This is a genomic window from Ureibacillus galli, from assembly GCF_014836845.1.
GTDB lineage: Bacteria > Bacillota > Bacilli > Bacillales_A > Planococcaceae > Ureibacillus > Ureibacillus galli.
In genome coordinates this window covers 1-230686 of record NZ_JACSQA010000003.1, presented here as the reverse complement: position 1 = coordinate 230686, position 230686 = coordinate 1, and the positions used below count along the sequence as shown (strand labels likewise).

The window sequence follows — 230686 nt, the reverse complement described above, 5'->3', positions numbered from 1 at the left end:
GAATGAGCGAGTTGTACCGATTTTTTGGATTGCTGGTGAGGATCATGATATAGATGAGATTAATCATACTTTTACAATCGTCAATGGTGCTCCGAAAAAGAGGGTTTATCATGAACGATCAAATAAAAAGACGATGGCCTCAACAACTGCAATTCGCCAAGATGAAATGCGTCAATTATTGAATAACATTTTTCAAGATTTTGGCGAAACGGCATATACACATGATCTTCATAAAATGTGTCTTCAACAACTAGAAAATAGTGATACATTTACTGATTTCTTTGCACGTCTAATGAATGATTTATTTAAAGACGAAGGACTATTAATGGTTGATGCTGCATATACACCATTCCGCCAGTTTGAATCATCTTACTTTGTTAAAATAGTTGAGCTCAATGAGCAAATTGCAAAGGCCGTAGTTGACAAAGAACAGTTATTACATAATGCAGGTTTTGGTACTCCTATTAATGCGACGTTGAATAACGCCAATCTTTTTTACGTGCAAGAAGGTGAGCGTTATTTATTAGAAAGAAAAGATCGTTATTATCAAGATTCATCGGGTCTCATTAAACTTTCTGAAGAACAATTACTAAGTGTCGCGAAAACAAAACCAGAACAGCTAAGTAATAATGTTGTGACAAGACCTTTAATGCAAGAAATGACAATCCCTGTTTTAGCTTTCGTAGGCGGACCTGGCGAGCTTGCCTACTGGGGAACATTAAAGGATGCATTTCATGTAATGGATTTACAAATGCCGATTTTAGCACCGAGGTTAAATATTACGTTTGTAGATCGGAAAATGGATCAATTATTATCAACGTATGAATTATCGATTCCAGAAGTTCTTTCAGGAAAGGCACAAAGTTTGAAGGAACAATTTATCGAAAGCGTTCAGGACTTGGAAGCAAAACAGCAAATCGAAAATGTTCATCAATTATTAAAAGAACAATATGAGAAGTTAGATAGTCATTTAAATACACAACATTTAAATTTACATTCAATTGTAGAGAAAAATTTAAAATACCATGAAGTACAATTAGAGTATTTAAGTAAAAAAATTGAGCAGCAAGTGTTCAATAAACACGAAAAAATCATTCGTCAGTTTGATTTAATTCAAGCCGAAATATATCCGAATGAAAATTTCCAAGAAAGGGTTTATAATCCTTACCAATATATGAACAGTTATGGACCGAATTTGATTCAAGATTTATGTGCTTTACCGTTATCAATCTCTCGTAATCATTATGTCATTCATCTGTAATAAAATAACCTATTTTTATGACACTGTTCCAAAAGTTAACATTTTAACTTTTGGAACAGTTTTTTTGTGAGTATATACCTAAAAAAAGGTCGTATTAGCAATGATGGATTCTTTTGAATGAGTAAAAAGTTGTCTATGATTGTTAGAATTCCTCGTATAGTTAAGTCAAAAATCATAAAACAGAAAATGTAGAAAAGTACTATATACATAAATTATAAAAAGTTCTTAACAATCTCTTTAAAAATGTGGAGGAAAGTGGGGGAATGTGGTACATTATTTACTAAAGTGGGGTGAGTAGCATGTTCATGGGTGAATATCAACATTCCGTTGATGCAAAAGGACGACTAATTATACCTTCAAAATTTCGTGAAGAATTAGGAAATACTTTTGTTATTACTCGGGGACTTGATAACTGTCTATTTGGATATCCTATGGATGAATGGCGAAAACTCGAAGAAAAATTAAAAGAATTACCAATGACGAAAAAAGATGCTCGTGCATTTGCGCGTTTCTTCTTTTCAGGTGCAACTGAAGTTGAAATTGATAAACAAGGAAGAATTAATATCCCATCCACACTTGCTACTTACGCAAAACTTGAAAAAGAATGTGTTGTATTAGGTGTCTCAAGTAAAATTGAAATTTGGGCAAAAGATTCTTGGGAATCTTATTTCAACGAAGCAGAGGATTCTTTTAATGAAATTGCAGAAAATTTAATTGGCTTTGACTTCTAGTTAGGTATGAGCCAAAAAGGAGTAATGGTTTATGTTCGATCATACAACCGTATTATTAAAAGAAACTGTTGATGGGTTGAACATCAATCCCCATGGTTACTATGTGGATTGTACTTTAGGAGGCGCTGGACATAGCGAGTACCTAGTACAGCAATTATCATCAGAAGGAAGACTTATTTGTTTTGACCAAGATATGACGGCAATTGAAAATGCAAAAATTCGATTAGCAAATTATTTAGACCGTATTATCTTTGTTCATTCAAACTTCCGCTATGTCAAAGAGGAATTGAAAAAAATTAATATTGAAAAAATTGATGGTATTTTATATGACTTAGGTGTTTCTTCACCACAGTTAGATACACCTGAACGTGGTTTTAGTTATCATCATGATGCACCTTTAGATATGCGTATGGATCAAACGGCTGAATTAACTGCATTTCATGTAGTGAATAATTGGCCTTATGAAGATTTAGTTCGTATTTTCTTCCGTTATGGGGAGGAGAAGTTTTCAAAACAAATTGCTCGTAAAATTGAAGAAGCAAGAAAAGTTGCTCCAATTGATACGACGGGTCAACTTGTTGAGCTAATCAAAGAAGGTATCCCTGCTCCCGCCCGGAGGAAGGGTGGACATCCTGCAAAACGAGTTTTTCAAGCAATACGGATTGCAGTAAATGATGAGCTAGGTGCAGCTGAAGATTCACTTGTTGATGCGATTGAGCTTTTAAAAGTTGGTGGACGTATAAGTGTCATCACATTCCATTCTTTAGAAGACCGTTTAACAAAATCAATTTTTAAAGAGGCTTCGTCTCTACCGGATTTGCCACCAGGTTTACCTGTTATTCCGGACGAGTTTAAACCAACATTAAAACTTGTCACAAGAAAGCCGATTATACCTTCTGAAGAGGAGCTTGAGGCAAATAATCGTTCGCGCTCAGCTAAGCTTCGAATTGCTGAAAAAATAAATGAAAAAGGACGTGGGTAAATGGCAGTACGTGTTAGGCAAGATTCGTATATTCAACAGCCAGTAGTTCCTGAACAGCAACAGCCCAAAAAACAACAAAGTAATAGAAAAAAATCAAGGATTACCGTTAAAGAAAAATTTTTATACATTGCCTTTGTTGCCGTCGTTGCTGTGTTGGCTGTTTCAATATTACATAAGCAAAGTTCAATCCAGCAAACGTCGATGGAAATACAAAAAATTGAATCTCAAATTTCTGAAATTGAAAAACAAAATGTTGATTTGAAAGTTCAAGTTAGTGAGTTATCAACATATGAACGAATTTGGGAAAAAGCAAAAGCACTCGGTTTGACTCTTAATGAGAACAATGTAAAGGTAGTGCCGGGAGAATGAAAAAAAAGAGATTTCGATTCCAATGGGGAGCCTTTCTAATGTTTATTATTTATGGAGGGCTCTTTTTTTCATTATTTATACGTATTTTCACTATTCAAGCAACAGGCGAAGTGAATGGGCAACAATTAGAGGCAAAAGCAGCAGCGTTATACGAAAAGGAAGCAGTTCTCACAGCGAACCGTGGAAAAATATTAGATCGAAATGGCAGTGTCATAGCAGAAGATACATTAAGTTATAGGTTAATTGCTGTTGTAAGTCCAAAGGCAACTACAAAAAAAGACGACCCGCAACATGTAGTCGATCTTGAAAAGACAGCTAAAGTATTATCTGAGCATATTTCTATGGAAGAATCGCAAATCTATGAAATTCTGAAAGAAGGCGTTTCAAAAGAGAGATGGCAAGTTGAGTTCGGTTCAGCGGGTCGCAGTATTAGCCATGAAGTGATGAATGCTATTGAAGAAGAAGACTTACCAGGCATCGTCTTTGCCAGTGATACGAAACGTTATTATCCAAACGGTCCATTTGCTTCCCATCTTATTGGCTTTGCTTTAAAAGAAGAACAAGAGGATGGTTCCTTTAAAACAGTAGGTAAAATGGGATTAGAATATATTTATGATAAAGAGTTACAAGGAGAAAACGGTTCAGTTCATTATGAAAGTGATTTATTCGGTTACTTACTTCCGAACTCTGAAAAAATGGTCGAACCTGCAAAAGATGGAGATGAAATTTATCTTACTTTAGATAAAACGATTCAAAACTTTTTAGAAGAATCGATGACAGACGTTTATAAAAAATATAACCCAGAGTCGATGGTAGCTGTCGTCGCAGATCCGAAAACAGGTGAAATCTTAGCAATGTCCCAACGTCCTACCTTTGATCCAGATAATAGAGGCGGGTTAGACTCATGGACGAATGAAGTAATTGAATCTGCCATTGAACCTGGATCGACGATGAAAACTTTCACCTTAGCAACAGCTATTGAGACGGGAAAGTGGAATCCAAATGCGTATTACAAGTCTGGTAGTTATACAATTTTAGATAGAACGATTCGTGACCATAATCAAGTAGGGTGGGACACTATCACCTATTTAGAAGGTTTTCAACGGTCGTCCAATACGGCAATGGCCAATTTATTAGAAGATATCGGGAATGACACCCTTATCGATTATTTCAAAAAATTTGGTTTTAGTAAAAAGACAGAAATTGGTTTACCAAACGAGGCCTCAGGTACTCTACTAACGAATTATCCAGTAAACTATGTGACAACCTCTTATGGTCAAGGTTCGACGGCAACTCCTATTCAACTTGTCCAGGCGATGACAGCAATCGCAAATGACGGTAAAATGATGCAACCTTATGTGATTGATAAAATAGTAGATTCCAATACAGGCGAAGTAATTCAAAAAGAAAAGCCGAAAGTGAAAGGCGAACCGATTTCAAAGGAAACAGCAAAACAAGTTCGGGAAGTTTTAGCGTCAACGGTTACTGCTGAGGCAGGAACGGCCAAACGTTTTGCTATTGAAGGGTATGAAGTCGCAGGTAAAACGGGAACGGCATATATAGCTGATTCAGATGGTTCGGGTTATTTAAAAGGAAAAAACAATTATTTGTATTCTTTCTTAGGAATGGCGCCTGCCGATGATCCACAGCTTATCGTATATGTTGCAGTGAAACGGCCTAAATTACAATTAACAGAGGCTGGTTCTGAACCGGTAGCAAAAGTGTTCACTTCGGTTATGGAAAATAGTTTAAAATATTTAAATATCAATCCTGAGGACGCTGTAGAAGTACAAACAGAATCAATGAATGATTATGTTGGTGAAGATGCAGAAAAAGTTCAAGCAGAACTAACGAACAAAGGGTTAACACCAATTATTATTGGTGAAAGTGGTAAAATTACTGAGCAATATCCTAAAGAAGGTTTATCTATCCCAAAAGGTAGTTTAATATTTTTAAAGACTGATGGAGCTATTACCCTTCCGTCCTTTGATAACTGGTCTTTACGTAATGTTTTAGTTTATAAACAAATGTCAGGTTTACGAATTGAAGTGGCAGGAGATGGTTTTGTAACAAGTCAAAGTGTTTCTCCAAATACAGAAATAGTTGATGATTATCCAATTGTAATTCAACTGAAGACACCTGAAGAAGTATACTCAGTGGAAGATCAAAAATCAGAAGATGAAGAAGAATTACCACAAGATTAACAAAACCTTTCGAATAGAAGTTGTTTTCATTTCATACTTTGTTAAAAACGAGGTGTGAATGTCGAATGAAGTGGATTTCTACCATTTCAAAAAAAAGGTTAAAGTTAATTATATTTGGTTTTGTACTTTTTGGTTTATCAGTAGTTATCCGATTGTTTTATGTCCAAGTTATTCAACATGATAAGCTGACACAATTGGCGAAAGAAAATTGGGATCGGGAAATTCCCTTTGCATCCGAACGGGGAGAGATTGTTGATCGTAATGGAAAAGTGATCGTTACGAATAAACTTGCTCCTACCCTTTATTTTATGCCAGCCCAAAACGATAATATCGAAGAAGCAGCAAATCAAATTGCATCCGTATTAAATTTAGATGCGAAAAAATTGTATGAAAAAATGAATACGAGGGATTATTTAGTAAAACTAGCCCCTGAAGCAAAAAATATTACGTATGAACAAGCTGTACAAATTCAAGGCTTAAAAATTGATGGGCTATATAGTGGTGTGGATTACATCCGCCATTATCCATATGGCAATTTATTGTCTAGATTTTTAGGTTTTACAGGATATGATACTCAGGGGCTAGCTGGTATTGAATATCAATACAATAAACTACTGACTTCAAAAGATGCAGCGATTCGGCTTTATACAGATGCACAAGGAAATTCCTTACCCCATGTTGATGATGAATGGCGGGAAGGAGATCAAGGAGCCACTGTTGAACTAACGATAGATTTAGAAGTACAAGAAGTAGTCGAGAGGGAGTTATCCCAAGCGATGAAAAAATATAATGCAGACCAAGCACTAGCGATTGCGATGGATGTCAATACTGGAGAAATACTGGCACTTTCATCTTATCCTACATACGACCCTTCCAATTTTGAAGAAACCGATCAATCTATATACAATCGAAATTTACCAGTTTGGATGACCTATGAGCCGGGTTCAACTTTTAAAATCATTACATTAAGTGCTGCCCTTGAAGAAGATGTGGTTGATTTAGAAAACGATATGTTTTATGACAAAGGTTATACAATCGTGGAAGATTCAAGACTACGTTGTTGGAAACGGGAAGGACATGGTAGTGAAACGTTTTTACAAGTAGTAGAAAACTCTTGTAACCCCGGTTTCATCGAGATGGGTCAACGGGTAGGGGCGACAAAATTACTTCAATATATTAAAGACTTTGGCTTTGGTGAACCTACGGGATCAAACATTGCCGGTGAGGCGTCTGGAATTTTGTTCTCAGAAGAATCTTTTGGACCTGTTGAACATGCCACGACCTCCTTTGGTCAAGGAATTGCTGTTACACCAATCCAGCAAGTACAAGCTGTTGCGGCAGCGGTAAACGGCGGAAAACTTTTTAAACCATATGTTGTTTCAAGAGTGTATGATTCAGAGTCTGGTAACACAATACTTGAAAGTAAGCCTGAATTAAAAAGAAACGTTATTAGTGAAGAAACTTCTAAAAAAGTTCGGGAAGCACTCGAGTCTGTTGTTGCCAACGGTTCAGGTCGCCAAGCTTATCGAGATGGTCTTCGAATCGGTGGGAAAACAGGGACTGCACAAAAAGTTGTGGATGGACGTTATAAAGACGGAGAATATATCGTATCATTTATAGGATTTGCTCCTGCAGATAATCCACAAGTCGTCGTTTATGTTGCAATAGATAATCCAAAAAGTTCAGTTGTATTTGGTAGTACAATTGCTGCTCCGATCGTCGGTCAAATAATTGAAGATATTGCACCTAAAATTAACTTAGAGGTAGATCGAAAAGGTCAACTTGAAAAGCAATATCGTTGGGGAGACCCTATCACAGAGCGAGTTCCAAATTTAGTCGGATATACGTTGGATGAAATTATGAAATTACAATATCCATTTAATATTGAAATACATGGAGATGGAAAGAAAGTTACTTCCCAATTACCAGAAGCAGAAAACATTATTCAACAAGATGGTACGATCCATCTTTATTTAGAGGAAAACTAGTCTTTAAAAATGGAATGAAAACATCTATTATAAGGATGAATCATTTAAGAATGAACAGAATTAAAGGAGATTTATCATGACAATTACAACAACAATAACCATACTAGCAATTTCATTTATCGCTTCTGTGGTCCTAGCTCCAATATTAATCCCGATACTTAGACGGTTAAAATTTGGACAGAGTATTCGAGAAGAAGGTCCCCAGTCACATATGAAAAAGGCTGGTACCCCAACAATGGGTGGGATTATATTTTTAATATCGATTATTGCTACGACGGTAATTGTTGGAAATATATTTAACCTATTTACAACACAATCTATCGTAATGATACTTGTATTAGCTGGTTTTGGTTTAATCGGATTTTTAGACGATGGTATTAAAGTTATTTTTAAACGAAACTTAGGATTAACCTCTTTACAAAAATTAATTGGTCAAATTATTATTTCAATTGCTGCATTCCTATTATTACGTTTAGGTTCATTTGATACTTCGGTCGGTATTCCATTTACAGACTGGTCTATTGATTTAGGGATTTTATATGTAGCCTTCCTAATATTTTGGTTAGTAGGTTTTTCGAATGCAGTCAACTTAACTGATGGATTAGATGGTTTAGTGGCTGGAACAGCATCCATCGCCTTTGCGGCATATGGGGTAATCGCTTTATATAATGAACAGGCTGACGTAGCCTTATTTACATTTGCAGTTACTGGTGCATTGTTAGGGTTCTTACTTTTTAATGCGAACCCGGCTAAAGTGTTTATGGGGGATACTGGATCCTTAGCATTAGGTGGAGCTCTTGCCCTCGTATCGATACTTGTAAAAGAAGAATTGTTACTACTTTTAGTTGGATTAGTTTTTGTTATTGAAACGCTATCTGTTATTTTACAAGTTGCAAGTTTCAAGTTACGTGGCAAACGTATTTTCAAAATGAGTCCAATTCACCACCATTTTGAACTATCAGGATGGTCGGAACGTAAAGTAGTTGGCGTATTTTGGACAACAGCATTAGTTGTAGCATTAATTGCAGTTGTATCGGAGGCATTGCTATGATTCATTACTCAAAATTACAGCATAAAAAAGTATTAGTTTTAGGTTTAGCAAAAAGTGGTGTAGCTGCAGCAGAGTTACTACATCAATTAGGAGCGTTTGTAACAGTAAACGATTCGAAATCCTTTGATGAAAATCCACAAGCGCAAGGGTTATTGAAAAAAGGAATTACGGTTATTTGTGGGCGTCATCCAGAAGATTTATTAGATGAAGGATTTGAGTTGCTTGTAAAAAACCCTGGCATCCCTTATACAAACCCTATTGTATCGGATGCGATTAATCGCGGAATCCCTGTTATTACGGAAGTAGAGCTTGCTTATTTAGTAAGTGAAGCACCGATTATTGGTATAACGGGAACAAATGGAAAAACGACAACGACCACATTAATTTATGAAATGTTAAATATTGGTTCGCGAAATCCTTTAATAGCCGGGAATATCGGTACGGTAGCTTGTGGCGTTGCAGCGGAAGCAACAAAAGAAAATGTAATCGTCACAGAGTTATCTTCCTTTCAGTTAATGGGGACGATTGAGTTTAAACCGAATATCGCTATTTTAACGAATTTATATGATGCCCATTTAGATTATCATGGTACTTTTGAACAATACGTTGAAGCAAAATTTGCCATTACAAAAAATCAAGATGAAGAAGATTGGTTTATTTATAATGCAGATCAACAAATCGTCAACAGTCTTGCGATGAAATCGAAAGCGAAAAAAGTTCCTTTTAGTACGAATGGACGCTCCGATGAAGGGATTAGTGCCGATGATACGACAATTTATTGGCAAGGTGAGTTTTACTTAGACAGAGCAATCATCGCCCTTCCAGGAAAACATAATTTAGAAAATATTTTAGCAGCGGTAGCAGCTTGTATTTTATATGGTTGTAAGAAAGAGGCTATTGAAGAAGTATTAAAAACGTTTACTGGTGTTCGTCATCGTACGCAATTTGTACGGGAATGGAATGGTCGCAAAATATATAACGACTCTAAGGCAACAAATTGTTTAGCAACAAAAGTGGCCTTAGATGCATTTAAGCAACCTACCATCTTAATAGCAGGTGGATTAGAGCGAGGACATTCCTTTGAAGAATTACGCCAATCTATGAATCATGTGAAGGGTGTTGTCGCTTTTGGCGAAACTGGAAACCGGTTTATAGATTTTGCTCAGTCTTGTGGAATTAGTGAGACAGTGCTAGCAGAAAATGTGGAGGATGCGGTTACAAAAGCTGCATCTATATCAGATAGTGGTGATGTCATTCTCCTTTCTCCTGCTTGTGCGAGTTGGGATCAGTACAAAAGCTTTGAAGTACGAGGCGATTTATTCATTGAAGCTGTCATGAAACTTTAGTTTTAATCCCACCAAATTGTAATAACATTTGTGCTTAGGAATTGAGATTTTCTAAGCACACCTCTTTTGTTTAATTTGATTTCTTAGTTCATAAGAGGAAAGGATGCCTTAACTGAAATTTACTTATAAGAGGCTCTTCATTATTTCTGCTCTTTTGTTGTCATTAATAGGAATTGTGTTTATTTTTTCTGCCGGTACATATTGGAGTTCCATTCATTATGAAGGAGAATTACCGTTCTATATTAAACAAAGTATGTATCTTTTGCTTGCAATTATCGTCTTTATATTTGTAGCAAATATGTCGGTTTTTACTCGTGAAAAAACATGGATTACTCTGTATGTACTATCATTAATTTTATTAGTACTTGTTTTAATCCCAGGAATCGGTATAGTTCGAAACGGTTCTCGTAGTTGGATTGGGCTTGGCCCTTTAACCATTCAGCCTGCTGAGTTAGTTAAAATTACGACATTAATGTACTTAAGTTTTTTATTAAGTAAAGTAAAAAACAGTGAGAGAGTTGTTCAAATAAAGCATTTTTTAATCATTATTCTCCCCTGTGCTTTGATCATGTTACAACCAGATTTTGGTTCCGTATTTATTTTAGTTGTATCTGCTTTTATTTTATTGTTTATTGCCAGATACCCTATAAAACTATACGTTGGATTTATAGTACTAGGAGTTGTTGGGTTAATAGTATTAATCGCTTCTGCACCCTACCGATTAAAAAGAATTGAAGCCTTTATAAACCCTTGGGAAGATCCTTTAGGAAGCGGATTCCAAGCTGTCCAATCTTTGCTCGCAATCGGACCAGCAGGAATACTTGGACATGGGTTTCAAGAAAGCCGTCAAAAGTTTTTATATTTACCAGAGCCGCAAAATGATTTTATTTTCTCCATTATTTTAGAGGAAATTGGGCTTCTTGGAGGCTGTTTCGTATTAGCGTTATTTGGCATATTCATTTATGCGGGTTGTGGACTTGCCCTTCAATCAATAAAAAGTTCCGACTTCTATGTCATTTCAGCCTTAGTAGGGATGGTTGGGTTCCAAGCAGCATTAAATATAGGCGTTGTCATTGGTCTTATCCCTGTAACAGGGGTGACGCTCCCTTTCATAAGTTATGGTGGGACGTCACTTATGATTATCTGGTTTGTTGTAGCCATTGTGATCTGTTTTTCAAATCAATCGGAAGTTTACAAAGAATAAATTCTTTATGAATCAACGGGCTATTTGTGAGACAATGGATATAAATGGGAAAAGAGAGGAGGAGTAAAAATTATGGATAAAGTCATTGACATTGAAGAACGCATACCAACATTAAGAGAAAAACGTAGAAAGAGAACAAATAAGAAATTTATTACATTACTTTTATTGTTCTTTTTAACATTATTTTTACTCCTTTACTTTCAATCCCCCTATAGTGATATTAAGAAAATTAATATTAAAGGGTCCGAATTAGTAAAGGAAGATGTTTATTTAAACCAATCGGATTTAAAAGCCGGGGAATCGTTGTGGGGATTTAAAGCAGCGGATGTTGAGGAAAAAATTCTCGAGGAATACTGGGTAAAAGATGTTCATGTAAAAAGAAAATGGCTTGCTACTGTTGAAATTGAAGTAGAAGAGTATCAAAAAGTTGCCTATATCTCAATGGATAATGAATTGTACCCGATGTTAGAAAATGGGGAAATTTTCAAAGAATCAAGTTCAGCCGGTCCAATTGATGCTCCATTATTTATCGATTTTGAAGATGAAAAGTTACGAAAAAAATTGTTAGTTGAGCTTTCAAAGTTAGACCCCACAGTTCTTTCGTTAATTTCTCAAATCAATTCAACTCCTTCGAGTGCCGATCCCTATGCTATTACCCTATATATGAATGATGGTTACGAAGTTAGAGCTGAAATTACTTCACTAGCGAAGAAACTAAATTATTATCCTTCGATTATTGCACAAATTGAAGGGGCAGGCCAATATGGAAAAGGTGTAATAGATATTGAAGTTGGTTCATATTACAAATCCTATCAAGATGAATATGCTCAATTTAGCTTTGATATCGATGAGATAGAAGGACAAGATATCGAAGAACAGGAAGTGATGGCGGATGAAGAAACCACTTCACAATAATAAATTTACAAAAAAACAGTTCATCGTACTTATTGTATGCATCACAACTGGATTTATTATTGGCTATTCCTATAATCTGACAAAAGATAAAGAAAAAATGAATAATTCCTATGTAGATCAAGAAGAATCCTATCGGGAAGATTTGATTGAACAACAGGAAAGAAATAAAGAGTTGGCAGAAGAATTAAGTGATCTCCAAGAACAAATTAGAAATGTTGAAAAAAACTTCGCTAAAAACGAGGGTCAATATAAAGATTTAATTGAAGATGCTGAAAAACTTCGGTTACAGCTAGGTTTGATACCAGTTGAAGGTGAAGGTATAAAAGTAACATTAAAGGATAATGTATACGATCCGAATTCTACAAATCCAAATGACTATATTGTTCATGAAAGTCATGTTTTATCGGTGATTAATGAATTGAAAATTTCTGGTGCAGAAGCTATTTCAATTAATGGTCAAAGGTTAAAATCCAATTCCTATATTAAATGTAATGGACCAGTGATAACAATTGACGGGCATCAATTTCCAGCTCCTTTTGTTATCGAAGCAATCGGAAATTCCGAAACTTTACTGTCTTCTTTAAAAATTGTTGGTGGTGTTTTTGACCAGTTATTGATGGATAATATTGTAGTAACAATGGAACAAAGCGATCGGATCCAAATGTCTTCGATTAATAATGAAATGTAATAGATTTTGGGACAAGCCTCAAAGTATTACGGATTGTTTAGGAGGGGAAACGATTGAATAAAAAAATAGTTACCCGAATAACGATTGTATCATTTATTGTAGGTTTGATGATTGCTGTTCAATATAACACAGTACAAAATCCAACAACGAGAGATACACGGGACATTTGGGCAATTAGACAAGAATTATCGGAAGAAAAAAAACGTCATTCGGAATTGTTATCCGAAATCGGAACTTACAACGATCTAATTAAAGAGTATGAAAATAACGAAAAAGAACAACAAGCTAATCTTTTAGAAAATACAGTAGAAGAATTAAATGAACAGGTTGGACTTACATCTGTCACTGGACCAGGTGTAATTTTAAAAATTTCCCCCGCATTAGAGCTTATAAACTCTGGTTATTCCGTAGAAAATATCTCGCCGGATTTATTAATTCGTTTAGTGAATGAAATTTATCATTATAACGGTCTCTATGTGGAAATCGATGGACAACGACTTACCCATACTTCAGCAATCCGTGATATCAATGGTGAAACGACAGTTAATAGTGTTCCAATTCGTAACACGAATGTTGAAATTAAAGTAATCACCGATTCTTATGAGAAAGCCGAAAAACTTTATGGTTATTTATTTGCTTCAACATTCAAAGATGATTTTTACTTAGATAATTTGAATTTATCGATTAGTAAAGCACAATCAGAAATTACAATTGCTCCATATGACGGAAAATTACCAAATCAATATTTAGTTGAAGACAATAAAGGGGAATAATGAGAGTATGTGGTTACCATTATTAGGTTTAATTTTAGGTCTAGGTTTAGGGTTATTAACAGATATTCAAATTCCTACAGTTTATGAAAACTATTTGTCCATCGCTGTGCTTGCAGCTCTTGATACGATTTTTGGTGGTATACGCGCAAATTTACAACAAGTATATGATGATAAAGTATTTTTATCCGGATTCTTCTTTAATATAGCATTAGCAGCTGGCTTAGCATTTTTAGGTGTCCATCTCGGCGTTGACTTATATTTAGCAGCCATTTTTGCCTTCGGAGTTCGATTATTTCAAAATATTGCAGTAATTCGACGGATTTTGATAACAAAATGGGAAGAGAGACATATAAAAAAGGATGAAAATACAGTATAATAGCTGTAAAATTGAAGAGTATACACGTAATTATTTAGACAATAGCTAGGAATTACAATAGAATAAAATAAAGTAGTAGTAAACGAAGGAGGTGCGGAATGATGAATCACCAAGATATTTATATTTCCCTCGATATTGGTTCATCCTCTATTAAAGTTTTGATAGGTGATATTACTGACAATCAATTACATGTGATTGGTGTAGGTAATGTAAAATCAAACGGTATCCGTAAAGGTGCTATTGTTGATATAGATGCAACCGTACAATCAATTAAAAAAGCCGTAGATCAAGCAGAGAGAATGACAGGCATCAAAATAGATGAAGTGGTGCTCGGTATTCCTGCAAACCAAACAACTCTACAACCTGTAAAAGGGGTTGTGGCAGTAAATAGTGAGAATCGTGAAATTACAGATGAAGATTTAGAAAGAGTAATTGAATCCGCACAAGTGATGTCAATTCCACCAGAGCGTGAACTTGTTAACTTAATCCCACGTCAATTTATTGTAGATAATCTAGATGAAATCAAAGACCCTCGAGGTATGATTGGTATTCGTTTAGAAATGGATGCTACAATGATTACAACTTCAAAAACATTAGTACATAATGTACTTCGTTGTGTAGAGCGTGCAGGGTTGCAAATAAGAGAAATTTATTTACAACCATTAGCAGCAGGATTTTTCGCCTTAACAGAAGATGAGAAAAATCAAGGAACAGCCTATATTGATATAGGAGGCGGTTCTACTACAGTTGCTGTTTTTGAAGATGGTTTGCTAACAAGAACGGGTGTAATTCCTGTTGGTGGCGAACATTTAACAAAAGATTTATCAATAGTATTAAAAACCCCAACAGAACAAGCCGAAATAATAAAAAAACAGTTTGGACATGCATTCTACGATGATGCTTCGGATGAAGAGGTTTTTGAAGTCCCTGTATCGGGTACAGATGCAATGGATCAATATAGTCAAAAATTTATTTCTGAAGTAATCGGAGTACGTCTTGAAGAGTTATTCGAACTCGTATTAGATGAATTAGCTCGATTAGGAGTTCGTGACTTACCGGGTGGAGTAGTCCTTACAGGTGGCGTTGCTCAATTAGAAGGGATTGCACAGCTTGCACGACAAATTATGCAAACACGTGTAAGAATTTATACTCCAGATTATATAGGAGTTCGAGAACCTGCTTATACAACTGCTGTTGGTTTAATTCGATATGCGCATTTAGATGATGAGTTTTATGGTCGAAGTACTAATCAGACACCTGCTTTAGCAACAACAAGTGTCGGTTCAACACCTCCTAAAAAACAATCAAACGCACCGGAAAAAGTAAGCAACAGTACGAACAAAACAAGCGTAATCAATAAAGCTAAGAAACTATTTGACAAGTTCTTTGAATAATAATTCGAGATAAATGTGGCAGGAGGAGAAACTATGTTAGAATTTGATACGAGTATAGACCAACTGGCTAACATCAAGGTCATTGGTGTTGGTGGTGGCGGTAACAATGCAGTAAATAGAATGATTGAACACGGTGTACAAGGCGTGGATTTTATCGCTGTAAATACAGATGCTCAAGCTTTAAATCTATCAAAAGCTGAATATAAATTACAGATTGGTAACAAATTAACGAGAGGGCTTGGCGCAGGTGCAAACCCGGAAGTTGGTAAAAAGGCAGCTGAAGAAAGTCGCGAGCAAATTGAAGAAGTTCTACGTGGAGCAGATATGGTATTCGTAACTGCTGGTATGGGTGGAGGAACTGGTACAGGCGCAGCTCCTGTTATTGCTTCTATTGCCCGTGATTTAGGAGCATTAACTGTAGGGGTTGTAACACGTCCTTTTTCCTTTGAAGGCCGTAAACGCCAAACTCAGGCAATTGGTGGTATAGCAGCAATGAAAGAAGCTGTTGATACTTTAATTGTGATTCCAAACGATAAATTATTACAAATCGTTGATAAAAGTACTCCTATGCTTGAAGCGTTCCGTGAAGCGGATAATGTACTACGTCAAGGGGTACAAGGTATTTCTGATTTAATTGCAACGCCTGGTTTGATTAACCTAGACTTTGCTGACGTTAAAACGATTATGTCTGACAAAGGTTCTGCCCTTATGGGTATCGGGATCGCTACGGGTGAAAATCGTGCGACGGAAGCAGCTAAAAAAGCAATTTCAAGTCCACTTCTTGAGACATCGATCGATGGAGCTAAAGGGGTTATTATGAATATTACTGGTGGCTCTAACTTAAGTTTATTTGAAGTTCAAGAAGCTGCTGATATTGTCGCTTCTGCATCTGATGAAGAAGTGAATATGATTTTCGGTTCTGTTATTAACGAAAATTTAAATGATGAAATTATCGTTACAGTGATCGCAACTGGTTTTTCTGAAGATGTTATCTCGCAACAACAGCGCCAACCAAACTCCCGACCAATGGGAACTGTTCGCGGTGGACAAACTCAACAAAATCAGGCTCCAATACGTGAACGCGTTCAAGAACCACAACAAAATGTACAACATGAACCACAAAGACAGGCTCAACAATTAGATGATTTATTAGATATTCCTACGTTTTTACGAAATCGTCGTAATAGAGGGTAAGTAACAAAATTCGACAAAAAAGAGACTCATTTTGATGAGTCTCTTTTTTTTATGCAATCAAATGGTTTGATTTAACTCGTTTAATCCTTAGCTATTGTTGTAGTAATAGTAATTAAAATGATTCTATTTATTGTGTCAAAATTTCTCCTTTAACCGTAAATTTTGTCAAAAAGAAATTTAGTTTTCATACAATGTTTTGACATTTTCTTTAACTGACGAATGTTAATCTATTTTTAGGAGGACGCTGAAATGATTGGAGAATTACTCATTCTATACAATACGTTGTTCAACTATTTTTTATTAAAATTCACACAAGAAATAACGGGATTGTATGTAAAAAGGAGTAGATTACTCCTTAGTGCGTTTTGTAGTGGGTTAATCGCAGCGATTTTTTATCAAACGTTAATTGGTGCTGTACTAAGTTTCATCGTATTAATTGGACTTGCATTTTCATTTCGACTCCAATCGTTGTTAAAACAAGGAACAGTCTTATTTATTACTACCTTTTTTCTTGGTGGTGTTTTAACAAGCCTACTTCCTTTTTTATTAAATCAATCCGATGTAACTTTTTTTATTTTATGTATAGCAATCGCCTTTTTGAGTTTAACAACGATTCACACAAAGTGGAGAAATATGATGCAAGAAAAAATTCAACATGCATTTGTAGTGGATTGTGACCTTGAGCTATTTAAAAAAACATATCGTTTAAAGGGTTTTATTGATACGGGAAATGAATGTATTGAACCAATTAGTGGAAAACCGGTTCACTTTCTCTCCTATAACGCAATAAATCAAGATCTCCCAAACGATTTCCATGAAGCATTGCTTAAGTGGGATGATCAAAACCCTTATCAATTAAAGATGTTTCCTACCTACGTTTACCCAAAAGTGCGAGTGCTCTCATTATCAACAGTACAACAAGAAAGATCGTTAGTACTTGCCTTTCGGTTTGATAAATTGAAAATTAGTGGTACGGCTTCGAAGGAAATTTTTGATCAATATGTTGTTTTAACTAGAAATGATGCGAGGTATCCTCAAGACGCACAAATGATTCTTCACGTTTTAGCATTATAACTACATGCTTATTAAAAGTTTTATAGTAGTAGTACATGCTCCGACGGATGTCACAGATTACTAGAAGGCGACCAATCTGGACAGAGAATACGAGTGTATTCATCAAATTTACACATAAAGGGGGAAAATGATTGTTTAATAAATTAATCGACTTATTTAGAAAAATTTGGAGTAAGTTTCGACTCAAAGGAACATACTATATAGGAGGGCACGATTCATTGCCAGTACCATTAACTAGAGAAGAAGAGATGACAGTTATTGAAGCCTTTATGAATGGTGATTTGAGAGCAAGAGACACACTAATTGAACGAAATTTACGTCTTGTCGTTTATATTGCAAGACGTTTCGATAATACTGGTACGCCTATAGAGGATTTAATTAGTATCGGATCCATCGGATTAATTAAAGCAATCGAAACGTTTAATACAGAAAAAAATATTAAACTAGCAACCTACGCTTCTAGATGTATTGAAAACGAAATTTTAATGCATTTAAGAAAGACAAGTCGTATGAAAGGTGAGGTTTCTTTAGATGAGCCTCTTAATTCAGATCCGGATGGAAATGAATTACTCCTTTCAGATATTTTAGGAACGGAAGAACAAATTATTATGAACGACGTTGAAAAGAAAATAGAACGTCAACATATGTTTCAAGCAATTAATGGCTTGAGCGAGAGGGAAAGATATATTATGGAATGCCGATTTGGATTGAATGGAAAGCAAGAAATGACTCAAAAAGAAGTGGCGGACCATTTAGGAATATCCCAATCCTATATCTCAAGACTAGAAAAGAAAATCATATTAGATCTTAGAGAACATCTTAACCAACCTATTTCATAAGTTATATAATAGGTTAATCCTTCTTCTGCTAAATATGTGAATGAAGCAACTTACTAAGTGTTTGAACTTCTATATAAGAGGACAAAGTTAAACTTTTCTCATTACGATTGGATGAAATTGGACAAGGATTTTGTGCATATTCTTCTTTTTTCCGGACAAACTTAAAAAACAGTTCAGAGATAAAAAACAGACAGTTCGGAGGAAAAGAAGATGGTTCGTACAAAAGTAGAACTTTGTGGTGTAGATACTGCTTCTTTGCCAGTGCTAAAACATGAAGAGATGAGAGAGCTGTTCGTTCGCTTACAGTCAGGAGAAGAGTGGGTAAGAGATGAACTCGTTATTTGTAATTTAAGACTTGTATTAAGTATTGTCGGAAGATTTTCCTATCGCGGTGAACAAGCAGATGATCTATTCCAAGTAGGATGTATCGGATTATTAAAAGCTATAGATCATTTCGATTTGAAGCATAATGTTCGTTTTTCAACATATGCTGTACCGATGATCATTGGTGAAATTAGAAGACATTTACGAGATCATCACGCATTGCGAGTATCTAGGTCTTTGAGGGACATTGCTTATAAAGCAATGCAGGCAAAGGAAAAATTCATATCAGAAAATTTATATGAACCGACAATCGAACAACTAGCTGAAGCGATTGAAATGAAAAAAGAAGATGTTTTATATGCATTAGATGCCATTCAAGATCCTTTATCATTACAGGAGCCTATTTATTCTGATGGCGGTGATGCAGTATATATTATGGACCAATTAAGGGACGATGATGTGTCGGAAGATCAATGGGTTGCGTATGTTAGTGTAAAAGAAAGTATGCAAAAATTAGACGAACGACAACAAATGATTCTATCTAAACGATTCTATTATGGCGAAACACAAACTGAAATTGCAAAATCACTCGGTATTTCTCAAGCGCAAATTTCGAGATTAGAGAAAAATGCCATTGAGACAATGCAAAAAGACTATAAGTTAGGGTAATAAATGTAGCGCACTTATTTTAAGTGCGTTTTTATTTTTAAGTAGAAAGTAGAGCCTTTAATAATGTTAAACGATTATTAAGTATAGGAAAGGAGATTTACTTGCGTTTTTCAGATGTTCAACAGAAGGAAATTATAGAAGCGGGGAACGGAAGGTTTATCGGATATATTATTGATGCAGAGGTTTGTGAGAAGACCGGGAGTATAATCGCTTTTCTCGTCGCTGAGCCTAAAAAGTTTATGTCTTTTATGCAAAATGAAGAGCATGTTAGGAAAGTGCCCATTAATGACATCCTTGTTGTAGGGAAAGATGTTATTTTAGTCCGTGAAGATACTTAAAGTAGTACTATTCATTGAAAATTACTTACTAGATTGATACAATGAAGGAAACTATTGATGTAAAGTTGGGTATAAAATGGCAAGAATAATTGATAATTTAAATACTATATCGAACAAAATTGATGCAGCCAAAAAACGCTCACAGGCGACACAAGATATAACGATTATTGCTGTAACGAAACAAGTGTCTGCAGAAAGAGCTATAGAAGCGGTTGAAGCTGGATTAATTCACTTAGGTGAAAACCGTCCAGAAGGATTATTAGCTAAAAAGAGCGAAATGAATAATCAAGCGATATGGCATTACATCGGGTCATTACAATCAAGAAAAGTAAAACAAGTGATAAATGAAATAGACTATTTACATTCATTGGACCGTTTCAGTCTAGCTGAAGAGATTAATAAACGGGCTAGAAAGACGATAAAATGTTTTGTACAGGTAAACGTATCGGGAGAACAATCTAAACACGGATTATCGAAAGAGGATGCGATTCCATTCATCGAGTCTTTACAACAATTCGATAAAATTCAAGTAGTTGGATTAATGACGATGGCTCCAAATACAGATGATGAAGCAATCATTCGCCATGTATTTCGTGAACTAAAAAAATTACAACAGGATGTTGTTGCGTTGCACTTGCCCTTCGCACCTTGTCAGGAACTGTCAATGGGGATGTCAAATGATTTCGATATTGCGGTAGAAGAAGGTGCGACGTTTGTAAGAATAGGAACAGCTCTTGTTGGATAGAAATGAGGGATACTAGATGAGTATGAAAAATAAAATTAAAAATTTCTTTTACTTAGAAGAAGAAGATGAGTCTGTAGAAATCGAAGCATCAAGTAAACCAGTTCATATTTCTAAAGAGCAACCCGTTGTAAAGTCACGACCTAAAAAGGAAAGAAAATTTACTGAAGTGGAACCCCAACATTCCCAACCTCGCAATGTTGTCAGCCTACAAGCGGCAAATTCATTAAAAAATTCAAAAGTCGTTATTGTAGAGCCACGTGTATATGCAGAGGCACAAGATATTTCGGAGCATTTGAAAAATAAGCGGGCTATTATCGTTAATCTACAACGTATCGACCGTGAAGCGGGAATTCGAATTATCGATTTTCTAAGCGGAACAGTATATGCACTAGGTGGAGATATTCAACGTATTGGTACAGATATTTTCTTATGTACGCCGGATAATGTGGAAGTGTCTGGAGAGATATCAAATTATTTATATGAGGAATTTTAACTTCATTCCCTAAATAGGGAATGAAGTGACCCTCAAGCAATGTAGAAAGTATTTTTTCTATGGATACATACTTACATTTATAAGGCTACTTTGCTATAAGAGGAACTTTAATTTAGAGAGGGTAATTAATTTATATGATAATATATTCTATCAGTACGGCTATTACAATGTTCTTTTCAATCTACTCATTTATGCTAATTATTTACATTTTAATGTCTTGGGTTCCTGCCGCTCAAGGTTCTACTTTTGGTAGAATTCTTGCAAGATTATGTGAACCATACTTAGGCTTCTTTAGAAAATTCATTCCACCAATTGGTATGATTGATTTTTCACCTATTATTGCAATTTTGTTACTTACTTTCATTGAACGTGGTGTAAAAATTGTCCTTTTTAATGTTTTTAATATGTTAACTTAAGTGATAATACTTAAGGAATGAAGTTATTCTTTCGATAGTTAAAGGAGACGTTTCCCTCAATTTTGAAACGTCCCCTTTTTTAATACGATGAAATGGAACGGTACCAACTTAATTTTAGTTAATAAAAAGTGAGCTGAGAGAATGGAGCATTTAATTCAACATTTTAGAAAAGACGAACAAACCTTTATAGAAAAAGTGATTGGCTGGCAGCGGGAAGTGGAAGACCGTTTCGCTCCCAAATTAACGGATTTTCTAGATCCACGAGAAAGATTTATTGTTACTTCGATAGTTGGCCAAAATAATGAGCTATCGGTACAATCTTTTGGTGGATTTGATGATGCGGAAAGGCAAAGACTTTATATTTGTCCAAACTACTTCCAACCATTGGAGAATGATTTTGAAATTTCCTTTTTTGCAGTGAATTATCCTTCAAGGTTTGTTCAGTTAAAACATCCAGACGTGTTAGGAGCTTTATTATCACTAGGAATTGGGCGTAGTAAGTTTGGTGATATAAGAATTGAAGGAGATGTCATTCAATTTGCTGTCGCTAAAGAGGTCCAAGATTATGTGTACGTGAATTTAAATTCAATTGGGAAATCAAAAGTGAAGTTGGAACAAATAAATTTTAATCAACTTGTTAAAATCGAAGAAGAGTGGTTCGATAATACTTATACAGTATCTTCTATGCGATTAGATGTCATTATTGCTACAGTCCTAAACTTTTCAAGACAAAAGTCCCAAAGCTTAATTAAAGCTGGGAAAGTAAAAGTAAATTGGACAGTAAGAGAGGATACTTCCTTTGAAGTGCAAGAAGGTGACATTTTGTCGGTACGAGGATTTGGAAGATTGAAAGTGATGATGTCAGAAGGTCGAACGAAAAAGGATAAAATTCGACTCCAAATAGGACGATTAGAGAAAAAATAGTAGTTTTAAGTAAAAATTTACGAAATTTTGATGTCAAGTTCCAAGGACAAGCTGTATAATAGATTTATATATTTAAATGAAGAAGGAGTGTTGACGAATGCCATTATCACCTCTCGATATACATAACAAAGAGTTTACTCGAGGCTTCAGAGGTTATGCAGAAGACGAAGTAAATGAATTTTTAGATCAAATCATTAAAGATTATGAAATTATTATTCGTGAAAAGAAAGAATTAGAAAATAAAGTGAAAACAATGACTGAACAAATGAGTCATTACAATACACTAGAAGAAACGTTACAAAAATCGATTGTCGTTGCGCAGGAAGCTGCCGAAGAAGTTCGTCGCAATTCACAACAAGAAGCAAAATTAATCATTAAAGAAGCTGAAAAAAATGCAGATCGAATCGTAAATGAAGCATTATCAAAAGCTCGTAAAATTGCGATTGAAATTGATGCTTTGAAAAAGCAATCTAAAGTATTCCGCAACCGTTTTAAAATGTTAGTTGAAGCCCAATTAGATTTGTTAAACACGGATGATTGGGAGCATTTATTAGAGTATGACGTTGGATTAACGGAAATTCAAAATCATGCACGACAAGAAGACGATGATTTAGAAATAACAACTGAAGGTTAATAATTGTTTATCTTCATCGATTTACTTGACTGCATTTCTTCATTTCCATATACTGATACACGAGTATAAAAAATTGATATTTATTTGGCGCTGATGGAGACAGTATTTTTTGAAAGTGGTTGAAAGCGATTCGAGGATGGTGGAAGCTCGAACGAAACATTCAAAAAAGAACATCACTCCTGAGCTAAATCACTGAAAAAAGAGTGTGCTAAAACAGTTACACGTGTTCTATGCCGTTAAGTTAAGCTTTTTTAACACAAAATCGCTTTATAAGGCAGCAGACGTATTTGATTAAGTGATTTCGTTTCACACGACGTTACAGTGTCTAAGAGGCGGTTAATAATTTTGTTATCCGCAAATTAGGGTGGTACCACGAGTAATAGCTTCTCGTCCCTTTAGGGATGTGAAGCTTTTTTTATTTTAGGTGCTAATGATGAATAAATACTTAAGAAAAATTAAAGGAGGATTTTAATATGGTAGAGTATAAAGATACGTTGCTAATGCCAAAAACGGATTTCCCAATGCGCGGAAACTTACCAGCTAATGAACCAAAAATGCAAGAAAAATGGGAAGAAATGGACATTAACGCTTTAGTGAATGAGCGTACAAAAGATCGTCCTCACTTTGTTTTACATGATGGACCTCCTTATGCAAATGGTGATATTCATATCGGTCATGCTTTAAACAAAGTGTTAAAAGATATGATTAACCGTCATCGTTCAATGACAGGTTTCCATGCACCTTATGTTCCAGGTTGGGATACTCATGGTTTACCAATTGAGCAGGCATTAACAAACAAAGGTGTAAAGCGTAAAGAATTAACAATTGCTGAATTCCGTGAGCTTTGTGAAAAATACGCTTATGAACAAATTGAAAACCAAAAAACTCAATTTAAACGTTTAGGTGTTCGTGGGGATTGGAAAAACCCATATATTACGTTAAAACCAGAATTTGAATCTCGTCAAATTGAAGTGTTCGGAAAAATGGCCGAAAAAGGATATATTTATAAAGGATTAAAACCGGTATATTGGTCACCATCTTCTGAATCAGCATTAGCGGAAGCGGAAATTGAATATAAAGACATTAAATCACCGTCTATTTATGTAAGCTTTGAAATTAAAGATACAAAAGGTGTTGTGCCAGAAGATGCTAAATTCATTATTTGGACGACAACACCATGGACAATTCCCGCTAACTTAGGAATTTCAGTGAATCCTGAAATTACGTATGTTGTCGTAGCTGCAAATGATCATAAATTTATTATCGCAAAAGATTTGCTTGAAACGGTTTCCCAAACACTTGAATGGGAAAATACTGAGATTATTCAAGAAGTAAAAGGGGCAGATCTTGAGTATATTGTTGCCAAACATCCAATTTATGATCGCGATTCATTAGTCATGGTTGGTGATCACGTAACAACTGAAGCAGGTACTGGATGTGTTCATACGGCTCCTGGTCACGGGGAAGATGACTTCCTAGTAGGGAAAAGATACGGGTTAGAAGTACTTAGCCCAATTAACGACCAAGGATGTTATACTCACGAAGCTCCAGGATTTGAAGGATTATTTTATGATGATGCTAATAAAGTAATGACGGAGAAATTAAAAGAAGTCGGTGCTTTAGAAAAGTTATCGTTCATTACCCATTCGTATCCACATGACTGGCGTACGAAAAAGCCTGTTATTTATCGTGCAACGCCGCAATGGTTCTGTTCGGTAGAAGCTTTCCGTGATGAATTATTAAATGCAGTAGAAGAAACTGCTTTCACACCAACATGGGGTGAAACACGTCTTTACAATATGCTTCGTGATCGTGGAGACTGGTGTATTTCAAGACAACGGGCTTGGGGTGTTCCAATTCCAGTATTCTATGCTGAAAATGGAGAAGAGATTATTACTTCGGAAACAATTGCCCATGTTTCAAAGTTATTCCGTGAACATGGCTCAAACATTTGGTTCCAAAGGGAAGCAAAAGATCTTTTACCTGAAGGGTTTACTCATCCAGGTAGCCCAAATGGCAAATTTACAAAAGAAAACGATATTATGGATGTATGGTTCGACTCTGGTTCATCCCACCAAGGTGTCCTTGTGGAAAGAGGGATGAAATATCCTGCTGATTTATATCTTGAAGGTTCTGACCAACACCGTGGATGGTTCAATTCATCATTAATTACTTCGGTAGCAATTAACGGTTATGCACCTTATAAAGGATTATTAACCCATGGCTTCGTTTTAGATGGTGATGGCCGAAAAATGAGTAAATCTTTAGGAAACGTCATTATCCCTGAAAAAGTAATGAATCAATATGGTGCTGATATTCTCCGTTTATGGGTTGCATCTGTTGATTATACTGCTGATGTTCGAATTTCAATGGATATGTTAAAACAAATTTCTGAAGTATACCGTAAAATTCGGAACACTCTTCGCTTCTTACACGGGAACGTTGCTGATTTCGATCCAAAAACTAATCGGATTGCTTATGAAGATTTACGGGAAATGGACCAATACATGTATATGCGTTTGCAAGATGTATTAAAAACAGTACGAAAAGCGTATGACCGTTATGAATTCGCATCTGTTTACCATACAATCAATAACTTTGTTGCGGTTGAATTATCAGCATTCTATCTAGATGTTGCAAAAGACGTTGTGTATATTGAAGCAAAAGATAATAAAGATCGCCGTGCAATGCAAACGGTTATGTATGATACTTTATTAACTTTATTAAAAGTATTAACACCAATTCTTCCACATACTACAGATGAATTATGGTCTTATTTAAATGAAGAAGAAGTATCTGTCCAATTAACAGATTTCCCTGAGGTAGACGAACGTAGTAACTTTACTGAACTACGCGCTAAATGGGATAAAGTAATTGGAATCCGCGATGAAGTGTTAAAAGCTCTTGAAGAAGCACGTAATGCGAAAACAATTGGTAAGTCGTTAGAAGCAAAAGTGAAGATTTATGCGGATAATGAGCTAGCTGAACTTTTAAATGATCCTGCGATTGACTTTGCCCAAAGTTGTATCGTTTCCCAACTTGAAGTAGTAGCTAATAAAGAAGGTGCACCTGCAAATGCACTTGTTCTTGAAAAAACTGCGATTGTTGTGGAAAAAGCGGAAGGCGAGAAATGTGAACGTTGTTGGTCCTATTCAGAAACTGTTGGACAAAATGCATCCCACCCAACATTATGTAGCCGTTGTGCTGATGTGATTGAAAAACATTATGTTTAATTAGATGATTCACCGCTCTCGATTCCCGGGAGCGGTTGTTTTATACTGATGATAAAAGGAAAAAAACATGACTTGAATTACATTCATTTCGATGTTTTTTTGTAGTAAAGATTATTGGCAAACGGGGGAATACTGTGTATAAGTACTATAGTTTAGCTGTAATTGTTGTATTATTAGACCAATGGACGAAATGGTTAATTGTGAAAAATATGGAATATGGTGAACGTATAGCGGTTTGGGATCCATGGTTTGCGATTCTTTCCCATCGAAATCGTGGAGCAGCATGGGGTATGTTACAAGGTCAAATGTGGATTTTCTTCATCGTAACACTCGCTGTTATTGCAGGTGTAATTTATTATTTCCATAAACAAGCAAAAGGTAAACCGTTATTTGCTATTAGTTTAATGATATTATTAGGTGGAGCATTAGGAAATTTTATTGATCGACTTTTCCGAGGGGAAGTTGTCGATTTTGTTGATATACTAGTTCCAATTATTAATTATGACTTCCCGATATTTAATATAGCAGATGCCGCATTAACGATTTCAGTGGTTATGCTTATATTAGTAATGCTCAAAGAAGAGCGAGATGAAAAGAAAAAGGTGAAAGAATGACAGTTGTAACAATTACAATAGACGAAAACAATGCAGGAGAGCGTATTGATAAAGCTCTATCAACCATTCAAGAAGATTGGTCTAGAACGCAAGTAGCAACTTGGGTTACTGATGGTATCATCAAAGTTAATGGTGAAGAAGTCAAAGCAAAATATAAAGTAAAACAAGGCGATATCATTGAAATTGATGTCCCGGAAGCAGAACCGTTAGAGGTTATTCCAGAAAATTTAAATTTAGATATTATTTATGAAGACCAGGATGTACTAGTCGTAAATAAACCGAAAGGGATGGTTGTACATCCAGCACCAGGACATATGACGGGTACTTTAGTAAATGGCTTAATGTTCCAATGTACCGATTTATCAGGTATCAATGGTGTTTTAAGACCGGGTATTGTACACCGAATTGATAAGGATACTTCTGGTTTATTGATGGTTGCTAAAAATGATCATGCCCATCATTCTTTAGTTGAACAATTAGTTAATAAAACCGTCACAAGAAAGTATACAGCATTAGTTCATGGTCATATTGCCCATGATAAAGGGACGATTGATGCACCGATTGGACGTGATCCAAAAGATCGTCAAAAACAAGCGATTGTCGATAATGGCAAGCATGCTGTTACTCATTTCCATGTTAAAGAACGAATTGGCGGCAAATTTACTCTAGTCGAGTGCCGTTTAGAAACGGGCCGTACCCATCAAATTCGTGTCCATATGAATTATATTGGCTACCCATTAGTTGGAGATCCTAAATATGGGCCAAAGAAAACAATTGATTTTGGAGGACAAGTTCTTCATGCAGGTGTATTAGGTTTTGTACACCCGACGACAGAAGAATATTTAGAATTTGAAGTACCACTTCCTGATGATTATGTGGAATTATTAGAACAACTACGAAAAGAAGTATAATCATTAATAAAATTAATTTTCTAAACGATGTTGACTTCCTTTAGTTTTAAGTCTATACTGACAACAGTGAATTACCCACTGTGATGGGAATGAAATTTAAAATTTAAAATTAAATATTCACCTTTAATGGCAGTCCAGAGAGGCTGAGAAGGTACATGTAGAATTGTTATGGAATTTTTATGACCATTTATAACCTACCGATTTTTAGTAAAAAATTGTTTGGGGATTAAAATGGCATTGGTGTCCAAAGTTGTTGACCCATGAAAATGTCCAAACATGTTTTTTCAACACGTATATCCAACCTCTTAAGCTGGTGCTTAGGAGGTTTTTTTATGTCTAACGGTAACACTCTCTGTTTAGTCATTAAAAAGACGAACTGATTTGGAAAGTAGCTGACCATGCTATGGAAGTAAAATTGGGAGGAGGAAATGAAATGGGACAAATTACTGAACTATTAGATGGACCTTCAATGAATCGGGCATTAACAAGAATTGCCCACGAAATTATTGAGCGAAACAAAGGAATCGATGAATGTATTTTAGTCGGCATTAAGACTCGGGGTGCTTTTTTAGCTCGAAGACTTGCGGAAAAGATTACAAAAATCGAAGGAAAGCCTATTCGCACAGGTGAGTTAGATATCACGTTATATCGGGATGATTTATCGACAAAAAATGAAAATGGGGAAGCCCTCGTACAACAAGTCGATATTGACTACGTTGTAAACAATCAAAAAATCGTCCTTGTGGATGATGTTCTATATACAGGACGGACAGTTCGAGCTGCCCTTGATGCCATTATGGATTTAGGACGTCCAGCGCAAATCCAACTTGCAGTATTAGTTGACAGAGGACATCGAGAACTACCAATTCGAGCTGATTATGTTGGGAAAAACATTCCAACTTCCAGTCTAGAAAGAATCGTTGTTTGCTTAACAGAAGTCGATAAAGAAGATAGTGTAACACTACACAAAGTAGATTAGGGGAAGTGAGGGATAAACATGTCAAAAGCAGTTTTGGACATCCAAGATAAACCAACGTCGGGACAGCTGATTACGCTTAGTTTCCAACATATGTTTGCCATGTTTGGTTCAACTATTTTAGTACCACAGCTTGTAGGATTAAGTCCTTCCATTGCATTACTAACAAGCGGAATTGCAACCATCATATTTTTATTAATAACACAATTTAAAGTGCCAGCCTATTTAGGTTCATCCTTTGCTTTTATTACGCCAATTTTAATAGCAGCAGGTGGCGTAAAAAATGGAGAAAGTGTTCATCCAGGTAATGCGATGATTGGAGCGATGGCAGTTGGAATCGTATACGGAATCGTCTCACTCCTTATTTGGAAGACAGGATATAAATGGCTCATGCGTTTATTACCTCCAATTGTCGTAGCGCCAGTAATTATCGTAATCGGTCTTGGACTATCAGGGACAGCAGTAGATATGGCGATGAACTTCAAAGGAGAATACAGCTTCCTGCACTTTTCAGCAGCTTTAGTCACTTTGTTCGCAGCAATCATTTTTAACGTATACTTTAAAAATATTTTAAGCACAATGCCGATCCTCCTTGGATTAATCGTTGGTTACATTTATTCAGCCATCGTTGGTATAGTGGACTTTACACCAGTTAAAGAAGCAAATCTCTTTCAGGTACCGAACTTCTTAATTCCAGGTGTACATTATGAATTTAATGTCACTTCATCCATTTTACTTGCAATGGTACCAATCGTCATTGTGACGATATCAGAACATATCGGCCATCAATTAGTTCTAGGAAAAGTAGTCAACCGAAATTATTTAAAAGAACCTGGTTTACATAGATCTCTACTAGGGGATGGATTAGGAACATTTATTAGTGCCTTGCTAGGAGGTCCACCGAAAACGACTTACGGGGAAAACATTGGTGTTCTAGCAATTACAAGAGTGTTTTCGGTCTACGTTATTTTTGGAGCAGCTGTTCTGGCGATTTTGTTCTCCTTCTTTGGAAAAGCGATGGCATTAATACAAACAATCCCTACAGCAGTACTTGGCGGTATTTCCATCTTGTTATTTGGTATAATCGCTTCCAGTGGATTACGAATGCTAGTTGAAAACAAAATTGACTTTGGAAATAATCGAAACATGGTGATCGCCTCTGTCATTTTAGTAGTAGGGATTGGAGGAGCAGCCCTAAGATTTAATGAATCCTTTGCCATTGAAGGAATGGCATTAGCGGCAATCGTAGGGGTTATTTTGAACCTTGTTTTACCGGGAAGAGAAAAAGAAGTTAATAATTTAGAAGAATAAAGATACCTTTTAATGAATTGTCCAGAGAGGCAAAGAAGGGGAATAGACAAACTAGGTGCGTTTTTTTAACGTCGCCTTAGCTTGTTATACCTCCTAAGCCTCGCAAACGAATGCGAGGCTTTTTTTATCAAGTGTATTTGGAGGAAAAGACAATGAAAAATTTACTTTCAATGGAACATTTATCGAATGAAGATGTCATGGCAATTATTGAACGGGCAGCTCAATTTGAAGCAGGGGAGCTCAGTAAATTAACAAAATCTTATAACGTAGCAAATCTTTTCTTCGAACCAAGTACAAGGACAAAAACAAGTTTTGAAATGGCTGAAAGAAAAATAGGATGTACGGTCATTCCGTTTGATGCAGGCTTTTCAAGTGCTCTAAAGGGAGAAACGATGTATGACACAGTGAAAACCCTCGAAATGATTGGTTTAGATGCTGTAGTCATACGAGCAAAAGAAGATGAATACTACAATGAATTACTTGAAGGTATTGAAGTAGCTGTTATAAATGCAGGGGACGGAGCAGGGCAACACCCATCTCAAAGTCTATTAGATTTATATACGATTTATAAGGAATTCGGATCCTTTGAAGGATTAAATGTAACGATTGTCGGTGATATTTCCCATAGCCGTGTCGCAAGATCCAACGCAACCTCCTTAAAACGGTTAGGAGTCAATGTTCGGTTTTTATGTCCACCGGAGTGGGCAGGAGAATTTGAAGCCCATCACTCATGGGATGGCCTTTTAGAAGATAGTGATGTCATTATGTTACTGCGCATTCAACATGAACGGCATTTAATTAATAAAAGTTTTTCTAAGGAAAGTTACCATGAGCAATACGGTTTAACATTTGAACGGGAAGCGAAGATGAAACAAAATGCGATTATTATGCATCCGGCACCTGTAAATCGGGATGTAGAAATTGTTTCCGAATTAGTCGAGTGTCATCGCTCTAGAATATTTGATCAAGTAAGAAATGGCGTGTATGTCAGAATGGCAATTTTAGAAATGATTCTGAAAGGAAGATGAACATGACGAAATTTATACAAAATATCAAAATGTTAAATGAACAAAGTGAATTAGTGGATACGACGGTAACGATTGAAAATGGAAAAATCACAGCAATTGGTGGTAACCAACCAAATAATGCTGACGTAATCGATGGCAATGGCCATCTACTTGCGCCAGGTTTTGTTGATGTACATGTCCATTTACGTGAACCAGGATTTGAGCATAAAGAAACAATCCAAACAGGTACAGCCTCTGCTGCAAAGGGTGGCTTTACGACGATTTGCGCAATGCCGAATACGAAACCAGTACCCGATTCAGTTGAAAATTTAGAACTTATTAATCACTTAATTAAAGAAAATGCAAAAGTTCGTGTTCTTCCTTATGGTTCTTTAACGGTTGCCCAATCTGGCGATGCTAGAACGAATTTAGCGGAATTAAAAGCCCACGGTGCCGTTGCTTTTTCGGATGATGGGGTTGGCGTTCAACTCGCAGCTACTATGTATGAACAAATGCAAGATGCAGCTAAGCTTAACATGGTTGTCGTTGCCCATTGTGAAGATAATTCTTTAATCTACGACGGGGTAATGCACGAAGGAAAGCGAAACAAAGAGCTTGGTTTACCAGGAATACCTTCCATCTGTGAATCAGTACAAATTGCCCGGGATGTCCTTTTAGCTGAAGCAGCTGGGGCACGATATCATGTATGTCACGTTTCTACGAAGGAATCCGTTCGAGCAGTCAGAGATGCGAAACGTGCCGGAATTCGAGTAACAGCTGAAGTTTGCCCGCACCATTTGTTATTAGAAGAAATGGATATTCCGAGTGATGATGCGAATTGGAAAATGAACCCACCATTACGAGCAAAAGATGACAAAGATTCCTTACATCAAGCGTTACTTGATGGCACAATCGATTGTATCGCTACAGATCATGCACCTCATACGGTCGAAGAGAAATGTTGTGGAATGGTAGGAGCACCTTTCGGAATTGTTGGCTTTGAAACAGCATTCCCCCTTTTATATACCCAATTTGTAGAGACAGGGAAATGGACGTTAAAACAATTAATCGATTGGATGACAGTAAAACCTGCTGAAATTTTTGATCTTCCATACGGGAAAATTGAAGTAGGTGCTTCGGCTGACTTGATATTAATCGACTTACAAAAAGAACAAACAATCAATGCAGAAGAGTTTGCATCAAAAGGGCGCAATACACCTTTCAATGGTTGGACTGCAAAGGGATGGCCGGTATTAACAATGGTAGAAGGCAACATCGTCTATGAGGAGGCAAAATAATGAAAAAACGACTATTAATTTTAGAAGATGGAACAGTTTTTAATGGGGAAGCTTTCGGTAGTGATAAAGCATCTCAAGGGGAAGTGGTCTTTACGACAGGGATGACTGGCTATCAAGAAACTTTATCGGATCCGTCGTTCTATGGACAAATCGTTACATTTACTTACCCATTAATCGGCAACTACGGAATTAACCGTGATGACTTTGAATCAATAACACCGGCTATAAAAGGAATGGTTTGTAGAGAATTAGCTAAAGAACCATCCAACTTCCGTAGTGATCTATCCTTAAACGATTACTTATTATCTCAAGACATTCCTGGTATTGAAGGAATTGATACTCGAAAGTTAACTCGCATTATCCGTAGTAAAGGGGCAGTAAAAGCAATATTAACTGCTGCTGATGAAGAGGTTAATGTGGAGCAAGTTGTGAATATGTTAAAAGCTACACCGCTTATGACGAACCATGTGAAAGAAGTTTCACCAAAGGCAGCTTACCCAAGTCCTGGCCGAGGAAAACGCGTCGTGTTAATGGATTTCGGTATGAAACATGGGATATTACGAGAATTAAATAAACGGGACTGTGACGTTTTAGTTGTTCCTTATAACACGTCCGCAGAACAAATTTTAGCTTGGCATCCCGATGGCATTATGCTATCTAACGGACCTGGGGATCCAGCAGATGTAACGGAAGGGATTGAAACAATCCGTCAACTAATCGGAAAAGTTCCAATTTTCGGTATTTGTTTAGGTCACCAGCTATTCGCTCTAGCTTGTGGTGCAAAAAGTTTCAAATTACCATTCGGTCACCGTGGAGCCAATCATCCAGTAAAAGACTTGCGTACTGGACGTACTGAGTTAACATCCCAAAATCACGGTTATGCCATCGATGAAAATTCTTTAGAAGGAACAGGTTTAGAAGTAACCCATGTCGCTTTAAATGATGGAACAGTAGAAGGGTTACGCCATAAGAAATATCCAGTGTTTACCGTACAATATCACCCAGAAGCTTCACCTGGGCCGGAAGATTCAAATCATTTATTTGATGAATTTATTGAATTAATGGAAGCCTATGCAGGGAAGGAGAAACAACATGCCTAAACGTACAGATATAGAAACTATTTTAGTAATCGGATCAGGTCCCATCATCATTGGGCAAGCAGCAGAATTTGACTATGCAGGTACACAAGCTTGTCTTTCGTTAAAAGAGGAAGGTTACCGTGTAATTTTAATTAACTCAAACCCTGCAACGATCATGACGGATACGCAAATTGCAGACAAAGTTTATCTCGAACCAATATCTTTAGAATTTGTTTCTCGTATTTTACGTAAGGAACGTCCAGATGCCATCTTACCTACCCTTGGCGGTCAAACGGGGTTAAACATGGCGATTGAATTAAACAACTCGGGTATTTTAGATGAGTTAGGAATTGAGATTTTAGGAACAAAACTTGATGCGATTCATAAAGCGGAAGACCGAGACCAATTCCGTAACTTAATGTATGAACTAGGAGCACCTGTACCGGAGTCAGATATTATTCATAACTTACAGGAAGCAAAGAACTTTGTTGAAAAAATCGGTTACCCAGTAATCGTTCGACCTGCCTTTACCCTAGGTGGAACAGGCGGAGGTATTTGCCACAACGATCAAGAATTAGAGGAAATCGTAACGAGCGGTTTAAAATATAGCCCAGTTACTCAATGTTTACTAGAAAAATCGATTGCCGGCTACAAAGAAATAGAATATGAAGTAATGCGAGACTCTATCGATAACGCGATTGTTGTTTGTAACATGGAAAACTTCGACCCAGTAGGAATCCATACTGGAGATTCTATCGTAGTGGCACCTTCCCAAACGTTATCGGATCGTGAATATCAAATGTTGCGTAACATTTCATTGGATATTATTCGTGCATTAAAAATTGAAGGTGGATGTAACGTTCAATTAGCCCTTGATCCAAACAGTTTTAATTACTATGTTATTGAAGTAAATCCAAGGGTATCTCGTTCGTCAGCATTAGCATCAAAAGCAACAGGTTATCCAATTGCAAAACTTGCAGCTAAAATTGCGGTAGGTTTAACTTTAGATGAAATTATTAACCCAGTAACAGGTTCGACCTATGCAGACTTTGAACCAGCCCTTGACTATATCGTAGCTAAAATTCCACGTTGGCCATTTGACAAATTTGAATCGGCAAAACGTAATTTAGGAACTCAAATGAAGGCTACTGGAGAAGTAATGGCATTAGGCCGTACGTTTGAGGAAGCCATTTTAAAAGCGGTACGTTCTTTAGAAACTGGTCAAGTCCATATCGAATTAAAACACGCGGATGACAATTCCGATAACTGGATTGAAAAACGTATACGTAAAGCTGGAGATGAACGTCTATTCTTCATAGCGGAAGCTCTTCGTCGTGGGGTAACGATTGAACAAATCCATGAATGGTCCCAAATTGACTTATGGTTCTTAAATAAACTTCAAAACATTATACAAATGGAATCAACTTTAACAGAAAACGTAAATAATCCTGCAATTTTACGCCAAGCTAAACGTATGGGCTTTGCTGATAAGAAAATTGCGGAACTATGGCAAACAACTGAAACAGAACTGTACGAATATAGAAAAGAACAAGGAATCATACCAGTTTATAAAATGGTGGATACTTGTGCTGCAGAATTTGAATCAACAACACCATACTTCTACGGAACTTATGAAGATGAAAACGAATCAATCGTAACGGATAAACCATCTGTTGTTGTTTTAGGTTCTGGTCCGATTCGAATCGGTCAGGGGGTTGAGTTTGACTATGCAACCGTACACTCTGTATGGGCGATTCAAGAAGCAGGATACGAAGCAATCATTATTAACTCGAACCCTGAAACAGTATCAACAGACTTTTCAATTTCAGATAAGCTGTACTTCGAACCACTAACTATTGAAGATGTAATGCATATTATTGACCTTGAAAAGCCAATTGGTGTAGTAGTTCAGTTTGGCGGTCAAACGGCAATTAACTTAGCGAATAAACTAGCTGAAAATGGTGTGAACATTTTAGGTACTAGTTTAGAAGCGATTGATCGGGCGGAGAATCGTGATAAATTTGAACAAGCTTTACATGAATTAGGCATTCCACAACCAGCTGGTGAAACGGCAGTATCAACAGAAGAAGCATTAGAAATCGGTAAAAAACTTGGCTTCCCAGTATTAGTTCGCCCTTCTTATGTACTTGGTGGGCGTGCAATGGAAATTGTCTATAATGAACAGGAATTAGAACATTACATGGAAAATGCGGTAGAAGCTTCTCCAGATCATCCAGTATTAGTTGACCGTTATTTAACGGGTCAAGAATTAGAAGTAGATGCAATTTGTGATGGAGAGAACGTATTAATTCCAGGTATTATGGAACACGTTGAACGGGCAGGAGTGCACTCTGGTGACTCGATTTCTGTATATCCGCCACAAAAATTAACAGAAGAACAAAAGGCCACTTTAGTCGATTATACGACTCGATTAGCTAAAGGACTAAATATTGTAGGATTAATGAACATTCAATATGTTTTATCAAAAGGGGAAATTTACGTTATCGAAGTAAATCCTCGTTCGAGCCGTACTGTACCGTTCTTAAGTAAAATTACAAACATTCCGATGGCTAATATTGCAACAAAGGCAATTCTTGGTCAATCGATTTTAGAACAAGGTTATAAAACAGGTCTTGCAAAAGAACAAAAAGGTGTATTCGTAAAAGTACCGGTATTTAGTTTTGCCAAACTACGCCGTGTAGACATTACGTTAGGACCTGAAATGAAATCGACAGGGGAAGTAATGGGGAAAGATGCTACCTTTGAAAAAGCATTATACAAAGGCTTTGTAGCATCTGGTATGGAAATTAAAAGCCATGGAACGGTATTGTTTACTGTTTCCGATAAAGATAAAGAAGAGGCAATTGGCTTAGCTAAACGTTTTAACACAGTCGGCTATCGTATTATGGCAACAGAAGGTACAGCTAAAAGTTTTGCAGAAGCCGGTATTCAAGTTGATGTAGTAGGAAAAATCGGTTCTAAAGAAAAAACATTGTTAGATGTCATTCAAAACGGTGAAGCTCAACTAGTAGTAAATACATTAACAAAAGGGAAACAGCCTGCTCGTGACGGTTTCCGTATTCGACGGGAATCCGTTGAAAATGGTGTTGCATGTTTAACATCATTAGATACAGCAGAAGCGATGTTAGAAGTAATCGAATCGATGACATTTACGGCAGAAGAAATGCCAAAAGCGGAGGTATTTCATTAATGATCCAACAAGAGCGAATGATCGTCGTTCGTCAAAGTGAAATTGCTCATCATATTTTTGAACTAACTTTACAAGGTCAAATTGTTCAGGACATGAATCCTGGACAATTTGTCCATATTCGAGTGTCAGAAACTTTTGAGCCACTTCTTCGACGACCTATAAGTATAGCGAATATTGATAAAGAAACAGGAGAAGTAACGCTCATTTATCGTGCTGAAGGGAGAGGAACAAAGCTTTTATCTCAAAAGCAAGTTGGAGATGAAGTCGATGTTCTCGGTCCTTTAGGTAATGGATTCTCAGTGGAGACAGCTCCAGAAGGTGGGACGGCTTTACTAGTAGGTGGTGGAATTGGCGTACCACCGTTATATGAACTAGCTAAACAGTTGAATGCACGAGGCATTCGAACAATCCAAGTATTCGGTTTTGCCACTGAAGAAGTCACTTTTTATGAAGAACAGTTTTCAACATTAGGCGATACGCATTTCGTTACTGTGGACGGTACGAAGGGAACGAAAGGTTTTGTAACAGATTTATTAGAAGAGTTAAAACCTGAGTTTGATGTTTTCTATGCTTGTGGACCAATGCCGATGCTAAGAGCATTAGAGCAATTTTATCCGAATAAGGAAGGTTACCTTTCCTTCGAAGAACGCATGGGTTGTGGCATAGGTGCGTGTTTTGCATGCGTTTGTAAAACGACAGACAGCACAGATAAAGATTATGTAAAAGTATGTTCAGATGGACCCGTATTCCCGAAAGGAGTTGTGCAACTATGAGACGTTTAACAATTCAACTCCCAGGTTTAGAATTAAAAAATCCGATCATGCCTGCTTCTGGTTGTTTTGGTTTTGGTAAAGAATATGGAGGTCTTTATGATCTCTCTAAGCTAGGAGCCATTATGATTAAAGCGACTACGGTGGAAACGCGTTTAGGAAACCCAACGCCGAGGGTTGCTGAAACACCTGCTGGGATGTTAAATGCGATTGGATTACAAAATCCTGGTTTAGAAAAGGTAATGGCAAATGAACTTCCATGGCTTGAGCGTTTTGACGTACCGATTATTGCGAACGTTGCTGGTACAACTACGGAAGACTATGTAGAAGTGGCAAAAAAAATATCAACCGCTCCAAATGTAAAAGCTTTAGAATTAAATATTTCTTGTCCAAATGTAAAGCATGGTGGGATTACTTTCGGAACAGATCCAGTTGTTGCCCGGGAACTAGTGGAAGCTGTAAAAGCAGTTTCGACTGTACCTGTTTATGTAAAACTTTCACCGAATGTAACAGATATTGTTGAAATTGCGAAAGCGGTTGAAGCTGGTGGAGCAGATGGAATAACGATGATAAATACGTTAATCGGTATGCGCCTTGATGAACGAACAGGGAAACCGGTCATTGCGAATGGAACTGGCGGACTATCTGGCCCTGCTGTAAAACCTGTTGCGATTCGTATGGTATACGATGTGTACAAAGCGGTTTCGATTCCGATTATTGGAATGGGTGGTGTTTCTTGCGCGCAAGACGTCATTGATTTTATGTCGGCAGGAGCTTCTGCAGTTGCCGTTGGGACAGCAAACTTTGTCGATCCATTCGTGTGCCCGAATATTATTGATGCATTACCAGCTAAATTAGAAGAACTAGGTGTAAAACATATTAAAGAAATCATCGGAAGGAGCCACCGATAAATGAACAGCAAACCAATTATTGCGTTAGACTTTCCTAGCGAACAAGAAGTATTTCAATTTCTTCACCATTTTCAGGAGCCGTTGTTCGTTAAAATCGGGATGGAACTTTATTTACAAGAAGGCCCTGAAATTGTTCGGAAAGTAAAGGAACAGGGGCATGATATTTTTCTAGATTTAAAGCTTCATGATATTCCGAATACGGTTAAATCGGCAATGAAAGGGTTAGCTCGTTTAGGAGTCGATCTTGTCAATGTTCATGCTGCTGGTGGTATTCAAATGATGGAAGCGGCCCTAGAAGGACTTGAAGCGGGTACTCCAGTTGGCAAGAAAAGAGCAAAATTAATTGCAGTAACCCAGCTGACTTCTACAACGGAAGAGCAAATGAAAAAAGAACAACAAATTCAATTATCTCTACTAGAATCAGTTCTTCATTATGCAAAAATATCAAAACAAGCACAACTTGATGGAGTTGTATGTTCTGTTCAAGAGGCAAAACTGATTGCGAACGAGTGTGGGAATGAATTTTTACGTGTCACTCCTGGCATCCGTTTAGCAGGTGGAGATGCCCATGATCAAAAACGTATTGCGACTCCAGATGGAGCCCGCGCGGATGGTTCCTCTCTTATCGTAGTTGGTCGTGCTATAACGGGCTCAAAGGATCCACTAGCTGCATATAAAGAAGTTTGTTCATTATGGGAGGGAAAATAAATGTCAGTACAAAAGGAAATTGCAAAAGGTATGTTAAAGGTTGGAGCGGTTGAATTAAATCCAACAGAATTATTTACATGGGCGTCGGGCATCAAATCACCAATTTATTGTGATACACGATTAACAATTTCGGATGTCACTGTACGTAAACAAATTGCTCAAGGTCTTGCGGAGAATATTAAAAAACATTTTGCTGAAACAGAGGTTATTGCTGGGACAGCTACGGCTGGGATTCCACATGCTGCTTGGGTTTCTGAACTTTTGGAGTTACCAATGGTTTATGTTCGTTCAAAAGCAAAGGAACATGGTCGAGGGAATCAAATTGAAGGGAAAATTCAACCTGGTCAAAAAGTTGTTGTAGTAGAAGATATTATTTCTACTGGCGGTTCATCCATTACAGCTGTCGAAGCATTACGTGCAGCTGGATGTGAAGTTGTTGGTGTCGTATGTGTTTATACATATAATTTACCTCGCGCAGAACAAGCTTTTGAAGAAGTGGGAGTGAACTATGTTTCGTTAACAAACTTCGATTACCTTGTGGAAGCTGCATCAGAAACGGGAGTAATTGAAGGAAACGATATACCTTTCTTACAAGATTGGCATAGTAAACTGAAAGCGGGAGAACTTAAGTAAAACGCTAAATGATTTTCTATTAAGCAAGGAAGAGGAAAAGCCTGTAATGGATAGATTTAAAATCTACCATTATAGGCTTTTTCATTTATCAATATCGTTTATTTATTTTTTCCCTTACCTGGTTTACCGTTCTTTTTAATTTGAACCGTTTTCGTTGTAACATTTCCTGCTAAATCTTCTACTTCAAAAATAAATTCGTTATTACCATCCACTAATGGAAGTTCAACTTCCACTCGTTCTTCATAACCTTTCATTTCGTATGGTTCTGATAATTCGTGTAAGAATTTTTCGTCTCCATTTACTGTTAATCGAACTTCATCAAAATTATCTTTTAAAGTAACTGGAACGACAACGACACTTTCTTTCGTGTTTTTAGGAATCTTTCCAATTGTAATTGTAGGTAATTGTGTATCAACGAAAACTTTACGAGAAATTTGCATTTCATTTGAGAATTCGTCGATCGCTTTTACACGAATATCTTGGAAACCATCTTTAAGATTTAAAGTATGAGAGAAATTAACACCATCGAAGGATGCTTTTTGATCATTCACCGTAACGGAAGTGATTTTTGAATCATCTTCAATTGTTCCTTTTACCTCGATTTCGTTCGTGTTAAATACATCGAAGTAATTTGGATTTTCGATATAAATTACAGGAGGTGTTTTTTCTTCATTACTTTTTAGTTGGAAATCATACTTTTGAGTATTCCGTGCAACGTCCACTAATTGTACTGAAATTTTATCCTTATTCGTTAATTCTTTGCTAATTGTAAATGTTGTTGTAGATAGAGGAAGAGCTTCTGATACCGCTTCTCCATTTACATATACTTGCCAATATTCTGCTCCAGTTCCACCTTTATTATCAGTTGGATTTGAAACAGTAACCTTTTTGGATGAAGAATCGAAAGTTACTTTAGCGCTCGGAGCTACCGTATCAACCTTAATAGGGAATTCGATAGACTGCCATTCTGCTCCTTCATAATCGATTACACCACTTACACGGATAATATAATTTCCGTCTTTAGCAATGGCATTATTTATTTTTCCATCCCAACCATAATTACTGTTGTAAGTGTATGGATTTTCAGATGAATAATGTTTTGTTAAGTTGTTGGCAGTACGGAGTGTACGTAAAACTTTTCCGTTCGTATCGACAACTTCCACTTTCAATTGCTTCGCATTACGGAATAGTGAAAAGACAGGGATTGCTTGGTCACGAACGCCGTCGCCATTAGGAGAGAAACCGAATCGTGATGCATCAAACTCTTCTCCTCCACCTGTAATAAAGGAGCCTTGTTCATCAGCTAAAGCTGTATAACCCCAATAAGTTAAATTATCCCATGCAAAGTAATCAAAGATGCGTGCATCATCCCAACCGCCGTTAAATCCAAAGAACGGTACAGTTAATGGTACATTACTTGTTACTTCCTCGTTTGGATCAACTAATCGAACAAAACCATCAACGAAGAAGCCATTTGAATAAATCGAGCGAATTTCTGCGGGCAGATTGGAAACATCTACAGAGACCGTTATTTCCTTTGTACCATTCGCAGGAATCGTAACGGATTCAGGAGAATTAATATCCGCTTCTTCTTCTGTAAGAACATATTGACCATATGTGTTCGGAACGGTTACATATAACCCATCACCAGCATTTACAGGCATGTCGATTTGAAGTTGGGTTTGAACATCATAGGTTTTCTCCTCATTTGAGAAGTTTTCTGCAACTAAAGTAAAAGTAAATTGGTCATTTTCGATTTCCTTTAATGCAACCTTTGCTTCACCAGTTTTTGAGTTCGTCACGATGACATCCGTTGAAAGGGCGTTTGCAAGTTGCATTAATCCAGCTCCTTGTCGGCGCGGTGAAACGTATTCACCTGGAGAAGTTTCGATTGGAAGTGCCGTATTCATTAATAAATTTTTCGCAATTTGAACTCTATCTGCACCAGTAGCATTAAATTCTTGATCAACCCGCTCTAAAACAAGTGTACTACCACCTGCTACATGTGGTGCCGCCATAGAAGTACCGCTCATTAAACCGTATTCATTATCGTTTAATGTAGAGAAAATGTTGCCACCAGGTGCTGTAATTTCCGGTTTGAAATCTAAGTTAGGCGTAGGACCCCAAGAAGTAAAACTACTTAATTGTCCCGCACTAGGATTTTGAGTCTCAATGAAGTCTCCATTAAAGGAAATTGTTACACTTTGATTTTTGTCTAAAGCAGATTTTAAAGCTTGTCCATCCGTTTTTAAAATGGACATGAATGGAATTTTAATACCTGGGTCTGTTGCCATATTAATAGTACCTTCAGTGTTGTTGTAAATAATGGCTGCTACTGCACCTGCTTCTTGTGCGTTTAAACCCTTTTCAACAAATGTATTGGAGCCACGGGAAATTAAAGCGACTTTACCTGAAAAATCTTTCCCTTCAAAATCTGCGGCAGTTCCAAATCCGGCATCCATTACTTCAACTTGTCCATTAAATGCATCGATAGGGTTTGCATCATTTGCTAATAAATAAAGTGCTTCCCCAGAAGGTGCTCCATCGACTTGATATGAAAAACTGTATGCTGTAATCATTGAATTTTCAATAGAAGCAACACTAATGGAGTCGTATGATATACCAGGAGATCCTGTTACACCATAATCTTGGTTTTCAGCATAAGGATAAAAATATCCAGAACCATACATATCGGAGTTACCGGAAGAAATGGAAACGATAATACCATTTTCTGTAGCTCTTGATACGGCTTGTTGTTCTGGGCTAGATTCATCAACATAGCCTGCTGGAGAACCTAATGACATGTTTAATACATCGGCGTTTAACTTGATAGCATCATCAATCGCTTTAATATAAATATCACCGTATGTGGAAGAAAAGTTTGGATCATTTCCGAATACTTTTAAAGCTAAAAGCTGTGCTTCAGGAGCTACCCCCTTAATGCCGCCGTTTTCTTCATCCCCGTTCGCTGCAACTGTACCACCAACGTGCATACCATGCATCGATGCATCGGGACCTAAATCTAAAATTTCATCATTTCCGTCCATATAGTTATAACCAAAAGGTACTTTTGTTGTATAATATTGGCCGTTTTTAATTGACCCGTCTGATAAAAGAGCATTTACTTCCTCTTTAGTTAGTTCAGCAGTACTTTCATCCGATAAAATCATATCTTTATGGCTAGGATCGATACCAGTATCAATAATACCGACAACCATTCCTTCACCTTCAAAACCGTATTCATTCCATGCGCGTTGAGCTTGAACTAATTCCTTTGAATGAATCATATCCGGTTTTACTTCCGGTCTCTCATATTCAGTAGACTCATAGACAGCTTTAACACCAGATGTAGCAGCGATTTTTTCAACATATTTTGCTTCTACTTCTGCTGAGAATCCATTGAATACAACCGAAAAGTTTTCAATATATTTGACGGAAGGAACTTGTTTTTTCAATGTATCTTGAACACTTTCTTGTTCTTCCATAACGGCTGTTTCAATTGATTCCTTTTCTGACCGTTTAAGTTGTTTATATAAAACTCCTTTTTTTGTTGCTTTTTCAATAGCAGGTTCCCCGTCAAGTTCGACGACAATTCGAACTTTTTTATTAGGGTTTTTTGGATTTGATAGAGATTCTGGGATGTTAGGTTCATTTTTTTCTTGTTGAATGGTAGGCAAGTTTTTTAAACTTTTTGCGCTCGTACTGTTCACACCGAACAGTGGTGTACTAAATGCCAATAAGAAAGCTATTGCCACAAGTACGATTTTTCTAAGTTTCATAAATCCACTCCTCCTAGTATTCTATTAGTCAGAAAAAAGAGAATAAATATAATATTTAGTCAACTTTTTCTAATTTAATAATATATGATAATAGATTGGGAATACATTACAAAATAGTTACTTTTAAATCGAAAATTGTAGTTTTCTATTTTTCATAATTCGACATTCGAAATAAAGTAGTAGATAGACTGAAAAGAGGGGATATATAAAAGGAAAAAGAGATTGGAAAGAAATTTTAAATTCTTAATCCAATCCCTTACGCGGAAAGTTATTTTTTTAAATTTAGTACTAGTTCTTCATCGGGTGTTACATAAAGGGTTTTTTGTTCAAAATAAATAACAAATCCTGGTTTTGCACCATTTGGTTTTTTCACTTGCCGAATTTCCGTATAGTCAACCGGTACTGAGGAAGAATCCCGAGCTTTACTGAAATAAGCACTTAAAGTGGCAGCCTCGAATAAAGTTTTTTCATCCGGTTCATTGGAATGGATGACGACATGCGATCCTGGAATGTCTTTCGTATGCAACCAAATGTCTGTTTTTTTTGCCATTTTAAAAGTTAAATAATCATTTTGCTTATTATTTTTCCCAACTGAAATTGGGATTCCAGTAGAGGAAGTAAATTGTTCAGGGGACGGTTTCGTCGGTTTTTTCTTTCGTTTACTCATCCGCATTCTTAAGTAACCTTGTTCGGCTAATTCTTCACGAATTTCTTCGATATCTGAAGGGGATGCTTGGTGCACTTGTGCCATCAACATTTCAAAGTATTGTATTTCATCTTCTGTTTTTTCAATTTGTTCCTTCACCATTACTAAAGCGTTTTTCGCTTTATTATATTTTGTGTAATAGCTTTGAGCATTTTCTACAGGTGTTTTTCTTACACTTAATGGTATTGTAATTTGCTCATCGTTCTCACTATAGTAGTTTGTTACGGTCACTTCTTTCATGCCCTTTTCAAATTGATATAAATGGGCCATTAACAACTCGCCATAAAGTTGGAATTTATCTAATTTTGATGCATTATCTAAATCTTTTTGAAGTTTTTTTAATTTTAACGTTAATTTATTTCGTTCATTTTGGAGCCATCGTTCTAAATCGCCTGCCTGTTGCTTTACACGATCACGTTCAGCACGGGCATAAAATACACGATCTAATAAAACGCTTAACGATCCATAATGGGTTTCTTGACCATTCAAGTGGGTTATTGTTGTTGGTGAAAAATAAGTTTTTCGATCAACTTCTATATATGTTGGATTTGTACTAGTAACAATCTCTTCTATAAAAGATTTAAAAGTAGGTACGATTTCTCCTGCGTTTAAACGATATAAAAGTTCATTTGCATGAATAGGTGAAAATCCTTTTAAATGTTCGACAACTTCTTTTGCCGTTTTCTCTTCAATGAAAAATTGTTTAATTTCGTCATCTGACATTGTAGCTGGATTGATTTTATTTTGTTCAGGAGGAGCGATATATGGTTGACCAGGTAATACAGTTCGATAACTATTAACAGATGGCGGTAGATGTTTTAAACTATCTATTATTTTACCGTTTCCGTCATCGATTAACATAATATTGCTGTGCCTACCCATTATTTCCATCGTTAACTTACGAAATACTTGGTCACCGATTTCATTTTTACTTTCAATATTAAAAGTTAAAATCCGTTCAAAGGAGTCAGTAGTAATTGCATGAATAATTCCACCTTCAATATGTTTTCGTAAAAGCATACAAAACATTGGCGGTTCAGCAGGATTATCTATCGAATGTTCTGTTAAATGAACCCGGGCATATGATGGGTGAATGGAACATAAAAGTTTATAATTTTCCCCTTTAGAACGAATATGTAATACAATTTCAAGGGCATTCGGTTGATGAATCTTCGTAATACGTCCAGTTTCTAATTGTTTTAACTCGTTTGCCATTGCCATTGTAAATAAGCCATCAAAAGCCATGTTATTTCCTCTTTTCTTCATTCACGTAATCTTCATTATTTCTTGTACGGCTTGAGATCCATACAAATTTATACCATATTATAGGTGGACTTCATTTATTTCGTTGTTTCATTATAAAATGAAGTACAAAGACAAAAATATATAACACATTATACTATAGTTCTTTATCGTTGCATCCAACATTTACTTTTTGCATACGTCTGACATTAAATAAAGATTCAGAATGTGTTATACTAAAAATAGTATGCAAAGAAAGGTGTGACGAACCTTGGTGCGTAGTATGACTGGTTTTGGCAGAGGTGTCACAACTACGAATAACTATCAACTAACTGTTGAAGTTCGTTCAGTAAATCATCGTTTTTTAGAAGTTTATACAAAATTCCCTAAAGATTGGCTAGAAGCGGAATTAGCTGCTAAAAAACTAATCTCTCAATATGTTCAGCGGGGAAAATTAGATGTTGTTGTAAATTTAAAATCCCTTGGTAACGATGCATTATCTATTCAAATTAATTGGCCATTAATCGAAGCGTATAAAAAGGCAAAGGAGCAGCTGAGTTCAGTTGTCCCCTTTGATGAAAAATGGTCTATGCAAGAGCTGCTTTCACTAGATAACGCACTAACGTATGAAAAGCAGGAATTGACGCCGGAAGAAATTAAAGAGGCTATTGAAAGTGCAGTGAAAGAAGCTACTGAAAAATTAGTGGAAATGCGTGAACAAGAAGGTTATCAGTTAAAAAATGCTTTATTGTGCTATAATACTCAATTAAAAGAACATATTCAGCATATTCGTGAATTATCCGGGGACTCGGTCAATAAATATCGAGCGAAATTAAACGAACGGATATTGGAAGTTGTTCAATTAGAAAGTATAGAAGAACGCTTACTTGCTGAAGTCGCTATTTTCGCAGAAAAAGTAGATATTGCTGAGGAGCTAGATCGCCTCGAGAGTCATTTTAAACAATTAGAAGGAACTCTTGAAGAACCAAATTCCATTGGTCGTAAATTAGATTTTTTAATGCAAGAAATGCATCGTGAAATCAATACAATCGGCTCGAAAAATCAAAATGCTGATATTTCAATTGAAGTTGTTCAAGCGAAAACAATTTTAGAAAAAATGCGAGAACAAGTACAAAATATTGAATAATTAGTTTATGCTGTTATATGGAATTTCTATAAGATAGCGTTTTTGACTTATTGAAGTTTGTGAATGGAGTGGGAGTTGCCATCAGAAAATTCGATTGCTCTCGTCATTTCTATTTGTTTCTAAATAAAGGAACAATCATAAAATAAATGTAATAGTAGTTTAGCAAGGGAGAAGTTGAGAACAATGAGAAAAGAACGAGGCTTATTAATTGTTCTATCGGGCCCATCTGGTGTCGGTAAAGGGACAGTACGTAAAGAACTTTTTTCAAAGGCCGGCACAAATTATGAATATTCGATATCTATGACAACTCGTTCTCCACGTGAAGGAGAAGTTGATGGTGTGGATTACTTTTTTAAAACTAGAGAAGAGTTTGAAACACTTATTGAAGAAGGCGGTTTATTAGAGCACGCTGAGTTTGTCGGTAACTACTATGGGACTCCGCTTGCTTATGTAAATGAAACATTGGATGCAGGTCGGGATGTATTTTTAGAAATAGAAGTTCAAGGGGCAGCTCAAATACGTGAAAAAGCTCCTGAAGCGCTATTTATATTTTTAGCACCCCCAAGTATTACCGAGTTGCAGAATCGTTTAATTGGACGCGGGACTGAAACAGAGGAAATTATTAAAAAAAGAATTGAAACTGCACGGGAAGAGCTTGAAATGATGAGTTTATATGATTACGTTGTAGAAAATGATGAAATTCAGAATGCATGTGATAAAATAAATGCAATCATTGTTGCGGAACATTGTCGTCGTGACCGTGTTGAAAAAAGATATTTGTCTATGTTGAGAGGAGAATAATTTATGTTGTATCCATCTGTTGATGCTTTAAAAAGTAAAATCGATTCAAAATATTCTTTAGTTAGTCTTGCATCCAAACGAGCTCGTCAAATGCAAGAACAAGGTGATGAGCAATTGGCATCATACGTTTCCTATAAACCAGTAGGGAAAGCATTAGAAGAAGTTGCAGCTGGTCTTTTAAAGAAAGAGAAGCAAGATGCTTCCACAGTTTACGAGGACGAAATTTAACAGAAAGCTTACGAAAAGAAGCATCTGTTTCTTTAAGTCGTTTTCATTGAAGTTCTAAATGGTTTTTTGGTTATAATTAGTTGAAGATATGACGATCAATTAGCTCCCGGAGAATTATTCTTTGGGAGCTTATCATTTGAAAGGATGAGTGAGTCATGCAAAAAAATATTTTACTATGTGTATCAGGTGGTATTGCAGTTTATAAAGCAGTAGCCCTTGTAAGTAAACTAACACAGGCGAATTTTAATGTAAAAGTCATCATGACAGAATCAGCTCGTAAATTTGTCAATCCATTAAGTTTTCAAGTAATGTCTAAAAACGACGTTTATTACGATACATTTGATGAAAAAGATTCGAAAGTTATTGCTCATATTGATTTAGCAGATTGGGCTGATTTAATTTTAGTTGCACCTGCAACAGCTAATGTCATCGGAAAACTGGCAAATGGCATTGCTGACGATATGGTCACAACGACTTTGCTTGCAGCGACTTGTCCAGTTTGGCTTGCTCCTGCCATGAATGTACATATGTATGATCATCCTGCTGTAAAACGAAATATTGCTCAATTAGCAGAAGACGGTTGTTCATTTATCGAACCGTCAGAAGGTTTTCTAGCATGTGGTTATGTTGGAAAGGGTCGTTTAGAAGAACCGGAAAAAATTACACAAATTGTGGTCGACTTTTTTAAAGGGGAATCGAAAGAGGGATGATAACTGTTGCAGAGGTAATCGTTGACGTCGCAGCTTATCCAGTCGATCGCCCCTTCGATTATTTAGTACCTACAGAAATGACAAATATTATTGAATGTGGTTGTCGCGTAAAAGTACCATTTGGACCACGGAATGTACTTGGATTTGTCGTAGCGTTAAAAAACGATACTGAAGTCCCTTTAGAAAAAATCAAGCCCGTAACTCAAATTCTTGATATTGAACCTGTTTTAACTAGAGAAATGTTACAATTGGCAAAATGGTTAAAGCATGAAACGATTTGTTACGAAATTGATGCTTTACAAGTCATGTTACCTTCTGCTTTACGAGCAAAATATGAAAAATTCGTTACATTACAAACGAATATTGAAAATCTACCGGATTCATTAAAAGAATGGTTTCAGAAATCAGAACGAGTAAATTTAAAACAATTTGAAAAAAATAATTTACTTCCTGATATCAAGAGGGCATTAAATGCGAAGATGGTCACTTTGGAAAACGTTGTCGGCCAAAAAGGAAAAGTAAAAGAAGTAAGAAAAGTTCAAATCTGTCCAGAACGAGAAAAATTAAACGAAATTGTTAACAACATTTCGAACCGGGCTAAAAAACAAAAACTCCTTGTAGAATGGATGGCGAACCATGTAGGAGAGATAGTGGATCCCGATATTATTTATCAAGAATTAAATACATCTTCCCAAGTATTACAAGCAGTTATTGAATTAGGTGCTGCTTCTTTTATTCAACAGGAAGTTTATCGTGATCCTTTTACAAAAGAAGTGAAAAAAACGGACTTTTTAAATTTAACGGAGGAACAGTCTACTGCGCTTCATAAAATAACTGATGCAATGAACCGTAAACAATCTGAAACCTTTTTATTGCATGGCATTACTGGCAGTGGGAAAACGGAAGTATATTTACAGGCTATTGCTAAATGTTTAGAAGAAGGAAAAGAAGCGATTGTACTTGTTCCGGAAATTTCTTTAACACCTCAAATGACTGAGCGATTTCGCTCTCGTTTCGGGGAATTAGTTGCAGTTATGCACAGTGGATTATCCGTTGGAGAAAAATATGACGAGTGGAGAAAGGTACACCAAGGGAAAGTGAAAGTTGTCGTTGGGGCTCGTTCTGCTATATTTGTTCCTTTTGAAAATGTAGGCATTATTATTTTAGATGAAGAGCATGAGTCTAGTTACAAACAAGAAGATTCACCAAGGTACCATGCAAGGGATGTCGCCATTTGGCGCAGTAAGTATCATACATGTCCGGTCATATTAGGTAGTGCCACGCCATCTTTAGAATCCTTTGCCCGTTCAAAGAAAAATGTTTATACGTTATTAACGTTAAAGGAACGGGCTTTAAAACAGTCGTTACCAACTGTTCAAGTAGTGGATATGCGGGAAGAATTAAAAAAGGGAAATCGTTCGATGTTTTCCCAACAATTATTAGAATCCATTCGTGTACGATTAGAGAAAAAAGAACAAATCGTTTTATTTCTAAACCGAAGAGGATACTCTGCATTTGTGCTTTGTAGAGATTGTGGGACGGTCCTTCAATGTGAAAACTGTGACATTTCACTAACTTATCATCGCAGTAATGAAAAATGCAAATGTCATTATTGTGGTTATGAAATACATGTCCCAAAAACTTGTCCCCAATGTCAAAGTGATCATATCCGATTTTTTGGAACAGGAACACAAAAGGTGGAAGAAGAAATTGCAAAATTTTTCCCTGAAGCTCGAGTGTTACGAATGGATGTGGATACAACAAAAACAAAGGGGTCCCATGAACAGTTATTACAAGCCTTTGGTGATGGAGAGGCAGATATTTTATTAGGAACACAAATGATTGCAAAAGGACTAGATTTCCCAAATATCACTTTAGTTGGTGTACTAAGTGCTGATACATCCCTTCATTTACCAGATTTCCGAGCTGCGGAAAAGACATTCCAACTATTAACGCAAGTAAGTGGACGAGCTGGTCGCCACCGTAAACCGGGAGAAGTAGTCATTCAAACTTATACACCTGAACATTATGCCATAGAGTTAGCGAAAACCCAGGAGTATGAACCGTTTTATGAACGAGAAATGCATATGCGCCATCAAGCTGGATATCCACCATACTATTATTTAGCTTTAATTCAAGTATCACATGAGGATGTCATGATGGCGGCAGAATATGCAGGAAAAGCTGCTGATTGGTTACGTTCAAAACTGTCCTTTCAAATTTCCATTATTGGACCGACTACCGCTGGGATCAGTCGTCTCCAAAATAGATATCGCTATCAATGTTTGATAAAATACAAAATAGAACCGAATCTGATCCCAACATTATTACAACTTATAAAGTTATACCGTTCGGATTGGATTAAAAAGGGGATTATTCTCACCGTTGATTTAGATCCAACGATGATTTAAAACATCATTTTAGGCAGAAATGTTTTGCTGCTGAAAGAAGTGTAGAAAGAGGTAAAAGAATGGCAATTAAAGAAGTTGTAAAACATCCTGCAAAGGTACTAACAGAAAAGTGTAAAGAAGTAACAGTAATTAACGAAGAAATTATTACACTTCTTGATGATTTATACGACACAATGGTGGAATATGATGGTGTTGGAATAGCGGCACCTCAAATTAATGTCCCATTACGTGTTGCAATAGTCGAATTAGGCGAAGAACGGGATATTTTAGAAATGATTAATCCAACGATTTTAGAAACTTCTGGTTCAGAAGTTGATATAGAAGGGTGTTTAAGTTTCCCAAACCTTTATGGTGAAGTTGAAAGACCTACTTATGTGAAAATTGAAGCTTGTGATCGTGAAGGAAGAGTATACGAATTGGAAGCTGGTGGTTTTGATGCCCGTGCTATCTTACATGAAATTGACCATTTAGATGGTGTTTTATTCGATTCAAAGCTAATCCGTGTTGTAACAGAGGAAGAATTAGCTGAAATGTACGGTGAGGAGGAGTAACGATGACTTCAGTTGTATTTATGGGGACACCTTCTTTTTCAGTACCTATATTGCGAATGATTCACGAGGAAGGATATGACGTTTTAGCCGTCGTCACCCAACCTGATCGCCCGGTTGGACGAAAAAAGGTATTAACACCTCCTCCTGTAAAAGAAGAAGCACTACGCTTAGGTTTACCTGTGATCCAACCGGAAAAATTACGTGGCTCTCAAGAATTGGAACAAATATTATCGTTAAATCCTGATATTGTTATCACTGCTGCTTTTGGCCAAATTTTGCCAAAGGCATTACTTGATGCGCCCCGTTTTGGTTGTATTAATGTCCACGCTTCACTACTGCCGAAATATCGTGGTGGAGCACCAATTCATCAAGCGATAATAGATGGGGAAGAAAAAACGGGTGTTACAATCATGTATATGGCGGAGAAATTAGATGCGGGCGATATTATTTCTCAAGCAGAAATTGCAATTGAAGATGCTGATAACACAGGTATAATGTTTGATAAATTAAGCATTGTTGGAAGGGATCTTTTAAAAGTTACGTTACCTCTTATTATTGAAGGGAAAAACGAGAGAATTCCACAAGATGAAGAAAAAGTAACTTTTGCCCATAATATTTCAAGGGAGCAAGAAAAAATTCAATGGTCCAATAGTGCAAGAACGGTCTTTAACCAAGTTCGTGGATTAACACCTTGGCCAACTGCCTATACAACTTTCCAAGGGGAAAATGTGAAAATTTGGTCCGTTCAAGAAGGAGATACTTTAACAAAAGACACACCGGGTAAAGTTGTGAAAATAAACAAAGATAGTTTTGAGGTCGCTTGTGGAGATGGGAAAACAGTAATCGTTTTAGAGCTACAACCAGCGGGAAAAAAACGTATGACAGCGCAAGATTATTTGCGCGGGACTGGGTCAAAACTTGTGATAGGGGACCAATTTGAATGACAAAAAAGAAAGTGCCAATTTGGAACGGTAATGTTCGAGATGCCGCATTAGCCATCCTATTAGCGGTTGATAAAGATCAAGCATACAGTAATTTATTACTTAATCAAACAATTAATAAATATCAAATTGAAGCAAAAGATCGTGCGCTTCTAACGGAATTGACTTACGGTACTTTACAGCATAAATATACATTAGATTATTATTTAGAGCCTTTTATCCGTGGGAAAATTGACCTTTGGGTAAATTGGCTTCTTCGCCTTTCCTTATATCAGATTGTTTACTTAGACCGAGTACCGGATCATGCGGTAGTCAATGAATCTGTGGAAATTGCAAAACGTAGAGGTCATAAAGGAGTCGCATCTTTAGTAAATGGCATCCTTCGCTCAATTTTACGCCAAGGAGTTCGTTCAACAGAGGAAATTAAGGATCCAATTTATCGATTAGCTATCGAAACGAGCCATCCAAAATGGTTAGTCGAACGTTTTATTGATTCCTATGGACTTGAACTTACAATGGAAATGTTGCAAGAAAATAATGTTCCACCTATTCCAACAGTCCGAGTAAACACAACCAAAACTACCGTTCAAGAAGTACTTTCGTTGTTGGAGCAAGAAGGTATCTCTGCAAAACAAAGTAATGTGATGCCTGAATGTATCCATTTCTTAACTGGTCAACCATCTCGAACAAAGGCATTTAAAGAAGGCTACATTACAATTCAAGATGAAAGCTCCATGATGCCGGCAAAAGTGCTAAACCCAAAACGGGGTTGGCGTGTTCTTGATATGTGTGCAGCTCCGGGTGGGAAAACAACTCATATGGCTGAAATTATGGCCAATGACGGTTCCATTTTAGCAACGGATTTACATCCCCATAAATTAGATTTAATCGATGAAACGAGTGCCCGCTTAGGACTAGATATAATCCAAACAGCACCGGTGGATGGACGAAAGGCTGCGGAATTATTGCAAGCTGAATCTTTTGATGCAGTTCTAGTTGATGCCCCTTGCTCAGGATTAGGTGTCATGAGACGAAAACCGGATATTAAATATACAAAGCGAGAAGAAGATTTATCTCGTCTTCATACGATTCAGCTTGAACTATTAAACAATGCTGTAAAAGTCCTTAAAAAGGGCGGACGTCTAGTTTATAGTACCTGTACCGTTAATAAGGAAGAAAATGAAGATACTGTTTCTGCATTTTTAGCTGCCCATCCAGAAATGGAATCCGTTCAAATGGATAATTTACCGAAGGAACTTTTAAATCGCAGTCAAAGTGGAATGCTACAAGTATTCCCGCAAGATTTCGGAAGCGATGGTTTCTTTGTAGCAACTTTTAGAAAAAAGCAAGATTAGTTTAGAAATAAAAAAGGAGAATCCTATACACTAATGGATCAAAATAAATTTAATGAACGTATTCAAGACCTTGTACAAGAGGCTGAACAAAAGCCTGTCCGCCGTGTGAAAAAAGAAAAACCCCAACTAAAAGAATCCATTTATTCTTTAAGAATAGACGAATTGCAAGATTGGTTAAAAGAAAACGGGGAAAAACCTTTCCGAGCAGGTCAAATTTACGAATGGTTATATGATAAACGAGTAAAAACGTTCGACGAAATGTCGAACCTTTCAAAATCTCTTCGCGAAAAATTAAAAGAAAACTTTGCCTTAACTACACTATCAACTATCATTAAACAAGAATCAAAAGACGGTACGATTAAGTTTTTATTCCAACTTCAAGATGGCTATTCCATTGAAACTGTATTAATGCGCCATGATTATGGAAATTCTGTTTGTGTAACAACACAAGTTGGCTGTCGTATCGGTTGTACATTTTGTGCATCAACACTTGGCGGTTTAAAGCGTCACTTGCTAGCAGGTGAAATTGTGGAGCAAGTTGTAAAAGTACAAAAAGAATTAGATGAAGCAGGGGAACGGGTGTCCCATATCGTCATCATGGGAATTGGAGAACCGTTTGATAACTATGATGCGATGATGAACTTCTTAAAAGTCATTAATAATGATAAAGGTTTAAATATCGGCGCTCGACATATTACCGTTTCGACATCAGGAATTGTACCGAAAATTTACAAATTTGCAGATGAAGAACTACAAATTAATTTCGCAGTTTCTTTACACGCACCAAACCAAGAAGCACGACAAAAATTAATGCCAATTGCTCGTGCCTATAAACTTGATGAACTTTTAGAGGCGGTTCGTTATTATACGAAGAAAACTGGTCGCCGAGTAAGTTTTGAGTATGGTTTAATGTCAGGTGAAAATGACTCTGTTGAAGTAGCGGAAGAATTAGCGGATTTAATTAAAGGGATTAAATGTCATGTTAATTTAATTCCAATTAACTATGTACCAGAACGTGATTATGTAAGAACTTCACGTAGCAGTATATTTGCCTTTGAAAAAACTTTGAAGAAACGTGGAATTAACGTAACGATTCGTCGTGAACAAGGTGCTGATATTGCAGCTGCATGCGGTCAGTTACGTGCGCAAGAACGCCAAGATGAAATAAAGTAGGTGGGTGACTACTGTGAAGTATACAGTCGAGAGTGATATTGGACGAAAACGAATGGTAAATGAAGATCGGGTTGCTTTTTTAGAGCTTCCCGATTCCTTTAAACTTGCGATATTAGCTGATGGTATGGGTGGACATAATGCTGGGGATGTTGCCAGTGAAATGGCCATTGAGGAAATGAAAACCCATTTTCTTAATTTAAATGTGACGCAATTAAACACGACCGAAGCAAAGAAACAATGGATGTTAGATGTGATTAAAGCGATCAATGGAAAAATCTATCATCACTCTTTAGTGAACGAAGGTTGCCAAGGAATGGGGACAACTTTAATCGCTGTTCTCATTGATGGTAATCAATGTTTAGTAGGCCATATCGGGGACAGTAGAGTGTATTATTTTACTTCAGACAATGTATCACTCGTTACAAGAGATCATTCTTACGTTAATCTACTAGTTGAAAATGGCGAGATTAGTGAAGAAGAAGCAGAAAACCATCCGCAAAAAAACTTTATCGTAAAATCCCTTGGAACTGAATCGACAATTGAACCTGATTTTTACGAACTAAGCCTATATCAACCGTCCTATTTATTAATTTGTTCTGACGGTTTAAGTAATAAAATTTCAACTGATGAAATGGCTGCTATCCTTACTTTACCCCTTTCAATTGAAGATAAAGGAAAAAAACTAGTACAGTTAGCAAACGATTCAGGTGGAGAAGATAACATATCGGTCATTTTATTATCAATGAGCGATGAGGAGGTGTAACCATGCTGAAGGGAAAAAGAATTAATGACCGTTATAAAATCCTAGAGCTAATCGGCGGCGGTGGTATGTCGAATGTTTATTTAGCTCATGATATGATTTTAAACCGTGATGTTGCTGTCAAAGTTTTACGTTATGATGCGTCTAATGAAGAGGAGTTTCATCGGCGTTTTCAAAGAGAAGCATTATCGGCTACAAGTTTGACTCATCCGAATATCGTAAGCATTTACGATGTTGGAGAAGATCAAGATATGCACTACATTGTCATGGAATATATAAAAGGCAAAACATTAAAACAATACATAAACGAGTTTTCGCCTTTATCACCAGCTCGCAGTGTTCAAATTATGAAACAATTAACTTCTGCCATTGCCCATGCCCATGAAAATCAAATTATTCATCGTGATATTAAACCGCAAAATATTTTAGTGGATAGTGAAGGGAATGTGAAAGTAACAGATTTCGGAATAGCAACTTCTTTAAGTGCTACAAGTTATACGAAAACCAATTCTGTTATTGGAACAGTCCATTATTTATCTCCTGAACAAGCGCGGGGTGGAACAGCGACGAATCAATCGGATATTTATGCGTTGGGAATTGTGTTGTATGAGTTATTAACGGGTGAATTACCGTTCTCTGGTGAATCGGCAGTATCTATTGCTTTAAAACATTTACAAACGGAGACGCCATCCGTTAGAGCTTTAGATGCATCCATTCCTCAAAGTTTGGAAAATGTTATTTTAAAAGCAACAGCGAAAAATCCTTTACACCGTTATACTTCTGTAGAAGAGATGGAGGAGGACTTACAAACGGTATTATCACCAGATCGTTTGGGGGAAAAGAAATTTCAACCACCAGTTGATGATGATGAAACAAAAGCAATTCCAATCATTAAAGATTCATTACCAATTAGCGATATTGCGAATACAAAGGTGAACGCTCAAAAAACGGAAAAAGTAGAGCGGGTAAAGCCAGAAAAAGGCCAAAAGGAGAAGCCCGTAAAAGATAAGAAGAAGAATAAGAAAAAGAATCGGCGAAAAATGGTAGCGATAATTGTTGCGATTATAGCCATTATTATTCTTGGTTCCGTTTTAGCCTTTAATTTATTAAGTCCGAAGAAAATAGATATTCCGGATGTAACAAATATGGAAGTTGAAGAAGCAATTGAAATGCTTGAAAATGAAGGCTTCGTCATTGGTGAACAAAGAGAGGCCCATTCCGACGAAATAGAAGAGGGATTTGTTATTAAAACGAATCCAAAAGCAGGGTTAAGCCGTCTAGAAGGTACAGAAATCGATTTAATTGTTAGTTTAGGAACTGAAAAAATTGAAGTAGATGATTATGTAGGGAAACAAATTAACCAAGTTTCTTCAATTTTGGAGAATAGCGATTATCAAGATGTTGATATTGAAGAAGTCTATTCCGATGAGCCAGAGGGTACGATCGTTGAACAACAACCGTCTGCCGGAGAAGAAGTTGTACCTAGTGAAACAACAATTATCTTAAAAGTTAGTCAAGGTAAAAATGTCATAAAGGTTTCAGATTTAAGTGGGTATGATGAAGCGGAATTAAAGGAGTATGAAAATAGCTCAGGCTTTAATGTCGAAATAGAAGGTGAAGAAAACTCTGATACGGTTCCTGCCGGTGAGGTTATTTCCCAAGATCCAAAGGCAAATTCAAGTTTAGAAGTAGGCGGAACAATTGAAGTGGTTATTTCCAAAGGTCCTGCTGAAAAACAAGTAAAAATGTATTATAAAGATATTGTAATTCCTTACGAACCGTTTCAATTAGGTGAAATACAATCTGTTCGAATTTTCATTCAAGACAAAACCCATTCGATGGTAGAGCCGGTGGAAGAATTTACGATAACGGAAGATACGAATTATCGAATTCAACTAGAAATTGCTGAGGGAGAAACAGCTGCGTATCGTATTGAACGTGATTCCAAAAATATTGCAGAAGATTCAATTCCCTATGATAGAGCAGAGTAAGGAGTGAAAAAATGGCTGAAGGCCAAATCCGTAAAGCATTAAGTGGTTATTATTATGTTTACCAAAATGGAGAGTTAATTCAATGTCGAGGGCGCGGTGTATTCCGAAACAGAGGGGAATCACCGCTTGTCGGCGACTTTGTTGATTACACGCAAGAAGGGGATTCGGATGGCTACATTATGAAAATCCATCCGAGAATGAACGAATTAGTAAGGCCGCCTATTGCGAACATTGATCAAGCGATTTTAGTATTTTCAGTAAAAGAACCAGATTTTAATACAATTTTGTTGGATCGTTTTTTAGTTGTACTCGAATCCTTCCATGTAAAACCGATTATTTGTTTAACAAAAATGGATTTATTGAAAGAAGAAGAACGGGTAAAGTTAACACGCTATATCGATGATTATAAACTTATTGGATATGAAATAATCGAAACATATAAAAATGACAAAACATTACTGGAACGTTTGCAGCCAGTTTTAGAAGGAAAAACCTCTGTATTAGCAGGTCAATCTGGAGTAGGTAAATCCACTTTGTTGAATACGTTACTACCACATTTGGAATTACAGACAAGTGATATTTCCCATAGCCTTGGAAGGGGAAAACATACAACCCGTCATGTAGAGTTAATTGAAGTGTGCGGTGGTTTGCTAGCAGATACACCTGGCTTTAGTTCTTTTGATTTCGATACAATAGAAAAAGAAGAATTAACTTCCTGTTTCCCTGAATTCGAACGTCTAAGTGAAGGATGTAAATTTAGAGGCTGCTTACATATAAAAGAGCCGAAATGTGCTGTAAAGACAGCATTAGAAAAGGATCAAATTCCTACCTATCGTTATGAACATTATCAACAATTTTTACAAGAAATACTTGATCGAAAGCCGAGGTACTAATGATGATTAAAATTGCACCATCCATTCTTGCAGCCGATTTTGCAAAATTAGGACAAGAAGTAAAAGATGTAGAACAAGCAGGAGCTGAACTGATTCATATTGATGTGATGGATGGACATTTTGTTCCGAATATCACAATGGGCCCAATAGTAGTGGAAGCTTTACGTCCAATTACCAAATTACCTCTTGACGTTCATTTAATGATTGAAAATCCAGATAGTTATATCGAACAGTTTGCAAAAGCGGGTGCTGATTATATTTCTGTACATGTGGAAGCATGTAGACATTTACATCGAACGATTCAATTAATTCGTTCCTTTAATGTAAAACCTGGCGTTGTATTAAATCCCCATACACCAATTGAATCGATACAACATATTTTGGAGGATATTGATTTCGTACTATTTATGACAGTAAATCCTGGTTTTGGCGGTCAAAAATTTATTTCTTCGGTCGTTCCGAAAATCGAGGCATTATCAAAAATGATTAAAGAACGCGGTTTAAATATTGAAATTGAAGTTGATGGTGGAATTACTTCAGAAACGGTTGTACCATGCGCTAAAGCAGGAGCTACGATGATTGTGGCAGGTTCTGCAATTTTTAACAAAGAAAATCGCACGAAAGCTTTACAAGATATTAAAGTAGCCGGTGAGGCTGTTGTTCGATAGTATGACAACCGTTGTAATTTGTTCCAGTGGACCGAAAAGGGAATTATGTTCATTTGAACCTTTTCAAAAACAGGATGTTATCTTTATCGGTGCCGACAGGGGCTCTCTCTATTTGATTGAAGAAGGAATAATGCCAACGGAAATTGTCGGTGATTTTGATTCCTTATCGGAAGAGGAATGGATAAAAGTGTCCAATCTCGTTAAAAACGTTGAAAAAGTACAAGCCGAAAAGGACGAAACGGACACGGATTTAGCTTTGTTAAAGGCATTGGAATATAATCCGTCAGAAATCTATTTAACGGGTGTAACCGGTGGACGATTAGATCATTTTGAGGCAGCCATCCGTTCAATGTATCGCTTTCAAATGTTAAATCGTAAAACAAAAATAAAAATTATAAACTCTCATAACGAAATTTGCATACTATTGCCTGGCAAACATACTATATTACGAGATGAAAAGTATCGATATATTTCATTTTTTGCTTATGAAAATGAAGTAGAAAATGTGACATTACGTGGTGTAAAATACGAGACTACAAATGAAACAATTGAAATTGGCACATCTCGCTTTACTAGTAATGAATTGATTTCTGAGCTTGGGTATATCTCTTTTTCATCAGGCATATGTTTAATGATAAGAAGCAGTGATTAAAAAGGAGGCCAGCGTTTGAGAGTTTATACATTTCAATTGCCAAAAATTGTTAGTAGCCTTACACGTAGTTGCATTAATTTATTTACAGGCGGCGGGAAGAAGAAGAAAAAGGAATAATTTCTATTTCATTATTGATTTGATTTTTCAAAACGCCTATAAATTAAAACAAATGCTTTCGGGAAAACTTTCACCAAAAAAGAACTGTCCTCTAAAATTGATAGGGCAGTTCTTTTTTAATATAGTTTTAAATTGTAGTACATAAAAAAACACCGACTTTTACATATGCTGTAAAAATCGATGTTTTCAATGATGGAAGTTGATTATACGCGTTCAACTTTACCAGATTTTAGAGCACGAGCAGATACCCATACACGTTTTGGTTTACCGTTCACTAAAATACGAACTTTTTGTAAGTTTGCACCCCAAGTACGTTTGTTAGCGTTCATAGCGTGTGAACGGTTGTTGCCTGAACGAGTTTTACGACCAGTTACTACACATTGTTTAGGCATGTATATTCCCTCCTTACAGATGAATCTGAAAGATTGTTTTTCAGTTCTTTATTTCACATACTATAATAATTTAACATAGACAACAAATCGTTGCAACCTATTTCACATAACCTTTCAAGAAAAAATCCTTTACAGTTCGAAAAAAGTCGGTGAAAATGGAAATGCTAAAGATAAAGCTCTATGATAGTATACATAAAGTATATCGGAATAGTAGTCAAATCGTCTGATTCCAGTAATTAAGTAGACGGATACTAACGTTTTCTTTTATAATGAATTTTTGTGTAGTACAATATAGATTAGTCAAAAAGAGCCAAGGGGGCAAATTTATGTCAGTAGAAATTAATAATGATTTCGGACAAATTGATATTTCAAATGATGTAATTGCACAAATAGCTGGTGGAGCTGCAATTGAATGCTATGGTATTGTTGGGATGGCATCAAAACACCAAATTCGAGATGGTTTAACAGATATTTTACGAAAAGAAAACTTTACTAAAGGTGTTATTATCCGTCAAGAAGGACAAGACCTTCATATTGACATGTATATTATAGTTAGTTATGGAACGAAAATTTCTGAAGTAGCCTATCAAGTTCAATCAAAAGTAAAATACACAGTAAATAAAACATTAGGTATGAGCGTTAAATCAGTTAACATTTTTGTTCAAGGCGTTCGTGTTATGAATGTGTAAGAGGAGGATTTAAATCGGATGAAGTCACTAGACGGAATCAAATTTGCCGAAATGGTGCAGATGGGTGCCCATCACCTATCACAAAATGCAAGTTATGTTGACTCTTTAAATGTTTTCCCAGTTCCCGATGGAGATACTGGTACGAATATGAATTTGTCCATGACATCTGGTGCAAAGGAAACAGAGATCAATGCACAAAACCATATTGGGAAAACTGCCCAAAGCTTATCAAAAGGATTATTAATGGGTGCCCGTGGTAATTCAGGGGTTATTTTGTCCCAATTATTCCGTGGATTTGGAAAAGCAATTGAAAAAGATGACCAAATCGATGCTTATCGTTTAGCAAATGCCTTTCAAGCGGGTGTTGATACAGCCTATAAAGCTGTTATGAAACCTGTAGAAGGCACAATTTTAACTGTTGCACGTGAAGCTGCTGCTAAAGCGGTGCAAGTTGCAGAAACGGAAACGGATATTATTAAAGTGATGGAAGCGCTAGTCGCTGAAGGAAAAAAATCACTGGATCGTACTCCAGATTTACTTCCGGTTTTAAAAGAAGTTGGTGTAGTAGATAGTGGTGGCCAAGGATTACTTTTCGTTTATGAAGGCTTCCTTGCGTCTTTAAAAGGTGAAGCGCTTCCAGAACGGAACGATGCATCCCTTGATGATTTAATCAGTGCTGAACATCATCGGGCACAAGATTTTATGAGTACGGAAGATATCGTTTTTGGCTATTGTACAGAAATTATGGTTCGATTAGAAAAAGATAAAGAACCGTTTGATGAAATGAAATTCCGTGAAGAGTTAAATGTCATGGGAGATTCCTTACTTGTTGTTTCTGACGACGAAATTGCAAAGGTACATATTCACTCTGAAACACCGGGAGCTGTACTCTCGGCAGGGCAGAAATATGGTAGCTTAATCAAAATTAAAGTAGACAACATGCGTGAGCAGCATTCTGCTATTGTCAATGACCATTCCGAGTCAGCAACGGTTCCACAAAAGAAAAAAGAAAAACACCCATATGCGGTTGTAACGATTGCGATGGGTGAAGGAATTGCAAATCTTTTACGCAGTATCGGTGCTTCGTATGTTATTGAAGGCGGTCAAACGATGAATCCTTCAACGGAAGATATCGTTAAAGCAGTAAAAGAAATTGAGGCAGAACGTGTACTAATTTTACCGAATAACAAAAATATATTAATGGCTGCGGAGCAAGCAGTAGAATTATTAGAAATCGAAGCTGCTGTTGTGCCGACGAAAACAATTCCACAAGGTATGGCTGCCATTTTAGCCTTTAATCCAGAAGCTTCAGTGGAAGAAAATAAAGAAGGCATGACAGAAGCATTTTCCCATGTGAAAACGGGCCAAGTTACGTTTGCGGTACGTGATACTTCCATCGATGGAGTAGATATTCGCAAAGATGATTATATGGCTTTAGCAGAAGGGAAAATCATTTTATCAACGCCTAAAATGTTAGAGGCTGCTAAAAAGGTTGTTTCTGAATTAGTTGATGAAGATTCAGAAATTATTACAATCTTATACGGAGAAGATGCAACTCAAGAGCAAGCAAATGAGCTTTCAAGCTTTATCGAAAGTCATTATCCAGATGCCGAAGTTGAAATCGTTGAAGGTAAGCAATCCCTTTATCCGTTTATTTTATCAATCGAATAATCAATCCTGATAGCCTTCTCATAAATTAAAGGGAAGGCTATATTTTTTAGAATGGAAATTTTTCTATGTAACAATTTTTTGAAAACTATTTATTTTGAATGTCATAGAATGTTCATGATAAACTAGGCTTAAACGAAAAGACATTATCGAAATAATTTTCTATTAGAAGTAATAGAATAATTGTTTAAGGGGGAGATAGGTTGAAATTCACATCTGTATTTGACATCATAGGACCGGTTATGATTGGCCCTTCATCTTCTCATACAGCTGGTGCAGCACGCATCGGGCGAGTGGCGAGAGATTTATTTGGTCGAAAACCTAAATGGGCAAAAATCCATCTTTATGGATCCTTTGCAGAAACGTTTAAAGGACACGGTACCGATGTAGCGATTGTTGGGGGATTGCTTGATTTTGATACTTTTGATGAACGGATTAAAACGTCCTTTGAACTTGCAAAAGAAGAAGGATTAGAATTTGAAATTATTCCAGAAACGGCTAATAAAGAGCATCCGAATACGGCTCGCATTGTTTTAGGGGATGAAATTGATGAGTTGTCCGTTGAGGGAATTTCAATCGGTGGCGGAAAAATTGAAATCAGCGAAGTGAACGGATTTAAATTACGTTTAACAGGTGGGATGCCTGCTTTACTCGTTGTTCATGATGACCGTGCCGGCTGTATTGCAAACGTTGCCAATTGTTTGGCAATGCATCATGTCAATATCGGCCATATGGAAGTATCCCGTATTGAGCGGGGCTTAACAGCATTAATGGTCATCGAAGTGGATCAAAATATTGATGATCGTATTATACAACAAATTTCAATGATACCGAACATTACGAAAGTATCTAAAATTAACAATTAAGGAGTGAGCTAGATGGACGTATTATTTCGAAACGTACGAGAATTGGTTGAACTTGCGGATAAAGAAAATAAGCTCATCTCTGAAATCATGATTGAACAAGAAATCAACATGAGTGGACGTTCAAGGGAAGCCATTTTTGAACAAATGGATAAAAACTTAGTTGTAATGGAACAGGCAGTTGAACGGGGACTTAATGGTGTTCAATCGGTGTCGGGCTTAACAGGCGGAGACGCGGTTCTGTTACAAAAATATATATCTTCCGGTAAAAGTTTATCTGGAGACTTATTGTTAGATGCGGTAAGTAAAGCAGTTGCGACAAATGAAGTGAATGCGGCGATGGGAACAATTTGTGCAACACCTACTGCTGGTTCTGCTGGCGTTGTACCAGGAACTCTATTTGCTGTAAAAAACAAATTAAATCCGAGCAGGGAACAAATGATTCGATTTTTATTTACTTCCGGTGCTTTTGGTTTCGTCGTTGCAAATAATGCTTTTATTTCCGGTGCAGCTGGCGGATGCCAAGCTGAAGTAGGTTCAGCTGCAGGTATGGCAGCTGCTGCCATTGTTGAAATGGCGGGGGGTACACCAGCTCAAAGTGCAGAAGCTTTTGCCATTACGTTAAAAAACATGCTTGGATTAGTTTGTGACCCTGTTGCAGGACTCGTTGAAGTACCATGTGTAAAACGAAATGCAATGGGTGCTGCGAATGCAATGGTTGCTGCTGATATGGCATTGGCAGGTATCACTAGTCGAATTCCTTGTGATGAAGTAATTGGAGCAATGTTTAGAATCGGTCAATCCATGCATCCAAGCTTAAAAGAAACTGCACGCGGAGGTTTAGCTGCAACACCAACTGGCCAGGCACTTGCTGCGAAAATTTTTGGGAGCGCGGTAAAAGTTGACTAGTATTACTGATCCGGTTACAGCTTTAAAAGGAATTGGAAAAGAAACGGCCGATCATCTAGGTGATATGGGAATTTATTCAATTGAAGATTTAATATGGACTTTTCCGTATCGGCATGAAGATTATCGTTTAAAGGATTTGGCTACAACACCCCATAATGAGAAAGTGACGATTGAAGCAAGGGTAGAAAGCGTCCCCTCCGTTCTTTATCTAGGGAAAAATAAATCGAGAATTCAAGTAACCGTTTTAGCAGGAAGACATCTTGTAAAAGTTGTTTTCTTTAATCAAAATTATTTAAAAACAAAATTAACACCAGGCACCATCGTAACAGTATCAGGGAAATGGGATAGAGGTAGACAGGTCATAAATGGTTCTTCTATTAAGTTTGGCCCGAAAACCGATAATGTTGACTTTGAACCTGTATATAGCTTAAAGGGATCCATTCACCAAAATAAGTTCCGCAAAATGATGCGCCAAGCATTAGATGTAATTGGTGATGAAATGAGTGAAACACTTCCGAAGCATCTTTTGGAGCAATATCAATTGCTCCCGATTTTAGATGCTTTGGAAGGTGTTCATTTCCCAAAAGATGCAAACCAGGCAAAACAGGCTAGAAGACGTTTTGTTTATGAGGAACTGTTACATTTCCAATTACGTATTCAATCATTGCGTAAAACAAGGAAAGAAAATGAAAAGGGAATTGCTATTGCCTATGACTTACAAAAAGTTCGTGAGTTTATTCAGACGATACCATTTGAACTGACAAACGCTCAAAAAAGAGTCGTAAATGAAATTTGTAAAGATTTAAAAGAACCTCATCGTATGAATCGTTTGTTACAAGGGGATGTTGGTTCTGGTAAGACGATTGTTGCAGCTATTTGTCTTTATGCTGCCGTTACAGCTGGATATCAAGGTGCTTTAATGGCGCCGACGGAAATTTTAGCTGAGCAACATGCTGATTCTCTGCAATCCTTGTTTGAACCAATTGGGGTGAAAATTGCACTACTTTCAGGTTCAACGAAAACGAAAGAAAGAAGGCTCCTATTAGAACAATTACATAATGGGGAAATTGATATTTTAATAGGGACCCATGCATTAATTCAACCAGATGTTGTTTTTTCTAATCTTGGTTTTGTTATAACGGATGAGCAACATCGGTTCGGAGTTGAACAGCGTAGAATTTTACGAGATAAAGGGGTAAACCCAGACGTGTTGTTTATGACTGCAACGCCCATTCCGAGAACGTTAGCTATTACTGCCTTTGGTGAAATGGACGTCTCCATCATTGATGAATTACCAGCTGGGCGTAAAGAAATTGAAACCCACTGGTTGAAGAAAGAGCAATTAAACGCGGTCATTTCAAAAATGGAACTAGAAATAAGACAAGGTAGACAAGCCTATGTCATATGTCCCCTTATTGAAGAATCCGAGAAATTGGACGTTCAAAATGCCGTGGAAGTATATGAACAACTGGCAACGATTTTTAATGGGCGATATACTGTCGGTTTGATGCACGGTAGACTTCATGCGGAAGAAAAAGATGAAGTAATGCGAGCATTTACTGAAGGGAAAATTGATGTACTTGTTTCGACAACTGTTGTGGAAGTAGGGGTAAATGTTCCCAATGCCACTTTTATGGCAATATATGATGCGGACCGATTTGGATTGTCACAGCTTCATCAGTTACGTGGTCGTGTTGGACGGGGGCAACATCAATCCTATTGTATTTTACTTGCGGATCCGAAGACCGATGAAGGAAAAGAACGAATGATGTCCATGACCCAAACAAACGATGGATTTAAGCTTGCTGAAAAAGACTTAGAACTTCGAGGGCCAGGAGACTTCTTTGGAAAAAAACAAAGTGGCTTGCCAGATTTTAAGATGGCCGATTTAGTTCATGATTATCGAACGCTAGAAGTAGCGAGACAGGATGCTGCAAAACTGATTTATGATGAGCAGTTTTGGCAAGAAGATGAATATCGCTATTTACGAGAAATGCTAGAAGAGTCTGGTGTCTTAACTGGAGAACGAATTGACTAAATAAATGCATTTTACTGAACGCAACATTTTTTGTTGCGTTCTTTTTTTTGTAAATGTATACTGGTATTAGTACCAAGTGCTAAAAATTATTATAAGTAGGTGACGAGGGATTGAAACGCACAAAAAAAGAACGGCAACGACTACTAACGGAAACAATTGAACAAAACCCATTCGTCACCGATGAACAGTTAGCTTCCGAGTTTGGAGTCAGCGTTCAAACCATTCGTCTAGACAGGATGGAACTTTCCATTCCTGAATTGCGTGAACGTATAAAAGACGTGGCTGCTAAAAATTATGAAAATGAAGTAAAGGCTCTACCAATTGATGAAGTGATTGGAGAGATTATTGATATTGAATTAGATCAACGTGCCTTATCTATTTTTGATGTGAAAGATGAGCATGTTTTCCAACGAAATGGTATTGCTCGGGGACATCATTTGTTTGCACAAGCAAACTCACTAGCAGTTGCTGTTATTAATGATGAACTTGCATTAACAGTAAAATCAAATGTCATCTTTGTAAAACCTGTGAGAGCAGGTGACCGTGTGATTACGAAAGCAACAGTACGCGGCCAAGATAATCATAAAAATCGTACATATATAGATGTTGTATCAACTGTGAATAATGAAACTGTTTTTAAAGGTGAATTTGAGATGTATCGCACGAAAGGTTTAGGTGACCAAAATGAAAATAGCAATTGATGGAATGGGTGGCGATCATGCACCAAAGTCAATCGTTGAAGGTGTATTGTTAGCATTAGAGGATTTTCCGAATATTGAAGTTCAATTATATGGTAAACAACAAGAGTTAGAACCGTACTTAAAACAACATGATCGTTTACAAGTAATCCATTGTGAAGAAGTAGTTGAAGGAGAAGATGATCCGGCTCGCGCAGTTCGTCGTAAAAAAGATTCTTCAATGGCGAAAATTTTAGAAGCGGTAACTGAGAATCGGGCAGACGCTTGTTTATCAGCAGGAAACACCGGTGCTTTAATGGCAGGAGGCCTGTTTAAAGTCGGGCGTATTGAAGGGGTTGCTCGCCCAGCATTAGCAACCACTTTACCTACGATTGATGGGCAAGGTTTTTTAATGCTAGATTTAGGTGCTAACGCGGATGCGAAACCAGAAAATATTTTACAATACGCCATTATGGGCTATGTTTATGCAAAAAAAGTAAGAGGTATCGACAATCCTCGAGTAGGATTATTAAATATCGGAACAGAAGATAAAAAGGGGAATGACTTAACGAAACAAGCATTCACTTTATTAAAAGAATCCAACATTCATTTTATCGGTAATGTGGAAGCCCGTGATTTATTAAACAATGTGGCGGATGTCGTTGTAACAGATGGTTTTACAGGTAATATGGTGTTAAAATCCATCGAAGGAACAGCTGGTGCAATGATGTCTATGCTAAAAGAGGCATTCATGTCATCGGGAAAAACGAAAATTAGTGCATTATTGATGAAGAATGAATTAAAGAACTTAAAAGGGAAATTAGATTATTCAGAGTATGGCGGTGCAGCTCTCTTTGGTTTACAAGCACCAGTCATTAAAGCTCATGGTTCTTCCGATGCAAGGGCAATTTATAGTGCCATTCGTCAAGCTTCTGTTATGGTGGAACACCATGTTACTGAAGTTATCAAAGAGACAATTGCAAAAAGCCAGGAGCAATAACAAAAGGGATGTAAGAAAAGGGGATAAACATGACGAAAATAGCTTTTATTTTTCCAGGACAAGGCTCTCAACAAGTAGGTATGGGGCAAGAGTTTGTTCAAAATAGCGAAGAAAGTAAAGCGTATTACGATCAAGCTGATAAAGTTCTGCAATTTGAATTATCAAAATTAATGTTAAATGGACCAGCAGAGGAATTAACATTAACTTATAATGCACAACCTGCTTTATTAACAACAGGTGTAATGGTTGCTAAAAAATTAATGGATGCAGGTATTCAACCGGACTATACAGCTGGTCACTCATTGGGTGAATACGGATCATTAGTAATTTCTGGAGCCATTTCCTTCGAAGATGCTGTTCAAATTGTTCATAAACGAGGATTATATATGAATGAAGCGGTTCCTGCCGGACAAGGGGCAATGGCAGCAATTTTAGGATTAGCTGCTGAACCATTAAAGGATGTTTGTGACAAAGTAACGAACGAAGGTGATCCAGTACAGCTTGCTAACTTAAACTGTCCTGGTCAAATTGTAATATCTGGAACTAAAGTTGGTGTGGAAAAAGCATGTGTTGCTGCTAAAGAAGCTGGTGCAAAACGTGCTATTCCATTAGTAGTAAGTGGTCCGTTTCATTCAGAGTTAATGCGCGGTGCTTCCGAAAAATTAGGAGAAGAATTGACAAATGTTCAATTAGCAGACCCTCAAATTCCAGTTGTAGGGAATGTATGGGCGCAAGAATTGAAAGATGTTCCTTCAATCCAACAGGAATTAGTTGAACAAGTATACTCTCCAGTACAATGGGAAAATTCCGTTAAATATATGATTGAGCAAGGAGTTTCTATTTTTATCGAATGTGGACCTGGTAAAGTGTTATCTGGTTTAGTGAAAAAAATAGATCGCTCAGTTAAGACATATTGTGTTTATGATGAAGCTTCATTTAACGAAGTGGTGGAAGCGATTGGAGGGGAGCTAATTGGGTAAATTAGTAGGGAAAACAGCAGTTGTAACTGGTGCTTCTCGTGGAATTGGACGAGCAATCGCATTACAACTAGCTTCTGAAGGTGCCAATGTTGTTGTGAACTTTAGTGGAAGTGAACAAAAAGCACAGCAAGTAGTAAGTGAAATTGAACAACTTGGTGCCAAAGCAATTGCAGTACAAGCGAATGTTTCAGATAGTGATTCTGTGCAAAATTTAATGTCGGCAGCCGTTGAACAATTCGGTTCTATTGACGTCCTAGTAAATAACGCAGGAATAACAAGAGATAACTTAATCATGCGTATGAAAGAGGACGAATGGGATGAAGTGATCAATACAAACTTAAAAGGTGTATTCCTTTGTACAAAAGCTGTTACTCGTCAAATGATGAAACAACGATCAGGACGTATTATTAATATTTCATCAATTGTTGGTGTAATGGGGAATGCTGGTCAAGCAAATTACGTAGCTGCGAAAGCAGGTGTCATCGGGTTAACAAAGACGACTGCGAGAGAACTAGCATCCCGTAACATTTTAGTGAATGCGATTGCGCCAGGGTTTATAACAACTGAAATGACTGATGAATTGCCAGAAGACATTAAAAGTTCAATGTTAAACCAAATTCCATTAGCTAAATTAGGTCAACCTGAAGATATTGCAAAGGCTGTTGTTTTCCTAGCTTCTGATGATGCAAGCTATATGACGGGTCAAACGCTTCATATTGATGGCGGAATGTATATGTAATAAAATTCGAAGATAGTAAAATGCTATTGTTAGAAAAATAATTAATAGTTTACTTTTTTAAATTTTATTATTGATTGTATGGATAAGTTCATATAAAATTTTAAATTTGTATAACGAAAATCACGAATTTATCCATTGTTGTGATAAATCGTCTATTTCGAATATATATTTGAGGGGAGGTGACCGACTTGGCTACAGTATTAGAACGTGTTACAAAAGTAGTCGTTGACCGTTTAGGCGTTGACGAAAGCGAAGTGAAATTAGAAGCTTCTTTCCGTGAGGATTTAGGTGCAGACTCATTAGACGTTGTTGAATTAGTAATGGAACTTGAAGATGAGTTTGATATGGAAATTTCAGACGATGATGCTGAAAAAATTGGAACTGTTGGCGATGCTATCAGTTACATTGAAAGTAAAATAAGCTAACAATTTAAAGAGGCACACATTTCGCATTCTATGAAAGGCGTAAATTTGTGCCTCTTTTTATATTAGTTTACTTATTATACAAAGAAAAGTTGAATTTCTATCACTGAACAAGGTAAACTAAACGGTAGAATCTATAAGGAAGGCAGATTGTTCATGACAATAAGAAAAAAAGGTAATCATCAAAAAGTTGGGGTTCTACCTGAAAAGGTAAGACATCAATTTGAATTTTTACAAGAGGAATTAAATATTTATTTTCGTAACAAAAGTTTACTTTATCAGGCATTTATCCATTCATCTTATGTGAATGAGCATCGTCGCAAATTATTTACAGACAATGAAAGACTAGAATTTTTAGGAGACGCTGTTCTTGAACTTTCTGTATCTAAATACCTTTTTGAACGATATCCCCATATGAGTGAGGGAGAGTTAACAAAATTACGGGCATCCATTGTTTGTGAGCCTTCCCTTGTTATTTTTGCCAACGAATTAAATTTCGGTAAATATGTTCTTTTAGGGAAAGGGGAAGAACTTACAGGTGGTCGTGAACGTCCTGCCCTTTTAGCGGATGTTTTTGAATCCTTTATTGGTGCTCTGTATTTAGACCAAGGGTTAGAAATCGTTGTAGGATTTTTAGAACGAATCGTGTTCCCAAAAGTAGAAGTCGGTGCTTTTTCGCATGTGATGGATTTCAAAAGTCAATTACAAGAAATGGTTCAACAATCAAACAATGGTATATTACATTATGAAATTGTCGATGAAAAAGGACCAGCACACAACCGTACCTTTGTTTCGCGCGTTTTATTAAACGAAAAAGAACTTGGAATAGGACGTGGGAAATCAAAGAAAGAGGCTGAACAACAAGCTGCGCAAAATGCGATGGTTGCATTAAATCAGTCTAGTTTTAAGGAGGAGTAGTATGTTCCTTAAACGACTTGAAGTAATAGGCTTTAAATCGTTTGCTGATCGTATTGGTATTGATTTCGTTCCAGGCGTAACTGCGGTAGTTGGTCCGAACGGGAGTGGCAAAAGTAACGTAACAGATGCTATTCGGTGGGTATTAGGAGAACAATCGGCGAAAAGTTTACGTGGAGCGAAAATGGAAGATGTTATTTTTGCTGGTAGTCAATCAAGGAAACCACTGAATTTTGCTGAAGTAACCCTTGTATTAAATAATGAAGATGAGCAAGTAGCAACACCATATTCGGAAATTAGTGTAACGAGACGTGTGTATCGTTCAGGTGATAGCGAATATTTGCTGAATAATCAGCAATGTCGCCTGAAGGATATTACGGACTTGTTTATGGATTCGGGACTTGGGAAAGAAGCATTTTCGATTATTTCTCAAGGACGTGTCGATGAAATATTAAATAGCCGACCAGATGATCGAAGAACGATTTTTGAAGAAGCAGCTGGTGTTTTAAAATACAAAATTCGTAAGAAAAAAGCAGAACATAAATTAGTGGAGACCGATGAAAACTTACATCGGGTTTTAGATATTCTCCATGAATTAGATGGTCGCCTAGAACCATTACAAATTCAGGCTTCAGCGGCCAATGATTACGTGCGGATGACGGAAGAGTTAAGAGAATCCGATATTGCGTTAACGGTCCATGATTTAGTCAATAATGGGAAAGATTTAGAGCAGATAAATGTAGAACATAAGCAATTACAAGTGACGGAGCAACAACACGCTTTAGAAATAGCTAATTATGAAGCGGAAATTGATAGCATCCGTGAAAAGTTAAAAGAAATCGATACCGTTTTAGATAGTGCTCAAGAACAACTAGTTGAAGCTAGCTCTGAGGTAGAGCGTTGGGAGGGTCGTAAAGCCCTTACGAAGGAAAAACGCTCCAATGTCCTAAAACAACTTGCCCAGCTTGAACAAGCATTACAACAAGCAAAAAACGAGGAAAAAGAACTAGCGGATAGCGAAGAAGAAAAAAAATTGCAATTTGCTGAAAAGCAGAAGGAAGTACAAAAGCTCAAAGCTGAAATAAAGCAATTAGAGTTAACATTAAATTCATCTGCTGTTGAGATCGAGAAAGAAATTGAACAATCAAAAGATCAGTATATTGATTTATTAAATGAAGAAGCAACAGTTAAAAATGAATTAAAGCATATTGAGCAGCAATTAACCCAACAATTAGAAACAGCCGAGCGCATGAATGATCGTTCTGCGGAAATGGCAAAAAAATTGGAGCAGGTTACTGCACAAAAACAAGAGCTCCAATCAATTGTTCAAAATTTAGAATTCCAATTGAAAGAAAAGCTTGAACAATATGAAGTGATGCAACAAAAATTGAAAAGCACTTCATCATCCTTTGAAGAAAAACAACAATTGCTATATCAAGCTTATCAACACCAACAACAGTTAAAAGCAAGGAAAGAAACATTAGCAGAGCTTGAAGCAGACTTTTCTGGTTTCTTCCAAGGGGTTAAGGAAATTTTGTTAGCCCGAGAACGGGGAGAATTAAGTGGAATTGAAGGGGCTGTTGCGGAGTTAGTTCAGGTTGACGCTAAGTACTCAAAAGCGATTGAAACTGCCTTAGGTGCAGCATCCCAACATATCGTAACAGAGACAGAACAACATGCTCAAAAAGCGATTGGCTGGTTAAAAGCAAAACGGGCAGGAAGAGCAACCTTTTTACCGAAAACGGTAATGAAATCTCGAAAACTTCAGCATACACAATATGCATCTGCTCTTGAACATCCATCCTTCGTCAGTCTAGCATTTGAACTAGTTGAATTCGATGAATCTAATCGTTCCATTGTTGAAAATTTATTAGGAAACGTAATTGTCGCTTCAAATTTAGAAGGGGCAAGCCAAATCGCAAGAAGTTGTGGCTTTAGATATAGAGTTGTAACCCTTGATGGAGATATTGTCAATGCGGGTGGTTCCTTAACGGGTGGTGCTTCCAAACAGCAATCTTCATTATTTACTCGAAAAGCTGAGCTTGATCAATTAACAGCTAAGCTCGACCAAATGGAAGTATCCATTTTGCAAGCAGAAAAATCTGTATCCGTTGAAAAAGAAACGTTAACAGTTTTACGAGAAAAATTAGAAGGATTGAAGCTAGAAGGCGATGCACTGCGCAGTGAGGAAATCGAACAAAAGGCAAAATTACACGCAGTGGAAGTGGAAGAAAAATCATTAAAGGCAACAGTAAACGTTGCTTCATCAGAGCAATCTTCGATGACATCTAGAAAATCTACCCTTTTACAGCAAAAAAAAGAGGCGACGGAACGGTTAGAACAGCTAAAAACAGAACTTGAAGAAGTGAATCAAAAGGTTGACCAACTCACTTTATTAAAGTCTCAAGTGGAGACAGAAAAAGATGTCCTTCGAGAAACGTCCGCTCAAAAACGTTCTGAACTTGCCGTTGTACAAGAACAGTTAAGTCAACTGCAAATTGCAACTGCTGAACTTGCTTTGCAACGTTCGAAAGCTATACAACAAGTAACATCCATTACGCAAGAAATTCAATGGATTCAAAATGACGAGGCAAACGGTCCTTCAGAAGAGGAAATTGAAGCAACAGTTCAACAGTGGTCGATTAAAAAAGAACAATTAACAAAGGTAATCCAAAAAAACCGTGGATTACGTTTGGAACACCAACAATCTTTATCCAAACTGGAAGAACAACTAAAAGAATTACAAAGACTTCATAAAGGTTACTTAGAAAGTTTACGGGCAGTTGAAGTAAAACGAAGTAGGGTAGAATTTGAAATCAGTCGTTTACATACATTGTTGGAGGAACAGTATGAGCTTGATTTTGAAGAAGCTCAGCAGCAGGCGATTGAACTTGAAAACGTTGATCAAGTTCGCCGGAAAGTAAAATTGTTAAAACAATCAATCGAAGAACTAGGTCCTGTCAATTTAACAGCCATCGAGGAATACGACAGAGTTTTAGAACGTCATACGTTTTTATCAGAACAGCGTAATGATCTGTTGGAAGCCCAAGAGACATTGCATGAAGCGATTCGAGAAATGGATGAGGAAATGTCTATTCGTTTTAGAGAGTCATTCACAATGATTCAAACTCAGTTTAGACACGTATTCCGAGAACTATTTGGCGGAGGACAAGCAGATTTAGTTTTATTAGATCCTGAAAATTTACTTGATACCGGTATCGAAATCGTTGCACAACCACCAGGGAAAAAACTTCAAAATTTAAGTCTACTATCAGGTGGGGAAAGAGCACTAACAGCGATTGCGCTATTGTTTGCTATTTTAAATACTCGTCCAGTTCCTTTTGTGATTCTCGATGAAGTAGAAGCAGCACTGGATGAGGCAAATGTACAACGTTATAGTGAATATTTACGAAAGTTAAGTAGTGACACACAATTTATCGTCATTACCCATCGGAAAGGGACAATGGAAGGAGCAGACGTATTGTATGGTATTACGATGCAAGAGTCTGGTGTATCAAAACTTGTTTCTGTAAAACTGGAAGAAGAAGTTGTATTGTAAATAAAGGAGCGGAAGAAAATGAGCTTTTTTAAACGATTGAAGGAAAAATTAATTGGAAACACCGAAGAAGAAAAAGTTCAACAAGAACAATTGGAAGATTCTGAGGTAGAAGTAAAATCGGATGATTCATCTTTCATTATTGAAAATAATGAACAAACAAAATCTGTTGAAGAAATAGTGGATGAAGTAATTGAAGAGATTGAAGAAGCTGAAAAGACAACAGAAACGGTTACGGATCGTTTAGATGAAAAAGAACTTGAGCCAGTAGAAGAAGTAGTTGAGAAAAAACCTTCAGCATGGTCTATTACACAAAAATTTAAACAGGGGCTTTCCAAAACCCGTAATACTTTTACATCGAAAGTGAACGATTTAGTTGCCCGTTACCGTAAAGTAGATGAAGACTTTTTCGAGGAATTAGAAGAAGTATTACTTCAAGCAGATGTTGGCTTCGATACAGTAATGGAATTAATGGATAAATTACGTTTTGAAGTACAACGTAAAAACATAAAAGACACAGAGGGCATTCAAGCGATTATTTCTGAAAAGCTTGTAGAGATTTACGAGGCTGGAGAGGAAGATATCGCAGAATTAAATCTACAACCCGATGGTGAGTTAACGGTTATTTTATTTGTAGGGGTAAATGGTGTTGGTAAAACAACAACTATCGGTAAATTAGCCCATCGTTTAAAATCCCAAGGAAAGTCGGTTATACTTGCTGCCGGAGATACTTTCCGGGCAGGCGCAATCGATCAACTTCAAGTTTGGGGAGACCGGGTTGGTTGTGAAGTAATTAAACAATCAGAAGGGTCTGATCCAGCTGCAGTTATTTATGATGCAATTGGGGCTGCTAGGAAACGTGGAGCGGACGTTTTAATTTGTGATACGGCGGGACGTTTACAAAACAAAGTTAATTTAATGAAAGAGCTAGAAAAAGTACACCGTGTTATTTCCCGAGAAATTCCGAATGCACCTCATGAAGTATTATTAGCTCTTGATGCAACAACAGGACAAAATGCGCTCGTTCAAGCCCAAACATTTAAAGAAGCAACGAATGTAACAGGTATTGTGTTAACGAAACTAGATGGAACAGCTAAAGGCGGTATCGTACTAGCAATTCGAAACAAACTTCATATCCCAGTTAAATTTGTAGGTCTAGGGGAAAAAATGGATGATCTTCAACCATTTGATGCAGAGCGTTATGTTTACGGGTTATTTGCAGAAGGCTTAGAAAAAGAATTAGAAAAAATAGACGAATAAAAAAGTTAATCTTTAGTGTAGATAAAGTGATTTAATGCTTTATCTACACTTTTTATATTGATGCATATTTGTTTTTAAGTGATGCTGATTGTTGACAGAAAATTTAGTATAATATTGAGATGGAAAGAAAGGGGAACAAATCAATGGAACGGCCAAAATTATGGACGAAAAATTTCCTAATGATATGGGGAATTAATTTTTTTACCCATACTGTGTTCTATAGCTTGTTGGCTACCGTTACCTTGCATGTGACCACTAATTTTGGAATGAATCAAGGGGCAGCCGGTTTAGCCGTTGGGATATATGTACTTATGGCACTTATAGCCCGTTTGTTTGCTGGGAAAATAGTAGAAGTAATCGGAAGTAAAAAAATTCTGATTATCTCAAGCATTTGTTTCTTTTTAGCAATCATAGCCCATCTATTTGCTTCAACGTTTTTCCTCCTAATAATCATTCGAGCAATTCATGGGTTTACCTTTGGTTTTTTAATGACTTCAGCTGGAGCGATTATGGCCGATGTAGTACCAGATGAACGCCGTGGAGAGGGAACCGGATATTATGCAACGGCAATGAATATTGCGATGGCGATTGGACCTTTTATCGGACTGATTGTCATGAGGATGGCCACTTTTGAAATGTTAATATGGATTTTAGTAGTAATTGGCTTTTGTAATTTGATAAGCATTTTCTTAACGATATCTTCTCCAACAAAGTCAAGGGATTCAAAAGTCTCTTTAACTATCTCATTGAGTGATGTTTTTGAGAAAAAAGCAATACCGATTGGCCTTTGTATATTTGCGTTAGCACTTGGTTATTCGAGTTTGCTTTCCTTTTTATCCCTTTACACGACGGACATTGGTCATCCATCAGTTGGAACATATTTTTTCGTTGTTTACGCGATTGCATTAGTTTTAACTAGACCAATTACTGGGCGGTTATTTGATCGCTTTGGAGAGAATTGGTTAACCTATCCTATGCTTGCAATATTAGTTGTTGGTTTTTTAGTTCTCAGTCTGGCAAATAGTAGTTGGATGATTTTACTTGCGAGTGTTTTGATCGGGATTGGTTATGGAACAGTTCAATCCAATTATTTAGCCATTGCTATTAAGGAAGCTGATTCTCATCGGAAAGCGACGGCAACCTCTACCTTCTTCATCTTTATGGATTTAGCCATCGCAGTGGGACCTTATATATATGGATTGTTATTAGGGCAAATGAGTTATCGTTCAGTATATAGTTGGACGGTAATTTGGCTTTTACTTTCTATAGTTGTTTATTTTGTTTTCCATGGTCGGAAAGTAAGTAACCGTAGCCGGCAACAGCTACCGTTAGAAAATTAATCTAGTGAATTTTACATAGATAAACCTTTATTGGACAAGGAAATTTCCTTGACAGTAAAATTGAAAACATATATGATACAGTAGACAAATTATGATTGGAGAGATATTTTGATGCTTATTGAAAAAACAACACGCATGAACTTTCTCTTCGACTTTTATCAAGCATTATTAACAGATAAACAAAGAAGTTATATGGAACTTTATTATTTAGATGACCTTTCGTTAGGTGAAATTGCTGAAAGCTATAAAGTTTCCCGTCAAGCTGTATATGATAATATTCGTCGTACAGAGGCGATGCTTGAAGAATATGAAGATAAACTAAGATTATTTGAAAAATTTGGTGAACGTCAGCAAATCTTAGAGCAATTAACGATTGCAATAAAAGACGAAACAAAAACGGTTGAAGATCGTCTTACATTAATTAATCAACTAAAAGAAACGGATTAGGAGGCTAAACATGGCATTTGAAGGGTTAGCAGAACGACTCCAAGGAACAATCCAAAAGATTAAAGGTAAAGGTCTCGTTACCGAACAAGACGTTAAAGCGATGATGCGAGAAGTTCGACTTGCATTAATCGAGGCAGACGTTAACTTAAAGGTTGTTAAAGAGTTTGTTAAAAAAGTAAGTGAACGTGCAGTTGGCACTGAGGTGATGAAAAGTTTAACACCGGGTCAACAAGTAATCAAAATCGTTCAAGATGAGTTAACATTATTAATGGGTGGCGAACAAAGCCCGATAAAATTTAATACAAAACCACCAACTGTTATTATGATGGTCGGTTTACAAGGTGCTGGTAAAACAACGACTACTGGTAAATTAGCGAACGTATTACGAAAAAAATATAATCGTAAACCTTTATTAGTAGCGGCAGATATTTATCGACCAGCTGCCATACAACAGCTTCAAACGTTAGGAAAGCAACTTTCTATTCCTGTTTTTGCTTTAGGTGATCAAGTTTCTCCTGTGGAGATTGCACGCCAAGCAATAGAACAAGCAAAAGAGGAACACCATGATGTAGTCATTATCGATACGGCAGGACGTTTGCATATCGATGAAGAATTAATGGATGAATTAAAAAATATTAAAGCGTTAAAAGAACCAGATGAAGTATTTTTAGTTGTTGATGCGATGACTGGGCAAGATGCGGTTAACGTAGCCCAAAGCTTTAACGAAACAATCGGAATTACAGGTGTTGTATTAACGAAGTTGGACGGTGATACGCGCGGTGGTGCTGCACTTTCTATTCGTGCTGTAACAGAAAAACCGATTAAATTCGTTGGTATGGGTGAAAAAATGGATGCTCTTGAACCATTCCATCCAGAACGAATGGCTTCCCGTATTTTAGGTATGGGTGACGTACTTTCATTAATCGAAAAAGCACAAGCAAATGTAGATATGGAAAAGGCGAAGGAATTAGAAGAGAAATTTATGAACCAAAGCTTTACCTTTGATGACTTCGTTGAACAGCTTCAAGCGGTGAAAAAAATGGGACCTCTTGATGAAATTTTAAAAATGTTACCAGGTGCCAATAAAATTAAAGGCCTTGATAATGTTAAAGTAGATGAAAAACAAATGGGACGAATTGAAGCAATTATTTATTCCATGACGTCTGCTGAGAAGAAAAACCCTGATATGATCAATGCAAGCCGTAAAAAACGGATAGCAAAAGGGTCTGGTACAACCATTCAAGAAGTGAATCGTTTGCTAAAGCAATTTGAAGATATGAAAAAAATGATGAAACAAATGACAGGAATGTCCCAAGGAAAAGGGAAGAAAAAGATGAAATTACCTGGTTTAGACTCATTGTTTAAGTAAAAAGTTGAAGGTTTTTTTTACTGTTAAGAAAAAACACTTTACAAACTACAGAAACATTGATAATATACTATCTTGTGTGAAACTTATTCGGAGGTGCAATTAAAAATGGCAGTTAAAATTCGTTTAAAACGTATGGGAGCTAAAAAATCTCCTTTCTATCGTATCGTAGTAGCTGACTCTCGTTCACCACGTGACGGACGTCAAATTGAAACAGTTGGTACTTACAACCCACTTACAACACCAGCTACATTAAACATCGATGAAGAGAAAGCTCTTAAATGGTTAGCTAATGGAGCAAAACCATCTGATACTGTACGTAACCTGTTCTCAGAACAAGGTATTATGGAAAAATTCCACAACCAAAAATTCAGTAAATAATCGGAGGTGGCGTCATGCAGAAGCTGATTGAAACAATCGTAAAACCGTTAGTCGATTATCCGGAAGAAGTTCGTATTGAGACGGACGAGAATTCGAGTCGAATTGTTTATAAACTTTTTGTCCATCCACAAGACAGAGGGAAAGTCATAGGCAAGCAAGGTCGTGTTGCAAAGGCAATTCGTACAATTGTTTATTCAGCTGCAGGCAGTCACCATAAGAAAAAGACTTATGTCGATATATTGGATTAAAAGAATAGCAGAGGTGGCTCGATCGGCTGTATAGGCACTTGAAGATTGGATTCTAGCATGCAACTTGCATCGTATAGGTCATTCTGAAGGGACCAAATCAGCTAGCCACTAAAGCTGGACATAAAATAGGAGGGAGCCTAGGCTATCCCTTCTTTTTTATTACTCTTTTTAGTATGATAAAGTCGGTAGAGTGAAGTATATAAAATATAGAAAAAATAATCGGCTACATGTAAATACTTCAGTAAAAACAGGGCAGATTCGTCATGAAGTCACCTTTGGAACTTGTACGAACTGTGGAGTTATCCTGAAGTGGAACGGATTGAAGGGTGGAGTGTTTGGTATGGAATGGTTTAATGTAGGCAGAATCGTGAATACACATGGAATTCGTGGTGAAGTTCGTGTGCTATCTTCTACAGATTTTGAAGAAGTTCGGTTTGCTCCAGGCAGTAAACTAGCAGTTTTTAAAAAGGATGAAAATAAACCGACATGGGTTACGGTTGAAAGCTCTCGTCGACATAAAAACTTTATATTATTAATGTTTGAAGGATACGATAACATTAATCTCGTGGAACCGTTTAAAGAAGGTCTATTAAAGGTAACGAAGGACCAACTTGCAGATGATGAGCTAGAAGAAAATGAATACTATTACTTTGAAATTATGGAATGTGAAGTATTCTCTGAAGAGGGAGAAAAAATCGGAACTGTTTCAGATATTTTACAGACTGGTGCCAATGATGTATGGGAAGTAAAGGCACCAAACGGGAAAAAACACTATATTCCGTACATTGAGGAGATTGTAAAAGAAATTGATGTAGAAGAAAAGAAAATTACGATACATGTTATGGAAGGGCTTTTGTAATGAATATACATGTTTTAAGTTTATTCCCAGAGATGTTTACAGGTGTTTTCGGTTCATCGATTTTAAAAAAAGCTCAAGAGAAAAAGGCTGTATCTTTATCGGTTTCAGATATCCGTGAATTTAGTAATAATAAGCATAAACAAGTCGATGATTATCCTTATGGTGGCGGAGCGGGTATGGTATTAAAACCCGAACCAATGTTTCAGGCGGTCGAAACGATTACAGAGGGTCGTAAACCACGAATTATTCTTATGTGTCCTCAAGGTGAACGATTTACACAAAAGAAGGCAGAGGAGCTTGCGAAAGAGGAAGAGCTTGTTTTCTTATGTGGACATTATGAAGGGTATGATGAAAGAATACGTCAACATCTTGTAACAGACGAAATTTCCATCGGCGATTTTGTTTTAACAGGTGGAGAATTACCTGCGATGACGGTTATTGATGCTGTTGTAAGATTACTTCCAGGAGTTTTAGGACAAGAAGATTCTCATATTCATGATTCCTTTTCGACAGGGTTACTAGAGCATCCCCACTATACTCGTCCAGCAGAGTTTAGAGGAATGAAAGTGCCAGACGTATTATTATCTGGTAATCATGCAAACATTGAAAAATGGCGACAAGAACAATCACTAAAACGTACCTTTGAAAGACGACCTGATTTGCTCGAACAAATGGAATTAACGAAGGATCAACAAGCCTTTATTAATGCGTTAAAGGGCGAAAAATAATTTATATATGACTTGCATCAATCCATAGTTTTATGGTAATATTCAATCTGTGCTTCTTTTGTGAAGTGCTGAATTACGGTGTTCCGCTGTGGCCAAAGTGGACTGCAAGAGCATCTGTCTAAGGAGAGAAAACAATGTCAAATATTATTGCAGAAATTACAAAAGAACAACTTCGTTCTGATTTACCAACTTTCCGTCCTGGTGACACTGTACGTGTACACGTGAAAGTAGTAGAGGGTACTCGTGAACGTATCCAAGTATTCGAAGGTGTTGTTATTAAACGTCGTGGTGGCGGAATTAGCGAAACTTTCACAGTTCGTAAAATTTCTTACGGTGTTGGTGTTGAACGTACATTCCCTGTACACACTCCAAAAATCGCTAAATTAGAAGTTATCCGTCGTGGTAAAGTACGTCGTGCTAAACTTTACTACCTACGTAACCTACGTGGTAAAGCAGCTCGTATTAAAGAAATTCGATAATTACTTTTTAAGAAAGGGGGCTTGTTTGCAAGCTCCCTTTTCTTTTTGCTTGTCATAGTTCAACCATTTACAATAAAATAGTGATAGATGGGGGGATTTCTCTCGTGGAGAAAACAAAAAAAGAAAAAAATGAGCTTTGGGAGTGGATTAAAGCACTCGTCATTGCCTTTGCAATTGCTCTTATTATTCGTTATGTATTCTTTACGCCAATTGTAGTAGACGGTGAATCTATGATGCCTACATTAAAAAACGGTGACCGAATGATTGTAAATAAAATTGGTTATAAAATAGGTGAACCAGATCGTTTTGATATTGTTGTATTCCATGCACCGGAAGGGAAGGATTATATAAAACGAGTAATTGGACTTCCAGGAGATCATATCGAATATAAGGATGACCAACTCTATATTAATGGGGAACCAATTGACGAGCCTTATTTAGATGAGTATAAATCCCAAATAACTGAGGGTACACTAACACAAGACTTCACATTAGAAGAAATTGATCCAAATTTAGAAGTAGTGCCAGAAGGTTATGTTTTTGTAATGGGGGATAATCGTCGTTATAGTAAAGATAGCCGTCATATTGGGGTAGTTAGTCTAGATGAAATTATCGGTAATACAAGTGTTGTATTTTGGCCATTAAGCGAAATGAAAATTGTAGATTAATTTATTGACTGAAGGAGGTTCTATGCAATCTCCTTTTCTTTTTGATACATAAGAAAAAGAATAACTAACAACATCTAGAATACATAAGGAGGAAAACAACATGACAATTCAATGGTTTCCAGGACATATGGCGAAAGCTAGACGTGAAGTTCAAGAAAAACTAAAACTTGTAGATATTATTTTTGAATTAATCGATGCTCGATTACCTCTTTCTTCGAGAAATCCGATGATTGACGAAGTGATAAATCAAAAACCTCGACTTCTCATTTTAAATAAGGCGGATATGGCCGATGAAACAGAAACGCATAAATGGGTGCAATATTTTGCAAATAAAGGTCATATGGCAGTTGCTATTAATTCATTAGATGGAAAAGGACTGCAAAAGGTCACAAAAGCTGCTCAAGAAATTTTAGCTGATAAATGGGCACGTATGAAAGCAAAAGGAATGAAGCCTAGAGCAATCCGTGCGATGATTGTAGGGATTCCGAACGTAGGAAAATCAACATTAATTAATCGTTTAGCAAAGAAAAACATCGCAAAGACAGGAAATACACCTGGGGTAACAAAGGCTCAACAATGGATTAAAGTAGGTAAGGAATTAGAGTTGTTAGATACGCCAGGGATTTTATGGCCGAAATTTGAAGACCAAGAAGTAGGGTTAAAACTAGCATTAACTGGTGCGATTAAAGATACAATTATCAATATGGAAGATTTGGCTGTGTATGGACTCCGTTTTTTATCAATCCATTATCCTAACCGTATGGAGGAACGCTATGGAATTACCTTTGTCCATGAAAATTTAGTTGAAACGTTTGATCATATTGGAAAACGAAGAAAAGTATTTGGTCCAGGTGGCGAAATCGACTATGACCAAGTGGCGGAAATTATCGTGCGAGACATACGTAATCAAAATTTTGGTAAATTAAGTTTTGATATTGTAGATGAACAATTAGAAAAAGAACAAATAGCGGAAGTATAAATCGTTGCTTCATCAAAACAAAGAACCATCTCTTATTGTGAAAACGTAAGAGATGGTTCTTTTTTTGAAAAAAGAAGTGCCAGCATCCTAATCGTTGCTTGGCACTTTATGATGTAAATCGTTACGCAGGCATGTTTGTTGGAGTAGGTGTTGCGTAACCTTCTTCATATTTTGCATCAATCGCTTGACGAATTTCTTTTAAAGATTTTCCTTGTTGATACATTTGGACAGATTCTACTGCAATTTCTAAACAGACTTGGCATCGAGTTCCGTGATCATCCCATACAACGGATCCGTCATCCCGCTTCTCTGCAATGAAGCAATTTAAATTATTGCGATGACCTGCACTTTCCCCACATCCACAATAACAAGGAATCCATTCTAATATATCTGTTGCTTGTCCAGCTACTTCATAAACAAGTCGAATATCTTCCGGTTGTGAGTCTAAAAAAGATGGCAATTGTTTCACAGAATCGGTTGTTTCTTGAAGGTCTCCGGAAAGGTGGTTATGAGTAGTTGACGAATCATTTTCTAATGATTGGTCTGCATGTTCATTTGCATGTTCTTCTGAATGATGTTCATCTTTTGCAGCATTTCCGCAAGCTGATAAAAGAAGGATAATGCTAGCAAAAAGAGGAAATATTTTTTTCATGTTGTCTCCTCCATTCAATCCTTTTCATTATAATCGCACTAAGTGTGAAAGAACAATGATAACTATGTTAAATTATTAGTGGTAAGTATAAAAGTTACATACATATTGAAGAAACAACAGGTTCTTCTTTTATATCAATAAAAAATGCCGATATAAGTAATAGATTATTTAGGGAAGTGTAAGTACATATGCAAAGAACAGTAAAAGAGATTACAGATGCTTTACATGAAGCGAAAGTTTATGCAAGTTGGATGAAAGATATTGAAAAAGATGAGCGTGCAGGAGTTCAAAAGGCATGGAAACAATGGAATAGTCGTAGGGAGAAGGAAAAGAAAAAGCTAGAAGAGCACGAAAGAAAAGTGCAGTTTGATCGCTCCTTTTTATCGACGGATGCAGAATTGTTAGTAGGGTTAGATGAAGCAGGGAGGGGGCCGTTAGCAGGACCGGTTGTTACAGCTGCGGTTATTCTTCCGAAAAATTGTGAACCTTTTGTAGGTATCAACGATTCGAAGCAACTTTCAAAAAAAGTAAGGGAAGAATTTGCTCAAATTATTAAAGCACACGCCCTTGCTTATTCGATTCATTTTCAAAGTGCACAAGTTATCGATGAGATCAATATATACGAAGCAACAAAACAATCGATGAAAGAATGTGTGGAGAATTTAAAAATACGTCCAGATTTTTGTATTGTAGATGCCCTTGTGTTACCAATAGATATCCCGCAACAGTCAATTATTAAAGGGGATGCTAAAAGTTTATCGATAGCGGCGGCTTCAATTTTAGCAAAAAATGCTCGGGATGAGTATATGGAAAAGCTTCATCTTGAGTATCCTGAATATGGCTTTGACCAAAATGCAGGTTATGGAACGAAACAACACCTTGATGCCCTTGAAAAGTATGGTCCGATGGAGGAACACCGTAAAAGTTTTGAACCAATCAAATCGATGATGGTAAGTAAGGAGAGGTTAACAATATGACTTTCACCTCATTTAGTCCGATACAAGTCCAACAAATAAATAGTACACAACAACAGCCCCTTGTTTTAAAACAAGGACAAGTTTTTCATGGAACGATTAAAAAATTATATCCTGATCAAATGGCGGAAGTACAAATTGGGCAGACAAAATTATTTGCTAAGCTTGAAACGCCGTTAAAAGCTGGAGACTCGCATTTTTTTCAAGTAACGAGTATGAATCCCCAAGCACAACTAAAAGTAGTTACAGGTCCAATTCAGCCGTCTCAATCGGTGGCTCAACAAGTAACACAGTTACTTGAAATGATGAATTTGCCAAAAACGGCGGCAATGCAACAATTAGTAGCTCATTTTTTGAAAAATCAACTACCGTTATCAAAAGAGCAATTAATGTATGGGGAAAATTGGTTGAATGAATTGCCAGCAAATACTACAAAACAAGAGGCGTTAATGGCCATACAAAAAATGGTTGAATTAAAAATGCCTTTTACAAACGAAATTTTTAAAGGATTTATTTTAGGTGGTAAGACGAATGGGATGTCCAATGCCATTTCAAATTTCACGACGATATTGATGGAAGATCAGTCGATTTCAAGTTCAGCAAAAACACAATTAATGCAACAACTACAAACGATTTCAAAGCCATTTACTATGGAAACAGGTAGCATCGTCTTATCAAAAGCGATTCAAATTTTGCTTACTGATACGGAGTCGTTCATACATAAGACCCAATTATTCAATTTATTAAAAGCTGCAGAAATTTTCCCTAAAAACACGATGATTGATAATTGGTTGTCCGAAAGTTTTCAGCAACATAAAACGTTAATCAATCATTCAAATCAACCTTCAGCAAGTCAACTCATTCAAAATGTAGTAAGTGCAAAATTAAATGAAGTGCCACAAATAATCAAAGAGGTTCAATCATGGATATCGAATCAAAATCAATTACCAAATGAGCAAAAAATTGAACTACAACAATTATTAACTCGTTTTGAATCATTACCTTTAAATAAAGGGACAGTTGAATGGTTCGCTCAACAACTCCATAAGCAATTAATCATAGCTTTTTCTGAAAATACAACGCCTATTTTTTCGAAAGAACAAAATAGTACGTCGATAAAAGACCAACTTTTATCCCTATTGAAACCAGAGATGATGACTACCTCATCAGCATTATTGAACATAGTAAAAGTCGTGAATGAATCGCCGCAACCTTTCCTTCAAACGATGCTACTTCAAGCGGAAGCGGAAGTTCAAACGGCCATTGATAGTAAAGCGATAGAACAAGCGCTTAAAACAATTTTAAAAGGTTTAGGAATGAGTTACGAGGCTTCTTTCAATCATAAAATACAAGATTTTCAAGAAGCTACTCAGTCATTAAAACCACAACTGTTAACGATCATAAATGATCCTCAAACATCACAAGTTTTAAAAGAAGCTGCTGATAATATTGTTTCGAGATTAAATGGGATGCAGTTACATTCAGGAGAAAATGGACATCAACACCAACTTATCATGCAAATTCCTCTTCACTTTTTAGGGAAGCATACGGAGGCAACGCTTCAATGGAACGGTCGTATGAAGGAAGATGGGAAAATCGATGCGAATTACGCGAGAATTTTATTTTATTTAAATATGAATACCCTAAAAGAAACGGTCGTTGACATGCAAGTACAAAACCGCATAATTACCATTCATTTATATAACGATCTGCCTCAATTGGAACAATTAGCTGAGCCGTTGAAAGAAAAACTTAAAACAGGACTTTTAGAAAAAAATTATCATCTTTCAGGATTATTTATTAAATCCTTTGAAAAAACAGATTCCACACAAGTTTCAAACAATCTGACTGAAAGTAAAGAGGAAACAAAAAGTCATAATGGAGTCGATATTCGGGTATGAGAGAGAAAAAGTTTATTCGAAAAGAGGCCATTGCATTATCTTATAATCCGGAAGGAAAACAAAGTCCAAAAGTTATCGCAAAAGGGAAGGGAAAAATTGCAGATAATATTTTAGAAAAAGCATCTTTCCATAATGTTCCTATTTATGAAGATAAAAATCTTGTCGAATTATTAGGGAATTTAGATTTAAACGAATCAATACCAGAGGAGTTATACGAGGCTGTTGCCGAGGTATTTGCTTTCATTTATAGACTTGATCGGAACTATCAGGAAAATAATGATAAAAAATTGTTATAAAAAAATAGAAAAAATAGATAGACTGATAGCTGTAAAATAGATAATATTGTAATAAAATAACTAATATCGTACAAATAATACTAATATAGACTTTATCAGAATATTTGTATAGAATGGTTATGGTTAACAAAATTATTTCCACAAGATTGATGGGAGGATGTATCATGAATATCCATGAGTATCAAGGGAAGGAAATCCTTAGAAAATATGGAGTAGCAGTTCCGAATGGAAAGGTTGCCTTTTCACCCGAAGAAGCTGTAAAAGTGGCGAAGGAGCTCGGTTCAAATGTAATCGTTGTCAAAGCCCAAATTCATGCTGGGGGTCGAGGTAAAGCTGGGGGTGTCAAAATCGCGAAGAACTTAGAAGAAGTTCGAACTTACGCGAAAGAGTTACTTGGGAAAATTTTAGTAACTCATCAAACTGGTCCAGAAGGTAAAGAAATTAAACGTCTTTACATTGAAGAAGGATCAGATATTAAAAAAGAATATTACTTAAGCTTTGTTTTAGATAGAGCAACTTCAAGAGTTACGTTAATGGGCTCAGAAGAAGGCGGTATGGATATTGAGGAAGTAGCTGAAACTTCACCAGAAAAAATTTTCAAAGAAGTGATTGATCCAGTTACAGGTTTACTTCCATTCCAAGCACGACGAATGGCGTTTAATATGAATATACCAGCAAAGCTTGTTAATAAAGCTTCAAAATTAATGCTAGGACTTTATCAAGCGTTTGTTGAAAAAGATGCATCCATTTTAGAAATTAATCCATTGGTCGTAACTGGCAATGATGAGGTAGTAGCACTCGATGCAAAATTCAATTTCGATGCGAATGCATTATATCGCCATAAAGATATTGTTGAACTACGTGATTATGATGAAGAAGATCCGAAGGAAATCGAAGCATCAAAATACGATTTAAGCTATATTCCACTGGATGGAAATATCGGTTGTATGGTAAATGGTGCTGGTCTCGCAATGGCAACAATGGATACGATTAGTTATTACGGCGGCAAACCTGCAAACTTCCTTGACGTTGGTGGCGGTGCAACAACAGAAAAAGTAACAGAAGCATTTAAAATTATTTTATCGGATCCAAACGTAAAAGGGATTTTTGTCAACATTTTCGGCGGCATTATGAAGTGCGATGTAATCGCAGAAGGGGTTATCACTGCTGCTAAACAATTGGGCTTAAAAGTACCTTTAGTTGTACGTTTAGAAGGAACAAATGTGGATTTAGGGAAAGAATTATTAAATGCATCTGGTTTAAATATTGTAGCGGCGGACTCTATGGCAGACGGCGCAGAAAAAATTGTGGAACTCGTAGGTTAAGGAAGGCAGGGAGAATACATGAGTGTTTATATTAATGCAGACACAAAAGTAATTGTTCAAGGTATTACTGGGGAAACAGCTCTTTTCCATACGAAACAAATGTTAGAATACGGTACGAAAATTGTGGCTGGTGTAACTCCTGGTAAAGGGGGACAAGAAATCGAGGGGGTTCCAGTTTTTAATACAGTGGAAGAGGCTGTTCAAGAAACAGGAGCTAATGTATCGGTTATCTATGTACCAGCACCTTTTGCTGCGGATGCGATTATGGAAGCAGTGGATGCGGAATTAGATTTAACGATTTGTATTACAGAACATATTCCAGTTTTAGATATGGTTAAAGTAAAACGATATATGGAAGGGAAGAAAACTCGTTTAGTTGGACCAAACTGTCCAGGAGTTATTACTGCAGATGAATGTAAAATAGGAATTATGCCTGGCTATATTCATACAAAAGGCCATGTCGGTGTCGTTTCTCGTTCCGGAACGTTAACATATGAAGCTGTACATCAATTAACTCAAGCGGGTATCGGTCAATCAACAGCTGTCGGGATAGGCGGTGACCCGGTTAATGGTACAAACTTCATCGATGTATTAAGTGAATTTAATAATGATCCAGAAACATATGCGGTCGTAATGATTGGTGAAATCGGTGGTACTGCAGAAGAAGAAGCGGCAGAATGGATTAAAGCGAACATGACTAAACCAGTAGTTGGTTTTATTGGTGGACAAACTGCCCCTCCTGGTAAACGAATGGGACACGCAGGTGCGATTATTTCAGGTGGTAAAGGAACAGCGAAGGAAAAAATTAAGGCAATGAATAATGCCGGTATTGAAGTAGCTGCAACACCATCTGTTATTGGCGAGACTTTAATTAAAGTGTTAAAAGAAAAAGGTCTATACGAAAAATGTAAAACCCATTAAAATACAAGGTGTAGCGTCCTCGCGCTACACCTTTCTATTTTGTTGCGGTCACTTTTTTCATTTCAAAATGGCGTACCCTCATACAAAAATAAGTCCCTATACTTATTGTTCCGTTAAGGGGCTATTAGAAATTCTTCGAGTAGTAAATTTCTATAAACCTACATCTATTTAGTTTGACGCAACTCTTGAAACCTACTACTTACGGAAAATGGATAATAGGAGTGATCAAGTGAAGCAAATACAGGAACTACTTGCTCTCCATTACGTTTATCCTCTCACTTTAAACAAATTCCAAAAATTGGTGAAAACTCTCGGTTCTTTACGAAATATAGGTAAACTACCCCCGACAAAATTAGCAGAAATACTGGCTGTTTCGACAAATTCCGCAGAGAAACTATTATATCGATTTGAACGTATAATGAAAAAGGATTTAATAAATGGCTACCATTCTGCTAATATAAAAATTATCCCTTACAATAGTAAATATTATCCAAATCATTTATTGCAATTAACAGACCCTCCAACAGTTTTATATGCAAAGGGAGACGTTTCTTTATTAACAAAACCATTAAAAATAGCCATTATCGGTTCAAGAAAAGCGACATACTATTCCTCGATAGCAATGGATTGCATTATCCCTCCGCTAGTTGATCAAAATATTGTCATTGTTAGTGGTCTAGCTAAAGGGGCAGATAGTTTAGCACATTCAACAACGATAAAGTATGGGGGCAAAACAATTGGGATACTCGGACATGGTTTTTCCCATATTTATCCGAAAGAAAATAAAAATCTTGCAGAACAAATGGAAGGAAATCATTTGCTTTTAACAGAATATCCTCCTTATGTTGGGGTTCAGAAATGGCATTTTCCGATGAGAAATCGTATCATTAGCGGTATTAGTAACGCAATTGTTGTAACAGAAGCTGCCCTTAAAAGCGGAACATTAATTACAACAGAGCATGCGTTGGAACATGGGAAGGATATATTTGTTGTACCCGGTCCCATTGATTCGGAGCAGTCAAAGGGTACCAACAGCTTGTTACGAGAAGGAGCGATTCCAATTTGGAACGGTCAACAAATTATAGAGGAGTTAAAATTGTTTTTAGGTAAATATTGAAAAAAAGTTGCATTCTAAGAAAAACTGTTATACATTTTGCAACAGGTATTATTTTTGAGGAATTAACATTCAGCGTTTAAAACGCATTCAATATGAACAATTTACCTCTACAAGGGGGAAGTATATAGATGGCAGATTATTTAGTGATTGTAGAATCACCAGCAAAAGCAAAAACAATTGAAAGATATTTAGGAAAAAAATATACAGTAAAAGCTTCTATCGGTCATGTGATTGATTTACCAAAAAGTCAAACAGGAATTGATACGGAAAATAATTATAAACCGAAATACATTACCATTCGCGGAAAAGGTCCAGTATTACAGGAATTAAAAACAGCTGCAAAAAAAGCAAAGAAAATTTATCTCGCAGCCGATCCAGACCGCGAAGGTGAAGCAATTGCATGGCATTTAGCAACAGCTTTAAATATTGATTTGGATTCAGAATGTCGTGTCGTATTTAACGAAATTACAAAAGATGCTATTTTGGATTCCTTTAAAAATCCACGGTCTATCAATATGGATTTAGTCGATGCACAGCAAGCAAGACGTATTTTGGATCGTCTTGTAGGATATAACATTAGTCCAATCCTATGGAAAAAAGTGAAAAAAGGATTATCTGCAGGACGTGTTCAATCTGTAGCCCTTCGACTAATTATTGATCGAGAAGAAGAAATTAAAAATTTCGTTCCAGAAGAATATTGGACAATCGAAGGTAATTTCGAAAAAGGAAAAAAACAGTTTGACGCATTATACTTCGGAAACGGCAAAGAAAAAGTAAAGCTTTCAAATGAAGAACAGGTGAAAGCCGTTTTAAGTAGTTTGAAAAATGACGAATTCCAAGTGGCAAATGTCGTGAAGAAAGAACGAAAACGTAATGCAGCACCTGCCTTTACAACATCTTCTTTACAACAGGAAGCCGCAAGAAAATTAAATTTCCGTGCTAAGAAAACGATGATGTTAGCACAACAATTATATGAAGGTATCGATATAGGAAAAAAAGAAGGTACTGTCGGGTTAATTACATATATGCGAACTGACTCAACTCGGATATCCGACAGTGCGAAAGCTGAAGCAACGAATTACATTAATGAAAAGTATGGAAAAGACTATATTGCCTTCGAGCAGAAACAAGCAAAAAAATCGACGAATGCACAGGATGCCCATGAAGCGATTCGACCGACAAGTGTAATGAGATCTCCTGATCAATTAAAAGAAGTGTTAAGTAGAGATCAATTGCGCCTGTATCGTCTAATTTGGGAACGTTTCATTGCTAGTCAAATGGCCCCTGCAATTTTAGATACAGTATCGGTTGATTTAGTGAATGGTGATGTTCAATTCCGAGCAAATGGTTCCTATGTAAAATTCCCTGGTTTTATGAAGCTGTATATTGAAGGAACAGATGATAATTCGGAAGAAACAACAAAATTGTTGCCTGAAATGGAAGTCGGAGATACGGTGAAATCGTTAGAAATTGAACCGAAACAACATTTCACTCAGCCTCCACCACGTTTTACGGAGGCACGTCTTGTAAAAGAGTTGGAAGAACTAGGAATCGGCCGACCTTCGACTTATGCACCTACATTGGATGTTATTCAAAAACGAGGCTATGTTCAATTAGATGCAAAACGATTTGTCCCAACGGAACTTGGTGAAATTGTTCATCAGTTTATGGTAGAATTCTTCCCCGAAATTATTAATATCGAGTTTACGGCAAAAATGGAAGAGGATCTTGATAAAATTGAAGAAGGTCAAATCAACTGGGTAAAGATTATTGATGATTTTTATAAAGATTTCGAAAAACATGTAAAACATGCCGATGAGGTAATGGAAAAAATCGAAATTAAAGATGAACCTGCTGGTGAGGATTGTGAAAACTGTGGCTCACCAATGGTATATAAGCTAGGTAGATACGGTAAATTTATGGCTTGCTCTAATTTCCCAGAATGTCGCAATACAAAGGCGATAATGAAACCAATTGGTGTAAAATGTCCAAATTGTGATACGGGAGAAATCGTAGAGCGAAAAAGTAAAACGAAACGAATTTTCTATGGATGCAACACATATCCAGAGTGTGATTTTGTCTCATGGGATAAGCCAATTAGTAGACCTTGTCCAAAATGTAGTGCATTATTAGTAGAGAAAAAGATTAAAAAAGGTATTCAAATTCATTGTACAAATTGTGACTATGAAGAAGCACCGACACAATGATAGAAAGATGGTAGTAAAATGACACAACAAATTGTAAATGTAATCGGCGCAGGTCTTGCTGGTAGTGAAGCGGCTTGGCAAATTGCTAAACGAGGTGTGAAGGTACGTTTATATGAAATGCGTCCTGTTAAACAAACACCTGCACATCATACAGATAAATTTGCAGAACTAGTTTGTTCAAATTCATTAAGAGCAAATGCTTTAACAAATGCTGTTGGTGTTATTAAAGAGGAAATGCGAATAATGGATTCTGTCATTATTAAAGCGGCGGATAATGCATCTGTTCCTGCTGGTGGTGCACTAGCTGTGGATCGTCATGAATTTGCTGGCTATGTGACAGAAACAGTTAAAAATCATCCATTAGTAGAAGTTATTAATGAAGAAGTAACAGAAATTCCTGAAGGGATTACTGTTATAGCTACAGGTCCATTAACCTCACCGGCATTAGCTGAGAAAGTTAAAGAACTAACTGGTCAAGAATACTTATACTTCTATGACGCAGCAGCTCCGATTGTTGAAAAAGACAGCATCAACATGGACAAAGTTTATTTGAAATCTCGCTATGACAAAGGGGAAGCAGCTTATTTAAATTGTCCGATGACAAAGGAAGAATTTGATGCTTTCCGTGAAGCTCTAATTTCCGCTGAATGTGCACCATTAAAAGAATTTGAAAAAGAAAAGTATTTTGAAGGATGCATGCCGATTGAAGTAATGGCATCTCGCGGTGAAAAAACAATGCTATTTGGACCAATGAAGCCGGTTGGTCTTGAGGATCCAAGAACAGGGAAACGTCCTTACGCAGTAGTACAGTTACGTCAAGACGATGCAGCTGGAACTTTATATAATATTGTAGGATTCCAAACTCATTTGAAATGGGGAGAACAAAAGAGGGTATTTTCAATGATCCCGGGCCTAGAAAATGTGGAAATTATCCGTTATGGCGTGATGCATCGTAATACTTTCATCAATTCTCCGACTGTATTAAATAAAACGTATCAATTACGTGCAAATGAAAATATTTTCTTTGCTGGTCAAATGACTGGTGTTGAAGGATATGTGGAATCTGCAGGAAGTGGCTTAATTGCAGGTGTCAATGCAGCAAGACTTGCTTTAGGTCAGGAGCCAATTATTTTCCCATTTGAAACAGCATTGGGAAGTATGGCCCGATATATTACAGAAGCGGATTCTAAAAACTTCCAACCGATGAACGTCAACTTCGGTATTTTCCCTGAATTAGGCGAAAGAATTAAATCAAAACAAGAACGAGCTGAGCGCCACGCTAACCGAGCTTTAACAACAATTCAAAATTTTGTGAATTCTCAAACGATATAATTGCTTATATACCTCATAAATTGTTATAATTTATGGGGTATTTTCTTTTGTGTACATTTTTAATAACACAATAAGTATCCATCGTTTTGTTACTAAATTGTTAATGATATACGCAAATTTTACAAATTTTATTTACTAAAATACTTGATATATTTCCGAGTTAGGTATAGTCTCATTGTTGGACGTTTTTTATAAAATATGAAAAAGTTGTAGTTGAACGTTTATAACAACCTTCTTTATTAATGCAGACGCGATACAAATTAACAAATGGCTTTTCCACTTAATTGATTGGAGGTGTATTGCGATGCAGGTCAAATTCACAGACGCTTTGGATCAGTTTCTCCGTTATATTCAACTCGAAAAAAACTTTTCCGTACATACTGTTCGGGAGTATGAGTTTGATCTAAAAGATTTTCTTAGCTTTTTAAATTCAGAAGGTATAACAAACCTAGAAGAGGTGGAATATATCCATGCTCGACTATATATCACAAAATTATATGATGAAAAGAAAGCTAGAACATCAATTTCTAGAAAAATCTCATCGATTCGGTCTTTCTTTAAATTTTTAAATCGTGAGTTTAACTTAGATGATTCTCCATTCCGATCACTATACCATCCCAAAAAAGAAAAGCGCTTACCTAACTTTTTCTACGAAGAGGAGCTTTCCCAACTGTTCGAGAGAAATGTAGGAACCGATAACAAATCTATTCGCAATATGGCCTTACTTGAATTACTCTATGCAACAGGGATTCGTGTTAGTGAGTGTACATCGATTGAACTAGAAGATCTTGATTTTCACTACTCGATTATTCGAGTGATGGGAAAAGGTCGGAAAGAACGAATTATTCCATTCGGACAATATGCACATGAGGCTTTAAGCAAGTATATAGAAGAAGTGCGTCCGAAACTTATGAAGAGTGAAAAGCATAATAAGTTATTTGTAAATATGCGAGGAGGCGAACTTACTCCCCGTGGTGTACGTTACATACTTGAAGAGATGATTAAAAATGCTTCCATGCATACAAAAATATATCCACATATGCTACGGCATTCCTTTGCGACACATTTATTAAATCATGGAGCAGATTTAAGAACGGTTCAAGAATTACTTGGACATTCCAGTTTATCATCAACGCAAGTTTATACCCATGTAACAAAAGAACATTTGCGAAATACTTATATGAATACTCATCCACGAGCTTTTGAGGAGGAATAATAATGGAACAATTTCATGCGACCACCATTTTTGCTATTCACCATAATGGACATTGTGCGATGGCAGGAGATGGTCAAGTTACGTTAGGAAATTCAGTAGTGATGAAACATACTGCCAGAAAGGTCAGACGTCTATTCAATGGGAAAGTGTTAGCTGGATTTGCTGGGTCTGTAGCTGACGCGTTCACGTTATTTGAAATGTTCGAAGCGAAGTTGAATGAATATAACGGTAATCTACAACGAGCTGCGGTAGAAGTTGCAAAACAATGGCGCGGCGATAAAATGTTACGTCAATTGGAAGCACTTCTTCTAGTGATGGATAAATCAACTTTATTACTCATTTCAGGAACTGGGGAAGTTATCGAACCTGATGATGGTATATTGGCCATTGGTTCGGGTGGTAACTATGCTCTAGCTGCTGGGAGAGCATTAAAACAACATGCAGGGGACCATTTAACGGCTAGTGAGATTGCTAAAGCGGCATTAACCGTAGCAGCAGATATATGTGTGTTTACAAACCATAATATTATCGTGGAGGCGCTAGAAGAATGACACAACAACATTTAACGCCAAGACAGATTACAGAACAATTAAATCGTCACATAGTTGGGCAACATAATGCGAAGCGTGCTGTAGCCATCGCTCTTCGAAATCGTTATCGCCGTTCTTTATTAAGCGAAGAAATGCAAAATGAGATTATTCCGAAGAACATTTTAATGATTGGACCAACTGGTGTTGGGAAAACGGAAATCGCTCGCAGAATTGCGAAATTAACCAATGCTCCTTTTATTAAAGTAGAGGCGACTAAGTTTACGGAAGTGGGTTATGTAGGCCGCGATGTAGAATCGATGGTTAGAGACCTTGTGGAAGCGTCTAGACGTCTTGTGAAAGATGAAATGATGGAAGCGGTAAAAGATGTGGCAGAGCAAAATGCAAATGAAGCTCTTGTGAAATTACTTGTCCCTTCTAAGGTGAAATCGAAAATGGCTCAAAATCCATTGGAAATGCTGTTTGGCCAAAAAAATGACAAACCCGATGAAGACACAAGTCATGAAGAAACCGAAATTCGTTCAAAACGCTCCCAAGTTTCAGAAGACTTAAAAGCGGGTAAACTGGAAGATACTCTCGTAACAGTGGAAGTAACGGAACAAAACACGCCTTTCTTTGAATTAATGCCAGGAATGGGAATGGATATGGGCTCTTCAGGTATGCAAGATATGTTATCAAATCTTATGCCGAAAAAAGCGAAAAAGCGCAAAATGAAAGTAAAGGATGCCCGCCGTATTTTAACTGTGGAGGAAGCCAATAAATTAATTGATTCGGATGAGTTAGCCCAAGAAGCGATCAGACGTGCAGAACAATCAGGAATCATCTTTATCGATGAGATAGACAAAATTGCAAGTCGTGGATCATCTTCTGCTGATGTGTCTCGTGAAGGCGTTCAACGGGATATTTTACCGATAGTAGAAGGTTCCACTGTAACGACAAAATATGGCACGGTAAGAACGGACTTTATGTTATTTATTGCAGCCGGTGCTTTCCATATGTCAAAGCCAAGTGATTTAATTCCTGAATTACAAGGTCGTTTCCCAATTCGTGTTGAGCTTGATAAGTTAACGAAAGAAGATTTTGTACGGATATTAAAAGAGCCAGATCAATCGCTTATCCAGCAATATAAGGCACTATTAGAAACGGAAGAGGTTACGATTAACTTTACTGATGATGCAATTGACCGTATTGCCGAAATTGCAACGGAAGTGAATCAAGAAACTGATAATATAGGCGCAAGAAGACTTCATACAATAATGGAACGTTTATTGGAAGAGTTGTCCTTTGAAGCATCCGAAATTTCGCCAGCCCATATTGAAATTACGGCTGCATATGTCGATAAAAAATTGGAAAAAATATCGAAAAACAAAGATTTGTCACAATTTATCTTATAATTCAAGCTGAATTAGTTACAATAAATTTTAGGAACCTTTAGAATATTAAGTGAATTAATTTATGTACCCTATTAGGAGGATTTATTTAAAATGAATTTATTAGCAAAAACTCGTAAGATTAACTCTATGTTGCAAGCGTCAGCTGGGAAGCCAGTAAACTTTAAAGAGATGGCAGAAACACTTGGAGATATAATAGACTGTAATGTATTTATTGTGAGCCGAAAAGGGAAACTTTTGGGTATTTCCATTCATCAACAAATTGAAAATGCTCGTATGAAAAAAATGTTTGAAGAACGTCAATTCCCAGAAGACTATACTCAACACTTATTTGAAATAACAGAAACATCACCTAATATTGACATTAATAGTGAACATACTGTTTTCCCAACAGAAAATCGTGATTTATTTGAAAATGGTTTAACGACAATTGTTCCAATTATCGGTGGTGGAGAACGATTAGGTACTTTAATTTTAGGAAGATTAACAGATAGTTTTGAGGATGACGATTTAATTTTAGCTGAATATGGTGCGACAGTTGTTGGTATGGAAATTTTACGTGAAAAATCGGAAGAAATTGAAGAAGAAGCACGTAGTAGAGCTGTTGTTCAAATGGCGATCAATTCATTATCTTATAGTGAATTAGAAGCAATTGAACATATCTTTGAAGAGCTTGATGGTAACGAAGGGTTATTAGTTGCTTCTAAAATTGCGGATCGCGTTGGAATCACGCGTTCAGTAATCGTTAATGCATTACGTAAATTAGAATCAGCTGGTGTTATTGAGTCTCGTTCTTTAGGGATGAAAGGTACTTATATTAAAGTATTAAATGATAAATTTTTAGCTGCATTAGCTGAAATTAAAATGAAATAATCGTAACTAAAAAAATAAGGTTCTGTCTCATTTTTGAGATAGAACCTTATTTTTTTGTAGGAGAAATTTACAAATAGTGCAATATAATAATTTTCTAAATAATTCTAATATTGTTATTAAATTGTAAAATCTGACAAAAAGTGTCGAATTGAGTAGTAAGTTAGTAATTTGTAAATATTTTGTTGCGGTTTTTAAATAAAAATAGTCCCTATTTACTATAAAAAAACACTAAATGTTAATAGACTTAAGTAATAGTATACATTAAAATGAAGTTATTAAACTGAAATGTTTTGTAATATAAATTTAAAACTTGGGGTGAAAGAGTTTGAGCTTATTCGGAGGAACTATTAGTAGTTTAGAAAATGGTCTAAATTACGCTTCGTTGAAAAATAAAACGATTGCTCAAAACATAGCAAATGTTGACACACCGAACTACAAGGCGAAAAATGTCAGTTTTAAGCAAATGTTGACGGATGCGCAAAGTGAGACAATTTCCGCAAATCGTACGGATGTAAGACATTATGATTTCAATATAAAAACATCTTCTCCAGGTGTCTATAGTTATGAGAATTTTAACTATCGTAGTAATGGGAATGGTGTAGATATGGATGCGGAGCAAGCAAGTTTAGCTGAAAATACAATTTACTATAATGCGTTAGTTGAACGAATCTCTAGTAAATTTAATACGCTGAATAATGTCATTAAGGGAGGTAAATAACGATGTCTATATTCTCTAGTATGAATACAACGGCATCCGCTTTAACAGCACAACGTTTACGGATGGACGTAATTTCATCTAATATTGCTAACGTTGATACAACCCGGGCAAGACAAGTAAATGGCGAGTGGGAGCCGTACCGTCGCAAATCGGTAACATTAACTGAAGATAATGGTCAGTTTTCTAGTTTTCTGAATATTGCAATGGGCAATGAGGATAATGCTGGAAATGGAGTGAAAGTTACAAGGATTAATGATGACACTGAAACTCCCTTTAAATTAGTATATAACCCAACTCATCCAGATGCCAATGAAGAAGGGTATGTGGAAATGCCAAATGTCGATTTATTAACAGAAATGGTCGATTTAGTCTCTGCGACTCGTTCTTATGAAGCAAACGTTACGGTGTTTAACGCTAATAAATCGATGTTGACAAAAGCTTTGGAAATAGGGAAATAAGATGAGTAGAGAGGAGTGGTTATTATGGCGATAAATCCTGTATCTTTTATGCCTACACAATCACAAGTAAATGAAATAAAGTTAACAACTCCGACAACGTCATATGAGGCACAACAATCTTTTGCTAATACATTAAAGGATGCCATTGCATCTGTAAACAATCAACAAGTAGCATCAGATGCTATGACAGAAAAACTGATCAAAGGTGAAGATGTTGATTTACATGAAGTAATGATTGCTGCACAAAAAGCGAGTGTTAGTTTAAACGCGACAATGGAGGTACGCAACAAGGCAGTAGAAGCTTACCAAGAAATTATGCGCATGACTATTTAAATCTTGACGATAAATTGTTGGTGTATACACAATAATCGGAGGATACATAATGAATGAACGACTTTCAAAAGTGAAATCAGACTCTACCCAATTTTGGAAGAGTCGAACGAAAAAACAAAAGGGGGCAATATTCGGTACATTAATCGGTATTGTTGCCCTAGCTGGTATACTTACATATTTCTTAACTAGAACAACGATGGTGCCACTATTTACGGAACTATCAGCTAGTGAAGCTGGAGAAATAGCAGAAGTATTAAGTGCACAAGGAGTTACATATGAAATAGCCCCTGGTGGGACGAATATTTTAGTACCAGAAGAACAAGTGGACTCATTAACGGTTTCCCTTGCAGCTCAAGGATATCCAGATTCGGGTGCTATTAATACTTCATTCTTTACTTCAAATGCTGGTTTCGGGATGACAGATAATGAATTTAATGTCATTAATCTTGCAGCAACTCAAACAGAATTGGAAAACTTAATCAAAACGATTGATGGTATTAAAAACGCAAATGTCATGATTACGATGCCTGAACAAGGTGTGTTTGTAAATGATGCAACACAACAGGCGAGTGCTTCTATCGTATTGGATACTGAACCTGGTCATCAATTTAGTGATGAACAAATTACCACTTTATATAATCTAGTTTCAAAAAGTATCCCCAATTTAAGTACTGATAATATCGTCATTACTAACCAATATTCGGAGTACTTTGATTTGGAACAAGCTTCTAATGGTTCAGGGTCTGTTGATTCGGTTGAAGGACAAATGCAAGTGAAAAAATCTATTGAACGTGATCTGCAAAGACAAGTTCAACAAATGTTAGGTACCTTAATGGGGAATGACAAAATCGTCGTTTCTGTTACAACTGATATCGACTTTAAACAGGAAAATCGTCAAGAAAATCTTGTTGTGCCTGTAAATGAAGAAAATATGGAAGGTATTGAAATAAGCGCTCAAAGAATTACTGAAACTTATTCCGGTATGGATGCAGCTTCTGGAACACCTGAAGCGGAAGCTGGTACTGATAATTTTGTGAATTACAATGAAGTAACTGGTGGAGACGGAACATACGAACGAGTAGAAGAAACGATTAATAACGATGTCAATCGAATTACAAAAGAAATCCAAGAAAGTCCATATAAAATTCGTGACCTCGGCATTCAAGTGATGGTTGAACCACCGGTGCCAGATGATGCGGCATCATTATCCGAAGATGTAAGAGGAGATATCGAACAAATACTTTCAACAATTGTACGCACAACGATCGATAAAGAAGCAGCTGGTGAATTAACGGATGAACAAATAGATGAAAAAATTGTTGTTTCTGTCCAGCCATTTTATGGTAATGACGCTACAGCTGTTGAAGAAACTCCAATGATTCCTTGGTGGATTTGGGTTGTTGGTGGAATTTTATTAGCGGTTATTTTATTATTGATTTTCTTCATTATTCGTTCGAAGAAGAGAAGAGAACAGGAAGAACAATATACGATTATCGAAGAACAAGAAGATTTGATCGTAGATGATATAAATGAAGAAAAAGAAACTGAAGGTACAATTCGCCGTAAACAGCTTGAAAAAATGGCGAAAGAAAAACCAGAAGACTTTGCTAAACTACTGCGAAGTTGGATTACTGAAGATTAATGGGGGGTTCGACCTTGTCCAAGAAAGAAAAAGGGTTAACAGGGAAACAAAAAGCAGCTTTACTGTTAATTTCTCTAGGACCAGAAGTTTCTGCTTCTGTCTACAAACATTTAAATGAAGAAGAAATCGAACGTCTTACGTTAGAAATCTCAAGTGTAAAAAAAGTTGAACCTAGTATTAAAGAAGACATTATCGAAGAATTTCACAATATAGCTTTAGCTCAAGATTACATCTCACAAGGTGGAATCGGTTACGCAAAAACGGTTTTAGAAAAGGCACTAGGAGAAGAACAGGCGCAAGCAATTATTAACCGTTTAACTTCTTCTTTACAAGTAAGACCTTTTGATTTTGCTAGAAAAGCCGATCCTGCACAAATTTTTAACTTTATTCAAAATGAACATCCACAAACAATTGCGTTAATTTTATCTTATTTGGACCCAGGGCAAGCGGGAGTTATTTTATCCTCCTTACCACAAGAGGTACAGGCTGATATTGCTAAACGAATAGCGATGATGGATTCAACTTCACCTGAGGTGATTAGCGAGATTGAATCTGTATTAGAACGTAAATTGTCTTCGACTGTAACTCAAGACTACACTGAAACAGGTGGCGTAGATGCAGTAGTTGAAGTGTTAAATGGTGTTGATCGGCAAACAGAAAAAACAATTCTTGATGCCCTTGAAATACAAGATCCAGAGCTTGCTGAAGAAATTAAAAAGAGAATGTTTGTCTTCGAGGATATCGTTACGTTGGATAACCGTTCAATTCAACGAGTTATTCGGGATTGTGAAAATGAAGATTTACTTCTTTCTATGAAGGTAAGTAGTGAAGAAGTGAAGGAGATTATTTTCAATAACATGTCCCAACGTATGGCAGAGACATTTAAAGAAGAAATGGAAATAATGGGACCTGTTCGTCTTCGCGATGTGGAAGATGCGCAATCTAGAATTGTTGGTGTTATTCGTCGATTAGAAGATGCAGGTGAAATCATTATCGCACGTGGTGGAGGAGATGACGTCATTGTCTAGAATCATCCGTTCAACTGCCGTCCAACCAGAGAAGAAAGATGTTGAAATCCAACTTCGAAATCTGTTTACAGTCGATTTCGAAGATGGAAATCCGATTCAACAAAAGAAAATGACTATTTCGGACGTTTACGCTGAGAGAGAACGATTAATTTCCCAAGCAATGGAACAAATCGAGCAGCATAAACAAGAGTTTGAACAATATCGTCAAGAGCAAATGGAAAGTTTGGAACAAGCTAAGCAATTATGGGAAGAAGAGAAATTAGTTATTGAACAAAATGCTTATGACTTAGGATTCCAAAAAGGTTATGAAGAAGGAATGAAAAAAGCCCAAGCGGATATGGAACATTCTTTGAAAGTAGCCAATGAAGTAGTGGAAGATTCCCGCCTTAATGCTCAGAAGTATATAGAAGAACAAGAGCAGGTTATTTTAGAAATTGCTTTAACGGCTGCAGAACGAATTATAGGAACTGCTTTAGAAAAAGATGAAAATGTTTATTTATCCATCATTAAGCGAGGGCTGAAAGAAGCTCGTGAAATGAAAGAAATTAAATTATACGTTCCACCAACTTATCATCAATTGGTAACACAAAATCGGGATGAGTTAGTAGGAATGTTTCCAACCGATGTTCCATTTCTTATTTTCGTAGATGAAGATTTAAATCATACGGATGGCTATATTGAAACAAATCACGGACGAATTGTCGTGTCAATTGATGAGCAGTTAAACGTACTTCGCATAAAGCTAAACGAAATTTTAGAATGTAAGGAATGATAGGATGAAAGCGGCTCAATTAATAAAGAAAATTCCAAATGTTGAAACATTCAAGAAATTTGGTAAAGTCAACCGAGTTGTAGGATTAATGATTGAGTCCCAAGGTCCTGAAAGTTCCATCGGAGATGTTTGTAAAATTCATGTAAATTCATCTAAAAACGGACACCAAGTTATTTTAGCTGAAGTAGTTGGCTTTAATAATGAATTTGTCATTTTGATGCCCTATACATCCATCCGAGAAATTTCAATTGGTTGTCTTGTAGAAGGGACTGGTAAACCACTTGAAATTAAAGTAGGCCCCGAACTAATAGGAAAAGTATTAGATTCGATGGGGAATCCATTTGATGGATCGAACCTACCGAAAGGGTTAGTCACTGTTCAAACGGACAAAGAACCACCAAATCCGTTAACAAGACCACCAATACATGAACAGCTTGAAGTAGGCGTGAAGGCAATTGACGGTATGTTAACTGTTGGGAGTGGTCAGCGTGTCGGAATATTCGCTGGATCTGGTGTTGGGAAAAGTACGTTGCTCGGAATGATTGCTCGTAATACGCAAGCCGATATTAATGTCATTGCTCTAATAGGAGAACGGGGACGGGAAATTCGAGAATTTATCGAAAGAGATTTAGGTGAAGAAGGATTAAAACGTTCGATTGTCGTTGCAGCTACGGGTGATCAACCTGCTTTAATGCGTATAAAAGGTGCATTTACTGCGACAGCTATTGCTGAGTACTTTCGAGACCGGGGATTAAATGTCATGTTAATGATGGATTCCGTTACACGGGTTGCAATGGCTCAAAGGGAAATTGGCTTAGCAACAGGAGAACCACCTGCCCAGAAAGGATATACCCCTTCCGTTTTTTCCATACTTCCAAAACTATTGGAGCGTACAGGTACTAATTTAAATGGGACGATTACAGCTTTTTATACTGTATTAGTTGATGGAGACGACATGAACGAGCCAATTGCCGATACGGTACGAGGAATACTTGATGGTCACATTGTTTTAGATCGATCATTGGCAAATAAAGGTCAATATCCTGCTATTAACGTCTTAAAAAGTGTAAGTCGTTTAATGAATCATATTTCACATCCTGAGCATGTAAAAGCGGCGGAACGATTGAGAGAGCTCTATTATACGTATGCAAAATCAGAAGATCTAATCAATATTGGAGCATATAAAAGAGGTACATCAAAGGAAATAGATGAAGCCATTCAATATGAGCCACTTATTACGAACTTTTTAAAACAAAGTTATAAAGAAAAAGTTTCACTTCAACATACTGTTAATGAAATGATAACTTTATCAAATGGTGGTGGGAAGTAATGGTTCAATATACATATCGTTTTGAGAAAGTTTTAACTTTACGGGAACAAGAAAAACAACAAACGGAAATAGCATACAAAGAATCGGTAAGAGACTTTGAAGAAGTGGCTACAAGATTATATGAATTACTAAAGAAAAAAGAAGATTTAATTACTTATCAAAATGAACGGCTAACAGTTGGGGCAACGATTGATGAAATATACCATTTTTCAACTTTCATCGATAGTCTAGAACATACGATAGCAGACGTTCAAAAGAAAGTGGTTCAAGCACGTGCCAAAATGAATTGGCATGAACAAAAGTTACTGGAAAAAAATTTAGAAGTACGGAAATTTGAAAAAATGCGTGAGAAAGATTTTGAAACGCATAAGATTCATGAAGAGCGAATGGAGATGCTTCAATTAGATGAACTCTCCTCTCTTCAGTATTTTAAGAAAGAAATCAGGTGATTTCATGGCAAAAGAAAAAGTGAATAAAAACAAAACAAATCAACAAATAGAAGAAAAATCCCCTGGTATTTTTCAAAAATTATTTTATTTAGTTTTTATTCCATTGTTATTTGTTATTGCGATTTTACTAGGGATTGCTTCTTTTACGAATTTTAATGTCTTTGAAAAAGCATCAGAACTCATCGATTCATTTAAGTCAGAAGAGGTTTCAACTGAAGAGACAACAAAAAATTATGATCAAAAAATTGTTGAATTGGAAGCACAAGTGAAGGAAAAAGAGGCGGAAATTGAACAGCTTCAATCCCAGTTACAAACAGCAAAAGATGAAAAACAAACCGACGAAGCTGAAAAAGAACAGTTAAAATATGAAATTGAAAAGTTACAACGGGAACAAAGTGAGACCCAAAAGGAATTTGACGATATTTTAAAATCCTATGAGGAAATGTCGGCGAAATCGGCAGCGCCAATTATTGTGGAAATGAATGATGATGAAGCGTTGAAGATTTTATCGAATATGCAACCAGAAACGTTATCAGCAATTCTATCAAAAATGGAACCAGCTGATGCGGCTCGCTACACGGAACTATTATCGAAATAATAAGTACCTGTAGATGAAGGAGGTGAAACAATGAATATTGGAATAATGCAGCTTACAAATCCGACAAAGAGTTCGAATTTGACTCCGTCAGTATCATCTAAATCATCAACTGTTACCCAATCCGAAGTGACAAAGAATGATAGCTTTGGTGATATATTTCAAAAAGCAGTTTTATCTTCAACAGAGGAGAGTACCCCAAAGGAAGGGACAGAATCTGTTGACTTACAAAAGATAGCTGAATTATTAGAATCCCAATCTCCTAATGAGATATTAGATTTGTTAGGAATTTCCCATGATGAGGGGTTATTAATGGTTCAAACCGGTGAAGATGGAAAAGCGGTAGCGATTGACGAACTGATGAATTTAGAGGATTTACTTTCTGTATTAAATATCGATGAAAATGAATTGGTAGAGGTTATGCAACAAGTAACAGGGAATGACATGTCTGACACTAACAATCTATGGAAGTTAATAGACACTGTAGTAGAGGAAGGTCCAGTGCTCATTCAACAATTAATAGCTGCAATCCAAGGTGAACATGAAGTTACATCGAAACAAGCCGAAAAATTATTACAACTATTAAAATTAACTGAAGTCGTTGGTAGGCATTCCGATTTGCTAGGAGTTCAATCAAATAAAATGACTCAATTGACGGAAGCGTTGAAATTGTTCAATCAACAAGTCCATGATCAGGTTATTAAAAAGCCTACAAACCAGACTTTGACGACACAAAAAGTAGAAACATCTGTAACGAACAATGTGTCATCTGAAGGATTTGAACAGGTTGTTAAACAAGTGAAAAATGCTCAAAATCATGAATCTGCTCAAAGCTCGATTTCAACTATTACAACAACAACGAATAGTACTAAAACCTTCAATATTCAACTTCCTGTGGAAAAGGGAGCTCAATCGGAGGCTTTAGGAAAAGAAATTCAAAATTTAATAAACCGAAGTCAATTTTCTAATAATCAAGGAACAATGAAGTTATTATTAAAGCTTTATCCTGAAAATTTAGGCTCCATTCGAATAGAACTGATGCAACAAGATGGTGTTTTATCTGCTAGATTACTAACATCAACGGCAATCGGTAAAGAACTGCTTGATAGCCAGCTGCATCAATTAAAAACAGCCTTTGCTCAACAAAATATTCAAATGGATCGAATTGATATCGCTCAAAGTTTGCAAGAAACGGACCGCAACGCTCGCGATCAAAATCAATTCGGAAACCTGTTTAAACAGCAACAATCTGAACAAGAGGATATGGAACAGGACGAACAAGAAGAGCAAGATAAAAAGTCCTTTCAAGATTATTTAATAGATGAGGAGGTGTAACAAATGGCTACTAAAGGTATTACAAATGATTACTATTTAACACCAACCCCGACAACGAAATATAGTGAAACGGGTGATAATTCGAGTCTAGGTAAAGACGCCTTTTTAAAAATTTTAATCACCCAATTACAAAACCAAGATCCAACCCAACCGATGGATGATAAAGAATTTATTTCACAGATGGCCCAATTTTCTTCATTAGAACAAATGCAAAATATGACGACCGCAATGGAAGACTTATTAATGTCTCAAATTCAAACGCAATTGATGTCATATACAACGTTTATTGGAAAAGAAGTTAAATGGCATGAGATTACAGATAAAAAAGATGAAGAAGGTAATTACATCATTAATGAAGGTACAGGTGTTATTAATGAAATGAAGTTTGTTGATGGACAAGCAGTCTTCATATTAGATGATGGGAAAGAAATTACAGCTGGTAATATTTCATCTATCTTAAATACGGATTCGACTTCAAGTACTGAAGAGGAGAATCCATTAGTCAAAGCAAGTAAATTAATTGGACAAACGATTCAATATTCATCAAATGGGGAAACGATTCAAGCGAGAATCGAATCAGTTACAACGAATAATACGTTAATTGAGTATATTTTAAATAATGGCCAAAGATTGCAAAGAGATGAATTTGAATTGATAAATGAATAAGGTTGGTGATAAAGGTGAATCGTATTGGAATTCAACACTTGCCATTACAACCAACAGTTCAAGTTCCGCCTACAAATACAGCTTCGGCCAAATCTAAACAATCTTTTATAAGCCATTTACAAGAAGCAGCTACAAGCAATCGAGAGCTGAAAATTAGTAAACATGCTAATGAAAGATTAACAGAAAGAAATATTCAAATTTCTGAACAAGAATGGCGAGTTGTATCGGACAAAGTTTTTGAAGCCCGTGCAAAAGGTGTGAATCAACCGTTAGTCTTGATGGAGCAAGCTGCGTTGATTGTAAGTGCAAAAAATGCAACAGTTATTACAGCGATGGAACGCACAGAAGCAAAGAACCAATTGTTTACAAATATTGATGGAACAATTGTACTTTAAACAATAGGCTGGACCGAATTAGTTTTTAACTAATGGTTAGGGATGCCTAGTGTTGCTGAATGACAGAAGCAACACATTAAATTAATTGGAAAACGAGAGGAGAACAATTACTTATGTTACGTTCTATGTATTCAGGTATTTCTGGTTTAAAAAACTTCCAAACAAAGCTTGACGTAATCGGGAACAATATTTCAAACGTAAATACATACGGTTTCAAAAAAGGGCGTGTCGTATTTAAAGATTTAATTTCACAAACGACTGCTGGTGCATCTGGTCCTACGGGAACAACAGGTGGTACGAATGCGAAACAAATCGGTCTAGGGGCGCAAATTGCTGCGATTGACACGATTCATGGAACTGGCTCCCTTCAAACAACTGCAAGAACGCTGGACCTAGCTATTTCAGGTGACGGTTTCTTTATGGTAGGGGATTCCACACAAGCACCAAATGCGGATGGAGAAATAGCAGCGGATTCTGGATTTAATAATGTCCTATACACACGTGCAGGAAATTTCTATATGGATCGTAACGGTTACTTAGTAAATTCAGATGGTAAATATTTAGTAGGTGTATCAAATGACCAACTTTATGATCAAGTGGTAGAAGATTCTGTAAGTTATGCAGAAACGGATAAAGCGGAGGCAACTGCTGCAATTGGGACTGATAGTCTTTATGAAGGCGGTGCAATCGATGTAGATGGTTACGGACCAATTAAAGTTCCAACAAATGCACAATCGATGAGTATTGGACAAGATGGTACCGTTACATATGTTGATGTAAATGGTAAGCTTCAATTTGCTGGACAATTATTATTGGCAAAGTTCCCAAATGCCGGTGGTCTTGAAAAAACGGGGAATAACTACTACCAAATGACACAAAACTCTGGAGATCCAAGCGTACAAATAGCTACTCAACAAGGTATTGGAGCGATTGCATCTGGTGCATTAGAAATGTCAAACGTAGACCTTTCAGAGGAATTTACGGAAATGATTGTTACACAACGTGGTTTCCAGGCGAACTCTCGTATTATTACTACTTCCGATGAGATTTTACAAGAACTTGTAAACTTAAAACGTTAAAGATAGAATACTAATTTCATTGTAAAGGAGGGTCGGGCCGGTACTCTTCAAAAGACCCGGCCCCATTTCAATGATTGAATTGACAAGATTGAATGGTAAACCTTTTTCATTAAATGCTTTATACATAGAATCAGTGGAAGCTTTTCCTGACACAACGATAACGCTCACGACCGGGCGTAAATTTATTGTGTTAGAAAGTGAGGAAGAAATACGAAATAGAGTAGCTCATTTTTATAGAAATATCCAAGTATTATCCAACCCCCATTTACGAGGTGATAACGATGAAGAAAAATAAGTTATTAACCATAATGCTTATTATATTAGTAACAATTACGTTAATAGGAGTTGTTTTGTTTGTCTTATTAACACAGTTGAATAAACAAACAGCTGAACCTGAAGAGCCTTCCATTGATGAAATTTTGGAGGCAGCTGTGGATGTTCCGGAGTTAACGACAAACTTGGCTGACAATAGTGTTGTCAGATTATCTCTTAAAATCCAAACAGATAGTAAAGAAGCTGCGGAAGAACTAACGAAAAGAGATTTCCAAACGAAAAACTTAGTGATTGAGCAGCTTTCAGAAATGAAAAAAGAAGATTTAAACGGGAAGCAAGGGAAAGCAACCTTTGAATCGACAATAAAAACCCAAATAAATGAATTGATGCAAGATGGTGAAGTTCAACAAGTTTACATTACCTCCTACATCATCCAGTAAATGGGATTCAATTGAACTATGTAAATCTTGAAATGGAGGTGGGCAAATGGCAGGAGATGTTTTATCCCAATCCGAAATTGACGCGCTGCTCTCAGCAATATCAACGGGTGAAATGTCAGCGGATGACATGAAAAAGGAAGAAGAAACAAGAAAAGTGAAAGTTTACGACTTCAAACGTGCTCTTCGTTTTTCGAAGGATCAAATCCGAAGTTTGACCCGAATACATGAAAACTTTGCGAGATTATTAACGACATATTTTTCAGCACAGTTAAGAACATATGTGCAAATTACCGTTGCATCAGCTGACCAAATTCCATTCGAAGAGTTTGTAAGGTCAATTCCAAATATGACTTTAATCAATGTATTTGAAGTACCACCATTAGATGGTAATATCTTAATGGAGATTAATCCGAATATCGCATACTCCATGTTGGATCGTTTAATGGGTGGTAGTGGTTCAAGCTATAGTAATGTCGACAATTTAACAGAAATAGAACAAAAAATTATGACGAGCTTATTTGAACGCTCCTTTGATAATTTGCGGGAGGCTTGGGGGACTATCGCAGAAATAGACCCTGTTCTCGTTGAACTTGAAGTCAATCCGCAATTTTTACAAATGGTTTCACCAAACGAAACGGTCGTTGTGATTTCTTTAAATACGATTATAGGGGAAACAACAGGTATGATTAACATTTGTATCCCTCATGTTGTTTTGGAACCTATTATTCATAATTTGTCTGTTCAATATTGGATGCAATCGAATACAAAAGAAGCTTCCCCTGAACAGTCTCAAATGTTAGAAAAGCGAATCAAACAAGCGGAGTTACCGGTAATCGCTGAACTTGGTACAACTCATATAACGGTGGAGGATTTCCTTTATATGAGTAGAGGAGATATTATTCAATTAGATCAAAAAATAGACGAACCTCTTATTTTAAAGGTTGGAAGTATTCCTAAATTTACAGTACAACCTGGAAAACGAAACAAAAAAATGGCAATCCAAATTATCGACCCTTTGGAAGGAGGAGACGAAGATGAGTGATGGTATGCTCTCCCAAGAAGAAATTGAGGCATTATTAAGGGGCGAATCGTTAGACGATAACGACTCTGCAACTGAAACTACTACAGATGGGACACCACTTCGTGTTGAAGACTACTTAAGTTCAATTGAACAAGATGCTTTAGGAGAAGTAGGGAATATATCCTTTGGAAGTTCAGCAACTGCCTTATCTGCCTTATTAGGTCAGAAAGTAGATATTACAACTCCTGTCGTTTCAATGATTAATAGAAATCGATTAGAAGAAGAATTTCCACAACCATACGTGGCGGTACAAGTGGAATATACAACAGGTTTGTCAGGGATGAACTTATTGGTCATTAAACAATCTGATGCAGCGATTATTGCTGACTTGATGCTTGGTGGCGATGGTTTAAATCCAAATCAAGATATGAGCGAAATTCAATTAAGTGCTGTACAAGAAGCTATGAATCAAATGATGGGTTCTGCAGCAACTTCAATGTCAACCGTATTCAATAAAAAGGTAGATATATCACCACCGACTATCGATATTTTAAATATTCCTCAAAATGAAGGAAATGAACGAATACCGGATGAAGATCTTTTAGTGAAAGTGTCATTTAGATTAAAAATTGGAGAATTAATCGATTCAAACTTAATGCAATTATTCCCGCTTCAATTTGGGAAGAAAATTGTTAAAACATTATTGAATGAGGAACCAGAAGAATCTGTTAGTCAACCTCAAGTACAGCAACAGGTTGTACAAGAAGCACCAGCTGTTGCTGAGCAGCAGCCAGCAATGCCACAACAACCTGTTTCTCAGCAGCCGCCTGTTTATCAACAACAAGCAGCTACAACTTATCAGGAACCGGCAAACTATGGCTATGGGATGCCACCTTATCAGCCACCGCAACAGCCGGTTAATGTACAACAAGCTCAATTTGCATCCTTTGAGAATGCGAATATGACACAACATGAAGCTCGCAATTTAAATATGTTACTAGATATTCCTTTACAAGTAACGGTTGAACTAGGCCGTACGAAACATTCTGTAAAAGAAATACTACAACTTGCTTCAGGTTCAATTATTGAATTAGATAAATTAGCAGGTGAACCAGTAGATATTCTAGTAAACAGTCGCTTAATTGCGAAAGGTGAAGTGGTTGTAATCGACGAAAACTTTGGAGTTCGAATTACGGATATTATGAGCCAAAGCGAACGATTAAATCATTTAAAATAGAAATTTGGAGGGAATTTATATGTCTAAAAAAATATTAATAGTTGACGATGCTGCATTCATGCGTATGATGATTAAAGACATTTTGACAAAAAACGGTTTTGAAGTAGTTGGAGAAGCTGCTGATGGTGCACAAGCGGTTGAAAAATACAACGAATTACAACCAGACTTAGTAACAATGGATATTACAATGCCGGAAATGGATGGAATAGCAGCTTTAAAAGCGATCAAATCTGCTGACCCAAAAGCAACCGTTATTATGTGTTCAGCGATGGGACAACAAGCAATGGTTATTGATGCGATTCAAGCAGGTGCGAAAGACTTTATCGTAAAACCATTCCAAGCTGATCGTGTAATTGAAGCAATTCAAAAAGCATTAGGTTGATCGTATGAATGGAAAAAAATTAGCAAAATTTCGGATATTGATTCCTATCTTAATGGTATTCCTGTTTATTACACCAGCGAATTTTGCCAATGCAAGTCAAGGTAATCAAATGATTACAGACGAATGTTTACAAGATCCTGACCTTTGTGATGATTCAAAGTCATCTGCCGATGAAGAACAATCTGATTCGGCAGATGTTGGATTGGGAGTATGGGAATACTTTAAAATGTTAATCTGCCTAATATTTGTGTTGGGGTTACTTGTATTTGTCTTAAAATTTATTAATAAAAAAAGTAGTACTTATCAACAAAACAGTCTTGTTCGCAATATTGGTGGAATTTCAGTTGGACCACAAAAGTCCGTTCAACTCCTCCATATTGGTGATAAATTATACATAGTTGGTGTTGGTGAGGATGTTCAACTTTTAAAAGAAATTCACGATGAAGAAGAAGTTCAACAATTGGTGCAATATTTTAATGAAAAACAAAGCTTTGTTTCAACTAAGCCTTACATTTTGGAGTTAGTAAATAAGTTGAAAAGTAATAAACGAGAAGCGGAATCCACAGATGGTGATCAATCGATGAACAGCAATTTCAAATCTTTGTTAAATAAACGGTTGAATGAGATTAAACAAACTCGTCAGACGGAGTTGGAAAAATGGAAGGAAAAGGAGAAAGATAAATAATGGAAGATTTTATTTCATTCTTTTCTGAAAGTGATCCAACGAATGTTTCCACTTCAGTTAAATTACTTTTAGTTTTAACCGTTTTATCGTTAGCACCAAGTATTCTGATATTAATGACATCCTTTGCGCGGATCGTAATCGTTCTATCCTTTACGAGAACGGCATTAGCAACTAACACATCGCCGCCAAACCAAGTAATTATAGGATTAGCATTATTTTTAACGTTTTTCATTATGGCACCAACATTCCAAGAGGTAAATGAACAAGCTTTACAGCCATTATTTAATGAAGAAATTGGATTAGAAGAGGCCTATGACCGAGCCTCCTTACCTTTTAAGGAATTTATGGCCGAACATACGAGGCAAAAAGATTTAGAGTTGTTTTTAGATTACAATGAGGCAGAACGACCAGCTTCGGTGGAAGAGATTCCGTTAACAATGCTTGTCCCGGCCTTTGCTTTAAGTGAAATAAAAACAGCTTTTCAAATAGGGTTTATGATTTTTATTCCCTTTATAGTGATTGATATGGTAGTAGCTAGTGTCCTTATGTCAATGGGGATGATGATGTTGCCACCAGTTATGATATCGCTACCGTTTAAAATATTATTATTTGTTTTAGTAGATGGATGGTATTTAGTCATCAAGTCTCTACTTCAAAGTTTTTAGGGGATGATACGAATGAGCCAAGAAATGGTCATTGCAATTGCAGAGAGAGCTATATGGATTGTCCTTATCGTTTCAGGACCATTGTTACTGATTGCGCTTATTTCAGGTTTGATTGTCAGTATATTCCAAGCAACAACATCAATTCAAGAGCAAACTTTATCTTTTGTACCGAAAATTGTCGCTGTCTTAGTGGCTATTATTTTTTTCGGACCTTGGATGATTTCTCAAATGACAGCATATGTTACTGACATTTTGAACAATTTGACTCGATATATAGGGTGATGAAATGACAGAAATTATCCCTAAATTATCAGTCTTGTTGTTAATTTTAGTCAGAGTATCTGCTTTTTTTGTGTCAGTCCCTTTTTTTTCGTATCGTACGATTCCTCCACAGTTGAGAATTGCCCTAGCATGTATATTATCGTGGATGATTTATTACACGATGAGTGCGGAAGCTATTCCGATTGATGGAAATTACATATTACTCGTTTTAAAAGAAGCAATTATTGGGTTAATGATTGGGCTTATTGCTTATATAATTCTCTCAGCCGTTCAAATTGCAGGTGGTTTTATTGACTTTGAAATGGGTTTTGCGATGGCTAACATTATCGATCCGCAAACAGGAGCCCAAACACCATTAATGGGTCAATTTTTAAATTTTTTAATTTTGTTTGTGTTACTTTCCATTAATGGACACCACCTCATTTTAGATGGGATTTTTTATAGTTATCAGTTTATGCCAATCGACCAATTTTTTCCGAATTTCGGAGATGAAAATACGGTGGAATTTATTATAAAGGTGTTTGCTTCGGTATTTGCCATCGCCTTTCAAATGTCAGCACCTATCGTTGCTACTTTATTTTTAGTGACATTAGCTTTAGGGATTACAGCTAAGACGGTTCCCCAATTAAATATTTTTGTTATTGGGTTTCCGGTCAAAATTGCCATTGGCTTTCTTGTGTTGATTGTTTCACTCGGAGTAATGATTGAGGTAATGGAAAAATTAGTAGAATTAATGATACTTTCAATGCGAGATTTAATGCGATTGTTAGGTGGTGCTTAATTTGAAGTTATTACTCCCATTAGACATTCAGTTTTTTGCTGGTGAAAAGACGGAAAAAGCAACACCTAAAAAGAGACAAGATGCTAGGAAAAAAGGACAAGTACTAAAAAGCCAAGATGTATCAGCAGCATTTGTACTATTAATTCTTTTTCTGTTTCTATATATGTTTGCGCCAACTATGATTGAAAGTATATTCGGCTTCCTTAACCAAGCCTTTCAAAAAAATATGCTCATCGAATCGTTAACAGTGGAAACGGTAATGAAAATGTATTCGGATTCTTTAAAAGAGATGGCAAAAATACTATTACCTTTTATGTTAATCGCAGTAGTCGGGGCAATAGCAGCGAACTATTTACAATTTGGTTTTCTTTTTACAATGGAAAGCATGAAATTAGATTTAAAGAAAATTGATCCGATAAAAGGAATTAAACGAATTGTTTCAGTTAGAGCCATTGTAAATCTATTAAAATCTCTATTGAAAATATCATTTATCGGGACTGTAACGGCGGTTGTTATTTGGATGAACTTAGAAGTGGTTCTATCTTTATCGTTCCAGAGCCCATGGGATACTTTGACTACCGTTGCAAAATTAACGGGTATGATGGGTATTGCAGCTTCTATTACTCTTGTACTCATTGCACTGTTTGACTATTTCTATGAAAAATATGAATATGAAAAACAATTAAAAATGTCTAAACAAGATATAAAAGATGAATACAAAAATTCTGAAGGTGACCCTAAAATAAAATCAAAAATTAAGCAACGTCAACGAGAAATGGCCATGCGAAGAATGATGCAGGAAATCCCAAATGCAGATGTTGTGATTACAAACCCAACCCACTTCGCCATTGCTTTAAAATATGATGAGCAAAACATGGAAGCACCTACAGTTGTAGCAAAAGGAACAGACTTTATCGCTCAAAAGATTAAATTAATCGCAAAAGAAAATGATGTAGTCATGGTTGAAAATCGTCCGTTAGCTCGGGCGATGTATGATCAAGTGGAAATTGGACAACAAGTTCCAGAAGAATTTTTCAAAGCAGTTGCCGAAATACTTGCGTACGTATACCGTATTAAGCGCAAAATTTAAACCATAGTAGGAGGGAAAAACATGAAGATTCGCGACTTAGGGGTACTAGCTGCAGTAATAATGATTGTAGCCATGCTCATTATCCCTCTACCGACATGGTTATTAAGCTTTTTAATTATTATTAATATCACGTTATCTTTACTCGTTTTATTAGTAACAATGAATATGAAAGAAGCATTAGACTTTGCCATATTCCCTTCAATTATTTTGTTGTTAACATTATTCCGATTAGGATTAAGTATTTCGACAACTCGTGCCATTTTAGCGAATGGGGATGCGGGGGATGTTGTTGAAACTTTCGGTGAATTTGTTACAGGTGGGAATGTATTAGTCGGTTTAGTCATTTTCATGTTGTTAGTCATTATAAACTTCATCGTTATTACAAAAGGTTCAGAACGTGTCGCTGAAGTGGCAGCACGTTTTACTTTAGATGCAATGCCTGGTAAGCAAATGAGTATTGATGCGGATTTGAATGCCGGGATGATTTCTGAAAAAGAAGCGAGAGAACGCCGAGAAAAAGTTTCGAAGGAATCGGATTTTTACGGAGCAATGGATGGTGCAACGAAATTTGTTAAAGGTGATGCTATTGCGTCCATCATTATGGTATTTATCAATCTGTTGTTTGGTATTATCATCGGGATGCTTCAGCTTGATTATTCTTTAACAGATGCTGCATCTCATTTTTCTAAACTAACAGTCGGTGATGGTCTTGTTGCGCAAATTCCAGCATTATTAGTTTCTACAGCAACAGGTATTGTCGTAACCCGTGCAGCGTCAGATGGAAATTTAGGAGAAGATATTACAAAGCAATTGTTTGCTCAATCGAAACTTCTTTATATTGCGGGAGGAACAATCTTCCTTTTAGGTCTATTCACACCAATTCCAGATTGGATTACAATTCCTATCGCACTTATTTTAATCGGTGGAGCTTATATGATTAATAATAAGAAACAAGAAGATCCAGAAGAATTGCTAGAGATTGAAGAAGAAGTGGCGACGGATACAATGAAGAGTCCTGAAAATGTAGTCAATCTATTAAATATCGATCCAATTGAATTCGAATTTGGTTACGGATTAATTCCATTAGTGGATGCAGCTCAGGGTGGCGATTTGTTAGACCGAGTTGTTATGATAAGACGGCAATTAGCTTTGGAATTAGGAATAGTCATTCCAGTTGTTCGAATACGTGATAATATTCAACTTCAACCAAATGAATATCGCATTAAAATTAAAGGAATTGAAATGGCAAAAGGTGAGCTTTTATTAGATCATTATTTAGCTATGAGTCCAGGTGAAGATGATTCCATCGATGGAATCGATACAATTGAGCCTTCTTTTGGTCTTCCTGCAAAGTGGATTACAGAGAAAACGAAAGAAGACGCGGAAATGCTTGGTTATACAGTCGTAGATCCACCAAGCGTTGTATCTACTCATTTAACGGAAATTATTCGTGCGAATGCCCATGAATTACTTGGTCGTCAAGAAACAAAACAACTTGTTGATCATTTACGTGAAAATTATCCAATACTTGTAGACGAATTAACACCAACACCATTATCAATTGGTGAAATTCAAAAAGTGTTAGCAAAACTTTTAAAAGAAAATGTTTCGATTCGGAATTTACCAATCATTTTTGAAACATTAGCGGACTATGCGAAATTAACAAGTGACCCAGATGTATTGACGGAGTATGTTCGTCAAGCTTTAGCTAAACAAATAACGTCCCAATATGTTTCAGGTGGTCCAAATTTAAAAGTGATAACAATTCCTGGTAAATTGGAGAAATTAATCGCAGATAGTATTCAACAAACGGATCATGGAAATTATTTAGCAATGAATCCCCAAGATTCCCAGGCAGTTTTAGAAGCAATTGCTAAAGAAGTTGAGAGAGTGTCCTATATGGAACAATCTCCAATCATTCTATGCTCACCAGGAATACGGATGTATTTAAGACAACTAACAGAACGTTATTTCTCCCAAATACCGATTTTGTCCTATAACGAATTAGATGCCAATGTGGAAATTCAAAGTGTTGGAGTGGTGAATGTAGAATGAAGATGAAAAAATATACAGCACCTTCAATTGCAGAAGCGATGAAATTAGTACGTGCGGACTTAGGTGAAGATGCCGTCATTATTAATTCAAAAGTTGTTGTGACAAAAAAATTATTTGGCCTCTTTAAACAAAAGAATTTTGAAGTATTAGCTGGGGTGGATCAGGTGGAATTGAAATCAAACTCTTCGATTTTACCTGATTTACCAGTTCAAACGAAGAATTTTACAGCGGCGGTACAACCTTTGCAAGAACAAGGTGGCGCCACGATATCGAATGAGCTAAAAAATGAAATAGCAGATTTAAAAACTATGTTGCAGTCAATGCATAGGCATACGGTTCATTCTGATCTACCGGAGCATGTTGTGCCCTTTATTGATTTTTTAAAACGTCAAGAGCTTAACGGAGAGCTCATCACGGCAATTAGTGATGAGCTTTTTGTGCACCAAAAACATTCTAATCAAGCATTAACAAAGCAACAAATGAAAGAGATTGCAACGAATACCCTACGGAATCAGTTATCTGACTTACCGATGGGCGGTCTCTCCTATGAAAGGAAATATATCAATGTATTAGGACCAACGGGTGTAGGGAAAACAACGACGATTGCGAAAATGGCTGCACGTTCAGTTTTAGAAAAAAAGAAAAAAATAGGTTTTATTACAACGGATACTTATCGTATAGCGGCTATTGAACAATTAAAAACCTATGCTAATCTTCTACAAGCACCGGTTGAAATTGTTTATAACGATAACGATTATAAGGCTGCCATTGAGAAGTTCGCCCATCTCGATTTAGTGTTTATTGATACTGCAGGACGGAACTACAAAGAAGCGAAATATGTAGATGAATTGAAAAAAATGATTAATTTCGATGAGGAAGTTGAATCTTATTTAGTCCTTGCTTTAACCGCAAAAGAAGGGGATATGGATACAATTACGCAACAGTTTAATGGGATTAATATAGGTAAATTTATCTTCACAAAAATAGATGAAACAAATTCTATTGGAACTATGTTCAATTTAATGATTAAATATAATAAAGGACTTGCTTACTATACGAATGGACAAGAAGTACCAGAAGACATGGAAGAAGCTAATCTTGAAAAAGTCCTAGAATTGTTCTTTCAAGGAGAATTTTAATGAGAGACCAAGCTGAGAAGTTAAGAATGAAGATGCTGGAAAGTCAAGGTGCTTTAGGAAGGTCCATAGCTGTAGTTAGTGGGAAAGGGGGCGTAGGTAAAAGTAATTTTTCTACCAACTTTGCGATTAATCTTGCCGAATTAGGAAAAAAGGTTGTCGTGATTGATATGGACATAGGAATGGGGAATGTTCATATTATCGTAGGTAAAACGGCCCGATATAGTTTGAAAGATTACTTGTTCGGTGAAGTTTCCTTGGAAGAAGTCATATATGAAGGACCACATAACTTGCAATATATATCAGGCGGTTCAGGTATGTCTTCCATCATAGAATGGTCAGAAGAAATGTTCGACGGTTTAATTAGTGCCTTTGAACAATTACAAAAGTCCTTCGACTATATTTTATTTGATATGGGTGCCGGCGCAACTAGTTGGTCTTTGGATCTATTAACTTCTATTGATGAAATTATTGTTATTTCAACAGCAGAACCAACTGCTATAACGGATGCCTATTCGATGATGAAGTTTATCCATTTAAGAGATCAAAGTAAAACTTTTTACTTATTGTGTAATCGAGCCTTCTCAAAAGAAGAAGGGGTTGAAACGTTGAGCAGATTGGAAAATACGATGATGAAATTTTTAAATAAACAAGTTTCTATCTTAGGTTCGTTGCCTGAAGATCCATCTGTAAGAAAAGCTGTTCGAGAACAGGTCCCTTTCTCTATTTCTTACCCGAATAGTCCTATTGCTACAACTTTAAAAGTAATGGTTCAACAATTTGTAGATCGTCAGATGACAGAAGTACATGGTGAATCAAAGACTACTACATTTTTATCGAAATTAAGAAGTATTTTTTCGAAAGGGCGTGATTAATTGGAATTCTCAACAAAAAGCAAACTATTAATAGTAGATGACTCTGCTTTTATGAGAAAGCTAATTAGCGACTTTTTTGCAGATAATCTAAATGTTGAAGTGGTCGGTACAGCTCGTAATGGAAAGGACGCCATTCAAAAAATTCAATCTTTGAAACCAAATGTTGTGACGATGGATGTAGAAATGCCAGAAATGAATGGTTTAGATGCATTGAAAGAAATCATGAAGCTTTGCCCGGTTCCAGTTATTATGCTATCGAGTACAACAAAGCGTGGTGCTGAGACGACTTTAAAAGCGATGGAAAATGGAGCAGTAGATTTTGTTGCGAAACCAAGTGGGACAATCTCTCTCGACTTACATAAAGTAAAAGAAGAGTTAGTACATAAAGTAGAGCAAGCGGTACATGTTTCCATTGCTAAATTAAAAAAGCCAATTGGACAACTAAATACGTCAGTAAGTAATTCAAATCTTGTAAAACGAGAAACGACTTTTCGTACATCAACGATAACTCTACCAAAATTAAATGAAAGAATAAGAGAAGTTGACGTATTGAATCAAAACAAACAACCTTTGAATCAGCCGAAAAAAATACTGCTAATTGGTACGTCAACGGGTGGTCCACGTGCTTTACAAGAAGTCATTACAAAAATACCAAAAACGATAAAAGCACCTATTTTAATCGTTCAACATATGCCGGCAGGATTTACAAAATCCCTTGCAGATCGTTTGAATCAATTAAGTCAAATAAGTGTAAAAGAAGCTGAACATGGTGATCAACTGCAAGATGGGGTTGCTTATGTAGCTCCAGGTGGTTATCACTTAAAACTAAGAAAAGTTGGTTCAACTTTTGAAATTGTTCTAGACAATGAAGAACCACCCCGTTCGGGCCATCGACCAGCTGTAGATGTCATGTTCGAAAGTGTTAGTAAAATTAAAGATTTTGACAAAGTAGCGGTTGTCATGACGGGTATGGGATCAGACGGTTCAAAGGGTTTAATCGATTTAAAACAAAATGGAAATGTAATTGCAATTGCGGAGTCAGCTAATACATGCATTGTGTACGGTATGCCAAAAGCTGCTGTAGAAACACAACTTGTCGATGAAATAGTAGATGTCGACGATATTGCTCAAACGATTATGAAATATATGCCTTAGAGGGAGTGTTTTCTAGTGGAACTAAATCAATATTTAGAAATGTTCATCGAAGAAAGTAAAGAACATTTACAATCATGCAGTGACAATTTGTTAGAGCTTGAAAAAAATCCGGAAGACATCACGATTGTAAATGAAATTTTTCGTTCAGCCCATACGTTAAAAGGGATGTCCGCAACAATGGGATACGAGGATTTAGCTGATTTAACCCATAAAATGGAGAATGTTCTAGATGCCATTCGTAACGAAAAAATACGAGTTACTCCTGAAATTCTAGACGTTGTTTTTGAATCGGTTGACCATTTGGAAGCAATGGTCCTAAATATTGCCGACGGTGGAGATGGTAAAAGAGATGTTTCGAACACTGTTGCGAAATTAAAAAGAATTGAATCTGGTGAGCCAGTTCAAGAAAATGAAGCTGTTTCTTCTATTGAATTAGCTGCTACCGAAGTAGTGGCAACAACTATAGTAGAACAAGATAGTCCCCAATTGGAATATGACAGTTTTGAAAAGACCGTTATATTGCAATCAACCGAACAGGGATTCAGTGCTTACGAAATTTCGGTCACATTACGGGCGGATTGTTTATTAAAAGCAGCCCGTGTATATATGGTTTTTGACATATTAGAAAAAAACGGTGATGTTGTGAAATCAAGACCAACCGTTGACAAATTAGAAGAAGAACAATTCGATCAAGATTTTAAAGTAGCATTAATTACCCAAACGAGTGTAGATGAACTACATAGTAAAATTTTAAAAGTATCTGAAGTTGAAAAAGTTACGATTACTCAATTAACGAAGGATAAATTAGTTCAGGCAGCTTCTGAAGAAGTTGCAACTACAATAGAAGAAGTTCATGTAAATGAAAATCCAATTGTTTCTCAACAAAAAGGTCAAACAGAATCTGCTAGTCAAAAATCTACTGCACCTGCAAATGCGAAACATGCAACGAGTAAAACAATTCGTGTAAGTATTGAACGACTGGATATTTTAATGAATTTATTTGAGGAATTAGTAATTGATAGAGGAAGACTTCAATCGATTTCAACGGAAGTGAAACATCCAGAATTAAATGAAACAGTTGAGCGGATGAGTCGCACGATGGGCGATTTACAAAATATTGTGTTAACAATGCGGATGATTCCGATTGAAACGGTATTTAATCGATTCCCGAAAATGGTTCGTACATTATCACGCGATTTAAAGAAAAAAATCAATCTAGAAGTAATTGGTGCTGAAACAGAACTTGATCGTACAGTAATTGATGAAATTGGTGACCCACTTGTCCATTTAATTCGAAACTCCGTTGATCATGGTATTGAAAGTCCAGAAGTTCGTCGTGCTAATGGGAAACCAGAAGAAGGTAATGTGACGTTACGTGCCTACCATAGTGGAAACTACGTGTTCATTGAAATTGAGGACGATGGTGCCGGTATTAATCGTGACAAAGTATTAAATAAGGCAATTTCAAAAGGGATTGTTACGAAGGAAGTTGCATCGACTCTATCTGATAAACAAATTAACGAGCTAATTTTTGCATCTGGCTTCTCGACGGCTGATGTCATTTCTGATATTTCAGGACGTGGTGTAGGACTTGATGTTGTGAAAACAACAATTGAATCATTAGGTGGAAATATTTCAATTGAATCGACTCAAGGCGTAGGGTCAACTTTCTCGATTCAATTACCTTTAACGTTATCGATTATTTCAGTCATGTTAGTGGAAATTGAACAAGAAACTTATGCAATCCCATTATCATCAATCATCGAAACTTCTATTATTAAAAACAGTGATATTTTAAATGCTCATAACCAAAAAGTAATTGATTTCCGTGGTAAAGTCGTACCGCTTATCTTCTTGGATGAAATATTTGAAGTTCCAAGAAATGAACAAATCAATCAAGATTTCCATTCAGTAGTCATCGTTCGTAAAGGTGAAAAACTTGCAGGATTAGTAGTAGATTCCTTTATCGGTCAACAAGAAATCGTTCTGAAGTCTTTAGGTAACTACTTAACAAACATATTTGCTATTTCCGGGGCGACTATTTTAGGAAACGGTAAAGTAGCATTAATCGTTGATTGTAATGCGTTAATGAAGTAATGAAGATGAATGAAAGAGGTGTTGGTTATGAACGCTGTTGAACAAGAGATATTAAAGGTCATAGTTTTTCAATTAGGAGATAAGGAATATGCTATTCCTTTATCAAATGTACAAGGAATTGAAAAGTTAATGCATATTACACGGGTCCCAAAAACCGCAAAGTATGTAAAAGGGGTTATTAATTTACGTGGAGTAGTAACCCCAATCATTGATTTACGGGAGCGATTTGGAATCCCGGTTTCTGACAACGAAGAAACAACTCGTATTATTATTATTACGACGGATGAAATGGAAGTTGGCTTTGTAGTAGATTCAGCTAATGATGTAATCGATATCCCTGTCAGCTCTATTGAACAACAACCAGAAGTAGTCGGATCCAACGAAGTAGATTTTATCTCTGGTGTTGCAAAATTAGAAAATCGATTATTAATATTATTGCATTTAGATAAAGTGTTAAATCCAGCAGACTAGATGATGTTTCAGTTAAAAGTGGGGAATAACAATGGGTCAAATTGAAAAAATTACGTCACTGCACTTAGATATCCTAAAGGAAATCGGTAATATAGGTGCTGCGCATGCTGCCACATCCCTTTCTGAGCTATTAAGAAAGAAAATCGATATGCATGTGCCTAAAGTGGAAATGGTCTCATTTAATGACATGATGGAACATGTTGGTGGCGCTGAAACAGTAGTTGTTGGGATTTATCTTCGTATAGAAGGTGATGTGCAAGGTAGTATGTTTTTCATTCTACCTATTGCACAAGCAAATCGATTTATTCAACGATTAATAAATGATCCACAATTCAATTTTAACAATCATCCTATATCAGAAATTGGTTTATCGGCAATGCAAGAATTAGGAAATATATTATCTGGTTCCTATTTATCGGCATTGTCCGATTTTACTCGCTTAAATATTTATCCGACTGTTCCAGGTTTAAGCGTCGATATGTTTGGAGCAATTATTAGTATTGGACTAATCGAAATTTCCGAAGTAAGTGATCAAGTTATTGCTATTAATACTTCTATTTTTGAGGAAGATATAAAGCATCGAAATGAAGTTCAAGGACATTTCTTCTTATTACCAGATCCTGAATCTTTTGCAACGATTTTTAAATCTTTAGGAGTTTCATAAAAATGATTCAATCTATTAATCATCAAGTCATTAAAGTAGGTATTGCAGAATTAGATATAGTGAAAACGCCTGATACTATTCGTACATCTGGTTTAGGTTCTTGCGTAGGTGTTGTATTATATGATGAAGTTAAGAAGATTGCAGGATTAGTTCATATCATGTTACCAGATTCCAATTTAGCTAGAGCGGAAACATTGAATTCAGCTAAATTTGCCGATACCGGTATTAAAGCTTTAATTGAACGCCTTAATTTAGAAGGAGTTCAAACTTTTCGATTAAAGGCGAAAATAGCTGGTGGTGCACAAATGTTTAAATTTACTTCTGCTAAAGATACGATGAGAATTGGCCCAAGAAATGTCGAGGCAGTAAAAAAGGAACTACAGAAAAATAGCATTCCGATTATAGCTGAAGATACAGGTGGGAGTAGTGGTAGAACAATAGAGTTTAATCCGACTACTTGTCTGTTAAACATTCGAACGGTAAATCAAGGAGTGATGGAAATATGATGTTTGGATCGATATTTTATAATTTTTGGGCTGCCATCATCGGTTTTTCCCTCTACTTTTTTAGTATGCTGTCCAAAGATGTACCTTTCAAGGTCCTATTAGGATCATTTATCGTTGCATTGATTTCGTTCCTTTTAATGTACGCCTTTCGTTTTGTAGTCGCTTATATATTACATACACCTAATGACAGCTTCAATTCGAATGGTAGTCATTTAAAACAGGAACAAAATGCAATGGATAGATCCAATGTTGAATTGCAGGATGAACCTCAAAGGAACTAACTTACATTTTGGAAATAAGTCATAAAAAAGACAAATTATTGATAATTAAATGAAAAGAGTCGAGAAAACGGCTCTTTTTTCATAGTTTATTGCAAAAAATAGTACAAAAGGTAAGGTATTTTATCTAATATATGAGTGTGTTTTTTTGTGACATTTGATATAATAATTGGTAGTAAGGGAACGTTTGTAAGAGAGGTGGATTCGATGGTACAACTGCAATTAGACAATGAACAAACCCTTTGGAATCGCTGGCTTAATGATCGAGATCCTCATGCAGGTAACATGCTTATTAAAAAATATAAGCCTCTTGTTTCTTATCATGTACAACGGATAGGTGCAGGTGTTCCTAAAAATGTATCTCGAGATGATTTAATGAGCCTTGGGATGATGGGACTCTTTGATGCGTTAAATAAATTTGACATAAACAGGGATTTAAAATTTGATACATATGCTTCTTTCCGAGTACGTGGTGCTATTATCGACGGCTTAAGAAAAGAAGATTGGTTACCTCGCTCAGCAAGAGAGAAAGCAAAAAAGATGGAAGCACAAATAGAAAAACTAGAACAACAACTAATGCGCCATGCAACTCCTGAAGAACTTGCACAATATATGGATTTACCTATTGAAGAAGTGTACCAAACAGTACAAGAGCATTTCTTTTCGAATGTATTATCAATTAACGAACAACAGGATCAAGAAGAGTTAGAGGGTAAAGCATTTGTCATTCGTGATAATCAAACAAAAACACCTGAACAAGAAGCTGTTCATGCTGAGTTGATTTCCGATTTAGAAAGAAATATAAAAAAATTAAATGACAAAGAACAACTTGTTTTAAGTTTATTTTATACAGAAGAACTAACCCTGACTGAAATTGGGGAAATACTCGAATTATCTACTTCCCGTATTTCTCAAATTCATTCAAAGGCGTTGTTTAAATTACGTAAGTGTCTTTCGAACGAAGTCATTCATGACTAAGGAGGAATATTGTGAGTTTAAAAGGACTTGAACTGCAAATTGCGATTCCAAAAACTTACGATGCTGGTAAAATGGTTGAACAGCACCAACAAAATGTTATCCAACAGCAATATAATGCAAATGAAGCTTTAAAAAAAGAGATTGAAAGAAAACAATTAGCTGTTGTTGACACAGATAAAACAGATAAAATTACCGATAGAGAAAAAAATGAGCAAGATAATCAGAATGATTTGCCGAAGAAGAAAAAGCAACAGCAGGAAAAGGAACAACAAGCAAAACATCCTTATAAAGGTAATATTATTGATTTTAGTGGATAGGAGAACAATATGGTCGCTTTAGTACTTGTCATATTGGTTATTTCTCAGCTCATCTGTTTTTATTTCATTATTCTTTTAAATACAAAAGTCTCAAAATTTAAAGATTTGGAAAAAAGACAAGACCAACTCATTCGGGAAATGGATGATGCCCTTGCTCTATATCTTGTTGAGATGAAAGAAGAAAATGAACGTTTTATTAAAGAACTAACGAAAGTAAAACAAACTGAGTTGAATAATAATGAAATAAACGCATCGACATTGGATATGATGCAAAGGGTAGATGAAAAGGAATCTTCACTAAAAAACACAGTTGAAAATACCAATTTACATTCTGCTGTTGAACAAAAAGCATTTGTACCAAAGATGAAGGCGAAAAATGCTTATAAGAAACAAAAGGCGATGACTGTAAATCAAAAAGAGCCACAAAAAGAAGTCGAAACTCAAATACAAAAGGACATTTCAAGTCTTCCATCCTTTGAACAAAAGGTACTTAAGCTTCATGATGAAGGAAAGACAATTGATGAAATAGCGAAAATTACCCAAAAAGGGAAGACGGAAATAGAATTATTGATTAAGTTTCACGCGTAAAATTTGTTGCATATAGATATTCAGTGTGTTATATTATCAATTGGTGTTAATTACACACGCATTTTGATGTAGTAAGTGGTGCTTTTTGTATAAAAAGTTGCTTGTTACAAATGAAAAATGCGGAGGAAAAAAACCAAAAATCTAGGAGGAACTATTCATGTCAGTAATTTCAATGAAACAATTACTTGAAGCTGGTGTACATTTCGGACACCAAACTCGCCGTTGGAACCCAAAAATGAAAAAATACATTTTTGTTGAACGTAACGGTATCTACATTATCGATTTACAAAAAACAGTTAAGAAATTAGAAGAAGCTTACGACTTCATGCGTCAAGTTGGCCAAGATGGCGGTAAAGTACTATTTGTTGGTACTAAAAAACAAGCGCAAGAAGCGATTAAAGAAGAAGCTGAACGTTCTGGTAACTACTACATCAACCAACGTTGGTTAGGTGGTACTTTAACTAACTTCGGTACAATCCAAAAACGTGTTGCTCGTATGAAAGCAATTGAAAAAATGGAAGAAGACGGTACTTTCGACGTACTTCCTAAAAAAGAAGTTATTCAACTTAAAAAAGAACACGAACGTCTTGTTAAATTCTTAGGCGGTATTCGTGATATGGCTGGTATTCCAGATGTAATGTTCGTGGTTGACCCACGTAAAGAGCGTATTGCTGTTGCAGAAGCTCGTAAATTAAATATTCCTATCGTAGGTATTGTTGATACAAACTGTGATCCAGATGAAATCGACTACGTAATCCCTGCAAACGATGATGCTATCCGCGCTGTTAAATTATTAACTGCAAAAATGGCTGATGCTCTTATTGAATCAAAACAAGGTGAATCTGAAGCTCCAGCTGAAGAAGTAGTTGCTGCTGAGTAATTCACTATTAGATAACTTGGCTTAAGCAGCCAGTTTTCTGATGCTAAGCCTTAGTTGCACTAATGCAGCTAAGGAAGTGTTGAACTTTCTTAGCTGCCTACAAAAAGGTGATAAGTGGATGAAACCTCTTATCACCTTTTTTTAAAGCATATGTTACAAAAAATTTAATATTAGATAACCCGAGGAGGAAACTTCAAATGGCAATTACTGCACAATTAGTAAAAGAACTTCGTGAAAAAACTGGCGCAGGTATGATGGACTGTAAAAAAGCTTTAGTACAAACTGATGGTGACATCGAAGCAGCTATCGACTTCTTACGTGAAAAAGGTCTTTCTTCAGCTGCTAAAAAAGCTGACCGTATCGCGGCAGAAGGTACAACTTACGTTTTAACTGAAGGTAATGAAGCGGTTATTTTAGAAGTAAACGCAGAAACTGACTTCGTTGCGAAAAACGAAAAATTCCAAGTACTTGTTGGAGAATTAGCAAAACAAATTTTAGCTGCAAAACCAGAGTCAGTTGAAGCTGCTTTAGAACTTACTAACGCTGAAGGTGTAAAAATTGCTGACCAAATTTCAACTGCTGTTGCAACAATTGGTGAAAAAATTACTCTTCGTCGTTTCGAAGTGAAAACAAAAACTGACAATGATGCATTCGGTTCATACTTACACATGGGCGGAAAAATCGGTGTATTAGTAGTTCTTGAAGGATCTACTAACGAAGAAGCTGCAAAAGATGTTGCAATGCATATCGCTGCAATTAACCCTAAATACGTTTCTCGTGATGAAGTTTCTCAAGAAGAAGTTGCACACGAGCGTAAAATCTTAACAGAACAAGCTTTAAACGAAGGTAAACCAGAAAACATCGTAGCAAAAATGGTTGAAGGTCGTCTTGGTAAATACTTCGAAGAAATTTGCTTACTTGACCAAACTTTCGTTAAAAATTCAGATCAAAAAGTTCGTGACTTCGTTAAAACAACAGGTGGTAACGTAACTTCATTCGTTCGTTACGCTGTTGGTGAAGGTATTGAAAAACGTGAAGATAACTTCGCAGAAGAAGTTATGAACCAAGTTAAAGGTAACTAATATAGGAAATAAGGGAAACAAATCGATATGTATGATTTGTTGAACTTATTCAGTTTTACGGGCAGTTATACCAACTCGTTTTCGTAGTGGTATTGCTGCCCGTTCATACGGAATAATTTGGTTGTGTGAATAACACAATAAAGTTAGATAGGGGACACGGAGTCAGTGTTCCCTATTTTTCAAGAGTTTTTTAACGCTATGGCGTTTTCCTAATGTTTTGTCCCATCTTTTTCAATGGAGAAGTTGCGACTCAAAAAGGAAGACTTGCGTTAGTTAAATAAAATTGAGTTGCGGAGGATTACTATGAGTGTGCCACAATATAATCGAGTAGTTATAAAAATTAGCGGTGAGGCATTAGCAGGAGAGGCTGGCTTCGGATTATCACCAAAAATTATCAAGTCTGTTGCAGAAGATATTAAAGAAGTAGTAGAACTTGGTGTAGAAGTAGCGGTAGTTGTTGGTGGCGGTAACATTTGGCGAGGTAAAGTAGGAAGCGAAATGGGAATGGATCGTGCTTCTGCAGATTACATGGGAATGTTAGCAACAGTTATGAATTCATTAGCATTGCAAGATGCCCTTGAAAAACTGGAAATTGAAACTCGTGTTCAGTCTTCTATCGTAATGACGCAAGTTGCGGAGCCTTACATACGTCGAAAAGCGGTACGTCATTTAGAGAAAAAACGTGTCGTTATTTTTGCTGCTGGTACAGGAAATCCATTTTTCTCAACAGATACAACAGCTGCATTACGTGCTGCTGAAATTGATGCAGATGCCATTTTAATGGCGAAAAATAATGTTGATGGCGTTTATTCTGCTGATCCAAAAACTGATAATACTGCTGTTAAATATGACACACTCACATATTTAGACGTAATTCAACAAGGATTACAGGTAATGGATTCTACAGCTTCCACTTTATGTATGGACAACGACATACCATTAATAGTATTCTCTATAATGAATAAAGGTAATATTAAACGTGCCGTACTCGGTGATAAAATCGGTACAGTTGTTAGGAGGAATTTATAATGCCTAAACAAGTAATAGCTCAAGCTCAGGAAAAAATGAACAAATCGATTGCAGCGTTTACTCGTGAATTAGCTTCAATTCGTGCAGGTCGTGCAAATGCATCTTTGTTAGACAGAATTACTGTTGACTACTATGGTGCACCGACTCCAGTGAATCAATTGGCTGGTATTTCTGTACCAGAAGCCCGTTTATTAGTCATCCAACCGTATGACAAAACGGTTTTAGGTGAAATTGAAAAAGCAATCATGAAGTCAGATATCGGTATTACACCGACAAACGATGGAAATGTAATCCGTTTAACGATTCCAGCTTTAACAGAAGAACGTCGTAAAGACCTTGTTAAAGTAGTGAAAAAGGAAGCGGAAGAAGCAAAGGTTGCAATCCGTAATGTCCGTCGTGATGCAAACGATGATTTGAAAAAATTAGAAAAAAATGGCGAAATAACTGAAGACGATTTACGTGGTTACAGTGACGATATCCAAAAGCTAACTGATGACTATATCGTAAAAGTTGATCAACTTGCTAAAGAGAAAGAACAAGAGATCTTATCGGTTTAAGAAAACTTTAGTTTGTTCTTCATTTCATTGGCGAACTTGCATTTTAAGTTTCAGATTGAATAATGAACAAAATCAAGTGTAGGGCGTCCTATCAGTTAGGACGTCTTTTTCTTTCGTATATTCTTTTGAGAAAGAAATTGAATAAATGGTTTAGTATACTTAAAGGTACTGGTAAAATTAGTATAATTAGTTTTACAAAATAATAAATTTAAACATATACATAGATTTCAAAATAATTTAGGAAAAGGTAATAAGAACTTAAGACACATTCATTTGTTTTTGTTATGATTAAAAAAACGTCCAAATTGTTGTCACGTGGGGGAATTGCTGATGTTAAAGAAACTATTTAGTAAATCAAAAAAAGGAAAGCAGTTTGAAGAATTTCTACTAGATAATGAATGTCTACCTTCCCATATCGCAATCATAATGGATGGCAACGGACGTTGGGCGAAAAAAAGAGCCATGCCTAGAATTGCAGGACATCATGAAGGAATGCAAACTGTACGTAAAATTGCACGGATTGCAGATGATATAGGAATTAAAGTGTTAACTTTATATGCTTTTTCAACGGAAAATTGGAGAAGGCCAAAATCTGAAGTAGACTATTTAATGAGTTTGCCGCAAATGTTTTTAAATTCCTTTATGCCTGAACTGATGGAACGTAACATTCGAATACAAATGATCGGTGATAAAGAAGGATTACCTAACAATACGAAAAAAGCTTTAGATGAAGCAATGGAAAAAACGAAACATAATACAGGATTAATATTAAATTTTGCAATGAATTATGGTAGTCGTGCTGAAATTGTGAAAGCAATGAAGGATATAATGATAGAAGTGAATAGTGGAAATATATCACTCGACGCCATTGATGAAACAATGATTGACCAATATTTAATGACATCAAATCTACCAGAGCCAGATTTACTAATTCGAACAAGTGGTGAAGTTCGGTTAAGTAATTTTATGTTATGGCAACTCGCATATACGGAATTTTGGTTCACAGATACACTGTGGCCTGATTTTGACCAACATACGTTTATGGAAGCGATCCACAGCTATCAAAAGCGTAATCGACGCTACGGTGGATTGAAAGGGGAAGAAATGAAGTGAAGCAAAGAATTATAACGGCGGTAGTTGCAGCATTAGTATTTATACCATTCGTTATTTATGGCAACTTACCTTTTACGTTATTAGTTTATGTTATCGCAGCAGTAGGTTTGTATGAACTGCTGAAAATGAGAAATATATCGATTTTTTCTATACCGGGTATTATCGGTGCTTTAATTATGTTTTGTATCCTGCTACCTATCTCTACAGCAGAATTAGAAGAAATCTTACCTTATTCAAAATTAGAATTTTTAATGATTGGAGTCATCCTGTTATTAATCTATACAGTGATGATTAAAAATCGTTTTACCTTTGATGATGTAGGATTTATTTTAACGAGTGCATTATATGTCGGTATCGGTTTTTATTATTTTATTGAAACGCGCAACGCAGAAGATGGATTAGTATTCATTATTTTCGCCCTACTCATTGTTTGGACAACCGATTCAGGGGCTTACTTTATTGGACGAAAACTTGGCAAAAAGAAATTATGGCCAGAAATTTCTCCTAACAAAACCGTGGAAGGTTTTATCGGTGGGATTGTAACGGCAGTTATTTTCGCATGTATTATGCAATGGATTTATCCAATTTCTTCATCTTGGATATTATTAATTGTTATTTCAATCATCGCTTCTATCTTTGGTCAATTGGGAGATTTAGTTGAATCCGCTATCAAACGTCATTACGGCGTGAAGGATTCAGGGAAGTTATTACCAGGTCACGGTGGTATACTTGACCGTTTTGATAGTCTCCTATTCGTGTTACCGTTATTACACTTTATACATTTTGTTTAACTTTGTTCAGAGAGGTATTCAATGAAAAAGAATACCTACTGACCAAAGTTAAGCCTTAACAATAGAAGATAAAGTTCTTGAAGGGAAGAGTAATCTTGAAAAAAATTAGTTTATTGGGAGCAACAGGTTCTATCGGAATTCAAACAGTCGATATTTTACGAAATAATCTAGATTGTTTTAAACTAGTTGCATTATCCTCAGGTAAAAATATAGAAAAAACTCGTGAAATCATTAATGATCTTCAACCCGAGCTTGTATCCGTACAGCAAGAACAAGATGCATTACAGTTACAAAAAGAATATCCTCATATTCAATTTACTTTCGGAACAAAAGGATTAGTTGAAGTTGCCACTCATCCAGATTCTACAGTTCTGGTTAATGCAGTTCTAGGTAGTGTTGGACTAGAATCTACATTAGCAGCAATTCGTATGGGGAAAACGATTGCGATAGCTAATAAGGAGACATTAGTAACGGCAGGACATTTAGTTATGGCTGAAGCGAGAAAATATAATGTAGCGATTCTTCCGGTTGATAGCGAACATTCAGCTATTTTCCAATCGATGAACGGTGAGAATCCAAAACAAATTGAACGGCTTATTTTAACAGCTTCTGGCGGTTCCTTCCGTGACAAAACTCGGGAACAATTAAAAGGAGTAACTGTAAAAGATGCTTTAAATCATCCGAACTGGTCAATGGGAGCTAAAATTACAATCGATTCAGCAACGATGATGAATAAAGGATTAGAAGTTATTGAAGCCCATGTATTATTTAATATGCCCTTTGAAAAAATCGATGTTTTATTACATAAAGAAAGTATTATTCACTCTTTAGTTGAGTATCATGATACAAGTGTTATTGCTCAACTAGGTACTCCAGATATGCGGGTACCAATCCAGTACGCACTAAGTTACCCAGATCGGTTACCACTTGTTGGAGGGAATCGTTTAAATTTAGCGCAAATTGGACAATTACATTTTAAAGAAGTTGATTTTGACAGATTCCGCGCATTAAAACTTGCCTATGACGCAGGACGAGCAGGTGGAAGTATTTTAACGGCGATGAATGCAGCTAATGAAGCAGCAGTAGCATTATTTTTAGAAGAAAAAATCACTTTCCTTCAAATTGAGGAAATGATTGAACAAGTGATGAACGATCATCAAAATATATTAATGCCAGACTTAGAAACTATACTTCATGTAGATAGTGAAACAAGAAAAACAGTAGCGAGCATGGTAAAATAGATAGAACGAGCATAGAATAAGTATACTGCTCTTGAAGGTGGGATGATATGCAAACAGTTATAGCGTTTATTATTGTTTTTGGTTCTCTAGTATTTTTCCATGAACTAGGGCATTTTATATTTGCGAAACGAGCGGGTATTTTAGTTCGTGAATTTGCAATTGGAATGGGTCCCAAAATATTTGGAATGATGAAAGGAGAGACGTTATATACGATTCGACTATTACCACTTGGTGGGTATGTTCGTATGGCTGGAGAAGACGTAGATCAAATTGAACTACAGCCAGGTTATCGAGTTGGATTAATATTAAATCGTGATAACGTTGCCGAAAAGATTTATTTAAACCAAAATGTTCAAAATCCGAATGTTCTATTTATGGAAGTAGAACGGGCTGACTTAGAAAAAGAATTGTGGATTGAAGGATACGATGAAGAAAATCAATTTGTTAGAATTAATGTGTCCAGACAAGCAATCGTTGTAGAAAATGGAACAGAATTGATGATTGCTCCAATTGATCGTCAATTTAATTCGAAAACGGTTGGACAACGGGCGATGGCCATCTTTGCAGGTCCACTATTTAACTTTATATTAGCATTTTTTGTTTTTGCTTTTATTGCAATGATGCAAGGTGTCCCTACTTATGAACCAATCATTTACGATGTTGTTGAAGACGGACCAGCTGCAGATGCTGGTATGCAAAAGGGAGATTACGTAAAAGCCATTGACGGAGATCCGATTGAAGACTGGCAAGAACTTTCGGGAACTGTTCAAGAGAAACCAGGAGAAGAGTTAACATTTTTAGTCGAACGAGATGGACAAGATATCGAGTTAACAATGACTCCCGAAGCCCTTGAGGAAAGCGGTAAAGAATATGGGCAAATTGGCGTGATGTATCAAAGTCCTGTAGAGAAAAATCCGTTGAAAGCTCTTGTATTCGGAGTAACCCAAACATACGATTACACAGTCCTTATTTTAGGATTGTTAGGAGATCTTGTAACGGGTCAATTTACAATCGATGCATTATCCGGTCCAGTTGGAATATATAAAGCGACTGAAACAGTTGCCCAATATGGCGTATATAACTTAATGAATTGGGCTGCTGTATTAAGTATCAACCTCGGGATTATGAACTTGTTACCTTTACCGGCATTAGATGGTGGTAGATTGTTATTCTTCGGTGTGGAAGCATTACGTGGAAAACCTGTGGATCGTCAAAAAGAAGGACTTGTTCACTTTGTAGGAATTGTTTTATTAATGATCTTAATGGTCGTCGTAACTTGGAATGATATTCAAAGATTTTTCTTCTAAATAAGTAGACGAAATGGTTCTTATAGAATGGTTAAAATTTCCGTAAGAATGTAAAAATACAACATAATCTATTTAAAGAAATTTAACCTTATTCATGTATGGTAAAATCCAAAGTGAATAAGGTTAAATCTTTTTATTGATCTCATTACGAGAATGATTTGTAAATTTTAGTTTATATTTTTCTTAGTTGTTTGTATGATATGCTTAAAAGTAACAATAAGTTTTTAAGAAGAAGGTGGGCACAATGAAACAAAGTTTAACCCTTATCCCAACACTACGTGAAATGCCTTCTGATATAGAAGTGAAGTCTCATAAAATGCTTCTTCGTGCTGGATTTTTGCGACAAAGTACAAGCGGTGTTTATTCCTATTTGCCTTTAGCAAAACGGGTGTTAAACAAGTTAGAAAAAATGATCAGTGAAGAAATGGAAAAGTTAGGAGCTATCGAGATTACTTTACCGTCCCTTCAACCGAAGGATATTTTACAACATTCTTTTCGGTTTAATGAAAAGGATGAGGAAGTCCTTCATTTAAAAGACCGAAACGAACGCCAATTAATTCTTGCACCTAGCCATGAAGAAGTCATGACTCAACTGATGCGTGATGAAATAAAATCTTATAAAAAATTACCAATTACTTTCTATCAAATTCAATCGAAGTTTCGAGACGAGAGCCGTCCGCGGTTTGGATTGTTGCGTAGTAAGGAATTTTTAATGAAGGCGGCTTATTCTTACCATGCAACGGAAGAAAGTTTGGAAACGACTTATCTTCAAATGAGTGAAGTCTATTCTAACATTTTAAGTAGGCTTGGTTTATATTATGAAGTGGTGGACGCTGATACGAGATCAATAGGTGGATTAAAAGCACAAGAGTTCATTATCGCATCGGAAAATGGGGAAACGACAATCGCTTATTCCGATGAATCGAATTATGCATCGAATATTGAAGTTGCTCCAGTAGTGAGTACGTATCCATCTTCAGAAAAACCAATGAACCCTTTAGAAAAGGTAGAAACACCTCAAGTAAAAACAATTGAGGAAGTTTGCTCATTCTTTACAAAAGAACAAACAGATTGCATGAAATCCATTGTATTTAATGTCGATGGTGAATTTGTTGTTGTTTTAGTACGGGGAGACCATCAGATTAATCCGATTAAGTTAAGAAATGTATTAAAAGCCCATTCTCTTTCTTTAGCAACTGAAGAGGAAATCCAGCAATTGTTAGGATGTACGTTAGGCTCTATCGGACCGATAAAACTGCCTGTAAATGTAAAAGTCGTTGCTGATTTAGCAATTCAATCAATTCGTAATGGGATTGCTGGTGCAAATGAAGACGGCTATCATTATATTAATGTAAATCCAGAACGGGATTTTGCAATCAATAGTTATGAAGATATTCGTTATATCCAGGAAGGGGATCCTTCTCCTGATGGGAATGGAACGATTCGTTTAAAAAAGGGAATTGAAGTCGGTCATATTCGTATGTCCGGAACAGAGCTAACAGAAAAGTTTAATGCGAATTTTATCGATGAAAATGGTCAATCAAAACCTATGTACATGGGGAGCTTCGGATTAGGAATTTCAAGATTACTCGCAGTAATGGCAGAAATGTATCAAGATGATCATGGATTTGTTTGGCCAAAACAATTCTCCCCTTACGATGTACATCTTATACCGGTGAATATCAATGATGAAGTTCAATTTGATTTGGCGTCTCAACTTTACCATATTTTAACTTCCTATCATTTTGATGTTTTATTTGACGATCGGGATGAACGAGCAGGGGTCAAATTTATCGATTCGGATTTAATCGGTTTGCCAGTTCGTGTAACGATTGGGAAACGGGCCAGTGAAGGAATTGTGGAAGTGAAAATTAGACGGACAGGTGAAATATTCGAATGGGCAAAGGAAGAATTAATTGACCGTTTAAATGAATATTTCCGTTCCCATTAAATAAATGCCTTTTTAAAGGAAATTAAAAAACAAATTTATCTACTTTAAAATATTTGTAAAACTAGGTGGTGAGTAAGGTGGTAGACAACCAAGAAGCACGAGAAAGATTTTTAACTTTGTTGCAACAACTACAGCTGACGGAAGATGTCTACATGTCTTTTTTTGAACAAGGAGAACTTTCGCGACTAACCGTTCATAAAAAAAATCGGATATGGAGTTTTTCCATTACATTAAACAATATTTTACCATTCCAATTGTATCAATTATTTCGGACAAGAATGGCAGAGCAGTTCTCTCATATCGCACAAGCATCAATCGTTATTGAAGCACGAAATCCGCAAGTAACAGAACAGTTGATATCGGATTATTGGCTAACAGCAGTGGAACAATTGGATGCTTCACCTCCTTTAAAAGATCGATTGATGAATCAAATTCCCCAATGGACGGGAAATAAGCTGATTGTCAATTGTATGGCTGAAATGGAACAGCTTACTTTAAAGTCAAAATATGCACAAAAAATTGTAGAAGCATATGGGAACTTAGGATTTCCGCCTTTCTCAGTCGATTTCCAACTTGTTGAAGCGACAGAGGAAATGATAGAGGCAAGACAACAATATATCGAACAACGACAATTAGAAGAAGCACAACTCGCAAAACAAGCAATGGAAGATTTCCAAAGCCGTGAAAAGGCGAAAAGTGATAATCCGGAAGCAGTTGTTAGTAACGGCCCATTCCAGTTAGGTAATGTCATTAAAGATACAGAAATCATGGAAATTCGTCGAGTAGTTGAAGAAGAACGTCGAGTTGTGTTAGAAGGTTTTGTTTTTGCTGTCGATATTAAAGAGCTTAAAAGTGGACGTTCATTATTAGAATTAAAAATGACCGATTATACCGATTCTATTTTAGTAAAAATGTTCTCTCGCGATAAAGAAGATGCTGAAAGAATGGCCCAACTAAAAAAAGGAATGTGGGTAAAGGTGCGCGGCTCAGTTCAAAATGATACCTTCGTTCGAGATTTAGTTGTCATGGCCCAAGATATTAATGAAGTATATAAAGAATCTCGTAAAGATACTGCACCTGAAGGGGAAAAGCGGGTAGAACTTCATTTACATACACCAATGAGTCAAATGGATGCTGTCACACCAATTGATCAATTAGTGGGACAAGCTGCAAAATGGGGGCATCCTGCTATTGCGATTACGGATCATGCGGTCGCTCAAGGCTTCCCTGAGGCCTATGCGGCAGGAAAAAAACATGGGATTAAAATTATATATGGAGTTGAAGCAAACTTAGTGGATGATGGTTCACCAATTGCTTATGCAGAACAGCACATCCCTTTAGAAGATGCGACATATGTTGTATTTGACGTAGAGACAACAGGTCTTTCAACTGCTTACGATACAATTATTGAATTAGCTGCTGTAAAAATGAAGGAAGGCAAAGTAATTGATAAATTTGAACGTTTTGCTAATCCCCACAAACCGTTGTCAGCTAAAATTATCGAGTTAACCCATATTACCGATGATATGTTACGAGATGCACCGGAAGTGGACGAGGTCATTACGGAATTTAAAGAGTTTATTGGCGATGCAATCGTTGTAGCCCATAATGCTTCTTTCGATATGGGATTTTTATACACCGCTTATGAAAAAGCAGGTATCCAAGGCATTGTACACCCAGTAATTGATACATTAGAATTATCCCGTTTTTTAAATCCGACTTTAAAAAGTCATCGTTTAAATACGCTTTGTAAACGATACGGTATTGAGTTAACTCAGCATCACCGGGCTATTTACGATACAGAGGCAACGGGCGAATTACTTTTACATTTATTAAAAGATTCAAAGGAAAAAGGAATTCATTATCACGACGAATTCAATCAACATATTGATAAAAATGAAAGTTATAAAAAATCTCGCCCATATCATTGCACAATTTTAGCAATGGACAATGAAGGGTTGAAAAACTTATTTAAATTAATCTCCATTGCCCATACTCAAACATATTATCGAGTTCCACGAATTCGCCGTTCGGATTTAATCAAATATCGTAAAGGGCTCATCGTAGGTTCTGGATGTAGTAATGGGGAATTATTTGAAACGATGATGAATAAATCGCCAGAAGAAGCCGAAAAGGTTGCGAAATTTTATGACTATATTGAAGTACACCCAAAACCCGTTTATGCTCCATTAATAGAGGGCGGAACAATCCATGACGAATGGAATTTGGAAGATATTATTCGCAAATTAGTGAAGCTTGGAAAGCGTTTGGAAAAACCGGTCGTAGCAACTGGAAATGTACACTATTTACACGAAAACGATAGCGTATTCCGACAAATTTTAGTTGGTTCTCAAGGTGGTGCAAATCCATTAAATCGTTACAAATTACCTGCTGTACATTTCCGTACAACGAATGAAATGTTAAAGGAATTCGATTTTTTAGGTCCGGATTTAGCAAAAGAAATTGTAGTAACGAACTCGCAAAAAATTGCTAATATGATCACCGATGTAAAACCGATTAAAGATGAGCTATATACACCGAAAATTGAAGGTTCTGACGAGGAAGTTACAAATTTAACATATGAAATGGCCCATAAAATTTATGGGGAAGAATTACCTGAAATTGTAAAAGCTCGTATTGAAAAAGAGTTAAAGTCTATTTTAGGAAATGGATTCGGAGTAATTTATTTAATTTCTGCGAAATTGGTGAAAAAATCCCTAGCCGATGGATACTTAGTAGGTTCCCGAGGATCTGTAGGTTCTTCACTAGTGGCAACCTTCATGGAAATAACGGAAGTAAATCCGTTACCACCCCATTACATTTGTCCAAATTGTAAAAATGTAGAGTTCTTCGATGATGGTTCGGTTGGTAGCGGATTTGACTTACCAAACAAAGATTGTCCAAAATGTGGTACCCGTTATAAAAAGGATGGACAAGACATTCCTTTCGAAACATTCCTAGGATTTAAAGGAGACAAAGTACCTGATATCGACTTGAACTTCTCTGGGGAATACCAGCCTCAAGCCCATAATTATACGAAAGTACTGTTCGGGGAAGATTATGTATATCGTGCTGGAACAATTGGTACAGTAGCTGAAAAAACAGCTTATGGTTATGTAAGAGGCTATTCCAATGACAATAATGTAACTTTCCGTGGAGCAGAGGTGGACCGACTTGTACAAGGTTGTACCGGGGTAAAACGGACGACTGGACAGCACCCAGGTGGTATTATCGTCGTACCAGACTATATGGATATATATGATTTTACACCGGTGCAATATCCGGCAGATGCCCAAGATGCAGAGTGGAAAACAACCCATTTTGACTTCCACTCCATTCATGATAACGTGTTAAAGCTGGATATACTTGGACACGATGATCCGACTGTGATTAGGATGCTACAAGATTTATCTGGTATCGATCCGAAAACAGTCCCAACCGATGACCCAGAAGTAATGAAAATCTTCTCAACTCCAGAATCCCTTGGGGTAACCGAAGAACAAATTGGATGTAAAACAGGTACTTTAGGTATTCCTGAGTTTGGTACAAGATTCGTACGTCAAATGTTAGAGGATACAAAACCATCTACTTTTAGTGAACTTGTTCAAATTTCCGGTCTATCCCATGGTACTGACGTATGGTTAGGAAATGCTCAAGAATTAATTCAAAACGGCACTTGTGTCTTATCCGAAGTAATTGGTTGTCGTGATGATATTATGGTGTATTTAATTTATCAAGGTTTAGAGCCAAGTTTTGCTTTCAAAATTATGGAATCCGTACGTAAAGGGAAAGGATTAACAGAAGAGATGGAAGTAGAAATGCGAGCACAAAATGTACCGGAGTGGTATATCGATTCATGTAAAAAAATTAAATACATGTTCCCGAAAGCCCATGCCGCAGCCTATGTTTTAATGGCGGTACGTATAGCTTGGTTTAAAGTGCATCATCCTATTTTATATTACGCTGCTTATTTTACTGTTCGTGCAAGTGATTTTGACTTAATTGCGATGACACAAGGTTCGGCGATGATTCGTTCTCGTATCGATGAAATCAACGCAAAAGGGTTAGATGCTTCCAAAAAGGAAAAAGACTTACTGACAGTTTTGGAACTTGCATTAGAAATGTGCGAAAGAGGTATGAGCTTCAAAAAAGTAGACCTATACCGTTCGCAAGCAAGTGAATTTATAATAGACGGTAATTCATTAATTCCACCCTTTGACGCGATTCCTGGTCTTGGAACGAACGTTGCGAAAGCAATTGTTGCCGCTAGAGAAGATGGCGAATTTTTATCGAAAGAAGATTTACAACAACGGGGTCGAGTTTCAAAAACATTAATCGAGTACATGGATACTTTAGGATGTTTAGAAGGACTTCCAGATGCGAATCAACTTTCTTTATTCTAATAAAATGAGCCGTCGTTATGAGCAGAAAGACTAGGAGATACTTGATTTATTACCATTGTCATAACACATTTACGTAAATTTGCATTAAGTAATATTTTGTGCTATTGTTATGGTAATAATTTGTTGATAGTTTTACAGCAAAAGAGTGGGGCTTTCCCGCTCTTTTCTGTTGTTACGCTAATCCAAATTTTTCTTACCTTTAGGTACTACATTAAATTTCACCATTTTTGGTGGAATTTCTGTTTTTTAACTAACTACTGTCATCTAACATGTATAAGCAGCAGACAATTACGTAGGGAGGATACTATGAGCAAAGTAACGTCAGTAATTGAAGAGCTTGTTACACCAATTTTAGAAGAATTGAACCTAGAATTAGTCGATATAGAGTTTCTGAAAGAGGGCCGCAATTGGTTCCTTCGTGTCTATATAGATACACCTGAAGGCGGAATTGATATTGATCAATGTGCTATTGTGAGTGAGCGCCTAAGTTTAGTTCTGGATGAAACGGACCCAATCGAGCAAAACTATTATTTAGAAGTTTCTTCACCTGGTGCGGAACGACCATTAAAAAAAGAATCTGATTTTAAAAAAGCAGTAGGTAAATTTATTTATGTGAAAACATATGAGCCAATTAAGGACATGAAAGAATTCCAAGGCTATTTGAGAGCATATACTGAACAAGGTTTAGAGCTTGAAATTCGTATTAAAACACGTAAAATGACGATATTTATCGAAAAAGAAAAAATCGCTAAAGCACGACTTGCAATCGATTTTTCATCAAACTAGCTATTTAGGAGTGAAAACAAAAATGAGTAGTGATTTACTAGATGCTTTAACTGCTCTGGAGCAGCAAAAAGGCATTTCAAGAGATATTTTAATTGAAGCAATCGAAGCTGCATTAGTAACTGCATATAAACGAAACTTTAATCAAGCACAAAATGTACGTGTCGATTTAAATTTAGAGAATGGTTCAATGGTCGTCTATTCTCGTAAAGATGTCGTTGAAGAAGTGGAAGATGACCGTCTTCAAATTTCTCTTGAAGATGCTAAAGAAATTAACCCTGCTTACGAAATTGGTGACGTATTAGAGCAAGAAGTAACTCCTCGAAACTTTGGCCGTATAGCTGCACAAACAGCTAAACAGGTTGTTACGCAACGAGTTCGTGAAGCAGAGCGCGGATTAATCTACGAAGAATATGTAGACCGTACCGATGATATTGTAAATGGTGTAATTGAACGTCAAGACGCTCGCAACATTTACATTAGCTTAGGTAAGGTAGAGGCTGCATTACCTACAAATGAACAAATTCAAGGTGAAGTCTATAAACCTCAAGCAAGAATTCGCGTTTATATCACAAAAGTTGAACGTACAACACGCGGACCTCAAATCATTGTTTCTCGTACACATCCAGGGTTACTTCGTAGACTATTCGAAATGGAAGTTCCAGAAATTTTTGAAGGCATTGTAGAAATAAAATCCATTGCTCGTGAAGCCGGGGATCGCTCTAAAATTTCCGTTTATGCTCATAATGAAGAAATCGATGCAGTAGGTGCATGTGTTGGTGCTAAAGGTGCGCGGGTGCAAACAATTGTGAACGAATTAAATGGAGAAAAAATTGACATTGTAGAATGGTCAGAAGATCCAGTCGTATTCGTTGCCAATGCATTAAGCCCTTCGCAAGTATTAGATGTTATCGTAAACGAAGAAGAAAAATCGACGACGGTTGTCGTACCGGATTATCAACTCTCCCTTGCTATTGGTAAACGTGGTCAAAATGCACGTCTTGCTGCTAAATTAACAGGTTGGAAAATTGATATTAAAAGTGAAACAGATGCTCGTGAATTAGGAATTTATCCGAACGAGACAAGTCGTTTCGTACAAGAAGAAAAAGCTTCTTCCTTCGATGATATTGAATACGACCTTTATCAAGACGACGAAGAATAACGATACCGTTAAGAAATAACTTTTAATTTTCTCGTTTTATATAGGGAAGGTGATACCTCATGTCAACGAAAAAAAAGGTTCCTTTACGTAAGTGTGTCGTAACGGGCGAGATGCTTCCTAAAAAATCGATGATACGAATTGTTCGCTCAAAAGAAGGAGAAGTATCGGTCGATATAACAGGGAAAAAATCAGGACGCGGTGCATATATTTCAAAATCGGAAGAGGCAGTGGAAGCTGCACGGAAGAAAAATATATTAGAGCGCCAATTAGAAGTGAAAATCCCAGAGGAAGTTTATGAGGAACTCATTAAACTGATTCGACGGGAGTCAATTTTATGAATCAGAGACTACTGCAACTATTAGGATTAGCAGCAAGAGCAAGAAAAGTAGTCTCAGGGGAAGAGTTAGTAGTAAAGGAAATACGTACGAATAAAGCAAAACTTGTACTACTAGCAGCTGACGCCTCAAAAAATTCGAGTAAAAAAATTCAAGATAAATGTACGTATTACAACGTTGAGTATCATGTGTTTGGTGATCGCTACCAACTAGGGACTGCAATTGGTAAAGAAGCACGTGTCGCACTTGCTATTACAGATAGCGGATTCGCGAAAAAGATGTCTAGTCTACTCAACGAAAATTAATCGGGGGTGAGCAGATGACCAAAATTAGAGTTCATGAATATGCGAAAAAAGTAAGTAAATCAAGTAAAGAAGTTATAGAAGAACTAAAAAAATTAAACATCACTGTTTCAAATCATATGTCAATGCTTGAAGGAGATGCCGTTTCGAAATTAGATTCTGTTTTTAATAAAGGAACGCAAGGTCAAGCGAAACAAGAGACGAAAGAAAAGAAACAAGCTACACCAAATGCTCAAAAGTCTCAAACGAGAGAGCAAAATAGACCGCAAAAGAAATCACCAAATCAAACAAACAATGAAAAAAAACAATCGCCTCAATCAAACGGCGAAAAACCAAAGAATAAGGGTAACCATAACAAAAATATGGATCATAATAATAAAAATCAAAATAACAATAATAACAATAATAACAATCGAAACAACAACAAAGGCGGATTTAATCAACGTAAAAAACCTGGTATTCACGGGGGGAAACGTCGCCAACCTAAACATCAACAACCACAAGCACCAGTAACGCCTAAAGAATTACCGGAAAAAATTACGTTTTACGAATCTTTATCTGTTGCTGAGCTTGCAAAAAAATTACACCGTGAGCCATCAGAAATTATTAAAAAATTATTTATGCTTGGTGTCATGGCAACGATTAACCAAGAGTTGGATAAAGACGCGATTGAGTTAATTTGTGCCGATTATGGTGTAGAAGTGGAAGAAGAAGTACGCGTTGATATTACAGATTTAGATGTGTACTTTGAACAAAATGAAGAAAACGAACAATCTATGGAAGAACGTCCTCCAGTTGTAACAATTATGGGACACGTTGACCATGGTAAAACAACATTATTGGACTCTATCCGCCATACAAAAGTAACAGCTGGTGAAGCTGGTGGTATCACGCAACATATTGGTGCATACCAAGTTGATATTAATGGTAAGAAAATTACATTTTTAGATACTCCTGGACACGCTGCATTTACAACAATGCGTGCCCGTGGTGCAAGTATTACCGATTTAGCGATCATCGTTGTCGCTGCAGATGATGGTGTAATGCCTCAAACAGTGGAAGCAATTAACCATGCGAAAGCAGCTGAGGTTCCAATTATTGTTGCAGTAAACAAAATGGATAAACCTTCTGCAAACCCAGATCGTGTAATGCAAGAATTAACAGAACACGGACTTGTTCCTGAAGACTGGGGCGGCGATACAATTTTCGTTCCAATATCTGCCCTTAAAGGTGAAGGTATTGATACGCTATTAGAGATGATACTATTAGTGTCGGAAGTAGCAGAATTAAAAGCAAATCCAAATCGTTCAGCTATCGGTACAGTTATCGAAGCCCAATTAGATAAAGGAAGAGGTTCTGTTGCTACGTTATTAGTACAGGATGGTACTTTACGTGTTGGTGATCCAATCGTTGTAGGTCATGCTTATGGACGTGTCCGTGCGATGGTGAACGATCTTGGCCGACGTGTTAAAGAGGCAGGTCCTGCTACACCTGTTGAAATTACAGGTATTAACGAAGTACCTCAAGCTGGTGACCGTTTTGTTGTCTTCGAAGATGAGAAAACAGCTCGTCAAGTTGGTGAATCACGTGCTATGACTGCTATTCAAGCTAGTCGTTCTGAAAAACAACGTGTAACGCTAGATAACTTATTCGAGCAAATGTCACAAGGCGAAGTAAAAGAATTGAATATTATTGTCAAAGCAGACGTTCAAGGTACTGTAGAAGCAATGGCTGCATCATTAATGAAAATTGACGTTGAAGGTGTTAACGTTAAAATTATTCATACTGGTGCCGGTGCGATTACAGAATCTGATATTTCATTAGCAGCTGCTTCAAACGCAATCGTTATTGGTTTCAATGTACGTCCAGATAATAATGCGAAACGTGCAGCAGAAGCAGAAGGAGTAGATATTCGATTACACCGTATTATTTACAAAGTAATTGAAGAAATCGAAGCTGCGATGAAAGGGATGCTTGATCCAGAATATGAAGAAAAAATCATTGGTCAAGCTGAAGTTCGTCAAACGATTAAAGTTTCTAAAGTTGGTACAATCGCTGGTTCTTACGTAACTGAAGGGAAAGTAACTCGTGATTCTGGCGTTCGTGTCATCCGTGACGGAATCGTTGTATTCGAAGGTGAATTAGATTCATTAAAACGTTTCAAAGATGACGCAAAAGAAGTTGCAAAAGGTTACGAATGTGGTATTACGATTAAAAACTTTAATGACATTAAAGAAGGCGACATTATTGAAGCCTTCGTTATGGAAGAAATTAAACGATAATGATTGTCTATGCGGAAGTTGAGTTCATTATTTCTGATTCCCATTCGTTAAAAGAAAAGCGAGCTGTTCTCCAGCGAATGATTACACGGACAAAACAGAAATTTAATGTTTCTGTAGCAGAAATTGATCATCAAAATGTATGGCAACGGACAAGAATCGCTCTTGTCTGTGTGTCATCATCAAAGATGAGTGCAGAGCGAGAAATCAATCATGCACTTCACTTCCTTCAATCCAATCCTTCTTGGGAACAACTCGAGGTTTGGAAAGATTATTTATAATAGCGTCCGCAAAAGGGACAAATTACGCAGAGGCGTACAGGTTTAAATAGATATTTGAAAATATTTAAGGTAAGAAAATGGCCTTCTTACATCACCCGTCAATTAAGTATAACGAGGCTTAATTTCGTGAAATTGAAGGGGCAGCATTCTTACTTTAAAAAAGAGGTGGCACAATTATGTCATTACGTTCAAATCGAATAGCTGAGCAAATGAAAAAAGAACTTGGCGATATCATTACTCGTAAATTAAAAGATCCAAGAGTTGGGTTTGTTACAATTACTGATGTAGCCGTAACTGGTGATCTTCAACAAGCAACGGTTTACATCTCATCTCTTGGTAGTGAACGGGAACGGGAAGAGACGTTAAAGGCTTTAGTAAAAGCATCTGGTTTCATCCGTACAGAAATCGGACATCGAATCCGCTTGCGTCGTACTCCTGAGATCACTTTTGAATTTGATTCAGCTGTGGAATATGGGAACAAAATCGATGCATTGCTACGTTCCCTGCATGAGGAATAAAAGTTATGTAAAGCCTACATCTGCATAAAGTTGTGCGATGTAGGCTTTTTCTGTTTTTTAGACGAACGTGTATATAGATTGATAAAAATAAGAAATATAGTTTAAGGAGTACAATATGAACGGCATATTACCTCTCTGGAAGGAAAGAGGCATGACGAGCCATGATTGCGTCTTTCAATTAAGAAAAATTTTAAAAACAAAAAAAGTGGGTCATACTGGAACATTAGATCCAGGTGTCGAAGGTGTTTTACCGATTTGTATTGGCCAGGCAACTCGAATCGCGGAGTATTTAACTGATGCTGGAAAAGTCTATGAAGCCGTTGTATCCATTGGAAAAACAACGACAACGGAAGATGCAGAAGGTGAGACAGTTGAAGAAGACCCTACCTTTAAAAAAATTACAAGACAACAGTTGTTCGAAACCTTGGAAAGTTTAACTGGAGTGATTGAACAAACCCCACCAATGTATTCGGCTGTAAAAGTGAACGGTAAAAAATTATATGAATATGCCCGCAAAGGAGAAGTAGTCGAACGTCCAACAAGACAAGTGACCATTTATTCATTACAATTGTTGGATAACGAAGAAAGCTTTGAAGGGGAAGAAGTTACTTTCCGTATACGAATTGCGTGTAGTAAAGGGACTTATATTCGTACCCTTGCTGTGCAAATTGGAGAAAAATTAGGATTCCCTGCCCATATGGCTTCTCTAGTAAGAACTGCTTCTGGTACTTTTCATAAAGAGAATTGTGTTACACTACAACAAGTACAAGAAATGATGAAGGAAGAAAGGGTGGAACAAATCATTTTACCTGTTGAATATGCCCTATCATCCTATCCATTTATTGAAATCGATCAATCTAATGAGAAACAAATTTTAAATGGACAAGTACTTCCAAAACATACATTATTGAAAGAAAATGATAAAATTGTATTTAGTATAAAAGGAAAAGCTCTTGCGGTCTATGTAGAGCACCCAACAAAAGAAGGTTTAATGAAACCAGAAAAAATGTTCCCAAACTAATAATGAAGGAGGAAAGTTTTCAGATGAAGGTTGTTCATTTAAAATACCCCCATCAATTAAATCTAGTAAATGAATCTACTGCATACTCACTTGCAGTAGGATTCTTTGATGGTGTACATAGAGGGCATCAAGCAGTTATTCAAAATGCGATTCAAATGGCCAAACAATTAGAAATCGAAAGTGCCGTTATGACCTTTGATCCTCATCCGTCTATTGTTCTAGGAGGTCGTAAAGAAAAGGTATTTTACATAACGCCTTTGCAACAAAAACTAGATATTCTTGAGGAAATTGGCGTAGAAAATGTTTTTGTCGTCCAATTTACATCCGATTTTGCGAAACTATCACCGGAAGATTTTATTCAATATTTTATTAGGGAATTAAATGTAAAACATGTTTCAGCAGGTTTTGATTTTTCATTTGGTAGTTTCGGAAAGGGAAATATGGATATAATGAAAGAGTACAGTAATGGAGATTATGGAGTATCCGTCATTAACAAACAAACAGACGGGGAAGAGAAAATTAGTTCCACAAGAATTCGTCAATATTTACAAGAAGGCGATATGGAAAGTGCCGCTAACTTGCTTGGCCGTGCATATGAGGTGCCAGGTCTAGTTGTCCATGGAGATAAGCGTGGCCGTACAATTGGATTTCCGACAGCTAATATCCAGTCCATCGAAGGAAGCTTTATACCCGCAATCGGTGTGTATGCGGTCAAAATTTTAGTTCAAAATAAATGGTATGATGGGGTTTGCAATGTTGGATATAAACCGACATTTAAAAATCCAGATGATAAACAATTATCGATTGAAGTACACATTTTAAACTTTGAGAAAAATATTTACGGTGAAGAAGTGAAAGTTGGTTGGTATAAACGCATTCGGAATGAGCAAAAATTTGATGGTATTGAATCATTAAAAGCTCAAATCGAACGAGATAAAAACGAAGCGATTGAATATTTCAAGACACTTCGTAATAGTTGATTGTAAAACCAAAGTATGGTACTATTCATTAAGTGCTATGCGCACTATACCTTAGCTCGGCATTTCGATTCTCCAACGACTGCTGTGCTAGTGGTGTAAATTATTATTTAGGAGGTCCATTTAACATGGCAATTACAAAAGAACGTAAAAACGAAATTATCGCTGAGTACCGTACTCACGAAGGAGATACTGGTTCTCCAGAAGTACAAATCGCAGTATTAACTGCTGAAATCAATGCTTTAAATGATCACTTAGGTACTCACAAAAAAGATTTCCACTCTCAACGTGGTCTTCTTAAAAAAGTAGGTCGTCGTCGTCACTTATTAAAATATCTTCGCGAAAATGACGTTCAACGTTACCGTGAACTAATCAATCGTCTAGGTTTACGTCGATAATAAGAAAAGCAGAGTAGCTTTGCTCTGTTTAAAAAAAGCGGGAACATTCCCGCTTTTTATTTATGTATAAAGTTGTTAGTAAATATTTATAAATAAGGATAGAAATATTATCTCCTAAATAATTTGTAAAAAATATACGAAAAAGCCATAATTATATTGAAAATATTTAGCATAGAAATTGCTTTTTTGATACACTTACTAATGGTATATAAGAATGAAACAATCAATCGATGGAAGTATCAATTGGTTGTAAGTGATTATCTAGCTTTTTGCAGATACTTCCTCTTTTAGGTTGTGACTGCAAAATAGCGGGATAAAATCGTGACGTAGTGTGTTTCAAGAGAAAGGGGTTCATTATATGACCGAAAAGAAAGTCTATTCATATGAATGGGCTGGCCGACAACTAGTAGTAGAAGTAGGACAGCTAGCTAAACAAGCAAATGGCGCAACATTAATTCGCTACGGTGAATCAGCGGTACTTGCGACAGCAACAATGTCAAAAACACCAAAAGCATTAGATTTCTTCCCATTAACAGTTAACTATGAAGAACGTCTATACGCAGCTGGTAAAATTCCAGGAGGGTTTATTAAACGTGAAGGTCGTCCATCAGAGCATGCGATTTTAGTTTCCCGTTTAATTGACCGTCCTATTCGTCCAATGTTCCCTGATGGGTTCCGTAATGAAGTACAAGTTATATCAATGGTTATGTCATCAGATCCAGATTGCCCAACAGATGTAGCAGCAATGTTTGGTTCATCTTTAGCTTTGGCTATTTCGGATATTCCATTTGATGGCCCAATCGCAGGTGTACATGTTGGTTATATCGATGGTGAATTCGTTCTTAACCCAACAACGGAACAATCAGAAAAAAGTACAGTTCACTTAACTGTGGCAGGAAACAAAGATGCCATCAACATGGTAGAAGCTGGAGCGTTAGAAGTTCCAGAAGAAATCATGCTAGAAGCAATTATGTTCGGTCATGAAGAAATTAAGAAATTAATTGCATTCCAAGAACAAATTGTTGCAGAAGTTGGTAAAGAAAAATTAGCAGTAGAATTATATGAAATCGATGAAGAACTTTCAACTCAAGTGAAAGCCCTTTGTGAAGAAGAAATGAACGCTGCGATTCAAACAGTGGAAAAACACGCTCGTGAAGATGCCATTAACGCGGTAAAAGAGCGTGTAATCGCTAACTTTGAAGAGCAAGAAGCAGATGAAGATACATTAAAACAAGTGAAATCCATTTTAGATAAAATGGTAAAAGATGAAGTTCGTCGTTTAATTACAGAAGAAAAAATCCGTCCTGATGGTCGTAAAGTCGATGAAATTCGACCTCTTTCATCTGAAGTTGGCTTATTAGAACGTGCTCATGGTTCAGGATTATTTACACGTGGACAAACTCAAGCACTTTCCATCTGTACATTAGGACCATTAGGTGACGTCCAAATTATTGATGGTTTAGGGCTTGAAGAGTCAAAACGTTTCATGCACCATTACAATTTTCCTCAATTCTCTGTTGGAGAAACTGGACCAATGCGCGGACCAGGTCGTCGTGAAATTGGACATGGAGCATTAGGAGAGCGTGCATTACTTGCTGTAATTCCAGACGAGTCTGATTTCCCATATGCGATTCGTTGTGTTTCGGAAGTACTAGAATCGAATGGTTCTACTTCTCAAGCTTCTATTTGTGCGTCGACGCTTGCGATGATGGATGCTGGTGTTCCGATTAAAGCCCCTGTAGCTGGTATTGCAATGGGTCTTGTAAAGAAAGGGGAACATTACACAATTTTAACTGATATTCAAGGTATGGAAGATCACCTTGGAGATATGGACTTTAAAGTAGCCGGTACTGCAAAAGGTGTTACGGCACTTCAAATGGATATTAAAATTGATGGTTTATCCCGCAATATTTTAGAAGAGGCGTTACAACAAGCAAAAGCAGGTCGTATGATTATTTTAGAATCAATGCTTGCGACATTAGATACACCGCGCACTCACTTATCGAAATATGCACCGAAAATTGAAGTCGTTCATATTAATCCAGATAAAATTCGTGACGTTATCGGATCTGGTGGTAAAACGATTAACAAAATTATCGATGAAACGGGCGTAAAAATCGATACAGAACAAGACGGTACAATTTACATCTCTTCTGCTAATGAGGAAATGAATAAACGCGCAAAAGAAATCATTGAATCCATCGTTCGGGAAGCTAAAGTTGGCGAATATTATATGGCAACTGTAAAACGTATCGAGAAATTCGGTGCATTCTGTGAAATATTCCCAGGAAAAGATGGCTTACTACACATTTCAGAAATTCAAGAAGAACGTACGAATAAAGTAGAAGATGTTTTAAAAATTGGTGATCAATTACTTGTAAAATGTATCGAAATTGATAACCAAGGTCGTGTAAATCTATCTCGTAAAGTAGTTCTTAAAGAAGAAAAAGAACGTGCTGAACAAGCCTAAAACAATCATAGATAAAAATTTAAGCGTAGACGAAGTTTTTCAACTTTGTCTACGCTTATTTTTATGAACGTAACGATAGTCTTATAATTCTTGACGCAATGCTTGAATGACTTCAATCTTCGTCGCATTACGGGCTGGTCGCCAGCCGGAAACGATTGCAACAAGTAAACTAATACCTCCTGCAACGAGCACAAGACTAATTGGTATTAAAGAGAAAGTAATTTCGTAATTCGATAGATCTTCTTCAGATAAAGCGAAGGAGACAACATAAGGTAAAATAGCGTTTGCCGCAAAACTAATTCCATAGGAGACAACTACAGCTAATACAGTACCTAAAAGACCGATAAATGTACTTTCCATTAAAAATAACCGTTGGATTAAGGAAGGAGAAGCTCCAATCGCTTTTAATACACCAATCTCACGCGTTCTTTCTGTAACCGCCATTGTCATTGTATTAAAAATACCAATGGAAGCAATTAGAATGGCAATCGTTCCAATAAAAATAAGTCCGATTTTAAAAATAAGGAAAAACAGATCCATTTCTTCTAATTGTTCAAGTTGAGAATATACTTGATAGTTTTGATCTTTTAACGTATCTAAAACAGGCATTACATTTTCAACAGAATCTACATAAATAAATGTGGACGGATACGTTACTAAGTTAGGAAACTTGTCCAATAAAGCATCGCTAAATTGAATGGATGAATCGATGTACCAATCATAGGAAGGTTCCTTTAAAATACCGACAATTTTAAAATTGGATGGCTCGGAATATTTTCCGGATTCATTATCGAAAAATTGTAGAGATATTTCTTTATTTAACATATCCCCTTTATAACCTTCCTCTGAACCATCGTAATAAGTTCCTTGTTGTTCAGCTTCTTTTGATTTTTTTTCAATAATTGCTTTATCTTCATCATTTAATAAACTTTGACCAAAATGATACCCGACTACAATTTCGTTCGCTTGTTCCGGTAAGCGACCTTCTTTCAAATCAGAAGGAAGTTTTTCTCGTTCAGACGTATTAAAAATAACTCCTGTAGATTCTCCTTTTCGATCTTCAAAGGAGGTAGTAACAAGTCCTTCTAAGTCAGCCTTATTTAATACAACTTTTACATGCTCAACACTTTCAATATACTCTTGATCTTTTTCTGAAAGCGTTTCATCACCATAAAGTTCGATTCTTGTAACTTCTTCTTGAGAGAGAATATCGTTCCGTAAAGTTTCTTGAATACCAAAACCAATTGAAGCAAGTACAATTAGAAACGAACATCCAATCATAGCAGCTAATATCGTCATCGTGACACGTAGTTTATTTTTTTTCATATGTTGAAATACAAATTGTAATTGATCTTTAAATAACATGAGCCATACCTCCTACTAATACACCATCTGCCATTCGAAATTTTCGATCCGCGATAGAAGCAACTTCTTCGTCATGGGTAATGATGATAAACGTAATATTATCTTGTTCATTTAGTTGTTGAATAAGTGATAAAATCTCTTTTTCCGTTTGTGAATCTAAACTTCCTGTCGACTCATCAGCTAAAATGATAGGCGGATTAGTAATCATAGCCCGCGCAATCGATACCCGCTGCTGTTGCCCACCGGAAAGTTCATTTGGATAATGGTCTTCTACTGCCGTTAATTCAACTTTTGTAAGCATCTCACTTACTTTCTTTTTCCGAATAGCTGGACTAATTCCTTTAAGTTTTAAAGGTAGTTCAACATTTTCAAACACGGTTTGAGAAGGTAGTAATTGGAAATTTTGAAAGATGAAGCCGAAATGATCTAAACGAAATGCGGTACTTTGCTTTTCTGTAAACCCAGCAATTTCGGTATTATTAATAATAATTGATCCAGAATCAGGTTTCATAAAACCAGCAATCGTTTGTAGTAACGTCGATTTTCCTGAACCACTTTTTCCGACAATGGCCACTACTTCCCCTTGTTCAATACGGAAGTTGATATCTTTTAATACTTCCACCTTTTTTTCTTGCCCTTTTTTACCTATTGTAAAAGTGTGTTGCAATGATTGAACAGTAATCATATTGTTTTTCATTCCTTTGTTAAGTGATAAATTCATTGTAGGAAAAAAATCTGAAGAAATTGGAAGGACAATTATGAAGAATTTCTTAATATACATATAAAAAATATGAAGATAGGAAATGGTTTTTGAAAGTTGAAGGATGGAGAAGATTAGCATATGATTATTAAATGCTACTAATTTTTCCTTTATTCTATACGTATTACTAAAAGTAAGCGTAGGGAATAGACTATCCTTTAAGCAAAACGATTAATCAGACAATGTTTAGTGAAGGATTCATGCTGGAGAAGAATGGATTAAAGAGGTGAAGAGATAGTTTGGTTACAGTTTATACATGTCAAAACGGTGTTCGAATCGTTTCAGAGGAAATCCCCTATGTGCGATCTATTTCCGTAGGTATTTGGGTAGGGGCAGGTTCTAGATTTGAGCAACCTGAAGAAAATGGAATTACCCATTTCATTGAACATATGTTATTTAAAGGAACGAAAACGAGAACTGCTAGACAAATTGCCGAAGAATTTGATCGAATCGGTGGAGAGATTAATGCTTTTACATCGAAAGAAAATACTTGTTATTATGCTAAAGTGCTAGATCATCATGGGCAATTAGCTGTTTCAATTCTGGCAGATATGTTTTTTAACTCTAGCTTTGATCAAAATGAATTAGATAAAGAACGACAAGTCGTGCTAGAAGAAATTTTAATGAGTGAGGATGCGCCCGATGATGATGTCCATGAACAATTATGGCGAGTGATGTATCCTACTGACGCATTAGGATTACCGATTTTAGGAACGAACAAGACGTTGTCTACCTTTACTTCTAACACAATTCGTCAATATATGGAGAAATACTATTTCCCAGAAAATATTGTTATATCGGTTGCAGGGAATGTAACGAATGATTTGCTATTACATATTGAAAAATTATTTGGCCGATATGAGCGTACTGAAAAGGCGGTAGAAACAAAGCTTACGAATCCAACTTTTCATTCGGGTCGTTTTGTAAAGGAGAGGGATGTGGAACAATCCCACTTAGCTATTTCCTATCCTGCTATAGGAATGAAGCATCCTGATTTGAATAGTTTTATCGCTCTCAACAATATTATTGGTGGGAATATGTCTTCAAGACTATTCCAAGAAGTGAGGGAAGAAAGAGGTTTAGCTTATACAATCTTTTCTTATCAATCATGCTATGCGGATGTTGGGGCATTTACGATTTACGGAAGTACAAATAATCAACAGTTATCCATCATGCATGAAACCATTAATGAAACTTTGCAAAAAGTTCGTACTGAAGGAATTAAAGAAACGGAACTTTCGAATGCAAAGGAACAGTTAAAGGGAAGTTTTGTTTTAGGCTTGGAAAGTACCAATTCCCGGATGAGCCGAAATGGACGTAATGAATTACTACATGGGCGTCATAAAACGATTGATGAAACGATTGCAGAAATCGACCTAGTATCGATGGATAAAGTGGATCGATTGATTGAATCCATCTTAAGTGTAGAACCTGCTGTTTCAATAATTGGGCAAGGGGTTAAATAATTTCGTCTATTTCTATTAAAGAGTAGTAAATAAAAAAAACGGTTGTTCCTAAATGACTAGGAAACAACCGTTTTCTATTTTAAAATTCCTTCGTTTCATATAATTTAACAGAAAGAATATAGGAAAGGATAAAAAGTATAGCTCCAAAAATCGGGGAAACATAACTAAGCTTTTGTAGTGTTTCAATTGGTGGTAGCTGATCAAGTATAAATGAAATCGATGCATTAAATCCTATAATTGGAAGAATGACGATTAAAAATAAAAAGAGTCTTCCCTTTTGTGTGCCGAACTTTATGTAAATAGGTAATAAAAGGGACATAATCAAAAGGGATCCAGTGGCCAATAAAGCAATGATAGGCAGTAAATCAAAAAGAAGCAAACCCTTTGTTAAATGATTAATTAAAAGTAAAATAGGGCTAAAGAGTAATAATGTACCTATACTTAAAAGTAAACTTAATACGTATTTACTTTTTACAATTTCTGATTTTTCCAAAGGTAAAGTATTTGCATATTGATCCCAATTGCTCATTTCATCATAAGTAAAAGAAGTTGTTACTTGAATCGTACCAAAGATAAAAATGGATAAGATCAAATAAAAGCTATCTTGTAAAAAGAAAGAGACGACAACAAACAATAAAAGAATGCTAACAATCATTTTAAGCTGGGACTTCATAGCCAAAAAGTCTTTTAATAATAATGCTTTCATTTTAAAAAGTCTCCTTTCACATAAAATAACATAATGTCTTCAATAGTTGGTTTTTCCAAATAAAAAGCATTATTCACTTCATTCCGCTTCACTAAAATTTCCACTCCAAATGGCGTTTCTTTCATTCGAACTTTTGCATGATCAGGTAATTCCTTCGCTTGTTCAAGGGAGCCTTTCCAAATTCCTAGATGATATAATAAATCATCCTTATTTTCGCTAAATAAAATTTCTCCTTCATGAATAAAAGTAATATAATCAGCAATTTTTTCTAAATCACTCGTAATATGGGAAGAAAATAATATACTATGTTCCTCATCCTGCATAAACTCTAAAAATAAATCTAAAATCTCTTCTCGAACAATTGGATCCAGTCCACTTGTCGGCTCATCTAAAATGAGTAATTTAGGATAGTGTGCTAATGCAGTAGAGATGGAAAGTTTCATTTTCATCCCACTGGACAGTTGTTTAATCGGTTTATGGATAGGTACTTTTAATTGATTCATTAATTTAAAAAAATACTGCTGATCCCAAGTTTTATAAACGGCACCCATTAGTTGATTGATTTGTTTCGGTGTTAACATTTCTAGGAAATGGATATGATCAAACACGACACCAATTTGTTCCTTAATAGCAAGCTGGTTTGAATCTTGCTCTAAACCAAATAACTTAATAGAACCGCGATCTTTTTTAAGTAAATTGATTAGGCATTTAATCGTAGTTGTTTTACCTGCACCATTTTCTCCGACAAAGCCCATAATTGTACCGGTCGGTAAAGTGAACGATACATCACGTAATTGAAATTGTTGTAATTTTTTATTTAAATTCAAAACTTCTATTGCATTCGTCATTGTATTTCCTCCTCCACTAAAAGTGACAATAATTCTAATAATTCTTCCTTTGGCATGCCTGCTAATTTGGCAGTTTGAACGGCCTTCTGCAATGATTCTTCCACTTGTCGTAATAGCTCTTCACGTAAAAAATCTTGATTACGTTCTGCCACAAAACTTCCTTTTCCAGCAACTGTTTCGATGAAACCATCATTTTCTAAATCGCTATAAGCACGTTTTGTCGTGACGACACTTATTTTTAATTCTTTCGCTAAGCTTCGAATGGAAGGAAGTACTTCGCCGGGTTTTAATACACCAGTTAAAATAGCTTGTTTAATTTGTTGTGTTATTTGTTCGTAAATTGGTTTATCACTGGCATTGCTTAAGCGTATATGCATTTTTTAAATACCCCTTTACTAACTGTATATATACACTATATACAGTTAGTACAGTTGTTGTCAACCGCAAACGTGAAAAGGGGTCACCATCAATTCTTATGTTGCATATAGTATCAATAAGCTCATGGAGGAGGGAGACAATGCTGCTATCGGAGCTTGCAGAAAAAGAACTGATAGAGATGGAAAATGGTGTAAGGTATGGTTATTTGTCAGAAACGGAGTGTTTATTTGATCCGAAGACAGGGAAAATTTTTGGCTTTGAATTACATGAACAATCAGCGAAAATACCATTCCAAAAGAAAAAAGTAACAACACCGTTATTTATTCCTTGGGAAGAAATTCATCTGATCGGTGAAGATCGGATACTATTCCATCGTACATCATCCAAAAGAAGGCAGTTTGAAACATGACCGAAGAGAAATGGTTAGTAGTTGGAACAGACCTACGCATGAAAGTGTTAGCAAAAAATTTAACCAACGAAAATAGAACCGTTTATTATAAAAGTTTGAGCGTTTGGGATGAAGAACTAAACAAAACAGTTCTTGAATTTCAACCTCATTTTGTTGTGCTACCAATTCATCCGTTATCGATAGAAGTACCGATGGTATTTGGACTTTCCAACGCAGTTATTTTTGCTGGAAAGCTAAATGACGAGTGGCGTAATGTTTTACAAAAGAACGAAATTCATTATTATTTACAAGATGAGGCCTTCATTTGGCACAATGCTGCGTTAACAGCGGAAGCTTTTGTATCAAGCTTTTACAATACAAAAAAAGCAATTCAAGGGAAGAAATTTATCATTACAGGGTTCGGGCGCGTTGCGAAAATGGTTGCTCATATATTAAAAAGTATCGGTGCTGAAGTAAGTATTGCGGTGCGATCTGATGTGCAATTAAGTGAAGCAAAAGCCTTTCGTTATGAAGCGGTTTATTTAGATCATGTGGGTGAAGTGGTAGGGGATTTCTTCATAAACACAATACCTGCTAAATGGCTAGATGAACAATTTAACGAAAAGATTACCATTCCAGTATATGATTTAGCCTCCCATCCAGGGTGTTTACAAGATGGAGTGATTAGAAAGCAATATGAACTGTTACCAGCATTACCTGGAAAGTTTTTCCCTGAGGATGCTGGAAATGTACTATATGAATCAATCGTTGGACAATTAAGGAGGAGAGATCGTTGCTAGAAGGTAAACGAATAGGGCTAGGCATAACGGCATCCCATTGTACTTACGAAGACGTAGTTCCGAAAATAATGGATTTCCGCAATGCCGGGGCAACGGTAGTACCAATTATTACCCATTCTGTGTTAACAGCTGCTACACGTTTTGGCACAGGAGAAGAATGGATAAATAAAATTGAGACTTTAACAGGGGAAAAAGTCGTTTCTTCCATCGTAGAAGCGGAACCTTTTGGACCAAAAAATCCGTTAGATTGTATGGTTATCGCACCAATGACAGGAAATTCGATTAGTAAATTTGCAAATGCTTCAACGGATAGCCCTGTGTTAATGGCTGCAAAGGCTACACTTCGTAATGGTTCACCCGTTGTTTTAGGTATTTCAACGAACGACGCCTTAGGGTTAAACGGTGTGAACATTATGAAACTATTAAACTCCAAAAATATTTACTTTATTCCTTTTGGTCAAGATGATCCGCACAATAAACCAAATTCACTCATTGCCGATTTCACAAAAATGGTAGATACAGTAGAATCTGCAATTGTGCATAAAAAGCAGTTACAGCCTTTGTTTGTACAATATTCTAAATAATGAAAAATCCTAACACAGCTTCTCCTTTTTATGATACAATTTTCAACATTATGTTACTAGTTTTTTGAGGAGAGATGAGTGAATGACTAAAGAATTAACAGTTGCAATTGTAGGTGCTACAGGTGCAGTAGGAACAAAGATGAAAGAACAACTAATTAAACGTAATTTTCCAATTAAACATATAAAATTTTTAGCTTCAGCAAGATCGGCAGGTAAAGAAATCGAATTCAATGGAAACACTTATATGATTGAAGAAGCTACACCGGAAGCTTTTGAAGGAGTAGATGTAGCTCTATTTTCAGCTGGTGGTTCAGTTTCTGCGAAATTAGCTCCAGAAGCTGCAAAACGTGGCGCAGTGGTGATTGATAATACGAGTCACTTCCGTATGCATCCTGAAGTGCCACTAGTTGTACCTGAAGTGAATAGAGAGGACTTAAAAGAACATAATGGTATTATTGCGAATCCAAACTGTTCTACGATTCAAATGGTGGCAGCTCTTCAACCAATTCGTGAAAAATTTGGTTTGACAAAAGTTATTGTTTCTACTTACCAAGCCGTTTCCGGTTCAGGTGTTTCGGCTATTGAAGAATTGCGTGAACAAAGTGCACAATGGGAAGCAGGAAAAAATGTAGAAGCAAAAATACTACCAGCTAAATCTGATAAAAAACATTATCCAATCGCACGTAATGTCATTCCGCAAATTGATGTATTTACGGAAAATGGCTTTACATACGAAGAAATGAAAATGATTAACGAAACGAAAAAAATTATGCACATGCCTGAATTAGCAGTGGCAGCTACATGTGTACGTGTACCAGTTGTTTCTGGACATTCCGAGTCCGTTTATATAGAAGTGGAAAGTGACGCTTCTGTGAATGACATTTTTGAAGTGTTAAGAAATGCTCCTGGAATTGTATTACAAGACGATATTACGACACAAGACTATCCAATGCCTCTATTTGTAGAAGGTGAAGATCCAGTTTATGTTGGACGTATTCGCCAAGACTTATCAAATAAAAAAGGATTCCATTTATGGATCGTTTCAGATAACTTGTTGAAAGGTGCAGCTTTAAACTCAATTCAAATAGCAGAAGCGATGTTAGAGGATAACTTACTATAAGGGGTGTATATAGTGGATTTAGGTCGTGTTGCTACTGCCATGATTACCCCATTTCAAGAAAATGGCGCAATCGCTTTTGATGTAGTAGAGCAAATAATTGAGCATTTAATAGCAAATGGTACGGATACTATTGTGGTTTGTGGTACGACGGGAGAATCTCCCACTTTAACTGTTGAGGAAAAACTCGAATTAATTGATTATACGGTTAAGAAAGTGAATAAACGTATTCCAGTGATTGCTGGAACAGGTGATAATGAAACCGAATTTTCAATCGAGATGACAAAAAAAGTGGAAGCCTTAGGTGTAGATGGTGTCATGCTTGTTGCACCGTACTATAATAAGCCAAATCAACGTGGTATTTATGCGCATTTTGAAGCCATTGCGAAAGCAACGTCCTTGCCTATTGTCGTTTATAATATACCAAGTCGAACAGGTATTAATATTCATGCAGAAACGACCATTGCTTTAAGTAAAATCCCAAATATAAGAATTGTGAAAGAAGCCAGCGGTAATTTAGATCAAATGACGAAAATACTAGCTGAAGTTTCCGACGATACTTATATTTATAGTGGTGACGACGGTCTAACTTTACCCCTGCTTGCAATAGGGGGTAGAGGAGTTATTTCGGTTGCTGCCCATGTGGTTGGTAACGAAATGCAAGCGATGATTCAAGCATTTGAAGATGGACGACATGAAGATGCGTATAAATTACATCAAGCGCTATTACCAGTAATTCATCAATTATTTGCTAATCCAAATCCAGTCCCGGTTAAATATGCTTTATCGAAAGTAGGATTTAATGTTGAAAAGGTAAGACTTCCATTAGTAGAACTTCTGGAAGAAGATAAAATGAAGTTTGATCACACTTGGGCGAAGTTCCAAGAAAAACTGAGTGAACTAAACATTTCCTTCTAAAAAAAGGATTATATAAAAAAGCAAACATTTCGGTGTTTGCTTTTTTGTTTTATATAAGTGTTTCATTTTAAATTCATCAGCTTTTTATCTCCTAGACGTAAAAAACTAAGCGTCTTGACATGCGTCTTTTATTATTTCTATCCACTTACTTTTCACCTGTGCAAAAATAAGCAGCATTTAGCATTAAATAAAAAATATTCTTTTTTTATTTGTGCTTCATGCATGGACACCGTATAATGAGTTTAAGTGGTTGTGCGTTCGGGATATTATAGGAGGAAATCAAGTGACAAAAACTAAAAATGAAGTAATCCGAGTAATCCCTCTTGGCGGAGTTGGAGAAATCGGAAAATCTATGTACGTAATCGAAATCGATGACGAACTATTTATTGTAGATAGTGGACTAATGTTCCCAGAAGATGAGATGCTTGGAATAGATATCGTCATTCCTGACATTACTTACTTAGAAGAAAACAAAGATCGTGTAAAAGGGATTTTCTTAACCCACGGTCACGAAGATGCAATTGGATCCATTGCATACGTTTTACAAAAAATTAAAGCTCCAGTTTACGGATCCAAATTAACAATTGCTTTAGCAAAAGAACATATTAAAGACTTACCAGTTCCTCATCCTGTGAAGTTTTTCGAAGTTACGAATAAAAGTCGAATGAATTTTAATACAACATACGTAACATTTTTCCATACAACACATAGCATCCCTGACTCATTAGGTATCGTATTCCATACTTCGGAAGGGGCTATTGTTCATACTGGTGAGTTTAAGTTTGATCAATCGGCCAAAGGGAAATTTAAACCGGATTTAGCAAAAATGGCCCAGTTAGGTGAAGAAGGGGTATTTATTTTACTTTCTGAATCAACGGAAGCAGAACGACCAGGTTATACAACGAGTGAAACCGTGATCGAAGAAAAGTTAGCTAAATATTTCCACTCTGCACCTGCTCGAATGATTGTCGCGGTATATGCATCAAACTTTATTCGAATTCAACAAGTATTTAACCATGCCCAAGAGTCAGGAAGAAAAGTTGCTGTTGTCGGTAAGAGTTTAGAAAAGGTTATTGATATAGGTGTGAACTTAGGATATTTAACGATCGATGAAGAAACGTTAATTCCTGTTAATACGATTCAAAAATACCAAGACGATGAAATTATTATTCTCGTTACAAGTAATCAAGGTGAGCCGTTAGAGGCGCTTGATAAAATCGTTCGGAAACAGCACCGCGATATTCGTATTAAAGATACGGATACTGTACTAATCACATTCACGCCTTCACCAGGAATGGAAATACAAATGGCTGGTGCGATGAATAGTTTAGCGAAAGCAGGGGCAACTGTCCTTACAGCTGATAAAAAAGTGCATGTATCTGGCCACGGTAGTCAAGAAGATTTAAAAATGATGCTGAATTTAATGAAACCAAAATACCTTATCCCGATACAAGGTGAATATAGAATGCTTATTGCCCATTCTAAACTTGCTCAATCAGTTGGAATGCAAAAATCACAAATTTTTATCGCCGACAAAGGTGATATCGTTGAATACAAAAATGGTAAAATGAGAATGAGTGGCCGAGTTCAAGCTGGTAACGTCCTAATTGACGGCATCGGTGTTGGTGACGTTGGAAACATTGTATTACGGGATCGTAAATTACTATCCCAAGATGGAATTTTCATCGTCGTTGTTACATTGAACCGTGCGCAAAAGAAAATTGCGTCTGGCCCAGAAATTTTATCGCGCGGATTTGTTTATGTGCGTGAGTCAGAGGAGTTAATACTTGAAGCAACTGAACTTGCACGTTCTGTTATTGAAAAGTATGTGAATAAAGACACGTTTGAATGGACAAACATTAAACAAGAAATCCGTGATACGCTAAACGCTTATTTATTCCAAAAAACAAAGCGCCGCCCAATGATTATCCCAATTATTATGGAATACTAAGCAGCTGTATAAGGTGCGTTGTAGACAAATAAATAATAAATTCTCTAGTCGAAAATGGTAGATGAAAGAATTTGTCCGCAACCAAAAAGGATTTTCTTAACCGATTGACGGTCGAGGAAATCCTTTTTTTAACTTTTAGTACAACTATTGAAACAACTTTAAAAGTAGGTGATGTGAATGGCAGTAAAAAAAACAAGTACGAAAGCAAAAAAGGGATTACACCCCCTTGCATATGAAATTATAGGACTTTTATTGATCGCTTTTGCCATTATTATATTTTTTGAATATGGTGTAGTCGGGCGTATGATTAAAACCCTTTCGATGTTTTTATTTGGGAATCTCCATATCATTGTGCCATTTTTTGCAGTATTAATTGCTGTATTATTAATGGTGCAAAGACAGAGCGTATCCTTTAAAGATCGTATTATACAAGGTTCTATTTTAATTATTTGTAGTTTATCTATTTTTGCTCACAGCGTACTTTTCGAAGAATTATATAATAACAATAAATTACTTTCCGATTCGGTTTTACGAGAGACATGGAGATTATTAATCGAAATGGAAGGAATCGATCATCGTAGTAGCGCCCTTGGTGGTGGGATGATTGGTGCTTTACTATTTAGTTTGTTTCATGTTTTATTTGATTCAACAGGCGCAAAGGTCGCTGCATGGTTTATTTTATTTATCGGAATTGTATTAATTACAGGGAAAGCACTTGTTCCAATTCTTGTAGAAAATGCGCCAAAAATGAAAAAGAAATTTCCTAAAAGAAGTTTAAGAAGAAGAAGTAAAAAGACAATCGTCAAAGATGAAAAGAAACCAAGACGTTCTAAAACAAAGGATGAAAAAATCTCCAATGAAATTGCTGCAACTACGGAACAACCTGTTCGTAAAAAACAACAGCCGATTGAAGACTATTTCGAAGACGATGAAGAGCCGATAATCTCTGCGTTTACACAAAATATAAAAAAAGAACAACCGGAGCCACAAACCCAACAAATTCGCATTACGGAAGAAGCACCGGAAGCAGATAAAGAGAATATAGAAGAAGTCATTCAAAAATCTGTGGAAACGAACGTCGAAAATGTAGATTACCGACTTCCTTCTATGAATTTGTTACAACTTCCTCCTGCTTATGACCAAAGTGGAGAATATTCCGTTATTCAAGCTAACGCGAAAAAGTTAGAACAAACCTTTTTAAGTTTTGGAGTAAAGGCGAGGGTGACTCAAGTCCACCTAGGTCCAGCTGTTACGAAGTATGAAGTTATGCCAGATGTTGGCGTGAAGGTTAGTAAAATTGTTAGTTTACAAGATGATTTAGCTTTAGCATTAGCTGCAAAGGATATCCGAATGGAAGCACCTATTCCTGGAAAATCTGCCATTGGGATTGAAGTACCGAATAGTGAAATTGCTATGGTAACATTACGTGAAGTGTTGGAAGCAAAAGAAAATAATCAACCTGATTCGAAACTGTTAATTGGTTTTGGGCGTGATATAACTGGTCAAGCGATTTTAGCAGAGTTAAATAAAATGCCCCATTTACTTGTTGCTGGTTCTACTGGTAGCGGGAAAAGTGTATGTATTAATGGGATTATCGTGTCAATTTTAATGCGAGCAGCTCCTCATGAAGTGAAAATGATGTTAATCGATCCGAAAATGGTAGAGTTAAATGTTTATAATGGTATACCTCATTTATTAGCTCCTGTTGTAACGGATGCTCGGAAAGCATCACAAGCATTACAAAAAGTCGTGTCGGAAATGGAACGACGTTATGACCTGTTCTCCCATACAGGGACGCGTAACATTAAGGGGTATAACGATCATATCGAACAATTTAATTTGGAAAATGAAGAAAAACATCCAAAATTACCTTACATCGTTGTGATTATTGATGAGTTAGCGGACTTAATGATGGTCGCATCCCATGACGTGGAAGATTCCATCACCCGTTTAGCGCAAATGGCCCGTGCTGCGGGTATCCATTTAATTATTGCAACACAAAGACCTTCTGTCGATGTTATTACAGGGGTCATTAAAGCGAATATTCCTTCCCGAATTGCCTTTGCGGTTTCGTCTGCCATTGATTCCCGTACGATTCTTGATATGGGTGGTGCAGAACGATTGTTAGGTAGAGGGGATATGTTATTTTTACCTGCAGGTTCATCGAAACCAATCCGTGTTCAAGGTTCATTTTTATCTGATTCAGAGGTTGAAGCAGTTGTCGATTTTGTTATAGAACAACAAAAAGCTCAATATGATGAAAGTATGATTCCAACAGATGAACCAGAAAAATCCTTTGAGGAAGAAACGGATGATTTATATGATGAAGCAGTACAATTAGTAGTAGAAATGCAAACTGCATCTGTTTCAATGCTTCAAAGACGTTTTAGAATCGGTTATTCAAGGGCTGCCCGTATAGTAGATCAAATGGAATTGCGGGGCGTTGTTGGCCCGCCGGACGGAAGCCGTCCAAGACAAGTTTTAATTGACAAGGCGAATGTGGAAAATGGATAAAATATGTAAAATGACATATTAATGTTAACTTTACACAAAACTTTTTCTCTATTACACAACAGTTTTTTGTAAAACTATTTTCATTATTCAATAAAAGTGGTATATTATGAATCGATTAGTAGGAAAGTTCAACATCAGATGTCTGATCTTGTGTTGTTTGGTGGTGATGAAATTGTCAATAAAAGCTGATCATCGTCATTTGTATCTCCAAGTCATCGATCGATTAAAAGAAGATATTCAAAAAGGTATCTATAGAGAAAACGAAAAGTTACCTTCAGAATTCGATTTGTCGAAAGAACTTGGAGTGAGTCGAGCAACTTTACGTGAAGCGCTTCGACTATTGGAAGAAGAAAATATTATCGTACGGCGTCATGGAGTAGGGACATTTGTGAACCCAAAACCTGTTTTTACTTCAGGAATTGAACAATTATCAAGTATCTCATCCATGATTGAAAATGCCGGAATGATTCCCGGGACAATCTTTATAGATGCCTCTGAGAATATTCCGACAGACGATGATATAAATCGCTTTCAATGTGATTATGATGACCATGTATTAACCATTGAACGAGTTAGAACTGCCGATGGTGAACCAGTAGTTTATTGTATTGATAAAGTGCTTACAAAACACCTTCCAGCTAACTTTGTTCAAAAAAAGGAAGTTTCCATATTCTCATCCCTTGAACAATCAGGTGATATTCATGTTGCTTACGCTGTTACTTACATAGATCCAGTAGGTTATCATGAGCAAGTATCTCCTATATTGAATTGTGGCCGAGAAACAGCATTGCTCGTATTAAAGCAACTTCATTATGATGATAATGATCGAGTAGTTCTTTATTCAAAAAACTACTTTAGAGCTGATAAATTCAGCTTCCATGTAATTCGAAAACGGGTGTAGAACATTTCTGAAGAATTCCTGCTAATTACTAAATCCTTTGGGGGGTAAGTCAAATGAAAAAACGTAAATTTGCATTTGCGCTTTCAGGTTTACTTGCACTTGGTACAATCCTTGGTGCTTGTGGCGAAGGCGAAAAAACTGGAGAAAAAAGTTCTGAAAAAGGTTCAGAAGATACATTCTCAGTTGCTATGGTAACAGATACTGGTGGTGTGGATGACAAATCATTCAACCAATCGACTTGGGAAGGTATCCAAGCTTTCGGTGAAGAAAATGGCTTGAAAAAAGGTGATGGTGGTTTTGACTACCTACAATCTGCTCAAGAATCTGATTATGTAACAAACTTAAATAGCTTAATTCGTCGTGACTTTGATTTAGTATTTGCAGTTGGTTTCGCATTACATAATGCGGTAGCAGAAGTTGCTGATCAACAACCTGATGCAAAAATTGCTATTATTGACGAAGTAGTTCCAGACAAAGAAAACGTAGCTTCAATTATGTTCCGTGCAAACGAAGCATCTTACCTTGCAGGTGTAGCAGCAGCTTTAGAAACAAAAACTGGTAAAGTTGGTTTCATCGGTGGTGTAACGGGTGAAATTATCGGAGGATTCCAAGCTGGTTTCGAAGCAGGTGTAGCAGCGGTTGACCCTAATATTAAAGTGGATGTTGAATATGCTGAAAGCTTCACTGATGCAGCAAAAGGTCAACAAATTGCAAAAAGAATGTATGATTCTGGTGCAGACATTATCTTCCATGCAGCTGGTGGTGTAGGTAACGGTTTATTCACAGAAGCAAAAGAACGTAAACAAAAAGATCCTAATGCTAACGTATGGGTAATCGGTGTTGACCGTGACCAATACGAAGAAGGTAAAGTGGATGATTCAACAAACGTTGTATTAACTTCTGTATTAAAACGTGTTGACGTTGCAGCTCAAGAAGTTGCAAAATTAGCGCAAGAAGGAAAATTCCCTGGTGGACAAACAATCACTTACGGTTTAGCTGACGAAGGTGTTGACTTAGCTGATTCTCGTGGTGCAATCTCTGAAGAAACTTTAGCGAAAGTTGAAGAGTACAAACAACAAATTATCGACGGTACAGTTAAAGTTCCGGAACAACCTGAAAAATAAGATTCAGAAATATGAAGGCTAGCGAGCGCTAGTCTTCATGTTTTGTTCAGAAGTAAAATTAGTAATATTCTGATAAATAGAAAAGTGCGAACATTCCCCTTTGCGTGATTTGAATTAATAGATGAAAGGTTTTAAGTTAATAGATATTTACATAAATCACCGGTTAAATTAAAACCTTTCTTGTGTTAATTTATAAATACAAGTCTATCAAACTATTTTGAAAAAATAAGTGTCCAAGGGAGTGAACACATTGGAATATGTAATTGAAATGCTTGGAATCCGTAAGCAATTTGGGGATTTTGTAGCCAATGATAACATCACCCTTCAACTTAAAAAAGGCGAGATTCATGCACTTCTTGGTGAAAATGGTGCAGGAAAGTCAACGTTGATGAATGTACTCTTTGGTTTATATCAACCTGAAGCGGGGACCATCCGAGTTCATGGCAAGGAAGTAAAAATTACAGATCCGAATGTAGCTAATAATCTCGGAATCGGTATGGTGCATCAACACTTTATGTTAGTTGAAAATTTTACGGTGACGGAAAATATCATTCTTGGTAGTGAACCAACTAAGATGGGAACGATCAATATTAAAGATGCTTCGAAAGAAGTGCAAGCGTTATCAGAAAAGTACAGTTTGAATGTTGAGGCAAATGCGAAAATTGAAGATATTTCAGTTGGCATGCAACAGCGAGTAGAAATTTTAAAAACGCTTTATCGTGGAGCAGACATTATTATTTTCGATGAACCAACTGCTTCTTTAACACCACAAGAAATTACTGAACTAATGCATATTATGAAACGTTTAATCGAGGAAGGAAAATCCATCATATTAATTACCCATAAGTTAAATGAAATTATGGAAGTTTCCGATCGAGTAACGGTTATCCGTAAAGGAAAAGGGATTGGTACTGTTACAACTGCTGAAACGAATCCAACAGAACTTGCCGAGCTAATGGTAGGTCGTCAAGTTGTGTTTAAAACGGAGAAAGCTCCTGCAAATCCTAAGGAAGTTGTTCTTCAAATTGATTCATTGACAGTTGCGGATAACCGCGGCATTGATAAAGTAAAAAACTTAAATTTAACCGTTCGTGCTGGTGAAATCGTTGGGATTGCAGGGATTGATGGTAATGGGCAATCTGAGTTAATCGAAGCGATTACAGGTCTTCGCAAAGTGAAGGGCGGAAAAATATCGTTAAATGGCAAAGATATCACAGGATTAAAGCCAAGAAAAATTACGGAATCAGGCGTAGGACATATTCCGCAAGATCGACATAAACACGGTCTTGTTTTAGATTTCCCTATTGGACATAATATTGCACTACAAACTTATTATAAAAAGCCAATTTCTAAATCAGGCGTTATCGACTATAAAAAAGTAAATGAAATTGCTCGAAAAATCATTGAAGAATATGATGTTCGTTCCGGTGAAGGTGAAATGTCTTTAGCCCGTTCATTATCAGGTGGTAACCAACAAAAGGCGATAATCGGACGAGAAATTGATCGTAATCCGGATTTACTAATTGCTGCATTACCAACACGTGGTCTTGATGTAGGGGCGATCGAATTTATTCATAAGCGATTAATCGAACAACGGGATAAAGGGAAAGCCGTTTTATTAATTTCATTTGAATTAGATGAAGTAATGAATGTCTCTGACCAAATTGCCGTTATTTACGACGGTTACATTATTGATACGGTGAATCCACAGGAAACAACTGAGCAAGAACTAGGCTTATTAATGGCAGGACAATCGCTACAACGTAAGAAAGAAAAGGTAGGTGGCGAAAATGAGTAAACGATTAGTCAATATACTTGTTCCACTTATCTCTATTATATTAGGTTTAATCATTGGCGCGATTGTAATGGCTGTCAGTGGTTTTAACCCGATTGATGGGTATATCGCATTATGGAACGGTATTTTTATGGATACATATACGATGGGTGAAACGGTTCGCCAGATCACACCTTATGTATTCTCTGGTTTAGCTGTAGCCTTCGCTTTCCGTACAGGTTTATTTAATATCGGGGTTGAAGGGCAATTAATCATGGGGTGGTTAGCTGCTGCATGGGTAGGTCAAGCATTTGATTTGCCAGCTATTATTCACCTACCATTAGCTTTACTTGCAGCGGCATTAGCGGGTGCTTTATGGGCATTTATTCCAGGCTTATTAAAAGCAAAACTTCAAGTTCACGAAGTTATTGTAACAATTATGTTAAACTATACAGCATTACATGTAGCGAATGCATTAATTGAAGTCATCGCTGATGGAGGAGAAAGAACAGAAAGAATACATGAGACAGCTTCATTGCGTTCTCAATTCTTTGAATCGATTACGGATTATTCCCGTTTACATTGGGGATTCCTACTAGCACTAATAGCGGTAGTGATCATGTGGTTCATTTTAGAAAAAACAACTTTAGGATATGAACTAAAATCTGTAGGGTTCAATAAAAATGCTTCCCAATATGCGGGGATGAATGTAAACAAAAATATTATTCTAGCAATGGTCATTTCCGGTGCCTTTGCCGGTCTAGGTGGTGCAATGGAAGCATTAGGTACCTTTGAAAATATGTCTAAGCTTCATGCAATGACAGGTATTGGTTTTGATGGAATCGCCGTAGCGTTATTAGGGGCAAACCAACCATTTGGTGTTCTACTAGGAGCGATTTTATTTGGATCACTGAAAAATGGTGGATTAAATATGCCAAGTGAAGCGGGCGTTCCAACGGAGATTGTTTCCATAGTGATTGCATTGATTATTTTCTTTGTTGCATCAGGTTATATCATTCGTGTAGCCCTAGAACGCTTTGGTAAGAAAAGAAAGGAGGAAAAATAACATGAGCTTTTTAGAAGTGCTATATTTTATTATTCCTTCTGCCATTTTCTATGCAGCACCATTAATTCTAACAGCAATCGGTGGCGTATTTACTGAAAGATCTGGGGTTGTCAATATTGGTCTTGAAGGGATCATGGTTGTAGGTGCAGCTAGTAGTATTATTTTTAACTTATTTTTTGCAGATCAATTAGGAAATTCCACACCTTGGGTCGGCTTAGTGGTCGCAATGGTGGTCGGGATTATTTTCTCATTAATATTAGCAGTAGCAGCAGTATCTTTACGTGCGGATCAAACCGTTTCTGGAGTTGCTTTGAATTTGTTAGGGCTTGCTGTAGCAGTATTTACAGTTAAAATGATTTATGACAAAGGTCAAACAGATTCAATTACAGAACGTTTCTCTCGATTTGATATTCCGTTGTTAAGTGATATTCCCGTTATTGGGAAAATGTTCTTTGTAGACGTTTATGCAACATCTATTTTAGCCTTTGCTGTAGCGATTATTGCCTGGTTTGTTATTTATAAATCCCCATTCGGTTTACGTTTGCGTGCTGTAGGGGAACACCCAATGGCTGCTGATACGATGGGTGTCAATGTAACAAAAATGCGCTATGTAGCTGTTATGATTTCCGGTGCGCTTGGTGGTATCGGTGGTGCGATTTATGCCCAAGCAATTGCTGGAAACTTCGGTGCTTCAACAATTAGTGGGCAAGGTTTCATGGCGATTGCCGCGATGATTTTCGGGAAATGGCATCCACTAGGTGCATTAGGTGCAGCTTTATTCTTCGGTTTTGCTCAGGCGCTAAGTGTAGTAGGTGGTTCTATCCCGTATATTCAAGATATTCCGGATGTTTACTTACACATTTTACCTTACGTCCTAACGATTCTTGCTCTAGCAGGATTCATTGGAAAAGCCCATGCACCGAAAGCAAGTGGTGTTCCATATATTAAAGGGAAAAGATAATAAACTTTGTTCGAAAAAGGCTTAACTTATTAGAAAAAATAAATAAAGTTCGATAAATGAAAGGACATTACATATTTCTTAAAAATGTAATGTCCTTTCTTATTTAATATTCACGCAAAAAAAGTCTCTTTTGAGATAATTCCTCTTAGATTTTCCTCATTCTTTAAATCAATTAAATTTGGAAGTTACCCGGTTTCGTATTAATCCTCTACCTATATTAATTTTTATATCTCTGAATATTTCATCAATTTGGACGATGCAGTTCCCTTTTCATCTTTGCATAATAGAAATAACCAAATAAATACATAAAACTATTTATTAAAATTTTCTATTATGACTTTTAATCAATAATTCTATTTTGGTTAAGAAATTGGGGGAAAACAGATGTCTAAACTTTATAACGATTCTCGCTTCCGTTTAATCATTTTTGCAAACATTGCCTCATCGATTGGCTCTGGTATCACAATGATTGCAGTCCCATGGCTTTTAGTCTCAAGTGAAAATGGAAATGAAGTATTCGGATACGTCACAATGGGAATGACTATATTAAGCTTTTTAATAACACCTTATATAGGATCATTAATCGATAAAATTTCACGCAAAAGGTTACTAATATATAGTAAAGTATTTAGTTTGCTGCTGTTGTTCATTTTCACATTGATTGGGTTCCTAGGTATTCACTATGAAGTATGGCATTATATCATCATTTATATGGTAGGGAATTTATATTACACTATTTTTTATCCGACGATGTTTGCTTTAAATCAGGAAATTTTTGATAAAGACCAATATAAGACATTAAATGGCACAATGGAGGTACAGGGACAGCTTTCCAGTATGATTGCAGGTGCAGTTGCGAGTATCCTATTAATGAAATGGGATCTACAGTTCATTTTGCTATTGGACGTATTCACTTATGCTTTAGCAATCTATTTTTATTTAAAACTACCTTATACAAAAACGAGCGTTAGAAAAACTAAAAATGTAACTACAATAAAAGCAACAGAAGGTTTAACCTTTATGCTCAAACGTGTTTCTATGTTCATGTTTTTATCTGCTTCCCTCATGCCATATATCGGAGTCATGATTACAAATTATTTGTTCCCTGTCTATTTGTCTGATGTGTTAAAGACCGATGGAAATATATATGGAATTCAAGGGATGATTTACGGTTTAGGGGCTATTTTTGCCGGCTTATTTGTCCCAATTATAGCGAAAAAACTAGGTGACGAAAAGACAATTGTCTACAGTGTTTTAACATATACAATCGCAATCTCTTTCATTATTTATACTAACATTCCAGGATATTTAGCTTTAATGTTTTTTATAGCAATTGGAAATAGTGGTTCTAGGGTGGCTAGAAACTCTTTCTTAATGGATAATATCCCAAATGAAATCATAGGGCGAGTTGATAGCCTATTCCGTTCAATTGGACTACTGTTGAGGATAATTTTATTAGCTCTATTTACTGGGCTAGTTTCTTCCGGTCAAATATTCCTTTGTTTTCTAGTTTTGGCTGGTCTTTTACTTTTAGCTTCGGCTTCCGTAGTTGTTTCGTGGAAAAAGGGATTTCTATTCCATACAAATGTATGAAAAATAAATGTATGTCAAAAGGGTTTTTATAGATTTTAGATAACCGATGAGTTTAAAGCACTTAGCCATTTTATAATTTAGACTATTTATATAAATGGAAGGTGCTTTTTCTTTGTCTGAAAAAACTGCCTTCCTTTTAATATCGAAAATCTGCAATTTACGCTTTTTCATTTCCTAAAAAATTCTCTTTTATTTTTATGAATCAAACGTTGTAAGTAGGGTAAATTATTGTATATATGTTTAAAAGGAAAGGGTAAAAAACAAAATTGGATTATTTTTGCATAAACACCAATTCTACATGTATAGTAGTGATAGCGACTGTTTGTTTCGAATCAAGTTAGTGAAATAACAGGTAAGGAATAGTCGATTGGTACAACATACGACACCATCTAAGGTGATTGTAAGTTTTCCTATATAAGAGTATAAGTCAGGAGGAATTTTTTTGTTTTTATCGACCAAGTTAGCAGAAGGTGTCACACTGCATATCCGACAAACAACTCAATTCAAAACAGTAAATTTTTCTATAAAATGGAGAACTCCATTAACGACGAAGGATGCAGCAGAACGGGCCGTGTTATCAAACGTTTTGCAACATAGTAATGGGAGATATAAAAAATCAGCCGAGTTTAGAAGTTATTTAGATGACTTATTCGGTACCGTGTTATATTTTGATGCAACGAAAAGAGGGAATGAACATACCCTCTTATTAAATGTTGAAACAGTGAATGACCAATATTTAGCAGAAAACAAAGTGTTTAATGAAGTTCTAGAATTACTGAATACAGTTGTATTTGAACCGAATTTTGAAAACGGATCATTTGTACCATCGATTGTAGAACGGGAAAAAGAAATGGTCATTCAACGAATTCAGTCAATTTTTGATGATAAAACGCGTTATGCCCAACATCGTTTAACGCAAATTATTCGTCCAAATCATCCGGCATCCATTTCTGCCAATGGAACGATTGAAACAGTAAAAGCAATTACACCAGAATCGTTAACGAAGGCGTATGAAAAAATGATTAGTGAAGATAAAGTTGATATTTACGTTGTTGGCGATTTTGATGTAGAAGCAGTGCAAAAGAAATTAACAGAAGCGCTATCTTTCAAAGATCGTACGCCTAAACAAGCAGAGAAAAAGACAGATGTTTCAAAACCTGAAAAAGATTATGTAAAAGAACAACAAGAAATGAAACAAGGGAAACTGCATATCGGGTTTAGTACTCCGGTAACTTTTGGCGATGAGGATTTCCCGAAAATGCAAATTTTCAACGGTGTATTTGGCGGTTATGCCCATTCCAAATTGTTCATGAATGTCCGTGAACGGGAAAGTTTAGCCTATTATGCTTCTAGTTCTTATTCTGCCCACTACGGGTTAGTTTATGTTTTGTCTGGTATTGAACCAGCAAACGAGAAAAAGGCAACAGACGTAATTTTTGAACAATTAGAAGCGATTAAAAAGGGAGAAATATCCGATTTAGAGCTAACACAAACAAGAGCGATGTTAATTAACCAATTGAAAGAAGCACTAGATTTAGCGCGCGGACAAATTGATATTTACGATCAATATAAAGACTTAGATGAACAATTTTCAGTAGACCTTTGGAAAGAGCGTTGGGAAAAAGTTACAAAAGAAGATGTCCAAAAAATGGCTTCACAAGTACAGCTTGAAGCAGTTTATTTCTTAAGTGGAAAGGAGGCCTAGCCAATGCAAACGATTGAGTTTAAACAGCTAGACGAGACATTATTTTATAAAAAGTTACCAAACGGATTAGATGTCTATATTTTACCGAAAAAAGGGTTTTCAAAAACGTTCGTTACTTTTACAACAAAATACGGTTCAATCGATCGTACTTTTGTTCCAATGGGAGAATCAGAAGCGATTACAGTACCAGATGGGATTGCCCATTTTTTAGAGCATAAAATGTTCGAGAAGGAAGATGGGGATGTTTTCCAACAATTTAGTGAAGCTGGAGCATCGGCAAATGCTTTTACTTCTTTTACTCGTACAGCTTATTTGTTCTCTGCGACGGATCATATTTATAAAAGTACAGAAACGTTATTAAATTTTGTTCAAGAGCCGTATTTTACAGAACAGACAGTGAATAAGGAAAAAGGTATTATTGGTCAAGAGATTACGATGTACGATGATCAACCGGATTGGCGACTATATTTCGGTGCCATTGAAAATATGTATCATAACCATCCTGTTAAAATCGATATTGCTGGAACAATTGAATCAATCGATAAAATTACAGCAGAACATTTATATACTTGCTATAACACGTTCTATCACCCATCCAACATGTTATTGTTCGTTGTTGGTGCGATTAATCCAACTGAAATGATGGCATTTATTGAGAAAAATCAAAGCCAAAAGGAATTTCCAGAACCGACGCCGATTGAGCGCCACTTTGAGGATGAACCAAAAGAAGTAGCAACTAAAGAACGTGAACTCAAAATGGATGTTCAAAAACCAAAAGTATATGTTGGATTAAAGGCGAAGGAAACGGATTTAAGCGGTGAAGAAATGTTAAAACATGAGCTTTCAGTTCAAATCGCTTTAGAATGTTTATTTGGTCGTGCATCTAACTTTTATACTGAAGTATACGAAAACGGCTTAATTGATGAAACGTTTGCCTATGATTTCTCATTAGAAAAAGGTTATGGTTTTGCCTTAATCGGTTCCGATTCGAATCAGCCGGATCAGCTAGCAAATAAAATAAAAGATGAAATTAACAATGCAGAGAAGAACTTAACAGCAGATAAAATCGAACGGGTTAAACGGAAAAAAATAGGTTTCTTCCTACGTGCTTTAAATTCTATGGAATTTATTGCAAATCAATTTACCCGTTATAAATTTAATGAAATGAATTTATTTGATGCGGTACCTGTTATTGAAAAATTAACAATAGATGATGTATTGAAAGCTTTCCAATCGGTTCAAGGGGAATCTCAACAAACAGTCTTCAAAGTTTTACCTTCAAGTGAGCGTAAAGAATAATGAAGAAATTCGCACTTGTAGTAGGGGCTTCTGGTGCGATTGGAAAGGCAATAGCTCAGCGACTAGCTAGTGATGGTTGGTCGCTCTATTTGCATTTTCATCAAAACCGCCAAGCTGTAGAACAGTTAGTCGAACCGTTGCGTTTAAACTATCCCGAGCAAGACTTTATCGAGGTCCAAGCTGATTTTTCAGTAGATGATGGCGCAGAAAATCTTGCCCCTCAAATTTATTCCTTACAGGCTATTGTTTTTGCTGGTGGTCATGCTTTTTACGGTTTAATCGAAGATACACCAGTGGAAGAAATGAACAGACTTTGGAAAGTACATGTTCAAAATCCAATACGTTTAATTGCTCTGTTGTCCAATAAACTCCGTCAGCATGAAACTAGTTATGTTTTATTTATTGGATCGATTTGGGGAGAAGCTGGGGCTGCTTTTGAAACGGTTTATAGTGCCGTTAAAGGTGCCCAGCATGCATTTGTAAAGTCCTATGCAAAAGAAGCAGCTTACAATCATATTTTAGTGAATGCCATCGCTCCTGGATTGATTAATACCGGAATGAATGCCCATTTAAATGAAGAAGAAAAAAAGGCAATCCATGAAGAAATTCCGTTAGGTAGAGCGGGGGAAGTCGAAGAGGTCGCAAACTTAGTCAGTTTTTATTTAAGTGGACAGGTAAATTATGTTACAGGTCAAATTATTCGATTAAATGGTGGATGGTACATATAATTCTCTAATTTGCACATAATAAAATTGCAAAGGAGGAGGAGATATAAATGGCGCTATTAGAAAACTGGGAAAGATGGACATCATTTTTAGGTGAACAAGTGAATGAAGCCCAAGAAAAAGGTATGTCCAAACGTATGATTGAAAAATCAGCTGTACAAATCGGTGATTATTTAGCGAAAAACGTTGACCCTAAAAACGAACAAGAACGCGTACTATCCGACTTATGGGGAGTAGCTTCTGACGATGAAAAACATGCGCTTGCGAATTGTATTATTAAATTAGTACAAAATAATCGCATGCAGTAGTCAATATCATAAGTTTTAAGTGAACAAAAAGCGAAGTGGCTTGCTTACTTGGTAGGCCTTAAGTGGGCAAGCCTTATACCGCTTATTTAGATATCATAAAACTCTCATCGTCTAACATTCTTCAAACTTCTCTTTAAGGAGGCAAGTCCTCCTTTTTTCTTATCTTGTTTTTTCCTAAATTTCGACATTTTCATTGCCAGCATACTATTTTTTACATTATCATATATAAATATAATAAATTTTAATATTTTAAGAGAAAATCGTTACTTTCTAACTTTTCAATACATATAAAATCCGCTATGATGAAACTAATAAGAAAAATAATTATTTTTCGTTGGTGAGGGGACGGTTTTTAGTGGGTGAATGGTATTTTGAATATGAGATCCAGGTGAATCGTCCAGGTTTATTAGGCGATATTGCATCACTCCTAGGTATGTTACGTGTGAATATTGTTTCAATTAATGGTGTAGATGAAGCAAGACGGGGAATGCTATTAATAACAGAGAATGATGAAGCGATTCAACGTTTCATTACGATCGTTTCAACGATGGAAAACATTCATGTTACAAAATTTCGGGAGCCGAAAGTACGTGATCGTTTAGCAGTCCGTCATGGTACCTATATAGAACGGGATCAAGATGAAAGAAATACATTCCGTTTTGTACGAGATGAGCTAGGTATTTTAGTTGACTTTATGGCTGAGTTATTTAAAAAGGATGGTCATAAGTTAATTGGTATTCGTGGAATGCCACGGGTTGGTAAAACGGAGTCTGTTGTAGCTGCCAGTGTTTGCGCAAACAAAAAATGGATATTTTTATCATCTACAATGATTAAGCAAACAATTCGTAATCGACTAATCGGAGACGAGTTTAATGCCAATAATATTTTTATTCTTGATGGTGCAGTCACAAGAAGAACTACCGATGAACGTCATCAACAACTCGTACGAGAAGTGATGAGTGTACCCGCTATTAAAGTAGTAGAGCATCCGGATTTATTTGTTCAGAATTCCCAATATAAAATTGAAGATTTTGACTATATTATTGAACTTCGTCATCATCCAGATGAAATCATTACGTATGAACTCATTGAAAAAAATGAGATGAATATTCAAAACAATCCATTTGGAGGTTTTGGAGGATTCGATTTTTAAACATTGTTCAAAAAAAGAATGTCTTTTTTTTGGAACATTGTTTCATTTTGTTCGTTTAGTTAGTATGTTGACTGCTAAACGATAGTTGTCAGTCTCAAGCATTTCAGAGGATTTTGCAAAAGACGAAATTGATTAGGAAAAAGTAGGTGTTTTTGTTGACAGAACTCGGAACTCGCCTTAAAGAAGCGAGGTTATCTAAAGGTTATAGTTTGGATGATCTTCAAGAAATTACAAAAATTCAAAAGCGGTATCTTGTCGCGATTGAAGAAGGAAATTATTCTATCATGCCAGGAAACTTCTATGTTCGGGCATTTATTAAACAATATGCAGAGGCAGTTGGGCTGGAAATAGAAGAGCTTTTAGAGGAATTTAAACAAGAAATTCCGAATCAACCAAAGGAAGAAGTAGCTCAATCGATTTCTCAAAGTCCTACCCGGCGCAAATTAAATTCACGATCGACAAGTCGGTTATTAGAAACAATGCCGAAAATTATTGTTGCATTATTTATCATCGTTATTTTAGCAGCCATTTGGTTTTTATATCAGCAAAAGGCTAATCAACCAGGCGAAGAAGAAGATACTACTTCAAAAGTAGAATATCAACAACAGGAGCCGACTCCTGTTGACCCTGTTGAAGAGGAAGAATCTACTGACGAAACAGAACAACCAGTAGAAGAAGAAGAGCCAGAACAACCAACACAAACGATTTCTTCTGGTGCAATCGATGGCGAAACAACTACTTACGAACTTTCAGGTACAGATAAGATGGATATTCGTATCGAAGTTTCAGGCGACACATGGGTTGGAATCCGTGATGAAGCTGGAAGTGAACAAATTGAAGATCGTGTATACAAATCTGGAGAAGTAGTGGAATTTGATGCTACAGCCAATGCCTATGCCCGTATTCGATTAGGTGATTCGACGGTTGCGAAAGTTTTCATCAATGATGTAGAACTTCAATACGCACAAAGCATTACGACTCAAAATATTATCATTACATTACAACAAGAAGAACAATAGTCATCTTTATCGGATGACTATTTTCTTTCGAATGAAAGGTGTTAGCCAATGAATTTACCGAATAAGATTACAGTCTCAAGAATCTGTTTAATTCCAATCTTTGTGATTGTAATACTATTTGATTTTAACTGGGGAAAAATGGAGTTTTTAGGCGCGGAAATGCCAGTCAATCATTTTGTAGCCGCATTAATCTTTATTATCGCTTCAACTACAGACTGGATTGATGGCCACTTTGCACGGAAGTATAATTTAGTGACAACTCTTGGGAAATTTCTTGACCCATTAGCAGATAAATTATTAGTAAGTGCTGCTTTTATCGTATTAGTTGACCTTCATATGGCACCTGCGTGGATTATTATCATTATTTTAAGCCGTGAATTTGCTGTAACGGGACTCCGGGCTATTTTAGCGGGAGAAGGAGAAGTGGTGGCAGCGAGCCAACTAGGGAAAATCAAAACTTGGGCTCAAATTGTTGCGATTTCATCCCTTCTACTACACAATACGATTTTTACTTTACTGAACATTCCTTTTGATATGATCGCCCTTTATGTGGCATTAATCTTTACAGTATGGTCCGGTTGGGAATATTTCTATTTAAATCGTCGTGTCTTTGTAAACTCAAAATAAGTGAGGTTAAAACATGAATGCTGAAATAATAGCTGTTGGCTCAGAATTGTTATTAGGGCAAATCACTAATACAAATGCAAAGTTTATTTCGACTCAATTATCCGAGCTTGGAATTAATGTGTTTTATCATACAGTTGTTGGTGATAATGGAGACCGTTTAAAAAGGGCCATTGAAATTGCCGAATCTAGAGCCGACTTAATTATTTTCTCTGGTGGTCTTGGTCCGACAAAAGACGATTTAACAAAAGAAACGATTGCTCAACACCTAGGCGTACCTTTAGTTTTTGACGATGTGGCACTCTCTTATATTGAGCAATTTTTTGCCCAATGGGGACGGGCGATGACTGAAAATAATCGCAAACAAGCGCTTATACTAGAAGGTAGCGAAGTATTAGCAAACCATCACGGAATGGCACCAGGAATGCTGTTAGAAAAGAATGGACGAATATACATACTTCTTCCTGGTCCGCCGAAAGAACTTGAACCGATGTTTCAATTTGAAGCGAAACCAAAACTTGCTACACGCTTAAATGAAGGTGGCGTCATCCTATCCCATGTTTTACGATTTTACGGAATTGGTGAAGCAGAATTAGAAGTACAAGTACAAGATATTTTAGATAATCAAACAAATCCAACGGTTGTTCCTCTTGCTAGTGATGGGGAAGTTACGCTACGTATTACGGCAAAAGCTGCAACTGAAGAAGAAGCTTGGCCATTGATTAAAGCAAAAGAAGCTGAAATTTTAGCGATTGTTGGGGAGTATCATTATGGTAATAATGATGATTCTTTAGCATCTAAAATTGTTGAAATGTTACGCCATCATAACTTAACGATTGCTGCTGCAGAAAGTTTAACTGCTGGTCTATTCCAATCAGAATTAGCGGAAATTCCAGGCGTAAGCGGAACGTTAGTCGGTGGTATGGTGACGTATACTGAACAATCGAAAGTTGAACAACTTGGAATTGAACAATCTTTACTTGATCAATATGGTCTCGTAAGTAGTGAATGTGCTGCTGCAATGGCTATAAAAGTTCGTGAAAAATTTGGTACAGATATCGGTATTGGACTAACGGGTGCAGCTGGACCGGAACCCCATGGAGATCAGCCTGCTGGAACGATTTGGATTGGTTTTAGTATTGGTGATTCCGAACCGATAACCCGTAAGCTTCAACTATTAGGAATGCGAAATTCCAATCGAATTCGCGCGGTTAAATTAGCATATAGCTATTTAATGCGTTTATTAGTTGAAAGAGGTTATGAAAAGATTTAGGATAATACTTTTTATTGTTAAAATGGAGAAATGTAAAATTTGAGCTAAAAAATAGCTCAAATTTTTATTTTATTAAAAAACGAAAATATGTTCGCTTTTTTCTTGAAAGTTGTCTCAAAAAGAAGTATAGTAGAAATATAAGAAAGAGAGAGAAATGGTCTGATATAGAATAAGGAGGAAATATTTTGAGTAATGATCGTAAAGCGGCCTTAGATATGGCGTTAAAGCAAATTGAAAAACAATTTGGTAAAGGTTCAGTTATGAAATTAGGCGAACAATCTGATCGCCAAATTTCCACATCTTCAAGTGGCTCCCTTGCCCTTGATGCAGCATTAGGTGTTGGTGGATATCCCCGTGGACGTATTGTAGAAATTTATGGTCCAGAATCTTCAGGTAAAACAACAGTAGCTTTACATGCTATTGCTGAAATTCAAGCACAAGGTGGACAAGCTGCATTTATCGATGCAGAGCATGCATTAGACCCAGTATATGCACAAAAATTAGGTGTAAATATTGATGAATTATTACTTTCACAACCAGACACTGGTGAACAAGCATTAGAAATTGCTGAAGCATTAGTACGTAGTGGTGCTATTGATATTATTGTTATTGACTCTGTAGCAGCATTAGTACCGAAAGCCGAAATTGAAGGTGAAATGGGTGACTCCCATATGGGTCTTCAAGCGCGTTTAATGTCACAAGCATTACGAAAACTATCTGGTATTATTAATAAATCAAACACATTAGCGATCTTTATTAACCAAGTTCGTGAAAAAATCGGTGTTATGTTTGGTAACCCAGAAACAACTACTGGTGGACGTGCATTAAAATTCTACGCATCTATCCGTCTAGAAGTTCGTCGTGCTGAAACAATTAAACAAGGTACTGAAATGGTAGGGAACAAAACAAAAATTAAAGTCGTAAAAAACAAAGTAGCTCCTCCATTCCGTACTGCTGAAGTGGATATTATGTATGGTGAAGGGATTTCGAAAGAAGGAGAAATCGTTGACCTTGGTGCAGAACTAGACATTATCCAAAAAAGCGGCTCTTGGTATGCTTACGGTGATGAACGTATCGGTCAAGGACGTGAAAATGCAAAAGCTTTCTTAAAAGCAAATCCTGAAATTCGCGATCATATTTCAAATAAAATTCGTGAATCCTTTGGCATGGCAGCAACATCATATACAATTGGTGCCCATGATGAAGAAGAAATGGATGAAGAATTAGCATTACTTTTAGATGAAGAGTAATTTATTGTATATCAATTTTCTATAAAAGGTGGAGGGAAAAATTAATTTTTCCCTCCCTTTTTTTAGGGGAATTTTTTGAAAATACTATATAATTTCAAAAATATTTTTGAAGCAGTCCATTATTCCCAACTGCTAAATTTTTATACATAGCATTTTCCATTAAAATGAATACAATTTGAAGAAATTGCCTAAAATAATAAGAAATATCTTAATTTTTAAGTATTTTAACAAAAGTGCTACATTGGAATGAGTAGAATTCTATTGATCTGTCTAGTAGTCAAAAGGTCTCTACTTGCGGGAGTCCTTGACATAGCTGGGACGGACCTATACAATTAAAATTGTATAATTTCTAAATTATGAAATGAAATAGGCAGTATGTTGAATACTAAGTTGGATTCAATCATGTAAAAAAACGATTGAATAGTATAAAAACTTTCGTCAATGTATGAGCCGACTGAAAATGAAACGAATATAGCAAGAGGAGGTGTTCGAATGATGGAATACATTATCTCCGCTTTGCTTGGACTCATCGTCGGTGCCGCTGTTATCTATTTCTATATGAAAAAAGTGAACGAATCAAAAGTGAATGGTGCGAAACACTCAGCTGAGCTTATCATAGATGAAGCTAAGCGGGAAGCGGAAGCGCTTAAGAAAGAAGCACTACTTGAAGCAAAAGATGAAACTCACAAAATTCGAACTGAAGCAGAAAAAGACATCCGTGAACGCCGGTACGAGCTTCAGAAACAAGAAAACCGGTTATTGCAAAGAGAAGAAAATCTTGACCGCAAGGATGATGCTCTGAACAAGAGAGAATCAGGCTTAGAGCGAAAAGAAGAAGCTCTAGCTGAAAGACAACAGCATATTGAACAGATGGAAAGTAAAGTGGAAGAGTTAGTACGAGAACAAACGTCAGAGCTTGAACGCATCGCAGCTTTAACTCGAGAAGAAGCAAAAGACATTATTTTAAGACAAGTTGAAAATGAACTTTCAACAGATATCGCTGTCATGACGAAAGAAGCGGAAACACGTGCGAAAGAAGAATCTGACAAAAAAGCTCGTGAAATATTATCACTTGCACTACAACGTTTTGCAGCTGATCACGTTGCTGAAACAACTGTGTCCGTTGTAAACTTACCGAATGACGAGATGAAAGGCCGCATCATCGGTCGAGAAGGTCGTAACATTCGAACACTTGAAACACTTACTGGTATCGATTTAATTATTGATGATACACCAGAAGCGGTTATTTTATCTGGTTTCGATCCTATCCGTCGTGAAACAGCTCGTCTTGCCTTAGAAAAATTAGTACAAGATGGACGAATTCACCCGGCTCGAATCGAAGAAATGGTTGAAAAATCCCGTCGTGAAATGGATGAACAAATTCGTGAAACTGGGGAACAAACAATCTTCGAAGTAGGTATTCACAATCTACATCCGGATTTAATGAAGATCTTAGGTCGTATGAAATATCGTACAAGCTATGGTCAAAATGTGTTAAAACATTCCATTGAAGTAGCACATTTATCAGGACTCCTAGCAGCTGAGCTTGGAGAAGACGTAACATTAGCAAAAAGAGCTGGTTTACTCCATGACATTGGGAAAGCAATTGACCATGAAGTGGAAGGTAGTCACGTGGAAATTGGTGTAGAACTTGCTTCTAAATATAAGGAGCACCCTGTTGTAATTAACAGTATTGCATCTCACCATGGTGATACGGAGGCTACGTCAGTAATTGCTGTGATTGTGGCAGCTGCCGATGCGTTATCAGCAGCAAGACCTGGTGCCCGTAGTGAAACGCTTGAAAACTACATTCGTCGTTTAGAGAAGTTGGAAGAAATTTCTGAAGGTTATGATGGAGTAGAAAAATCCTATGCGATACAAGCGGGTCGTGAAATTCGAATTATCGTTCAACCAGAGAAAATTGATGATCTTGCTTCCCACCGTTTAGCAAGAGACATTCGCAAGCGAATTGAAGAAGAACTTGATTATCCTGGTCATATTAAAGTGACAGTGATTCGTGAAACAAGAGCAGTCGAATATGCAAAATAAATAAAAGGAGCTTCCGATTATGGGAGCTCTCTTTTTACTTTTGGATGGAAATTCCTTTATAATCGAGTTAGACTATTTCAAAATCAGAGAAAAAGAGGTTGTGAAAATAGTAGCCAATGGATTAAAAATGATATATGCTACATTTAGCACTAGTTAATTAGCAACACATGGAGATTTAAAAGGAGGCATAAAGGTGGTAAAAGAAAAACGCACAGACAAAGTGAAGTCGAAAAAACGGAAAGTGCTAAAGTGGGTTGGGATCACGGTAGGGCTCTTTCTATTGGCGATAGCTGGTCTCGTGGCAAAAGTATATTTTGATGCAAAAAATACAGTTGAAAACGTATATGAAGAACTAGATAAATCTGAACTTCGTGAAGTAAATGTAAACGTCGAAGAACAAGAACCTATTTCAATCTTGTTACTTGGAGTGGATGAACGAGAAGGTGACGCCGGTCGTTCCGATACGATGATTGTTGTAACAGTTAATCCTGAAACGAAAGATTCAAAAATGTTAAGTATTCCGCGTGATACATATACAGAAATTGAAGGTCATGGAATGGATAAAATCAACCATGCATTTGCTTATGGTGGTATTGAATTATCCCGTAAAACGGTTGAAAACTTATTAGAGATTCCAATCGATTATGTTGTCCAAGTAAATATGGATAGTTTTAAAGATATCATAGATGCAGTAGGTGGAATTACGATAAATAACACCCTTGCCTTTGAATATGGCGGATCCAATTTCCCAGAAGGAACGATTACTTTAGATGGCGATAGTGCATTAAACTATGTTCGAATGAGATATGAAGATCCAGAAGGTGACTTTGGTAGACAAAATCGTCAGAAAAAAGTCATTCAAGGTATTGCCTCTTCGGCTGTAAGTGTTGATACAGCGTTAAATTATAAATCCATTTTTGAATCAATTGAAGATAATGTACGTGTCAATGCATCTTATAACGAATTAATGACAATGCAAAAAAATTACAAAAATAGTTTTAGTTCTATAGAACAATTATATATTAATGGTGGTAATGGTACGAAAATTGATGGAATTTACTATTATGTACCTGATGAAACCGAATTAGAAACGGTTAAATCTACATTAAAAACTCATTTAGAACTAAACTCATAGAGATTAGATAAAACTCTTTTGAAATCATTCAAAAGAGTTTTTATTTTTAATAGGGATTATTATAGATTTCTCCTGCATATAATAATAGAAAAGATACGATATTTTTGAATAATTCATTCCCTATGAAATGAGATATGGAAAAACACAACATCGAAAATCATCTTATAAAATTTTCTATTTAAATAGGTGCACAAGATAGAGAAGCAAAATCCATGTAATAGTTGAATTAAAAGTAAAAATATTACGTATCTTAAACATATAATTATCGATGAAAAATTTATCGGAATAGGTGATCATGTTGGTTCAGCATAAAGGATTAGTAATGCGAGAAATCCGATTGGATGAAATGGGGCAATCCATTGATTTATTGAACTACGTATTTCAAATGTCCATGTCCATTAAAAAAGACCGCCGTTTTGTTAGTGAAAAGAGCAGACAATTTCATGTAGGGCATGCGCTTGGTTGGTTTGATGGGGATCAATTAGTATCTCAAATTTTAAGTCTTCCGTTTCAAGTGAATATTTATGGTGTTGCCTACGAAATGGGTGGGATAACGGCAATTGGCACGTATCCAGAGTATTCTAAACAAGGGTTAATGGATCAGTTAATTAAAGAGACCTTAACGATTATGCGAAATGATAACCGGTATATTTCCTATTTATTCCCCTTTTCAATCCCTTATTATCGGAAAAAGGGTTGGGAAATTATGTGTGATATTGTGGAATTTCAAGTGAAAGATACACAATTTCCTAATTATAAGGAAGTGGCTGGTCAGATTCGTCGAGTAGACACGTTGGATGAAGATGTTTTAAATGTTTATGAAAAATATGCCTCCCATGCTCATGGAGCAATGATTCGAAATACGATTGCTTGGAATGAGAAATTTCATGAAGATTATTGGGAAGAAAAATTTATTGATTCCAATGTGCAACTACAAGCAGCTGTTTACTATGATGAAGAGAATGAACCTCAAGGGTATATGTTTTATCGTATTATGGAAGAAAACTTTTATATAGATGAAATTGTATATTTACAAGAAGAAGCAAGGAAAGGATTATGGAATTTCGTATCCGCCCATAAATCGATGGTTTATAATGCATATGGAAAAACAGCTGGGAATGAGCCAGTTGCCTTTTTACTGGAGGATAGTGAAATTATACAAAAGGTCTCCCCTTACTTTATGGCAAGAATTGTGGATGTGCTAAAATTTCTAGAACGCTATCCATTTGATGAACCTAATTTTCATATTCGATTCCACATTAGTGATCCATTAGTGGAATGGAACGACGGTATTTATGATATTATCTCAGAAAACTGGAAAGTAAAAGTATTAACAGTAGATGAAAATGAGCGTGATGATATAACGGTTGAAATGTCCATCCAAACGCTAACAACAATGTTACTCGGATATAAAAGGCCAAAATATCTTCAAAAAATAGAGCGATTAAAAGGGACAGATGAAACCATTGCTGTATTGGAGGACATTCTTCCAGTTGGAATACCGACATTTATTGATTATTTCTAAAAAGTAAAGTAGTCCAAAATAAATGGACTGCTTTTTTTAAAAGGGACATTTATTTCTAATTAGGTCATATTTCATATCAAATGTAAATTCTAAATTTTCAAAGCTATAGCTAGATAAAAATATTAGTTTATGTTATTATAAGAAAATTTTACATTTTACTACTAATTTAGTTGTATTTACTATATTCGTAACGTTTTTGTGAGTTTAATATTTGGAAGAATAATGGTTAACGTAAAAAATATTAATAGGAATGTTTAAAAATAGTACTTTATTTAATCAATAGAAAATAAATATATAAATAGAAGTATAAAATGATTGTCCAGGGGAGATGACATATTTGGAAGAAACAATTCGAATACAAGACATTTTAAAGATTATTAAAAAAAGATTATTTTTAATTGTATCATTAACAATGATAGCTATGATCGTTGCAGCCGTTGTCAGTTATTTTGTTTTAACCCCAGTCTATCAAGCTTCGACTCAAATTCTAGTAAATGAACAAAAAAGTGAAACAGAATCCATTCAAACGCAGGATATACAGGCAAATTTACAATTAATCAATACGTACAATGAAATTATTAAAAGTCCCGTCATATTGGATAAAGTAATTGAACGGTTAGATTTAAACAAAACGACGACTCAGCTTTCTGAACAAGTTTCCGTATCAAATGTAGAAGAATCCCAAGTTATAAGCGTGGCTGTTGAAGATGAGCAACATTTTAAAGCTGTTGATATAGCCAATACAGTTGCTGAAGTTTTTCAAGAAGAGATTCCTATATTGATGAATGTTAATAACGTTACGATTTTATCTCCTGCTGTTCAATTAGAAAATCCAAGTCATGTTAAACCAAATGAATTAATGAATATTGCAATTGCGGCCGTTCTTGGTTTAATGCTCGGAGTAGGACTAGCTTTGTTACGAGAATTTTTAGATACGACAATTAAAACGGAACAAGATGTCGAGGAACTATTAGGGTTGCCTATTATCGGTATCGTCAGTCCAATCCCTGAAAAAGAATTTACGAAACGACCATATTCTACAGATGCAGAACTAAGTCGAAGTAAAAAAAGGAGAGAAAAACTTGTTTAGAAAAAAAGGGAAAAGAAATATGATGGCAAGAAAAGTTATTGTAAAGGAAAACCCAAAGTCAGTTATAGCCGAACAATATCGAACGATTCGTACGAACATTAATTTTTCAATGCCAGATAGAGACTTTAAAACAATTCTTGTCACTTCAGCTGGTCCGAGTGAAGGGAAATCGACTACTGCTGCCAATATCGCAGGAGTCTTTTCAGGGGAAGGGAAACGCATTGTATTGGTCGATGCGGATATGCGAAAACCGACAGCTCATCATACATTTCGAGTATCAAATTTCGATGGATTATCCGGTGTTCTTACAAGACAATGTGAATTAACAGATGCCATTCAACAAACGGATATACAAGGACTTTATGTTTTACCAAGTGGAGCAATCCCACCTAATCCAGCTGAATTATTAGATTCCCAACGGATGAATCAACTCCTTGAAATGTTAGAGGCCCAATTTGATTTAATTATTTTTGATACACCACCAATTTTAACTGTTGCCGATTCTCAAATATTGTCCAATAAATGTGATGCGACAATATTAGTAATTAATTCTGGTAAAACGGAAAAAGAAACGGCTATTAAGGCAAAAGAGATTTTAACATTGGCAAAAGCAAATATTATAGGAATTGTATTAAATAATCTTACTTTAGAAAAAGATCATTATTTTTATTATCAATATGAAGGTGTTGCTAAATAGAGAATTTTTAGGTTAGAGGTGTTCCAAAATAACGGGCACCTCTTTTTAAAAACTTTGAAGTAGGTGTATATGTAATGATTGATATTCATAGCCATATTCTATTTAATGTTGATGATGGGCCGGTATTTATTGAACAATCTATCGACATGTTAGAAGCTGCTGCTAAAGAAGGTATTTCTGATATTATCTCCACTTCCCATACCCGCCATCCACAATATGATGTTTCTGCTGAAGTTGTAAAAGGGCAAGTACATCAACTACAAAATGAATTGCAACGACGTCATATCCCAGTTTCTATTCACCATGGTATTGAAGTGCGTTTATGTGAAAATTTAATTGAATTAGTAAAGACGGAAAAAATTTTAACTTTAGCCCATTCGAAATTTTTACTTTTAGAATTACCTTCCCATCAGATTCCACATTATACAAAAAATATCATTCGTGAATTAAATAAAATTGGGGTTACTGCTATTATTGCACATCCGGAACGAAATAAAGCAATTGCACAAAGTCCTGAGCGGCTAGAACGATTAATTAGAGAAGGGGCAGTAGCTCAAATTACGGCTGGAAGTATTGTCGGTCATTTTGGTCGTGCTGTTCAAAAAACAGCAATGGAACTGATAAAAGCAAATTTAGTTCATACGTATGGTTCGGATGCCCACCATTTAAAAACAAGACCTTTTCACTTTAAACAAGGCCTTTTCTATCTAGAGAAGCATAAACAGTTAGACTTTGTGGATCTTTTTTTAGAAAACAATGGGAGGATTTTAAAAAATAAAACTTTACTTATGTATGAACCAGAAATCCCTTTAAAGAAAAAATGGTGGATCTTTGCATAATGGGTAGTTATATCATCATGTATATACTAAAAATTTGATTGGAAAAACAATTTATTAAGTACTATTTATTCAGAAATTAAAATTATTATGTTTTTTATTTTCAATTAAATGTTATGATTTATTTCAAATTACTCATAAATATTATATTAATTGGTATATTGTGCTTATAAGTATCATATAAAATATAGAAAATTACTTTTCTTATAAGAATGGGGTTACGAAATTCTAGCAGTATTAGGATGATAGTCTTAGGCAATGATGACAATTTTTAATTTTTAAATATTTTTATTAAAAGTCTAAAGTCAACAGATTGCGAGTACCCTTCTTTAGTTCGTGTCAAAATTTATTACGAGAAATAGAGTATATACAAGTTTATGTGTATATTCACCTTAATTATTCTGAAAATTAAAAAGAATAGTAGAAAATGAAATTCTGCTTTTTCTTTTTTTAATAGAAACTGTTAAATTTTTCTATATTAGGACATCGATTACCAGATTGGGGATGGATAAGCTTGGCTCAATTACTATTAACGACGATTATCAATGAACGATTTTTAAATTTAGATGTATCGCAATATGCTTCGTCAGTTTCTGCGATCCATCAACATCTAGAAGATGCTGAAAATGAACCTATTGGTTGGCTAAATGGGCCATTAACGATGGACGAGGAGTATATCAATTCTCTCTTAATGGTTTCAGATGAAATAAAAAAACGTGCAGATGTATTAGTAGTAATTGGGGTCGGAGGTTCTTATTTAGGGGCAAAGGCAGTTCAAGAAGCCCTTTCACCATACTTTAAACATCATGAAAATGGCATTGATGTCGTTTATGTAGGATTTAACTTGAGCGGGGCTTATATGAACCAATTGATTGAAAGTCTTCACGACAAAGATTTTTATATTAATGTCATTTCGAAGTCAGGATCTACAATGGAATCTTCCCTAGCTTTCCGTGTTCTTCGTCAATATTCAGAAGAACGTTATAAAGAAGGGGCAAAAAATCGAATTATTGTTACAACAGATCCTGAAAAAAGTCTATTAAAAGAAATAGCCGATAACCAAGGTTATCGCAAATTTGATATTCCTACAAATATTGGTGGGCGATACTCTTTATTAACATCTGTAGGTTTATTACCGATTTCTGTAGCGGGTATTAATATTTACGAATTAATAGAGGGAGCGAAAAAAGCGGCGATTGATTTAAAAGATCGAAGCCCAGAAAAAAATGAGGCTTACCGCTATGCAATTATTCGTCACGCATTATATGCCCAAGGTTATCGAATTGAGTTATTAGCTTCTTTCGAACCAGCCCTTTCTTATATTCATGAATGGTGGAAGCAATTGTTTGGTGAGAGTGAAGGGAAAAATAAAAAAGGATTATTCCCGGCTTCAGTAAATTATTCAACGGATTTACATTCATTAGGTCAATTTGTTCAAGATGGTAGTCCGTTATTATTTGAAACATTTCTTCATTTTAAAGAAGTTACGGATGATTACTACATTCCTTATAAGACGATAAATGATGATTACTTAAACTTTATAAGTAATCGTACATTTAATGAAATTAATTCTATTTCGAAACAAGGTACTGTACTTGCCCACGCAGAGGGAGGCGTACCAATTATACAAATAGAAGTGGAGCGCCTTGATGCATTCCATGTTGGTTATCTCATCTACTTTTTTATGAAAGCTTGTGCGATGAGTGCTTATTTGTTAGATGTTTACCCATTCGATCAACCCGGTGTGGAAGCTTATAAGAAGAAAATTACCCAGTTATTAATTGAAGAAAGCATTGCCCATTAAATAATGTTTTGAAATGAAGGGGAGATCTATTGATGAAAAAAGTTAAAAAAGCAATTATTCCGGCTGCTGGATTAGGAACACGCTTTTTACCTGCAACGAAAGCAATGCCAAAAGAAATGCTTCCAATTGTTGACCGGCCAACTATTGAGTATATTGTCGAAGAAGCGATTCAATCGGGTATTGAAGAAATCATTATTGTGACTGGTAAAGGAAAACGAGCTATTGAAGATCATTTCGACCGAAATATGGAGTTGGAAGATAACTTATTGAAAAAAGGGAAAGTGGAAGTTTTAGAAAAAGTGAATCAATCCTCTCAAATTGAACTACATTATATTCGTCAAAAAGAACCGAAAGGGCTAGGACATGCTATCTGGTGCGCACGGAAATTTATAGGTGATGAACCTTTTGCAGTTTTACTAGGTGATGACATCGTTCAGTGTGATATTCCTTGTACAAGACAGTTAATTGAACAATTTGAACAAACTGAATCCCCTGTTATTGGTGTTCAAAGGGTATCCGATGAAGAAACAAATCGTTACGGCATTATCGATCCGATTGGTAAAATTGATCGATTATATCAAGTGAAGCGATTTGTTGAAAAACCTGCACTAGGAACAGCACCTTCTAATTTAGCCATTATGGGGCGTTACATTTTATCTCCTGAAATTTTTCAATTTTTAGAAAAACAAGAGATAGGAGCAGGTGGAGAAATCCAACTAACGGATGCTATCCAAAAATTAAACGAAATTCAACCTGTTTATGCCTATGATTTTGATGGTATGCGCTACGATGTTGGAGAAAAACTTGGATTTATTCGAACGACAGTGGAATTTGCATTGGACAATAAAGAATTTGGGCCACAAGTAGAACAATTATTAAAAGATATTTTATCGAAAAGATCCTACACACAAGTTTTATAGATTAGGAGGTTTCTCAAATGAACATCGCAGTTGTTGGAACAGGATATGTAGGATTAGTAACGGGTGTAACCTTATCTGAAATCGGTCATCAAGTTACTTGTATTGATATCGATGAAGATAAAATTGAAAAAATGAAAAGAGGACAATCTCCTATCTATGAACCGGGCTTGAGTGAATTAATGCTGAAAAACATCGCTGAGAATAGATTACATTTTACCACTCATCACGAAGAGGGATTTTACAAAGCGGATGTGATTTATATCGCTGTTGGAACTCCAGAAAATGAAGACGGTTCTGCTAATTTAACTTATGTGGAGGAAGTGGCTATAAAAATAGCGGAACTTATTGAGCAAGATACGATAGTCGTTATTAAAAGTACAGTCCCTGTTGGAACGAATGATCGAATTCAACAATTCATTCATCATCACTTAATTCGTAATGTGAAAGTGGAAGTCGTTTCGAATCCGGAATTTTTAAAGGAAGGCACTGCCATTTATGATTCCTTTCATGGTGATCGAATTGTTATTGGTGCAAATAGCCTTCAGGCGGCAAATATAATTGAACAGATTAATAAACCTTTTGGCATTCCGGTATTTATAACAGATATCCGAAGTGCGGAAATGATTAAATATGCGGCAAACGCCTTTTTAGCTACAAAAATTAGTTTTATAAATGAAATTGCTAACATTTGTGAAAGGGTGAACGCGGATGTAGAGCAAGTAGCAAAAGGAATCGGAATGGACCAGCGTATAGGCAATAAATTTTTAAATGCGGGAATAGGCTATGGAGGTTCTTGTTTTCCAAAGGATACAAAAGCTCTTTTGAAGATAGCTGGACATGTGGATTATGAGTTCGAACTACTTAAGGGTGTTGTTAACGTCAATAAGCAGCAACAATATTTGTTGTTAAAAAAGTTGAACAATCGTTTTGAAACGCTAAATGGAATGAGAATAGCGGTATTAGGTTTGGCCTTTAAACCAAATACCGATGATTTGCGAGAAGCCGCATCCATTGTCATTACCGAAGAACTTATTAATCAAGGGGCTCAAGTAATAGCCTTCGACCCAATCGCTATGGAAAATGCAAAAAAAACATTAGTTACTTCTATTATATATGCAGATTCCATAGAGGAAGCATTACGAGATGCAGATGCAGCATTGATTTTAACAGAGTGGGATGACATTAAATATATGGACCACGCCATTTTTAAGACAATGAGAACACCGATTATATTTGATGGACGAAATTGTTTTGAGTTGAGTAGTTTGAAAGATTCCATAATCGAATATCATTCTATCGGTCGTCCAGTAGTAAAACCTGAGATAACAAATGCACTAATTTATGATTGAGAGATGGTGAGTCATTTTGTCTGTCACAACTTCTAATGAGCAGGCTAAAAGAAAAAAGGTAAGGGAGCCAATTACCCCGATTAAATTAAATGAAAGTAAATTCTATTTAGTCAGTAAAAGAATGATGGATATTATCGGTTCCTTACTTGGAATCATTGTGCTCATCCCTATTTTTATCATCATTATTTTACTTATTAAAATAGAAGATCATCGCGGAGCTATTTTTTTTAAGCAAATTCGGGTCGGTAGAAATGGAAAAGAATTTACGATTTATAAATTTCAATCAATGGTTTCCAATGCAGAAGAGTTAAAAATGTCATTACTCGATAAAAACGATATAAAAGATGGCCCTGTCTTTAAAATGAGACAGGATCCTCGAGTAACGAAAATAGGGAAATTTATTCGTAAAACAAGTCTCGATGAGCTTCCCCAAATAATCAATGTACTAAAAGGGGATATGAGTTTAGTCGGGCCACGACCTCCCCTTCCAGATGAAGTCGCCCAATATTCCCACTATGAAAAGCAACGGTTAACAGTAACACCTGGATTAACTTGTTATTGGCAAGTGAATGGAAGAAGTAATATCGGCTTCGATGAGTGGGTGCGATTAGACTTGAAATATATACAAGAAAGAAATTTACTTATTGATCTAAAGTTAATTTTCAAAACGGTATTTGTTCTTTTAGGATCCAAGGATGCATATTAGGGGTGAGGAAATGGAATTAACTTCAAAAATTTATGTAGCAGGACATAGAGGATTAGTTGGATCTGCTATTGTCAGAAAACTAAAAGAACAAGGATATAACAACATTGTTGTTCGAACGAGTAAAGAACTTGATTTAAGAGATAAATTACAAGTAGATGCTTTTTTTGAAGAACAACAACCCGAATTCGTATTTTTAGCAGCGGCAAAGGTCGGTGGTATTGTCGCTAATAATACGTATCCTGCAGATTTTATTCGAGATAATTTAATGATTCAAACGAATGTAATTGATGCGGCTTATCGAAAGGGAGTAAAAAAACTTCTCTTTTTAGGAAGTACTTGTATTTATCCGAAATTTGCTCGTCAGCCAATGAATGAAGCGGCTTTATTAACGGGTGAGCTAGAGCCGACAAATGAACCTTATGCAATCGCAAAAATAGCTGGCATTAAAATGTGTGAATCCTATAACCGGCAATATGGAACCAATTACATATGCGCCATGCCAACGAATTTATATGGTCCGAATGATAACTTTGATCTTGAAACATCTCATGTATTGCCTGCATTAATTCGTAAATTTCATGAAGCAAAATTACGAAATGAACTGTATGTAGAAGTATGGGGTACAGGTGCACCGAAAAGGGAATTTTTATACTCGGACGACTTAGCGGATGCAGTGATTTATTTAATGAATCATTATCACGGTAATCAATTTGTTAATGTAGGCGTAGGAAAAGATATTTCTATTAAAGAGTTAGCTGAGAAGATTCAAAAAGTAGTTGGGTTTGAAGGAGAAATTAAATTTAATCCATCGAAACCAGATGGTACGCCTAGAAAATTAGTGGATGTAACAAAACTTAATAAACTTGGTTGGTATGCAACAACTTCACTGGAAGACGGTATTGAAAGAACATATAAATGGTTTTTAGAAAATGGTCTCGAAACAGTAAAAGTTGCTAACGAGTAGGAGGAGCATATGAAAAAAGCATTAATCACAGGTGTAACAGGTCAAGATGGATCTTACTTAGCAGAGTTCTTATTAGAAAAGGGTTATGAAGTACATGGTATCGTTCGACGAAGCTCTTCTTATAACCAAGAAAGATTGGAAGACATTCTATCACAAGAAGAGTCGGAAGCGTTATTAAATAATAACGATTTCAGCCTTCATTACGGAGATGTGACAGATGCTTTGAACATAACACGAATAATAAGTGAAATTCAACCAGATGAAATTTACAATTTAGCTGCCCAGTCCCATGTCCGAGTTTCATTTGATATGCCTTCTTATACTTTAGATGTGGATGCAAAGGGTACGTTAAACATTTTAGAAGCCGTTAGAATTTTAGGTTTAACTGAAAAAACAAAAATTTATCAAGCTTCCACTTCTGAATTATTTGGAAAAGTCCAAGAGGTTCCACAAAACGAAACAACACCATTTTATCCTCGATCCCCTTATGGAGTTGCCAAAATGTATGGATACTGGATTACGAAAAACTATCGAGAATCCTATCATATGTTTGCGGTAAATGGAATTTTGTTTAATCATGAATCAGAACGACGGGGTGAAACATTCGTAACACGCAAGATTACATTAGCAGCTGCTCGTATCGCCCAAAGAAAACAATCTGTATTAAAATTAGGCAATTTAAACTCTTTACGTGACTGGGGCTATGCCAAAGATTACGTTGAATGCATGTGGTTAATTTTGCAGCATCATAAACCTGAAGATTTTGTAATTGCTACTGGTGAAATGCATACAGTGAGAGAGTTTGTAGAGCTTGCCTTTAAACATGTGGATATAAATATTGAGTGGATAAGTGAAGGGATAGAAGAAAAGGGGATAAATAAATTAACGGGAGAAGTTGTCGTAGAAGTAGATCCAAAATACTTCCGTCCAACAGAAGTAGATCAACTTCTTGGCGATCCCACAAAGGCTAAAACGTTATTAGGATGGAATCCAACAAAAACATCTTTTGAAGAGCTAGTAAAAATAATGGTTACGAAAGATATGGAAAAAATATCAAATGAAGAACGAAACGTTATTATGTTTGATTGAAACTGGATTCAAACACTTGGACATGCATCACGTTTATAAGACTAAAAATTGTATATTACGACCTTAATTTTTTATCAAAATTAATTTTGAGGAGATAACCAACATGAAACTAGTGTTATTATCCGGTGGTTCCGGTAAACGTCTTTGGCCATTATCGAATGATGCACGATCAAAACAGTTTTTAAAAGTACTCGAAGATGATGATCACAACGTAAAATCGATGGTGCAACGAGTTTGGGGACAATTAAATCGTGTGAATCTTGCCGAGTCTACCATCATTGCGACAAGTAAAACACAAGTAGATATGATTCAAAATCAACTAGGTCAAAAAGTGAATTTAGTGATCGAACCAAATAGGAGAGATACTTTTCCGGCGATTAGTTTAGTAGCTTCGTATTTGTACTCGATAAAAAATGTTTCACTAGATGAGACGATTGCTATTCTTCCGGTTGATCCCTATGTTCAGGACGCTTTCTTTGAACAAGTTACTCAGTTAGACCAAGCTTTAAAACAATCAAAAGCAGATATAGCTCTTATTGGTGTTACTCCTACTTATCCTTCTTCAAAATATGGCTATATGATACCTTCAGAATCTCAACAACAAGACTATTTAACTATCCAACGATTTACCGAAAAACCAACGGAAGAGGAAGCTGAAAAATTAATTGCACACCAGGCATTATGGAATTGTGGTGTCTTTGCCTTTAAGTTAGGTTTCATGATTCAAATATTAGAAGAACGGGGCTTCCCAGTTCATTATGATGAACTTGTAGCGCAATATGACAAACTTCCTAAAATCAGTTTTGACTATGAAATTGTTGAGAAAACAGAGCATATTGTTGCACTTCCTTATAACGGTTATTGGAAAGATCTTGGAACTTGGCGAACGTTAACAGAAGAAATGCGCACTTCCCAAATGGGAAAAGGAATCATGACCGATGATTGTGAACAAACACATTTAATCAATGAATTAGATATTCCGATTACGCTCATTGGGGTATCAAATGTAATCGTTGCTGCTAGTCCAGATGGTATATTAGTCGCCGATAAAGAAAAGAGTCCACTTATAAAAGAAATTGTAGGGCAATATGAAAATCGCCCGATGTATGAAGAACGTAGATGGGGATGGTATAAGGTTCTTGATCATTTAAAAACAGATGAAAACTATGAAGTATTAACGAAACGAATTGGTGTGAAAGCCGGCAAAAATTTAAGTTATCAATATCATCTTCACCGTAGTGAAGTATGGACGGTTATTAAAGGCGAGGGCGTATTTGTTCAAAATGACAAACTACGTGTTGTGAGAACCGGTGATGTTTTGGAAATCCCCGTTGGACATAAACATGGTCTTAAAGCAGTTACAGATTTAGAAATGATTGAAGTTCAAACGGGTCCCCAATTAATTGAAGAAGATATTGTCCGTGTTTTTATGAGTTGGGATGAGATAGAAAACTATTGTTATTCTTTAGTTGAATAACAAAAAGGGGTAACAGGATGATTTTAGTCGTAGGTGGCGCGGGTTATATTGGAAGTCATGTTGTAAAAGAATTAGTTAAAATAGAACGAGTCGTTGTTTTGGATAACCTTTCAACAGGTCATGTTGAAGCGGTAGATGAAAAGGCAACTTTCATTCAAGGGGATATAGGAAACGAAGAGGATTTACGTACTCTTTTTTCCGAATATGCCTTTAATGGAGTAATGCATTTTGCAGCGAATAGTTTAGTAGGAGAATCGGTTACTAATCCCCAAAAATATTACACTAATAACATCGTATCCACCCTTACTCTATTGAAAGTTATGCTCGAAAAAAATGTAAATAATTTTATTTTTTCTTCCACAGCTGCAACTTATGGTATTCCGAAAGTGGATATAATTAATGAATTGGTTGAAACAAATCCGATTAATCCTTATGGAAAATCCAAAATTATGGTAGAACAAATACTAGAAGATTATGCAGTCGCCTATGGGTTAAATTATGTTACATTGCGATATTTTAATGCAGCAGGCGCGGTTGAAACCGGAGAAATTGGTGAAAGTCATAACCCAGAAACCCATCTTATTCCGATCGTGTTGCAACATTTAGCAGGATTACGAGAGAAAATATCGATTTTTGGGAATGATTATGACACACCAGATGGGACGTGCATTCGTGATTATATTCATGTGACGGACCTTGCCAAAGCTCATCTATTAGCACTTCAATCATTAATAGATGGGAAAAATAAAACGGCTACCTACAATCTTGGGAATGGATTTGGATATTCGGTAAAGGAAGTTATAGAAACTTGTGAAAAGGTGACTGGGTTGAAAGCCAATGTGGAAATGACAAAACGTAGAATAGGTGATCCAGCACGATTAGTAGCCTCTTCAAGTAAAATTTATGAAGAACTCGGTTGGAAAGCAGAGAGAAATTTAGAACAAATTATTCAAAGTGCATGGAAATGGCATCAACATCCAAAGTATTAAACATTTACGAACTCGGCTAAGGAAGTGGCCGAGTCTTCTATTATTTTAAAGGAATCAATTAACATAACTTGATATATCCATTCAACATCATAAAAAGGAAGGTGCCTCGATGAAAGCTATTTATTCTAAATGGAGATCACAAAACTTACCAAAATATTTATTAGAAGAATTGGATGCTATTTCTGATGATGAGAAAAAAATTGAAGATCGTTTCTATCAATATGTTTCCTTTGGTACGGGCGGCATGCGCGGTTTAATTGGTGCCGGAACGAATCGAATAAATGTTTATACGATACGTCGTGTATCGGAAGGATTGGCCCGCTATATTGAATCCCATGGAAATGAGGCGAAAAAACGTGGTGTCGTAATTGCCTATGATACACGTCTTTTTTCAAAAGAATTTGCCATCGAAACAGCTTGTGTACTTGGTGCCCATGGGATTACTTCCTACATATATAAGGAGCCACGGCCAACACCACAGCTTTCCTTTACAGTTCGGGAATTGAACGCCTTTGCTGGAGTAGTCATTACGGCTAGCCATAATCCGAAACAATATAATGGTTTCAAAGTGTATGGAGAAGACGGTGCTCAACTTGTACCATCCGGAGCAGAAGCCATCGTTAAATCGATGGAGCAAATTGAAGATATTTTTGACATTGCCGTTTGGGACGTTGAATTGTTAGAAAAAGAAGGGTTAGTCCAATGGATATTAGAAGACTGTGATGCGAAATATATTGAAAAGCTATTAACGGTAAAAGATAGGGACAACATTGATCGTAATATAAACATTGTTTATAGCCCATTACATGGTACAGGATTATCCCCTGTTATGGAAGGATTGAATCAGCTTGGATTTCACAATGTCCATGTGGTAGAACAACAAGCCTCTCCAGATGGTCACTTCCCAACGTTAGAATACCCGAATCCAGAAGAACCGGCTGCATTTGACTTAGCGATGCAATTAGGAGGAAAAGTTGGGGCAACAATTTTATTCGCGACAGATCCGGATGCGGACCGAATCGGGGTTGCTATTCGTAACGGAGAACAATATGAACTATTAACTGGCAATCAATTAGGGGCACTGCTATTACATTATATTTTACAAAACCAATTTGAAAATAGAACGCTACCTTCTAATGGAACTATCATTAAAACCATTGTAACGTCAGAACTTGGCGCTAAAATTGCCGCAAAATATCACATCAATACGATTAATACATTAACTGGCTTCAAATTTATTGCTGAAAAAATAGAAGAATTTGAACAAACGAAACAACATACTTATTTATTTGGTTATGAAGAAAGTTATGGCTATTTAATGAAAACTTTCGTTCGAGATAAGGACGCGGTTCAAATCGCATTGAAAGTTGCGGAAATGGCTGCTTATTATGAATTGCACGGAAAGACGTTGTTGGATGTTTTAAATGACTTGTTTGAACAATTCGGATATCATCAAGAAGCTCTTGTATCCCAAGTGTTCGAAGGAAAAGACGGTCAAGAAAAAATGAAAGCTATTTTAAATGACTTTCGAAAATATCCACCTACTGAAATTGGCGGGATACCTGTTATAAGAGTAGAAGATTATTTAACTAGTATTACGATAAATGCAGATGGGTCCATTGAAGATATTCTTTTACCGAAGGAAAATGTGCTTAAGTTTATTTTAAACAATGATTCATGGGTTGCTATCCGTCCTTCCGGGACAGAACCTAAGTGTAAGTTTTACTTCGGTGTTGTGGCCACTTCTAAAATGGAAGCGGAAAAACAGTTAGACCAATTAAAAAAATTCTTTACAACATCACGCCTTCCAATATAGGAAGGCTTTTTATTTTTGCTTCTGTTTTCCTTTAAAAATCGAATAATATGAACATAGGATGAATAGGTTACATCGAACTAATTTGGAGGTGTAATCAATAAAAAAATGAAACTTTATTATTGGTTATAAAGTATATATAATTGGTTTAGAAAATAGGAGGCAAGTAAATTGAAAAACACAAATATTTTACGTAAAGTCTTGAAGCATTTTGCTATTATGTGGCTTTTAACAGGGGTTGGATTCTTTGTTGGTAGTGTGTTACCACCAACTGTTCTATTACCTGTATCCATCATTACCATTTTGTTATTAATTATCGCAATCTTTGTTCGAAACATTCGAATGATGAATACAATCCTATACTGTATCCCATTTTTAGTAGGGATTACGTTTTTCTGGAGTACGCAATTCTACATCGATCAATTAGGTATGGAAACCGTACTTATTACTCTAATTGGTACAATAGTAATCTTCGCCATTCTAGGGTTTATTGGTAGTGTTACAAAATCCGATTTGTCTGGGTGGGGTGGATATCTATTTGGAATTCTATTAGTTGCGATTTTAGTTTCCATCGTTTTCTTCTTCTTTACGCCATCTAACTTAATATTATTGCTTTTAGCAGCAGTCATTATTTTAATTTTCGTCTTATATACAATTTACGATTTTAATCGAATTGCAAAAGGGCATGTTTCAGAAGAGGATGTTGTAAGCTCGGCATTAGATTTATATTTAGATTTCATTAACCTATTCTTAAATATTTTAGAGCTGATTTGGAGAATAAGAGAAGAATTTAAATAATTACGTAGTAGCAAAATGATAAGACCTGAGACACCTAATAGAATCATTAGGTGTCTTTTTTGTGATGATAGGGCTCAATTAAACAAGTAATCTAGCACAAATGAATGTAGTTAAATTATGGAAACTACTTTTGCTATATAGTATAATTACCTTAATTTACTATTATTGTAGAGTAACATATTTTAAAATCACCCTTTTTGTCTATTAATGATTAATGGATGAATTAAATAGAACATTATGAAACGAAAATAATAAGGGAATGAGTTTAGTGGAGAACATTCATGTCAAAGATAAAAGTCGATATTGATAGAGTTAATGATTTGACCCCTAGCTTTTCACAAGTTACGACGAAAGTATCGAATACAACAGATAAAGTTGCATCCATCCGATCTCAAATCGATTACCGTATTAAAGCACGACACGGAATCGGGGATCAATTGTACAAAATATCCAATGAATTACAAACGATTGAAAAGAATATGCAAAAGTTAGTATCTTTCCTTCAAAATTCGATGGATAAGTATGCAGAGGCTGAAGAGAAAATTGCTAAGCAAGTACCTGAATTACCTAATGTGATAGGGAAAAATAACATAACTATTGATGCAAATGGTAAGATACAAGTGATGGATGAATACGCCCAATTTAATACTAATAGAGCGATTGATCCAAATACCGGTGAATATTTATTTACATTTGAAGGTAAGAGACAAGTATTGGGGGGGAATGGTTCTGGTACACCAGATGCTATTCCTCAATTTGTAAATTCAGTAGATGATTTATTATATGAAATCTTTCTAAGTGATATAGTTACTCTTTTTGACCCAAGCGCTTCAGATTCTGAAAGAGCCATAGCAAGAGCTTCTATGACTCCGCTGGGTAAAGCGATAAAAGTTATAAAAGGAGCAAAAGTCGCGACGGATGTGCTCGATAATTCAAAAGACATTGCAAAAACTGTGGATAAAGCAGAAAATATAAAAGACCTCTCAAAATCTATAGATAAAACGAAAGATATACAAGATAAAACAATTTCTGATTTAGAAGTCAAACAGTTAGGGGAATACATAAAGGATCTCGAGAAGAAGCAGGTAGATAAGGGTGCGGGTAAAGATATTACTTTTAAATCGGGTTATGATCAACATTTAAAAGAGGTAGAAGCAGTTGTTAGAAAGAAAAACAAAGGAATTGTTGGCGGACATAATCTAAACGAATTTGAGAAAGTATTTATTGATAATGGTTGGGATATACAAGATTGTATTATATCTAGAAAAAAGCACTCTAAGATTGACGGTATATATGAGATTGAATATGGATTACCTGCGATAGATAGAGAAGGACGTATTATCCCTGGTGAACTTAAAAAAGTTCGCACCCCAAAGACTGTTTATGACCCAGAGCTAATTTCAGATGATCAAATGTTAAAGTGGGGTGAAGAAGCGATGAAGAATGGAGAAGTAGTTGGAAGGAAAATTACCGGTACTTCTCAAAACGGTTTAAAGTTTGAAGGATATATTGATGAAACAACAGGAGAAGTTACAAACTTTTTCCCAACCTTAAACAATTAATTATTTGGAGAGTGAGAAAGTGGAAGAGAAAAACAAAAAAAGGGAGCTAGTCAAATACTTCTTTCAAGTGATGGGAGATGAAAGATTTTTGACAGTGTTAGAAAAGTATACAGTTGGGGAAGGATACGGTATTGAACATGTGTGGTGTGTTTTTGCAGACGACTATGAAGAATGGGAAGAAGATTACTTCGGTGAAGATGGGGTAGCTTTTTATTTCGATTATCCTGCAGTAGAAGAAGATGAAGAAGTAATTTTAGATTATGAAACTTTATATCTATATTTAGAAGAAATTGTAGAAAGCTATCTATTGAGACATCCAGAAAGTAAGTTGGAGATAGAAAACTATATGAATAAGATTAAAGAGAGATATAAGATAAAGCAATAAGGGTAAAGTGCATTATACTGATATGGATGAAAAAGATGAAGTTACAATAGAAAAAGTGTAAAGATAGCAGTGATATTTCCACTATTAAATGGATGTTCTTATGAAGAAACTATAATTTTAAAAATTAAGAAAATATCGATTTATAAATAATCATATAATGCAATAATTCTAGTAGGTAAGATAATACAGAGATTACTTTTCTGGAACGGTTGCTTAATTAACGAATAATTTGTTCTTAGTTTTGAATCTTATTAAACATTTAAATCTTTAGTAATTCAGTTCAAAAGTATTCTTGAATTTTCATAGAAAACCAACCGCATTCCAATTTGGAAAGCGGTTTAATATTGCTTTGAAATAGAGAAGACCTACCACATTATTTATCTAGAAGTAAAACAGCTAGGGGAATACATAAATGATCTTGAAAAGAAGCAAGTAGATAAGGGTACAGGAGAAGGTTTACCGGAGATTAACCCTAAATATACTACAGCAATTGATAACAAGGTAACTATTAAGGAACAAGTGGTACTACCATCATGGCTTTAAAAAACATATACAGATGGCCAATATAGAACGGTTATCACGAATGAAAGTATTTATGGTATACCGTACTTTCGGTGGTAAAACAGGAGTAGATGATGTTTTCTCTTCTACGGTACCTACTTCAAACAGAATAACAATTAACATAGATTCTGCTCTTTTACCGGAGTGGAAGAATAGTAGACAATATGAGGCAGTTATTGAAATACCTAAAGGTACAGAATTAAATATCGGTAAAGTAGAGCAACAAATGACTCAGAAGAGTACGATTTTTAAAGGAGGAGGGAATCAAATTTTGCTACTACAGAATTGGCCAAATGAATGGATAAAAGAAATTAGGGAATTCCCATGCAGATAAGGAAGGGGAGAAGGTTATGTCTAAAGATGAAAAGCAGGATAGATTACTTATACAGTTACGAAAGGTACTAGCTCTTTTAAAGGAGCAGTATATTACTCAACCTACACCCATGGTCGAAATGATTATTTCACGTTATCAACATGCTAATGATATCTTGGAGAGCAATAATATTGAAGACCTAAAAAAAGACATGTTCAGGATCAGTGATGCAGTAAGGGCATATTTGGAATCGTACAGTGATTATATGAATCCAGTGCTTGGTGAAATGGATAAGGCCGAGAATATGCTTAAAAATATTTTTACTTAAAAAATAGGTTGCGTAGTGCTGAATGAACTAATCATCCAACCAATAAAACACTTAAACTATGTAATACTAGATAAGGATTTTGACAGTTCAATTGTACGTGCAACAGAGATTAAATCTTATATATTAGGCAAAGCAAACATGTTAAATTAAACAGATCAATTATGGTCACATCTTACTAGGATTGACCTGTTTTTTAGCTTCATTTTTTGCGGCGATTGTTGCGGAAGAAGCTGATTTTGAAGAATCTAATTTTAACGAAGAATGGTTAGATGATAGTAATTGGTATATATTTGATAATGAAAATAGGAAAAAAGGTATATATATACCTGCAGTTTATCCCGATAGGGAATTAACTGGAGATGGAGATAATTTAAAGTTAGAAAGTATTGATTATATATAGACTATTATAAACCTTGATTGACAAAAGTCTTTCAAGGTTTATTTTGTGTGGGGATACCCAGTCCTGAATAAACAGTTATGAAATTAGATGTATACTAACAAGTTCTTAATACCAGATTGGAACAGAATGACAGGTATTCAACAATGGCATGCTAAACCACACACAATTTTAATTAAAGGGAAAGCAGGTCCACAGTTTCAAATGGGAGATCAATATATAGGAGGCGTAGAACAATGGTATATAACGAACCTAGACAGCTTAATAAAACCGTAAACTTTATTAAGGAAGCTGAAAAAGTGAAAATGCAGCTAGTGTCAGAAATTAAAGCTCACAAATTAGGTCAAGGTAAAGATGGGACGATAAGTCAACTTGAAAACTTTTATAAAGATATAGAACTAATGATTGAAAGCAAAAGTCATATTCCATCATATCCAAGAGCTATTGCTGACTCGTGGGTTTTTAATAGTGAACTTGGAAAACAATTATTAGATTTATATGAGGTATATAAGCTTTATATAGTTTGCAATAAAGCATTTGATTATTTTTTTGATTTGAAAAGAAAGTTGGACATATTTAATAAATTTGGCTACTTCAAGGCCCTGAGTTCGGTATTCCACCGGGCTTAGGTCTTTTTAATTTTGTCTTCATACGTTTGTTATTTTAATAGTGAATATACTCCGTTAGTTCCTTCTCAAAATGTTTCATGCTATCAAATTCTTGTAAATAAATTAGCTTAGATTTTAATAAGCTAAAGAAATTTCTATGACTGCATTATCTAAACAATTACCCTTACAGAACATACTTTGTAATATTAGTTTGTTTTAATGTTCGTTTATATGGTTTCATTTGATAATGCCAACCTTGGTCTGAATGAAGAATGAATTGTTTACTTGATTGTAGGTGTGTTAATGCTTGTTTTAACATGTTACCAACTAATTTATACACCGGACGACTCATAACCATGTAAGTGATAAATTCGCATCTATTACTGGATAAATAATGTTTCTCACCAAAAAATAAAATCTGTATTATCTGTTATCCATTTCTAGTTCATGTTTTCCGCTATAAAATTGCGTTGTAAGAAATTCGGTGCAATTTTCCCGACATTTCCATTATTAGGGCTGGAATATGCGACGTAAAGGTTGTTAGTGTTGATGGGAAAAGAAGAGTGTCTATAAGAGTAGTAATTACAGGGCAAACAAATAGTAATATTATTTTAAGTTATAGGGAATTATTGTATAAATATCCCTATTTTAGGGGGAGGATAGGACTAGAAAATCCGATGAACGAAGGTGTCCTTATTCGAATTATGAAAAAGTATCCGTTTATAATATTAAATTTATTAATCATCACTTTAGTGTTAGTTATCCTTTTTGGGCAGAAGCATCAAAAAGCGGAGCAAGAAGCGAATGAAGAGTTAGCGGTTTCTTATATTTCTGAAGCGAATGAGCGGGAAGGGCAAAAAAAGAAATTAGGTAAGCTACTTGAACAAACGATTGCGGAAGAGTTACCTGGTGTTGTGGCATGGGGGGATTCCCTTACATATGGTTCAGGTGGTGAAGGTGTAACATATCCGAAAGTATTACAAAATTTAATCGAGCAAAATGTTTATCCTAATATCCCTGTAGTGAATATGGGCGTAAGGGGAGAGACGTCTAGTACAATCGTGGGACGAGCAGGTGGTACGCCCTTTGTTGTAAGCAGTTTTACCATTCCGAAAGAGGTTACAAAAGTGGAAATTCACATCACTTCGTCAACAGGAGAACCGGTTGCTCCTCTTCGACAAGGAGATCGAGGAATGAATCCTGTCACCATTAATGGAGTTCAGGGGATAATTAGTATCGACCAACAATCAAAAGAAGAAAATAGTTATTATTTTGAACGATTACAAAGGGGAGAAGCTGTTCAAGTAGAGGGGGGCACAGTAATTGAAACGGCTGCCATGGGAAAATTTAAAAACTATCTTCCAATTGTATTTGTCGGTCAAAATGGGGGTTACAAAACAAATCAACAATTAGTGGATCAAATTAAATCGGTTATTCAGCTCGAAAAGTACAATGAAAACTACTTAGTTCTAGGGTTAACAACTGGTACGGCAGAATCAAGAATACAACTGGAATCATTAATGGAAACTACTTTTGGTAAGAAGTATGTCAATCTTCGTGAGCTCATTAGTACAAATGGGCTGAAATTAGCAAATATAACGCCAACGACGGAAGATTTAATGGCAATGGAAACGGGCGCCATCCCACCAAGTCTTTTATCCGATAAAGTTCATTTTAATGCAAAGGGTTATGAAGTAATTGGAAAAATTGTATTTGACCGAATGAAACAATTAGGCTATTTTGATTCGGTAAAACAGTTAGCCGAGAAATTAAACGCTATATAATAACGGGGTTTTAACATTCTATTGAAATTAAAACATTATACATCATCATTAAGCTACTAAATGACCAGAGTATTGGCATTTAGTAGTTTTTATTATTTGATTTATAATATGTAACACTCTTTAAACGATAGCATATTTCTCCCTAGCTTCTACTATATATAGATAACGAAACTATTTATTTTAATTTAAAATCGGTTGATATTTTTACCAAATAATGGGATATTTTATGTTATTGTTGTAGTAAGTTAATACCAAAATTTGTTTAAACTTGAAATTATTTTCTATTAATAAGGCATAAAGTTATATTTGAAATCATAGATTGGGAATAGAGGTAATTTTTCTGGTTAAATTTTCTTATCATTGTATTTAAATATAGTTTTGATATCTACTGTTAGGAGAGATTACGATGTCTAGTCTCACGAAAAGGTGCTCAGATGAACGAAATAGTATAGACAAAACAATTTTAAAATCACAAATATCTACGTGCAATATTTTAGGCGTCCATATAGCAACGATTAATATGGGATGGCTAGTAAATTTTTTAAGCGAACATATAAAATCCTTATCGGGTCAGTATATTTGTGTGACAAATGTCCATACGACTGTAATGAGTTATGAAGAACCGGAATATTGTGCCATTTTGAACAATGGAATAATGGCCATTCCGGATGGGGGTCCATTGTCTACAATAGGGAGAAAAAAAGGACATGTTCAAATGGAGCGAACGACAGGTCCAGATTTAATGGGAGAAATCTTTCAACTTTCTTCTGACAAAGGATATCGCCATTATTTTTATGGATCAACACAATCGACTTTAGGAAAACTTTCTAAAAACCTGATGGAGGAATATCCTCACTTAAATATTGTAGGTATGTATAGTCCGCCTTTTCGTCCTCTAACAGCTGAAGAAGATGAAATGATTGTTAAAAAAATAAATGAAACAAATGCTGACTTTGTTTGGGTTGGTCTTGGTGCACCAAAACAAGAAAGATGGATGGCGTCACATAAGAATAAAATAAACGGCCTGATGATTGGAGTCGGTGCGGGCTTTGATTATTATGCGAAAAATATAGCAAGAGCACCCCAATGGATGCAAAGAAACAACCTTGAATGGTTGTACCGACTAATGCAAAATCCAAGAAGATTGTTTAAGCGATACTTTCGAACAAACATAAAATTTTTATGGTTAATAGGGAGAGGCAAGTAGTCATGAATGTTTTAGCTTCTGTATATGCATGTAGCCCTTATGATGGATCCGAACGTGCAGTTGGTTGGAATTGGGTGTGTGAATTAGACAAGCATCATCAATTATGGGTTCTAACGAGTAAAGTTTATGAAAAAGACATTGAAACATATAAGGAAAGAAATCCGAATTCCCTATTAAATACAAAATTTATTTATGTCGATCTTCCAAAGTATAAGAGCTTTTGGCACAAAGGGTATCGAGGTGAACGGATATACTACATCCTCTGGCAAAAAGCTGCATTAAAAGTAGCTGAAAAGTTAATAAAGGATATTCATTTTGATTTAGTTCATCACATCACTTATGTTACATGTGTTTTACCTACTTATATGCATCAACTAGGATTACCATTTTTGTATGGACCTGTTTCAGGTGGTGAAAATATCCCGTCAATTATTGAATTCCCTATGTCCATAAAAAATACTTTCATTGAAAAGATTCGTAAATTCACTCAACTTTTTTTTCAGTCAACACCGAATTTTACAAAAACGATGGAAAGGGCAACGCTTATCTTAGCAACTACTGAAGAGACGAAAATGTTCATTCCAAAAAAATATCACGATAAAGTGAATATTTTTCAATCCATCGTTTTGGATGAACATTTTTTTTATCCAAAACCGAAAGAGAAAAGTGCTAGCATTTGTAAAATACTAATTGCTGGAAGAATGATTTATTGGAAAGGCTTTGAGATCGCCATTTGGTCATCCATAAAAGCATTAGAAAACGGATGTAATGTAGAGATTACCATTTTAGGTGATACGGATGATGGTAGTCCTTCTTTTAAAGAATATTTAATGAGTTTAAGCGATAAATATTCACATAAAATAAAATTCATTTCGAAAGTGGATTATCACAAGATGAAAGAATTTTATGATGAATTTGATATATTACTGAATTGTAGTTTAAGAGATTCGGGATGTTATGTAGTCATGGAAGGAATGAGTAGAGGGCTGCCGGTTATATGTATTGATACTGGGGGTCCTAAAATAAATACAACAGAGGAAAGTGCAATAAAAATAAAACCTGATCGTTTAGAAAAAATGATTGCCGACATAGCAAATGGAATTTGTCGATTAGTAGAGGATAAAGAACTTAGATTGAAGATGGGGAAAGCTGCAAGACAACATGCCATGAACCATTTTGTATCAAACAAACGGACGCTACAGATGAATGAATATTATCATTATGTCGTTAATAAAAAATAACCGTTGTTGCTAATGAAGGTGAAGGAATGGAAAAACAACGTAAAATTTGTATGGTTGTTCAGGATCGAAAGGTTAAAGGTGGCATTGCTGCAGTGCTGAATGGGTACTTTGGATCTGAATTAGAAAAAGACTTTGAAATGAAATATGTCGAGTCGTACAAAGATGGTAATAAATTTTCAAAATTGATTAAAGCTATTATTGGATATATTCACTTTTTAAAGGTACTAATCATTGATAAACCAGAATTAGTGCATATCCATTCATCATTTGGACCTAGTTTTTATCGGAAAATACCTTTTATATTAATGGCAAGTTGGGCAAAGAAATCAATTATAAATCATTGTCATGGTGCAGATTTCGAAACTTTTTATTTGAAGGCAAATGATCGAAAGAAGAAATTAATCAAAAAAATTTATAATAAATGTTCGCTGTTCATCGCATTATCGGATGAATGGAAGAAAAATCTTAGTTTAATTGTTCCTCTTGAAAAAATACAAGTTGTTGAAAATTATAGTCTCATGAATGAAAATGCGGCGATGGAAAAAATGAACCGAAAATCTAATAATCAAATACTTTTTTTAGGACAAATATGTCAGAGAAAAGGATGTTATGATATTCCAACTGTCGTTGGGAAAGTTGTGAAAAACTTTCCAGAAGTTAAATTTATCCTGGCTGGATCAGGGGAAATTAAACAACTAAAAAAACTATTAAAAGAAAAAGGATTGGAAAAGAACGTTATATTCCCGGGATGGGTACGAGATGAAGAAAAAGACAAACTACTTCGTGAAAGTGATGTGTTTTTTTTACCATCCTATAACGAAGGAATGCCAATGGCTATACTAGATGCCATGGGGTATGGGTTACCGATAGTAGCTACGAATGTTGGAGGTATACCAAAATTAGTTGTGGACGGGCGGAATGGTTATACTTGCAATCCGGGGGATGTAAATGGTTTTGCTGAAAAGCTTATTACATTACTTAAAAACGAACAACATTTAAAGAACTTAGGAACAGAGAGTTTTCAATTTGTTAAGCGTCAATACTCGTTAGAAACGCATATTCATAAAGTGAAAGAAATTTATAATACACAATTACAGTAACTATAATTTTCTGACGTAGCTTTCATTTTGAATAATTAGTAGATCCATAAAATTGCTTGTAGTATTATCCATTGATTCGATTATAGAGGAGAGTTTTTATGGTGTTACTTAATCAGTCGAATGCCCAACTGAATGTTCAAAGGTTCTTTACAAAAAAACTGATTTTTTTCCAAATTTACTATAACTTATTTATCAAATTTTTTATTGGTCAATTTGGGTTTCCTCATTCACTTAATTATGTAACCGACATAATCACTTTCCTAATAGCACTACTATGTTTAGGTGAATTAAGAGCTGGCTTTCGTAAAAACAGTTTCATTTATAAATGGATTTATGTGATGTTGATATTTACTGTAATTGGTTATGTGATCAATATTTATTCACCAACATTATATATTTGGGGATTACGGAATACGTTTCGATTTTTTTTATTTTTCTTATGTTGCTTAGCGATATTAAAGAAAAAAGACATTAAGAAAATTTTGCACGTATTAGTTCGATTGTTACCGATTAATTGTTTAATTTGCACCTATCAATATTTCACGTTGCGGAATAGTGGAGGATATGTCTCATTGTATTTAGGGGATTTTATAGGGGGGATGTTTGGTCCTATTCAAGGAAGTAATGTGGCGATGAATGTTTATTTAAGCATTATTTTAGTGTTTACTTTAGCAGCATTTACTGAAAAAAAACTGTCCTTTATAAAATTAAGTTTATACGTATCAATGTGTTTTTATATTGCCATTTTGGCAGAAATGAAAATTATTTATTTTGAATTTCTCATTATATTAATCATCTTAATTTTTACTAGTAAAGTATCATTTAAAAAAATTGTAACAATGATTTTAGGGGTACTTACATTAATCGTAGTTTTAAATATTTGGAAAGCATATAACCCTGACAGTAGTGCTTATTTAACGAATTGGAATTCTATCCTTAATTATACGGCCGAGACAAGCTATGCGGGAACGAATTCCTTAAATAGACTTTCAGCCATACCAATGTTATCAACATTATTCTTTCAAGACAATTGGGCAGGGGGATTAGTGGGGATTGGATTAGGAAATGCAGATACATCCAATATAGACCTACTCAATAGTCCTACCTATTCATTATATGGTGAAACATTAAAATATACTTATTTTCAACAGGCTATTCTTTTTTTAGAGACTGGGATAATAGGATTGCTCATTTATCTAGGATTTTTCATCGTTATATTTTTACACTCTTTTCAGAAGAGAAAAGTAAAATGGGTCAATCATTATGAATATATTTATATAGTTACTGCTAGAATTTTTTCAATTTTAGCCATACTAATGGTTTTTTATAATCAATCCTTTCGTCTAGAAAGCAGTGGTTACTTAGCATTTCTCATTTTAGCAATACCTTATATATGGGTAAATAATGAAGAGGAAGAAATCACAAAGAAGTTTGATAATAAGTTATCAATTAGCAGGTGAAAAGATGGACGTTAAAATTAGTGTGATTGTAAGTATGTACAACATTGAAGAATTTGTGGAAGAATGCGTCAAATCTCTAGTAAATCAGACTTTAAAGGACATTGAAATTATACTTGTTAATGATGGATCAAGTGATGGGACATATGATATCGCACAAAGATTTTCCAACTTATACCCACATGTACAAGTAATCAATAAACCAAACGGTGGACTATCGAGTGCGAGGAATGCAGGTTTATCGAAAGCAAAAGGGGAATATGTCGCCTTTGTAGATGGAGATGATTACGTATTACCGAATATGTTTGAAATAATGTATGAAAATGCACGTGAGAATAACGCGGATATGGTCATGATTGGCTATATGCGTTTACTAGAAGACGGGACACTAAATTTTGATCGAGAAATGACTGAACAGAAAATCTTTACTCATAAAAAAGTTATTCAAGGGAAAAGTGAAATTCAAAATGAAGTATTAGCACCAATGATTGGTGTTTTACCGGAATCCGACAATGATATCGAATTAAATAGTTGTGTATGGCGCAATCTTTACAGAAAAGAAGTGTTGGATCAGTGTGGAGTGAAATTTAAATCTGAACGGGAATATATTTCTGAAGATATGATGTTCCATCTAGAACTGTTACCGCACCTTAATATAATCTCAACCATTTGTAAACCTGCTTATATATATCGATTTAATCGAAATTCACTTACAAAAAGGTATCGACCAGAGCGTTTTCAAAAGGAATGTTTTTTATACCAATCATTGCTAAGTAAAGTTTCTGAGATGAATATAAAAGATATCGATTTAAGATTAAAACGTTCTTTTATTGGACGAGTTAGAAATTGCATTCTGAGTGAAATTTATGCGAATAAAAATGAGGATTTTTGGCAGAGAAAACAAAACATTAAAAAGATGCTTCAAAATGAAATGGTAGCAAGCATTTTGCAACAGTATCCTATACATCAATTAAATTTAAAATTGCGCATTTATACGCATTTGATGAAATATAACAATGCAATTGGATTAATCATACTCGGTTTACTGTATAAACGAAGATATGTTAGAAAATAAAATGTATCAGCTGTTCAGATACATTAGAAGGTGTGAGAAATGGAAAAACCATTAATAAGTATTATTATCCCTGTTTATAATACGAAGGAGTTTTTAACAAAATGTGTTCATAGTCTACTTCTTCAAACAGTTCATTCATTTGAAATGATTTTAATTGATGATGGTTCCACAGACGGTAGTAGTCAACTATGTGATGAATTGGCTTTAGAAGATAATAGAATAATCGTTATACATTCAGTAAATCGTGGTGCTAGTTATGCACGAAATAAGGGTTTGGAAATAGCAAAAGGGGACTATATTGCATTTGTTGATTCGGACGATTGGGTAACAATAGATTATTTAGATAGCCTTTTAAGACAATATGATCAGCAAAATATCGATTTATCTATAATTGGTTATAAAGTTGTAACAGGTGAAGAAAGCAATTTACCAAATGCTTTTAAAGAACATCCGTTCATCGAAATCATTTCTTCCGAAGAGGCACTAGTAAATATCTTTAAATCCGATCGTTATAAAGGTTATTTATGGAATAAACTGTTTAAAACCGAAATAATAAAAAAATATCATTTGAAATTTGATTCGGAAATTAAAATATGGGAAGATCTGTTGTTTTGCTGCCAGTACTTAATGAACACAAATCAAGTATCAATTTCCAACAAAACTTGTTACTTTTATGTATCGAGAAAAGAAAGTGCTACTTCATTAAGAAACGATGCAAATGAAAAGACCAAACTAATTGCAGCAAAAAAGATAGCTGAATTAGATATTCATGTAGCTGATTTTGTTGATGAAACAAAAAAAAGGCTCATTATCGAATATATTTATTTTATTTTAATAAGAGAGTTTAAGAATGGAATTTTTAATCCACAACATGTATCCGACATATTACATGAAATTAATAGAATAAATCGGAATATGAATTTATCGTTAAAATTTAGACTCATATTATTCATCTTAAAAAAATATCCTTCGATTTTATATTGGATTTATAAAATGAAGGGACAGTTAAGTATGAGGGAAGGAGTAAAAGATGGCTGATGTAAGCATCATTGTACCAATCTATAATGTAGAAAAATATTTGGATAAATGTTTAAGTGGAATATTATCACAAACGTTTCAAAACTTTGAAGTAATACTCATTAACGATGGATCACAGGATAATTGCAAATCGATTTGTGATGAATATGCTAAAAAGGACGAACGCATTAAAGTCATTCATCAAGAAAATCAAGGATCTGGTTCAGCACGGAATAAAGGACTTGAATTAGCCAGTGGGAAATATATTTATTTTTGTGATGCGGATGACTATATGGAACCTTCTTTGCTGGAAGAGAATTTTCAAATAGCTGAAAAGTATGGAGTGAATATGGTTGTATTTGGCTATTACGATAAAGTCTGTAATGAGAATGGTATGACAATGATTCCAAGAACAAATCAATCAATTTATTTACATGATCAACATGCATTTAGAGAACACTTTGAACTACTTTTTAGCAATGGGGTAATGTATACATTATGGAATAAATTATATAAAAGGGACTTTTTGGAAAAATATCATTACCGATTTGGAAATGAGAGAGTGGGACAAGATACTGTCTTTAATTATCAAGTATATAAAAATATAGATAAAGTCTATATTAACGAAAAAATCTATTATCATTACTTGATTGGAAGAACGAATTCAGCTGTAAACAAATATCGCGCGGACCGATTTGGTTTAAGATATGAAGAAACATTGAAATTAGAACAGTTAATTAAAAGTTGGAATTATGAAAAAAAATATAAACAATTACTAATAAATGATTGGTTATTAACTTTGACAATCGGCATTAATAATTTGTTTCTTGAAAAATGTCCTTTAAGCAATGAAGAGAAAAAAAGGGAAATTCATCACTATATCCACACACCAAAAATTGCAATGGTACTTCAAAGTGTTTCGGTTAAAACGGAAAACATTAGTCATGCGACAAAATTTAAAATCTTCCTTCTAAAGAAAAATCAAATCAATTTATATTATCGTTTAATGAAATATAAAAAAATATTTTCATAAAGAAATGAAACTATCTTCTTAAGTGGAATGGTTTTAATCTCCTATCAATCTCTTCATAGAAACTACCTCTCAGATAAATCCACTTATGTCACCATGTAGCGCTCTCGAAAAATTCATCAACAAAATTTAAAAACAGAAGAATGAAGCTTTTGCCTTTATAGTTTCAGAAAACGAATAAAGCGGTCTATTCTTTCATTTGTTATAAAGTAATTCCTTTTTTCATAAAAATAATAATTGGAAAGTCGCGAATCGATAAGTAGTAGTGTTTTCATATTTACATATAAATATTTATGAAATTAGTAAAAGTACCATTTTTTAAGTATTAAATAATGTGGGGGATTAATATGAACTTTATTGAAAGGACTATAGGAAAAGCTTTTGCATTATTGAAAAAGACAGCTCCTGTAATTTCTAGTAAAATCATATATTTTAAAACATTTAGAAAAAGGTTAGATTTAAAAAATCCAACTTCCTTTAATGAGAAATTAATGTGGTTAAAATTAAATGAAGATGACGCATTAAAAACACTATGCACAGATAAATATGCAGTAAGAGAATATGTTGCGAAATTAGGATATTCAAAGATTTTGAATGAAATCTATCATGTATACGATCGTGTGGAAGATATTGACTTTAATCAATTACCACGTAGTTTTGCGATGAAATGTACCCATGGATGTGGTTTTAATATCATTTGTTCGAATGTAGATCGCTTAGATAAGAAAAAAACGATTATGCAATTAAAAAAGTGGATGAAAACCGATTATTCACTCGTAAATGGGGAGCCCCATTATTCGAAAATACAACCAAGAATTATAGTGGAGAAATATTTAGAAGAAAAAACAAATAAAAGTACGCCATTAGATTTTAAAATTCATTGTTTCCATGGTGAGCCGCACATTATAGAGGTTACATTAGCTTCAAAGGATATTATGTTTAATCATGATTGGACAATATTACCGTACAATGAAGCGAGTATGCATTTTGAGGAAAAGATCGATAAACCTGAGAAATTAGATGAAATGTTAGAAATTGCAAAAGTTTTAAGTAGTTCGTTTACTTATGTAAGAGTGGATTTATATTATTGTAACAATGAAATTTACTTTGGAGAACTTACTTTTACACCAGCAGCTTGTCTTGATATCGACTTTATAAATGACGCCGATTATCAAATGGGAAGACTATTAGATTTGACAGATTTGAGGAATAAGAGCCCTTTTAAACTATCGAGGCCGCGATATGGTGTACAAGTGAAATAACTTATCCAAGCCTCGTTAAAATGCATCTTTTTAATAAAAATCATAATTAAAATTTCATAAAAGGAATGTTAAATATAGAACAAATACTATTATTGAAAAATATAATTACAACGAAATTTATGAAAAACACCGGTTGGTTAATATTTGAACAAATTTTTAGGATGGGTCTTTCTTTAATTGTCACTTCTCTAATGGCTCGATATCTAGGTGCCCAAGATTTTGGTTTAATCAATTATAGTTTGGCGTATATCATTATTTTTACGACGATTAGTAATCTAGGAATCGATAGTATTATTGTAAACGAAATTATTAAAAAAAGAGAAGAGACAGGAAAGGTTATTGGGACAACTATCTGTTTACGATTAATTTCTTCTGCGCTATCAATTTTTCTAATATTCCTCATAGTAAAGTATGTTATTCAGGATAGCTTTGTTATACAAATGATCACTTTGATTCAGTCGATTTCATTGTTATTAGTCGTCTTTGATACGATTGACTATTGGTTTCAATCTAATTTGCAATCGAAGTATATCGTCATAGCAAAATCAGTTGCATTTTCGATTGTCTCTTTATGGCGTTTAGCTTTGATTTTCTTTGAAAAATCCGTTTATTATTTTGCTTTTGCAACCGTTTTAGAAAGTATTGTAATCAGTGCGTTTATTTTATGGTTTTACTTTAAATACAAAGGACCTAAACTTCGATTCTCGTTTCTTCAAGCAAAAGAATTACTATCCCATGGGTTTTATTTTTTTATTGCAGGATTATTAATTGTTGTTTATACCCAAATTGACAAAATTATGCTCGGACAAATGATGGGTGGTACTACGGTTGGTATTTATGCAGCAGCTATGACAATATCAAATTTATGGGTTTTTATTCCTAATGCGTTAATTGAGTCTGCAAGACCCGTCATTATGTCTTCCAAAAGTGAAAATGAAGCTTCCTACTTAAAAAAATATAAACAACTCTATTGTTCAATCATTTGGATAGGGATTGGGGCATCCATTTGTATAACATTATTATCTAAACCAATCATTTTATTAATCTATGGAGAGCAATTTATCGAATCAATCAGTGTTTTAATCATTTTAATTTGGTCAAGAATTTTTTCTTTAATTGGGACAACGAGGGCGATTTGGCTTTCTATCGAACATTTAGGTAAACATCAAGTAACTTTTGTAAGTATTGGTGCTGTCACAAATATTACACTTAATTTACTGTTAATTCCTCATTATGGGGCAATCGGTGCTGCAATCGCAACACTTCTTGCAGAGGTAATATCTACTTTTATCGCACTGCTCATTTTTAAACAAACAAGGCCATTGTTTAAGTTAATTTTAGAAGCGTTTTTATTTAAAGGTGTAAAAGTCTAAAGGGGAAAATAAACAATTTATCAAATTAAAAAGGAAAAAGGTGAATGAAAAGATGATTAGTATTCAACGAAGGTTCCTGTTTATAGATTTAATTGATAATTTTTTAGAAGATGAATTTAAACCAAAATTGACAAAAAAGAAACTAATCATTCATCATTACTCAAAAGTTCCAGCGGAAAATTTTTTTAAAGAAATCACTTATCAGCTTTGTTTAGAGAGGGATGAAAGCGAAATTTTGGAAAGTATGACGAAGATGAATCGTTATATGTTACGCAGAGCAAAAAAGGAACCTTATGAAGTAGTCGTTAAAGATCATCCAACAGACGAAGAGTTAAATGAATTTCAAAAGTTTTATAATCAATTTGTGAAAATAAAACAAACACGTAATATTAATCGATATCGATTGAATCGTTTAAAACGCCTTCGCGATCAAGGGGTGGTCGTTTTTACAAAATTACAAAATACGAATGGGGAAGCATTGTGCTATCGGATTTATATAAAAGATAAAGAGATGGTTTTAAATTTTTATACTTGTACAGCTGCTTGGATTCGAAACAGACCGGATTTAAAACAACAGATTCGTTTTGCAAATCGTTATCTTCTTTGGGAGAATATGATGTTATTTAAAAAAAGGGGATATAAAATTTATGATTATGGTGGAATTACAGACATTGAAGAAATTAATAAATTTAAAGAAGATTTCGGATTCAAGGGAGTAGAAGCGTATCATGGTTTTGAAACAGATTCAATCTTTGGGAAAATTTTAGTAAGACTTCATTGGCGAAAAAAAATTTATTTATTCAGTTAAGGCTCTCATTAAAGTTTCTTATAAGGTATTTACTAAGTCAATACAGCTTAGTAAATACCTTTTTAATTTAGATTGCAAATAGAAATCAATAGTAGGTCTCTTCCTAATAGTTTATGAGGAAAGTCTGACGAAAACGTATAGAAGAATGAATCATTGAGCACAAAATCGTAGAAGAAAACAATCAAATTATTTTTTTGGAATAGTAAAAGTAACTATCTTTTAGTTATTTTTAATCATAAATATAGGTTACCACTATTATTTGATTGTGGACATTTACAATTGTGTTTATATGGTTTCGTGGAATGATAAATATTTTTGTAAATGGGCTACCGAAATAATTGGTGATTTGGAATAAATTTTAAAGTGAAGGAGGGTAATAAGTTGGAGATAAAAAACAATTTTATATTTGAAGTAGATTTAAACCATATGAAGAGTAGTTCGAGAATTATAGTTAAGAAAAATCAAGAAGCAACATTTACTTTTAAACTTTTCAGAAGTGGTAAACCAGTTGATTTAACAAACATTGCAAACGTATCATTATCTCTTGTTCACTCTGACCAAGTGCTTGCATTAACGACTGGAAAAGTTACTGATTCTAATGAAGTAACTTTTAAGTTAAAGGCTTCCGAAACGGCTACAAGCGGAAATATTGATGCGCTGGTACTGTTCTATAGTCATGAGAGGCGAGTTTCGACGATAAAATTTAATTATTCCGTTTTAGATAAATTAAATCGCCCTTCTAAAGTTTCGAATGACAAAACTCAATTTGAAATCACATTAAATGATGGACCTTTAAGTATTCAAGAAAAACTTGAAGTAACGAGCGATGTAAAAAATATATCTCTATCAGAAGATATCATTAAGGAAGTAATAGAATCTCGAGTTAGTACTGATTCATCCAATCAACATACAACTTATAATAGTTTAAAAGAGCGACTAGACAATGAACATAATAAAATACAAGAAGAATTACAAATAAAAGCTGAGAAAGTTTATTATACGCCGCAAGAATATAATGCCAAAGGAAATGGTATTGTTGATGATTCTGTAGCCTTTCGAAATATGTTAACGGATTCAGTAAACTTTATTTTAACCCCTAAAGGAACGTATTTATTTAATAGTCCTCTCATGGTTTATAAAAGTCTCACTTTTATGGGGGAAAGTAGGGAAGAAACCGTTTTAATTAATGGAACAAAGCAAGTAACCTATGCAGCAACGGTTGAATTCAATAGTAGTAAAAATTCATTGTTAACGAATTTAACGTTAGACGGAAACATCGAAAAGGTTGAAGGGGATATTTATGGTGGAGTCGTTAATTTAAGAATCGACAAATCTGAAAATATTACAGTGCGAGACGTTAACTTTGTAAATAATAACCATGTTGGTTGTATGTTGAAAGATTCGAAAAATATTACGTTTGATAATTGTAATTTTAATAATCTAGATGGTGGAATTAATGGTCAAAACGGTACGAAGACAGATGGGGTCATGATTACACGATGTACCTTTGATGGTCATTCCGTATCCGAACCGATTTTCCTGCCCAACGCTAAAAATATTACAATCGAGCATTGTAAAATGTTAAATAAAACATCGGGTCACGCGATGGCTTTCGATGGCTCACAAAATATTTATATCAATAATATTTATGTAGAGAATTGTGGAAACGGTATTTATTTAACAGAAAGAAATAACCAAAGGGCACGTAAAATTACTGTATTTAATTCAATTTTTAGAAGAAGTACGTATGGAAATTATTTAAGTCATGCGGATGAAGTTGAGTTTATAAATTGTGAGTTTGTAGACGGAATCACAAATATAATCGATTGTAACAAAATAACATTTAACAAGTGTAAATTTATTGCTGATACAAAGGCATGTATGGTTGCATTCTCTGAGTCGCCTAGTGATACAATACAGTTTATTGATTGCATCTTTGATAATACAAATAATAAGAACTTTTCCAACTCTTTTCTTAGTGTATATAACAATGTAAAATTAACAAACATTCTTTTTGAGCGATGTAAGTTTATAAATTGTACATTATTTAATGGTAATTTTTCGACGGGTTCTCAAATAATCATGAAGAATAATGTAGATCAAAATGGTAATGTTTATAGTCCGAATAAATCAAATGTATTGAATAAAAACTCTGATTTATTAACAATTGTTGGAACAGTAAAACCAACTGCAGGATTCTATAAGCGAGGGGTAATATTTTTATACGCAAATCCGACAACCCATGTAGGGGGAATCAATTTAGTAGATGGATTCGCTTATCAGGAAACTTGGAGAGCGGGTCTCACAGTGTGGTCACAATTACAAGTAAAATTATCAAATGGAATTGTTGTGAAGGCACTCTCTTCTGGTACATGTAAGGCAGGAACAGAACCAATTGGGATCACAAGTGCAAATACAGAAACTAATCCTTTTGTTGATCGAAATGGAATCAAATGGGCTTATTTAGGGAATGCGTCTAATTTTGTGAATTTCGGAAATATCACTTCATAAAGTTGTTAAAAGAAAACAAGTATAATAGGTCTCTATTATTCAGACGATACACACAATAATTAAAAAATCACTGGAAGCGATAGCCTCCAGTGATTTTTATTTATTCGTTAGATTCTAACATTTCTCGAATTTTCTCAACAATTCTTTGCCGTCTTTTCCTAAGGGAACTAGCTGACATGTGATTCGTAGCGGCGATTTCATCATAGGTTGCACCAAAAATGTACAGAGCTTTCATTAATTTATAATCCGCTTCAGCAAGGCATGATAATACATCCTTAAGTGCTTCAAATTCATTAATCGTCTCTTCTTTGACTTGAACATAGTGGGAAAGGTTGACTAATTTATCTTTGTCATAGGCGATGTTACGCTCTTTATATTGATTATCCTTTTCGATTTCTTTATAAATGGATGTTAGCATAGTCCAATACGCATAAGGAGCAAAATCACCTCGTGTTGGATCATAGCTTTTCCATGCATTCCAAAGGGCGATTCTAGCACATTGACGGTAATGCTCATGGTCTTTATACACCTTTGCTTTTCTTAATACTTTCGTAATCATCGGTTCATAAAGCTCGCAAATCGTATTAAATTGTTCCATTCCAATCCTTCCTTTGACTCGCGCGCGAAAGTCGATTATTCCTAGGTATTACTATCGTAATCGAACTTTTGAAATGAATCGAAAGGGCTATTATGAGGAAGTTTGAAAGCTATTTCGAAAATTTCCTAAGAAAATTTAGGAAATACCAATAGAGTATTCGAAAAATAAGTAGTTTTTCATTTTATTGCCAATTGGTGATGCGTAAAAATAGGCGCTAAACTATTTGAAAACGATTTTATTTCCGAATATTGACAATATTTATATTATTTTTTATATTAATCCATAGGTACTAATTTTTGGTATTAATTTGAAAATGTTTGTTGAATTATTTCTATTAAGGGGGAGATTTCTATGAGTTTAGAAAAGGAGATTAGCTTTTTAGTATCATCTCATTCTAGCATCGCAGTTACTCCTCATTTTGATGGAGAACATTCGTCAATCATTTACACAAATTTAGGTGGTCTCAAGTCAAGAGGTACAACGGATGATGTAATCCGACAGTACTGTTTGAATTTCGGTGCGAGCTTAGAAGGTAGACAAATGGCTTCTCGTAAGCTTTTAGGGATTACGAAAACACCACCGATACTCATTTCGGAACGTCTAGGTATTGTAGGGATGGAATTACCAACTTATAATGCTTTAGACAAAACATGGGTTTTTGACTTAAGTTTTAAAATTGAAGAATGTGGATCTTATAGCTTACTTAGATTTAATAATGGGTTAAGGATTGAAGTGGGGCTTAAGGAAGCAGCAGTCAGATATAGAAGAGAGAAGGCTCTGCATCTGTTATATACAAAAGTACCTTTTCATGATTTAAATCTCATCAATTTCAAATTACAATCAAAATGAAAAAGGAAGTCTGGCTCATTCAAAGTGAAAAACAATTTTTTTGTATTTTGCCTTATCCATCATGAAAGTGTTAAAATGATAAGACATGTTTGAAATTGTTAGAGAGAGTGATACGATTCATGAAAGTAATTTTTATTGGAGATATCGTGGGATCAATTGGTCGAGAAGCAGTTGAAAAGTACTTGCCACGATTAAAAAAGAAATATACACCTGATGTGGTGATTGCCAATGGTGAAAACGCTGCAGCTGGACGAGGTATAACTCAAAAAATTTATCAACAGTTATTACAAGTCGGTGTCGATGTTATTACGATGGGGAATCACACGTGGGATAATAAAGATATTTACGAGTTTATTGATGATGCGGAATACTTAATTCGCCCAGCAAACTTTTCAGAGGAAGCTCCTGGTAAAGGGATGGTGCAAATTACGAAAAAGGGTGTTACGTTAACAGTCATTAATTTGCATGGTCGTGTATTTTTACCACCCCACGCGGATCCATTTGCGATGGCAGATGAATTAGTTGCTGAAGCACACAAAACATCTCCACTCGTTTTTGTTGATTTCCATGCAGAAGTGACGAGTGAAAAAATTGCCTTAGGTTGGCATTTAGATGGAAGAGTTTCAGCAGTTGTTGGTACACATACCCACGTACAAACGGCGGACAGTCGAATTTATCCAGGTGGTACAGCATACATTACGGATGTAGGTATGACAGGTCCGTACGATGAAATTTTAGGTATGAAAAAAGAAAGCGTTATTTACAAATTTAAAACGAACCTTCCATCAAGATTCGAAGTGCCGAAAGATGGACGAGAAGTGTTAAGTGGTTTTTACGTTGAAATCGATGATAAAACGGGTAAAGCCCTTCATTGCGAACGTATTTATATTAATGAAGACTATCCATTCCAAGGATAAAATTTAGGATATATTTTACACCTTATCCCGCCTTAATTTTTTGGCGGGTTTTTTCTTTTTTAAAATTTCAGACCCTTTGACATCCCTTCCTATTTGTGGCTTCATGGCGTTCTTCTTTATTAAAATATATTATTTTTATTCGACCTCACCTTGTAGCAACTTATTTATGAAAAAATAAATGGTTTTCAGTGCCAATTTGGTTTTCATTCGATTCTAATTTGGTCTTTAGCATCATAAAATGTCTTACGGACACTAAGTTAAAGTCCTTTGAATGAATGCCCACTAAATCGAATGCTTCATTCAACATTTACTAAAGCTACATGGGGAGGAATAAATGTGGATTCATTAAAAGTATCATCTCGCTCTAATCCAAATTCTGTCGCAGGTGCGCTCGTTGCCGTTATTCGTGAGCAAGGATATGCGGAAATGCAAGCTGTAGGTGCAGGTGCATTAAATCAGGCAGTAAAGGCAGTCGCAATTGCACGCGGTTTTGTCGCACCAAGTGGCACGGACTTAATTTGTGCACCAGCTTTTGCGGATATTACAATTGCTGGTGAAGATCGTACAGCTTTAAAATTAGTCGTAGAAAAAAGAACGCGATAACATTAAGACATCACATTTTTAAAGCCCTTAATGATTGGCATGTGCTGATCATTAAGGGCTTTTTTCATTTAAGATAAAGAATTTTAATACTTGAAATATCATTAAATGAAGTTCATTTTCATAGTTTCATCCTTTTATTCGGATTTAACTAATCATTTTTGTTAGGAGAATAAAGAGTTTTTGAGCCTTCGAAAGTATCTGTTGGTTCAGAATTACTCCAAAATAAGTAATCATAAGAATCCACTAACCAATTTTTTGTTTCTTTATTATATAAAAGACTTAATGTTAAATCATAATCTACGCTTTCAGTCTCAGGCTTCTCATCACTAAAATAAAGAGCTTCTGTATAATAATATGTCGAATCGATACTAACATTATTGTCATTAGTTAAATAGATTGAATTACGATCAAGTTCTAATTTATCTAATTGTCCTGTGTAAAAGGAATCTTCACTTAAATATGATAGAGCATCATATTCAAATTCCTCTTTAAAATTGTTTGTTACTTGATTAAATTTTGAGAGATCTTTTGATGCTTTTGCGTGTGCAAATTGTTCACCGAAATCTAATAACATAGTAGATATTTTAGTATATTCTTCTTCAGAAAGGATTGGAGCATTTAAAGCAACAGAACTATCTTCTAGTTTATATTCTTCTGATCTAACTTCGCCCCAAGGATATTGAGCGACTAAAGTTGCAGTTGTGGAACCGTTTAAGAAAATAGGTCCAAAAGTTTCAGATTCTCCATCTGTTAATGGAACCTTTTGATTGTTGATAAGGACGTAAATATCAGACATCATTTCTTCATTAAAATTATCAATATAGATAGTCGCCTCAGAGATTGGTACTTCAATCTCAATTTGATCATAAGATTTACTATTTAAACTTAATTCTTGTTCTAAAGTGGCATTTCCAAAATCATTATTTAGATTTAGACTTACTGTGTAGTTACCTGGTACAAGGGGGCCGAATATAATATTATCCTCAAATTTTTCTTCTTTTGCTGATTGATTATTAAATTTGAATTCAATACCTTCAGAGGAACCATTGAAATAAGCATATTGATTGATAGCATATACTTTAAATGTTTGAAATAGGCCTAAAAATTTTTCTGAAGGTTGAATTGAAATGAAATCCTCTATGTATTCTTTTCCAAATTCTTTTTCTAAATCAATAAAGGCTTCTGCTTCCTGTAGATTAATAGATGAACCATCTTCATGAACGAGTATATTAGCAAGTTTTTTTGAATCTTTATTAGATAACGCTTCATTAAATCTTTCCATTGTAGATTGTTCAGAAAAATAACTTGATGTAAATATAGAAGAGCATACAATTAATAGAATTAAGATACCAATAATGCTAAAAGTAATCTTTTTCTTTTTTGTCCAATTTTTTTTTGTAACTTTATTTAAAGATTCTTTATTTTGAAACTCTGGAAGTTTTTTACCGCAATTTATACAAATAAGATCATCTATAGATGATTCATGTCCGCACTCCTGGCAAAATCTTTTCATAGTAGACACTTTATCTCCTCCAATAACTGTTTGTAATTAATACATATCTAGTTGATCAATAAATTGTCCGATTGTTGCATCTCCAATTATTGCGATGACAATTGCATATAAAATTGAAAAGAATACGATATACAATAAATAGCCATAATAAGAATCAATAGATTTTACTTTGCTAACTATTAAACGTGAAATAATATAAAGCGGGATTATTAAAATAATTAAAGTAAAAGATAGTGCTAAAAAGATATAACCTGCAACTAAAGATTTAATAAGTACTAGAAGTAAGCCAATGATTACTAAAATTGCTGCTGGAATACTATGAACACCTAGATAACTTACTATCTCCTTCACTGATTTTTCTGGTCCAAATATTTTTAATATGATAAATAAAGATAGAATAACGATTGCAATCGAAATTAAACAAAAAATAAATGCACTGAAGAAAATAGAAAAGAAGGGTGGACTCACAATGGAAGTATCAAACATACTCCTATAATCACCAAAAATGGATTTTGTAATATTATTTATGAGTAAATAAATTGAAAGCGATAATATAAGCGAGAATGTAACTATAGTAATCATGCTATTTACAAACTCTTGCTGTCCGTTTGAGAAAATTAATGATGGTTTTTTCAAATAACTAACAAAATGACTAAAATAAGCTCTAGACTTCTCTTTTACCTTTTCAACTTGAATGTTAGGTTGGCTAGGATTTTTTGAATGGTAATTTTGGTCATTGTTTACTGATGTTACTGCACTTTCTTTATTAGCTTTATACAATTCTGAGTTCGTAGAAACATTAGAAGCATTATCATCATTCTGAATTATTTCAAATTGATTACCTCCACATTTTCCACAGAAGTTTCCAGTTTCCTGGACATTGTTACACGATAAGCATTTTTTCATATAACTTTTCTCCTTTTCTAATAAAAATGAACCAAAAAATAGTGGGAAAATTAATTTTCGTATTCAATTTTCACTAATTAATTGGTAAATTATGAAATTGTTCTTTTGATATAATACTATTTACTTATATGTAATTACAATACATAAATTACAAATTATAATTATTTTATATAAATAACTGAATTTTGAGTGGATTTAATGAAAAAAATTATTCATTAGTAAAAATGTCATACTAATAAATGATATATTAGTATTAACTAATGGGAGAACGCGATAACGTAGAGACATCACATTTTTAAAGCCCTTAATGATTGGCATGTGCTGATCATTAAGGGCTTTTTTCATGTGTTCTATGGTCGCAACTTACTTCTTAACATTTCCGTCTTTTAATGGTAATAAAAAATTACTGTAATATAGTATGGCTTCCTTTCCTTGAAGTAATCTAAAGGAAAGATAAACATACTGCAAATCCTTGTCTGTTAACTTTCAGTCAAAGGTCTGAATTTCATGATTTTGGTGTTTTTCGGATAGTTTATGCATTTTTTTCGTGTTAAACTAATGAAGGAAAAAAATATATAAAAACAGTTTTTTAAGGAGTTGTTAACATGTTACATCAGCTTTCTTGGAAAGTCGGTGGGCAGCAAGGTGAAGGTATTGAGAGTACAGGTGAAATTTTCTCAATGGCCATGAACCGTTTAGGATATCACCTTTACGGTTATCGTCATTTCTCTTCACGTATTAAAGGTGGCCATACGAATAATAAAATTACCGTTCGTCCAACAGAAGTTCGTTCTATTGCAGACGATTTAGATATATTAGTTGCTTTTGATCAAGAAACAATCGAAGTGAACTATAAAGAATTAACGGAAAAAAGTATTATTTTAGCTGATGCTAAATTTAACCCGACAAAACCGGAAGATTCAAAAGCGCCGTTATTTATCGTACCATTTACTGAAATCGCGACAGAACTAGGTACTTCATTAATGAAAAACATGGTGGCGATTGGTGCTACTTCAGCCCTTTTAAACTTAAATAAAGAAGTATTCCAAAGCGTTGTCGATGAAATATTCGGACGTAAAGGGGAAGAAGTCGTTAAAAAGAATATGGAAGCGATTCAGAAAGGCTATGACGTTATGACGGAACTTTTAGGTGACCGTGTCGGTGAGTGGGAACTAGCTCCCGCTGATGGAAAACGTCGTATGTACATGATTGGGAATGATGCAGTCGCTTTAGGTGCTATTGCAGCAGGTGCCCGTTTCATGGCAGCTTATCCGATTACACCAGCTTCCGAAATCATGGAATATCTAATTAAAAAGCTTCCAAAATTAGGCGGCGCGGTCATTCAAACTGAAGACGAAATCGCAGCAGCGACAATGGCGATTGGTGCGAACTACGGTGGTGTTCGTTCCTTCACAGCATCAGCTGGTCCTGGTTTATCGTTAATGATGGAATCAATCGGCTTATCTGGTATGACAGAACAACCATTAGTCATTGTCGATACGCAAAGAGGTGGTCCATCGACAGGTCTTCCAACTAAACAAGAACAATCGGACTTAATGGCCATGTTCTATGGTACACATGGTGAAATACCAAAAGTGGTTATCGCACCGTCTACTTTAGAAGAAGCATTCTTTGATACAATCCAAGCATTTAATATCGCAGAAGAATTACAAATTCCTGTTATTATTATGACGGATTTACAACTATCGTTAGGGAAACAAACGACAGATCCGTTTGATTACAGTAAAATCGAAATTCGCCGCGGTAAAATTGTAGAAGATGAAATTGAAGCAAATGATAACAAAGATTACTTCAAACGTTATGAAAATACAGAAGATGGTATTTCTCCTCGTGTCTTCCCAGGAACACCAAATGGTATTCACCATGTTACAGGGGTAGAACACGATGAAACTGGTAAACCAAATGAAGCACCAGGAAACCGTGGAACACAAATGGACAAGCGTTTCCGCAAACTAGAAAAGTTAACTTTTGATAAGCCAGTCCATGTGAATGCACCTCATGAAGAAGCGGATGTATTATTAGTAGGATTTAACTCAACGCGCGGTGCGATTGAAGAAGTTCAAGAGCGTTTAACGGAAGAAGGAGTAAAAGTAAACCATGCCCATATTCGTTTACTATTCCCATTCCCAACGAAAGAAATGGCTCCATTAGTAGCCAATGCGAAAAAAGTGATTGTAGTGGAGAACAATAAAACTTCCCAATTAGCAAATATTTTAAAAATGAATATTGGCGGTCACGATAAAACATATAGCATTACGAAATATGACGGTACACCGTTCTTACCTCGTGAGCTTGAAAATAAAGTAAAGGAGCTGCTTGACTAATGGCAACTTTTAAAGATTTTCGTAACTCTGTGAAACCAAACTGGTGCCCAGGCTGCGGTGACTTCTCAGTACAAGCAGCAATTCAACGTGCAGCAGCGAATGTTGGCATCGAACCACATGAATTAGCTGTAGTAGCTGGTATTGGCTGTTCTGGTCGTATCGCTGGTTACATCAATTCTTACGGATTCCACGGTATTCATGGTCGTGCATTACCAATTGCTCAAGGTTTAAAAATGGCTAACCGTAACTTAAATGTCATTGCCTCTGGTGGTGACGGAGACGGATTTGCGATTGGTATGGCTCATACAGTACACGCAATTCGTCGTAACATGGATATTACTTATGTTGTAATGGATAACCAAATCTACGGTTTAACGAAAGGTCAAACGTCACCTCGTTCAGCACAAGGTTTCATTACGAAATCAACACCAGGTGGAGCTATCGAGCCATCATTAAAACCCTTAGAAGTAGCATTATCTGCAGGTGCAACTTTTGTCGCCCAAGGATTTTCTACAGACATTAAAGAGTTAACAGCTCTTATTGAAGCTGGTATTCAACATAAAGGTTTCTCTTTCATTAATGTCTTTAGCCCATGTGTTACTTATAATAAAGTAAACACTTATGAATGGTTTAAAGAGCATTTAACAAAATTAGCTGACATTGAAGATTATGATTCTTCTAATCGTGAGTTGGCAATGCAAACCGTAATGGAAAAAGAAGGGTTAGTAACAGGGATCATCTATCAAGATACAGAAACAAAATCTTATCAAGAGAAAGTACCTGGATATGCTGAACAACCGCTAGCTGACCTTGATATGAACTTAAGTGAAGATCAATTCAATGAATTAGTAAAAGAATTTATGTAAGATGTAAAAGCCCCCCATTTCGGTGGGCTTTTTTTATTGGACCGAAATGTGTTTTTTGGATAATATATCAATTTTTTATTATAAAGTATTGGTAATTATCAAAAATATATTTACACATCTCAACGCTCAAACTATTATGAGGTTAATAGATTCATTTTTCTATTAATTTTTTTAATTGTGAGAGGCGGAGGATGATAGGTTAAAACCTATAATGGACAATGAAAAAACTGAATATCATACTAATGTTAGTTTGTGTTTTCGTAATTCTCGTTCTAGGTCAAAACGTTAAGAGTGTGAATGCAGCTACTGAATTTGCTACGAGTAAACTTGGTCATATAAATAATGCAGATGTTTTGATTTATAGAGATTACAAAATTTCTTCTTCATCATTTAAAACTGGTTCCCTATATATGAATGCGGTTTTTTTTATAAAAAAACAAGCATCTCATAATTAAAGTGTACCCTTTGTAAAGGACATTTTTAAAAAAGGCTTTTAAGCAACTTGAAGAAGATGGTGACTGTATTGTG

At 35.8% G+C, this 230686-nt stretch carries 218 protein-coding genes, 2 pseudogenes and 1 other annotated feature (1 of these 221 cut by a window edge); of the genes and pseudogenes, 206 read left to right on the top strand and 14 right to left on the bottom strand.

Annotated features, from left to right (window positions below; all coding sequences use genetic code 11):
• The 37 genes from bshC to pyrE form a co-directional block, all read left to right on the top strand.
• Positions 1 to 1261, top strand: partial view of a bacillithiol biosynthesis cysteine-adding enzyme BshC gene (bshC, locus tag H9636_RS04265; protein ID WP_191706386.1) — the 3' portion only. The gene continues 356 nt to the left of window position 1, outside the view; 1261 of the gene's 1617 nt are visible here — the last part of the coding sequence; its start codon lies off the left edge, out of view; it ends in the stop codon at positions 1259 to 1261.
• Positions 1262 to 1560: 299 nt separating this feature from the next.
• Complete coding sequence (gene mraZ, locus H9636_RS04260; protein WP_122970265.1) at positions 1561 to 1992, top strand: division/cell wall cluster transcriptional repressor MraZ; 432 nt, start codon at positions 1561 to 1563, stop codon at positions 1990 to 1992.
• Positions 1993 to 2023: 31 nt separating this feature from the next.
• Positions 2024 to 2974 carry a 16S rRNA (cytosine(1402)-N(4))-methyltransferase RsmH gene (gene rsmH / locus H9636_RS04255; RefSeq protein ID WP_191706385.1) on the top strand — a complete coding sequence of 317 codons (951 nt, stop codon included), beginning with the start codon at positions 2024 to 2026 and terminating at the stop codon, positions 2972 to 2974.
• Complete coding sequence (gene ftsL / locus H9636_RS04250; protein WP_191706384.1) at positions 2975 to 3343, top strand: cell division protein FtsL; 369 nt, start codon at positions 2975 to 2977, stop codon at positions 3341 to 3343.
• On the top strand, positions 3340 to 5547 hold the full coding sequence (locus H9636_RS04245; RefSeq protein WP_191706383.1) for a penicillin-binding protein: 2208 nt from the start codon (positions 3340 to 3342) through the stop codon (positions 5545 to 5547). The genes ftsL and H9636_RS04245 overlap by 4 nt, the downstream gene beginning before the upstream one ends.
• 65 nt (positions 5548 to 5612) lie before the next feature.
• On the top strand, positions 5613 to 7535 hold the full coding sequence (locus H9636_RS04240) for a stage V sporulation protein D (RefSeq protein ID WP_191706382.1): 1923 nt from the start codon (positions 5613 to 5615) through the stop codon (positions 7533 to 7535).
• Positions 7536 to 7611: 76 nt separating this feature from the next.
• On the top strand, positions 7612 to 8586 hold the full coding sequence (gene mraY, locus H9636_RS04235; protein WP_122970270.1) for a phospho-N-acetylmuramoyl-pentapeptide-transferase: 975 nt from the start codon (positions 7612 to 7614) through the stop codon (positions 8584 to 8586).
• Positions 8583 to 9932, top strand: coding sequence for a UDP-N-acetylmuramoyl-L-alanine--D-glutamate ligase (gene murD / locus H9636_RS04230; protein WP_191706381.1), 1350 nt, complete (start codon positions 8583 to 8585; stop codon positions 9930 to 9932). The genes mraY and murD overlap by 4 nt, the downstream gene beginning before the upstream one ends.
• A 112-nt stretch (positions 9933 to 10044) precedes the next feature.
• A complete protein-coding gene (locus H9636_RS04225; protein WP_225230072.1) occupies positions 10045 to 11136 on the top strand; it encodes an FtsW/RodA/SpoVE family cell cycle protein in 1092 nt (363 codons plus the stop codon).
• A 72-nt stretch (positions 11137 to 11208) separates the two neighbouring features.
• Positions 11209 to 12051, top strand: a complete 843-nt coding sequence (locus H9636_RS04220) for a cell division protein FtsQ/DivIB (protein WP_191706380.1) — start codon at positions 11209 to 11211, stop codon at positions 12049 to 12051.
• Positions 12029 to 12739 (top strand): DUF881 domain-containing protein, encoded by a 711-nt coding sequence (locus H9636_RS04215; RefSeq protein WP_191706379.1) that lies wholly within the window; start codon positions 12029 to 12031, stop codon positions 12737 to 12739. The genes H9636_RS04220 and H9636_RS04215 overlap by 23 nt, the downstream gene beginning before the upstream one ends.
• Positions 12740 to 12792: 53 nt before the next feature.
• Positions 12793 to 13512 (top strand): DUF881 domain-containing protein, encoded by a 720-nt coding sequence (locus H9636_RS04210; RefSeq protein WP_225230059.1) that lies wholly within the window; start codon positions 12793 to 12795, stop codon positions 13510 to 13512.
• A gap of 7 nt (positions 13513 to 13519) precedes the next feature.
• Positions 13520 to 13888 carry a small basic family protein gene (locus H9636_RS04205; RefSeq protein WP_191706378.1) on the top strand — a complete coding sequence of 123 codons (369 nt, stop codon included), beginning with the start codon at positions 13520 to 13522 and terminating at the stop codon, positions 13886 to 13888.
• A gap of 101 nt (positions 13889 to 13989) precedes the next feature.
• Complete coding sequence (ftsA, locus tag H9636_RS04200) at positions 13990 to 15282, top strand: cell division protein FtsA (protein ID WP_191706418.1); 1293 nt, start codon at positions 13990 to 13992, stop codon at positions 15280 to 15282.
• 33 nt (positions 15283 to 15315) lie between these two features.
• Positions 15316 to 16476, top strand: coding sequence for a cell division protein FtsZ (gene ftsZ / locus H9636_RS04195; RefSeq protein WP_191706377.1), 1161 nt, complete (start codon positions 15316 to 15318; stop codon positions 16474 to 16476).
• 249 nt (positions 16477 to 16725) lie between these two features.
• The gene (locus H9636_RS04190) at positions 16726 to 17550 is read left to right on the top strand and encodes a sigma-E processing peptidase SpoIIGA (protein ID WP_191706376.1); all 825 of its coding nucleotides are present in this window, start codon (positions 16726 to 16728) and stop codon (positions 17548 to 17550) included.
• Positions 17551 to 17681: 131 nt separating this feature from the next.
• Complete coding sequence (sigE, locus tag H9636_RS04185) at positions 17682 to 18389, top strand: RNA polymerase sporulation sigma factor SigE (protein ID WP_122970280.1); 708 nt, start codon at positions 17682 to 17684, stop codon at positions 18387 to 18389.
• Positions 18390 to 18599: 210 nt separating this feature from the next.
• Entirely contained in the window at positions 18600 to 19382 is a 783-nt protein-coding gene (gene sigG, locus H9636_RS04180) for an RNA polymerase sporulation sigma factor SigG (RefSeq protein ID WP_097072057.1), read from the top strand.
• Positions 19383 to 19483: 101 nt separating this feature from the next.
• Complete coding sequence (locus tag H9636_RS04175) at positions 19484 to 19720, top strand: PRC-barrel domain-containing protein (protein WP_191706375.1); 237 nt, start codon at positions 19484 to 19486, stop codon at positions 19718 to 19720.
• A gap of 76 nt (positions 19721 to 19796) precedes the next feature.
• Positions 19797 to 20465 carry a YggS family pyridoxal phosphate-dependent enzyme gene (locus tag H9636_RS04170; protein ID WP_191706374.1) on the top strand — a complete coding sequence of 223 codons (669 nt, stop codon included), beginning with the start codon at positions 19797 to 19799 and terminating at the stop codon, positions 20463 to 20465.
• A gap of 16 nt (positions 20466 to 20481) precedes the next feature.
• Positions 20482 to 20958 (top strand): cell division protein SepF, encoded by a 477-nt coding sequence (locus H9636_RS04165; RefSeq protein ID WP_191706373.1) that lies wholly within the window; start codon positions 20482 to 20484, stop codon positions 20956 to 20958.
• A 134-nt stretch (positions 20959 to 21092) separates the two neighbouring features.
• Positions 21093 to 21374 (top strand): YggT family protein, encoded by a 282-nt coding sequence (locus H9636_RS04160; protein WP_191706372.1) that lies wholly within the window; start codon positions 21093 to 21095, stop codon positions 21372 to 21374.
• A 141-nt stretch (positions 21375 to 21515) separates the two neighbouring features.
• A complete protein-coding gene (locus H9636_RS04155) occupies positions 21516 to 22298 on the top strand; it encodes a YlmH family RNA-binding protein (protein WP_191706371.1) in 783 nt (260 codons plus the stop codon).
• A gap of 97 nt (positions 22299 to 22395) precedes the next feature.
• On the top strand, positions 22396 to 22932 hold the full coding sequence (locus H9636_RS04150; RefSeq protein ID WP_191706370.1) for a DivIVA domain-containing protein: 537 nt from the start codon (positions 22396 to 22398) through the stop codon (positions 22930 to 22932).
• Positions 22933 to 23013: 81 nt separating this feature from the next.
• Positions 23014 to 23330, top strand: a binding site (T-box leader).
• A gap of 75 nt (positions 23331 to 23405) precedes the next feature.
• Positions 23406 to 26165, top strand: a complete 2760-nt coding sequence (gene ileS, locus H9636_RS04145) for an isoleucine--tRNA ligase (RefSeq protein ID WP_191706369.1) — start codon at positions 23406 to 23408, stop codon at positions 26163 to 26165.
• A gap of 134 nt (positions 26166 to 26299) precedes the next feature.
• Entirely contained in the window at positions 26300 to 26779 is a 480-nt protein-coding gene (gene lspA / locus H9636_RS04140) for a signal peptidase II (protein WP_191706368.1), read from the top strand.
• Positions 26776 to 27690, top strand: coding sequence for an RluA family pseudouridine synthase (locus H9636_RS04135; RefSeq protein ID WP_191706367.1), 915 nt, complete (start codon positions 26776 to 26778; stop codon positions 27688 to 27690). The genes lspA and H9636_RS04135 overlap by 4 nt, the downstream gene beginning before the upstream one ends.
• 433 nt (positions 27691 to 28123) lie before the next feature.
• Positions 28124 to 28669, top strand: a complete 546-nt coding sequence (gene pyrR / locus H9636_RS04130) for a bifunctional pyr operon transcriptional regulator/uracil phosphoribosyltransferase PyrR (protein WP_191706366.1) — start codon at positions 28124 to 28126, stop codon at positions 28667 to 28669.
• A gap of 18 nt (positions 28670 to 28687) precedes the next feature.
• A complete protein-coding gene (locus H9636_RS04125) occupies positions 28688 to 29977 on the top strand; it encodes a solute carrier family 23 protein (protein WP_191706365.1) in 1290 nt (429 codons plus the stop codon).
• Between the two features lie 152 nt (positions 29978 to 30129).
• Positions 30130 to 31005: an aspartate carbamoyltransferase catalytic subunit gene (locus H9636_RS04120; protein WP_191706364.1), complete on the top strand. Its 876-nt coding sequence runs from the start codon at positions 30130 to 30132 to the stop codon at positions 31003 to 31005.
• Between the two features lie 2 nt (positions 31006 to 31007).
• Positions 31008 to 32282: a dihydroorotase gene (locus tag H9636_RS04115; RefSeq protein ID WP_191706363.1), complete on the top strand. Its 1275-nt coding sequence runs from the start codon at positions 31008 to 31010 to the stop codon at positions 32280 to 32282.
• A complete protein-coding gene (locus H9636_RS04110) occupies positions 32282 to 33382 on the top strand; it encodes a carbamoyl phosphate synthase small subunit (protein ID WP_191706362.1) in 1101 nt (366 codons plus the stop codon). Before H9636_RS04115 ends, H9636_RS04110 begins: the two co-directional genes overlap by 1 nt.
• Positions 33375 to 36572, top strand: a complete 3198-nt coding sequence (carB, locus tag H9636_RS04105) for a carbamoyl-phosphate synthase large subunit (protein ID WP_191706361.1) — start codon at positions 33375 to 33377, stop codon at positions 36570 to 36572. The genes H9636_RS04110 and carB overlap by 8 nt, the downstream gene beginning before the upstream one ends.
• On the top strand, positions 36572 to 37345 hold the full coding sequence (locus H9636_RS04100) for a dihydroorotate dehydrogenase electron transfer subunit (protein WP_191706360.1): 774 nt from the start codon (positions 36572 to 36574) through the stop codon (positions 37343 to 37345). The genes carB and H9636_RS04100 overlap by 1 nt, the downstream gene beginning before the upstream one ends.
• Positions 37342 to 38253 carry a dihydroorotate dehydrogenase gene (locus tag H9636_RS04095; protein ID WP_191706359.1) on the top strand — a complete coding sequence of 304 codons (912 nt, stop codon included), beginning with the start codon at positions 37342 to 37344 and terminating at the stop codon, positions 38251 to 38253. Before H9636_RS04100 ends, H9636_RS04095 begins: the two co-directional genes overlap by 4 nt.
• Positions 38254 to 38961 (top strand): orotidine-5'-phosphate decarboxylase, encoded by a 708-nt coding sequence (pyrF, locus tag H9636_RS04090; protein ID WP_191706358.1) that lies wholly within the window; start codon positions 38254 to 38256, stop codon positions 38959 to 38961.
• Positions 38962 to 39594: an orotate phosphoribosyltransferase gene (gene pyrE, locus H9636_RS04085; protein ID WP_191706357.1), complete on the top strand. Its 633-nt coding sequence runs from the start codon at positions 38962 to 38964 to the stop codon at positions 39592 to 39594.
• Positions 39595 to 39692: 98 nt separating this feature from the next.
• Here pyrE and H9636_RS04080 read toward each other — a convergent pair whose 3' ends face one another.
• Positions 39693 to 43373: a S8 family serine peptidase gene (locus H9636_RS04080; RefSeq protein WP_191706356.1), complete on the bottom strand. Its 3681-nt coding sequence runs from the start codon at positions 43371 to 43373 to the stop codon at positions 39693 to 39695.
• Between the two features lie 268 nt (positions 43374 to 43641).
• Complete coding sequence (locus tag H9636_RS04075; RefSeq protein WP_191706355.1) at positions 43642 to 45324, bottom strand: Rqc2 family fibronectin-binding protein; 1683 nt, start codon at positions 45322 to 45324, stop codon at positions 43642 to 43644.
• 268 nt (positions 45325 to 45592) lie between these two features.
• Between H9636_RS04075 and H9636_RS04070 the strand changes: the two genes are divergently transcribed.
• From H9636_RS04070 to H9636_RS04000, 15 genes and pseudogenes are all read left to right on the top strand, one after another.
• Entirely contained in the window at positions 45593 to 46468 is an 876-nt protein-coding gene (locus tag H9636_RS04070; RefSeq protein WP_191706354.1) for a YicC/YloC family endoribonuclease, read from the top strand.
• A 183-nt stretch (positions 46469 to 46651) separates the two neighbouring features.
• Positions 46652 to 47269: a guanylate kinase gene (gmk, locus tag H9636_RS04065; RefSeq protein ID WP_191706353.1), complete on the top strand. Its 618-nt coding sequence runs from the start codon at positions 46652 to 46654 to the stop codon at positions 47267 to 47269.
• Positions 47270 to 47272: 3 nt separating this feature from the next.
• Positions 47273 to 47497: a DNA-directed RNA polymerase subunit omega gene (gene rpoZ / locus H9636_RS04060; protein ID WP_191706352.1), complete on the top strand. Its 225-nt coding sequence runs from the start codon at positions 47273 to 47275 to the stop codon at positions 47495 to 47497.
• Positions 47498 to 47652: 155 nt separating this feature from the next.
• Positions 47653 to 48198, top strand: a pseudogene (coaBC, locus tag H9636_RS04055) (bifunctional phosphopantothenoylcysteine decarboxylase/phosphopantothenate--cysteine ligase CoaBC); the annotation flags it as partial.
• Positions 48199 to 48203: 5 nt separating this feature from the next.
• A complete protein-coding gene (gene priA / locus H9636_RS04050; protein WP_191706350.1) occupies positions 48204 to 50618 on the top strand; it encodes a primosomal protein N' in 2415 nt (804 codons plus the stop codon).
• Between the two features lie 59 nt (positions 50619 to 50677).
• Positions 50678 to 51169: a peptide deformylase gene (gene def / locus H9636_RS04045; protein WP_191706349.1), complete on the top strand. Its 492-nt coding sequence runs from the start codon at positions 50678 to 50680 to the stop codon at positions 51167 to 51169.
• Positions 51170 to 51171: 2 nt separating this feature from the next.
• Positions 51172 to 52113, top strand: a complete 942-nt coding sequence (gene fmt, locus H9636_RS04040; protein ID WP_191706348.1) for a methionyl-tRNA formyltransferase — start codon at positions 51172 to 51174, stop codon at positions 52111 to 52113.
• A complete protein-coding gene (gene rsmB / locus H9636_RS04035) occupies positions 52110 to 53465 on the top strand; it encodes a 16S rRNA (cytosine(967)-C(5))-methyltransferase RsmB (RefSeq protein WP_191706347.1) in 1356 nt (451 codons plus the stop codon). Before fmt ends, rsmB begins: the two co-directional genes overlap by 4 nt.
• Positions 53466 to 53498: 33 nt before the next feature.
• Positions 53499 to 54638, top strand: a complete 1140-nt coding sequence (gene rlmN / locus H9636_RS04030) for a 23S rRNA (adenine(2503)-C(2))-methyltransferase RlmN (RefSeq protein WP_191706346.1) — start codon at positions 53499 to 53501, stop codon at positions 54636 to 54638.
• 13 nt (positions 54639 to 54651) lie between these two features.
• On the top strand, positions 54652 to 55401 hold the full coding sequence (locus tag H9636_RS04025) for a Stp1/IreP family PP2C-type Ser/Thr phosphatase (protein ID WP_191706345.1): 750 nt from the start codon (positions 54652 to 54654) through the stop codon (positions 55399 to 55401).
• Positions 55402 to 55403: 2 nt separating this feature from the next.
• Positions 55404 to 57389: a Stk1 family PASTA domain-containing Ser/Thr kinase gene (gene pknB, locus H9636_RS04020; RefSeq protein ID WP_191706344.1), complete on the top strand. Its 1986-nt coding sequence runs from the start codon at positions 55404 to 55406 to the stop codon at positions 57387 to 57389.
• A gap of 11 nt (positions 57390 to 57400) precedes the next feature.
• Positions 57401 to 58282, top strand: a complete 882-nt coding sequence (rsgA, locus tag H9636_RS04015) for a ribosome small subunit-dependent GTPase A (RefSeq protein ID WP_191706343.1) — start codon at positions 57401 to 57403, stop codon at positions 58280 to 58282.
• Between the two features lie 2 nt (positions 58283 to 58284).
• On the top strand, positions 58285 to 58950 hold the full coding sequence (rpe, locus tag H9636_RS04010; protein ID WP_191706342.1) for a ribulose-phosphate 3-epimerase: 666 nt from the start codon (positions 58285 to 58287) through the stop codon (positions 58948 to 58950).
• A 1-nt stretch (position 58951) separates the two neighbouring features.
• A complete protein-coding gene (locus H9636_RS04005; RefSeq protein WP_191706417.1) occupies positions 58952 to 59602 on the top strand; it encodes a thiamine diphosphokinase in 651 nt (216 codons plus the stop codon).
• Between the two features lie 15 nt (positions 59603 to 59617).
• Positions 59618 to 59719, top strand: a complete 102-nt coding sequence (locus H9636_RS04000) for a stage V sporulation protein SpoVM (RefSeq protein WP_122970316.1) — start codon at positions 59618 to 59620, stop codon at positions 59717 to 59719.
• Positions 59720 to 59922: 203 nt separating this feature from the next.
• Here the strand turns inward: H9636_RS04000 and rpmB are convergent, their stop codons facing one another.
• Complete coding sequence (gene rpmB, locus H9636_RS03995; protein WP_036202868.1) at positions 59923 to 60111, bottom strand: 50S ribosomal protein L28; 189 nt, start codon at positions 60109 to 60111, stop codon at positions 59923 to 59925.
• A 326-nt stretch (positions 60112 to 60437) separates the two neighbouring features.
• Here rpmB and H9636_RS03990 point away from each other — a divergent pair, with 326 nt between their 5' ends.
• The 23 genes from H9636_RS03990 (at position 60438) to ylqF (ending at position 83322) form a co-directional block, all read left to right on the top strand.
• Positions 60438 to 60800 carry an Asp23/Gls24 family envelope stress response protein gene (locus H9636_RS03990; RefSeq protein ID WP_122970317.1) on the top strand — a complete coding sequence of 121 codons (363 nt, stop codon included), beginning with the start codon at positions 60438 to 60440 and terminating at the stop codon, positions 60798 to 60800.
• Between the two features lie 18 nt (positions 60801 to 60818).
• The gene (locus H9636_RS03985) at positions 60819 to 62471 is read left to right on the top strand and encodes a DAK2 domain-containing protein (protein WP_191706341.1); all 1653 of its coding nucleotides are present in this window, start codon (positions 60819 to 60821) and stop codon (positions 62469 to 62471) included.
• A gap of 200 nt (positions 62472 to 62671) precedes the next feature.
• Positions 62672 to 63334 carry an L-serine ammonia-lyase, iron-sulfur-dependent subunit beta gene (sdaAB, locus tag H9636_RS03980; RefSeq protein WP_191706340.1) on the top strand — a complete coding sequence of 221 codons (663 nt, stop codon included), beginning with the start codon at positions 62672 to 62674 and terminating at the stop codon, positions 63332 to 63334.
• A gap of 12 nt (positions 63335 to 63346) precedes the next feature.
• Positions 63347 to 64240 (top strand): L-serine ammonia-lyase, iron-sulfur-dependent, subunit alpha, encoded by an 894-nt coding sequence (gene sdaAA / locus H9636_RS03975; RefSeq protein ID WP_191706339.1) that lies wholly within the window; start codon positions 63347 to 63349, stop codon positions 64238 to 64240.
• Positions 64233 to 66278, top strand: coding sequence for an ATP-dependent DNA helicase RecG (gene recG / locus H9636_RS03970; RefSeq protein ID WP_191706338.1), 2046 nt, complete (start codon positions 64233 to 64235; stop codon positions 66276 to 66278). The genes sdaAA and recG overlap by 8 nt, the downstream gene beginning before the upstream one ends.
• A gap of 110 nt (positions 66279 to 66388) precedes the next feature.
• Positions 66389 to 66979, top strand: coding sequence for a transcription factor FapR (gene fapR / locus H9636_RS03965; RefSeq protein ID WP_191706337.1), 591 nt, complete (start codon positions 66389 to 66391; stop codon positions 66977 to 66979).
• Positions 66963 to 67955, top strand: coding sequence for a phosphate acyltransferase PlsX (gene plsX / locus H9636_RS03960; RefSeq protein WP_191706336.1), 993 nt, complete (start codon positions 66963 to 66965; stop codon positions 67953 to 67955). The genes fapR and plsX overlap by 17 nt, the downstream gene beginning before the upstream one ends.
• A gap of 29 nt (positions 67956 to 67984) precedes the next feature.
• Positions 67985 to 68935: an ACP S-malonyltransferase gene (fabD, locus tag H9636_RS03955; protein ID WP_191706335.1), complete on the top strand. Its 951-nt coding sequence runs from the start codon at positions 67985 to 67987 to the stop codon at positions 68933 to 68935.
• Positions 68928 to 69674, top strand: a complete 747-nt coding sequence (fabG, locus tag H9636_RS03950) for a 3-oxoacyl-[acyl-carrier-protein] reductase (RefSeq protein ID WP_191706334.1) — start codon at positions 68928 to 68930, stop codon at positions 69672 to 69674. The genes fabD and fabG overlap by 8 nt, the downstream gene beginning before the upstream one ends.
• Positions 69675 to 69862: 188 nt before the next feature.
• Positions 69863 to 70099 (top strand): acyl carrier protein, encoded by a 237-nt coding sequence (gene acpP, locus H9636_RS03945; RefSeq protein ID WP_122970326.1) that lies wholly within the window; start codon positions 69863 to 69865, stop codon positions 70097 to 70099.
• A 153-nt stretch (positions 70100 to 70252) separates the two neighbouring features.
• Complete coding sequence (rnc, locus tag H9636_RS03940) at positions 70253 to 71014, top strand: ribonuclease III (protein WP_191706333.1); 762 nt, start codon at positions 70253 to 70255, stop codon at positions 71012 to 71014.
• A 1-nt stretch (position 71015) separates the two neighbouring features.
• The gene (gene smc / locus H9636_RS03935; RefSeq protein ID WP_191706332.1) at positions 71016 to 74570 is read left to right on the top strand and encodes a chromosome segregation protein SMC; all 3555 of its coding nucleotides are present in this window, start codon (positions 71016 to 71018) and stop codon (positions 74568 to 74570) included.
• An 18-nt stretch (positions 74571 to 74588) separates the two neighbouring features.
• Positions 74589 to 75827: a signal recognition particle-docking protein FtsY gene (ftsY, locus tag H9636_RS03930; RefSeq protein ID WP_191706331.1), complete on the top strand. Its 1239-nt coding sequence runs from the start codon at positions 74589 to 74591 to the stop codon at positions 75825 to 75827.
• 143 nt (positions 75828 to 75970) lie between these two features.
• A complete protein-coding gene (locus H9636_RS03925) occupies positions 75971 to 77167 on the top strand; it encodes an MFS transporter (protein ID WP_191706330.1) in 1197 nt (398 codons plus the stop codon).
• A gap of 111 nt (positions 77168 to 77278) precedes the next feature.
• Positions 77279 to 77614 carry a putative DNA-binding protein gene (locus H9636_RS03920; protein ID WP_122970331.1) on the top strand — a complete coding sequence of 112 codons (336 nt, stop codon included), beginning with the start codon at positions 77279 to 77281 and terminating at the stop codon, positions 77612 to 77614.
• A gap of 10 nt (positions 77615 to 77624) precedes the next feature.
• Positions 77625 to 78983, top strand: coding sequence for a signal recognition particle protein (ffh, locus tag H9636_RS03915; protein WP_191706329.1), 1359 nt, complete (start codon positions 77625 to 77627; stop codon positions 78981 to 78983).
• A gap of 105 nt (positions 78984 to 79088) precedes the next feature.
• Entirely contained in the window at positions 79089 to 79361 is a 273-nt protein-coding gene (rpsP, locus tag H9636_RS03910; RefSeq protein ID WP_191706328.1) for a 30S ribosomal protein S16, read from the top strand.
• 14 nt (positions 79362 to 79375) lie between these two features.
• Positions 79376 to 79609 (top strand): KH domain-containing protein, encoded by a 234-nt coding sequence (locus tag H9636_RS03905; protein WP_122970334.1) that lies wholly within the window; start codon positions 79376 to 79378, stop codon positions 79607 to 79609.
• 340 nt (positions 79610 to 79949) lie between these two features.
• A complete protein-coding gene (gene rimM, locus H9636_RS03900; RefSeq protein ID WP_191706327.1) occupies positions 79950 to 80468 on the top strand; it encodes a ribosome maturation factor RimM in 519 nt (172 codons plus the stop codon).
• Positions 80468 to 81196 (top strand): tRNA (guanosine(37)-N1)-methyltransferase TrmD, encoded by a 729-nt coding sequence (gene trmD, locus H9636_RS03895; RefSeq protein WP_191706326.1) that lies wholly within the window; start codon positions 80468 to 80470, stop codon positions 81194 to 81196. The genes rimM and trmD overlap by 1 nt, the downstream gene beginning before the upstream one ends.
• 134 nt (positions 81197 to 81330) lie before the next feature.
• On the top strand, positions 81331 to 81675 hold the full coding sequence (gene rplS, locus H9636_RS03890) for a 50S ribosomal protein L19 (protein ID WP_036171707.1): 345 nt from the start codon (positions 81331 to 81333) through the stop codon (positions 81673 to 81675).
• Between the two features lie 104 nt (positions 81676 to 81779).
• A complete protein-coding gene (lepB, locus tag H9636_RS03885) occupies positions 81780 to 82343 on the top strand; it encodes a signal peptidase I (protein WP_191706325.1) in 564 nt (187 codons plus the stop codon).
• 100 nt (positions 82344 to 82443) lie between these two features.
• Entirely contained in the window at positions 82444 to 83322 is an 879-nt protein-coding gene (gene ylqF, locus H9636_RS03880) for a ribosome biogenesis GTPase YlqF (protein WP_191706324.1), read from the top strand.
• Positions 83323 to 83443: 121 nt separating this feature from the next.
• Here ylqF and H9636_RS03875 read toward each other — a convergent pair whose 3' ends face one another.
• Complete coding sequence (locus H9636_RS03875) at positions 83444 to 83974, bottom strand: PCYCGC domain-containing protein (protein WP_191706323.1); 531 nt, start codon at positions 83972 to 83974, stop codon at positions 83444 to 83446.
• 188 nt (positions 83975 to 84162) lie between these two features.
• Here H9636_RS03875 and H9636_RS03870 point away from each other — a divergent pair, with 188 nt between their 5' ends.
• From H9636_RS03870 to pnp, 68 genes are all read left to right on the top strand, one after another.
• The gene (locus H9636_RS03870; protein WP_191706322.1) at positions 84163 to 84951 is read left to right on the top strand and encodes a ribonuclease HII; all 789 of its coding nucleotides are present in this window, start codon (positions 84163 to 84165) and stop codon (positions 84949 to 84951) included.
• Positions 84948 to 86849 carry a hypothetical protein gene (locus H9636_RS03865; protein WP_191706321.1) on the top strand — a complete coding sequence of 634 codons (1902 nt, stop codon included), beginning with the start codon at positions 84948 to 84950 and terminating at the stop codon, positions 86847 to 86849. The genes H9636_RS03870 and H9636_RS03865 overlap by 4 nt, the downstream gene beginning before the upstream one ends.
• On the top strand, positions 86846 to 87145 hold the full coding sequence (locus tag H9636_RS03860) for an EscU/YscU/HrcU family type III secretion system export apparatus switch protein (protein WP_191706320.1): 300 nt from the start codon (positions 86846 to 86848) through the stop codon (positions 87143 to 87145). The genes H9636_RS03865 and H9636_RS03860 overlap by 4 nt, the downstream gene beginning before the upstream one ends.
• Positions 87146 to 87309: 164 nt before the next feature.
• Positions 87310 to 88470, top strand: a complete 1161-nt coding sequence (gene sucC, locus H9636_RS03855; protein ID WP_191706319.1) for an ADP-forming succinate--CoA ligase subunit beta — start codon at positions 87310 to 87312, stop codon at positions 88468 to 88470.
• An 18-nt stretch (positions 88471 to 88488) separates the two neighbouring features.
• The gene (gene sucD / locus H9636_RS03850; protein ID WP_191706318.1) at positions 88489 to 89391 is read left to right on the top strand and encodes a succinate--CoA ligase subunit alpha; all 903 of its coding nucleotides are present in this window, start codon (positions 88489 to 88491) and stop codon (positions 89389 to 89391) included.
• Between the two features lie 208 nt (positions 89392 to 89599).
• On the top strand, positions 89600 to 90508 hold the full coding sequence (dprA, locus tag H9636_RS03845) for a DNA-processing protein DprA (RefSeq protein ID WP_191706317.1): 909 nt from the start codon (positions 89600 to 89602) through the stop codon (positions 90506 to 90508).
• Between the two features lie 128 nt (positions 90509 to 90636).
• Positions 90637 to 92715, top strand: a complete 2079-nt coding sequence (gene topA / locus H9636_RS03840) for a type I DNA topoisomerase (RefSeq protein ID WP_191706316.1) — start codon at positions 90637 to 90639, stop codon at positions 92713 to 92715.
• Between the two features lie 18 nt (positions 92716 to 92733).
• A complete protein-coding gene (gene trmFO, locus H9636_RS03835) occupies positions 92734 to 94047 on the top strand; it encodes an FADH(2)-oxidizing methylenetetrahydrofolate--tRNA-(uracil(54)-C(5))-methyltransferase TrmFO (RefSeq protein ID WP_191706315.1) in 1314 nt (437 codons plus the stop codon).
• 304 nt (positions 94048 to 94351) lie between these two features.
• A complete protein-coding gene (xerC, locus tag H9636_RS03830; RefSeq protein ID WP_191706314.1) occupies positions 94352 to 95263 on the top strand; it encodes a tyrosine recombinase XerC in 912 nt (303 codons plus the stop codon).
• Between the two features lie 2 nt (positions 95264 to 95265).
• Positions 95266 to 95814: an ATP-dependent protease subunit HslV gene (gene hslV, locus H9636_RS03825; protein ID WP_122970349.1), complete on the top strand. Its 549-nt coding sequence runs from the start codon at positions 95266 to 95268 to the stop codon at positions 95812 to 95814.
• Positions 95811 to 97205 (top strand): ATP-dependent protease ATPase subunit HslU, encoded by a 1395-nt coding sequence (gene hslU / locus H9636_RS03820; protein ID WP_191706313.1) that lies wholly within the window; start codon positions 95811 to 95813, stop codon positions 97203 to 97205. The genes hslV and hslU overlap by 4 nt, the downstream gene beginning before the upstream one ends.
• A gap of 90 nt (positions 97206 to 97295) precedes the next feature.
• Positions 97296 to 98075, top strand: coding sequence for a GTP-sensing pleiotropic transcriptional regulator CodY (codY, locus tag H9636_RS03815; protein WP_122970351.1), 780 nt, complete (start codon positions 97296 to 97298; stop codon positions 98073 to 98075).
• Positions 98076 to 98400: 325 nt separating this feature from the next.
• Positions 98401 to 98793: a flagellar basal body rod protein FlgB gene (gene flgB / locus H9636_RS03810; RefSeq protein ID WP_191706312.1), complete on the top strand. Its 393-nt coding sequence runs from the start codon at positions 98401 to 98403 to the stop codon at positions 98791 to 98793.
• Positions 98794 to 98795: 2 nt separating this feature from the next.
• Positions 98796 to 99251 (top strand): flagellar basal body rod protein FlgC, encoded by a 456-nt coding sequence (flgC, locus tag H9636_RS03805; protein WP_191706311.1) that lies wholly within the window; start codon positions 98796 to 98798, stop codon positions 99249 to 99251.
• A 24-nt stretch (positions 99252 to 99275) separates the two neighbouring features.
• A complete protein-coding gene (gene fliE, locus H9636_RS03800) occupies positions 99276 to 99584 on the top strand; it encodes a flagellar hook-basal body complex protein FliE (protein WP_191706310.1) in 309 nt (102 codons plus the stop codon).
• A gap of 49 nt (positions 99585 to 99633) precedes the next feature.
• Positions 99634 to 101226, top strand: coding sequence for a flagellar basal-body MS-ring/collar protein FliF (gene fliF / locus H9636_RS03795; RefSeq protein ID WP_191706309.1), 1593 nt, complete (start codon positions 99634 to 99636; stop codon positions 101224 to 101226).
• Between the two features lie 14 nt (positions 101227 to 101240).
• Positions 101241 to 102254, top strand: a complete 1014-nt coding sequence (fliG, locus tag H9636_RS03790; RefSeq protein ID WP_122970356.1) for a flagellar motor switch protein FliG — start codon at positions 101241 to 101243, stop codon at positions 102252 to 102254.
• Positions 102238 to 103026 (top strand): flagellar assembly protein FliH, encoded by a 789-nt coding sequence (gene fliH, locus H9636_RS03785; protein WP_318240988.1) that lies wholly within the window; start codon positions 102238 to 102240, stop codon positions 103024 to 103026. Before fliG ends, fliH begins: the two co-directional genes overlap by 17 nt.
• A 4-nt stretch (positions 103027 to 103030) precedes the next feature.
• Entirely contained in the window at positions 103031 to 104356 is a 1326-nt protein-coding gene (fliI, locus tag H9636_RS03780) for a flagellar protein export ATPase FliI (RefSeq protein ID WP_191706307.1), read from the top strand.
• Positions 104356 to 104805, top strand: coding sequence for a flagellar export protein FliJ (gene fliJ, locus H9636_RS03775; RefSeq protein ID WP_191706306.1), 450 nt, complete (start codon positions 104356 to 104358; stop codon positions 104803 to 104805). The genes fliI and fliJ overlap by 1 nt, the downstream gene beginning before the upstream one ends.
• Before the next feature lie 4 nt (positions 104806 to 104809).
• The gene (locus H9636_RS03770; protein WP_191706305.1) at positions 104810 to 105403 is read left to right on the top strand and encodes a MotE family protein; all 594 of its coding nucleotides are present in this window, start codon (positions 104810 to 104812) and stop codon (positions 105401 to 105403) included.
• 30 nt (positions 105404 to 105433) lie between these two features.
• Complete coding sequence (locus H9636_RS03765; RefSeq protein WP_191706304.1) at positions 105434 to 106735, top strand: flagellar hook-length control protein FliK; 1302 nt, start codon at positions 105434 to 105436, stop codon at positions 106733 to 106735.
• A 3-nt stretch (positions 106736 to 106738) separates the two neighbouring features.
• On the top strand, positions 106739 to 107401 hold the full coding sequence (gene flgD, locus H9636_RS03760) for a flagellar hook assembly protein FlgD (protein WP_191706303.1): 663 nt from the start codon (positions 106739 to 106741) through the stop codon (positions 107399 to 107401).
• 29 nt (positions 107402 to 107430) lie between these two features.
• On the top strand, positions 107431 to 107796 hold the full coding sequence (locus H9636_RS03755; RefSeq protein ID WP_404817736.1) for a TIGR02530 family flagellar biosynthesis protein: 366 nt from the start codon (positions 107431 to 107433) through the stop codon (positions 107794 to 107796).
• A 113-nt stretch (positions 107797 to 107909) separates the two neighbouring features.
• Positions 107910 to 108875 carry a flagellar hook-basal body complex protein gene (locus tag H9636_RS03750; RefSeq protein ID WP_191706301.1) on the top strand — a complete coding sequence of 322 codons (966 nt, stop codon included), beginning with the start codon at positions 107910 to 107912 and terminating at the stop codon, positions 108873 to 108875.
• A gap of 70 nt (positions 108876 to 108945) precedes the next feature.
• The gene (locus H9636_RS03745; protein ID WP_191706300.1) at positions 108946 to 109170 is read left to right on the top strand and encodes a flagellar FlbD family protein; all 225 of its coding nucleotides are present in this window, start codon (positions 108946 to 108948) and stop codon (positions 109168 to 109170) included.
• Positions 109157 to 109588, top strand: coding sequence for a flagellar basal body-associated protein FliL (gene fliL / locus H9636_RS03740; protein ID WP_191706299.1), 432 nt, complete (start codon positions 109157 to 109159; stop codon positions 109586 to 109588). Before H9636_RS03745 ends, fliL begins: the two co-directional genes overlap by 14 nt.
• A gap of 46 nt (positions 109589 to 109634) precedes the next feature.
• On the top strand, positions 109635 to 110630 hold the full coding sequence (gene fliM / locus H9636_RS03735) for a flagellar motor switch protein FliM (protein ID WP_191706298.1): 996 nt from the start codon (positions 109635 to 109637) through the stop codon (positions 110628 to 110630).
• Positions 110623 to 111846, top strand: coding sequence for a flagellar motor switch phosphatase FliY (gene fliY / locus H9636_RS03730; protein ID WP_191706297.1), 1224 nt, complete (start codon positions 110623 to 110625; stop codon positions 111844 to 111846). The genes fliM and fliY overlap by 8 nt, the downstream gene beginning before the upstream one ends.
• A gap of 19 nt (positions 111847 to 111865) precedes the next feature.
• Entirely contained in the window at positions 111866 to 112228 is a 363-nt protein-coding gene (locus H9636_RS03725) for a response regulator (RefSeq protein WP_122970367.1), read from the top strand.
• Positions 112229 to 112232: 4 nt separating this feature from the next.
• Complete coding sequence (locus H9636_RS03720) at positions 112233 to 112913, top strand: flagellar biosynthetic protein FliO (RefSeq protein ID WP_225230058.1); 681 nt, start codon at positions 112233 to 112235, stop codon at positions 112911 to 112913.
• Positions 112913 to 113578 carry a flagellar type III secretion system pore protein FliP gene (gene fliP, locus H9636_RS03715; RefSeq protein WP_191706296.1) on the top strand — a complete coding sequence of 222 codons (666 nt, stop codon included), beginning with the start codon at positions 112913 to 112915 and terminating at the stop codon, positions 113576 to 113578. The genes H9636_RS03720 and fliP overlap by 1 nt, the downstream gene beginning before the upstream one ends.
• 12 nt (positions 113579 to 113590) lie before the next feature.
• Positions 113591 to 113860, top strand: coding sequence for a flagellar biosynthesis protein FliQ (fliQ, locus tag H9636_RS03710; RefSeq protein ID WP_191706295.1), 270 nt, complete (start codon positions 113591 to 113593; stop codon positions 113858 to 113860).
• Between the two features lie 4 nt (positions 113861 to 113864).
• Complete coding sequence (fliR, locus tag H9636_RS03705; RefSeq protein ID WP_191706294.1) at positions 113865 to 114641, top strand: flagellar biosynthetic protein FliR; 777 nt, start codon at positions 113865 to 113867, stop codon at positions 114639 to 114641.
• A 1-nt stretch (position 114642) separates the two neighbouring features.
• Entirely contained in the window at positions 114643 to 115731 is a 1089-nt protein-coding gene (gene flhB, locus H9636_RS03700) for a flagellar biosynthesis protein FlhB (protein WP_191706293.1), read from the top strand.
• Positions 115732 to 115752: 21 nt separating this feature from the next.
• Positions 115753 to 117786 carry a flagellar biosynthesis protein FlhA gene (gene flhA / locus H9636_RS03695; RefSeq protein ID WP_191706292.1) on the top strand — a complete coding sequence of 678 codons (2034 nt, stop codon included), beginning with the start codon at positions 115753 to 115755 and terminating at the stop codon, positions 117784 to 117786.
• Positions 117783 to 118925, top strand: a complete 1143-nt coding sequence (gene flhF / locus H9636_RS03690; RefSeq protein ID WP_191706291.1) for a flagellar biosynthesis protein FlhF — start codon at positions 117783 to 117785, stop codon at positions 118923 to 118925. Before flhA ends, flhF begins: the two co-directional genes overlap by 4 nt.
• Positions 118925 to 119797 carry a MinD/ParA family protein gene (locus tag H9636_RS03685; protein ID WP_191706290.1) on the top strand — a complete coding sequence of 291 codons (873 nt, stop codon included), beginning with the start codon at positions 118925 to 118927 and terminating at the stop codon, positions 119795 to 119797. The genes flhF and H9636_RS03685 overlap by 1 nt, the downstream gene beginning before the upstream one ends.
• The gene (locus H9636_RS03680; protein ID WP_191706289.1) at positions 119798 to 120952 is read left to right on the top strand and encodes a protein-glutamate methylesterase/protein-glutamine glutaminase; all 1155 of its coding nucleotides are present in this window, start codon (positions 119798 to 119800) and stop codon (positions 120950 to 120952) included. It begins immediately after the preceding gene.
• A gap of 15 nt (positions 120953 to 120967) precedes the next feature.
• Positions 120968 to 123049 (top strand): chemotaxis protein CheW, encoded by a 2082-nt coding sequence (locus H9636_RS03675; RefSeq protein ID WP_191706288.1) that lies wholly within the window; start codon positions 120968 to 120970, stop codon positions 123047 to 123049.
• Between the two features lie 27 nt (positions 123050 to 123076).
• Positions 123077 to 123520, top strand: coding sequence for a chemotaxis protein CheW (locus H9636_RS03670; RefSeq protein WP_191706287.1), 444 nt, complete (start codon positions 123077 to 123079; stop codon positions 123518 to 123520).
• A gap of 31 nt (positions 123521 to 123551) precedes the next feature.
• On the top strand, positions 123552 to 124184 hold the full coding sequence (locus tag H9636_RS03665; RefSeq protein ID WP_191706286.1) for a chemotaxis protein CheC: 633 nt from the start codon (positions 123552 to 123554) through the stop codon (positions 124182 to 124184).
• A gap of 2 nt (positions 124185 to 124186) precedes the next feature.
• Positions 124187 to 124690, top strand: coding sequence for a chemotaxis protein CheD (locus H9636_RS03660; protein ID WP_191706285.1), 504 nt, complete (start codon positions 124187 to 124189; stop codon positions 124688 to 124690).
• The gene (locus tag H9636_RS03655; protein ID WP_191706284.1) at positions 124687 to 124971 is read left to right on the top strand and encodes a hypothetical protein; all 285 of its coding nucleotides are present in this window, start codon (positions 124687 to 124689) and stop codon (positions 124969 to 124971) included. Before H9636_RS03660 ends, H9636_RS03655 begins: the two co-directional genes overlap by 4 nt.
• A 204-nt stretch (positions 124972 to 125175) precedes the next feature.
• The gene (locus H9636_RS03650; RefSeq protein WP_191706283.1) at positions 125176 to 125946 is read left to right on the top strand and encodes a FliA/WhiG family RNA polymerase sigma factor; all 771 of its coding nucleotides are present in this window, start codon (positions 125176 to 125178) and stop codon (positions 125944 to 125946) included.
• Between the two features lie 11 nt (positions 125947 to 125957).
• Complete coding sequence (locus H9636_RS03645) at positions 125958 to 126263, top strand: RNA polymerase subunit sigma (RefSeq protein WP_191706282.1); 306 nt, start codon at positions 125958 to 125960, stop codon at positions 126261 to 126263.
• Between the two features lie 9 nt (positions 126264 to 126272).
• Positions 126273 to 126851 carry a DUF6115 domain-containing protein gene (locus tag H9636_RS03640; RefSeq protein WP_191706281.1) on the top strand — a complete coding sequence of 193 codons (579 nt, stop codon included), beginning with the start codon at positions 126273 to 126275 and terminating at the stop codon, positions 126849 to 126851.
• 157 nt (positions 126852 to 127008) lie between these two features.
• A complete protein-coding gene (gene rpsB / locus H9636_RS03635) occupies positions 127009 to 127731 on the top strand; it encodes a 30S ribosomal protein S2 (RefSeq protein ID WP_122970385.1) in 723 nt (240 codons plus the stop codon).
• 197 nt (positions 127732 to 127928) lie between these two features.
• Complete coding sequence (gene tsf / locus H9636_RS03630) at positions 127929 to 128813, top strand: translation elongation factor Ts (protein ID WP_191706280.1); 885 nt, start codon at positions 127929 to 127931, stop codon at positions 128811 to 128813.
• Positions 128814 to 129116: 303 nt separating this feature from the next.
• Positions 129117 to 129842, top strand: a complete 726-nt coding sequence (gene pyrH, locus H9636_RS03625; protein ID WP_191706279.1) for a UMP kinase — start codon at positions 129117 to 129119, stop codon at positions 129840 to 129842.
• Positions 129842 to 130399, top strand: a complete 558-nt coding sequence (frr, locus tag H9636_RS03620) for a ribosome recycling factor (protein ID WP_191706278.1) — start codon at positions 129842 to 129844, stop codon at positions 130397 to 130399. Before pyrH ends, frr begins: the two co-directional genes overlap by 1 nt.
• Before the next feature lie 330 nt (positions 130400 to 130729).
• Positions 130730 to 131512, top strand: coding sequence for an isoprenyl transferase (locus H9636_RS03615; RefSeq protein ID WP_191706277.1), 783 nt, complete (start codon positions 130730 to 130732; stop codon positions 131510 to 131512).
• Positions 131509 to 132303 carry a phosphatidate cytidylyltransferase gene (locus tag H9636_RS03610; protein ID WP_191706276.1) on the top strand — a complete coding sequence of 265 codons (795 nt, stop codon included), beginning with the start codon at positions 131509 to 131511 and terminating at the stop codon, positions 132301 to 132303. The genes H9636_RS03615 and H9636_RS03610 overlap by 4 nt, the downstream gene beginning before the upstream one ends.
• Positions 132304 to 132398: 95 nt before the next feature.
• Positions 132399 to 133544, top strand: a complete 1146-nt coding sequence (dxr, locus tag H9636_RS03605) for a 1-deoxy-D-xylulose-5-phosphate reductoisomerase (RefSeq protein ID WP_191706275.1) — start codon at positions 132399 to 132401, stop codon at positions 133542 to 133544.
• A gap of 47 nt (positions 133545 to 133591) precedes the next feature.
• Entirely contained in the window at positions 133592 to 134851 is a 1260-nt protein-coding gene (rseP, locus tag H9636_RS03600) for an RIP metalloprotease RseP (protein ID WP_191706274.1), read from the top strand.
• A gap of 244 nt (positions 134852 to 135095) precedes the next feature.
• Positions 135096 to 136802 carry a proline--tRNA ligase gene (locus H9636_RS03595; RefSeq protein ID WP_191706273.1) on the top strand — a complete coding sequence of 569 codons (1707 nt, stop codon included), beginning with the start codon at positions 135096 to 135098 and terminating at the stop codon, positions 136800 to 136802.
• A 77-nt stretch (positions 136803 to 136879) separates the two neighbouring features.
• On the top strand, positions 136880 to 141205 hold the full coding sequence (locus H9636_RS03590) for a PolC-type DNA polymerase III (protein ID WP_191706272.1): 4326 nt from the start codon (positions 136880 to 136882) through the stop codon (positions 141203 to 141205).
• 306 nt (positions 141206 to 141511) lie between these two features.
• A complete protein-coding gene (rimP, locus tag H9636_RS03585; protein WP_191706271.1) occupies positions 141512 to 141991 on the top strand; it encodes a ribosome maturation factor RimP in 480 nt (159 codons plus the stop codon).
• Between the two features lie 22 nt (positions 141992 to 142013).
• Positions 142014 to 143150, top strand: a complete 1137-nt coding sequence (gene nusA, locus H9636_RS03580) for a transcription termination factor NusA (RefSeq protein ID WP_191706270.1) — start codon at positions 142014 to 142016, stop codon at positions 143148 to 143150.
• A gap of 59 nt (positions 143151 to 143209) precedes the next feature.
• Entirely contained in the window at positions 143210 to 143488 is a 279-nt protein-coding gene (gene rnpM / locus H9636_RS03575) for an RNase P modulator RnpM (protein WP_191706269.1), read from the top strand.
• A complete protein-coding gene (locus tag H9636_RS03570; RefSeq protein ID WP_122970397.1) occupies positions 143485 to 143790 on the top strand; it encodes a YlxQ family RNA-binding protein in 306 nt (101 codons plus the stop codon). Before rnpM ends, H9636_RS03570 begins: the two co-directional genes overlap by 4 nt.
• Before the next feature lie 14 nt (positions 143791 to 143804).
• The gene (gene infB / locus H9636_RS03565; protein ID WP_191706268.1) at positions 143805 to 146069 is read left to right on the top strand and encodes a translation initiation factor IF-2; all 2265 of its coding nucleotides are present in this window, start codon (positions 143805 to 143807) and stop codon (positions 146067 to 146069) included.
• Complete coding sequence (locus H9636_RS03560; RefSeq protein WP_122970399.1) at positions 146069 to 146347, top strand: DUF503 domain-containing protein; 279 nt, start codon at positions 146069 to 146071, stop codon at positions 146345 to 146347. Before infB ends, H9636_RS03560 begins: the two co-directional genes overlap by 1 nt.
• A gap of 176 nt (positions 146348 to 146523) precedes the next feature.
• Positions 146524 to 146865: a 30S ribosome-binding factor RbfA gene (rbfA, locus tag H9636_RS03555; protein ID WP_122970400.1), complete on the top strand. Its 342-nt coding sequence runs from the start codon at positions 146524 to 146526 to the stop codon at positions 146863 to 146865.
• A gap of 115 nt (positions 146866 to 146980) precedes the next feature.
• Positions 146981 to 147886 (top strand): tRNA pseudouridine(55) synthase TruB, encoded by a 906-nt coding sequence (gene truB / locus H9636_RS03550; RefSeq protein WP_191706267.1) that lies wholly within the window; start codon positions 146981 to 146983, stop codon positions 147884 to 147886.
• Positions 147887 to 147909: 23 nt separating this feature from the next.
• A complete protein-coding gene (gene ribF / locus H9636_RS03545) occupies positions 147910 to 148866 on the top strand; it encodes a riboflavin biosynthesis protein RibF (protein WP_191706266.1) in 957 nt (318 codons plus the stop codon).
• 125 nt (positions 148867 to 148991) lie between these two features.
• Positions 148992 to 149261 carry a 30S ribosomal protein S15 gene (gene rpsO / locus H9636_RS03540; protein WP_191706265.1) on the top strand — a complete coding sequence of 90 codons (270 nt, stop codon included), beginning with the start codon at positions 148992 to 148994 and terminating at the stop codon, positions 149259 to 149261.
• Positions 149262 to 149619: 358 nt separating this feature from the next.
• Entirely contained in the window at positions 149620 to 151731 is a 2112-nt protein-coding gene (gene pnp / locus H9636_RS03535) for a polyribonucleotide nucleotidyltransferase (protein ID WP_191706264.1), read from the top strand.
• Between the two features lie 81 nt (positions 151732 to 151812).
• Here pnp and H9636_RS03530 read toward each other — a convergent pair whose 3' ends face one another.
• Positions 151813 to 153096 (bottom strand): ABC transporter permease, encoded by a 1284-nt coding sequence (locus H9636_RS03530; RefSeq protein WP_191706263.1) that lies wholly within the window; start codon positions 153094 to 153096, stop codon positions 151813 to 151815.
• Positions 153086 to 153781 carry an ABC transporter ATP-binding protein gene (locus tag H9636_RS03525; RefSeq protein WP_191706262.1) on the bottom strand — a complete coding sequence of 232 codons (696 nt, stop codon included), beginning with the start codon at positions 153779 to 153781 and terminating at the stop codon, positions 153086 to 153088. The genes H9636_RS03530 and H9636_RS03525 overlap by 11 nt, the downstream gene beginning before the upstream one ends.
• A gap of 314 nt (positions 153782 to 154095) precedes the next feature.
• Here H9636_RS03525 and H9636_RS03520 point away from each other — a divergent pair, with 314 nt between their 5' ends.
• Positions 154096 to 155322 carry a M16 family metallopeptidase gene (locus H9636_RS03520; protein WP_191706261.1) on the top strand — a complete coding sequence of 409 codons (1227 nt, stop codon included), beginning with the start codon at positions 154096 to 154098 and terminating at the stop codon, positions 155320 to 155322.
• Positions 155323 to 155401: 79 nt separating this feature from the next.
• On the opposite strand, the gene H9636_RS03515 is transcribed toward H9636_RS03520, so the two are convergent.
• From H9636_RS03515 to H9636_RS03505, 3 genes are read right to left on the bottom strand one after another with little or no spacing between them, the layout of a single operon-like run.
• Positions 155402 to 156028: an ABC-2 transporter permease gene (locus H9636_RS03515; RefSeq protein ID WP_191706260.1), complete on the bottom strand. Its 627-nt coding sequence runs from the start codon at positions 156026 to 156028 to the stop codon at positions 155402 to 155404.
• Positions 156025 to 156876: an ABC transporter ATP-binding protein gene (locus H9636_RS03510; RefSeq protein ID WP_191706259.1), complete on the bottom strand. Its 852-nt coding sequence runs from the start codon at positions 156874 to 156876 to the stop codon at positions 156025 to 156027. Before H9636_RS03510 ends, H9636_RS03515 begins: the two co-directional genes overlap by 4 nt.
• Positions 156873 to 157253, bottom strand: coding sequence for a GntR family transcriptional regulator (locus H9636_RS03505; protein ID WP_191706258.1), 381 nt, complete (start codon positions 157251 to 157253; stop codon positions 156873 to 156875). The genes H9636_RS03510 and H9636_RS03505 overlap by 4 nt, the downstream gene beginning before the upstream one ends.
• A 140-nt stretch (positions 157254 to 157393) precedes the next feature.
• Between H9636_RS03505 and H9636_RS03500 the strand changes: the two genes are divergently transcribed.
• From H9636_RS03500 to H9636_RS03280, 45 genes are all read left to right on the top strand, one after another.
• Positions 157394 to 157663 carry a YlmC/YmxH family sporulation protein gene (locus H9636_RS03500; RefSeq protein ID WP_191706257.1) on the top strand — a complete coding sequence of 90 codons (270 nt, stop codon included), beginning with the start codon at positions 157394 to 157396 and terminating at the stop codon, positions 157661 to 157663.
• The gene (locus H9636_RS03495) at positions 157660 to 158442 is read left to right on the top strand and encodes a dipicolinate synthase subunit A (protein ID WP_191706256.1); all 783 of its coding nucleotides are present in this window, start codon (positions 157660 to 157662) and stop codon (positions 158440 to 158442) included. The genes H9636_RS03500 and H9636_RS03495 overlap by 4 nt, the downstream gene beginning before the upstream one ends.
• Positions 158436 to 159026 carry a dipicolinate synthase subunit B gene (locus H9636_RS03490; protein ID WP_191706255.1) on the top strand — a complete coding sequence of 197 codons (591 nt, stop codon included), beginning with the start codon at positions 158436 to 158438 and terminating at the stop codon, positions 159024 to 159026. The genes H9636_RS03495 and H9636_RS03490 overlap by 7 nt, the downstream gene beginning before the upstream one ends.
• Positions 159027 to 159108: 82 nt before the next feature.
• Entirely contained in the window at positions 159109 to 160146 is a 1038-nt protein-coding gene (locus tag H9636_RS03485) for an aspartate-semialdehyde dehydrogenase (protein WP_191706254.1), read from the top strand.
• A 12-nt stretch (positions 160147 to 160158) separates the two neighbouring features.
• Positions 160159 to 161061: a 4-hydroxy-tetrahydrodipicolinate synthase gene (dapA, locus tag H9636_RS03480; protein ID WP_191706253.1), complete on the top strand. Its 903-nt coding sequence runs from the start codon at positions 160159 to 160161 to the stop codon at positions 161059 to 161061.
• A 283-nt stretch (positions 161062 to 161344) separates the two neighbouring features.
• Positions 161345 to 163012, top strand: a complete 1668-nt coding sequence (locus H9636_RS03475; protein WP_191706252.1) for a ribonuclease J — start codon at positions 161345 to 161347, stop codon at positions 163010 to 163012.
• A gap of 177 nt (positions 163013 to 163189) precedes the next feature.
• Positions 163190 to 165526 (top strand): FtsK/SpoIIIE family DNA translocase, encoded by a 2337-nt coding sequence (locus tag H9636_RS03470; RefSeq protein WP_191706251.1) that lies wholly within the window; start codon positions 163190 to 163192, stop codon positions 165524 to 165526.
• Positions 165527 to 165698: 172 nt separating this feature from the next.
• Positions 165699 to 166427: a GntR family transcriptional regulator gene (locus tag H9636_RS03465; RefSeq protein WP_191706250.1), complete on the top strand. Its 729-nt coding sequence runs from the start codon at positions 165699 to 165701 to the stop codon at positions 166425 to 166427.
• A 53-nt stretch (positions 166428 to 166480) separates the two neighbouring features.
• Positions 166481 to 167551, top strand: coding sequence for a BMP family lipoprotein (locus H9636_RS03460; RefSeq protein WP_191706249.1), 1071 nt, complete (start codon positions 166481 to 166483; stop codon positions 167549 to 167551).
• 250 nt (positions 167552 to 167801) lie between these two features.
• The gene (locus H9636_RS03455) at positions 167802 to 169349 is read left to right on the top strand and encodes an ABC transporter ATP-binding protein (protein ID WP_191706248.1); all 1548 of its coding nucleotides are present in this window, start codon (positions 167802 to 167804) and stop codon (positions 169347 to 169349) included.
• Positions 169342 to 170391: an ABC transporter permease gene (locus H9636_RS03450; RefSeq protein WP_191706247.1), complete on the top strand. Its 1050-nt coding sequence runs from the start codon at positions 169342 to 169344 to the stop codon at positions 170389 to 170391. Before H9636_RS03455 ends, H9636_RS03450 begins: the two co-directional genes overlap by 8 nt.
• A 1-nt stretch (position 170392) precedes the next feature.
• Complete coding sequence (locus H9636_RS03445) at positions 170393 to 171352, top strand: ABC transporter permease (protein ID WP_191706246.1); 960 nt, start codon at positions 170393 to 170395, stop codon at positions 171350 to 171352.
• A gap of 384 nt (positions 171353 to 171736) precedes the next feature.
• Positions 171737 to 172945: an MFS transporter gene (locus H9636_RS03440; protein ID WP_191706245.1), complete on the top strand. Its 1209-nt coding sequence runs from the start codon at positions 171737 to 171739 to the stop codon at positions 172943 to 172945.
• A 442-nt stretch (positions 172946 to 173387) separates the two neighbouring features.
• On the top strand, positions 173388 to 174650 hold the full coding sequence (yfmF, locus tag H9636_RS03435; RefSeq protein WP_191706244.1) for an EF-P 5-aminopentanol modification-associated protein YfmF: 1263 nt from the start codon (positions 173388 to 173390) through the stop codon (positions 174648 to 174650).
• Positions 174651 to 174653: 3 nt separating this feature from the next.
• Positions 174654 to 175949: an EF-P 5-aminopentanol modification-associated protein YfmH gene (gene yfmH, locus H9636_RS03430; protein ID WP_191706243.1), complete on the top strand. Its 1296-nt coding sequence runs from the start codon at positions 174654 to 174656 to the stop codon at positions 175947 to 175949.
• A complete protein-coding gene (gene ymfI / locus H9636_RS03425) occupies positions 175949 to 176677 on the top strand; it encodes an elongation factor P 5-aminopentanone reductase (protein WP_191706242.1) in 729 nt (242 codons plus the stop codon). Before yfmH ends, ymfI begins: the two co-directional genes overlap by 1 nt.
• A gap of 47 nt (positions 176678 to 176724) precedes the next feature.
• Complete coding sequence (locus tag H9636_RS03420; protein ID WP_191706241.1) at positions 176725 to 176982, top strand: DUF3243 domain-containing protein; 258 nt, start codon at positions 176725 to 176727, stop codon at positions 176980 to 176982.
• Between the two features lie 355 nt (positions 176983 to 177337).
• A complete protein-coding gene (locus tag H9636_RS03415) occupies positions 177338 to 178135 on the top strand; it encodes a DUF3388 domain-containing protein (RefSeq protein ID WP_191706240.1) in 798 nt (265 codons plus the stop codon).
• Between the two features lie 146 nt (positions 178136 to 178281).
• Entirely contained in the window at positions 178282 to 179154 is an 873-nt protein-coding gene (locus tag H9636_RS03410; RefSeq protein ID WP_318240987.1) for a helix-turn-helix domain-containing protein, read from the top strand.
• A gap of 48 nt (positions 179155 to 179202) precedes the next feature.
• Complete coding sequence (gene pgsA, locus H9636_RS03405) at positions 179203 to 179781, top strand: CDP-diacylglycerol--glycerol-3-phosphate 3-phosphatidyltransferase (RefSeq protein WP_191706238.1); 579 nt, start codon at positions 179203 to 179205, stop codon at positions 179779 to 179781.
• A 13-nt stretch (positions 179782 to 179794) separates the two neighbouring features.
• Entirely contained in the window at positions 179795 to 181051 is a 1257-nt protein-coding gene (locus tag H9636_RS03400; protein ID WP_191706237.1) for a competence/damage-inducible protein A, read from the top strand.
• Between the two features lie 185 nt (positions 181052 to 181236).
• Positions 181237 to 182301, top strand: a complete 1065-nt coding sequence (gene recA / locus H9636_RS03395) for a recombinase RecA (protein ID WP_225230055.1) — start codon at positions 181237 to 181239, stop codon at positions 182299 to 182301.
• A 495-nt stretch (positions 182302 to 182796) separates the two neighbouring features.
• Positions 182797 to 184350 (top strand): ribonuclease Y, encoded by a 1554-nt coding sequence (gene rny / locus H9636_RS03390; RefSeq protein ID WP_191706414.1) that lies wholly within the window; start codon positions 182797 to 182799, stop codon positions 184348 to 184350.
• A 193-nt stretch (positions 184351 to 184543) separates the two neighbouring features.
• On the top strand, positions 184544 to 185485 hold the full coding sequence (locus H9636_RS03385; RefSeq protein ID WP_191706236.1) for an LCP family glycopolymer transferase: 942 nt from the start codon (positions 184544 to 184546) through the stop codon (positions 185483 to 185485).
• A 298-nt stretch (positions 185486 to 185783) separates the two neighbouring features.
• The gene (locus H9636_RS03380; RefSeq protein WP_191706413.1) at positions 185784 to 187010 is read left to right on the top strand and encodes a GNAT family N-acetyltransferase; all 1227 of its coding nucleotides are present in this window, start codon (positions 185784 to 185786) and stop codon (positions 187008 to 187010) included.
• Between the two features lie 337 nt (positions 187011 to 187347).
• Positions 187348 to 188100 (top strand): YveK family protein, encoded by a 753-nt coding sequence (locus H9636_RS03375; RefSeq protein ID WP_191706235.1) that lies wholly within the window; start codon positions 187348 to 187350, stop codon positions 188098 to 188100.
• Positions 188093 to 188797, top strand: a complete 705-nt coding sequence (locus tag H9636_RS03370; protein WP_318240986.1) for a CpsD/CapB family tyrosine-protein kinase — start codon at positions 188093 to 188095, stop codon at positions 188795 to 188797. The genes H9636_RS03375 and H9636_RS03370 overlap by 8 nt, the downstream gene beginning before the upstream one ends.
• A 74-nt stretch (positions 188798 to 188871) precedes the next feature.
• Positions 188872 to 189636, top strand: a complete 765-nt coding sequence (locus H9636_RS03365) for a tyrosine-protein phosphatase (RefSeq protein ID WP_191706234.1) — start codon at positions 188872 to 188874, stop codon at positions 189634 to 189636.
• A gap of 511 nt (positions 189637 to 190147) precedes the next feature.
• Positions 190148 to 191437, top strand: a complete 1290-nt coding sequence (locus H9636_RS03360) for a glucose-6-phosphate isomerase (RefSeq protein ID WP_191706233.1) — start codon at positions 190148 to 190150, stop codon at positions 191435 to 191437.
• A gap of 32 nt (positions 191438 to 191469) precedes the next feature.
• A complete protein-coding gene (gene galU / locus H9636_RS03355; protein ID WP_191706232.1) occupies positions 191470 to 192357 on the top strand; it encodes a UTP--glucose-1-phosphate uridylyltransferase GalU in 888 nt (295 codons plus the stop codon).
• Between the two features lie 17 nt (positions 192358 to 192374).
• Positions 192375 to 193706, top strand: coding sequence for a UDP-glucose dehydrogenase family protein (locus H9636_RS03350; protein WP_191706231.1), 1332 nt, complete (start codon positions 192375 to 192377; stop codon positions 193704 to 193706).
• A 70-nt stretch (positions 193707 to 193776) separates the two neighbouring features.
• Complete coding sequence (locus H9636_RS03345; protein WP_318240990.1) at positions 193777 to 194412, top strand: sugar transferase; 636 nt, start codon at positions 193777 to 193779, stop codon at positions 194410 to 194412.
• A gap of 10 nt (positions 194413 to 194422) precedes the next feature.
• Positions 194423 to 195376, top strand: coding sequence for a GDP-L-fucose synthase (gene fcl, locus H9636_RS03340; RefSeq protein ID WP_191706230.1), 954 nt, complete (start codon positions 194423 to 194425; stop codon positions 195374 to 195376).
• 9 nt (positions 195377 to 195385) lie between these two features.
• Positions 195386 to 196465, top strand: a complete 1080-nt coding sequence (gene gmd, locus H9636_RS03335) for a GDP-mannose 4,6-dehydratase (RefSeq protein ID WP_191706229.1) — start codon at positions 195386 to 195388, stop codon at positions 196463 to 196465.
• A gap of 103 nt (positions 196466 to 196568) precedes the next feature.
• Complete coding sequence (locus H9636_RS03330; RefSeq protein WP_191706228.1) at positions 196569 to 197942, top strand: sugar phosphate nucleotidyltransferase; 1374 nt, start codon at positions 196569 to 196571, stop codon at positions 197940 to 197942.
• A 17-nt stretch (positions 197943 to 197959) separates the two neighbouring features.
• Positions 197960 to 198931, top strand: coding sequence for a UDP-glucose 4-epimerase GalE (galE, locus tag H9636_RS03325; RefSeq protein WP_191706227.1), 972 nt, complete (start codon positions 197960 to 197962; stop codon positions 198929 to 198931).
• A gap of 109 nt (positions 198932 to 199040) precedes the next feature.
• Positions 199041 to 200747: a phospho-sugar mutase gene (locus H9636_RS03320; protein WP_191706226.1), complete on the top strand. Its 1707-nt coding sequence runs from the start codon at positions 199041 to 199043 to the stop codon at positions 200745 to 200747.
• Positions 200748 to 200915: 168 nt separating this feature from the next.
• Positions 200916 to 201542 carry a Bax inhibitor-1/YccA family protein gene (locus H9636_RS03315; RefSeq protein WP_191706225.1) on the top strand — a complete coding sequence of 209 codons (627 nt, stop codon included), beginning with the start codon at positions 200916 to 200918 and terminating at the stop codon, positions 201540 to 201542.
• Positions 201543 to 201823: 281 nt separating this feature from the next.
• Entirely contained in the window at positions 201824 to 203104 is a 1281-nt protein-coding gene (locus tag H9636_RS03310; RefSeq protein ID WP_191706224.1) for a CdiA family toxin C-terminal domain-containing protein, read from the top strand.
• Between the two features lie 19 nt (positions 203105 to 203123).
• A complete protein-coding gene (gene cdiI / locus H9636_RS03305) occupies positions 203124 to 203489 on the top strand; it encodes a ribonuclease toxin immunity protein CdiI (protein WP_191706223.1) in 366 nt (121 codons plus the stop codon).
• Between the two features lie 583 nt (positions 203490 to 204072).
• Positions 204073 to 204384: a hypothetical protein gene (locus H9636_RS03300; protein ID WP_191706222.1), complete on the top strand. Its 312-nt coding sequence runs from the start codon at positions 204073 to 204075 to the stop codon at positions 204382 to 204384.
• Positions 204385 to 204400: 16 nt separating this feature from the next.
• Complete coding sequence (locus H9636_RS03295) at positions 204401 to 204691, top strand: hypothetical protein (protein ID WP_191706221.1); 291 nt, start codon at positions 204401 to 204403, stop codon at positions 204689 to 204691.
• A gap of 181 nt (positions 204692 to 204872) precedes the next feature.
• On the top strand, positions 204873 to 205091 hold the full coding sequence (locus H9636_RS03290) for a hypothetical protein (protein ID WP_191706220.1): 219 nt from the start codon (positions 204873 to 204875) through the stop codon (positions 205089 to 205091).
• Between the two features lie 126 nt (positions 205092 to 205217).
• The gene (locus H9636_RS03285; RefSeq protein WP_191706219.1) at positions 205218 to 205364 is read left to right on the top strand and encodes a hypothetical protein; all 147 of its coding nucleotides are present in this window, start codon (positions 205218 to 205220) and stop codon (positions 205362 to 205364) included.
• Positions 205325 to 205717 carry a hypothetical protein gene (locus tag H9636_RS03280; protein WP_191706218.1) on the top strand — a complete coding sequence of 131 codons (393 nt, stop codon included), beginning with the start codon at positions 205325 to 205327 and terminating at the stop codon, positions 205715 to 205717. Before H9636_RS03285 ends, H9636_RS03280 begins: the two co-directional genes overlap by 40 nt.
• A gap of 34 nt (positions 205718 to 205751) precedes the next feature.
• Here the strand turns inward: H9636_RS03280 and H9636_RS19425 are convergent.
• Both H9636_RS19425 and H9636_RS03270 read right to left on the bottom strand, forming a co-directional pair.
• Positions 205752 to 205838 (bottom strand): annotated as a pseudogene (locus H9636_RS19425) (IS3 family transposase); the annotation flags it as partial.
• Positions 205839 to 205880: 42 nt separating this feature from the next.
• Positions 205881 to 206036 carry a hypothetical protein gene (locus H9636_RS03270; protein ID WP_191706217.1) on the bottom strand — a complete coding sequence of 52 codons (156 nt, stop codon included), beginning with the start codon at positions 206034 to 206036 and terminating at the stop codon, positions 205881 to 205883.
• 337 nt (positions 206037 to 206373) lie between these two features.
• Here H9636_RS03270 and H9636_RS03265 point away from each other — a divergent pair, with 337 nt between their 5' ends.
• The 12 genes from H9636_RS03265 (at position 206374) to H9636_RS03210 (ending at position 221561) form a co-directional block, all read left to right on the top strand.
• Entirely contained in the window at positions 206374 to 207480 is a 1107-nt protein-coding gene (locus H9636_RS03265) for an SGNH/GDSL hydrolase family protein (protein ID WP_191706216.1), read from the top strand.
• Between the two features lie 406 nt (positions 207481 to 207886).
• Positions 207887 to 208687, top strand: coding sequence for a WecB/TagA/CpsF family glycosyltransferase (locus H9636_RS03260; protein WP_191706215.1), 801 nt, complete (start codon positions 207887 to 207889; stop codon positions 208685 to 208687).
• A gap of 2 nt (positions 208688 to 208689) precedes the next feature.
• Positions 208690 to 209928, top strand: coding sequence for a glycosyltransferase family 4 protein (locus tag H9636_RS03255; RefSeq protein ID WP_191706214.1), 1239 nt, complete (start codon positions 208690 to 208692; stop codon positions 209926 to 209928).
• A 26-nt stretch (positions 209929 to 209954) separates the two neighbouring features.
• Complete coding sequence (locus H9636_RS03250) at positions 209955 to 211028, top strand: glycosyltransferase family 4 protein (RefSeq protein ID WP_225230053.1); 1074 nt, start codon at positions 209955 to 209957, stop codon at positions 211026 to 211028.
• Positions 211029 to 211600: 572 nt separating this feature from the next.
• A complete protein-coding gene (locus H9636_RS03245) occupies positions 211601 to 212488 on the top strand; it encodes a hypothetical protein (RefSeq protein ID WP_191706213.1) in 888 nt (295 codons plus the stop codon).
• 4 nt (positions 212489 to 212492) lie between these two features.
• Positions 212493 to 213560, top strand: coding sequence for a glycosyltransferase family 2 protein (locus H9636_RS03240; protein WP_191706212.1), 1068 nt, complete (start codon positions 212493 to 212495; stop codon positions 213558 to 213560).
• 39 nt (positions 213561 to 213599) lie between these two features.
• Complete coding sequence (locus H9636_RS03235; RefSeq protein WP_191706211.1) at positions 213600 to 214598, top strand: glycosyltransferase family 2 protein; 999 nt, start codon at positions 213600 to 213602, stop codon at positions 214596 to 214598.
• The gene (locus H9636_RS03230) at positions 214591 to 215610 is read left to right on the top strand and encodes a glycosyltransferase family 2 protein (RefSeq protein ID WP_191706210.1); all 1020 of its coding nucleotides are present in this window, start codon (positions 214591 to 214593) and stop codon (positions 215608 to 215610) included. The genes H9636_RS03235 and H9636_RS03230 overlap by 8 nt, the downstream gene beginning before the upstream one ends.
• 344 nt (positions 215611 to 215954) lie before the next feature.
• Complete coding sequence (locus tag H9636_RS03225) at positions 215955 to 216869, top strand: ATP-grasp fold amidoligase family protein (protein ID WP_191706209.1); 915 nt, start codon at positions 215955 to 215957, stop codon at positions 216867 to 216869.
• Positions 216870 to 216934: 65 nt separating this feature from the next.
• Complete coding sequence (locus H9636_RS03220; protein WP_225230052.1) at positions 216935 to 218242, top strand: flippase; 1308 nt, start codon at positions 216935 to 216937, stop codon at positions 218240 to 218242.
• A 52-nt stretch (positions 218243 to 218294) separates the two neighbouring features.
• Positions 218295 to 219050, top strand: a complete 756-nt coding sequence (locus H9636_RS03215; protein WP_191706207.1) for a hypothetical protein — start codon at positions 218295 to 218297, stop codon at positions 219048 to 219050.
• 381 nt (positions 219051 to 219431) lie between these two features.
• Positions 219432 to 221561 carry a glycosyl hydrolase family 28-related protein gene (locus H9636_RS03210; RefSeq protein WP_191706206.1) on the top strand — a complete coding sequence of 710 codons (2130 nt, stop codon included), beginning with the start codon at positions 219432 to 219434 and terminating at the stop codon, positions 221559 to 221561.
• Between the two features lie 100 nt (positions 221562 to 221661).
• Here H9636_RS03210 and H9636_RS03205 read toward each other — a convergent pair whose 3' ends face one another.
• A complete protein-coding gene (locus tag H9636_RS03205; protein WP_191706205.1) occupies positions 221662 to 222159 on the bottom strand; it encodes a sigma-70 family RNA polymerase sigma factor in 498 nt (165 codons plus the stop codon).
• 351 nt (positions 222160 to 222510) lie between these two features.
• On the opposite strand from H9636_RS03205, the gene H9636_RS03200 reads away from it, so the two are divergent.
• From H9636_RS03200 to H9636_RS03190, 3 genes are all read left to right on the top strand, one after another.
• A complete protein-coding gene (locus H9636_RS03200) occupies positions 222511 to 223008 on the top strand; it encodes a competence protein ComK (protein ID WP_191706204.1) in 498 nt (165 codons plus the stop codon).
• 119 nt (positions 223009 to 223127) lie between these two features.
• Positions 223128 to 223925 carry a TIGR00282 family metallophosphoesterase gene (locus H9636_RS03195; protein WP_191706203.1) on the top strand — a complete coding sequence of 266 codons (798 nt, stop codon included), beginning with the start codon at positions 223128 to 223130 and terminating at the stop codon, positions 223923 to 223925.
• 336 nt (positions 223926 to 224261) lie between these two features.
• Positions 224262 to 224528, top strand: coding sequence for a stage V sporulation protein S (locus H9636_RS03190; RefSeq protein WP_036174445.1), 267 nt, complete (start codon positions 224262 to 224264; stop codon positions 224526 to 224528).
• 148 nt (positions 224529 to 224676) lie between these two features.
• Here the strand turns inward: H9636_RS03190 and H9636_RS03185 are convergent, their stop codons facing one another.
• Complete coding sequence (locus H9636_RS03185) at positions 224677 to 226041, bottom strand: TcaA 3rd/4th domain-containing protein (protein WP_404817735.1); 1365 nt, start codon at positions 226039 to 226041, stop codon at positions 224677 to 224679.
• 36 nt (positions 226042 to 226077) lie between these two features.
• Positions 226078 to 226947, bottom strand: a complete 870-nt coding sequence (locus tag H9636_RS03180) for a hypothetical protein (protein ID WP_191706201.1) — start codon at positions 226945 to 226947, stop codon at positions 226078 to 226080.
• A 605-nt stretch (positions 226948 to 227552) separates the two neighbouring features.
• Here H9636_RS03180 and H9636_RS03175 point away from each other — a divergent pair.
• Together H9636_RS03175 and H9636_RS03170 are read left to right on the top strand one after the other, a co-directional pair.
• The gene (locus H9636_RS03175) at positions 227553 to 229292 is read left to right on the top strand and encodes a 2-oxoacid:acceptor oxidoreductase subunit alpha (RefSeq protein ID WP_191706200.1); all 1740 of its coding nucleotides are present in this window, start codon (positions 227553 to 227555) and stop codon (positions 229290 to 229292) included.
• Positions 229292 to 230158: a 2-oxoacid:ferredoxin oxidoreductase subunit beta gene (locus H9636_RS03170; protein WP_122970453.1), complete on the top strand. Its 867-nt coding sequence runs from the start codon at positions 229292 to 229294 to the stop codon at positions 230156 to 230158. The genes H9636_RS03175 and H9636_RS03170 overlap by 1 nt, the downstream gene beginning before the upstream one ends.
• The last annotated feature ends 528 nt before the right edge of the window (positions 230159 to 230686 follow it).

Bases quoted from the DNA above. Each gene is read 5' to 3' on its own strand.
- fliP (WP_191706296.1), top strand. From the start codon at position 112,913: ATGGAAGATTTTATTTCATTCTTTTCTGAAAGTGATCCAACGAATGTT.
- H9636_RS03450 (WP_191706247.1), top strand. From the start codon at position 169,342: ATGAGTAAACGATTAGTCAATATACTTGTTCCACTTATCTCTATTATA.
- H9636_RS04245 (WP_191706383.1), top strand. From the start codon at position 3,340: ATGAAAAAAAAGAGATTTCGATTCCAATGGGGAGCCTTTCTAATGTTT.
- flgC (WP_191706311.1), top strand. From the start codon at position 98,796: ATGTCTATATTCTCTAGTATGAATACAACGGCATCCGCTTTAACAGCA.
- H9636_RS03255 (WP_191706214.1), top strand. From the start codon at position 208,690: ATGAATGTTTTAGCTTCTGTATATGCATGTAGCCCTTATGATGGATCC.
- H9636_RS03215 (WP_191706207.1), top strand. From the start codon at position 218,295: ATGATTAGTATTCAACGAAGGTTCCTGTTTATAGATTTAATTGATAAT.
- H9636_RS04190 (WP_191706376.1), top strand. From the start codon at position 16,726: ATGATTGGAGAATTACTCATTCTATACAATACGTTGTTCAACTATTTT.
- trmD (WP_191706326.1), top strand. From the start codon at position 80,468: ATGAATATACATGTTTTAAGTTTATTCCCAGAGATGTTTACAGGTGTT.
- tsf (WP_191706280.1), top strand. From the start codon at position 127,929: ATGGCAATTACTGCACAATTAGTAAAAGAACTTCGTGAAAAAACTGGC.
- H9636_RS03195 (WP_191706203.1), top strand. From the start codon at position 223,128: ATGAAAGTAATTTTTATTGGAGATATCGTGGGATCAATTGGTCGAGAA.
- H9636_RS03685 (WP_191706290.1), top strand. From the start codon at position 118,925: ATGAGAGACCAAGCTGAGAAGTTAAGAATGAAGATGCTGGAAAGTCAA.
- H9636_RS03500 (WP_191706257.1), top strand. From the start codon at position 157,394: ATGCTGCTATCGGAGCTTGCAGAAAAAGAACTGATAGAGATGGAAAAT.
- H9636_RS04240 (WP_191706382.1), top strand. From the start codon at position 5,613: ATGAAGTGGATTTCTACCATTTCAAAAAAAAGGTTAAAGTTAATTATA.
- infB (WP_191706268.1), top strand. From the start codon at position 143,805: ATGACCAAAATTAGAGTTCATGAATATGCGAAAAAAGTAAGTAAATCA.
- H9636_RS03870 (WP_191706322.1), top strand. From the start codon at position 84,163: ATGCAAAGAACAGTAAAAGAGATTACAGATGCTTTACATGAAGCGAAA.
- H9636_RS03470 (WP_191706251.1), top strand. From the start codon at position 163,190: ATGGCAGTAAAAAAAACAAGTACGAAAGCAAAAAAGGGATTACACCCC.
- H9636_RS03280 (WP_191706218.1), top strand. From the start codon at position 205,325: ATGGTATATAACGAACCTAGACAGCTTAATAAAACCGTAAACTTTATT.
- pyrR (WP_191706366.1), top strand. From the start codon at position 28,124: ATGGGACAAATTACTGAACTATTAGATGGACCTTCAATGAATCGGGCA.
- fliJ (WP_191706306.1), top strand. From the start codon at position 104,356: ATGGTTCAATATACATATCGTTTTGAGAAAGTTTTAACTTTACGGGAA.
- H9636_RS03530 (WP_191706263.1), bottom strand. From the start codon at position 153,096: ATGTTATTTAAAGATCAATTACAATTTGTATTTCAACATATGAAAAAA.
- H9636_RS03570 (WP_122970397.1), top strand. From the start codon at position 143,485: ATGAATCAGAGACTACTGCAACTATTAGGATTAGCAGCAAGAGCAAGA.
- H9636_RS03175 (WP_191706200.1), top strand. From the start codon at position 227,553: ATGTTACATCAGCTTTCTTGGAAAGTCGGTGGGCAGCAAGGTGAAGGT.
- H9636_RS03905 (WP_122970334.1), top strand. From the start codon at position 79,376: ATGCAGAAGCTGATTGAAACAATCGTAAAACCGTTAGTCGATTATCCG.
- ftsZ (WP_191706377.1), top strand. From the start codon at position 15,316: ATGTTAGAATTTGATACGAGTATAGACCAACTGGCTAACATCAAGGTC.
- rpe (WP_191706342.1), top strand. From the start codon at position 58,285: ATGATTAAAATTGCACCATCCATTCTTGCAGCCGATTTTGCAAAATTA.
- H9636_RS03230 (WP_191706210.1), top strand. From the start codon at position 214,591: ATGGCTGATGTAAGCATCATTGTACCAATCTATAATGTAGAAAAATAT.
- rpsO (WP_191706265.1), top strand. From the start codon at position 148,992: ATGGCAATTACAAAAGAACGTAAAAACGAAATTATCGCTGAGTACCGT.
- H9636_RS03445 (WP_191706246.1), top strand. From the start codon at position 170,393: ATGAGCTTTTTAGAAGTGCTATATTTTATTATTCCTTCTGCCATTTTC.
- rpoZ (WP_191706352.1), top strand. From the start codon at position 47,273: ATGTTGTATCCATCTGTTGATGCTTTAAAAAGTAAAATCGATTCAAAA.
- rbfA (WP_122970400.1), top strand. From the start codon at position 146,524: ATGTCATTACGTTCAAATCGAATAGCTGAGCAAATGAAAAAAGAACTT.
- H9636_RS03525 (WP_191706262.1), bottom strand. From the start codon at position 153,781: ATGATTACTGTTCAATCATTGCAACACACTTTTACAATAGGTAAAAAA.
- H9636_RS03860 (WP_191706320.1), top strand. From the start codon at position 86,846: ATGAGAGAGAAAAAGTTTATTCGAAAAGAGGCCATTGCATTATCTTAT.
- H9636_RS03295 (WP_191706221.1), top strand. From the start codon at position 204,401: ATGTCTAAAGATGAAAAGCAGGATAGATTACTTATACAGTTACGAAAG.
- fcl (WP_191706230.1), top strand. From the start codon at position 194,423: ATGGAATTAACTTCAAAAATTTATGTAGCAGGACATAGAGGATTAGTT.
- fliL (WP_191706299.1), top strand. From the start codon at position 109,157: ATGAAGAAAAATAAGTTATTAACCATAATGCTTATTATATTAGTAACA.
- H9636_RS03220 (WP_225230052.1), top strand. From the start codon at position 216,935: ATGTTAAATATAGAACAAATACTATTATTGAAAAATATAATTACAACG.
- H9636_RS03595 (WP_191706273.1), top strand. From the start codon at position 135,096: ATGAAACAAAGTTTAACCCTTATCCCAACACTACGTGAAATGCCTTCT.
- fliQ (WP_191706295.1), top strand. From the start codon at position 113,591: ATGAGCCAAGAAATGGTCATTGCAATTGCAGAGAGAGCTATATGGATT.
- H9636_RS04135 (WP_191706367.1), top strand. From the start codon at position 26,776: ATGACAGTTGTAACAATTACAATAGACGAAAACAATGCAGGAGAGCGT.
- H9636_RS04120 (WP_191706364.1), top strand. From the start codon at position 30,130: ATGAAAAATTTACTTTCAATGGAACATTTATCGAATGAAGATGTCATG.
- sdaAA (WP_191706339.1), top strand. From the start codon at position 63,347: ATGGACGTATTATTTCGAAACGTACGAGAATTGGTTGAACTTGCGGAT.
- H9636_RS03640 (WP_191706281.1), top strand. From the start codon at position 126,273: ATGGTCGCTTTAGTACTTGTCATATTGGTTATTTCTCAGCTCATCTGT.
- fliF (WP_191706309.1), top strand. From the start codon at position 99,634: ATGAATGAACGACTTTCAAAAGTGAAATCAGACTCTACCCAATTTTGG.
- fliM (WP_191706298.1), top strand. From the start codon at position 109,635: ATGGCAGGAGATGTTTTATCCCAATCCGAAATTGACGCGCTGCTCTCA.
- pyrE (WP_191706357.1), top strand. From the start codon at position 38,962: ATGTCAGTACAAAAGGAAATTGCAAAAGGTATGTTAAAGGTTGGAGCG.
- H9636_RS04220 (WP_191706380.1), top strand. From the start codon at position 11,209: ATGGATAAAGTCATTGACATTGAAGAACGCATACCAACATTAAGAGAA.
- H9636_RS04095 (WP_191706359.1), top strand. From the start codon at position 37,342: ATGAGACGTTTAACAATTCAACTCCCAGGTTTAGAATTAAAAAATCCG.
- xerC (WP_191706314.1), top strand. From the start codon at position 94,352: ATGCAGGTCAAATTCACAGACGCTTTGGATCAGTTTCTCCGTTATATT.
- codY (WP_122970351.1), top strand. From the start codon at position 97,296: ATGAATTTATTAGCAAAAACTCGTAAGATTAACTCTATGTTGCAAGCG.
- galU (WP_191706232.1), top strand. From the start codon at position 191,470: ATGAAAAAAGTTAAAAAAGCAATTATTCCGGCTGCTGGATTAGGAACA.
- H9636_RS03285 (WP_191706219.1), top strand. From the start codon at position 205,218: ATGACAGGTATTCAACAATGGCATGCTAAACCACACACAATTTTAATT.
- pknB (WP_191706344.1), top strand. From the start codon at position 55,404: ATGCTGAAGGGAAAAAGAATTAATGACCGTTATAAAATCCTAGAGCTA.
- fliR (WP_191706294.1), top strand. From the start codon at position 113,865: ATGACAGAAATTATCCCTAAATTATCAGTCTTGTTGTTAATTTTAGTC.
- rimM (WP_191706327.1), top strand. From the start codon at position 79,950: ATGGAATGGTTTAATGTAGGCAGAATCGTGAATACACATGGAATTCGT.
- fliY (WP_191706297.1), top strand. From the start codon at position 110,623: ATGAGTGATGGTATGCTCTCCCAAGAAGAAATTGAGGCATTATTAAGG.
- H9636_RS03770 (WP_191706305.1), top strand. From the start codon at position 104,810: ATGGCAAAAGAAAAAGTGAATAAAAACAAAACAAATCAACAAATAGAA.
- priA (WP_191706350.1), top strand. From the start codon at position 48,204: ATGATAACTGTTGCAGAGGTAATCGTTGACGTCGCAGCTTATCCAGTC.
- rlmN (WP_191706346.1), top strand. From the start codon at position 53,499: ATGGATCAAAATAAATTTAATGAACGTATTCAAGACCTTGTACAAGAG.
- H9636_RS03235 (WP_191706211.1), top strand. From the start codon at position 213,600: ATGGAAAAACCATTAATAAGTATTATTATCCCTGTTTATAATACGAAG.
- H9636_RS03200 (WP_191706204.1), top strand. From the start codon at position 222,511: ATGAGTTTAGAAAAGGAGATTAGCTTTTTAGTATCATCTCATTCTAGC.
- H9636_RS03750 (WP_191706301.1), top strand. From the start codon at position 107,910: ATGTTACGTTCTATGTATTCAGGTATTTCTGGTTTAAAAAACTTCCAA.
- H9636_RS04165 (WP_191706373.1), top strand. From the start codon at position 20,482: ATGAGTATGAAAAATAAAATTAAAAATTTCTTTTACTTAGAAGAAGAA.
- H9636_RS03250 (WP_225230053.1), top strand. From the start codon at position 209,955: ATGGAAAAACAACGTAAAATTTGTATGGTTGTTCAGGATCGAAAGGTT.
- dprA (WP_191706317.1), top strand. From the start codon at position 89,600: ATGGATAATAGGAGTGATCAAGTGAAGCAAATACAGGAACTACTTGCT.
- H9636_RS03875 (WP_191706323.1), bottom strand. From the start codon at position 83,974: ATGAAAAAAATATTTCCTCTTTTTGCTAGCATTATCCTTCTTTTATCA.
- H9636_RS03180 (WP_191706201.1), bottom strand. From the start codon at position 226,947: ATGAAAAAATGCTTATCGTGTAACAATGTCCAGGAAACTGGAAACTTC.
- H9636_RS03655 (WP_191706284.1), top strand. From the start codon at position 124,687: ATGATGTTTGGATCGATATTTTATAATTTTTGGGCTGCCATCATCGGT.
- rsgA (WP_191706343.1), top strand. From the start codon at position 57,401: ATGGCTGAAGGCCAAATCCGTAAAGCATTAAGTGGTTATTATTATGTT.
- H9636_RS03260 (WP_191706215.1), top strand. From the start codon at position 207,887: ATGTCTAGTCTCACGAAAAGGTGCTCAGATGAACGAAATAGTATAGAC.
- H9636_RS03365 (WP_191706234.1), top strand. From the start codon at position 188,872: ATGATTGATATTCATAGCCATATTCTATTTAATGTTGATGATGGGCCG.
- frr (WP_191706278.1), top strand. From the start codon at position 129,842: ATGCCTAAACAAGTAATAGCTCAAGCTCAGGAAAAAATGAACAAATCG.
- H9636_RS03320 (WP_191706226.1), top strand. From the start codon at position 199,041: ATGAAAGCTATTTATTCTAAATGGAGATCACAAAACTTACCAAAATAT.
- rseP (WP_191706274.1), top strand. From the start codon at position 133,592: ATGCAAACAGTTATAGCGTTTATTATTGTTTTTGGTTCTCTAGTATTT.
- rnpM (WP_191706269.1), top strand. From the start codon at position 143,210: ATGTCAACGAAAAAAAAGGTTCCTTTACGTAAGTGTGTCGTAACGGGC.
- def (WP_191706349.1), top strand. From the start codon at position 50,678: ATGGCAATTAAAGAAGTTGTAAAACATCCTGCAAAGGTACTAACAGAA.
- H9636_RS03400 (WP_191706237.1), top strand. From the start codon at position 179,795: ATGAATGCTGAAATAATAGCTGTTGGCTCAGAATTGTTATTAGGGCAA.
- flhA (WP_191706292.1), top strand. From the start codon at position 115,753: ATGAAGATTCGCGACTTAGGGGTACTAGCTGCAGTAATAATGATTGTA.
- sigG (WP_097072057.1), top strand. From the start codon at position 18,600: ATGGTTCGTACAAAAGTAGAACTTTGTGGTGTAGATACTGCTTCTTTG.
- H9636_RS03985 (WP_191706341.1), top strand. From the start codon at position 60,819: ATGAAGTCACTAGACGGAATCAAATTTGCCGAAATGGTGCAGATGGGT.
- ffh (WP_191706329.1), top strand. From the start codon at position 77,625: ATGGCATTTGAAGGGTTAGCAGAACGACTCCAAGGAACAATCCAAAAG.
- rpsB (WP_122970385.1), top strand. From the start codon at position 127,009: ATGTCAGTAATTTCAATGAAACAATTACTTGAAGCTGGTGTACATTTC.
- pyrF (WP_191706358.1), top strand. From the start codon at position 38,254: ATGAACAGCAAACCAATTATTGCGTTAGACTTTCCTAGCGAACAAGAA.
- H9636_RS04075 (WP_191706355.1), bottom strand. From the start codon at position 45,324: ATGGCTTTTGATGGCTTATTTACAATGGCAATGGCAAACGAGTTAAAA.
- H9636_RS03310 (WP_191706224.1), top strand. From the start codon at position 201,824: ATGTCAAAGATAAAAGTCGATATTGATAGAGTTAATGATTTGACCCCT.
- H9636_RS03720 (WP_225230058.1), top strand. From the start codon at position 112,233: ATGAATGGAAAAAAATTAGCAAAATTTCGGATATTGATTCCTATCTTA.
- H9636_RS04215 (WP_191706379.1), top strand. From the start codon at position 12,029: ATGAAGAAACCACTTCACAATAATAAATTTACAAAAAAACAGTTCATC.
- sucD (WP_191706318.1), top strand. From the start codon at position 88,489: ATGAGTGTTTATATTAATGCAGACACAAAAGTAATTGTTCAAGGTATT.
- H9636_RS03560 (WP_122970399.1), top strand. From the start codon at position 146,069: ATGATTGTCTATGCGGAAGTTGAGTTCATTATTTCTGATTCCCATTCG.
- mraZ (WP_122970265.1), top strand. From the start codon at position 1,561: ATGTTCATGGGTGAATATCAACATTCCGTTGATGCAAAAGGACGACTA.
- ftsL (WP_191706384.1), top strand. From the start codon at position 2,975: ATGGCAGTACGTGTTAGGCAAGATTCGTATATTCAACAGCCAGTAGTT.
- mraY (WP_122970270.1), top strand. From the start codon at position 7,612: ATGACAATTACAACAACAATAACCATACTAGCAATTTCATTTATCGCT.
- ymfI (WP_191706242.1), top strand. From the start codon at position 175,949: ATGAAGAAATTCGCACTTGTAGTAGGGGCTTCTGGTGCGATTGGAAAG.
- H9636_RS03665 (WP_191706286.1), top strand. From the start codon at position 123,552: ATGGGTCAAATTGAAAAAATTACGTCACTGCACTTAGATATCCTAAAG.
- H9636_RS03225 (WP_191706209.1), top strand. From the start codon at position 215,955: ATGAACTTTATTGAAAGGACTATAGGAAAAGCTTTTGCATTATTGAAA.
- hslV (WP_122970349.1), top strand. From the start codon at position 95,266: ATGGAACAATTTCATGCGACCACCATTTTTGCTATTCACCATAATGGA.
- H9636_RS03510 (WP_191706259.1), bottom strand. From the start codon at position 156,876: ATGACGAATGCAATAGAAGTTTTGAATTTAAATAAAAAATTACAACAA.
- H9636_RS03765 (WP_191706304.1), top strand. From the start codon at position 105,434: ATGAATATTGGAATAATGCAGCTTACAAATCCGACAAAGAGTTCGAAT.
- H9636_RS03170 (WP_122970453.1), top strand. From the start codon at position 229,292: ATGGCAACTTTTAAAGATTTTCGTAACTCTGTGAAACCAAACTGGTGC.
- rnc (WP_191706333.1), top strand. From the start codon at position 70,253: ATGACAATAAGAAAAAAAGGTAATCATCAAAAAGTTGGGGTTCTACCT.
- rsmB (WP_191706347.1), top strand. From the start codon at position 52,110: ATGACAAAAAAGAAAGTGCCAATTTGGAACGGTAATGTTCGAGATGCC.
- hslU (WP_191706313.1), top strand. From the start codon at position 95,811: ATGACACAACAACATTTAACGCCAAGACAGATTACAGAACAATTAAAT.
- H9636_RS03650 (WP_191706283.1), top strand. From the start codon at position 125,176: ATGGTACAACTGCAATTAGACAATGAACAAACCCTTTGGAATCGCTGG.
- trmFO (WP_191706315.1), top strand. From the start codon at position 92,734: ATGACACAACAAATTGTAAATGTAATCGGCGCAGGTCTTGCTGGTAGT.
- H9636_RS04100 (WP_191706360.1), top strand. From the start codon at position 36,572: ATGATCCAACAAGAGCGAATGATCGTCGTTCGTCAAAGTGAAATTGCT.
- ylqF (WP_191706324.1), top strand. From the start codon at position 82,444: ATGACAATTCAATGGTTTCCAGGACATATGGCGAAAGCTAGACGTGAA.
- flgD (WP_191706303.1), top strand. From the start codon at position 106,739: ATGGCTACTAAAGGTATTACAAATGATTACTATTTAACACCAACCCCG.
- ftsA (WP_191706418.1), top strand. From the start codon at position 13,990: ATGAATCACCAAGATATTTATATTTCCCTCGATATTGGTTCATCCTCT.
- rplS (WP_036171707.1), top strand. From the start codon at position 81,331: ATGTCAAATATTATTGCAGAAATTACAAAAGAACAACTTCGTTCTGAT.
- H9636_RS04170 (WP_191706374.1), top strand. From the start codon at position 19,797: ATGGCAAGAATAATTGATAATTTAAATACTATATCGAACAAAATTGAT.
- plsX (WP_191706336.1), top strand. From the start codon at position 66,963: ATGAAAATAGCAATTGATGGAATGGGTGGCGATCATGCACCAAAGTCA.
- rpmB (WP_036202868.1), bottom strand. From the start codon at position 60,111: ATGCCTAAACAATGTGTAGTAACTGGTCGTAAAACTCGTTCAGGCAAC.
- H9636_RS04205 (WP_191706378.1), top strand. From the start codon at position 13,520: ATGTGGTTACCATTATTAGGTTTAATTTTAGGTCTAGGTTTAGGGTTA.
- H9636_RS03725 (WP_122970367.1), top strand. From the start codon at position 111,866: ATGTCTAAAAAAATATTAATAGTTGACGATGCTGCATTCATGCGTATG.
- pnp (WP_191706264.1), top strand. From the start codon at position 149,620: ATGACCGAAAAGAAAGTCTATTCATATGAATGGGCTGGCCGACAACTA.
- H9636_RS03185 (WP_404817735.1), bottom strand. From the start codon at position 226,041: ATGAAAAGATTTTGCCAGGAGTGCGGACATGAATCATCTATAGATGAT.
- H9636_RS03920 (WP_122970331.1), top strand. From the start codon at position 77,279: ATGCTTATTGAAAAAACAACACGCATGAACTTTCTCTTCGACTTTTAT.
- fliI (WP_191706307.1), top strand. From the start codon at position 103,031: ATGAAAGCGGCTCAATTAATAAAGAAAATTCCAAATGTTGAAACATTC.
- ribF (WP_191706266.1), top strand. From the start codon at position 147,910: ATGAAGGTTGTTCATTTAAAATACCCCCATCAATTAAATCTAGTAAAT.
- fabD (WP_191706335.1), top strand. From the start codon at position 67,985: ATGACGAAAATAGCTTTTATTTTTCCAGGACAAGGCTCTCAACAAGTA.
- gmk (WP_191706353.1), top strand. From the start codon at position 46,652: ATGAGAAAAGAACGAGGCTTATTAATTGTTCTATCGGGCCCATCTGGT.
- H9636_RS04110 (WP_191706362.1), top strand. From the start codon at position 32,282: ATGAAAAAACGACTATTAATTTTAGAAGATGGAACAGTTTTTAATGGG.
- H9636_RS03495 (WP_191706256.1), top strand. From the start codon at position 157,660: ATGACCGAAGAGAAATGGTTAGTAGTTGGAACAGACCTACGCATGAAA.
- ftsY (WP_191706331.1), top strand. From the start codon at position 74,589: ATGAGCTTTTTTAAACGATTGAAGGAAAAATTAATTGGAAACACCGAA.
- H9636_RS03485 (WP_191706254.1), top strand. From the start codon at position 159,109: ATGACTAAAGAATTAACAGTTGCAATTGTAGGTGCTACAGGTGCAGTA.
- smc (WP_191706332.1), top strand. From the start codon at position 71,016: ATGTTCCTTAAACGACTTGAAGTAATAGGCTTTAAATCGTTTGCTGAT.
- ileS (WP_191706369.1), top strand. From the start codon at position 23,406: ATGGTAGAGTATAAAGATACGTTGCTAATGCCAAAAACGGATTTCCCA.
- truB (WP_191706267.1), top strand. From the start codon at position 146,981: ATGAACGGCATATTACCTCTCTGGAAGGAAAGAGGCATGACGAGCCAT.
- H9636_RS03615 (WP_191706277.1), top strand. From the start codon at position 130,730: ATGTTAAAGAAACTATTTAGTAAATCAAAAAAAGGAAAGCAGTTTGAA.
- gmd (WP_191706229.1), top strand. From the start codon at position 195,386: ATGAAAAAAGCATTAATCACAGGTGTAACAGGTCAAGATGGATCTTAC.
- rimP (WP_191706271.1), top strand. From the start codon at position 141,512: ATGAGCAAAGTAACGTCAGTAATTGAAGAGCTTGTTACACCAATTTTA.
- H9636_RS03515 (WP_191706260.1), bottom strand. From the start codon at position 156,028: ATGAAAGCATTATTATTAAAAGACTTTTTGGCTATGAAGTCCCAGCTT.
- H9636_RS03505 (WP_191706258.1), bottom strand. From the start codon at position 157,253: ATGCATATACGCTTAAGCAATGCCAGTGATAAACCAATTTACGAACAA.
- H9636_RS04150 (WP_191706370.1), top strand. From the start codon at position 22,396: ATGCCATTATCACCTCTCGATATACATAACAAAGAGTTTACTCGAGGC.
- H9636_RS03330 (WP_191706228.1), top strand. From the start codon at position 196,569: ATGAAACTAGTGTTATTATCCGGTGGTTCCGGTAAACGTCTTTGGCCA.
- carB (WP_191706361.1), top strand. From the start codon at position 33,375: ATGCCTAAACGTACAGATATAGAAACTATTTTAGTAATCGGATCAGGT.
- H9636_RS03440 (WP_191706245.1), top strand. From the start codon at position 171,737: ATGTCTAAACTTTATAACGATTCTCGCTTCCGTTTAATCATTTTTGCA.
- H9636_RS03240 (WP_191706212.1), top strand. From the start codon at position 212,493: ATGGACGTTAAAATTAGTGTGATTGTAAGTATGTACAACATTGAAGAA.
- galE (WP_191706227.1), top strand. From the start codon at position 197,960: ATGATTTTAGTCGTAGGTGGCGCGGGTTATATTGGAAGTCATGTTGTA.
- H9636_RS03205 (WP_191706205.1), bottom strand. From the start codon at position 222,159: ATGGAACAATTTAATACGATTTGCGAGCTTTATGAACCGATGATTACG.
- H9636_RS03350 (WP_191706231.1), top strand. From the start codon at position 192,375: ATGAACATCGCAGTTGTTGGAACAGGATATGTAGGATTAGTAACGGGT.
- H9636_RS03660 (WP_191706285.1), top strand. From the start codon at position 124,187: ATGATTCAATCTATTAATCATCAAGTCATTAAAGTAGGTATTGCAGAA.
- H9636_RS04125 (WP_191706365.1), top strand. From the start codon at position 28,688: ATGTCAAAAGCAGTTTTGGACATCCAAGATAAACCAACGTCGGGACAG.
- H9636_RS03745 (WP_191706300.1), top strand. From the start codon at position 108,946: ATGATTGAATTGACAAGATTGAATGGTAAACCTTTTTCATTAAATGCT.
- H9636_RS03265 (WP_191706216.1), top strand. From the start codon at position 206,374: ATGAACGAAGGTGTCCTTATTCGAATTATGAAAAAGTATCCGTTTATA.
- H9636_RS04160 (WP_191706372.1), top strand. From the start codon at position 21,093: ATGATAATATATTCTATCAGTACGGCTATTACAATGTTCTTTTCAATC.
- flhF (WP_191706291.1), top strand. From the start codon at position 117,783: ATGAAGATGAAAAAATATACAGCACCTTCAATTGCAGAAGCGATGAAA.
- H9636_RS04005 (WP_191706417.1), top strand. From the start codon at position 58,952: ATGACAACCGTTGTAATTTGTTCCAGTGGACCGAAAAGGGAATTATGT.
- fliH (WP_318240988.1), top strand. From the start codon at position 102,238: ATGACGTCATTGTCTAGAATCATCCGTTCAACTGCCGTCCAACCAGAG.
- pgsA (WP_191706238.1), top strand. From the start codon at position 179,203: ATGAATTTACCGAATAAGATTACAGTCTCAAGAATCTGTTTAATTCCA.
- H9636_RS03300 (WP_191706222.1), top strand. From the start codon at position 204,073: ATGAAAGTATTTATGGTATACCGTACTTTCGGTGGTAAAACAGGAGTA.
- H9636_RS03925 (WP_191706330.1), top strand. From the start codon at position 75,971: ATGGAACGGCCAAAATTATGGACGAAAAATTTCCTAATGATATGGGGA.
- rny (WP_191706414.1), top strand. From the start codon at position 182,797: ATGGAATACATTATCTCCGCTTTGCTTGGACTCATCGTCGGTGCCGCT.
- yfmH (WP_191706243.1), top strand. From the start codon at position 174,654: ATGCAAACGATTGAGTTTAAACAGCTAGACGAGACATTATTTTATAAA.
- H9636_RS04115 (WP_191706363.1), top strand. From the start codon at position 31,008: ATGACGAAATTTATACAAAATATCAAAATGTTAAATGAACAAAGTGAA.
- H9636_RS04155 (WP_191706371.1), top strand. From the start codon at position 21,516: ATGGAGCATTTAATTCAACATTTTAGAAAAGACGAACAAACCTTTATA.
- rsmH (WP_191706385.1), top strand. From the start codon at position 2,024: ATGTTCGATCATACAACCGTATTATTAAAAGAAACTGTTGATGGGTTG.
- pyrH (WP_191706279.1), top strand. From the start codon at position 129,117: ATGAGTGTGCCACAATATAATCGAGTAGTTATAAAAATTAGCGGTGAG.
- H9636_RS03420 (WP_191706241.1), top strand. From the start codon at position 176,725: ATGGCGCTATTAGAAAACTGGGAAAGATGGACATCATTTTTAGGTGAA.
- H9636_RS03670 (WP_191706287.1), top strand. From the start codon at position 123,077: ATGAACGCTGTTGAACAAGAGATATTAAAGGTCATAGTTTTTCAATTA.
- H9636_RS03460 (WP_191706249.1), top strand. From the start codon at position 166,481: ATGAAAAAACGTAAATTTGCATTTGCGCTTTCAGGTTTACTTGCACTT.
- fliE (WP_191706310.1), top strand. From the start codon at position 99,276: ATGGCGATAAATCCTGTATCTTTTATGCCTACACAATCACAAGTAAAT.
- topA (WP_191706316.1), top strand. From the start codon at position 90,637: ATGGCAGATTATTTAGTGATTGTAGAATCACCAGCAAAAGCAAAAACA.
- murD (WP_191706381.1), top strand. From the start codon at position 8,583: ATGATTCATTACTCAAAATTACAGCATAAAAAAGTATTAGTTTTAGGT.
- H9636_RS03990 (WP_122970317.1), top strand. From the start codon at position 60,438: ATGTCAGTAGAAATTAATAATGATTTCGGACAAATTGATATTTCAAAT.
- rpsP (WP_191706328.1), top strand. From the start codon at position 79,089: ATGGCAGTTAAAATTCGTTTAAAACGTATGGGAGCTAAAAAATCTCCT.
- H9636_RS03865 (WP_191706321.1), top strand. From the start codon at position 84,948: ATGACTTTCACCTCATTTAGTCCGATACAAGTCCAACAAATAAATAGT.
- fmt (WP_191706348.1), top strand. From the start codon at position 51,172: ATGACTTCAGTTGTATTTATGGGGACACCTTCTTTTTCAGTACCTATA.
- sucC (WP_191706319.1), top strand. From the start codon at position 87,310: ATGAATATCCATGAGTATCAAGGGAAGGAAATCCTTAGAAAATATGGA.
- nusA (WP_191706270.1), top strand. From the start codon at position 142,014: ATGAGTAGTGATTTACTAGATGCTTTAACTGCTCTGGAGCAGCAAAAA.
- H9636_RS04080 (WP_191706356.1), bottom strand. From the start codon at position 43,373: ATGAAACTTAGAAAAATCGTACTTGTGGCAATAGCTTTCTTATTGGCA.